General features: G+C 66.2%; 211 protein-coding genes, 2 tRNA genes and 1 riboswitch (2 of these 214 only partly in view). Of the genes, 118 read left to right on the forward strand and 95 right to left on the reverse strand.

Going from position 1 to position 223,022, the window contains the following annotated elements:
• On the forward strand, window positions 1–63 hold the 3' end of the coding sequence (locus tag OOZ63_RS03425; RefSeq protein ID WP_266003919.1) for a formylglycine-generating enzyme family protein. It extends 915 nt beyond the left edge of the window; only the last 63 of its 978 coding nucleotides appear in the window; its start codon lies off the left edge, out of view; its stop codon occupies window positions 61–63.
• A gap of 16 nt (window positions 64–79) precedes the next feature.
• Here OOZ63_RS03425 and xdhB read toward each other — a convergent pair whose 3' ends face one another.
• A complete protein-coding gene (xdhB, locus tag OOZ63_RS03430; RefSeq protein WP_266003920.1) occupies window positions 80–2,425 on the reverse strand; it encodes a xanthine dehydrogenase molybdopterin binding subunit in 2,346 nt (781 codons plus the stop codon).
• Window positions 2,422–3,963 (reverse strand): xanthine dehydrogenase small subunit, encoded by a 1,542-nt coding sequence (xdhA, locus tag OOZ63_RS03435; RefSeq protein WP_266003921.1) that lies wholly within the window; start codon window positions 3,961–3,963, stop codon window positions 2,422–2,424. The genes xdhB and xdhA overlap by 4 nt, the downstream gene beginning before the upstream one ends.
• An 89-nt stretch (window positions 3,964–4,052) precedes the next feature.
• Between xdhA and OOZ63_RS03440 the strand changes: the two genes are divergently transcribed.
• Genes OOZ63_RS03440 through OOZ63_RS03465 form a run of 6 tightly spaced genes read left to right on the forward strand, consistent with a single transcriptional unit; the run spans window position 4,053 to window position 11,054 of the window.
• Window positions 4,053–5,033, forward strand: a complete 981-nt coding sequence (locus OOZ63_RS03440) for a LysR family transcriptional regulator (protein ID WP_266003922.1) — start codon at window positions 4,053–4,055, stop codon at window positions 5,031–5,033.
• Between the two features lie 15 nt (window positions 5,034–5,048).
• Window positions 5,049–6,365: a guanine deaminase gene (gene guaD / locus OOZ63_RS03445; RefSeq protein WP_266003923.1), complete on the forward strand. Its 1,317-nt coding sequence runs from the start codon at window positions 5,049–5,051 to the stop codon at window positions 6,363–6,365.
• The gene (locus OOZ63_RS03450; protein WP_266003924.1) at window positions 6,362–7,879 is read left to right on the forward strand and encodes an ABC transporter ATP-binding protein; all 1,518 of its coding nucleotides are present in this window, start codon (window positions 6,362–6,364) and stop codon (window positions 7,877–7,879) included. The genes guaD and OOZ63_RS03450 overlap by 4 nt, the downstream gene beginning before the upstream one ends.
• Window positions 7,866–8,927: an ABC transporter permease gene (locus OOZ63_RS03455; RefSeq protein WP_266003925.1), complete on the forward strand. Its 1,062-nt coding sequence runs from the start codon at window positions 7,866–7,868 to the stop codon at window positions 8,925–8,927. The genes OOZ63_RS03450 and OOZ63_RS03455 overlap by 14 nt, the downstream gene beginning before the upstream one ends.
• Before the next feature lie 5 nt (window positions 8,928–8,932).
• Window positions 8,933–9,853 carry an ABC transporter permease gene (locus OOZ63_RS03460; protein ID WP_266003926.1) on the forward strand — a complete coding sequence of 307 codons (921 nt, stop codon included), beginning with the start codon at window positions 8,933–8,935 and terminating at the stop codon, window positions 9,851–9,853.
• A gap of 28 nt (window positions 9,854–9,881) precedes the next feature.
• Window positions 9,882–11,054, forward strand: coding sequence for a BMP family ABC transporter substrate-binding protein (locus tag OOZ63_RS03465; protein ID WP_266003927.1), 1,173 nt, complete (start codon window positions 9,882–9,884; stop codon window positions 11,052–11,054).
• Window positions 11,055–11,115: 61 nt separating this feature from the next.
• Here OOZ63_RS03465 and OOZ63_RS03470 read toward each other — a convergent pair whose 3' ends face one another.
• The 5 genes from OOZ63_RS03470 to OOZ63_RS03490 all read right to left on the reverse strand — a co-directional run bounded on the left by OOZ63_RS03470 (window position 11,116) and on the right by OOZ63_RS03490 (window position 18,867).
• The gene (locus tag OOZ63_RS03470) at window positions 11,116–12,879 is read right to left on the reverse strand and encodes a diguanylate cyclase (RefSeq protein WP_266003929.1); all 1,764 of its coding nucleotides are present in this window, start codon (window positions 12,877–12,879) and stop codon (window positions 11,116–11,118) included.
• A gap of 124 nt (window positions 12,880–13,003) precedes the next feature.
• Entirely contained in the window at window positions 13,004–15,298 is a 2,295-nt protein-coding gene (locus OOZ63_RS03475) for a TonB-dependent receptor plug domain-containing protein (RefSeq protein ID WP_266003930.1), read from the reverse strand.
• A 97-nt stretch (window positions 15,299–15,395) separates the two neighbouring features.
• A complete protein-coding gene (locus OOZ63_RS03480) occupies window positions 15,396–16,997 on the reverse strand; it encodes a serine hydrolase domain-containing protein (protein WP_266003931.1) in 1,602 nt (533 codons plus the stop codon).
• A gap of 69 nt (window positions 16,998–17,066) precedes the next feature.
• Window positions 17,067–18,152 (reverse strand): ribosome small subunit-dependent GTPase A, encoded by a 1,086-nt coding sequence (rsgA, locus tag OOZ63_RS03485; protein WP_266003932.1) that lies wholly within the window; start codon window positions 18,150–18,152, stop codon window positions 17,067–17,069.
• Window positions 18,153–18,672: 520 nt separating this feature from the next.
• Window positions 18,673–18,867 carry a zinc-binding dehydrogenase gene (locus OOZ63_RS03490; RefSeq protein ID WP_266003933.1) on the reverse strand — a complete coding sequence of 65 codons (195 nt, stop codon included), beginning with the start codon at window positions 18,865–18,867 and terminating at the stop codon, window positions 18,673–18,675.
• A 294-nt stretch (window positions 18,868–19,161) separates the two neighbouring features.
• On the opposite strand from OOZ63_RS03490, the gene OOZ63_RS03495 reads away from it, so the two are divergent.
• From OOZ63_RS03495 to OOZ63_RS03505, 3 genes are read left to right on the forward strand one after another with little or no spacing between them, the layout of a single operon-like run.
• Window positions 19,162–20,538, forward strand: a complete 1,377-nt coding sequence (locus tag OOZ63_RS03495) for an efflux transporter outer membrane subunit (RefSeq protein ID WP_266003934.1) — start codon at window positions 19,162–19,164, stop codon at window positions 20,536–20,538.
• Between the two features lies 1 nt (window position 20,539).
• On the forward strand, window positions 20,540–21,742 hold the full coding sequence (locus OOZ63_RS03500; protein WP_266003935.1) for an efflux RND transporter periplasmic adaptor subunit: 1,203 nt from the start codon (window positions 20,540–20,542) through the stop codon (window positions 21,740–21,742).
• 2 nt (window positions 21,743–21,744) lie between these two features.
• Entirely contained in the window at window positions 21,745–23,697 is a 1,953-nt protein-coding gene (locus OOZ63_RS03505) for a MacB family efflux pump subunit (protein ID WP_266003937.1), read from the forward strand.
• 22 nt (window positions 23,698–23,719) lie between these two features.
• Here the strand turns inward: OOZ63_RS03505 and OOZ63_RS03510 are convergent, their stop codons facing one another.
• From OOZ63_RS03510 to ybiB, 17 genes are all read right to left on the reverse strand, one after another.
• Window positions 23,720–24,220 (reverse strand): hypothetical protein, encoded by a 501-nt coding sequence (locus OOZ63_RS03510; RefSeq protein WP_266003939.1) that lies wholly within the window; start codon window positions 24,218–24,220, stop codon window positions 23,720–23,722.
• Between the two features lie 663 nt (window positions 24,221–24,883).
• Window positions 24,884–26,206 carry a leucine-rich repeat-containing protein kinase family protein gene (locus OOZ63_RS03515; protein ID WP_266003940.1) on the reverse strand — a complete coding sequence of 441 codons (1,323 nt, stop codon included), beginning with the start codon at window positions 26,204–26,206 and terminating at the stop codon, window positions 24,884–24,886.
• Window positions 26,207–26,221: 15 nt separating this feature from the next.
• Window positions 26,222–26,566, reverse strand: a complete 345-nt coding sequence (locus tag OOZ63_RS03520; protein ID WP_266003941.1) for a zinc ribbon domain-containing protein YjdM — start codon at window positions 26,564–26,566, stop codon at window positions 26,222–26,224.
• Complete coding sequence (locus tag OOZ63_RS03525) at window positions 26,563–26,952, reverse strand: glutaredoxin family protein (protein WP_266003942.1); 390 nt, start codon at window positions 26,950–26,952, stop codon at window positions 26,563–26,565. The genes OOZ63_RS03520 and OOZ63_RS03525 overlap by 4 nt, the downstream gene beginning before the upstream one ends.
• Window positions 26,953–27,025: 73 nt before the next feature.
• Window positions 27,026–27,101, reverse strand: a tRNA-Asn gene (locus OOZ63_RS03530).
• 65 nt (window positions 27,102–27,166) lie between these two features.
• Window positions 27,167–27,242 (reverse strand) — tRNA-Asn (locus tag OOZ63_RS03535).
• A gap of 36 nt (window positions 27,243–27,278) precedes the next feature.
• The gene (locus tag OOZ63_RS03540) at window positions 27,279–29,411 is read right to left on the reverse strand and encodes a TonB-dependent siderophore receptor (protein ID WP_266003943.1); all 2,133 of its coding nucleotides are present in this window, start codon (window positions 29,409–29,411) and stop codon (window positions 27,279–27,281) included.
• 73 nt (window positions 29,412–29,484) lie between these two features.
• Window positions 29,485–29,586, reverse strand: a riboswitch (TPP riboswitch).
• A gap of 49 nt (window positions 29,587–29,635) precedes the next feature.
• Window positions 29,636–30,730, reverse strand: a complete 1,095-nt coding sequence (locus OOZ63_RS03545; protein WP_416234690.1) for an NAD(P)/FAD-dependent oxidoreductase — start codon at window positions 30,728–30,730, stop codon at window positions 29,636–29,638.
• Between the two features lie 4 nt (window positions 30,731–30,734).
• Window positions 30,735–31,058, reverse strand: coding sequence for a ferredoxin FdxA (gene fdxA / locus OOZ63_RS03550; protein WP_266003945.1), 324 nt, complete (start codon window positions 31,056–31,058; stop codon window positions 30,735–30,737).
• A 72-nt stretch (window positions 31,059–31,130) separates the two neighbouring features.
• Window positions 31,131–31,895 carry a uroporphyrinogen-III C-methyltransferase gene (gene cobA, locus OOZ63_RS03555; protein ID WP_266003946.1) on the reverse strand — a complete coding sequence of 255 codons (765 nt, stop codon included), beginning with the start codon at window positions 31,893–31,895 and terminating at the stop codon, window positions 31,131–31,133.
• 2 nt (window positions 31,896–31,897) lie between these two features.
• Window positions 31,898–33,196 carry a sulfate adenylyltransferase subunit 1 gene (locus tag OOZ63_RS03560; RefSeq protein WP_266003947.1) on the reverse strand — a complete coding sequence of 433 codons (1,299 nt, stop codon included), beginning with the start codon at window positions 33,194–33,196 and terminating at the stop codon, window positions 31,898–31,900.
• 2 nt (window positions 33,197–33,198) lie between these two features.
• Entirely contained in the window at window positions 33,199–34,158 is a 960-nt protein-coding gene (cysD, locus tag OOZ63_RS03565; protein WP_266003948.1) for a sulfate adenylyltransferase subunit CysD, read from the reverse strand.
• Window positions 34,155–34,940 carry a phosphoadenylyl-sulfate reductase gene (locus tag OOZ63_RS03570; RefSeq protein WP_266003950.1) on the reverse strand — a complete coding sequence of 262 codons (786 nt, stop codon included), beginning with the start codon at window positions 34,938–34,940 and terminating at the stop codon, window positions 34,155–34,157. The genes cysD and OOZ63_RS03570 overlap by 4 nt, the downstream gene beginning before the upstream one ends.
• Before the next feature lie 2 nt (window positions 34,941–34,942).
• The gene (locus OOZ63_RS03575) at window positions 34,943–35,428 is read right to left on the reverse strand and encodes a DUF934 domain-containing protein (RefSeq protein WP_266003952.1); all 486 of its coding nucleotides are present in this window, start codon (window positions 35,426–35,428) and stop codon (window positions 34,943–34,945) included.
• 11 nt (window positions 35,429–35,439) lie between these two features.
• Window positions 35,440–37,149, reverse strand: coding sequence for a nitrite/sulfite reductase (locus OOZ63_RS03580; RefSeq protein WP_266003953.1), 1,710 nt, complete (start codon window positions 37,147–37,149; stop codon window positions 35,440–35,442).
• Between the two features lie 9 nt (window positions 37,150–37,158).
• The gene (locus tag OOZ63_RS03585; RefSeq protein WP_266003954.1) at window positions 37,159–37,929 is read right to left on the reverse strand and encodes a sulfite exporter TauE/SafE family protein; all 771 of its coding nucleotides are present in this window, start codon (window positions 37,927–37,929) and stop codon (window positions 37,159–37,161) included.
• 102 nt (window positions 37,930–38,031) lie between these two features.
• The gene (gene ybiB, locus OOZ63_RS03590; RefSeq protein ID WP_266003955.1) at window positions 38,032–38,985 is read right to left on the reverse strand and encodes a DNA-binding protein YbiB; all 954 of its coding nucleotides are present in this window, start codon (window positions 38,983–38,985) and stop codon (window positions 38,032–38,034) included.
• A gap of 72 nt (window positions 38,986–39,057) precedes the next feature.
• Between ybiB and OOZ63_RS03595 the strand changes: the two genes are divergently transcribed.
• From OOZ63_RS03595 to OOZ63_RS03610, 4 genes are all read left to right on the forward strand, one after another.
• Window positions 39,058–40,209: a dienelactone hydrolase family protein gene (locus OOZ63_RS03595; protein WP_266003956.1), complete on the forward strand. Its 1,152-nt coding sequence runs from the start codon at window positions 39,058–39,060 to the stop codon at window positions 40,207–40,209.
• 11 nt (window positions 40,210–40,220) lie between these two features.
• The gene (locus tag OOZ63_RS03600) at window positions 40,221–40,730 is read left to right on the forward strand and encodes a DUF1993 domain-containing protein (protein ID WP_266003957.1); all 510 of its coding nucleotides are present in this window, start codon (window positions 40,221–40,223) and stop codon (window positions 40,728–40,730) included.
• A gap of 48 nt (window positions 40,731–40,778) precedes the next feature.
• A complete protein-coding gene (locus OOZ63_RS03605; RefSeq protein WP_171018094.1) occupies window positions 40,779–40,919 on the forward strand; it encodes a hypothetical protein in 141 nt (46 codons plus the stop codon).
• Window positions 40,920–41,014: 95 nt separating this feature from the next.
• Window positions 41,015–43,969, forward strand: coding sequence for an HD domain-containing phosphohydrolase (locus OOZ63_RS03610; protein ID WP_266003958.1), 2,955 nt, complete (start codon window positions 41,015–41,017; stop codon window positions 43,967–43,969).
• A gap of 10 nt (window positions 43,970–43,979) precedes the next feature.
• Here the strand turns inward: OOZ63_RS03610 and OOZ63_RS03615 are convergent, their stop codons facing one another.
• Window positions 43,980–44,879, reverse strand: coding sequence for a DUF4399 domain-containing protein (locus tag OOZ63_RS03615; protein WP_266003959.1), 900 nt, complete (start codon window positions 44,877–44,879; stop codon window positions 43,980–43,982).
• Between the two features lie 195 nt (window positions 44,880–45,074).
• Here OOZ63_RS03615 and OOZ63_RS03620 point away from each other — a divergent pair, with 195 nt between their 5' ends.
• A complete protein-coding gene (locus OOZ63_RS03620) occupies window positions 45,075–45,488 on the forward strand; it encodes a DUF1993 family protein (protein ID WP_266003960.1) in 414 nt (137 codons plus the stop codon).
• Here the strand turns inward: OOZ63_RS03620 and OOZ63_RS03625 are convergent, their stop codons facing one another.
• The gene (locus OOZ63_RS03625; protein WP_266003961.1) at window positions 45,489–45,818 is read right to left on the reverse strand and encodes a cupin domain-containing protein; all 330 of its coding nucleotides are present in this window, start codon (window positions 45,816–45,818) and stop codon (window positions 45,489–45,491) included.
• A 51-nt stretch (window positions 45,819–45,869) separates the two neighbouring features.
• Here OOZ63_RS03625 and OOZ63_RS03630 point away from each other — a divergent pair, with 51 nt between their 5' ends.
• Complete coding sequence (locus tag OOZ63_RS03630; RefSeq protein ID WP_266003962.1) at window positions 45,870–46,778, forward strand: patatin-like phospholipase family protein; 909 nt, start codon at window positions 45,870–45,872, stop codon at window positions 46,776–46,778.
• 10 nt (window positions 46,779–46,788) lie between these two features.
• Here OOZ63_RS03630 and OOZ63_RS03635 read toward each other — a convergent pair whose 3' ends face one another.
• Window positions 46,789–47,568, reverse strand: a complete 780-nt coding sequence (locus tag OOZ63_RS03635; protein WP_266003963.1) for a substrate-binding periplasmic protein — start codon at window positions 47,566–47,568, stop codon at window positions 46,789–46,791.
• Between the two features lie 146 nt (window positions 47,569–47,714).
• On the opposite strand from OOZ63_RS03635, the gene OOZ63_RS03640 reads away from it, so the two are divergent.
• On the forward strand, window positions 47,715–48,350 hold the full coding sequence (locus OOZ63_RS03640) for an LON peptidase substrate-binding domain-containing protein (RefSeq protein WP_266003964.1): 636 nt from the start codon (window positions 47,715–47,717) through the stop codon (window positions 48,348–48,350).
• A 104-nt stretch (window positions 48,351–48,454) separates the two neighbouring features.
• Here OOZ63_RS03640 and OOZ63_RS03645 read toward each other — a convergent pair whose 3' ends face one another.
• Window positions 48,455–49,009: a phasin family protein gene (locus tag OOZ63_RS03645; RefSeq protein ID WP_137944515.1), complete on the reverse strand. Its 555-nt coding sequence runs from the start codon at window positions 49,007–49,009 to the stop codon at window positions 48,455–48,457.
• A 255-nt stretch (window positions 49,010–49,264) separates the two neighbouring features.
• Between OOZ63_RS03645 and OOZ63_RS03650 the strand changes: the two genes are divergently transcribed.
• From OOZ63_RS03650 to OOZ63_RS03680, 7 genes are all read left to right on the forward strand, one after another.
• Window positions 49,265–50,191: a histone deacetylase gene (locus OOZ63_RS03650; RefSeq protein ID WP_266003966.1), complete on the forward strand. Its 927-nt coding sequence runs from the start codon at window positions 49,265–49,267 to the stop codon at window positions 50,189–50,191.
• A gap of 13 nt (window positions 50,192–50,204) precedes the next feature.
• A complete protein-coding gene (locus tag OOZ63_RS03655) occupies window positions 50,205–50,657 on the forward strand; it encodes an acyl-CoA thioesterase (protein ID WP_266003967.1) in 453 nt (150 codons plus the stop codon).
• Complete coding sequence (locus OOZ63_RS03660; RefSeq protein ID WP_266003968.1) at window positions 50,654–51,367, forward strand: nitroreductase; 714 nt, start codon at window positions 50,654–50,656, stop codon at window positions 51,365–51,367. The genes OOZ63_RS03655 and OOZ63_RS03660 overlap by 4 nt, the downstream gene beginning before the upstream one ends.
• Before the next feature lie 5 nt (window positions 51,368–51,372).
• The gene (locus OOZ63_RS03665) at window positions 51,373–52,770 is read left to right on the forward strand and encodes a sodium:proton antiporter (protein WP_266003969.1); all 1,398 of its coding nucleotides are present in this window, start codon (window positions 51,373–51,375) and stop codon (window positions 52,768–52,770) included.
• 28 nt (window positions 52,771–52,798) lie between these two features.
• Entirely contained in the window at window positions 52,799–53,794 is a 996-nt protein-coding gene (locus OOZ63_RS03670; protein ID WP_266003970.1) for a 2-hydroxyacid dehydrogenase, read from the forward strand.
• Complete coding sequence (locus OOZ63_RS03675) at window positions 53,791–55,812, forward strand: 3'-5' exonuclease (protein WP_266003971.1); 2,022 nt, start codon at window positions 53,791–53,793, stop codon at window positions 55,810–55,812. The genes OOZ63_RS03670 and OOZ63_RS03675 overlap by 4 nt, the downstream gene beginning before the upstream one ends.
• 163 nt (window positions 55,813–55,975) lie before the next feature.
• Window positions 55,976–57,991 carry a putative bifunctional diguanylate cyclase/phosphodiesterase gene (locus tag OOZ63_RS03680; protein WP_266003972.1) on the forward strand — a complete coding sequence of 672 codons (2,016 nt, stop codon included), beginning with the start codon at window positions 55,976–55,978 and terminating at the stop codon, window positions 57,989–57,991.
• Between the two features lie 22 nt (window positions 57,992–58,013).
• Here the strand turns inward: OOZ63_RS03680 and OOZ63_RS03685 are convergent, their stop codons facing one another.
• Window positions 58,014–58,937, reverse strand: a complete 924-nt coding sequence (locus OOZ63_RS03685; RefSeq protein ID WP_266003973.1) for a LysR substrate-binding domain-containing protein — start codon at window positions 58,935–58,937, stop codon at window positions 58,014–58,016.
• Window positions 58,938–59,066: 129 nt separating this feature from the next.
• Here OOZ63_RS03685 and OOZ63_RS03690 point away from each other — a divergent pair, with 129 nt between their 5' ends.
• The 3 genes from OOZ63_RS03690 to OOZ63_RS03700 are packed head-to-tail and all read left to right on the forward strand — an operon-like array spanning window position 59,067 to window position 62,060.
• Window positions 59,067–60,044, forward strand: coding sequence for a Bug family tripartite tricarboxylate transporter substrate binding protein (locus OOZ63_RS03690; protein WP_266003975.1), 978 nt, complete (start codon window positions 59,067–59,069; stop codon window positions 60,042–60,044).
• Window positions 60,045–60,057: 13 nt separating this feature from the next.
• The gene (locus OOZ63_RS03695) at window positions 60,058–61,221 is read left to right on the forward strand and encodes a CaiB/BaiF CoA transferase family protein (protein ID WP_266003977.1); all 1,164 of its coding nucleotides are present in this window, start codon (window positions 60,058–60,060) and stop codon (window positions 61,219–61,221) included.
• Window positions 61,218–62,060: an HpcH/HpaI aldolase/citrate lyase family protein gene (locus OOZ63_RS03700; RefSeq protein WP_266003978.1), complete on the forward strand. Its 843-nt coding sequence runs from the start codon at window positions 61,218–61,220 to the stop codon at window positions 62,058–62,060. The genes OOZ63_RS03695 and OOZ63_RS03700 overlap by 4 nt, the downstream gene beginning before the upstream one ends.
• Before the next feature lie 44 nt (window positions 62,061–62,104).
• Here OOZ63_RS03700 and OOZ63_RS03705 read toward each other — a convergent pair whose 3' ends face one another.
• The 6 genes from OOZ63_RS03705 to OOZ63_RS03730 all read right to left on the reverse strand — a co-directional run bounded on the left by OOZ63_RS03705 (window position 62,105) and on the right by OOZ63_RS03730 (window position 64,985).
• Entirely contained in the window at window positions 62,105–62,692 is a 588-nt protein-coding gene (locus tag OOZ63_RS03705) for a DUF1877 family protein (protein WP_266003979.1), read from the reverse strand.
• Window positions 62,693–62,708: 16 nt separating this feature from the next.
• On the reverse strand, window positions 62,709–63,335 hold the full coding sequence (locus OOZ63_RS03710; RefSeq protein ID WP_266003980.1) for a 3'-5' exonuclease: 627 nt from the start codon (window positions 63,333–63,335) through the stop codon (window positions 62,709–62,711).
• Window positions 63,332–63,535 carry a hypothetical protein gene (locus tag OOZ63_RS03715; RefSeq protein WP_266003981.1) on the reverse strand — a complete coding sequence of 68 codons (204 nt, stop codon included), beginning with the start codon at window positions 63,533–63,535 and terminating at the stop codon, window positions 63,332–63,334. Before OOZ63_RS03715 ends, OOZ63_RS03710 begins: the two co-directional genes overlap by 4 nt.
• A gap of 8 nt (window positions 63,536–63,543) precedes the next feature.
• Window positions 63,544–63,951: a GNAT family N-acetyltransferase gene (locus tag OOZ63_RS03720; RefSeq protein WP_266003982.1), complete on the reverse strand. Its 408-nt coding sequence runs from the start codon at window positions 63,949–63,951 to the stop codon at window positions 63,544–63,546.
• Window positions 63,952–64,004: 53 nt separating this feature from the next.
• The gene (locus OOZ63_RS03725; RefSeq protein ID WP_266003984.1) at window positions 64,005–64,376 is read right to left on the reverse strand and encodes a hypothetical protein; all 372 of its coding nucleotides are present in this window, start codon (window positions 64,374–64,376) and stop codon (window positions 64,005–64,007) included.
• 114 nt (window positions 64,377–64,490) lie between these two features.
• Complete coding sequence (locus OOZ63_RS03730) at window positions 64,491–64,985, reverse strand: AAA family ATPase (protein ID WP_266003986.1); 495 nt, start codon at window positions 64,983–64,985, stop codon at window positions 64,491–64,493.
• Between the two features lie 495 nt (window positions 64,986–65,480).
• Between OOZ63_RS03730 and OOZ63_RS03735 the strand changes: the two genes are divergently transcribed.
• From OOZ63_RS03735 to OOZ63_RS03745, 3 genes are all read left to right on the forward strand, one after another.
• Window positions 65,481–66,953, forward strand: a complete 1,473-nt coding sequence (locus tag OOZ63_RS03735; protein WP_266003987.1) for a DNA recombination protein RmuC — start codon at window positions 65,481–65,483, stop codon at window positions 66,951–66,953.
• Window positions 66,950–68,137, forward strand: a complete 1,188-nt coding sequence (locus OOZ63_RS03740) for an MFS transporter (protein ID WP_266003988.1) — start codon at window positions 66,950–66,952, stop codon at window positions 68,135–68,137. Before OOZ63_RS03735 ends, OOZ63_RS03740 begins: the two co-directional genes overlap by 4 nt.
• A gap of 243 nt (window positions 68,138–68,380) precedes the next feature.
• Entirely contained in the window at window positions 68,381–70,675 is a 2,295-nt protein-coding gene (locus OOZ63_RS03745) for a TonB-dependent receptor (protein WP_266003989.1), read from the forward strand.
• Between the two features lie 32 nt (window positions 70,676–70,707).
• Here OOZ63_RS03745 and OOZ63_RS03750 read toward each other — a convergent pair whose 3' ends face one another.
• Window positions 70,708–71,619, reverse strand: coding sequence for a dienelactone hydrolase family protein (locus OOZ63_RS03750; RefSeq protein WP_266003990.1), 912 nt, complete (start codon window positions 71,617–71,619; stop codon window positions 70,708–70,710).
• Between the two features lie 178 nt (window positions 71,620–71,797).
• Here OOZ63_RS03750 and OOZ63_RS03755 point away from each other — a divergent pair, with 178 nt between their 5' ends.
• Window positions 71,798–72,361 (forward strand): DUF192 domain-containing protein, encoded by a 564-nt coding sequence (locus tag OOZ63_RS03755; protein WP_266003992.1) that lies wholly within the window; start codon window positions 71,798–71,800, stop codon window positions 72,359–72,361.
• Window positions 72,362–72,409: 48 nt separating this feature from the next.
• Here OOZ63_RS03755 and OOZ63_RS03760 read toward each other — a convergent pair whose 3' ends face one another.
• The 4 genes from OOZ63_RS03760 to OOZ63_RS03775 all read right to left on the reverse strand — a co-directional run bounded on the left by OOZ63_RS03760 (window position 72,410) and on the right by OOZ63_RS03775 (window position 78,522).
• Complete coding sequence (locus tag OOZ63_RS03760; RefSeq protein WP_266003993.1) at window positions 72,410–74,422, reverse strand: M3 family metallopeptidase; 2,013 nt, start codon at window positions 74,420–74,422, stop codon at window positions 72,410–72,412.
• 4 nt (window positions 74,423–74,426) lie between these two features.
• Window positions 74,427–75,287, reverse strand: coding sequence for a bifunctional methylenetetrahydrofolate dehydrogenase/methenyltetrahydrofolate cyclohydrolase FolD (folD, locus tag OOZ63_RS03765; RefSeq protein ID WP_266003994.1), 861 nt, complete (start codon window positions 75,285–75,287; stop codon window positions 74,427–74,429).
• A 62-nt stretch (window positions 75,288–75,349) separates the two neighbouring features.
• Window positions 75,350–75,973, reverse strand: a complete 624-nt coding sequence (locus OOZ63_RS03770) for a response regulator transcription factor (protein WP_137944538.1) — start codon at window positions 75,971–75,973, stop codon at window positions 75,350–75,352.
• Entirely contained in the window at window positions 75,970–78,522 is a 2,553-nt protein-coding gene (locus OOZ63_RS03775; RefSeq protein ID WP_266003996.1) for a PAS domain-containing sensor histidine kinase, read from the reverse strand. The genes OOZ63_RS03770 and OOZ63_RS03775 overlap by 4 nt, the downstream gene beginning before the upstream one ends.
• A gap of 158 nt (window positions 78,523–78,680) precedes the next feature.
• Here OOZ63_RS03775 and aceE point away from each other — a divergent pair, with 158 nt between their 5' ends.
• Genes aceE through lpdA form a run of 3 tightly spaced genes read left to right on the forward strand, consistent with a single transcriptional unit; the run spans window position 78,681 to window position 84,907 of the window.
• Window positions 78,681–81,392, forward strand: a complete 2,712-nt coding sequence (gene aceE, locus OOZ63_RS03780) for a pyruvate dehydrogenase (acetyl-transferring), homodimeric type (RefSeq protein WP_266003998.1) — start codon at window positions 78,681–78,683, stop codon at window positions 81,390–81,392.
• A 25-nt stretch (window positions 81,393–81,417) separates the two neighbouring features.
• On the forward strand, window positions 81,418–83,112 hold the full coding sequence (aceF, locus tag OOZ63_RS03785; RefSeq protein WP_266003999.1) for a dihydrolipoyllysine-residue acetyltransferase: 1,695 nt from the start codon (window positions 81,418–81,420) through the stop codon (window positions 83,110–83,112).
• A gap of 13 nt (window positions 83,113–83,125) precedes the next feature.
• Window positions 83,126–84,907, forward strand: a complete 1,782-nt coding sequence (gene lpdA, locus OOZ63_RS03790) for a dihydrolipoyl dehydrogenase (RefSeq protein ID WP_266004000.1) — start codon at window positions 83,126–83,128, stop codon at window positions 84,905–84,907.
• Between the two features lie 48 nt (window positions 84,908–84,955).
• On the opposite strand, the gene OOZ63_RS03795 is transcribed toward lpdA, so the two are convergent.
• Window positions 84,956–85,531: a hypothetical protein gene (locus tag OOZ63_RS03795; RefSeq protein WP_266004001.1), complete on the reverse strand. Its 576-nt coding sequence runs from the start codon at window positions 85,529–85,531 to the stop codon at window positions 84,956–84,958.
• A 99-nt stretch (window positions 85,532–85,630) separates the two neighbouring features.
• Here OOZ63_RS03795 and OOZ63_RS03800 point away from each other — a divergent pair, with 99 nt between their 5' ends.
• Genes OOZ63_RS03800 through OOZ63_RS03815 form a run of 4 tightly spaced genes read left to right on the forward strand, consistent with a single transcriptional unit; the run spans window position 85,631 to window position 87,272 of the window.
• A complete protein-coding gene (locus OOZ63_RS03800; protein WP_266004002.1) occupies window positions 85,631–86,002 on the forward strand; it encodes an ankyrin repeat domain-containing protein in 372 nt (123 codons plus the stop codon).
• Entirely contained in the window at window positions 85,999–86,367 is a 369-nt protein-coding gene (locus tag OOZ63_RS03805) for a VOC family protein (RefSeq protein ID WP_266004003.1), read from the forward strand. The genes OOZ63_RS03800 and OOZ63_RS03805 overlap by 4 nt, the downstream gene beginning before the upstream one ends.
• 8 nt (window positions 86,368–86,375) lie before the next feature.
• Window positions 86,376–86,795: a hypothetical protein gene (locus tag OOZ63_RS03810; protein WP_266004004.1), complete on the forward strand. Its 420-nt coding sequence runs from the start codon at window positions 86,376–86,378 to the stop codon at window positions 86,793–86,795.
• Between the two features lie 12 nt (window positions 86,796–86,807).
• The gene (locus OOZ63_RS03815; RefSeq protein ID WP_266004005.1) at window positions 86,808–87,272 is read left to right on the forward strand and encodes a DUF6152 family protein; all 465 of its coding nucleotides are present in this window, start codon (window positions 86,808–86,810) and stop codon (window positions 87,270–87,272) included.
• Between the two features lie 4 nt (window positions 87,273–87,276).
• Here OOZ63_RS03815 and OOZ63_RS03820 read toward each other — a convergent pair whose 3' ends face one another.
• Window positions 87,277–88,143 (reverse strand): HDOD domain-containing protein, encoded by an 867-nt coding sequence (locus tag OOZ63_RS03820; protein ID WP_266004006.1) that lies wholly within the window; start codon window positions 88,141–88,143, stop codon window positions 87,277–87,279.
• 159 nt (window positions 88,144–88,302) lie between these two features.
• Between OOZ63_RS03820 and OOZ63_RS03825 the strand changes: the two genes are divergently transcribed.
• The 4 genes from OOZ63_RS03825 to OOZ63_RS03840 are packed head-to-tail and all read left to right on the forward strand — an operon-like array spanning window position 88,303 to window position 91,532.
• Entirely contained in the window at window positions 88,303–88,962 is a 660-nt protein-coding gene (locus OOZ63_RS03825) for a transglutaminase-like cysteine peptidase (protein ID WP_266004007.1), read from the forward strand.
• Window positions 88,963–88,987: 25 nt separating this feature from the next.
• Complete coding sequence (locus OOZ63_RS03830; protein WP_266004008.1) at window positions 88,988–90,898, forward strand: LapD/MoxY N-terminal periplasmic domain-containing protein; 1,911 nt, start codon at window positions 88,988–88,990, stop codon at window positions 90,896–90,898.
• A 44-nt stretch (window positions 90,899–90,942) separates the two neighbouring features.
• Window positions 90,943–91,215, forward strand: a complete 273-nt coding sequence (locus OOZ63_RS03835) for a YlcI/YnfO family protein (RefSeq protein WP_266004009.1) — start codon at window positions 90,943–90,945, stop codon at window positions 91,213–91,215.
• Window positions 91,215–91,532, forward strand: a complete 318-nt coding sequence (locus OOZ63_RS03840; RefSeq protein ID WP_266004010.1) for a type II toxin-antitoxin system RelE/ParE family toxin — start codon at window positions 91,215–91,217, stop codon at window positions 91,530–91,532. The genes OOZ63_RS03835 and OOZ63_RS03840 overlap by 1 nt, the downstream gene beginning before the upstream one ends.
• A gap of 2 nt (window positions 91,533–91,534) precedes the next feature.
• On the opposite strand, the gene OOZ63_RS03845 is transcribed toward OOZ63_RS03840, so the two are convergent.
• On the reverse strand, window positions 91,535–92,095 hold the full coding sequence (locus OOZ63_RS03845; protein ID WP_266004012.1) for an NUDIX hydrolase: 561 nt from the start codon (window positions 92,093–92,095) through the stop codon (window positions 91,535–91,537).
• A gap of 39 nt (window positions 92,096–92,134) precedes the next feature.
• Between OOZ63_RS03845 and maiA the strand changes: the two genes are divergently transcribed.
• Both maiA and pgeF read left to right on the forward strand, forming a co-directional pair.
• Window positions 92,135–92,770: a maleylacetoacetate isomerase gene (gene maiA, locus OOZ63_RS03850; protein WP_266004014.1), complete on the forward strand. Its 636-nt coding sequence runs from the start codon at window positions 92,135–92,137 to the stop codon at window positions 92,768–92,770.
• Window positions 92,767–93,537 carry a peptidoglycan editing factor PgeF gene (pgeF, locus tag OOZ63_RS03855; RefSeq protein WP_266004015.1) on the forward strand — a complete coding sequence of 257 codons (771 nt, stop codon included), beginning with the start codon at window positions 92,767–92,769 and terminating at the stop codon, window positions 93,535–93,537. Before maiA ends, pgeF begins: the two co-directional genes overlap by 4 nt.
• Here pgeF and OOZ63_RS03860 read toward each other — a convergent pair.
• Window positions 93,466–93,738: a hypothetical protein gene (locus OOZ63_RS03860; RefSeq protein WP_266004016.1), complete on the reverse strand. Its 273-nt coding sequence runs from the start codon at window positions 93,736–93,738 to the stop codon at window positions 93,466–93,468. The two genes, pgeF and OOZ63_RS03860, sit on opposite strands and share 72 nt — an antisense overlap.
• Window positions 93,739–93,851: 113 nt before the next feature.
• On the opposite strand from OOZ63_RS03860, the gene phaC reads away from it, so the two are divergent.
• From phaC to phbB, 3 genes are all read left to right on the forward strand, one after another.
• Window positions 93,852–95,549: a class I poly(R)-hydroxyalkanoic acid synthase gene (phaC, locus tag OOZ63_RS03865; RefSeq protein WP_416234686.1), complete on the forward strand. Its 1,698-nt coding sequence runs from the start codon at window positions 93,852–93,854 to the stop codon at window positions 95,547–95,549.
• A 40-nt stretch (window positions 95,550–95,589) separates the two neighbouring features.
• Window positions 95,590–96,771 (forward strand): acetyl-CoA C-acetyltransferase, encoded by a 1,182-nt coding sequence (locus tag OOZ63_RS03870; RefSeq protein WP_266004017.1) that lies wholly within the window; start codon window positions 95,590–95,592, stop codon window positions 96,769–96,771.
• 134 nt (window positions 96,772–96,905) lie between these two features.
• A complete protein-coding gene (phbB, locus tag OOZ63_RS03875) occupies window positions 96,906–97,646 on the forward strand; it encodes an acetoacetyl-CoA reductase (RefSeq protein WP_266004019.1) in 741 nt (246 codons plus the stop codon).
• 80 nt (window positions 97,647–97,726) lie between these two features.
• Here phbB and OOZ63_RS03880 read toward each other — a convergent pair whose 3' ends face one another.
• Entirely contained in the window at window positions 97,727–98,533 is an 807-nt protein-coding gene (locus OOZ63_RS03880; RefSeq protein ID WP_266004021.1) for an IclR family transcriptional regulator domain-containing protein, read from the reverse strand.
• A gap of 70 nt (window positions 98,534–98,603) precedes the next feature.
• On the opposite strand from OOZ63_RS03880, the gene OOZ63_RS03885 reads away from it, so the two are divergent.
• The 10 genes from OOZ63_RS03885 to ntrC all read left to right on the forward strand — a co-directional run bounded on the left by OOZ63_RS03885 (window position 98,604) and on the right by ntrC (window position 108,925).
• The gene (locus OOZ63_RS03885; protein WP_266004022.1) at window positions 98,604–99,416 is read left to right on the forward strand and encodes a TIGR00266 family protein; all 813 of its coding nucleotides are present in this window, start codon (window positions 98,604–98,606) and stop codon (window positions 99,414–99,416) included.
• Between the two features lie 91 nt (window positions 99,417–99,507).
• The gene (locus OOZ63_RS03890) at window positions 99,508–100,509 is read left to right on the forward strand and encodes a YncE family protein (protein WP_416234687.1); all 1,002 of its coding nucleotides are present in this window, start codon (window positions 99,508–99,510) and stop codon (window positions 100,507–100,509) included.
• Complete coding sequence (locus OOZ63_RS03895; RefSeq protein WP_266004023.1) at window positions 100,506–101,303, forward strand: polysaccharide deacetylase family protein; 798 nt, start codon at window positions 100,506–100,508, stop codon at window positions 101,301–101,303. The genes OOZ63_RS03890 and OOZ63_RS03895 overlap by 4 nt, the downstream gene beginning before the upstream one ends.
• Window positions 101,303–102,265: a sterol desaturase family protein gene (locus OOZ63_RS03900; protein WP_266004024.1), complete on the forward strand. Its 963-nt coding sequence runs from the start codon at window positions 101,303–101,305 to the stop codon at window positions 102,263–102,265. Before OOZ63_RS03895 ends, OOZ63_RS03900 begins: the two co-directional genes overlap by 1 nt.
• Window positions 102,266–102,314: 49 nt before the next feature.
• On the forward strand, window positions 102,315–103,202 hold the full coding sequence (locus tag OOZ63_RS03905) for an EI24 domain-containing protein (protein ID WP_266004026.1): 888 nt from the start codon (window positions 102,315–102,317) through the stop codon (window positions 103,200–103,202).
• Complete coding sequence (locus OOZ63_RS03910; RefSeq protein ID WP_266004027.1) at window positions 103,199–104,005, forward strand: competence/damage-inducible protein A; 807 nt, start codon at window positions 103,199–103,201, stop codon at window positions 104,003–104,005. Before OOZ63_RS03905 ends, OOZ63_RS03910 begins: the two co-directional genes overlap by 4 nt.
• 252 nt (window positions 104,006–104,257) lie before the next feature.
• Entirely contained in the window at window positions 104,258–105,673 is a 1,416-nt protein-coding gene (gene glnA, locus OOZ63_RS03915; protein ID WP_137944565.1) for a type I glutamate--ammonia ligase, read from the forward strand.
• 120 nt (window positions 105,674–105,793) lie between these two features.
• Window positions 105,794–106,297, forward strand: a complete 504-nt coding sequence (locus OOZ63_RS03920; protein ID WP_266004029.1) for a hypothetical protein — start codon at window positions 105,794–105,796, stop codon at window positions 106,295–106,297.
• A 33-nt stretch (window positions 106,298–106,330) separates the two neighbouring features.
• Complete coding sequence (gene glnL / locus OOZ63_RS03925; protein WP_266004031.1) at window positions 106,331–107,425, forward strand: nitrogen regulation protein NR(II); 1,095 nt, start codon at window positions 106,331–106,333, stop codon at window positions 107,423–107,425.
• A 30-nt stretch (window positions 107,426–107,455) separates the two neighbouring features.
• Window positions 107,456–108,925, forward strand: coding sequence for a nitrogen regulation protein NR(I) (gene ntrC / locus OOZ63_RS03930; protein WP_266004032.1), 1,470 nt, complete (start codon window positions 107,456–107,458; stop codon window positions 108,923–108,925).
• Here the strand turns inward: ntrC and OOZ63_RS03935 are convergent.
• A complete protein-coding gene (locus OOZ63_RS03935) occupies window positions 108,922–109,890 on the reverse strand; it encodes an MBL fold metallo-hydrolase (protein WP_266004033.1) in 969 nt (322 codons plus the stop codon). The genes ntrC and OOZ63_RS03935 overlap by 4 nt on opposite strands.
• 49 nt (window positions 109,891–109,939) lie before the next feature.
• Here OOZ63_RS03935 and def point away from each other — a divergent pair, with 49 nt between their 5' ends.
• Together def and OOZ63_RS03945 are read left to right on the forward strand one after the other, a co-directional pair.
• Window positions 109,940–110,476 carry a peptide deformylase gene (def, locus tag OOZ63_RS03940; protein WP_266004034.1) on the forward strand — a complete coding sequence of 179 codons (537 nt, stop codon included), beginning with the start codon at window positions 109,940–109,942 and terminating at the stop codon, window positions 110,474–110,476.
• Window positions 110,477–110,546: 70 nt separating this feature from the next.
• Complete coding sequence (locus tag OOZ63_RS03945; protein WP_266004035.1) at window positions 110,547–112,331, forward strand: DUF6600 domain-containing protein; 1,785 nt, start codon at window positions 110,547–110,549, stop codon at window positions 112,329–112,331.
• A gap of 1 nt (window position 112,332) precedes the next feature.
• Here OOZ63_RS03945 and OOZ63_RS03950 read toward each other — a convergent pair whose 3' ends face one another.
• A complete protein-coding gene (locus OOZ63_RS03950; protein ID WP_416234688.1) occupies window positions 112,333–112,977 on the reverse strand; it encodes an arylesterase in 645 nt (214 codons plus the stop codon).
• A gap of 15 nt (window positions 112,978–112,992) precedes the next feature.
• Here OOZ63_RS03950 and OOZ63_RS03955 point away from each other — a divergent pair, with 15 nt between their 5' ends.
• From OOZ63_RS03955 to OOZ63_RS03970, 4 genes are all read left to right on the forward strand, one after another.
• Window positions 112,993–113,679 carry an ABC transporter ATP-binding protein gene (locus tag OOZ63_RS03955; RefSeq protein ID WP_266004036.1) on the forward strand — a complete coding sequence of 229 codons (687 nt, stop codon included), beginning with the start codon at window positions 112,993–112,995 and terminating at the stop codon, window positions 113,677–113,679.
• Window positions 113,680–113,771: 92 nt separating this feature from the next.
• Window positions 113,772–114,938 carry a 4-hydroxybenzoate 3-monooxygenase gene (pobA, locus tag OOZ63_RS03960; RefSeq protein WP_266004288.1) on the forward strand — a complete coding sequence of 389 codons (1,167 nt, stop codon included), beginning with the start codon at window positions 113,772–113,774 and terminating at the stop codon, window positions 114,936–114,938.
• Window positions 114,939–114,960: 22 nt separating this feature from the next.
• Window positions 114,961–115,653, forward strand: coding sequence for a protocatechuate 3,4-dioxygenase subunit beta (gene pcaH, locus OOZ63_RS03965; protein WP_266004037.1), 693 nt, complete (start codon window positions 114,961–114,963; stop codon window positions 115,651–115,653).
• Window positions 115,654–115,670: 17 nt separating this feature from the next.
• Entirely contained in the window at window positions 115,671–116,180 is a 510-nt protein-coding gene (locus OOZ63_RS03970) for a protocatechuate 3,4-dioxygenase (RefSeq protein ID WP_266004038.1), read from the forward strand.
• Here the strand turns inward: OOZ63_RS03970 and OOZ63_RS03975 are convergent.
• The 5 genes from OOZ63_RS03975 to OOZ63_RS29065 all read right to left on the reverse strand — a co-directional run bounded on the left by OOZ63_RS03975 (window position 116,171) and on the right by OOZ63_RS29065 (window position 120,007).
• Complete coding sequence (locus tag OOZ63_RS03975; RefSeq protein ID WP_262969790.1) at window positions 116,171–116,728, reverse strand: DUF2062 domain-containing protein; 558 nt, start codon at window positions 116,726–116,728, stop codon at window positions 116,171–116,173. The genes OOZ63_RS03970 and OOZ63_RS03975 overlap by 10 nt on opposite strands.
• Before the next feature lie 130 nt (window positions 116,729–116,858).
• Window positions 116,859–117,662: a peptidylprolyl isomerase gene (locus tag OOZ63_RS03980; protein WP_266004290.1), complete on the reverse strand. Its 804-nt coding sequence runs from the start codon at window positions 117,660–117,662 to the stop codon at window positions 116,859–116,861.
• A 55-nt stretch (window positions 117,663–117,717) separates the two neighbouring features.
• Window positions 117,718–117,981 (reverse strand): BolA family protein, encoded by a 264-nt coding sequence (locus OOZ63_RS03985; protein ID WP_266004039.1) that lies wholly within the window; start codon window positions 117,979–117,981, stop codon window positions 117,718–117,720.
• Complete coding sequence (gene msrB, locus OOZ63_RS03990; protein WP_266004040.1) at window positions 117,978–118,391, reverse strand: peptide-methionine (R)-S-oxide reductase MsrB; 414 nt, start codon at window positions 118,389–118,391, stop codon at window positions 117,978–117,980. Before msrB ends, OOZ63_RS03985 begins: the two co-directional genes overlap by 4 nt.
• 71 nt (window positions 118,392–118,462) lie before the next feature.
• Complete coding sequence (locus OOZ63_RS29065) at window positions 118,463–120,007, reverse strand: methyl-accepting chemotaxis protein (protein WP_323055723.1); 1,545 nt, start codon at window positions 120,005–120,007, stop codon at window positions 118,463–118,465.
• A 219-nt stretch (window positions 120,008–120,226) separates the two neighbouring features.
• Here OOZ63_RS29065 and OOZ63_RS04005 point away from each other — a divergent pair, with 219 nt between their 5' ends.
• From OOZ63_RS04005 to OOZ63_RS04030, 6 genes are all read left to right on the forward strand, one after another.
• Complete coding sequence (locus OOZ63_RS04005; RefSeq protein WP_266004041.1) at window positions 120,227–121,873, forward strand: 3-(methylthio)propionyl-CoA ligase; 1,647 nt, start codon at window positions 120,227–120,229, stop codon at window positions 121,871–121,873.
• Between the two features lie 101 nt (window positions 121,874–121,974).
• Window positions 121,975–123,195 carry a branched-chain amino acid ABC transporter substrate-binding protein gene (locus tag OOZ63_RS04010; RefSeq protein WP_266004291.1) on the forward strand — a complete coding sequence of 407 codons (1,221 nt, stop codon included), beginning with the start codon at window positions 121,975–121,977 and terminating at the stop codon, window positions 123,193–123,195.
• Window positions 123,196–123,348: 153 nt separating this feature from the next.
• Window positions 123,349–124,299 (forward strand): branched-chain amino acid ABC transporter permease, encoded by a 951-nt coding sequence (locus OOZ63_RS04015; protein ID WP_416234691.1) that lies wholly within the window; start codon window positions 123,349–123,351, stop codon window positions 124,297–124,299.
• A 1-nt stretch (window position 124,300) separates the two neighbouring features.
• Complete coding sequence (locus OOZ63_RS04020; RefSeq protein WP_266004043.1) at window positions 124,301–125,611, forward strand: branched-chain amino acid ABC transporter permease; 1,311 nt, start codon at window positions 124,301–124,303, stop codon at window positions 125,609–125,611.
• Window positions 125,608–126,396: an ABC transporter ATP-binding protein gene (locus OOZ63_RS04025; protein ID WP_266004044.1), complete on the forward strand. Its 789-nt coding sequence runs from the start codon at window positions 125,608–125,610 to the stop codon at window positions 126,394–126,396. The genes OOZ63_RS04020 and OOZ63_RS04025 overlap by 4 nt, the downstream gene beginning before the upstream one ends.
• On the forward strand, window positions 126,393–127,097 hold the full coding sequence (locus OOZ63_RS04030) for an ABC transporter ATP-binding protein (RefSeq protein WP_266004045.1): 705 nt from the start codon (window positions 126,393–126,395) through the stop codon (window positions 127,095–127,097). Before OOZ63_RS04025 ends, OOZ63_RS04030 begins: the two co-directional genes overlap by 4 nt.
• Before the next feature lie 42 nt (window positions 127,098–127,139).
• Here OOZ63_RS04030 and OOZ63_RS04035 read toward each other — a convergent pair whose 3' ends face one another.
• The gene (locus OOZ63_RS04035; protein WP_266004046.1) at window positions 127,140–127,697 is read right to left on the reverse strand and encodes a GNAT family N-acetyltransferase; all 558 of its coding nucleotides are present in this window, start codon (window positions 127,695–127,697) and stop codon (window positions 127,140–127,142) included.
• A gap of 200 nt (window positions 127,698–127,897) precedes the next feature.
• On the opposite strand from OOZ63_RS04035, the gene OOZ63_RS04040 reads away from it, so the two are divergent.
• Entirely contained in the window at window positions 127,898–129,502 is a 1,605-nt protein-coding gene (locus OOZ63_RS04040) for a TonB family protein (protein ID WP_266004047.1), read from the forward strand.
• A gap of 28 nt (window positions 129,503–129,530) precedes the next feature.
• Here OOZ63_RS04040 and OOZ63_RS04045 read toward each other — a convergent pair whose 3' ends face one another.
• Both OOZ63_RS04045 and OOZ63_RS04050 read right to left on the reverse strand, forming a co-directional pair.
• Complete coding sequence (locus tag OOZ63_RS04045) at window positions 129,531–131,993, reverse strand: PAS domain S-box protein (protein ID WP_266004048.1); 2,463 nt, start codon at window positions 131,991–131,993, stop codon at window positions 129,531–129,533.
• Window positions 131,994–132,177: 184 nt separating this feature from the next.
• Window positions 132,178–132,591 carry a hypothetical protein gene (locus OOZ63_RS04050; protein WP_266004049.1) on the reverse strand — a complete coding sequence of 138 codons (414 nt, stop codon included), beginning with the start codon at window positions 132,589–132,591 and terminating at the stop codon, window positions 132,178–132,180.
• Between the two features lie 283 nt (window positions 132,592–132,874).
• On the opposite strand from OOZ63_RS04050, the gene OOZ63_RS04055 reads away from it, so the two are divergent.
• From OOZ63_RS04055 to OOZ63_RS04105, 11 genes are all read left to right on the forward strand, one after another.
• Window positions 132,875–134,968 (forward strand): 3-hydroxyacyl-CoA dehydrogenase NAD-binding domain-containing protein, encoded by a 2,094-nt coding sequence (locus OOZ63_RS04055; protein ID WP_266004050.1) that lies wholly within the window; start codon window positions 132,875–132,877, stop codon window positions 134,966–134,968.
• A 25-nt stretch (window positions 134,969–134,993) separates the two neighbouring features.
• A complete protein-coding gene (locus OOZ63_RS04060) occupies window positions 134,994–136,169 on the forward strand; it encodes an acetyl-CoA C-acyltransferase (RefSeq protein WP_266004051.1) in 1,176 nt (391 codons plus the stop codon).
• 25 nt (window positions 136,170–136,194) lie between these two features.
• Window positions 136,195–137,997, forward strand: coding sequence for an acyl-CoA dehydrogenase (locus OOZ63_RS04065; RefSeq protein ID WP_266004052.1), 1,803 nt, complete (start codon window positions 136,195–136,197; stop codon window positions 137,995–137,997).
• 31 nt (window positions 137,998–138,028) lie between these two features.
• Window positions 138,029–138,820 (forward strand): SDR family oxidoreductase, encoded by a 792-nt coding sequence (locus tag OOZ63_RS04070; protein ID WP_266004053.1) that lies wholly within the window; start codon window positions 138,029–138,031, stop codon window positions 138,818–138,820.
• 6 nt (window positions 138,821–138,826) lie between these two features.
• The gene (locus OOZ63_RS04075; protein ID WP_266004054.1) at window positions 138,827–139,291 is read left to right on the forward strand and encodes a PaaI family thioesterase; all 465 of its coding nucleotides are present in this window, start codon (window positions 138,827–138,829) and stop codon (window positions 139,289–139,291) included.
• Between the two features lie 125 nt (window positions 139,292–139,416).
• A complete protein-coding gene (locus tag OOZ63_RS04080; RefSeq protein ID WP_266004055.1) occupies window positions 139,417–140,433 on the forward strand; it encodes an NADP-dependent oxidoreductase in 1,017 nt (338 codons plus the stop codon).
• Window positions 140,433–140,906 carry a GNAT family N-acetyltransferase gene (locus OOZ63_RS04085; protein ID WP_266004056.1) on the forward strand — a complete coding sequence of 158 codons (474 nt, stop codon included), beginning with the start codon at window positions 140,433–140,435 and terminating at the stop codon, window positions 140,904–140,906. The genes OOZ63_RS04080 and OOZ63_RS04085 overlap by 1 nt, the downstream gene beginning before the upstream one ends.
• Complete coding sequence (locus OOZ63_RS04090; RefSeq protein ID WP_266004057.1) at window positions 140,903–141,799, forward strand: SDR family oxidoreductase; 897 nt, start codon at window positions 140,903–140,905, stop codon at window positions 141,797–141,799. The genes OOZ63_RS04085 and OOZ63_RS04090 overlap by 4 nt, the downstream gene beginning before the upstream one ends.
• Before the next feature lie 140 nt (window positions 141,800–141,939).
• The gene (locus OOZ63_RS04095) at window positions 141,940–142,269 is read left to right on the forward strand and encodes a hypothetical protein (protein WP_266004058.1); all 330 of its coding nucleotides are present in this window, start codon (window positions 141,940–141,942) and stop codon (window positions 142,267–142,269) included.
• On the forward strand, window positions 142,266–142,367 hold the full coding sequence (locus OOZ63_RS04100) for a hypothetical protein (protein WP_266004059.1): 102 nt from the start codon (window positions 142,266–142,268) through the stop codon (window positions 142,365–142,367). The genes OOZ63_RS04095 and OOZ63_RS04100 overlap by 4 nt, the downstream gene beginning before the upstream one ends.
• 41 nt (window positions 142,368–142,408) lie before the next feature.
• Entirely contained in the window at window positions 142,409–143,686 is a 1,278-nt protein-coding gene (locus OOZ63_RS04105; protein WP_266004061.1) for a TIGR03862 family flavoprotein, read from the forward strand.
• Here OOZ63_RS04105 and OOZ63_RS04110 read toward each other — a convergent pair whose 3' ends face one another.
• Window positions 143,687–145,702, reverse strand: coding sequence for an alpha/beta hydrolase family protein (locus OOZ63_RS04110; protein ID WP_266004062.1), 2,016 nt, complete (start codon window positions 145,700–145,702; stop codon window positions 143,687–143,689).
• A gap of 58 nt (window positions 145,703–145,760) precedes the next feature.
• Window positions 145,761–146,687, reverse strand: coding sequence for an alpha/beta fold hydrolase (locus tag OOZ63_RS04115; RefSeq protein ID WP_266004063.1), 927 nt, complete (start codon window positions 146,685–146,687; stop codon window positions 145,761–145,763).
• Window positions 146,688–146,758: 71 nt separating this feature from the next.
• On the opposite strand from OOZ63_RS04115, the gene OOZ63_RS04120 reads away from it, so the two are divergent.
• Both OOZ63_RS04120 and OOZ63_RS04125 read left to right on the forward strand, forming a co-directional pair.
• Window positions 146,759–147,244 (forward strand): GNAT family N-acetyltransferase, encoded by a 486-nt coding sequence (locus tag OOZ63_RS04120; RefSeq protein WP_266004064.1) that lies wholly within the window; start codon window positions 146,759–146,761, stop codon window positions 147,242–147,244.
• 99 nt (window positions 147,245–147,343) lie between these two features.
• Window positions 147,344–148,771 (forward strand): GGDEF domain-containing protein, encoded by a 1,428-nt coding sequence (locus OOZ63_RS04125; RefSeq protein WP_266004065.1) that lies wholly within the window; start codon window positions 147,344–147,346, stop codon window positions 148,769–148,771.
• A gap of 19 nt (window positions 148,772–148,790) precedes the next feature.
• Here the strand turns inward: OOZ63_RS04125 and mdeB are convergent, their stop codons facing one another.
• Together mdeB and OOZ63_RS04135 are read right to left on the reverse strand one after the other, a co-directional pair.
• Window positions 148,791–151,454, reverse strand: a complete 2,664-nt coding sequence (mdeB, locus tag OOZ63_RS04130) for an alpha-ketoglutarate dehydrogenase (protein ID WP_266004067.1) — start codon at window positions 151,452–151,454, stop codon at window positions 148,791–148,793.
• A 167-nt stretch (window positions 151,455–151,621) separates the two neighbouring features.
• Window positions 151,622–152,638: a 1-aminocyclopropane-1-carboxylate deaminase gene (locus OOZ63_RS04135; RefSeq protein ID WP_266004068.1), complete on the reverse strand. Its 1,017-nt coding sequence runs from the start codon at window positions 152,636–152,638 to the stop codon at window positions 151,622–151,624.
• A gap of 149 nt (window positions 152,639–152,787) precedes the next feature.
• Between OOZ63_RS04135 and OOZ63_RS04140 the strand changes: the two genes are divergently transcribed.
• Genes OOZ63_RS04140 through bla form a run of 4 tightly spaced genes read left to right on the forward strand, consistent with a single transcriptional unit; the run spans window position 152,788 to window position 156,552 of the window.
• Window positions 152,788–153,297 (forward strand): Lrp/AsnC family transcriptional regulator, encoded by a 510-nt coding sequence (locus tag OOZ63_RS04140; protein WP_266004070.1) that lies wholly within the window; start codon window positions 152,788–152,790, stop codon window positions 153,295–153,297.
• A 58-nt stretch (window positions 153,298–153,355) separates the two neighbouring features.
• Window positions 153,356–153,760 carry a BlaI/MecI/CopY family transcriptional regulator gene (locus OOZ63_RS04145; protein WP_266004071.1) on the forward strand — a complete coding sequence of 135 codons (405 nt, stop codon included), beginning with the start codon at window positions 153,356–153,358 and terminating at the stop codon, window positions 153,758–153,760.
• Window positions 153,757–155,592, forward strand: a complete 1,836-nt coding sequence (locus OOZ63_RS04150) for a M56 family metallopeptidase (protein WP_266004072.1) — start codon at window positions 153,757–153,759, stop codon at window positions 155,590–155,592. The genes OOZ63_RS04145 and OOZ63_RS04150 overlap by 4 nt, the downstream gene beginning before the upstream one ends.
• A gap of 33 nt (window positions 155,593–155,625) precedes the next feature.
• On the forward strand, window positions 155,626–156,552 hold the full coding sequence (gene bla / locus OOZ63_RS04155) for a class A beta-lactamase (protein WP_266004073.1): 927 nt from the start codon (window positions 155,626–155,628) through the stop codon (window positions 156,550–156,552).
• 8 nt (window positions 156,553–156,560) lie between these two features.
• On the opposite strand, the gene OOZ63_RS04160 is transcribed toward bla, so the two are convergent.
• A complete protein-coding gene (locus OOZ63_RS04160; protein ID WP_266004074.1) occupies window positions 156,561–157,493 on the reverse strand; it encodes a dienelactone hydrolase family protein in 933 nt (310 codons plus the stop codon).
• 333 nt (window positions 157,494–157,826) lie between these two features.
• Here OOZ63_RS04160 and OOZ63_RS04165 point away from each other — a divergent pair, with 333 nt between their 5' ends.
• The 3 genes from OOZ63_RS04165 (at window position 157,827) to OOZ63_RS04175 (ending at window position 159,017) form a co-directional block, all read left to right on the forward strand.
• The gene (locus OOZ63_RS04165; RefSeq protein WP_266004075.1) at window positions 157,827–158,009 is read left to right on the forward strand and encodes a hypothetical protein; all 183 of its coding nucleotides are present in this window, start codon (window positions 157,827–157,829) and stop codon (window positions 158,007–158,009) included.
• Complete coding sequence (locus OOZ63_RS04170) at window positions 158,006–158,458, forward strand: cupin domain-containing protein (protein ID WP_266004076.1); 453 nt, start codon at window positions 158,006–158,008, stop codon at window positions 158,456–158,458. The genes OOZ63_RS04165 and OOZ63_RS04170 overlap by 4 nt, the downstream gene beginning before the upstream one ends.
• A 127-nt stretch (window positions 158,459–158,585) precedes the next feature.
• Window positions 158,586–159,017: an SRPBCC domain-containing protein gene (locus tag OOZ63_RS04175; protein WP_266004078.1), complete on the forward strand. Its 432-nt coding sequence runs from the start codon at window positions 158,586–158,588 to the stop codon at window positions 159,015–159,017.
• 312 nt (window positions 159,018–159,329) lie between these two features.
• Here the strand turns inward: OOZ63_RS04175 and ggt are convergent, their stop codons facing one another.
• Both ggt and OOZ63_RS04185 read right to left on the reverse strand, forming a co-directional pair.
• Window positions 159,330–161,129, reverse strand: coding sequence for a gamma-glutamyltransferase (gene ggt, locus OOZ63_RS04180; protein ID WP_266004080.1), 1,800 nt, complete (start codon window positions 161,127–161,129; stop codon window positions 159,330–159,332).
• 51 nt (window positions 161,130–161,180) lie between these two features.
• Window positions 161,181–162,182: a sensor histidine kinase gene (locus OOZ63_RS04185; RefSeq protein ID WP_266004081.1), complete on the reverse strand. Its 1,002-nt coding sequence runs from the start codon at window positions 162,180–162,182 to the stop codon at window positions 161,181–161,183.
• A 369-nt stretch (window positions 162,183–162,551) separates the two neighbouring features.
• Here OOZ63_RS04185 and OOZ63_RS04190 point away from each other — a divergent pair, with 369 nt between their 5' ends.
• Window positions 162,552–162,989 (forward strand): hypothetical protein, encoded by a 438-nt coding sequence (locus OOZ63_RS04190; protein ID WP_266004082.1) that lies wholly within the window; start codon window positions 162,552–162,554, stop codon window positions 162,987–162,989.
• 15 nt (window positions 162,990–163,004) lie between these two features.
• Here OOZ63_RS04190 and OOZ63_RS04195 read toward each other — a convergent pair whose 3' ends face one another.
• From OOZ63_RS04195 to OOZ63_RS04225, 7 genes are all read right to left on the reverse strand, one after another.
• Window positions 163,005–163,757: a sulfite exporter TauE/SafE family protein gene (locus tag OOZ63_RS04195; RefSeq protein ID WP_266004083.1), complete on the reverse strand. Its 753-nt coding sequence runs from the start codon at window positions 163,755–163,757 to the stop codon at window positions 163,005–163,007.
• 86 nt (window positions 163,758–163,843) lie between these two features.
• Window positions 163,844–165,247, reverse strand: a complete 1,404-nt coding sequence (locus OOZ63_RS04200) for a M20 family metallopeptidase (protein ID WP_266004084.1) — start codon at window positions 165,245–165,247, stop codon at window positions 163,844–163,846.
• A gap of 23 nt (window positions 165,248–165,270) precedes the next feature.
• Window positions 165,271–166,107, reverse strand: coding sequence for an ATP-binding cassette domain-containing protein (locus OOZ63_RS04205; RefSeq protein WP_266004085.1), 837 nt, complete (start codon window positions 166,105–166,107; stop codon window positions 165,271–165,273).
• Window positions 166,104–167,105 (reverse strand): ABC transporter ATP-binding protein, encoded by a 1,002-nt coding sequence (locus OOZ63_RS04210; protein WP_266004086.1) that lies wholly within the window; start codon window positions 167,103–167,105, stop codon window positions 166,104–166,106. Before OOZ63_RS04210 ends, OOZ63_RS04205 begins: the two co-directional genes overlap by 4 nt.
• Before the next feature lie 10 nt (window positions 167,106–167,115).
• The gene (locus tag OOZ63_RS04215; RefSeq protein WP_266004088.1) at window positions 167,116–168,012 is read right to left on the reverse strand and encodes an ABC transporter permease; all 897 of its coding nucleotides are present in this window, start codon (window positions 168,010–168,012) and stop codon (window positions 167,116–167,118) included.
• A 6-nt stretch (window positions 168,013–168,018) separates the two neighbouring features.
• Window positions 168,019–168,939, reverse strand: coding sequence for an ABC transporter permease (locus OOZ63_RS04220; protein WP_266004090.1), 921 nt, complete (start codon window positions 168,937–168,939; stop codon window positions 168,019–168,021).
• A gap of 32 nt (window positions 168,940–168,971) precedes the next feature.
• A complete protein-coding gene (locus OOZ63_RS04225) occupies window positions 168,972–170,480 on the reverse strand; it encodes an ABC transporter substrate-binding protein (RefSeq protein WP_266004092.1) in 1,509 nt (502 codons plus the stop codon).
• A 133-nt stretch (window positions 170,481–170,613) separates the two neighbouring features.
• Between OOZ63_RS04225 and OOZ63_RS04230 the strand changes: the two genes are divergently transcribed.
• The 4 genes from OOZ63_RS04230 to OOZ63_RS04245 are packed head-to-tail and all read left to right on the forward strand — an operon-like array spanning window position 170,614 to window position 175,326.
• A complete protein-coding gene (locus tag OOZ63_RS04230) occupies window positions 170,614–171,546 on the forward strand; it encodes a LysR family transcriptional regulator (protein ID WP_266004094.1) in 933 nt (310 codons plus the stop codon).
• Between the two features lie 60 nt (window positions 171,547–171,606).
• Entirely contained in the window at window positions 171,607–171,960 is a 354-nt protein-coding gene (locus OOZ63_RS04235) for a hypothetical protein (protein ID WP_266004095.1), read from the forward strand.
• Between the two features lie 22 nt (window positions 171,961–171,982).
• Window positions 171,983–172,720 carry a Crp/Fnr family transcriptional regulator gene (locus OOZ63_RS04240; RefSeq protein WP_266004097.1) on the forward strand — a complete coding sequence of 246 codons (738 nt, stop codon included), beginning with the start codon at window positions 171,983–171,985 and terminating at the stop codon, window positions 172,718–172,720.
• Between the two features lie 53 nt (window positions 172,721–172,773).
• Window positions 172,774–175,326, forward strand: a complete 2,553-nt coding sequence (locus OOZ63_RS04245; RefSeq protein WP_266004098.1) for a chemotaxis protein CheB — start codon at window positions 172,774–172,776, stop codon at window positions 175,324–175,326.
• 132 nt (window positions 175,327–175,458) lie between these two features.
• Here OOZ63_RS04245 and OOZ63_RS04250 read toward each other — a convergent pair whose 3' ends face one another.
• Window positions 175,459–176,433 (reverse strand): hypothetical protein, encoded by a 975-nt coding sequence (locus tag OOZ63_RS04250; protein WP_266004099.1) that lies wholly within the window; start codon window positions 176,431–176,433, stop codon window positions 175,459–175,461.
• 42 nt (window positions 176,434–176,475) lie between these two features.
• Window positions 176,476–176,904, reverse strand: a complete 429-nt coding sequence (locus OOZ63_RS04255; protein ID WP_266004100.1) for a hypothetical protein — start codon at window positions 176,902–176,904, stop codon at window positions 176,476–176,478.
• Window positions 176,905–177,202: 298 nt separating this feature from the next.
• On the opposite strand from OOZ63_RS04255, the gene OOZ63_RS04260 reads away from it, so the two are divergent.
• Both OOZ63_RS04260 and OOZ63_RS04265 read left to right on the forward strand, forming a co-directional pair.
• Entirely contained in the window at window positions 177,203–177,952 is a 750-nt protein-coding gene (locus OOZ63_RS04260; protein WP_266004102.1) for a DUF6345 domain-containing protein, read from the forward strand.
• A gap of 50 nt (window positions 177,953–178,002) precedes the next feature.
• Window positions 178,003–178,944, forward strand: a complete 942-nt coding sequence (locus OOZ63_RS04265; protein ID WP_266004104.1) for a hypothetical protein — start codon at window positions 178,003–178,005, stop codon at window positions 178,942–178,944.
• Window positions 178,945–178,968: 24 nt separating this feature from the next.
• Here the strand turns inward: OOZ63_RS04265 and OOZ63_RS04270 are convergent, their stop codons facing one another.
• Window positions 178,969–179,589 carry a hypothetical protein gene (locus tag OOZ63_RS04270; RefSeq protein WP_266004105.1) on the reverse strand — a complete coding sequence of 207 codons (621 nt, stop codon included), beginning with the start codon at window positions 179,587–179,589 and terminating at the stop codon, window positions 178,969–178,971.
• A 276-nt stretch (window positions 179,590–179,865) separates the two neighbouring features.
• Window positions 179,866–180,216, reverse strand: coding sequence for an arsenate reductase (glutaredoxin) (gene arsC / locus OOZ63_RS04275; protein ID WP_266004106.1), 351 nt, complete (start codon window positions 180,214–180,216; stop codon window positions 179,866–179,868).
• Window positions 180,217–180,295: 79 nt separating this feature from the next.
• On the opposite strand from arsC, the gene OOZ63_RS04280 reads away from it, so the two are divergent.
• A complete protein-coding gene (locus tag OOZ63_RS04280; protein ID WP_266004107.1) occupies window positions 180,296–182,017 on the forward strand; it encodes an acyl-CoA synthetase in 1,722 nt (573 codons plus the stop codon).
• Between the two features lie 396 nt (window positions 182,018–182,413).
• Here OOZ63_RS04280 and OOZ63_RS04285 read toward each other — a convergent pair whose 3' ends face one another.
• From OOZ63_RS04285 to OOZ63_RS04305, 5 genes are read right to left on the reverse strand one after another with little or no spacing between them, the layout of a single operon-like run.
• The gene (locus tag OOZ63_RS04285; protein WP_266004109.1) at window positions 182,414–182,716 is read right to left on the reverse strand and encodes a FitA-like ribbon-helix-helix domain-containing protein; all 303 of its coding nucleotides are present in this window, start codon (window positions 182,714–182,716) and stop codon (window positions 182,414–182,416) included.
• A gap of 26 nt (window positions 182,717–182,742) precedes the next feature.
• Window positions 182,743–183,498 carry a hypothetical protein gene (locus OOZ63_RS04290; protein ID WP_266004111.1) on the reverse strand — a complete coding sequence of 252 codons (756 nt, stop codon included), beginning with the start codon at window positions 183,496–183,498 and terminating at the stop codon, window positions 182,743–182,745.
• 30 nt (window positions 183,499–183,528) lie between these two features.
• Window positions 183,529–184,092 carry a hypothetical protein gene (locus OOZ63_RS04295; RefSeq protein ID WP_266004112.1) on the reverse strand — a complete coding sequence of 188 codons (564 nt, stop codon included), beginning with the start codon at window positions 184,090–184,092 and terminating at the stop codon, window positions 183,529–183,531.
• A complete protein-coding gene (locus OOZ63_RS04300) occupies window positions 184,089–184,325 on the reverse strand; it encodes a helix-turn-helix domain-containing protein (RefSeq protein WP_266004113.1) in 237 nt (78 codons plus the stop codon). Before OOZ63_RS04300 ends, OOZ63_RS04295 begins: the two co-directional genes overlap by 4 nt.
• 14 nt (window positions 184,326–184,339) lie before the next feature.
• Complete coding sequence (locus OOZ63_RS04305; RefSeq protein ID WP_266004114.1) at window positions 184,340–184,897, reverse strand: DUF2975 domain-containing protein; 558 nt, start codon at window positions 184,895–184,897, stop codon at window positions 184,340–184,342.
• A gap of 161 nt (window positions 184,898–185,058) precedes the next feature.
• Here OOZ63_RS04305 and OOZ63_RS04310 point away from each other — a divergent pair, with 161 nt between their 5' ends.
• The 8 genes from OOZ63_RS04310 to OOZ63_RS04345 all read left to right on the forward strand — a co-directional run bounded on the left by OOZ63_RS04310 (window position 185,059) and on the right by OOZ63_RS04345 (window position 192,459).
• Window positions 185,059–186,114 (forward strand): aldo/keto reductase, encoded by a 1,056-nt coding sequence (locus OOZ63_RS04310; RefSeq protein ID WP_266004115.1) that lies wholly within the window; start codon window positions 185,059–185,061, stop codon window positions 186,112–186,114.
• 27 nt (window positions 186,115–186,141) lie between these two features.
• A complete protein-coding gene (locus OOZ63_RS04315) occupies window positions 186,142–186,546 on the forward strand; it encodes a DUF2946 family protein (RefSeq protein ID WP_266004116.1) in 405 nt (134 codons plus the stop codon).
• Between the two features lie 71 nt (window positions 186,547–186,617).
• The gene (locus OOZ63_RS04320) at window positions 186,618–188,750 is read left to right on the forward strand and encodes a TonB-dependent receptor (protein WP_266004117.1); all 2,133 of its coding nucleotides are present in this window, start codon (window positions 186,618–186,620) and stop codon (window positions 188,748–188,750) included.
• A gap of 2 nt (window positions 188,751–188,752) precedes the next feature.
• Entirely contained in the window at window positions 188,753–190,243 is a 1,491-nt protein-coding gene (locus OOZ63_RS04325; RefSeq protein ID WP_266004118.1) for a PepSY domain-containing protein, read from the forward strand.
• 33 nt (window positions 190,244–190,276) lie between these two features.
• Window positions 190,277–190,699 carry a thioredoxin TrxC gene (trxC, locus tag OOZ63_RS04330; protein WP_266004119.1) on the forward strand — a complete coding sequence of 141 codons (423 nt, stop codon included), beginning with the start codon at window positions 190,277–190,279 and terminating at the stop codon, window positions 190,697–190,699.
• Window positions 190,700–190,870: 171 nt separating this feature from the next.
• Entirely contained in the window at window positions 190,871–191,377 is a 507-nt protein-coding gene (gene ybaK / locus OOZ63_RS04335; RefSeq protein ID WP_266004120.1) for a Cys-tRNA(Pro) deacylase, read from the forward strand.
• 6 nt (window positions 191,378–191,383) lie between these two features.
• Complete coding sequence (gene plsY, locus OOZ63_RS04340) at window positions 191,384–192,115, forward strand: glycerol-3-phosphate 1-O-acyltransferase PlsY (protein ID WP_266004121.1); 732 nt, start codon at window positions 191,384–191,386, stop codon at window positions 192,113–192,115.
• Window positions 192,112–192,459, forward strand: a complete 348-nt coding sequence (locus OOZ63_RS04345) for a RidA family protein (protein WP_266004122.1) — start codon at window positions 192,112–192,114, stop codon at window positions 192,457–192,459. Before plsY ends, OOZ63_RS04345 begins: the two co-directional genes overlap by 4 nt.
• A gap of 367 nt (window positions 192,460–192,826) precedes the next feature.
• Here OOZ63_RS04345 and OOZ63_RS04350 read toward each other — a convergent pair whose 3' ends face one another.
• Window positions 192,827–194,305, reverse strand: a complete 1,479-nt coding sequence (locus OOZ63_RS04350; RefSeq protein WP_266004123.1) for a HipA domain-containing protein — start codon at window positions 194,303–194,305, stop codon at window positions 192,827–192,829.
• Window positions 194,298–194,597: a helix-turn-helix domain-containing protein gene (locus OOZ63_RS04355; protein WP_266004124.1), complete on the reverse strand. Its 300-nt coding sequence runs from the start codon at window positions 194,595–194,597 to the stop codon at window positions 194,298–194,300. The genes OOZ63_RS04350 and OOZ63_RS04355 overlap by 8 nt, the downstream gene beginning before the upstream one ends.
• Window positions 194,598–194,894: 297 nt before the next feature.
• On the opposite strand from OOZ63_RS04355, the gene OOZ63_RS04360 reads away from it, so the two are divergent.
• From OOZ63_RS04360 to OOZ63_RS04405, 10 genes are all read left to right on the forward strand, one after another.
• Window positions 194,895–195,119, forward strand: coding sequence for a hypothetical protein (locus OOZ63_RS04360; protein ID WP_266004125.1), 225 nt, complete (start codon window positions 194,895–194,897; stop codon window positions 195,117–195,119).
• Between the two features lie 613 nt (window positions 195,120–195,732).
• Window positions 195,733–197,286: a Fic family protein gene (locus tag OOZ63_RS04365; protein ID WP_266004126.1), complete on the forward strand. Its 1,554-nt coding sequence runs from the start codon at window positions 195,733–195,735 to the stop codon at window positions 197,284–197,286.
• Window positions 197,287–197,400: 114 nt separating this feature from the next.
• Window positions 197,401–198,372: an alpha/beta hydrolase gene (locus OOZ63_RS04370; protein WP_266004127.1), complete on the forward strand. Its 972-nt coding sequence runs from the start codon at window positions 197,401–197,403 to the stop codon at window positions 198,370–198,372.
• A 717-nt stretch (window positions 198,373–199,089) separates the two neighbouring features.
• The gene (locus OOZ63_RS04375) at window positions 199,090–199,872 is read left to right on the forward strand and encodes an MBL fold metallo-hydrolase (RefSeq protein WP_266004129.1); all 783 of its coding nucleotides are present in this window, start codon (window positions 199,090–199,092) and stop codon (window positions 199,870–199,872) included.
• Between the two features lie 9 nt (window positions 199,873–199,881).
• The gene (locus OOZ63_RS04380) at window positions 199,882–200,250 is read left to right on the forward strand and encodes a glutaredoxin family protein (protein WP_266004130.1); all 369 of its coding nucleotides are present in this window, start codon (window positions 199,882–199,884) and stop codon (window positions 200,248–200,250) included.
• Window positions 200,251–200,304: 54 nt separating this feature from the next.
• Window positions 200,305–201,489, forward strand: a complete 1,185-nt coding sequence (locus tag OOZ63_RS04385; protein WP_266004131.1) for an imelysin family protein — start codon at window positions 200,305–200,307, stop codon at window positions 201,487–201,489.
• Entirely contained in the window at window positions 201,486–202,895 is a 1,410-nt protein-coding gene (locus OOZ63_RS04390; protein ID WP_266004133.1) for a di-heme oxidoredictase family protein, read from the forward strand. Before OOZ63_RS04385 ends, OOZ63_RS04390 begins: the two co-directional genes overlap by 4 nt.
• The gene (locus OOZ63_RS04395) at window positions 202,895–203,887 is read left to right on the forward strand and encodes an imelysin family protein (protein ID WP_266004134.1); all 993 of its coding nucleotides are present in this window, start codon (window positions 202,895–202,897) and stop codon (window positions 203,885–203,887) included. The genes OOZ63_RS04390 and OOZ63_RS04395 overlap by 1 nt, the downstream gene beginning before the upstream one ends.
• Window positions 203,877–204,935 carry a DUF1513 domain-containing protein gene (locus OOZ63_RS04400; RefSeq protein WP_266004135.1) on the forward strand — a complete coding sequence of 353 codons (1,059 nt, stop codon included), beginning with the start codon at window positions 203,877–203,879 and terminating at the stop codon, window positions 204,933–204,935. The genes OOZ63_RS04395 and OOZ63_RS04400 overlap by 11 nt, the downstream gene beginning before the upstream one ends.
• 81 nt (window positions 204,936–205,016) lie before the next feature.
• On the forward strand, window positions 205,017–205,436 hold the full coding sequence (locus OOZ63_RS04405) for a GNAT family N-acetyltransferase (protein WP_266004136.1): 420 nt from the start codon (window positions 205,017–205,019) through the stop codon (window positions 205,434–205,436).
• An 11-nt stretch (window positions 205,437–205,447) separates the two neighbouring features.
• On the opposite strand, the gene OOZ63_RS04410 is transcribed toward OOZ63_RS04405, so the two are convergent.
• The 8 genes from OOZ63_RS04410 to OOZ63_RS04445 form a co-directional block, all read right to left on the reverse strand.
• Window positions 205,448–206,608, reverse strand: a complete 1,161-nt coding sequence (locus tag OOZ63_RS04410; RefSeq protein ID WP_266004137.1) for an amidohydrolase — start codon at window positions 206,606–206,608, stop codon at window positions 205,448–205,450.
• 3 nt (window positions 206,609–206,611) lie between these two features.
• Entirely contained in the window at window positions 206,612–207,313 is a 702-nt protein-coding gene (locus OOZ63_RS04415) for an HAD-IA family hydrolase (RefSeq protein ID WP_266004139.1), read from the reverse strand.
• An 11-nt stretch (window positions 207,314–207,324) separates the two neighbouring features.
• Window positions 207,325–207,690, reverse strand: coding sequence for a helix-turn-helix domain-containing protein (locus tag OOZ63_RS04420; protein ID WP_266004141.1), 366 nt, complete (start codon window positions 207,688–207,690; stop codon window positions 207,325–207,327).
• Window positions 207,691–207,797: 107 nt separating this feature from the next.
• Window positions 207,798–208,988, reverse strand: coding sequence for a DUF1624 domain-containing protein (locus OOZ63_RS04425; protein ID WP_266004143.1), 1,191 nt, complete (start codon window positions 208,986–208,988; stop codon window positions 207,798–207,800).
• 40 nt (window positions 208,989–209,028) lie between these two features.
• Window positions 209,029–209,811, reverse strand: a complete 783-nt coding sequence (locus tag OOZ63_RS04430; RefSeq protein WP_266004144.1) for a hypothetical protein — start codon at window positions 209,809–209,811, stop codon at window positions 209,029–209,031.
• Between the two features lie 19 nt (window positions 209,812–209,830).
• The gene (locus tag OOZ63_RS04435) at window positions 209,831–211,960 is read right to left on the reverse strand and encodes a TonB-dependent siderophore receptor (RefSeq protein ID WP_266004146.1); all 2,130 of its coding nucleotides are present in this window, start codon (window positions 211,958–211,960) and stop codon (window positions 209,831–209,833) included.
• 65 nt (window positions 211,961–212,025) lie between these two features.
• The gene (locus OOZ63_RS04440) at window positions 212,026–212,415 is read right to left on the reverse strand and encodes a hypothetical protein (RefSeq protein ID WP_266004148.1); all 390 of its coding nucleotides are present in this window, start codon (window positions 212,413–212,415) and stop codon (window positions 212,026–212,028) included.
• Window positions 212,416–212,505: 90 nt separating this feature from the next.
• On the reverse strand, window positions 212,506–212,892 hold the full coding sequence (locus tag OOZ63_RS04445; protein ID WP_266004149.1) for a hypothetical protein: 387 nt from the start codon (window positions 212,890–212,892) through the stop codon (window positions 212,506–212,508).
• Between the two features lie 282 nt (window positions 212,893–213,174).
• On the opposite strand from OOZ63_RS04445, the gene OOZ63_RS04450 reads away from it, so the two are divergent.
• Both OOZ63_RS04450 and OOZ63_RS04455 read left to right on the forward strand, forming a co-directional pair.
• Window positions 213,175–213,642, forward strand: a complete 468-nt coding sequence (locus OOZ63_RS04450; protein WP_266004150.1) for a (2Fe-2S)-binding protein — start codon at window positions 213,175–213,177, stop codon at window positions 213,640–213,642.
• The gene (locus tag OOZ63_RS04455; protein WP_266004151.1) at window positions 213,639–215,930 is read left to right on the forward strand and encodes a xanthine dehydrogenase family protein molybdopterin-binding subunit; all 2,292 of its coding nucleotides are present in this window, start codon (window positions 213,639–213,641) and stop codon (window positions 215,928–215,930) included. The genes OOZ63_RS04450 and OOZ63_RS04455 overlap by 4 nt, the downstream gene beginning before the upstream one ends.
• On the opposite strand, the gene OOZ63_RS04460 is transcribed toward OOZ63_RS04455, so the two are convergent.
• The 7 genes from OOZ63_RS04460 to OOZ63_RS04490 all read right to left on the reverse strand — a co-directional run.
• A complete protein-coding gene (locus tag OOZ63_RS04460) occupies window positions 215,927–217,066 on the reverse strand; it encodes an NAD(P)/FAD-dependent oxidoreductase (protein WP_266004153.1) in 1,140 nt (379 codons plus the stop codon). The two genes, OOZ63_RS04455 and OOZ63_RS04460, sit on opposite strands and share 4 nt — an antisense overlap.
• Window positions 217,063–218,472, reverse strand: coding sequence for an NAD(P)/FAD-dependent oxidoreductase (locus OOZ63_RS04465; protein ID WP_266004154.1), 1,410 nt, complete (start codon window positions 218,470–218,472; stop codon window positions 217,063–217,065). The genes OOZ63_RS04460 and OOZ63_RS04465 overlap by 4 nt, the downstream gene beginning before the upstream one ends.
• Window positions 218,469–218,834: a (2Fe-2S)-binding protein gene (locus OOZ63_RS04470; RefSeq protein ID WP_266004155.1), complete on the reverse strand. Its 366-nt coding sequence runs from the start codon at window positions 218,832–218,834 to the stop codon at window positions 218,469–218,471. Before OOZ63_RS04470 ends, OOZ63_RS04465 begins: the two co-directional genes overlap by 4 nt.
• 12 nt (window positions 218,835–218,846) lie before the next feature.
• Complete coding sequence (locus OOZ63_RS04475; RefSeq protein ID WP_137945205.1) at window positions 218,847–219,338, reverse strand: Lrp/AsnC family transcriptional regulator; 492 nt, start codon at window positions 219,336–219,338, stop codon at window positions 218,847–218,849.
• A gap of 94 nt (window positions 219,339–219,432) precedes the next feature.
• Complete coding sequence (locus OOZ63_RS04480) at window positions 219,433–220,836, reverse strand: aspartate aminotransferase family protein (RefSeq protein ID WP_266004156.1); 1,404 nt, start codon at window positions 220,834–220,836, stop codon at window positions 219,433–219,435.
• A gap of 903 nt (window positions 220,837–221,739) precedes the next feature.
• Window positions 221,740–222,675 (reverse strand): 2-hydroxyacid dehydrogenase, encoded by a 936-nt coding sequence (locus OOZ63_RS04485; RefSeq protein ID WP_266004157.1) that lies wholly within the window; start codon window positions 222,673–222,675, stop codon window positions 221,740–221,742.
• Window positions 222,672–223,022 carry the final stretch of a GNAT family N-acetyltransferase gene (locus OOZ63_RS04490; protein WP_266004292.1) on the reverse strand. The gene runs 471 nt beyond the window's last position, so 351 of the gene's 822 nt are visible here — the last part of the coding sequence; the start codon falls outside the window, past its right edge — the gene reads right to left on this strand; it ends in the stop codon at window positions 222,672–222,674. The genes OOZ63_RS04485 and OOZ63_RS04490 overlap by 4 nt, the downstream gene beginning before the upstream one ends.

Here is a 223,022-nt window from a genome sequence, read left to right on the forward strand (position 1 = left end):
GGCACGGGCTCCCTGGAGTTTCGTGGTGGTGGTGTCGGTTTCCGGATCGCTAGGCCTGCTTAGCGTTCTTCAGCCGGTCCTAGCCGACACGAGCGGTCGGCTGTATCGCGTCCAGCGCGCTCAACACCGCCTCGGCCGTCGCCGGGGCCCGCAAATGCGGGTCGCAGCTGGCCGGGCCGGTCGAGGCAATCGCATCCTTGATCGCCAGCAGCACCGAGAACGGCAGCAGCAGCGGCGGCTCTCCGACCGCCTTGCTGCGGTGGATGCTGTCCTCGCGATTCGGTGCGTCGAACAGCGCGACGCGGAAATCCGCCGGCATGTCGTTGGCGGTCGGGATCTTGTAGGTGCTGGGCGCATGGGTCAGGAGCGCGCCAGTCTTCGGGTGCCAGACCAGATCCTCGGTGGTCAGCCAGCCCATGCCTTGCACGAAGGCGCCCTCGACCTGGCCGATGTCCAGCGCCGGGTTCAGCGACTGGCCGACATCGTGCAGCGCATCGGCGCGCAAGACCCGGCTCTCGCCGGTCAGCGTGTCCACCAGCACCTCCGATACTGCGGCACCGTAAGCGTAGTAGTAAAAGGGCTTGCCCTGCAGCTTGGCCCGGTCCCAGTGCAGTCCGGGCGTGGTGTAGAAACCGTCGCTCCACAGCTGTATGCGTTCGAGGTAGGCCTTGGAGACCAGCTCGGTGAAGGCGATGCTGCGGCCGGTGCCTGCCAGCACCTGGTCGCCACCAAAGCGCAACTCGTCCTCCGGACAGTCCAGCAGCTGCGCGGCCAGCGCAGCCAGCCGGGACTTGATCTTGCGAGCCGCGTCCTGCGCGGCCTTGCCGTTCAGATCGCTGCCGGTGGATGCGGCGGTGGCCGAGGTGTTGGCGATCTTGTGCGTGTCGGTGGCGCTGGCGCGCACCCGCGCCAGACTCAGGCCCAGCTCATGGGCCACCACCTGGGCCACCTTGGTGTTCAGGCCCTGGCCCATCTCCGTGCCGCCGTGGTTGACCAGCACCGAGCCGTCGGTATAGACATGGACCAGGGCGCCGGCTTGGTTCAGATGCACGACATTGAAGGAGATGCCGAACTTGACCGGGGTCAACGCAAGGCCCTTCTTCAGCACCGGGCTGTGCGCATTGAAGGCCGTGATTTCGGCGCGGCGGGCGTGATAGTCGCTGGTGGCGATCAGCCTGTCGGTCAGCGGCAGGATGATGTTGTCCTCGACCCGTTGACCGTATGGGGTCACGTCCTGCCCATCACGATAGAAATTGCGTTGGCGCACCACGAGCGGATCCAGGCCGAGCCGGCGCGCCACCGAGTCCAGGATCATCTCTATGGCCAGCGCGCCCTGCGGGCCGCCGAAGCCGCGGAAGGCGGTATTGCTCTGGGTGTTGGTCTTCGCGCAATAGCCGTGCATCGCGACATGGGGCAGCCAGTAGGCATTGTCGAAATGGCAGAGCGCGCGGGCCATCACCGGGGCCGACAGATCGGCCGAGTGGCCGCAGTTCGAGATCAGGTCGATCTCGGCGGCGACGATGTGGCCGTCGTCGTCGTAGCCGACCTGCCAGCGATAGTCGAAGCCATGGCGCCGGCCGGTGATCATGAAGTCGTCGTCGCGGTCCACTCGCAACTTGACCGGGCGGCGCAGCTTGGTCGCGGCCAGCGCGGCGACGCAGGCGAATACGGCCGACTGCGATTCCTTGCCGCCGAAGCCGCCCCCCATGCGCCGGCATTGCACCTGCACCTGATGCGCGCTCCAGCCGAGTGCGTGGGCCAGCAGCTGCTGCATCTCCGACGGGTGCTGGGTCGAGCAGTGCACCAGCAGGCCCCGGTCCTCCTGCGGCAGCGCATAGGAGATCTGGCCCTCCAGATAGAACTGCTCCTGGCCGCCAACGGCCCACTCGCCGGCCAGCCTGTGCGGCGCGGCCGCCAGGGCCTGGGCCGGCTCGCCGCGCGTCAGGTGCATGGGCGGTATCACATAGTGACCGGCGGCATGGGCCTCTCGGGCCGTCAGCAGGGCGGGCCAGGGCTCGGCCTGGATCGCCGTCTTGGCCAGCGCGGCGGCGCGGCGCGCGAGCTCACGATCGGTGGCGATCACGGCGAAGACCGGCTGGCCCAGATAGCTCAAGGTGTCAGCGGCCAGGATGGGGTCGTCGTGCAGCAGCGGGCCGCAGTTGTTCTCGCCGGGGAAGTCGGCCGCCGTCAGCACCGCGACGACGCCGGGCTGACGCTTGATCAGCGCGATGTCGATGGCCAGCAGTCGGCCATGCGCCAGCGGTGACAGACCCAGCGCGGCGTGAAGCGTGCCTTGGGCCTCGGCGATGTCGTCGACATAGCTGGCTTCCCCGCTGACATGAAGATGGGCCGATTCATGGCTGCGGCTGACGCCGACCTGGGGTTGGGCGGCACTGAGAATGGGCAGATCGAGAGGCTTGTTCATGGGGCACTCCCTTGCAGGCTGATGGCGCGCCAGACGCTGGTTGCCGAGGCGGCCAGCGGGGCCTGTTCGCGCGTTTCTAGCCAGAAGCGTTTCAGCAGATTTTGCGCCACCTTCATGCGGTAGGCTGCGCTGGCGCGCAGATCGCTCATCGGCTTGAAGTCTTGGCCCAGGGCGACCGCTGCCGCGCTCATCGCGGCCTCGTTCCAGGGCTGGCCCAGCACGGCGGCCTCGGCGCCGGCGGCGCGCTTGACTATGGCGGCCATGCCGCCGAAGACGAAGCGCACCTCGCTGACAAGGCCTGCCGCATCCAGCCTCAGGCTCAGCACCGCGCAGACCGCCGAGATATCGCTGTCATAGCGCTTGGAGATCTTGTAGGCGCGCAGCCGGGTTTGCTGCAGGTCCGGCAGCGGCAGATGCAGAGCCTCGACGAACTCGCCGCTGCGCAGCGCGTTCTTCATGTAATCCAGATAGAAATCCTGCAAACGCATGCGGCGCTGCGCTGCACCCCGGCGCAGCACGATGTCGGCCCCCAAAGCGATCAGCGCCGGCGCGCCGTCTCCGATCGGCGAGCCGTTGGCGATATTGCCACCCAGCGTGCCGGCATGGCGCACCGGCGGCGAGGCAAAGCGCAGCCACAGCTCGCGCAGCGGCGGGGCTGCCTCGGTCAGCGCGGCCCAGGCTTGTTCGAGCGAGGCAGCGGCGCCGATCCAGAGGCCGGGCTTGCCGTCCAGATCTTCGCGGCGGATGTCGCGCAGTTCGTCGACGGCGCCGATATAGATCAGCTCGCCGACATCGCGGAACTGCTTGTTGACCCACAGGCCGATGTCGGTGGCCCCGGCCAGCACGCGGGCATCGGGTTTGGCCTGCCGCAGCGCGGCGAAGGTGGCCAGGCTGCGCGGCGCGTGGAAATGGTCCTCGCGGCCGGCAAACGCAGGGTTGGGGGCGGCGTAGTGCAGCGGCGCATCGGCCTGCAGCTCGGCCAGGGCCCGGGTCGCCGGCGCCAGGTCCAAGCGCTGCGGCGGCGCCTCGAACATGCGCTGACCGGCGTCTATGATAGGCCGGTATCCGGTGCAGCGGCACAGATTGCCGGCCAGGTCATCGGCCAGTTGCTGGCGGCTGGGCCGGGTGCCGGCCTCGCAGTGACGCTCGTAGATACTCTGCATGCTGATCACGAAGCCGGGCGTGCAGAAGCCGCACTGCGAGCCATGGCAGTCGATCATCGCCTGCTGCACCGGGTTTGGCACGGCCGCGCTGCCCAGATCTTCCACCGTGATCAGGGCTTGGCCGTCCAGCGTGGGCAAGAATTGAGTGCAGGCGTTGACGTTGCGCAGCGCGAGCTTGCCATCTTTGCGCAGTTCGCCGACCAACACGGTGCAGGCGCCGCAGTCGCCCTCGGCGCAACCCTCCTTGGTGCCGCTGCAGCCGCTGGCGTGCTCCCGCAGGTATTGCAGCACCGTGGTGGTCGGGGCCAGACCGGCGACATGCCTGATCTCGCCCTGGTGAAAAAAGCGTATCGGACGGCTGCTGGGGGTACTCATGGCGCGCTCTGATGGATGATTTCGCACCTTAATCCTTCTGAGTCGCTTGCATATACGATCAAGGGCATGGTTGGCATAAGAGATATCGTATGACGCGTCGAGGAGATTTCGACAAGATCGAGCTTCAACTCGTGCGGGTTCTGCACACCGTGATTGCCGAGCGCAGCGTTTCCCGGGCCGCGATGCGCCTGAACAGCAGCCAACCCGCCGTCAGCGCCCAGCTGCGGCGGCTGCGCGAGCTCACCGGCGACGCGCTGCTTGTGCGCAGCGGCGCGGGCATGACGCCCACCGCAGCCGCGATGGAGCTGCTCGCGCCGGCCGAGCGCTTGCTGCGCGAGGCCGACATGCTGTTCGGCCACCACGAGCGCGCAGGGCGCGGCAGCGGTTTCGATCCGGCCCGCGCCTCGCTGCGCTACCGGATCGCCGCCAGCGACTATCTGGACCCCTTCTTCCTGCCGGCCCTGGTGGCGCATCTGCAGCACGCCGCGCCGGGTGTGCAGCTGGACCTGCAGCCTCTGTCGGCCGAGTACGACTACCGCGCCAGCCTGGCCCGGGGCGAGGTCGATCTGGTGATCGGGAACTGGCTGCAGCCGCCCGAGGAGCTGCACCTGGGCCGCCTGCTCAGCGACGAGGTGGTCTGCCTGATGGCGGCCGATCACCCGCTGGCTAAGGCCCGCAGTTGGACCATCGAGCGCTACCTGGCCTGCCAGCATCTGGCGCCCATGCCCTTGAGCCCGGGCCAGCCTGGCGTGATCGACCAGCATCTGGCCAGCCAGGGCCTGAGTCGCCAGATCGCGGTGCGCAGCGCGCACTTCGGTCAGCTGCCCGAGATGGTTGCGCGCAGCCTCTTGGTGCTCACCACGGGCCGGCTGTTCTGTTCCCGTTATCTGGGCCGGCTGCCAGTTCGCATCGTGCGCTGTCCGGTGGTTTTCCCGGCGATGGCCTATTACCAGCTCTGGCACGAGCTCAGCCATGGCAGCGCTGCGCAGCGCTGGCTGCGCGAGCAGGTGCGCGAGGTTGCGCGCGGCCTGGTCAGCGATGCGCCCGCATCGGCACGCGTGCGTGCCTGAGACAATGACGAACCCATGAATCCGACACCCGAAAAACTGGCCCTGCGCGGCGATCTGCTGGACTTCACCGCGCTGCCCGGCTGGGCCGAGCTGGACAGCCCGGCCGTGCGCTACCGGCCCGATCACTGGCTGCTGATCGATAACGGCCGCATCGCCGGCTGCCAGCCCGATGCGCCCGACGCCAGCTGGACTCTGCAGGACCATGCCGGCAAGCTCATCCTGCCAGGTTTCATCGACACCCACGTGCATTGCCCGCAGCTCGACGTGATCGCCTCCTATGGCACCGAGCTGCTGGACTGGCTGAACACCTATACCTTCCCGGCCGAATGCCGCTATGCAGATCCGGCCGTGGCGCGGCGCGGTGCGGCGCGTTTTCTCGATGCGCTCCTCGCCCATGGGACGACCTCGGCCGTCGTGTTCCCGACCGTGCACAAGGTCTCGGCCGAGGCCTTGTTCGAGGAGGCTGAGCAGCGCGGCATGCGCCTGATCACCGGCAAGGTGCTGATGGACCGCCATGCGCCGCAGGCGCTGCGGGACGATGTGGCGGGCGCCGAGCGAGACTGCATTGATCTGATCCATCGCTTCCATGGCCGTGAGCGTCTCGCTTATGCGGTGACCGTGCGCTTCGCGCCGACCAGCACGCCAGGGCAACTGGCCATGGCCGGTGCGCTGTGCCGCGCCGATGCCTCGCTGTATATGCAGACCCATGTGGCCGAGAACCGCAGCGAGGTCGAGTGGGTGAGCCAGCTCTTCCCCGATGCGCGCAGCTATCTGGATGTCTACGCTCGTGAGGGCCTGCTGCACCCGAAGGCGGTGCTGGCCCACGGCATCTGGTTGGACGCGGCCGACCGTCGCGTGCTGGCCGATAGCGGCGCCCAGGTGGCCTTTTGCCCCTCTTCGAATCTGTTCCTGGGCAGCGGGCTGTTCGACTGGGCCGCGGCGCGCGAGGCCGGTTTTGCGGTCAGCGCGGCCAGCGATGTCGGCGGCGGCACCTCGCTGAGCATGCAACGCAATCTTCTGGACGGCTACAAGGTCCAGGCCATGGCCGGCCAGCGCCTGACGGCCTGGGCGGCCCTGCATGCGGCCACCCTGGGCGCCGCCGAAGGCCTGGGTTTGCATCAGGAGATCGGCCACTTCGGCCTCGGTACACTGGCCGACCTTTGCGTCTGGGACTGGGCCTGCGGGCCCGTGGCCCGGGCGCGCGATGAGCGGGTCAAGGGCTTGCACGAGCGGGTGTTTGCCTGGATGAGCTTGTCGGACGAACGCAATTTGGTGGCCAGTTATGTGGCCGGCCAACCCCGATACCAACGCAGCGACGACATCGCGCCATGACCCTGCGCCTAGAACTCACGGGCATCAGCAAGCAGTACCCGGCCGTCAAGGCCAATGACGGCGTCGGCCTTGCCGTTGCATCCGGCCAGATCCATGCGGTGCTGGGCGAGAACGGGGCCGGCAAGTCCACGCTGATGAAGATCATCTACGGTGCGGTCCAGCCCGATGAGGGCCAGATCCGCTGGAACGGCCAGGCGGTGACGATCAAGAGCCCAGCCCAGGCGCGGGCCTTGGGCATCAGCATGGTCTACCAGCATTTCTCGCTGTTCGATACCTTGACCGCGGCCGAGAACGTCTGGCTTGGCCTGGACAAGGCCCAGTCGCTGGCGCAGGTGACGGCCCGCATCGAGCAGGTCGCGGCCACCTACGGGCTGGTGGTCGATCCGGCGCGGCCGGTGCACAGCCTGTCGGTCGGCGAACGCCAGCGCGTCGAGATCGTGCGGGCTTTGCTGACGAATCCCCAGTTGTTGATTCTTGACGAGCCGACCTCGGTGCTGACGCCGCAGGCGGTGGCCACCTTGTTCGTGACGCTGCGCCAGTTGGCCGACAAGGGCTGCTCCATCCTCTACATCAGCCATAAGCTCGACGAGATTCGGGCGCTGTGCCATCACTGCACGGTGCTGCGGGCGGGCAAGGTCACTGGCGAGGTGGACCCGCGCACGCAGAGCAATGACCAGCTCTCGCGCCTGATGATCGGTGCCGAGCCGCCCAAGCTCAAGCATGAGGCACGGCCGGTCGGCGAGCTGGCGCTGGAGATCAAGGGCCTGAGCCTGGGTAAGGCCTCGCCCTTCGGTACCAGCCTGGAGGAACTGGCGCTGCAGCTGCGCGCCGGCGAGATCGTCGGCATTGCCGGCGTCTCGGGAAATGGCCAGCAGGAGCTGATGGCGGCGCTGTCGGGCGAGGACCCGCGCGCCGCACCGGGCTCGCTGCGGCTGTTCGGCCAGGACATCGCCCGCGCCAGCGCGCGCAAGCGCCGCAAGCTGGGGCTGCATTTCGTGCCCGAGGAGCGGCTGGGCCGTGGCGCGGTGCCGACCCTGTCGTTGGCGCAGAACACTTTGTTGACCCGCACCGAGGCCGTCAAGGCCGGGGGCTGGATCGCGCAAGGCGAGCTGCGGCGCATGGCGGCCGAGCTGATCGCTCGTTTCAATGTGCGCGCAGGCGGCCCGGATGCGGCGGCCAAAAGCCTGTCTGGCGGCAATCTGCAGAAGTTCCTGGTCGGGCGGGAGATCGCTGCGAAGCCTCGCGTGCTGATCGTCGCGCAGCCGACCTGGGGTGTTGATGTCGGGGCGGCGGCGCAAATCCGCGCCGAGCTCTTGAAGCTGCGCGACGCCGGCTGTGCGCTGCTGGTGGTCAGTGAGGAACTGGACGAGTTGTTCGAGATCAGCGACCGGCTGGTCGTGATGGCCAAGGGGCGTTTGTCGCCGGCCGTGCCGGTGGCGCAGGCCACGGTGGAGAAGATTGGAGAGTGGATGAGCGGCTTGTGGACGACGGAGGATGGCCATGCTCAAGCTTGAGAGCCGGCCGCAGCCGTCGAAATGGATGTCGGTCGCCTCGCCGTTGCTGGCGCTGGCTATCACCGTGGTGCTGGGCCTGGGGCTGTTCGTGCTATTGGGCAAGGACCCGCTGCGCGGCCTGCAGATGTTCTTCTGGGAGCCGATCAAGAGCGCCTATGCCTGGAGCGAGCTGGGCATCAAGGCCACGCCGCTGATTCTGATCGCCTTGGGCCTGGCCGTATGCTTTCGCTCCAACGTCTGGAATATCGGCGCCGAGGGCCAGTTCATCGTCGGCGCGCTGGCCGGCGGTTGGGTCGCGATGCAGGCAACACCGGATACCGGCCGCGGCATCGTCCTGCTGATCTTGCTGGCCGGCATGGCCGGCGGCATGGCCTGGGCCGGCATCACCGCGCTCCTGCGCGACCGATTCAATGCCAGCGAGATCCTGGTCAGCCTGATGCTTGTCTATGTGGCCGATCTGCTGCTGGGCTATCTGGTCTACGGCCCCTGGAAAGATCCGCAGGGCTACAACTTCCCGCAGACCATCAGCTTTTTGGCTTCGACCAAGATCCCGCGCCTCATCGACGGACTGCGTATGCATATCGGCGTGCTGATCGCGCTGGGCGCAGTGCTGGCCTTCTGGCTGTTTTTATTCCGCAGCTATGCGGGCTTTGCGCTACAAGTCGGCGGTCTGGCGCCGGCGGCTGCGCGCTACGCCGGCTTCTCTTCGCGCCGCGCGCTGTGGACGGCCTTGCTGCTTTCGGGTGGCATGGCCGGGCTGGCCGGGGCTCTCGAGGCGGCGGGGCCGCTGGGTCAGCTGACGCCCTATGTGCCGGCAGGCTACGGTTTCGCCGCCATCATCGTGGCCTTTGTCGGCCGCTTGCACCCGGTGGGCATCGTGTTCTCGGGCGTCCTGATGAGCATGTTCTATATCGGCGGCGAGCTCGCGCAGTCGCGCATGGGCCTGCCCAAATCGATCACCGGCGTGTTCCAGGGACTGCTGCTGTTCACGCTGCTGGCCTGCGACACCTTGATCCACTACCGCCTGCGCTGGCGTCTGAAGGCCTGACGACGATGGAAAGCTACGCACTGCTTGTCGCTGCGGCGATGAACGCCGGCACCTTGCTGGCCATCGCCGCGCTGGGCCTCTTGATCAACGAGCGGGCCGGCATCGTCAACCTCGGCGCCGAGGGGATGATGCTGGTGGCGGCTATCGCCGGCTTCGCCACCGCGGTCCACACCGGCAGCGACGTGCTGGCCTTCGCGGCCGGCATGGGGGCGGGGGCGCTGATGGCCGGGACCTTCGGCGTGCTGGTGATCTGGCTCAATACCAACCAATACGCGGCCGGCCTGGCGCTGAGCCTGTTCGGCAGCGGCTTCTCGGCCTTTGTCGGCATTGGCTATGTGCAGGAAAAATTGCTGGAGCGGCCGCGCTTCGCGCTGGCCTGGCTGAGCGATATTCCACTGCTGGGTCCGGCGCTGTTCCGCCAGCATCCTGTCGTCTATCTGGCCATCGCGCTGACGGTGTTCCTGTCCTGGTTCCTCTACCGCTCGCGAGCGGGCCTGGTGCTGCGCGCGGTCGGCGAGTCGCCCGAGTCGGCCCATGCGCTGGGCTACCCGGTGCGGCGCATCCGACTGGCTGCGGTGATGGGCGGCGGCGCGCTGTGCGGGCTTGCAGGCGCCTATGTCTCGGTGATCTACACCCCGCTGTGGGTGGAGGGCATGATGGCTGGCAAGGGCTGGATCGCGCTGGCGCTGACGACCTTCGCGACCTGGCGCCCGGCGCGTGTCTTGCTAGGGGCTTATCTGTTCGGCTTTGTCACGATGCTGCAGTTCCATTTGCAGGGGCAGGGTGTGCAGATCGCCAGCCAGTTCCTGTCGATGCTGCCTTATCTGTCCACTATCGTCGTGCTGGTGCTGATCTCCAGCAACGCGAGCTTCATCCGTGCCAATATGCCGGCCTCGCTGGGCAAGCCGTTTTTCCCGGGTTCCTGACCGAAACAATGCAACTGTGGAGAGTGCAATGAGCATCAAGAAGAGCAAGCGCGAGCTATTGAAGCTGGCTGGCTGGTCCTCGCTGGCCGCCACCGCCGCCCTGGTGGGCTGCGGCAAGAAAGAAGAGGCGGCCGCGCCGGCTGCGGCTTCCGAACCGGCCTCGGCCACCGCAGCACCCAAGCCCGAGCCGCTGAAGATCGCGTTCGCCTATGTGGGCCCGGTCGGCGATGGCGGGTGGACCTTTGCGCATGACAACGGCCGTAAGGCGGTCGAGGCCGAGTTCGGCGACAAGATCGTCACGAGCTATGTCGAGAAGGTGCCCGAGTCGGCCGATGCCGAGCGCGTGTTCCGCGATATGGTGACCCAGGGCAACAAGCTGATCTTCGGCACCACCTTCGGCTATATGGAGCCGATGATGAAGGTCGCGCCCGATGCCAAGGACGTCAAATTCGAGCATGCCACTGGCTACAAGCAGGCCGAGAACATGCGCACCTACGACTCGCGCACCTACGAGGGCGCCTATATGGCCGGCGTGATCGCCGGCAAGATGACCAAGAGCAACACGCTGGGCGTGGTTGGCTCTATCCCTATCCCCGAGGTCATCCGTAATATCAACAGCTTCACCTTGGGCGCGCAGTCGACCAATCCGAAGATCAAGGTCAAGGTGGTCTGGGTCAACGAGTGGTTCAACCCGCCCAAGGAAACCGAGGCCGCGCAAAGCCTGATCAACGGCGGCGCCGACGTCCTGATGCAGAACACCGACTCGTCGGCCGTGCTACAGACCGCGGAGAAGAACGGCAAGTTCGCCTTCGGCTGGGATTCGGACATGACGGCCTACGGCCCCAAGGCCCACCTTGGCTCGGCCATCATCAACTGGGCGCCGTACTACATCGCTTCGGTACGGGAGGCGCTGGACGGCAAGTGGACGGCCGGTCCCGGCAAGCATGCCTGGTGGGGCGTCAAGGAAGGCGCGATCGATATGGTCTCAATCAACGAGGTCGTGCCCGCCGAGGTCAAGGCTCAGATCGACACCATCCGCGCCGGCCTAAAGGACGGCTCCTTCTCGATCTGGAAGGGCCCGATCACCGGCCAGGACGGCAAGCCGGTGCTGAAGGATGGCGAGGTTGCTGACGACAAATTCCTGTCGGGCGTGAACTTTTATATCCAGGGCGTCGAGGGCAAGGTGCCCAGCGGCAAGTAAGCCCGGGCGATCGGCAGCGGCAGCGGCGGCGACGGCCACGTCTGAGGAGAGCCACGCGGCCTCAAGGGCAGCCTCGAGGCGAGGTGCTCAGATGCGGCGCAGTCGCCGCCCCATGCCGCGCCGACTTGCCGCGGTACATCGCGGCATCGGCGTGCTTGATCAGCGTCGCGGCATCCGTGCCATCCTGCGGTGCCAGCGTGTGACCCAGGGTCAGGCCGACGCTGCAGCGCAGCCGCTCGGGCAGATCGAAGGGTGTGTCGAAGGCGCTGCTCAGACGCTCGGCCAGACGCTCGGCTTGCTCTGCGTGCTGTAGACCCGTGCACATCACAACGAACTCATCCCCACCCAGCCGTGCGACCAGATCGCTGGTGTGCAGCAGGGTTTGCAGGCGCTGACCCACGGCAATCAGTAGCTGATCGCCCACCTCATGACCGTGCTGGTCATTGATTTGCTTGAAGCCATTGAGGTCGATCAGGAATACCGCCACCAAGCGGGTCGGCGCGCACTCAGCCAGCGCCTGGTTTAGCGCTGCCGTCAGCCCGCGCCGGTTTGCCAGGCCGGTCAGCGCGTCGGTATGGGCCAGCGAATGCAGCAGATCGCGCTCATGCGCGGCCTGCCGTGCGGCGGCCTTGATCGCCACGGTGCGCAAGCCCAGCACGCGCATGAAGATCAGCATATCCAGCGTTGCGCCGATCTGGAAGGCATGCATACTCCAAAAATTCACGCCGATGTGACCCTTGATCACCGCCACCGCGATGGCCGTGCAGACGAAGTACGCTGCCCAGGCGAGTAGCAAGTAGCCACCGACGCTATCGCCCCGGCGCATCCGCCGCCAGGCGCCGGGCAGGCCCAGCAAGGCCGGCGCCAGACCCAGGCTGCCGATCACCGCAGTGACCGTACGTACATCGATCAGGTCGAGGGCGAACAGCAGGGCCGCCAGCGCACACAGCGCTGCGCCGCCTTTCATCACGCGCGAGAACCAGCGGGGGCTGTCCGGGCCAGCCAAGGCCTGCTCGACGAACAGGAAGGAGCCGCAGGCCGCCATCAGTGCCGATAGGCCGCCCGCATGCAGCTCCATCCAGACCATATCGGTCCAGACATACTGCGCGCCGATGCCGAACTGCAGCAGCGAGAACATCAGGCTGCCGCTGATCAGCAGTGCGTACTTGGCGAACAGCGGCTCGCGCAGCGCCAGCCATTGCGTCAGGCTGTAGAGCAGCAGGCACAGGCCCAGGCCGTTCAGCAGGCCTTGCAGCATTTGTTCGCCCATCGCGTGTTCATGGAACGCGGGCGCGCGTTTCAGGCTGATCGGCACGATCATCGCGCCGAGTGTCTCGATCCGCAGTAGCACCTCATAGCGCGCGCCCGGCGCCAGATCCAGCCCCAGCGCATGGGAGCGACTCAGGATAGGGCGCTGCGAATAGGGCTGCAGATTGCCCAGCCGCGCGTGTTGCAGCAGGCGGCCGTCTTCGCTCACCACATGCACATCGATGCGGTTGAGCACCGGGTAGTCGATCTCTAACACCCAGCGTCCGCTGATGCCTGCTGGCACCTCGACCGGCAGGCGCAGCCAGACGGCGTCGCGACGCAGGCCCAGCGTGGACGCCGGGCCGGTGGGCTTTTGGAACTGATCCAGCCGCGCCAGCGCCTCGGCCGCGCCCAGGGTCTTGCTGGGGTCTGACAGCAGGCTGATCGTCGACCATGCCTGCACCACGGCCTGACTGTCATCCAGCCTCAGAGCGTCGCCGGCCCGCACCTGCGACATGAATGCCACCAGCACCAGGGCCAAGGCAAACCGGGCAAGGCAGGACGGACGAACCAGCATGAAGAGGCGGGGAAACGGGCAGGAGCATCGATTGTAGAAGTTGTGCGCTTCTCGCCCCGCGGCCGCCGCGCAAGTGCCTGAGCGTCGCCGCGACTTCGGTCACGCCGCCTTCAGGGCGCGTTGGTCAAAGCTTGATTTCCAGCCGCAGCTGCCAGTTCATGAAGGTGCGGCCGTAGTTCTCGCTCGTGATGGACTGATCGGCGGTCGTGATCACGCTGCCGGTGTCGTAGTCCAGCGGCGCCAGATTGCCGCCGGACAGGCGAAGCGCGGTGCTGCGGTTGATGTTCCACAAGGCGAAGGCGTCGATGACCTGGCGGCGCGGTACGCTGCTGGACAGGATCAAGGTCTGCTGGATGGTCGTGGCTGGCACCCAGTTGACGCTTGCGCCCAGAGTCAGCGGCAGGCTGCGCAGCCGGTAGTCGGCGCCCAGATTGGCTGTGTACCGCGGCTGTTGGTCGAGCGTGTTGTTCGGGCCGGGGATACCGTCGACCTTGGAGCGGAAGAAGCTGATGTTGCTGCGCAGCGAGACGGGCAAAGCCTCGGCCATGAACTCATCGAGCCGGAACTTGGCCTCCAGCTCGATGCCGCGCGTGAGGGCCTTGCCAATATTGCTCGGCCGGGCCACCCAGCGCGGCTCGGTGGACCAGGACACGGCCTCCCGTGTGGTCGTCGTGCGTATCAGATCCTTGATGCGGCGCGCGAACACGCTGACGCTGAGCACACCGCCCTTGCTCAGATAGCGCTCCAGCGCCAGGTCGATGCCGGTGGCCATCTCGGGCTTGAGATCGGGGTTGCCGACCCGGTCGGCATAGTTGGGCTCGTTGGCGCCGCCGGGGAACTGGCTGTTGATCACCGGGCGGGCGATCAGGTCCTGGGTGCCGGGGCTGCGGTAACTGCGTGTCAGGCTCATGCGAACCTGGTCACGGCTCTTCTCGTCGGGCTTCCAGACCGCATGCAGCAGCGGGGTCCAAACCGAAGAGTCGTTCTTGACGCTGTAATTGCGCGCATCGCTCTCGGTGCGTATGCCCTCCCAGCGCAGGCCGGCATAGGCCGACCAGTTGGCGTTGTGCTTCCACTCGTCCTGCGCATAGGCGGCCAGGCGCAGGCTGGAAGCCTCGAACTCGTCGCCGAACTCCTCCAACGCCATCACGCGCATGCCGTCCATCAGGCTGCGCCGGGTCTGGCTGCGGCGGTTGCCCTCGGCCTCCAGGCCGGCCACCAGGCTGTGCTCCTCGGCCATAAGGTGCGAGAGCTTGGCGCCCAGGTTCCAGGAGCGGTCTCGGTTGCGGCTGGCCTCCAGCTGGTCGGGCAGCGGATCGGTCTTGAGCCATTCGCGGCGCAGGCTCTCGCTGTCCATACTCGCGCTGCCGACGGCGCCTCGCAGCTCCAGCCGCGTGTCCTCGCCGAGCCTGCGATTCAGCGTGCCGTTCAAGCGCAGCAGGCTGAAGTCGCTGTCATTGCGGGTCAGCGCGGTGTCGTAGTTGAGCTGGGCCTGGCTGGCCTCCTGCCGGCGCAGGCTGCTGCTTGTTCCCTTGGCGGCCGCCATCATTGGCATCAGGGTCAGCAGGTCGCCACCAGCGAGCCGCCATTGGATGCGGGCGTTCAGATTGACGCGGCGGCGATCGTCTTCGCTCTGGCCGGTGTGGCGCTGCTCATTGAGGATCAGATCGTCCGAGAGGCGGCGGGTCGTGACCAGGCTGTCGGCATCGTCGCGCCGCTTGCTCTCGCCGGCATTGACCGAGAGGCTGTAGGCTCCGCCCTCGTCGTCGAGCTTGTCGTTGCGGGTCCAGGAGAACTGCGGGCTGACGACGCCGCGTTCGCCGGCCAGCGCCAGTGCCACATCGTTGAGCTTCTTCTGCAAGGCCTCGCGCAGCACGATGTTGATCGTGCCGGCCACCGCGCGGGCACCGTACTCGGCTGTGGGCGCGCGCATCACCTCGATGCGCTCGATCTGGTCCGGCGGCAGCTCCTCCAGCGAAAAGCTCGGTGGCATGCGCTCGCCGTTGACCAGGATCTGCGTGTAGCCACCGCCCATGCCTCGCATGCGCACGCCGCCGCCGCGTCCGGGACGGCCGCCGAGTGTGACACCGGGCAGGCGCTTGAGCGTGTCGGCGACGCTGGGGTCACCGAAGCGGTCCAGCTCCTCGCGGCCGATGATGATCTTGGAGGCGGTGGAGGCGCGGCGCTGCATCGTGTCGCTGGGGCCGCCCTGGATCTGAACCCGATCTAGCTGTTCGGGGTTGGCCGTTGGCGGGCGCTGCGGAGCCGGTCGCCGCTGCGGGGCGGGAGACGGTGGCTTGGCAACCGGGGCGGTGTCGGGCGTGCCTTGGGCCTGAGAGGACCAGTGCAGCAGGCTCAGCGCGAGGCTCAGCGCCAGAGGGTAAAAGGGTGGACGATGGCGTGGGGTGCTGGACGGCATGGATGCGAGCGCGCGGGTCTCGAAGCGCAGGATTGCGGGCCGAGCATCGCATGCCTGCAGCGGGTGGCAGCCGGGCCGCCAAGGGGTTTAAGTTTCTTTACAGAGCGTTGTGTCTTTTGAATCGCAAACCCTTGATGCGGGCGCTATCCACGATCAAGTGGCTGACTGTTTGCTCGCTGCCCTGCGCTGCGCGCAGCAGCAGATGGGTGGGCGCCCAGTAGCCGGCGCCGCGCAGCTCGCACAGCTGGTCGTCCAGGCCGTGCAGGGTCCAGGCCTGCTGCACCTTCATCTGAGGCCCCTCGACCCAGACACGTAGGCCTTGCGGGTGCGCCTGGATGCGCCACAGCGTCGCGATGTCCTCGCACCAATAGTCGCCGGCCAGCCTGGGCGGCAGCGTCGCCCGGCTCGTGACGCGTCGGCAGTCGACGCTGCGCCCGGCGCCTATGCCCAGCCTCAAGCGACCGTCCTGTTGCAGACCCTGCAGTTCGAATTCATAGGCGCCGCGCAGCGGCAGCCAGCGGCCATCGGCCTCGGGCTGCAGCTCGAAGCTGGCGCCCCATTGCTGGGCCATCAGCCGCCCGCTCTGCAGGCTCAGCTCGAAGAACTGGCCCTGCTCGGCATTCAGCCAGCTGCCGACCAGGGCCGCTGCGTCATCCGGGTAGGACGCCGGCACCGGCGCTGGCCGGTCCAGCACCACTCGGGCGATGTCGCGGGCAATCTTGTAGGGGTTCTGCGCGCCGTCATTGCTGATCACGACCACCGCCAAATTTGCCTCGGGCAGCAGCAAAAACTCGGTGCGATAGCCGGGCCACAGACCGCCATGACCCAGCGCCGCCAACTCATCTAGGCGGCTGTGTTCCAGGCCATAGGCATAGGGCGAGTCCGCGCCCTGGTTCAGCGCAACCCGAGCCCCCAGCGCATCGGCCATATCGGCCACGCCCGGTGTCGGCTGCAGTAGATGGGCGGCCCACAGCAGCAGGTCCGGTACGCTGGAGACCAGACCGCCTTCGCCGCCGTGCTCAAAGCCGTGCTGGGCTCGCCGCCAGCCGCCATCGCTGCCCGGGGCCGGAAGATACGGCGAGGCCAGTCCCGGTAGCGGCACGTCGCTCTCGACCAGCATGCGGGTCGAGCCCATGCCCAGCGGGCCGAAGAACTCGGTCTGCAGCAAAGCATCCAGACTCTGCCCCGAGATCCGTTCGACGATCTCGCCCAGCAGCGCGAAGCCGCTGTTGCAGTAGAGAAAGCGGCTGCCGGGCGCGAAGTTCAGATGGCTGTTGCGCGCCATCGCGGCCAGTAGACCGGCCCGGTCGACCCGCTGGTCCAGATTGACGCCGCCCAGGCGCAGCAGCTCCAGCATGTCGGGCAGACCGCTGGTGTTGCGCATCAGATGGCCTACCGTCACGCGCTCTGGCAGAGCCGCCAGCTCGGGGACATGGGCCTGTACATCGTCGTCCTGGCTCAGCAGGCCACGCCGCTCCAGCAGCAAGGCCGCGGCCACGGTGAACTGCTTGGACACCGAGGCGATGCGAAATCGCGTGTCGGCGCGGATCGGCGTGAGCTGGCTCAGGCTGGCCAGTCCGTAGCCCTTGTTGAGCAGCACCTCGCCGCCGTGCAGTACACCGACGGCAAGACCTGGCACCGCGCGACCGGCCAGGTCGGCAAACATGGCATCGACTTTGCTGTGCAGATCTGTCTTCATCGCGGGCATCTCCTGAGTCAAGCCAGTGTCGCACGCGGTTCGGGCTTCGCCGTGCGAGCGCCGCACCGTTCATCCCTCACCCCGTTTGGAGCGAATCTGCGCATGCGCGGCGCGCCCGCGGGCCTTCCACTCATTGAGCCGGGCGCGCCTGTCCAGCGGCCCCATGCTGTCGCGCCCGGCCTCGCGTTGCAGCTTCTGATAGCTCTTGAGCCGCGCCGGCGGCAGCGCGGCACGCACCGCGCAGCCAGGCTCGTCGCCATGGGTACAGTTGCGAAAGCGGCACTTGCGGGCCAGGCTGAGCACATCGTCGAAGGCCTGGTCCAGCTCGGCCGCGCTGGCATCGAGCTGCAGGCCGCGCAGGCCCGGCGTGTCGATGATGCAGGCGCCATCTGCTGTTCGGTGCAGGCTGCGCGCCGTGGTCGTGTGGCGGCCGCGGCTGTCGTCCTGGCGCACGCCGCCGGTGTCCTGCAGCGCGGCATCGCACAGCGTGTTGGTCAGGGTCGACTTGCCGGCGCCGCTGGAGCCCAGCAGCACCAGGGTCTGGCCCAGGCCCAGCCAGGGGGCCAGCTGCTTGCGCGTACCGGCCTGCGTGCCGTCCACGGCCAGCACCTCCATCACCGCATTGCGGCTCAGCGCCAGATGCTCGCGCAGCTCGGCCACCCGCGCCGCTACATCGCGGCACAGATCGGCCTTGCTGAGCACGACGACGGCTGGCACGCCCGAGCCGCGCACCAGCACCAGATAGCGATCCAGCCGCGCCAGATTGAAGTCATGGTCCAGCCCCATGACCAGCAGCGCGGTGTCGACGTTGCTGACCAGGGCCTGGCGCTGTCCGTTCGGGTCGCGGCGGCTCAGGCTGTTAAGCGCAGGCAGCAACTGATGGACCCAGGTCTCGCCCAGCGCGTTGCGGCGCGCCAGCACCCAGTCGCCGACGGCCAGCTGGCGCGAGTCGGCGAACAGCGCCTGTTGCAGCGCCGGCAGTGCGCGGGCCCGGCAGGCGCCCTGGTCGGATTGCAGGCCCAGCTGGTCGCGCTGTACCTCGGTGATGCGCCACAGCGTGGCGTCTTGGCTCCAGTCGAGCTGGGCGAGTCCGGGAAGAAAAGACAGGTTCAGGCCCAGCGTACGCAGGGCCTCGATAGCAGAGGTGTCTAGCATGGTGATGGAGGGACAAACAGGCGAACGAAGGAAATCCTGGCCGATGCATTCAGCATCGGGCGGGAAGGTCGTCGTGTTGTCGGCCGCTCACCAGCGGCGGGGCGCTCGGAACGTCAGGCGTTCGTGCAGTGCAGACCCAGCGCAAGGAGGATGTCGGCCGACAGCGGCAGGGCAAGATCATGTGCAGCCATAGCGGACTCCTGTGTGGGTGGATGAAGCTGCGCAGTGTGCGGCGCTGGGGCAGCCAGCGTCAAGCGCCGGCGTGGGCGCGCAACCACAGCGCCAGCTCGTTATGCCGGACCAAGAGGCCAGCCCAATAAGCAAAGGGCCACCACCTTGCGGTGTGGCCCTCGTGGCTTCCGGACATGCCACCATTGTGGCAAGACGGTGTTACTGAATGACGCTGGTGACGGGTTCCAGAACTCTGCCCAATCTGCAGCCGGTTTTGTTTGTCTCAGTGGTTTGTATTGTGCCCGCGCTATGTGACGGTGATTTGACGAGAAGCAAAGGAAAGGCGTTGCTATTCGATGTCGACCACTACCTTGCCTCGTGCGGAGCCGCTCACCAGTTCATGCGCCTGCTGTGCCTGGGTCAGCTTGAAGCGCTGCGGGTCAGGTAGCGGCCGGATCAGGCCGGCGTCGATCAGTGCCGCGGCTTCGCCAATCACTGCGCGCAGGCCTAAGCGGTCCATCAGCACCATAGCGTACGGCCCCATCAGGCCGAACGGCGCCAAGCGCAGGGCCAGTGCCGACGAAACGGCGCGGTACCCGATGCCGCCGTCAGGGCCTCTGCGATCGGCACCCTTTTGGCGCTGGTCGGCGGCCTGGTAATTGCACGTGCGACTGCTACGACGGCACCGGCGCTGTCGGCCGAGGTCCTGGCCACGCTGCAGACCCTTTTGAGCGTGCTGTGGGCAACGGACTGAGCCGGGCGGGTTTCTTTACAAGGCCTTCAAGAAGCTGGTACATGCCTCTGCCATGATGGGAACGTCTCTACAAAGGCTTCCCGCATGGCATTGTTCCGTTCCCGATGGCCGATCCTCGCGCTGTCCGCGCTGGTGGGCTGCGCCAACCTGGCGCCGACGTACACAAGACCTGACCTTGCGGTGCCGGCCTCTCGCCAGAGTCCGGTTCAAGCCCCGGCAAAGGACGCCGCCGAACTGAGCTGGCGGACCTTCTTCGACGATCAGCGGCTACTTCGCAGCGTCGAGCTGGCGTTGGCCAACAACCGCGATCTGCGCGTGGCCGCGCTGAATGTCGAGCGCGCCCGCGCCCAGTACCGCATCACCGACGCTGCCCGCCTGCCGACTGTGAATGCGGGCGTCAGCGCCAGCCGCTCCGACAATGGCAGCAGCCTGTCGGCCAGCCTGAGCCTGGCCGGCTACGAGTTGGACCTGTTCGGCCGGGTCAAGAACCTCAGCGAGTCGGCGCTGCAGAGCTATCTGGCCACTGCCGAATCGCGCCGCAGCGTGCAGATCAGCCTGGTCGCTGAGGTCGCTAACGCTTGGCTGACGCTCTCGGCCGACTTGGAGCGTCAGCGCCTGGCCCGGCAGACGCTGGAGACTCGCCAGCGCGGTCTGGCGCTGAACCAGCGCATGCACGAGCTCGGTGCTATCACCGGTCTGGCGCTGACGCAGGCGCAGACTGCCGTCGATTCGGCACGCGTAGACATCGCCAACTACGCTACCCTGATTGAGCAGGACCGCAATGCGCTGAACCTGCTTCTTGGCGCTGCGCTGCCGGACGAGCTGTTGCCGCGCGGTGACGAGGGCGGCGCTGCGATCAGCCTGCTGGTGGAACTGCCGGCCGGTGTGCCGTCAAGCGTGCTGCAGCGCCGCCCAGATGTGCGGGCCGCCGAGCACCAGTTGCAGGCCAGCCATTCCGACATCGGCGTCGCCCGCGCCGAACGCTTTCCGCGCATCTCGCTGACGGCCTCGGCTGGTAGTGCCAGCAGGGAACTCTCAGGTCTGTTCAAGTCGGGCAGCGGCAGTTGGAGCTTCGGCCCCTCGCTGTCCCTGCCCATCTTTGACGGCGGCGCCAGCCGCACCGCGGTGCAGGTGGCAGAACTCAACCGCCAGGTCGCGCTGGCCGAGTACGACAAGTCGGTGCAGACCGCCTTCCGCGAGGTCGCCGATGCGCTGGCGGTGCGCGCAACTTTGGGCGAGCGCCTGGCCGCACAAACCTCGCTGAATGCCGGCGCTGAGCGCCAGCTGCGCCTGGCCGAGGCGCAGTTCCGTGCCGGCAGCACGACCCAACTGGAAGTGCTTGATGCTCAGCGTTCGCTGTACTCGTCGCAGCAGGCGCTTATCGCCTTGCGACTCGCCGAACAGAGCAACCGCATCACCCTCTACAAGGTGCTGGGCGGAGGTTGGAAAGATGAGAACTGACATGACTGTGAAAACTCTGATGAAACCCTGGCGCCTGCTCGCCATCGCGGCCGCGTTGGCCGTGGCTGGCTGGGCGATCAAGCACTTCTTTTTCACGCCCGCGCCGCCGCCCCAGGTGGCCACCGCCGCAGTGGCCCTGGCCGATATCGAGGACAGCGTGCTGGCCACCGGCACCATCGGCGCCTACAAGCTGGTCAGTGTTGGTGCGCAGGTGACCGGCGAGGTCAAGCGTCTGCATGTGGCCCTGGGCGATACCGTCAAGCAGGGCCAGCTGATCGCCGAGATCGATGCGCTGACTCAGCAGAACAATCTGCGCAATGCACAGGCCGCGCTGCAAAGCGCGCAGGCCCAGCTGGCCGCACGTCAGGCCGCCTTGAAGCAGGCCACGCTGGCGGCCGCGCGGCTGCGCGAGCTGGTGGCCATCGATGCCGGCACCCGCGCCGACCTGGAGGCGGCCGAGGCAACCTTGAGCACCACCACGGCCGAGATCGCCGCCCAGCAGGCCCAGATCGCCCAGGCCCGCGTGGCCGAGGACACGGCCAAGGTCAATCTGGGCTACACCCGGGTGACCGCGCCTATGGATGGGGTGGTCGTCGCCGTGGTCACCGAGCAGGGCCAGACGGTCAATGCCAACCAGTCGGCCCCCACCATCATCAAGCTAGCAAGACTTGACACCATGACGGTCAAGGCCCAGATCTCCGAGGCCGATGTACCCAAGGTCAAGCCCGGTATGCCGGTGTACTTCAGCCTGCTAGGCGAGCCGGACCGGCGCATCGAGGTCAAGCTGCGCGCCGTCGAGCCGGGGCCGACGACCCTTGCCAGCGAAACCGGCGCCACCAGTTCGGCCTCCACCAGCACCACCAGCGCGATCTACTACAACGGCATCTTCGACGTGCCCAACCCCGAGGGCAGACTGCGCATCAACATGACGGCCCAGACCACCATCGTGCTGGCCCGGGCCCAGCAAGTCCTGACCCTGCCCAGCGCGGCGCTCGGTCAACGCGCGCGCGACGGCAGCTACCGCGTAAAGGTGCTGGAGAGCGAGGGCAAAGTCGTCGAGAAGACGGTGCGCATCGGCCTGAACAACCGTGTGCAGGCCCAGGTGCTTGACGGGCTGAAGGCCGGCGAGCAGGTCATCACTAGCGAGGCCGGTGGGGCCGGCGCCTCGGCGGTGCCGCGCTCGCGCGGCGTGCGGATGTTCTGAGCATGAGCACAGCGCTTCTGGAGGTGCGCGGACTGACGCGCGAATTCCCGGCCGGCGATGGCGTCGTCGCGGTTTTGCGCAATGTCGATCTTGCGATTGAGGCCGGCGAAATGGTGGCCATCATGGGCCCCTCGGGCTCGGGCAAATCCACCTTGATGAATATCCTCGGCTGCCTTGACCGGCCGACTCGCGGCAGCTACAAGGTGGCCGGCCAGGAGACCGGCGAAATGGCGCCCGACGCGCTGGCACGGCTGCGCCGCGAGCATTTCGGCTTCATCTTCCAGCGCTACCAGCTGCTGGGCGATCTCAGCGCGGTCGGCAACGTCGAGATCCCGTCCATCTACGCTGGCACCGCCGCAGCACAGCGCCATGAGCGCGCCCAGCGCCTGCTGGCCCGGCTGGGCCTGGCCGAGCGAACCCAGCACCGGCCCGGCCAGCTCTCGGGCGGCCAGCAGCAGCGTGTCTCGATCGCGCGGGCGCTGATGAACGGCGGCGATGTGATCCTGGCCGACGAGCCTACCGGCGCGCTGGACCGAGCCAGCGGCCAGGAGGTCATGAAGATCCTGGAGGAACTGCATGCCGACGGCCACACCATCATCCTGGTGACCCACGATGCCCAGGTGGCCGCCCATGCGCAGCGCGTCATCGAGATCAGCGACGGCGAGATCGTGGCCGACCGGCGTAAAGCAGACGCGCCAGCGCCGGCAAGGCTGCAGCGCGAGGCGCTTGCCAAGCCGGGCAGCGCCCTGGGCGCCTTGGTCGGCCGCATCGGCGAGGCCACGCGCATGGCCTTGCGTGCGATGGTCAACCACCGACTGCGCACCCTGTTGACGATGCTAGGCATCATCATCGGTATCGCCTCGGTGGTGTCGGTCGTAGCGCTGGGCGAGGGCTCGCGTCAGCGCATCTTGTCCGACATCAGCGCGATGGGCACCAACACTATCGACATCATGCCCGGCAGCGGCTTCGGCGACCGGCGTGCCGGCGCTATCCGCACGCTGCGCTCGGGCGACGCCCAGGCGTTGGCCCAGCTCGGCTATGTGGACAGCGTGACGCCCACCGTCAGCGTCAATGCCGGCCTGCGCTACCGCAACGTCGATGTCTCGGCCAGCATCAGCGGGGTCGGCGAGCAGTTCTTCCGCGTACGCGGCTACAGCTTCGCGGCCGGCCAGGCATTTGACTCGGACGCGGTGCGCCTGCAGGCCCAGGAGGCGGTGATCGACGACAACGCGCGCAAAACCTTGTTCCCCAATGGCGAACCTGCGTTGGGCGAGGTGATCCTGCTGGGCAGCGTGCCGCTGCGCATCGTCGGTGTTACCGAGAAGAAGAGCAGCGCTTTCGGCAACGCTGATGCGCTCAATGTCTGGTTGCCCTACACCACCGCGATGAGCCGCATGACCGGTCAGGACTATCTGCGCAGCATCACGGTGCGGGTCAGCGATACGGTGGCCAGCAATGTGGCCGAGCAGGGCATCACCCGGCTGCTGAGCCAGCGCCACGGCAAGGAAGACTTCTTCCTGATGAACACCGACAGCATCCGCCAGACCATCGAGCAGACCACGCAGACCATCACGCTGCTGATTTCGTCGATCGCCTTGATCTCGCTGCTGGTGGGTGGCATCGGCGTGATGAACATCATGCTGGTCTCGGTGACCGAGCGCACCCAGGAGATCGGCGTGCGCATGGCGGTGGGCGCGCGGCAGGGCGACATCCTGCGTCAGTTCCTGATCGAGGCAGTGCTGGTCTGCGTGCTCGGCGGCGCGATGGGCGTGGCGCTGGCGCTTGGCACAGGCGCGCTGTTCGACCACTTCGTCAAGGATTTCCGCATGGTGTTCTCCAGCAGCGCGATCATCGGCGCCTTCGCGGTCTCGACCCTGATCGGCGTGGTTTTCGGCTTCCTGCCGGCACGGAGCGCAGCAAGACTTGACCCCGTCGAGGCGCTGGCGCGGCCCTGACGGCCGATCCGGCGAGGGCTACTCAGGGCTGATAGAAGTAATAGCAGCCCAGCAGCGTCGGCTGACGGTCGCTGGCTTGCAGCGGCGCAATCAGCATCGCAGTCTTCTTCTCGCCGAGCTTGAGCTCGCAGGCCATCGCGCCGTCGCTGCGCTCGCACTGCATGGCCCGGCCCAGCTGCTTCTCCATTGCCTGGCGCGCCTCGGCAAAGCCGGCGCGCACGCTCAACGAGAAGCCCAGGCCCATGCCGACGCTGCCGGGGAAGGCCTGCAGCACCGGCAGTCCCATGACAGTGAGCGGCGCTTTCGGGTCGAAGGCCGGCTCCTTGGGCACTTGGGTAAAGCGAGCCTGGAAGGCCTGGGCGAAGCCGCGCATGCGCTGCGGGTCCTGTTGGTTCCATTCGTACCAGGAGTCGGCGCAGACGGCCAGGCGGGCAAGTTGTGCGTCACCTGCGGTGGCGCCGACCGTGCCTGCGGCGAGCGTGGCGGCTAGCGCGAGCGCGCATCTAGAAGTGAAGGATTGCATCGGACGTCTCAGAGTTTGACGGTGAACCGAACTCTGAGCCGCTTCGGTATCAGCGCTGCTTCGTCTGCAGCGTCGCCGCGGTTTCAGTTGTTGCGCCGCGCCGCTTGCCGAGTTCGGCGGCCAGCTTCTCGACATGGTGCTTCGCGAGCGCGTTCCGACCTCGGGACAACCATCTGATGCAATTGACCCGCGCCCATATCAGCCCATTTCGCTCTACTCGTACGTCGCCAAGTCCTCGGGGTCTATCAGCTCGCCCTCGGCGGCCTGGCTCGCCAGCAGCACTGCGGATCCCAGCCTGGCAGATAGGTGCGCCTCAACCGGAAATGGGTCCAGGGCTTGAAGACATGAAACCGACGCAGCAGAAGTCCGCATAGACCGGTTTGATGAGCGCCGCCGCCGGTATGCGTGTCATCGAACATGTCCGTGAGCTCCGAGCGAGCAAGCCACTGATGGGAGCACGGAGCACCGGGTCGCCTTGCTTCGGGGCCGCTATCGCCGCAAGGGTCAGGTCCGAGGCCCGGTCCGCAGCAGGCTTCGAGGTCCGGTGGCGCCTCAGGCTGCGGCGTACGGTCGGGATCGGTTGCGGACGTGATGGGTTGAGTTGGTCACAGCTGGGGACGCGCACCATGGGGCATAAGCACAAGGCGCTCGGACCGGATTCGCTTAGCGCAGCGCTGCCTCGAGCTCCGCGAACAGCGGTCGGCTCGCCACGGCCTCGCTCAGGCAGGCTCTGCTAAGCGCATCCAGCGAGTCCAGTCGCGCTTGAGTCGCCGCCGTGGGTTCGATGTGGGCCAGCAGCTCTTCGAGCAGGCAGCCGAAGGCGCGCACTTCCAATCGTTGCAAGGCAAGGGCTGTCTGCCTGTCGTCGGGGTCGAACAGCGAGGCCGCGCCGAAGTCGCCCAGGTAGGCCTGAGCCCGGCCGTCGTGCAGGATGTTGTGGCCATACAAATCGCCATGGCTGACACCGCGCTGGTGCAACTGGCGCGCCGCCGAGGCGATGCCCTGGGCCAGCGCAAGCGCACTGCCAAGCTCGAAGCGGCTGCCGTCCGGGTAGACGTCGCGCGTGCAGGAGTCCAGGCTGGGCGGCTGGGCCAAGCTGCGGAATTCGGGCGTGATCAGCTGCATCACCAGGCCCTGGGCCTGGGCTGGATGGCCGCTGAGGCGACCCAGCAGCGGAATAAGGTTCGGATGGTCGCCGGCTAGCAATGCCGCCGCCATTTCGCTGCGCGGCAGCCCGTCACTGGTGACCTCCCCCTTGAAGATCTTGACGGCAACTGGCGTGCCGCAGTCGAGTCGCTCGGCGCGATGGATCACGCCCGAGGCGCCCTCGCCGAGTTGCTCTTGCAGGCGCAGTTCGCGCCAGGGTATCGTGGCCAGCGGTGCCTGCGCCAACGTGGCCTGTTCCTGGGTTCTCCGGGCCTCGCAAAAAGGATTGCCGGCATAGGCCAGCCAGCTGAGCCTGGGCAGTGTGAGCAGCCAGCCTGGCAGGGCTGCCAACCGGTTGGCCGAGATACGCAAGAGTTCGAGCCGCGTGCAGGCAGCCATAGCGGCAGGCAGCGCGCGCAGTCGATTGCCGGCCAGCGCCAGTTTCTGCAGCCGACCGCAGCGGCCGATCTCGGCGGGCAGGGCCTCGATCTCGTTGTCGGTCAGGATCAGCCAGCGAAGCCGCTCAGGCAGGGCCTCGGCTGGCACCCGGCAGATCTGGTTGCTCTTGAAGCCCACCATCTCCAGCTGTGGGCAGCGACCCAGCACGGCGGGCAGCGTAGTGAAGCGGTTGGTCGAGCAGAAGATGATGCGCAGCCGGTGCAGGCGGGGCAGGTCGTCGGGCAGGCTCGACAGCCGGTTGCCAGACAGATCGAGCACTTCCAGCGTCTCGGCCAAATCGAAGATCTCACGGGGAAATTCGCCGAGGCCGTCGCGCAGCGCCAGCCGGCGCGAGCCGGCGAGGGTGCCGGAGCGCAGATGCTCAAGAGTATGGGTGCTCATCGATGGTGCCTGCGCTCAGGCCTTCTTGACGAACTCCGACTTCAATCCCATCGCCCCTATGCCGTCGATCTTGCAATCGATGTCGTGATCGCCGTCGGTCAGGCGGATGTTCCTGACCTTGGTGCCGACCTTGACCACCAGGGACGAGCCCTTGATCTTCAGGTCCTTGATCACGGTGACAGTGTCGCCGTCCTTCAGCTCGTTCCCGTTGGCATCGCGGATCACCCGTGGGCCATCGTCGGTGGCGGCGGCAGATTCGCTGGCCGACCACTCATGGCCGCACTCGGGGCAGATGAACTGGCCGCCGTCCTCGTAGGTCAGCTCGGAGTTGCACTTGGGGCAGTTCGGCAGGGCGCTCATGCCGCGAACCTCCCGCGCAGATAGGCAATGATGGCGCCGGATTCGCTCAGCCATTGCACGGTACCGCTGGCGTCGGTGATCTTCAGGCACGGCACCTTGCTCGCTCCGGAGCCTTGCTGCAGGGCGATGCGATGCTCGGCTTCGTGTTGGGCGTCCAGGCGCTTGATTGGCAGGGCCAGGCGATGCATCTCCTGGCGGACCTTGATGCAGAAGGGGCAGGTCGTGAACTGATAGAGAGCCAGGCCAGCGCACTGGCGATCAACGTCGGCCTGTTGCTCGGCGGGCCGCTGCAAGGCCGCCGGGCGGGACAGGCGCTCCTTGAGCAACATGACCGGGCCGAGCAGGATGCGCAGGGTTCTGAAGAAGAGTCGAATAAGTGGCTTCATGGCGGGGCGGATCAAAAAAAAGAGCGGGCAAGAAAAAAGCCCCACACGCTTTCACATGCAGGGCTTCAATATTTGGCTCCTCGACCTGGGCTCGAACCAGGGACCTACGGATTAACAGTCCGGCGCTCTACCGACTGAGCTATCGAGGAATTGTTCGGTATGTACTTTTGCTTTTGTTTGCGACAGCGGATCCGTACCACTGCCAATGAAAATCTGGCTCCTCGACCTGGGCTCGAACCAGGGACCTACGGATTAACAGTCCGGCGCTCTACCGACTGAGCTATCGAGGAACAGAGCCTTGCATTATAGACCGGATTTTTCGAGCATTACAAGCTCAGTTCCAAACTTGCGCGCCAGGTGCGGGGAGCGAGTGGGTACAAATACACATGGCCGTATTGGAAGGGGGACTCCTTCCAGGCTCGGTGATTGGCGGCGTTGTCGACGCCGACTCGCCAGATCAGCAGCTGATTGCCCACGCTTTGCTCGTAGCGCGCACCCAGATCCAAACGGGTCCAGCTCGGGATGCTGAGGCTGTTGTCGGGCAGCACGGCGCGCGCGCCCTCGTACACCAGGCCGGCTTGCAACTGCAGCCCGGGCAGGCCGACGTTCTGCCGCGCTTGCAGCTTCAGCGAGCTCTCGGCCACATTGGCTGGCTTCAGGCTGTTGAGGCTGATGTCGGCGCTGCCCTGGCGACGCGCACGCAACTTCATCGCGCTGGCGAGCAGGCCGCCTCCGCGCCACTTCAAGTCGGCTTGCGCCTCGACGCCGCGATGCCGGGCGTCGCCATCGGCAACGCGCGTGCAGCTGTTGTCGTCGTCGCATGTGCCGACGTCACGCCAGGCCGGGCGCTGGGTGTCGAAGACATTGATGCCCCAATCCACGGAGTTGCTGCCGGCCTTGAAGCCGATCTCGAACTGCTCGCTCTTCAACGCGGGCAGGGCCTGGCCGGCATTGGTGTAGCGGCTGCGGTTGGGCGTGACCTCGGACTCGACGCCTTCACCCCAACTGGCATAGACCATGTGTTGGCTGGAAAGCGCATAGCTCAGGCCCAGCCAGGGCGTGGTGAAGCTCTGGCTGTAGTGGGTGGGGCGCGAGCCATCGGTGCGCGCGCTGTCGCGCGTCAGGCGTGTGTGGCGCAGACCCAGCCAAGCCTGCCATTGGGCGCCGAGCTGGATCGTGTCGCGCAGATAAAACTCGCGGCTGCGCTCGTCGCGGTTGGTGTTCTCGTCGGTCAGGCTGGGGTCGGCGCCGACCTGGGTCTTGCCGTCTATCGTGCCCACGCCGACGAGGTTGTAGGCCTGGCGTTGAAAGCGGCTCTCGAAGCGGCTCAACAGCAGCCCTGTGCTCAGCTCATGGCGCAGACCCGCGGCAGTGAAACGGCCTGCCAGCGACAGGTCCAGCGCGTCGCTGTCGCGGCGCTCGTTGTCGCTGCGGAAGTCCCACACCGAGAAGCTGCCGTCCTCGGCATAGCGGTCGCAGGGCGCGCAGGCGTAAGTCAGCGGGTCGTACTTGCCCGATGCATAGGCCAGCCGGTCATCGGTCTTGAGCCGCTGCAGCCCCAGATGGGCATGCGCTTTCCAGTCCGCATTCAGGCGCTGTTGCAGCCGCAGCGACGCGTGGCTGTTGTCGAACACCACCGGCTGACTCCAGTCCTGGTTGTTCAGATTGATGCGTGGGTCTATGGACTTCGCATCGGGCAAGCGCTCGCCGAGCAGGCTGAAGCCAGCCTGGCTGGGCTGGCTCTGACGGTTCCATTCGAACTCGGCCTCCAGCAGGGTGTCCGGCGCGACGCGCCAGTCGCCCGCCAGCGCGAAGGCTCGGCGCTCGCCCTTGGCATCACGCAACTGCGGACGTAGCTCGGCTGCCGTGGCATTGAGCCGCAGGCCGAAGACCTGAGCCTCGCCGAAGCGTCGGCTTAGGTCGACGCCGGCCTCGACCGAGCCGCGCTCGCTGACACTCAGCAGCAGGCTGCTCAGCGGTGCGGCGGTGGGGCGCTTGACGACTAGGTTCACCAGCCCTCCGGGCGCGCTGGTGCCGGCCTGGATGCCGGAGCTGCCCTTGAGCACCTCGATGCTGCTCTTGTTGGACAGGCTCAGCGCGGTCTCGGCATTGATGGGCAGGCCGTCGCGTCGGTAGTTGAAGCGGTTGTCGAGATCGAAGCCGCGGATCTTCAGATAGGACACATAGCCCTGCGAGTTGTAGGCGTCGCCGATGCTGGCGTCCAGCGCCGTGATGCCTGCCAGCGAGCTCAGGCCGAGATCCAGTAGACGCTCGCTGCCCAGCAAGGTGGCCTGGATCGGCAGCTTGGCGATTGGCATGTCGCCGAAGCCGCCGATGCTGACGGGCGTGTCGGCCGAGCGGCCGCTGACCGAGACGGCGGGCAGGGCCTGTTGTTGGGCATGAGCCAGCGTGCTGCACAGCAGCGCGGCGGCCAAAAGGGTCAGATGTTGATGTGCCATCGGGACTGCAAGCGATGGCAGGTCGGCGTCGCGAAAGCGCGCACGTCAACAGGAGAAAGGGGCAGTGCTTGACGGTGGCTTTGGCGTGCTTCCCTGCGCGAGGATTACCTCAATCAGGTTCAAAGGGACTTTCTCAGTCGGCTCATCTGATGAACCAACACCCCTAGCGAATAGCCCCAGAGCGTTGCTTTGGAGCGTGGCCGTATTGTAGCGGCGTCGCGTTTTCAGTCGAACACGGGGGATTCGACCCCGAGCACCTTGTGCAGCTTCGGGCTGGTGGTCGTGTACTGCAGATGGATTCGCTTGTCGGGGAACACATAGGGCGCGGCGCCGAAGGCTGCCAGCGCGGCCTCGTGAAAGCCCGACAGGATCAGCTTCTTCTTGCCCGGATAGGTGTTGACATCGCCGACCGCGAAGATGCCCGCAACGCTGGTCTCGAACTTCTCGGTGTCGACGACGATCTGCTTGCGCTCCAGCGCCAGGCCCCATTCGGCGATCGGGCCGAGCTTGGGGCTCAGACCGAAGAAGGTCAGCACCTGGTCGCAGGGCACGATGCGCGTGACGCCATCGGCCCCGGTGACCCGGGCACCGGTCAGCGCTCCGCCTTCTTCAACCAGGCCGCTCACCTGGCCGACGAGGAACTGCATCTCCTGGGCCTCGCACAGCGCGCGCATCTTAGCCACGCTGGCCGGCGCGGCTTTGAAGCCGTCGCGGCGATGCACGAGGATCACGCTCTCGGCCTTGTGCGGGTTGCCGTCGGCATTGCCGGCGCAAAAATTCAGTGCCCAGTCCAGCGCCGAATCACCGCCGCCTACGACCAGCAGATTCTTGCCGGCAAACTGCTCCGGCCCGCGCACGCGGTAGTGCAGCTGCGAGCCCTCGAAGGCCTCGGCGCCCTCGACCTTCAGTGTGCGGGGCTGGAAACTGCCAACGCCGCCGGCGATGAAGAGGGTTTTGGTTAGGAACTGCGTCCCCTTGGCAGTCGCGACGAAGAAGCGACCGTCCTCCTGCTTCTGTACCACCGTGACCTCCTGGCCCAGATGGAAGGTCGCACCGAAAGGCTCGATTTGCTTGAGCAGGCTGTCCGTCAGCTCCTTGCCGGTGCACACCGGCACGGCCGGAATGTCATAGATGGGCTTGTCGGGGTAAAGCTCGATGCACTGGCCGCCCGGATAGGCCAGCGAGTCGACGATGTGTGCCTTGATCTCCAGCAGGCCTAGCTCGAAGACCTGGAACAGGCCCACCGGGCCAGCACCGACGATGACGGCATCGGTTTCGATCACGGGCAGCGCTGTAGTCACGGCGGCGTGAGGGTGCAGGGGCTCAGCGAATCAGCTCGGACAGCTTGTCCGTGCGATCCTTCCAGTCATCGGCATCAGGCAGTGCCGGCTTGCGCTTGGTGATACTGGGCCAGCTCTTGGCCAGATCGGCGTTGATCTTGATCATGTGCTGCTGATTGCCCGGTACATCTTCCTCCGGCAAGATGGCATTGACCGGGCACTCCGGGATGCACACGGCGCAGTCGATGCACTCATCGGGGTCGATGGTCAGGAAGTTCGGGCCTTCGCGGAAGCAATCGACGGGGCAGACATCCACGCAATCGGTGTATTTGCAGCGGATGCAGGCTTCGGTAACGACGTGTGTCATGGGAAAACTCGGGTTTTTTAGGGCCAGGTGCCGGTCGGACCTGGACGGCCCGGCGGTGGCAGGAGGCTGATTTTAATCACTGAGGGTCTTGGCCCGGCTTTGTTGCCGCTCAAGCTCAGGGGCTTTGGGTACGGTTTTCACCACCACCCGGGCGCCGGCGCCCACGGTGACGACGGTCGGCCGGCCGTTGTGCAGCAAGGCGGCGGCCGCAAGACCTGACACTGGGTGCTCGCTGGCCAGCGCGTCGGCGCAGCCGGCACGTGAGACGACGCTGCATGGCGTGTCCACCGGCCAGCCGGCCTCGACCAGCTTGCGCGACAGCGCGGCGAGCTGGCGCCCGGCCATATAGAAGACCTCGGTATCGGCCGACCGGAGTGCGCGCAGAGCGCCCTCCTGCGTCATCGCGGTCGTCAGGCTGACGCTGCGGCCCTGACCGCGACGGGTCAGCGGGCGCTGGGTATGGGCGGCGGCGGCCAGCGCGGCGGTGACGCCGGGCACGACTTCGCAGGCGATGCCAGCCTGGCCAAGGGCCAGCAGCTCCTCTTCGAGCCGCCCGAAGATGCTGGCATCGCCGCCTTTGAGCCGCACGACCACGGCATGGCTGAGCGCCTGCTTGACGAGCAGCGCATTGATCGCCGTCTGCGCTGTGCTGTTGGTGAATCCGCGCTTGCCGACGTCCAGCCAGCGGGCTTGGGGTGCAAGTTCGCGCAGCGTCGGGTCGGTCAAGGCGTCGAACAGCACGACATCGGCGGCTGCGAGCGCACGTGCGCCGCGCAGCGTGATGAGATCTGCCGCGCCTGGGCCGGCGCTGACGAAGATGACCTTGCCGGCAGCCATGATCAGCGCACCAGCAGCGCGCCGCTGGTGCGGTTGCTCGTCGGGTCGACCACGATCAGCGCGCCGCCGACGCGGTTGTTGGCATAGGGCTCGACCGGCAGGGCCTGCTGCACCTCGATGCGCACATGGCCGATCTCGTTGACCGCCAGCTCATGGGCTTGGGTCTCGGCCAGACTGTTGACGTCGAGCTTGTGCTCGATCGCGCTGATGCGGGCCTGAACCCAGCGGTTGCCGTGCCGCACCCAGTACTTGCGGCCGATCTGCGCGGGCTCGGTGTCCAGCCAGGCCAAGGTCGCCTCGAAGCTCTGCACCGGGGTGGCTGAACCCGGCGTGACGATCCAGTCGCCGCGGCTGACGTCGAGTTGGCGGTCCAGCACGACGCCGGCCGACTCGCCGGCCACGCTGTGGGCCACGGTCTCGCCGGCTCGGCGCACTTCGGCGACGACCGCCGTCTCACCGCTGGGCAGAATCTGCACCGTGTCGCCGGCCTTGACCTGGCCATGGGCGATGCGGCCCCACAACGTGCGCGGCTGGTTGCCGGTGCCTTCACCCTCACGCGCCACGTACTGCACCGGGATCAGGAGCTGACCCTCGACCTTCTCCTGCACGGCCGGCAGGCCTTCGAGCACCTGCAAGAGCGAGGGGCCGTCGTACCAGGCTGCGTCCAGTGGCTGGGTCACGTTGTCGCCGCGCAGCGCGGAGACCGGTACGATGGCCGTGACTTCGATCCCAGCCTGGGCGGCGAAGGCGTGCAAGGCCTTGCTGACAGTGGCGAACGCGGCGCCCGGATCTTCGGCCGCATCGATCTTGTTGATAGCGAACACGATGCTCGGCACGCGCAGCAAATGGGCCAGCAGGCTGTGGCGACGGGTCTGCGGCAGCAGCTGCACCTCGGCCTGGCTGACATCGAGCTTGGTGATGTCAACCAGCACGACGGCAGCGTCTGAGCCGGCTGCGGCGGTGACCATATTGCGGGTGTATTGCTCATGGCCGGGCGCGTCGGCAATGATGAACTTGCGCGTCCTGGTCGCAAAGTAGCGATAGGCCACATCAATTGTGATGCCCTGTTCGCGCTCGGCTTCCAGGCCGTCGGTCAGCAAGCTCAGATCGATGGGGGCACCGGCGGCGCGCTTTTGCAGCGTGTCGAGCTGGTCGGCCAGGATGGCACGACTGTCGAACAGCAGGCGGCCGATCAAAGTGCTCTTGCCGTCATCGACGCTGCCAGCGGTCAGGAAGCGCAGCGCGCGGTGATGGGTGTCCACATCCTGTTCGTGGACCAGCGGATTCAAAACGGCGCTCATGATCAGAAATACCCTTCCTTCTTGCGGCGCTCCATCGAGGCCTCGGATGTGCGGTCGTCCATGCGGGTCGCACCGCGCTCGCTGACCGTGACGGTCAGCGTCTCGGCAACGATGTCGGTGGCGCTGGCCGCGTCGCTCTCGACCGGGCAGGTGCAGGTCATGTCGCCGACGGTGCGAAACCGCACGGTCGCGGTCTCGACCTGCTCGCCGGCGTCGGGCGGCGTGACCTCGGTCAGTGGTACCAAGAGGCCTTTGCGGCGTATCACCTGGCGCTGGTGCGCGTAGTACAGGCCCGGCAGCGGGATGTTCTCGCGCGCCAGGTAGAGCCACACATCGAGCTCGGTCCAGTTGCTGATCGGAAAGGCGCGGAAGTGCTCGCCGGGGCGGATGCGCGTGTTGAACAGGCTCCACAGCTCGGGGCGCTGCTCCTTTGGCTGCCACTGGCCGAAGCTGTCGCGGTGGCTGAAGATGCGCTCCTTGGCGCGCGCCTTTTCCTCGTCGCGGCGGGCGCCGCCGATCAGAACATCGAAGCGATGCTCCTCGATGGCTTCCAGTAGGGTCACGGTCTGGTGGCCATTGCGCGACTCCAGCGGATGGGCCAGGCGGACCGTGCCCTTTTTGATCGACTCGTCCATGTGCGCGACGATCAGGCGTTCGCCCATCTCGCGAGCGCGGCGGTCGCGGAACTCGATCACTTCGGGGAAATTGTGGCCGGTGTCCACATGGACCAGCGGGAAGGGCAGCTTGCCCTTGAACTCGTTGCCCGCCACACGTTGCTTGAAGGCCTTCTCGGCCAGTCGCAGCACGACGCAGGAGTCCTTGCCGCCGGAGAACAGCAGGGCTGGACGCTCGAAGGCAGCCGCCACCTCGCGCAGGATGAAGATGGCTTCTTCTTCCAGATGGTCGAGATGGCGCTGGTCCACCGTGGCGGCCAGCTGTTGCAGATTGATCGGGGCATTCATGCCTGGGCTCCTGACTTCAGTTCTTCATTGCTGTGGGCCTTGTGCAAGCCGCACTCTTTGGCGTTCTCATCCTCCCACCACCAGCGACCCGAGCGGAAGTCCTCCCCTACCGAGATTGCGCGGGTGCAGGGCGCGCAGCCGATGCTGGGCATGAACTGGTCATGCAGGGCGTTGAAGGGCACATCGCGGGTGGCGATGTAATGCCAAACATCTGCCCAGCTCCATTCGGCCAGCACATTGAGCTTGGTCCGGCCCTGGCCATCTGGCTCGGCGAACGGCACCTCGGCGCGGTTGCTGCTCTGCTCGCGGCGCAGACCTGTTATCCAGGCCGTTCGGCCGGCCAACATGCGACCCAGTGGCTCCAGCTTGCGGATGCCGCAGCAGGTCTTGCGCAGAGCCAGGCTCTCGTACATCGCGCGTTCGCCGTTGCTGTTGACAAAATGGATCACCGCCTCGTGCACCGGACTGAAGATCTCGACCTTTAGTGCATAGCGGTCCTCGATAGCAGGGATCAACGCCAGGGTCTCGTCATGAAGCTGGCCAGTGTTCAAGGTGGCGATGCAGATCGGCAGCGCATGGCGGGCGATCAGGTCAGTGATCACCATGTCTTCGGCGCCCAGGCTGGTCGACTGGATCAGGCCGTCGCCATGGTCGGCATGGGCCTGCTTCAGTATCGCCACCGTCCTGGCCAGGCGGTCCTCAAAGCCAGCCGTCTGGCGGGCATACAGGGCGATGGCCGAGGCGCTGGCCGCAGGGGACAGAGAGGAGATTTCACCGCTCATGGTCAGCCCCGGGCGAAGGCCGGCTTGGTGAAGCTGACGTCGCCCTGGTAGTGGGCCGGGAAGAAGCTCAGCGCCCGTTTGGCCGCCTCGACGCTCTCGCCGGCGCGCAGCTGTACCGCGTCGAAGCCTGTACGGGCCAGCAGCGGCAGCATGTCGACCAGCACCTCGCCAGTGGCGCGAACTTCGCCGGCGTAGCGGTAGCGCGAGCGCAGCAGATGGGCTTGGCTGTAGGCGCGGCCGTCCACCCACTTCGGGAACTTCAGCACGATCATCGCTAGACGGGGCAGGTCGCCGGCCAGGTCTTCGATCGCATAGTCATTGGGCACTTCGACGGCGGTCGCCAGGCCGGCCGGCCAGTGATCGCGCACGGCATGCCATTGCTCGAGGGTCAAAAGCAGATTGGAAGCCGGATCAGGATCGGGCTTGGGGCCGTCCTCGCCGACGACTCGGTGCCATGGCTCGTGGGGATGATGGTCAACAAACTTCATGGTCATCGTTCTCAGTGAGCGGCTGCGGTCAGGGTGCCGGTCGTCGTGCGCACGGCGTTGGCAGGGGCCTTGAATGGCTCGATGCCGACACGGCGCACCGTGTCGATGAAGCGCTCGCCGGCCTGGCGCTGCGCGCGGTAGGTCTGCACGACGGATTCGATCACATCGGGCACCTCGTCAGCCGCGAAGGAGGGCCCGATGACCTTGCCCACTTGGGCGCTGCCGGAGATGGTCGAGCCGTCGGAGCCGGCCAGCGTGATCTGGTACCACTCGCTGCCGTCCTTGTCGACGCCCAGGATGCCGATATGGCCGCTGTGGTGGTGGCCGCAGCTATTGATGCAGCCACTGATGTGCAGGTCGATGTCGCCGATATCGTAGAGCTCATCCAGATCCTGGAAACGCTCAGTGATGGCCTCGGCCACCGGGATGGAACGGGCATTGGCCAGTGCGCAGAAGTCGCCGCCGGGGCAGGCGATCATGTCGCTCAGCAGTCCGATATTGGGCGTCGCGAAGCCGTTGGCCTTGGCCGCCTCGAACAGCGCCGGCAGATCGCTCTCGCGCACCCAGGGCAGCAGCAGGTTCTGGTCATGGGTGACGCGCAACTCGCCGTGGCTGAACTGGTCGGCCAGATCGGCGGCGGCCTCCATCTGCGAATCAGTGGCGTCACCCGGTGGGATGCCCAGGCGCTTGAGCGACAGGGTGACGCCACGGTAGCCGCTGAGTTTGTGCGCATGGACATTGCGCTCCAGCCAGCGCTGATAGGCGCTCTTGGCCGGCACATCCTGGAAGATGTCGATGGCGGGCACGCTGGTGACGCCGGCCGGTATGACGAAGCTGGCCGCGACGCGGTCCAGCTCTGCCTGCGGAATGATGTGCTCTCGCCCACCCTCGTCCAGCGCCAGGATCCCCTGGAACTCCTTGTTGACCGCATCGAAAAAGGCCTGGCCCTCGGCTTTCACCAATATCTTGATGCGGGCCTTGTACATATTGTCACGACGGCCGTAGCGGTTGTAGACCCGCACGATAGCTTCGATATAGACGAGGATCTGCTGCCAGGGCAGGAACTCGTTGACAACTTGGCCGATGATAGGGGTGCGGCCCATGCCGCCGCCGACCAGTACCTGGAAGCCGACCTCGCCGGCCTCGTTCTTTCTCAGCTGCAGGCCGATGTCGTGCCAAGCGATCGCGGCGCGATCTTCAAGGGCACCCGAGATGGCGATCTTGAACTTGCGGGGCAGGAAGGCGAACTCGGGGTGCAGGGTGCTCCACTGGCGCAGCACTTCGGCATAGGGACGCGGGTCGACGATCTCGTCGGCCGCGACGCCAGCCATACCGTCGCTGGTAATGTTGCGGATGCAGTTGCCGCTGGTCTGGATGCCGTGCATGTCCACATCGGCCAACAGGTCCATCACATCGGCCGACTGGACCAGTGGGATCCAGTTGTACTGCAGGTTCTGGCGCGTCGTGAAATGGCCGTAGCCGCGGTCATGCGTGCGCGCGATGTGGGCCAGCTGGCGCAGCTGCTTGGCGGACAGCACGCCATAGGGCACGGCCACGCGCAGCATCGGCGCATGGCGCTGCACATACCAGCCGTTTTGCAGGCGCAGCGGGCGGAACTCGTCGTCGGACAGGCTGCCGGCCAGGTTGCGTTCCAGTTGGTCGCGGAACTGCGCGGCGCGGGCGCGGACGAACTGTCGGTCGAAGTCGGTGTAGGCGTACATAGATCAGTCTTAGTGGATCACTTTCCAGCCGGCCATCAATAGCGAGCCGCACAAGAGCGTGCGCACGACGCCGTCGGGCAAGCGGCGGGTCAGCTGGGCGCCCAGCCAGATACCGGGCACCGAGCCTATCAACAGCGGCACCAGCAGCGCCCAGTTGACATGACCCAGGGTGGCGTGGCCGATGCCGGCCACAAGGGTGAGAGGGACGGCGTGCGCGATATCGCTGCCGACGATGTAGCGCGCCTCCAGGCGCGGGTAGATCAGCAGGATCAGGGTAGCGCCGATGGCGCCGGCGCCAATCGAGGACAGCGAGACCAGCACGCCCAGGATCACGCCCGAGAGCACGGTCAGCGCCGGCTTGCGCGACTCGGGGATGACGCGCTCCAGCCGCAGGCCCAGAGCCTGCCAGGACTTCTTGAAGGCCACGACCACGGCGGTCAGTAGCAGCGCGATTCCCAGCGAGAACGTCAGCGCCTCCGCCCAGCCTTTGGTGATGCCGGTGGTGTGCATCAGGGCCACGGTGGCGACGGAGGCGGGGATCGAACCTGCCAGCAGCAGCGCGGTGATGCCCCATTTGACGTGGCCGTGGCGGGCATGGGCGACCGAACCGCTCACCTTGGTCAGCCCAGCAAACCACAGATCGGTGCCGATGGCCACCGCCGGGTTCAGCTTGAAGACCGATAGCAGCAGCGGCGTCATCAGCGAGCCACCGCCGACGCCGGTGATCCCGACGATGACGCCGACGCCAAAACCGCTCGCAATTGCTATCCAGTCGAACAAATCCACCCCTCCCGTCAGGTCGGGCCCGTCGCTGTTGGCGGACCTAGGAGACGGACTCTATGGAAGCTTTATATATATGAGAACTACAAATTCGTAGATTGCTTATTCATTAAACTGCATATGAGCCGAGATGGAAAGCCGGATCAGGGCCTGCACCTGCTCGTCAATGCGTGGCGGCACTGGCGCGCGGCCGTCGAACACGGCCCGGATCAGCGCGGCATTGGCGGTCGCCTCGCAGTCCGGCGACAACGGCCAGTCGAGGTCCGTCGTGTCAGCCGGGTGTAGATCGAAGCGCCGTCCCTCGGCAAAGCCGTAGAGCTGGGCGCGCCGGCGCAGATGGGCATAGGCCTCGCCCTCGCTGGCGCGCATCAGCAGGGCTCGGCCATCTCCAAGGCTCAGCGGCAGAAGGGCGTGTCCCATGCTGTCCAGATACTCGGGGTGGGTCACGGCCACCACCCGCACGCTGCGGCCCGGAGCGGCATCCAGCAGCTTGGCCACGCTGTGGCCGCTGTTTCGCAGGCCCAGGCGCGGACGCAGCGCCATCAGCGCGTCGAGTCCGGGGTTCAGCGCTGCCAGCGGTAGGCAGGCCAGGCGGCGCTCGCTCAGCTGGGTGTTGGCCTCGGTGAGGGTGTCGGCCGATGGCAGGCCCAGCGCGTCAAGCAGCGCGAACGGGCTCTCGCGGCTGTCGAAATCATGCCGGCCGAAGATCAGCACCGGCACACCCTGGCGCGCCAGCAGCAGGGCCACCAAAGGCATCAGATTGGCCTGCTTGCGTGCGCCGTTGAAGGTCGGCAGCAGTACGCAGCGCGGCCCGGCCGGCACTTCGACACTGGCGGTGCGTGCCTGCATCGCCCGCACGAAGCCGGCCAGCTCGGCCTGGCTTTCGCCCTTGATACGCAGTGCGATCAGGATGGCGCCGAGTTCCATCTCGGGCACCTGGCCGTCGAGGATGGCGCCGAACAGCGTCTCGGCCTGGGCCTCGTCGAGGTCGCGCGCTCCGCGTGCTCCGCGGCCGATTTCCTTGATGATGGGGGCGAAGCTTAGGGGCAATGACATGGCGGAAGTTTAGTGGGCCGTGCAGAATGCGCGCGATCTGAGGAGAGGGCGATGCGGAGATTGAGGGCTGCCATGAGCGTTCTGCTGCTGATGGGCACATCGGCGGTGCAGGCACAGCACCAGACCTTGGGCCTGGACCCCGCCGAGCCGAGCCTGCCGGTTTTCCACGATCGGCTGCGCCGGCAACTGAGCTTCGACCTGGGCTGGACGGCGGCGGCAGCCGCCGATCCCGGTGTCTGGCGCGCGGCCGGCTTGGCCAAGGCCCGCGAGCTGATGTTGCCGCCGCAGCAAGACCCGACCCCGTTCGCACCGGCCGTGATCGATGAGATCGATCGCGGCAGCTATGTTGCCCGCAAGATCGAGTTCAATGTGACGGCCGAGAGCCGCGTGCTGGGGCTGCTGCTGGTACCGAAGGGGGCAGGGCCGTTCCCGGCGGCGCTGCTACTGCATGATCACGGCGCACGTTTCGACATCGGGAAGGAAAAATTGATTCGGCCCTGGGGCCAACCGGACCGGGAAGCGGCGGCGCGGGACTGGGTCGACAAGTATTTCTCGGGACGCTTTCTTGGCGACGAACTGGCGCGGCGCGGCCACACCGTGCTTGCGGTCGACGCGCTCGGCTGGGGCGACCGTTCGGCGCCGGGCTTTGCCCGTGACAGCCAGCAGGCGCTGGCCTCGAACTTGCTCAACCTGGGCACCTCGTTCGCGGGCCTGATTGCCCACGAAGACTTGCGTGCCGCGCAGTTCCTGGCCGGCCGGCCCGAGGTTGACCGTCGACGTGTCGCGGCGATCGGCTTTTCGATGGGGGCGTTCCGGGCCTGGCAGGTCGCGGCGCTGTCGGACGACATCAGCGCCGGCATCGCTGTCAACTGGATGGCGACCCTGCAAGGACTGATGGTGCCCGGCGGCAATCAGTTGAAGGGCCAGTCCAGCTTCGCGATGCTGCACCCCTTCGTCGCCCGCCATCTGGACTACCCCGACATCGCCGCGCTGGCCGCACCGAAACCGATGCTGTTCTATGCGGGAGCGCAGGATGGCTTGTTCCCGCTGGCCTCGGCGCAAGAGGCTTTTGCCAAGCTGCGCCAGGTCTGGGCCGCCCATGGTGCTGGCTATCGGCTGCACACCAGCGTCTGGCCCTTGGGGCATGTGTTCAGTGCAGCGCAGCAGCAGGCTGCATTCGACTGGCTCGATGCCTCCTATGATGGCCGCTCCGCAACCCCCTGAATCCACGCGCCATGTCCGCCCTGATCTACGAATCCTCCGTCCCCGTCTTCAAGCAAATGCTGGGCGGCTTGGCCGATGTCCTTGCCAAGGCCGAGGCCCATGCCGCGGCACGCACCATCGAGCCCGCAGCCCTGCTGCAGGCGCGCCTGTTTCCCGATATGTTCGCGCTGACCCGCCAGGTGCAGATCGCCTGCGACTTTGCCGCTGGTGTCTGCGCGCGCCTGGCCGGCGTCGAGGTGCCCAGCTACGAGGCCAGTGAGCAGAGCTTTGCCGAGCTGCAGGCTCGCATTGCCAAGACCCTGGACTTCATCGGCGGCGTGTCGCCCGGTTTGTTCGCAGAGGCGGCCAGCCGCGAGATCGTGCTGCGTCCGGGTACGCCCAAGGAGCGCCGCTTCGCCGGCCAGCACTATCTGCTGCACTACGGCCTGCCGCAGTTCTTCTTCCATGTCACGACGGCCTACGACATCCTGCGCCACAACGGTGTCGAGGTCGGCAAGAAGGACTATATGGGCGCGTACTGAAGCGCGTCCTTACACTGAACACACCCATCACAAAACAAGGAGCGCCCCATGGCCAAAGGTCAGCAAAAGAGCAATAAGGAAAGCAAGAAACCGAAGAAAGATAGCTCGCCGCCCAAGCCGATTTCGGCCGGCGCGGTGATGCCCAGCATCACCACCGTGGTGCCCGATCGCAGCAAGAAAAAGAAGTAAGCCGCGAGACTTGTGGCGCGCAGGCCGCGGCCTGCAAGAACTTGCAGCTTGACCGCTGCTGGCGGCTTCGGCCTGATCGGGCGCAGGAGGAGTTCATGAAGCTTTTGTCCCTGCAGCCGCGCTCGATCTATTTGACCCTGTCGATCATCATGATCGGCATGGTGCTGCTGCTTTACGCGGCCTTGGCCAGTTATCAGCTGCGCGCCGGCGAACAGCGCATGTTGGCATTTGCGGCCGACACCTCGGCACGGGTCGGCCGCGAGACGCTGGCCGTCATCGACGGCGAGCTGCGGCCCGCCCGCACCACGGCCGCCCTGCTGGCCCGCAGCGGCCTGCTGTCGGCGCCCGACCATTCGGGCCGCCTGGCTCAGCTGCCGCTGCTGGCGGCGGCGCTGCAGCAGAATCCCTCGCTGTCCGCCGTCTACGGCGGCACCCCCAATGGCTCTTTCGTGCTGCTGCGCCGCATCGCCGGCGCGGAGCTGCACGCGCTGCTGCGTGCGCCCGAGCAGGCCGCGTTTGTGCTGCAGTCAGTCAATCGCGACGGCGCCACCGCCCAGGGCACCTATCTCTTCTACGACGCAGGGCTGGTTCTGCTGGAGCGGCGCGAGCAGGCCGACTACGACTTCGACCCGCGCCGGCGGCCCTGGTTCGCGCAGGCGCAGAACCCGGACCGCGCCGTGCAGCAGACGCTGCCCTATCTGTTCTTCACGACCCGCGAGGTCGGGCTGACGCTGGCCAGCGGCGGCGGCTTTGGTGGCGCCAGCGTCCGAGCGGTGGCCGGTGTCGATGTCAGCCTGGCTTCCCTGTCGGCGATGCTGGCGCGCCAGCAGATCACCCCGTCGGCCGAGCTGATGGTGGTCGACGCCCAAGGTTCGGTGCTGGCCTACCCGCGGCCGGAGCGACTTAGCGTGCGATCCCAGGACGGCTCGCCCAAGCTGCTGCAGGTCGAGCAACTGGGCGTGCCGGTGCTGACGGCCTTGTGGCAGCGCCTGCATGGCGGCGGCGCCTGGGCCGGCGGGCTGCTGGAGCTTGACGGGCGCGAGTGGGTGACCCGCATCGAGGCGCTGGAGCAGGGTGCCGGTGCGCCGCTGACCTTGTTGATCGCGGCACCGCGAGATGAACTGCAGGCCGACGCGATCCAGGCCCGGCGCCTGTCGGTGCTGATCACCGCCGGCATCGTACTGCTGATGCTGCCGCTGGTGCACTGGTCCGCCAATCTGGTGGCCAAGCCGCTGCAGCAACTGGCCCGGGAAGCGGAGGCGATCCGGCGCTTCGACTTCAGCGGCCCCGACCCGGGGCGCAGCCGCATCCGCGAGGTCGACCGACTGGCCATCGCGATGACCGGCATGAAGCAGGCGCTGCGGCGCTTCTTGGAGATTTCCAGCGCGCTGTCGGCCGAGCGCAATTTTGATCGCCTTCTCGAGCGCATCCTGACCGAGACGATCTCGGTGGCCGAGGCCACCGGAGGCGCGGTGCACCTGCTGAGCGCCGATGGCCTGCGCCTGGAGCCGGCCGCTGCGCGAGTGTTCGATTCGCCCGGTGACAGCGCAGCACTGATGCCGTGGGCGCTCGACGATGCCGCCAGCCCTTCTGCCGCCGTGCAAGCGGTGCGGCAGGGCCGCACGGTGTTTGTCGACATCAGCTGGGACAACCCGGCCCACATGCAGGTCTATGCGGGCCTGTTCCAGCGCCTGAACAGCTCACGCTTTCGGCTGATGGCCCTGCCGTTGAAGAACCGCCAGGGCGAGACCGTTGGCGCGCTGTCGCTGAGCTTTGTGCCGGGCGAGGACCGCGACACGCTGTCTCCCTCGAGGGTGGCCTTCATAGAGGCGCTTTCGGGCACGGCCGCTGCGGCGCTGGACAACCAGCAGCTGCTGCGCGCGCGCAAGGAGCTGCTGGAGAGCTTCATCAGGCTGGTGGCGGGCGCCATCGACGCCAAGAGCCCCTACACCGGTGCGCATTGCCAGCGCGTGCCAGAGCTGACCAAGATGCTGGCCCGGGCCGCCTGCGAGGCCAGCGACGGTCCTTTCGCCGATTTCCGGCTCGACGAGGAGCAGTGGGAGGCCCTGCACATCGCCGCTTGGTTGCATGACTGTGGCAAGGTCACGACGCCGGAGTTCGTCGTCGACAAGGCCACCAAGCTGGAGACCCTGCACGATCGCATCCACGAGATCCGTACCCGCTTCGAGGTCCTCAAGCGCGATGCACAGATCGCCCTGTGCGAACGCGCGCTGACGCCCGAGCAGCTGGCCCGTGTGCGGCAAGACCTGGCTCCAGTACACGCCCTGTTGGATGCCGAGTTCGTCTTTGTCGCGGCCTGCAACGAGGGTGGCGAGTATCTGTCACCAGACAAGCAGGCCCGGCTGCGCGAGATCGGCGCGCGCAGCTGGTGGCGTACGCTGGACGACCGGCTGGGCGTCTCCAACGGCGAGCGCCAGCGCCAGTCCGCCACGCCGGCCGCCGAGCTGCCGGTGCAGGAGCGGCTGCTGGCCGACAAGCCCGAGCATGTGCTGCCCCGGCCCGCTGCCGAGCACATGCCAGAGTTGAATCGCTGGGGCTTCAAGATCAGGCAGCCCGAGCATCTGTACAACCGTGGCGAGCTCCACAATCTCAGCATTTCGCGCGGCACGCTGACCGAGGAGGAGCGGTACAAGGTCAACGAGCACATCGTGCAGAGCATACGCATGCTGGAGGCTCTGCCCTTCCCGCGCCACCTGCGGCGCGTACCCGAGATCGCCGGCGGCCACCACGAGAAGATGGACGGCAGCGGCTACCCGCGCGGACTGCGGCGCGAGCAGATGAGCATCGAGGCTCGCATGATGGCAATCGCCGATGTGTTCGAGGCGCTGACCGCCGACGACCGCCCCTATAAAAAAGGCAAGAGTCTGTCGCAGGCTTTGGACATCATGGCCAGAATGCGGCGCGAAGAGCATATCGATGCCGAACTGTTCGAGCTGTTTCTGCGGTCGGGCGTCTATCTGGACTATGCGCGGCGCTTCATGCACCCAGAGCAGATCGACGCGGTCGACCTGGCGGCCGCCCTGGCCTGAATATGCTCGCTCAGCGCTCCTGCCGCGTCACCGTGACGCGCAGCGGCGCTGCTTTCAGCAAGACCTGGCCCTCGGCGCCCAGAAAGCGCGCCTCGATCTCGTAGTCTCCTTTGGGCAAATCCAGCGTCGCTTCGGTGCGGCCGTCTCCGAGCGCCAGACGCTGCACCGCGCTGCCGCCGCGCAGCACGGTCAGCGCGAAGTGCCCGGTATTGGCGATCTTCTGTCCGGCCGGCGCAACGCCAGGCCCGATCACGCCCAGACTCAGCACAAAGGGGCTGGCGACCGGCTCCTGATCGCGCAGGTTTTTGATGTACACCGCAGGTGTGCTCGGGCGCGGCGCGCTGATCTGGTCCTGATACCAGGCGGCGCATGTCTCCTCGAAACGCTTCGGGTCGATGCTCAACGGCGCGGCCGTGCGGGCGCCGCTGACCTCCACCGTGATCTCACGGCTGTACACGAAGTAGGGCTTGTGCTCATGGTCGGCGAACAGCAGGCGCAGCCGGTGCTTGCCCGCAGGCAGGCCGACTTCGGCGCCGGTCTGGCCCTTGCCGAAATGCTTGTGCGTGTCGGAGAAAGGGATGGCGGCCTGGTGGTCGCGCGGCAGCGGCGTGTTAATCAGTAGATGATGGTGGCCGGCTCGTTCGTTCTTGTTGCCGGCGGGGATCACACCCAAGCCGCGGATGCCGAAATCGACCCAGAAGGGCGAACGCAGCACATACCCGTCGCGCAAATTGCTGAAACGCACGGCCACCGGCTCGCGCAGATCGACCGCCGTGCGCTCGGCCGTGTAGGACAGCCAGCAGCGCTTGGCCAGTGCGTCGGCAGGCAAGGCCTGACCCCAGGCGGCATGGGTCAGCGTGCAGGCCAGGGCAGTGATGGCCAGGCGTTGAAGGACGGGACGTTGCGACATGCCGGCAGACGTGGTTTCGATGACACTTATTGTGGCTTAGCCTTGGGCCTGCCTGCCTCCTACACTTGGTCTACTGTGCGCGTGCCCTGATCTCTACGCCGCCTCGGTGCCGGTGCTGGCCCGCTATCTGGGCTGCGCGCAGGATTGGCTGGACAAGGCGGCAGCGCAGCTGGATGCCACAGCGGCAGCGAGGCCTTGCTGCTGCAGACCCGGCTGGCGCCCGACATGTTCACTGTGGCCCAGCAGACCCACACGGCCGCCGGCTTCGCCCAGCGTACCTGCGCGCCGCTGGCCGAGGTCGAGATGCCGGCTCTGGGGCGGGGCGATGCGGTAAGCCTGGCCGAGCTGCAGGCACGCCTGGCGCGCGCGCTGAATGTTGTCGAGAGTCTGAATGCTGAGGCGATGCGTGCCTCAGCCGGTCGGCGCCTGCGGACCCAAGCCGGCAAGGCCTGGTTGGAGCTGGAGTCGGCGGACTTCCTGCGGCTCTACGCTTTGCCGAACTTCTTCCATCTGGGCATGGCCTATGCGCTGTTGCGCCAGGCCGGTGTGCCGCTGGGCAAGTCGGACTTCGACGGCTGGCATCGCTATCCGGAAGGCTTCAGCTTCTAGTCAGTGTTTGAGCACCAGTGTGACGAGCAGGCAGCAGTCCTGCTCCGCCACCAGCGCGTGGGGCTCGCCCGCACTCAGCACGATCAGCTGGCCGGCCGTCAGCGGCGTCGTGATGCCGGGCGTGCGCAGTTGCACTCGCCCGGCTAGGCACTGGATGCTGATCTCGCCGGCCACTTTGTGTTCGGGTAACTGCTGGCCGGCGTGCAGCACCACATGCATCAGCTGCAACTGCTGGGTCTTGATCAGGCTGGTGCTGGGGCTGTCAGTACGCTCGTCAGCCAGCGGCTTGAGGTCGATCAGTTGACCGTGCTTGGCGTGGGTCAGGGCCATGACCGTCTCCGGTGGACTGGATGTGGCCATTGTGATCCCTAGAATCGAGCCATGTCCTCTTTTCATCGCCGCAGTCTGCTTCTGTCTGCCCTGGCCCTGGCCGGCTGCTCGACCTTTCAGTCTCCCCCGCTGGCCACGCCTGCGCCCGTCGACTCGACCCCGCCCGGCCCCAGACCGCCGCCCAGGCCGCCCCGTATTGGTCTGGCGCTGGGCGGCGGTGCGGCGCGCGGCTTTGCACATATCGGGGTGATCCAGGTGCTGGAAGAAGCCGGCATCAAGGTCGATCTGGTGGCCGGCACCTCGGCTGGCTCGCTGGTGGCCGCGCTCTACGCTTCGGGTATGAATGGCAAGCAGATGGCGGCGCTGGCCGAGGCGATGGACGAGGGTGCGATCACCGACTGGGCCTTTCCCGGTCGCGGCCTGATACGTGGCGAGGCGCTGGCGCGCTTCATGCGCGAGAAGACCGGCAACAGGACGATCGAGCAAATGGTGATGCCGCTGGGCATCGTCGCCACCGATCTCGCCGATGGCTCGGGCGTGCTGTTCCGCAGCGGCGATACGGGCACGGCGGTGCGCGCCTCCAGCGCGGTGCCGGCGCTGTTCCAGCCGGTCAAGATCGGCGGGCGCGAGTATGTGGACGGGGGGCTGGTGGCGCCGGTGCCGGTGCGCTACGCGCGCCAGATGGGCGCGGACCTGGTGATCGCGGTGGACATCAGCTCGCCTCCTGACGACAGGCCGCTTGGCGATGCTATGCGCATGCTGCTGCAGACCTTTGCCATCATGAGCCGCAGCATCAACAGCTATGAGCTGCGCGAGGCCGATCTGGTGCTGCAGCCCCGGCTGCTGGGCATAGGCAGCGCCGACTTCACCGCGCGCCGGCGTGCCATCCAGGTCGGGCGCGAGGCAGCGCAGGTCCTGCTGCCGCAGCTACGCCAGCGCATCGAGTCCAAGACTCGGTGAGTGACCCGGCTCAGCGCAAGCCTAGCTCGCGCCTGAATTCGGCCTGCATACGCTGGTAGCTGCCGTTGCGGCGAAGCTCCTGCAAGCCCTGGCCGAACTGCCGCGCCAGTTGCTCGCCCTGCGGATGGGCTTTCGAAAAGGCGATCCAGAAGCCGTCCAGCGAGATGCGGCCGACGCGCTTGACCTTGCCGTCCAGCTCCGGGCTGGTGCGGATGCGCAGCAGCCCGGGCATGGTGTTGAGCAGGATGTAGTCGACCCGTCTGCTGAGCAGCATGCGCAGCAGCAATTGGTCCGAGGTGGCGGCCTGTCGCTTGATCAGAGGGTCGCGCATGAACTCGGTCGGATAGGTGTAGCCATTGGTGTAGCCGACGCTGGCGCCGCGCAGATCGGTCAGACCCAGCTCGGCGGCCGGGACATCGGCGCGGGCGAAGATGGCCAGTTCCTCCTCAAACATGGCCGGCTCGTGCCAAAAGTAGAGCGAGCGGTTTTCTGCCGTGATGGTGGCGTTGAAGCAGCCGGCAGCCTGGCCTTCGCTGGCGTAGCGCATGCAACGGGCGAAGGGCACGGCCTGCAGGCGTACCGGGACACCCTGGGTCGCAAACGCGGCCTGCACCAGCCGCACCGCAAAGCCCTGCGGCTCGCCGTTCGCCCCCTGGGAGGCATAGGGCGGCCAGTCGTCCTCGACGGCGATCAGCGGGTCGGCGCCCAGCGCGGCGCCGCTCAACAGCCACAACAACAAACCGGAGAAGATCGGGCCAAGCCGGCTGGCGGCAATCAAAGACGGGCGCATGGTGGACCTGGGAATGGTGAGTTCTTCTTCTCCCCTGTCGACGCCTTCGATGATGCGTCAGCTCGCGCGGACTTTGGTCGCCCTTTTGTCCCCGGAATGGGTGGCGCCGCGCGCGGGTTTGCCCGGCCGGCTATGCTCGCTCCACCATGCAAATTCCGTTGTTTCCCCTGCAGTCCCTGTTGTTCCCGGACGGGCGGCTGGGCTTGCGCATCTTCGAGCCACGCTATTTGGACATGGTCAAGCGCTGCCATGAGCGGGGGGAGCCCTTTGGCGTTGTGGCCCTGATCGACGGGGGCGAGGTGCGTCAGCGAGCCAGTGGGTCGGAAGATGCCGGCTTTGTGCGAGAGCGTTTCCAACTGGTCGGCACATTGGCCCATATCGGCCTGTTCGAGCGTCCTCAGCCCGGGCTGATGCAGATCCTGTGCCGCGGCGGCCAGCGCTTTCGTCTGCACAGCAGCGAATGCCTGCCGCATGGCTTGTGGATGGGCGAAGCCGAACTGATCAACGAGGATGGCGCGGTGCAGGTGCCGGCCGATCTGAGGCCGGCGGCGCGCCTTCTTCAAGGCCTGCTGCACCGACTGGAGCTGGGCGCGGCGGCGGCCGAGCTGCCGATCCAGCCTCCTTATCTTTGGAACGACTGCGGCTGGCTGGCCAATCGCTGGTGCGAGCTGTTGCCGCTGCCGGCCGAAGAGAAGCAGCGCCTGATGCAGCTGGAGAACCCGCTGCTGCGCCTGGAACTGGTGGCCGACCAGCTGGAGGGGCTGGGTATCACGCCGGACTGACGAGAGGCTTCGCCGGACGTAAAAAAACCCGGTGCGGGCACCGGGTTTGAAGGGCACTTGGCAAGCCGCGCTTGCGATGGGTGCCGAGGAGACAACTGAAGAAATCAGGAAGCGCGCTTGGCGCTGCGGGCCGCCGTTTGCGTGGCCTTGACTGCCGAGTTGGTGACGGTCTGGAAGTTGGCTTCGGCGACGTCGGCGGCTTGCTTGGCGGCCTTCTGGACCGACTCGAAAGCGTTGCTGGCGGCGGCCACGGCCGACTTCACCAGAGCAACGGCGCTTTCGGTGCCGGCAGGGGCGTTCTTGGCGGCGCTGTCGACGACGGCGGCGAACTTCTTCTGCACGTCGGCCAACTGGGCTTCGGCCACCTTGGCGACTTCGGCGTTGGTGGCGGCAGCGATGTCATACAGATGACGGCTGTAGGAAGCGGCCTTCTCGGCGCTGGGCTGCAGCAATGTGGATTGCAGGGCCAGCAGCTCTTGAGCGTCCTTGACCGACAGTGCGGCGGTGGTGGTCTCGGCGGCTTCGCCCAGAGCAGTCTTGGCGACTTGCAAGTTCAGTTCCACCAACTTCTCAACGCCTTCAAAGGCCTTGTTGGTGAGACCGAACAGGGTCTCGACGTTGGCTTTGTGGGCGGCGAAAACTTGTTCTGCGGTCAGCATGGATAGGCTCCTAAAGACGGGTTGATGTCAGGTGGATACGAACTTGCATCCGGTGTTGCCGTGTACTTTTGCTGCACCGCAACATGAAACGAAGTATAGGGCGGCGGTGGATGATTGCAAGCGCTATTTGCTGCACCGCAGCAAAGTAGAGGGCTATTTCTAAATTCGCCTTCCGGCTCAGCATCGGGCCGGCGTATGACCGTGGCGTGACGCCCGGGCGACGCCTGGACGCCAAAACCGCTATCGTCGCTGCCGATGCAAGCCTTCCATTCCGACGCCCACAGCTTGGCCCTGCCGCCGGGCCATCGCTTCCCGCAGTCAAAGTACCGGATGCTGCGTGAGCGGCTTGAGCGCGATCCGGGCCCGCTGAGGCTGGTGAGCGCCCAGGCGGCCACCGAGGGCGAGCTGGCGCTGGTCCACACGCCGGACTACAGGGATGCGGTGCTGCTGGGCCGGCTCTCGGACGCCCAGCAGCGCGAGATCGGCTTTCCCTGGTCCCCCACAATGGCCGAGCGTTCGCGCCGCTCGGTGGGCGCAACCATCATGGCGGCTCGGGCCGCGCTGGCCGAGGGCGTGGCGGCTAATCTGGCCGGCGGCACCCACCATGCCTATGCCGACAAGGGCAGCGGCTACTGCGTGTTCAACGATGTGGCCGTCGCCGCGCGGCTGATGCAGGCCGAATGGCATGTCAGCCACCGCCAACTGCTGCGCGTGCTGGTGGTCGATTTGGATGTACACCAGGGCAATGGCACGGCGGCTATCTTCCGCGACGACGAGTCGGTATTCACCTTCTCGATGCATGGGGCGAAGAACTTCCCGTTTCGCAAAGAGGCCAGCGATCTGGATGTCGAGTTGCCCGATGGTTGCAGCGATGAGCCCTATCTGGCCGCGCTGGACCAGGCCCTGGACCAGGTCTGGCGCCGCTGTGCGCCGCAGCTGGCCTTCTATCTGGCCGGCGCCGACCCTCACGAGGGCGACCGCCTGGGCCGGCTCAAGCTGACCGAGGCAGGCCTGCGCGAGCGCGACCGTCGCGTGCTGCAGCAACTGCGCGAGCGCGGCGTTCCGGTGGCGCTGAGCATGGCGGGTGGCTATGGTCATGACCTGAACACCACGGTGGCCGTGCAGGTGAATACCCTGAGCGAGGCGGCGCACAGCTGGGCGCAGTGGCGCTGCGACAGATGAAAGAATGTGGGCCATGAGCGAGAACCGACCCCAGGCCGAGGGCCGCCAGGCCTATGCCCAGTTTGTGCGTCTGGGCACCCGCTGGATGGACAACGATATCTACGGCCATCTGAACAACGTCGTTTACTACAGCCTGTTCGACACGGCCGTCAACCAGTACTTGATCGCCGCCGGCGCGCTGGACATCCACGGCGGCGCGGTGATCGGCCTGGTGGTCGAGACCCACTGCAATTTCTTCGACTCGTTGGCCTTTCCGCAGGCGGTCGATGCTGGCCTGCGCGTGAGTCAGCGCGGTCGCTCCAGCGTACGCTACGAGATTGGCCTGTTCGCCGAGGGCGCCGAGCTCTGCGCGGCGCGTGGCCACTTTGTCCATGTCTATGTGGACCGGCAGACCCGCCGCCCTGTAACGGCGCTGCCGGCCCCTTATCTTGATGCCCTCCAAGCCTTGCAAGGATCGACCCCATGAGCCTGTTTGACAAACCCTCGCCCGAGGCCGCCGCTGCGGTCGATGCGGCCATCGAGAGCCGCCACTCGATGCGCGCCTTCCTGCCGACCCCTGTGCCGCGCGAGACCGTCGAGGACATCCTGCGGGTGGCATCGCGGGCACCGTCGGGCACCAACACTCAGCCTTGGCAGGTGCATGTGCTGACCGGCGCGGCCCGGCAGCGCCTGTCCGAGCGCATTCTGGCCATCTACGACGACCCGGAAGAGCTGGCCACCCACAGCGAGGAGTACGCCTACTATCCGCGCGAGTGGGCCTCGCCCTATATCGACCGGCGCCGCAAGGTAGGCTGGGATCTTTACGGCCTGCTGAAGATCGCCAAGGGCGACAAGGTCCGAATGCATGAGCAGCATGGCCGCAACTACAGCTTCTTCGACGCACCCGTGGCTCTGATGTTCACGATAGACCGGGTAATGCAGCAAGGCAGTTGGTTGGACTACGGCATGTTCCTGCAGAACATCATGATCGCCGCACGCGGCCGCGGTCTGCACACCTGCCCGCAGGCGGCATTCACGCAGTTCCACCGCGTCATCGCCGAGGAGCTGCGGCTCAAGCCGACCCAGATGCTGGTGTGCGGCATGTCGTTGGGCCATGCCGACCCGGCCGCCACCGAGAACAGCCTGATCACCGAGCGCGAGCCAGTGGCCGGCTTCACCCGCTTTATCGAAACTTGAGACGCATGAGATTGCTCGCTGCGCTGGGCCTGGCCCTGCTGACCCCGCTGGCCCAGGCGGCCGATCTTGACGGCCGTGCCTTCGGCGCGCTATGGGGCATCCCCTTCGCCGGCATGTTGTTGTCGATCGCAATCATGCCGCTGGCCCTGCCCAAGATCTGGCACCACCACTACGGCAAGATTGCTGCCGCCTGGGCGCTGGCCTTTCTCGTGCCCTTTGCCGTGAGCCAGGGTCTGGGCGCCACGGCCGGCGTGCTGGCCCACACCCTGGTGGCCGAATACTTGCCCTTCATCATCCTGCTGTGTGCACTGTTCACCACCGCCGGCGGCATCTTTGTGCGCGGCAATCTGCACGGCAGCCCGAGCCTGAACGTGGTGCTGATGCTGATCGGTGCGGCGCTGGCGAGCGTGATGGGCACGACCGGCGCCTCTATGCTGATGGTGCGACCGCTGATACGGGCCAATGACAACCGCCGCCACGTCGCCCATGTACTGGTGTTCTTCATCTTCATCGTCAGCAATGCCGGTGGTTCGCTCACGCCGCTGGGCGATCCGCCGCTTTTCCTGGGCTTCCTGAAAGGGGTGGACTTCTTCTGGACCGCTCGCCACATCTTCCCCGAGACCCTGTCGCTGATCGCCGTGCTGCTGCTGATCTTTTATCTGATCGACAGCTACTGGTACCGCCGCGAAGGGGTGACCAAACAAGACCCGACTCCGGACACCCCCGGGTTTGGCATCGAGGGCGGCATCAACTTCTTGCCGCTGGCGGTCGTTGTTGCGCTGGTGCTGATGAGCGGCCTGTGGAAGCCCGGCATCGCCTTCGACATTCTCGGCACCGAGCTGGAGCTGCAGGCCCTACTGCGCGATGTGGGCTTGCTGGCCGTGACGGCCTGGTCGCTGGTGATCACGCCCCGGACCTTGCGCGAGAAAAACCAGTTCTCCTGGGCCCCAATGCAGGAGGTTGCCAAGCTCTTCATCGGCATTTTCCTGACGATGATTCCGGTGCTGGCGATGTTGAAGGCCGGCGAGCAGGGCGCATTCGCGGCCGTCGCGCGGGCGGTGACCGGCCCTGACGGCCAGCCGCTGCCCTGGGCCTATTTCTGGTTCAGCGGAGTGCTCTCGTCCTTCCTCGACAATGCGCCCACCTATCTTGTGTTCTTCAACCTGGCCGGCGGCGATCCGCAGATTCTCATGACGACACTGGCACCGACTTTGGCCGCCATCTCGGCCGGCTCGGTCTTCATGGGCGCCAACAGCTATATCGGCAACGCCCCCAACTTCATGGTTAAGGCCATTGCTGAGGATCGTGGCATCAAGATGCCCAGCTTCTTCGGCTATATGGCCTGGTCCGGCGCGGTGCTGGTCCCGCTGTTCGTGCTGATGACCTTCATCTGGTTCCGTTGACGCGGGCCTATTCACAGGAGACAAGACGATGACTGACAAGCCCAAGGTGCTGGTGGCGCGCAAGACCTTCGACGACGTCGTCGAGCGGCTGCGCGCGCGTTTCGAGGTCCAGACCAACGAGGCCGACGAGGTCTGGTCGCAGGACGAGCTGATCGCCCGCCTGCAAGGCATGGCCGGCGTCTACATCACCGGCTCCGAGAAGATCGACGCGCGGCTGCTGGACGCCTGCCCGGGCCTGCGTGCGGTCTGCACGATGGCGGTGGGCTACAACAATATCGATGTGCCTGCCTGCAGCGCGCGTGGGGTGCTGGTCAGCAATGCGCCCGATGTGCTGACCGAGACCACGGCCGACTTCGGCTTCGCGCTGATGATGGCCACGGCCCGCCGCATCACCGAGAGCGAGCATTTCCTGCGCCGTGGCGAGTGGAGCAAATGGAGCTATGACATGTTCGCCGGCAGCGATGTGCATGGCGCCACCCTCGCCATTCTGGGCATGGGCCGCATCGGCCAGGCAATCGCACGGCGGGGCCATCTGGGCTTCGGCATGCAGGTGATCTACCACAACCGCTCGCAGCTGGCTCCCGAGATCGCCGCGCCGTTGGGCGCGCATTGGGTCGAGAAGGACGAGCTTCTGCGGCGGGCTGATCATCTGCTCATCGTCGTGCCCTACAGCCCGGCAGCCCACCATATGGTTGGCGAGCGCGAGCTGGCGCTGATGAAGCCGAGCGCGACGCTGACCAATATCGCCCGCGGCGGCGTGGTTGACGATGCAGCACTGGCCCGCGCGCTGGCGGCCGGCACGATTGCCGCAGCGGGCCTGGATGTGTTCGAGGGCGAGCCCCTGGTGCACGCCGGTCTGCTGGCCGCACGCAATGTGGTGCTGACCCCGCATATCGCCAGCGCCTCGATCCCGACGCGGCGCGCGATGAGCAACCTGGCGGTGGACAACCTGATCGCGGCGCTCAGCGGCGGTACGCCGCCCACCGCTCTGAATCCCGAAGTGCTGAACAGGTCGCCCGCTTGAGCCTCCCAGAAAAGAAAACCGCCCGCTTTGTCACCCAGGCCTTTGCGCCGACCGAGGAGCAGCTGCGCATCCAGACCTCGGCCCAGCCGACCCTGCTGATCGAGGCGGCCGCCGGCGCGGCCAAGACCAGCACGCTGGCGCTGCGTATCGCCGAGTCGCTGGCGCTGGGCACCGACCCGCGTCGCATGCTGGCGCTGACCTTCACGCCCACGGCGGTGCTGGCGCTGCGACAGACCCTGCGCCTGATCGGCGTGGCGTCCGAGCCGCTGGCCGCGTTGCGTATCGAGAGCTGTGACGCCTATGCCGTGGCCGTGCTCAAGCGGCTGGAAGGCCGCGATGCGCGCCGGCCGGTGCAGTCGCTGAGCCGGCCCGAGCAGCTCAAGCCCCACGTCTGGCAGGCCGTCGCGGACGCCGCCGACAACGCGGCCGAGCGCTACCCCGAGGAGCTCAATCCTCCAACCTATGGCAGCGATGCCTATGTTGGCCAGTTCCTGCGCCGCATCGAGGGCGTCAAGGGCCGGCTCTTGCTGGAGCTGCGTCCGGCAGACAACGGCGACAGCCCCGACTACGCCGCCGACGAGCTGGGTCTTGACTACGGCCTGCTGCGCATGCTGCGCAGCTACGAGGCGCTGCGCTGGCCGGCTGGCGAGGACCATCCGCTGTTCCGCGGCCCGCTGGACGCCAGCTACGATCTGGCCCGACTGCTGCTCGACCCCGACACTCCGGCACTGCCGCTTGGCGACTTCGATGAGCTCTTCGTCGACGAGATGCATGACTGCAATGAGGCGATGTTCACGATCCTCAAGGCCTTGCTCCGACGCGAGCCGGCGCCGCTGTTTTGCGCCGTCGGCGACCGCCACCAAGTCATCCACCAGCAAAGCGGCGCCGATGCCCGCTTCATGGGCCAGGCGCTGGACCAGGAGACCGGCCGCAGCGTGCAGCGCCTGCCGCTGAGCCAGAGCTTTCGCTACGGCGCCAGCGTGGCCGGGTGGATGAGCCGGCACACCGGCAAGCCGGTGCGCGCTGCCACCGAGCGCAGCACCGAGCTGCAGACCCTCAGCTATGGCGGCCCCGGTGAGCCCGGCTGCGAGGAGGTGCTTGTGACCGCACTGCAGCGCTGGCGCCGCGAGCAGCGCCGCGAGGCTGTGTATGCCAGCTGCGCGGTGCTGCTGCGCCACGAGTCGCAATCGGTGCTGATCGAGAACGCACTGCATGCCCACGGCATCAACCATCGCTTTATGGGCTTCGGCAGCTATCTGCAGCGCCCCGAGGTGCTGTTCGTGCGTAGCGTCTACGCCATCGCCAGCGGCCGGCTCGACACGCTTGGCGGCGCGGCGACGCGCGCGCTGATCCCGGCTGCGCTGTTCGAGATGACACAGGCCAAGATCGTCGACGAGGACGACCCCGACCACGAGTCGGCCGACGCCTTTGTGCGCGAGGCCGCCGGTCACGCGGCCCAGAGCGAGCGGGTGATAGAGAGCTTGTTCAACGGCCATGTGATGGCGCGCTCGCCAGCGCCGGTGCGCCGCCGCCTGGAGCTGGCGCTGGCCAGCGTGCGCCAGGGTGGGGGCTTCGAGGCATTTCTGGCCGCGCTGGACATGCCGGCCTTTGCCCGCGCGGTGTTCGTCGAGCAGCAGCGCCGCGACGAGGTGCTGCGCCACATGCAGGGCCTGTTGGCGGCGTCGCGACAGCAGGACTCGGTGCTCGAGTTCTTTCGTCGGCTGCAGGCGCAGGACGAGGCCAATGCCCAGCGCTTGGCCGAGCACGCGGCCGGCAAGGTGCGCACCAACAAGCTGGCGCTGCCGGCCATCACGCTGGCCAGCGCCGCCCATGTCAAAGGCCTGGAGTTCGAGCATGTGCTGCTGCCCTATCTTGAGCAGGGCGTCTTTCCGCAGGCCCGCGCCGAGCTGGCCGACGAGCGCAACCTCTTCTATGTGGCCGTGACCCGGGCCCGCCAGCGTCTGAGCCTGATGGTGCCGGCCGCGCGACCCAGTGCGTTCCTCGCGGTGCTGTCCTGAGACCACAGCCCCCGAGCACGGGGTGCCGCTGAGCGTCGGGCCTTGATATATTGACGTTGATGACACCGTTGTCAGCAACAGAACACATACCGAATTGATCGGGAGGGCCGCGCGAGGGGCCAGGTCTTGACAGGGCCTGGTCGTGGTGCCCCCGGTGCACCCTATGAACGCTGCGAGCTCCTGGATCCTGTTGTTGGCAGGGCGCCTGCGCGCCTGGGTGATGGCCGAGCCGGCCACCGGTCGCGCCGGCCCGGCCGATGTGCAGCTCAGCGCGCTGCGCGTGATGCTGTTGGCCTGCGCGGTGCTGGGCGCCGGGGTCGGGCTGCACAGCGCGGTGTTGGCCCTGCGCCTGGGCAAACCGTGGGCGGTGGTGATCGTGCTTTTGGTGCTGGGCCTGCTGGGCGCATCGATCGGGCGGGCGCGCCAGCGCAGCCGGGGCGGTGTGCTGCTGCTGTTGGCGGCCATCTATATGGCCGGGCTGGGCATCACCGTCTCCACCGGCAGCCAGCCCGAGCTCTCCCGCTTGGGCTATGTGGTCAGCTATATGACGCCGATGGTGGCGGGCCTGCTGTTGAGTTGGCGGCTGGGGCTGGCGCTGATGCTGTTCAACACCCTGTTCTTCTTGCTGGCGGTCACCGGCTTCCAGGCGCCGCAGTTGCCGCAGCAGCAGGTGCGGCTGCCTGGCTCGCTTTTCTATGTGCATGCGGCGCTGTTTATGTTCTTCAATCTATGTCTGCCGCTGGCGGTGTTCCGCTTGGTGGACGGCATGCGTCGCACCGAGGCCCAGCTGCGCGGCTCGGTGCGACGCGAGGCCTGGGCCACCTGGCACGACCCGCTGACCGGCCTGTCCAACCGAAGCCATTGCATCCGCAGGCTTCAGGCCTGCTGCGTGGCCGGTGCGCCGGCGCTGGCGCTGCTGACGCTGCGCCTGTGCAATCTGCGCCAGCTCAATGCGCGCTACGGTGTCGCCGCCGGCGACGAGCTGCTGCGGCATTTCGTGCGCCAGCTGCGGGCTGTGCTGCCGGCCGGGGCCGGAGCGGCACGGGTGCGCGGCTCGGTGATCGCGCTGCTGCTGCCGCTGGCGGCCGACTCGCTCGACGAGGCCGCGGTACTGGCGCTGGTGGCCGGCCTGCGCGCGCGGCTGCCCCAGCATGGTCAGGCGGCTCAGCAGAGCGTGGCGCTGGAGTTGGCCTTCGGCCTGGTGACCAGCGCCGATCTGCTGGCGCGCCAGCCCGGTGCCGACGGTGCCGAGCTGCTTCGCTGTGCCGAGCTGGCGCTGGACATGGGGCAGGACCCGCGCTGGCGCGAAACCCATGACGGCCTGGTGCTGCTTAACGCCGCCACCGCGCGGGCGGTGGCGCGCAGCATGGCCATCGAAGCCGAGCTGCCGCAGGCGCTGGCCGGCCAGCAGCTGCATTTGCTCTACCAGCCGAAGCTGCGCCCCGATGGCCAGTTGCTGGGCTTCGAGGCCCTGGTTCGCTGGACCAGCCCGGTGCTGGGTGCGGTCTCGCCGGTGGACTTCATCCCGGTGGCCGAGGCCTGCGGCCTTGTGGGTGGCATCAGCGACTGGGTGATCGAAGCCGCCTGTGCCCAGCTGGCGCAGTGGCGTATCCAGGGCCTGCCGGTGGACCGCTGCCATCTGGCGATCAATCTGTCGGCCCGCGATCTGGAGCGGGATGAGCTATTCGCCATCCTGCAGGCCTGCATGGCTCGCCACGGTGTAACGCCCGAGCAGTTGGAGCTAGAGGTCACCGAGTCGGCGCTGGCGCGCCAGCCGGCCCAGGCGCTGCAGCAACTGCAGCGCCTGCACGAGGCCGGTTTTCGCATCGCCATCGACGACTTTGGCACCGGGTACTCCTCGCTTGCCAAGCTGGTGGACCTGCCCATCGACGTGCTGAAGATCGACCGCAGCTTTCTGCGCAGCCTGCCCGGCGACGCGCGGCGCGAGCGGGTCGTGCGCTCGGTGGTGTCGCTAGCGCACAGCCTGCGGCTTCAGGTGGTGGCAGAGGGAGTTGAGACCATGCCGCAACTGCTGTTCCTGCAGGCGCTGGGCGTGCAAGGCCTGCAGGGCTATCTCTACGGCCGGCCGGAGCGGCCCGGGCATTGGGAGGCGCTGATACGGCAGGGCAGGCTGAAGGATTTGTCGGACACGACGCGTGCGGCGCAGAGTCCGGCCTGAGTCCTGGGGCGCTGCTCCGAGGCTATGGCCGGGCCGGACCAGGCCACACCGTCCCGTGATGCGCACAGATGCGAGCGATCAGTTCGTGTGCATAGGCGGGCAGGCGCTGGCCCTGGCGGGTCAGCAGATAGCGCTGGCGCAGCGCCCAGTCGTCCTTCAGCGCCACCAGCGCGATGCCCATGCCGGCGGCTTGATGGCGTTGCGCTGCAGACTCCGGCGCCAGCCCCAGGCCGACGCCGGCCTCCACCATGCGGCACATCGCATCGAAGCTGCTGACCTGGACCCGCAGCTTGGGCGCCGCCATGCCCATCTCCTCGACCACGCGAGTCAGGAATCGCGCGATCGTGCTGTCCTCGTGCATACCGACAAAAGCCTCGCCCAGCACTTCGGCGAGCATCACCTTGGCGCGCCGCGCCAGCCGATGGCGGCGCGCGCAGACCAGCACCAGGCGGTCGGTCGCGAAGTGGAAGGCGTCCAGTCCCTGCGGATCGACGGCGCCGGCTGCAATGCCCAGATCGGCCCGTCCCTCGCGCACGCCGCGTGCGATCTCGTGGTTGGCATGCTCTTTGAGCCCCACCGTGACACGCGGCTGCGCGGCCAGAAAGCCGGCCAAGATTTCTGGCATGAACTCGGTCATCGCCGTTGTGTTGGCGAACACGCGTACATGGCCCTGCAGGCCGCCGCCGTACTCTTGCAGCTCGGCGCGCAGCGACTCGGCCTGCTGCAGCATCAGTCTGGCGTGATGGGCGAAGGCTTCGCCGGCCGGCGTCAGCCGCACGCCCCGCGCCTGCCGCTCCAGCAGGGCCATGCCGGCCTGCTCCTCGATCGCGCGGATGCGGGTGCTGGTGGCCGTCAGCGACAGATGAACCAGCGCGGCGGCATGGGTTAGATTGGCCTGTTCGGCCACCACGACGAACAGACGCAGATCGCTCAGGCTCAAACGCATCGCAGAGGTCTCCGTCGCTCCTGACTTCCGGAAATCGGAAGCCTCGTCTCCAAACATTGGCATTGTTGCGCAGACCGACCGCGGCCAAGATCGTGGCATTCCAATCCCACCGACACACGGAGACAAGCCATGACATCCCACCAACTGATCCGTCGCACGCTGTGCGCTGCCCTGCTGGGCCTGTGCGGCGGCGGCGCTGCGCTGGCCAGCGACTACCCTGCCAAGCCCATCACCCTGATCGTGCCGCAGAACGCCGGCGGCACGAACGACATCGTGGCCCGCATTGTCGGCCAGCGCTTGGGCGAAACGCTCAAGGGTACTGTGGTGGTGGAGAACCGTGTCGGGGCGGGCGGCAATATCGGCACCCAGCTGGCGGCTCGGGCCAACAAGGACGGCTACACGCTCTTGATGACCATCAGCAGCAGCCAGGCCATCAACCCGGCGGTCTACAAATCGCCGGGATTCGACCCGGTGAAGGACTTCGTGCCGATCGCGCTGGTCGGCTCGGTGCCCAATGTGCTGGTGGTGACGCCCGGCTTTGCGGCCAAGAACCTGGACGACTTCCTGAAGCTGGTGAAAGCCAAGCCCGGCGTCTACCAATACGCCTCGGCCGGCAACGGCACGCTCAACCACCTGCTGGGCGAGATGCTCAACAGCATGGGCGGGCTGGAGATTCAGCACATCCCCTATAAGGGCGTGGCGCCCGCGCTGACCGATGTGATCGGCGGCCAGGTGCCGATGGCCTTTGCCAGTTTGCCCTCGGTGCTGGGCTATCTGAAGAGCGGCCGCTTGCTGGCCTTGGGAGTGAGCTCGCCGCAGCGCTCGCCGGCCTTGCCCGAGGTGCCGGCCATCGGCGAGAAGGTGCCGGGCTATGCCGGCACCCTGTGGGTGGGCCTGTTCGCGCCACGCGGCGTGCCGGCAGAGGTGGAGCGCCGCCTCGGCGAGGCGATGGCCAGCGTGCTGCAGCATGGCGACACGCGCGCTGCGTTGAGCGCCCAAGGCGTGGAGCTGGCCAGCGCAACGCCGGCCCAGTTCGCCGCGCTGTTGCAAGAAGACATCGCCCGCTGGGGCAAGCTCGTCAAGAGCTCCGGCGCCAAAATCGACTGAGGGGCCGACCATCATGAGCAACGAACGCCCCCGCCCGCTCGACGGCATCACGGTCGTCTCCCTCGAACACGCGATTGCCGCGCCTTTCTGCACGCGCCAGCTGGCCGACCAGGGCGCGCGGGTCATCAAGGTGGAGCGGGCAGGCGAGGGTGACTTTGCTCGCCATTACGACAGCCGGGTGGCCGGGCAATGCTCGCATTTCGTCTGGGTCAATCGCTCCAAGGAAAGCCTGGCGTTGGACCTGAAGAGCCCAGCCGCCGATGCCGTGATGCAGGGCCTACTGGCCAAGGCCGATGTGTTCGTGCAGAACCTCGCGCCCGGGGCCGCCGCTCGGCTGGGGCTGGACGCCGCGACGCTGCGCGGGCGGTACCCGCGCCTGATCGTCTGCGACATCTCGGGCTACGGCAACGACGGCCCCTATCGCGACCGCAAGGCCTATGACCTGCTGATCCAGGCCGAGGCCGGCTTTCTGTCGGTCACCGGCACGCCTGAAGATCCGGTCAAGGCTGGCGCCTCGATTGCCGACATCGCGGCTGCGATGTATGCCTACACCAACATCCTCTCGGCTCTGTTGCTGCGTGCCAGGACCGGCGAGGGCTCTCACATCGATGTGTCTATGCTGGAGGCGCTGAGCGAGTGGATGGGCTACCCGCTGTACTACGCCTACCAGGGCGCGAGCCCGCCCCCGCGGCTGGGAGCCGCCCACGCCACTATCTATCCTTACGGCCCCTTCCAGGCCGGCGACGGCCGCACCGTGATGCTGGGCCTGCAGAACGAGCGCGAATGGCAGGCTTTTTGCGCGCTTGTGCTGGAGCAGCCCGGTTTGGCCTGCGAGCCGCGCTTTGCCAGCAATGCGGCCCGCAACAGCCACCGCGAGGAGCTGCGCGCGCTGATCCTGGCCTGCTTTGCGACGCTGAGCAGCAGCGAGCTGCGCGAACGCCTGGACCGCGCCCAGATCGCCAACGCCGATGTCAACAGCATGGCCGAGCTGTGGGAGCACCCGCAGCTGGCCGCCCGCCAGCGCTGGACCGAGGTCGACTCGCCGGCCGGCCCGATCAAGGCCCTGCTGCCGCCGGGCGCCAATGCGTCCTACAACCCGCGCATGGAGGCCATTCCGGCGCTGGGCCAGCACAACACGGACATCCTGCGCGAGCTGGGCCTGGAGGGCCGGCTGTGAACACCGGCCGGCGAGCCCGCCCGCTGGACCAGGCGCGCAGCCTGCTGTTCGTGCCCGGCAACCGGCCCGAGCGATTTGCCAAGGCCCTTGCCAGCGGCGCCGATGCCGTGATCTTCGACCTGGAAGACGCCGTGCCGGCGGCCGACAAGGCGGCGGCCCGCCTGGGCATCGCGTCGCAGTGGCCGCAGCTGTACGGCCAGGGCCGGCCCCTGCTGCTGCGCATCAATGCCGAGGGCGGGCCCGATTGGCCGCTGGACCTGGCGCTGCTGGCGCGCCTGCCGGGGCTGGCTGCCGTGATGTGTCCAAAGGTCGAGTCGGCACTGACGCTGACTCGGCTGGCCGAGGCCAGCTCCTTGCCCGTTCTGCCACTGATCGAGTCGGCGCGGGGCTGGCAGGCCCTGGCCGAGATCGCCGCCGCGCCGGGCGTGCTGCGCCTGGTGTTGGGCCATATTGACTTCATGGCCGACACCGACATCAGTTGCGGCGCCGATGAGGCCGAGCTGGCGCCGCTGCGCTTCGCGCTGGCAATGCAGACACGGCTAGCCGGTCTTGCGCCGGCCATCGACGGCGTGACCGTGCAGACCGACGATGCCGAGCGCTTGCTGGCCGATTGCCAGCGCGCACGTCGCTACGGCTTCGGCGCCAAGCTGTGCATCCACCCGCGCCAGATTGACGGCGTGCATGCGGGACTGCTACCCAGCGACGCCGAGCTGGCCTGGGCCCGCCGTGTGGTCGAGGCGGACGCCGCGGCCGGCGGAGCGGCCCTGCAGCTGGACGGCCGCATGATTGACCGGCCGGTGGTTCTACAGGCGCAGCGCTGGATGGCGCTGGCGGAGTAGCACTGGCGCTCCGCGGCCAGCATCTCTCGCAAGGTGCCCCCAGCTCAGGTGGCCTGGACCACGGCGCCGAGCCCATGCCGGGCCGTGTGCTGGAAAAAGTCCTGCAGCTCGGCGAAGTTCTCGCTCAGATAAGCCTGGGACTCGGCATCCTGGCGCCGCCACAGCGCGCTTAGATAGGCGTCATCCATATTGACCCGCTGGCTGACCTCGATCAGCGCGGCCGCGTCGACACCGGCATAGGCCTCGGCGATTCGCGCCATCGCGTCGCTGCGCAGGCAAAGGGCTGGACCATAGCCGACCTCGATGGCGCCGATCGGCGCGCCGTCCTCAAAGAAGTTCGGCGCGCCCGGCTCCAGCGCCTTCAGGCAGGTGTTGATCCCGTCCCAGGATTTATCGAGATCGAGCATGCGCATCTCCTGCTCGGCAAAGCTCAGCGACGGCACTGGCGGCGGCGCTACCGCGGCCTTGCCGAACAGGCGGGCCCAGAGCGAGGGCTGGGCGTCGAAGCCGATCTCTCGCAGATAGACAGCCTCATCGTCCGGTTCGAGCAGCCGCCAGACCAGCGGTGGATCGGCTAGCAGCTGGTCGATGTGGTGGTCGGCGACGGCATAGGCAACAAGGCAGACTCCCATGATCGAATCTCGGGTTTCAACGCTGTTGTCGCGGCGACAGGGCTGTCGCCGAGCCCATCGCCCGGAACACCTGCAGCGCGGCGAAGGCGTCATTGGCCGCGTAGGTCAGCTGGCTGGGGCTCAGCGTCGCGGCGGCCCAGTTCGAGGTGGTGGCCTTGCGCGACTTGCTCAAGCGCTGGCCCAGCACGGCGGCCACCGCCGCCTTGACGCCCAGGTCCTGCCGGTAGCCCAGCTGCTGGCGTAGCAGCCGGGACAGCTCGACGCTGCCGCGCAGCTGCAGGCCGAGCTTGCGCAGCAGCGGGCCGCGGTCGGAGTCCAGGCCAAAGCCTACCTTCATGATCTCCTCGGACTCGATGACACGCTTCAGGAAGTCCAGCGGCGGCCGGGCGTCGATCTGGATGATGAAGGCGCGCTCGGTCAGCGCGATCTGGATCAGGTGCGGGCCATCAGAGACGGCCTCCCGGGTGAAGGTAGGTTTGCTCTCGGTGTCGAAGCCGATCTGGCGCTCGCGCAGGATTTCCGCCTCGGCCGCCGCGAGATCGGCCTCGCTGCTCAGCAGATGGATGCGCTCCAGCGTCAGGCCGGGGAAGGGCGGCAGCAGCGCGATCTCGTCGCGGGTCGGATGCTCCTTGCGCGGGCTCATCGGGCCGCCTCGGGGCCTGGATCATCGTAGCGCCCGGCGCTCACGACGGTACAGCCATTGGGGGCCCGCAGCCAGACCTCCCGGTGTCCGGCATAGGGGTTAACCTTGGGATGCTCGGGCACCGTGGCGCCCAGCTTGGCCTGGCACCAGCCGCTGCTGGCCTGAATATTCTCAACGGTGATCAGCGCTTGGGATTTCAAGTTTTTTCTCAGCGCTTGCGCCGGATGACGAAAGCATTGTCGGCGAGCTGGAAGCCCAGCGCCGGGTAGTAGGACATGGCATTGGGCGCGGCAAGCAAGATCAGCGACACCTCGTCGCCGATCAGCGCTTGGGTACGCTCGACCAGCGCGCGGCCGATGCCCAGGCCTTGGTAGTCCTTGTCGACGGCGAGATCGGACAGGTAGCAGCAGTAGGCCCAGTCGGTCAGCGAGCGAGCAAGGCCGACCAACTGGTCCTCGACCCAGGCCGACAGCACCAGGCTAGGCGCGGCAAACATGCGCGCGATGCGCGGCAGATCCTGGGTCGGGCGCTTGATGCCCGAACGATCGAAAACACGCGCGACATCGAGGGGATCGAGTGGGTGCTCGTGGCGGTACTCAACAAGAGGTGGTTTCATCGGATCTGTGAGTTGTGTTGCCCGGTCGCTTGGCGAGTTGTGTTCGGGGGTGTTCAGGGTGCGTCCCGGGCCATCAGCACCAGCACACCGACGAGGATGAAGACCGGCCAGGACAGAGGCCGGCCGCGCGTGAAGTGCAGCGGGAAGGTGGCAGACAGCAGGGCGGTGATGCCGACCACGGTCAGGACCTGGTCCCAGCCGATCTCGCCCTGGTTGGCCGCGAAGACCAACCAGGCCAGGCCCCACCAGGCCACCGTCGTGAGGTGCCAGGCAAAACGCAGCGTGCCGACCGTGAACGCGGTGCCGCCCAGAAGCTTGGGCAGCAGCCCCTGACGCTTGAACAGGCGCATCAGCAGATAGCGTTCGCCGAGGCAGGAGTGGGCGAGGCCGGTGATCAGCAGCAGGGCGGTGGCGATGAGAAGCATGGGCAAGAAGGTCCGTGGGGGCTGACTGACTTGTACCTCAGCTGCGGCCGTGGACACATGGAGGGCATACCGGAGCGCCTTTGCGTGCGCGGGGATATCGCCTTGTCACATCATTCACGAGGCGTGGACCCTGATGGTGAAGCCCTCGACCTCGTCCGGCGCCTGGAAGAAGGACGAGACATGGCGGAAATCCTCCTCGCTCAGCTCGTGGGAGCCTTCCGGCCGTTCGACATTGCGCTGGGCGATGCGGGCCAGGCAGGTCTCGTCCGAGGTCCTCAGCTCATGCAGTACATGGGCGGCACCGGCCTGCTCGAACACGGAACGAAACCAGCTGCGGCCGAGCTTTGTGTTGGCCTGGAAGTCCAGCACCACGGAGTTCCCGGCGCGCAGCAAGTCCACGGCCAGAGGGCCGATCACGCTCCTGAGCTGTTTCGAGAATTGGATGTAGTCATCGAAGGTCTGCATCTGATCGCCAAACAGGCGCATCAGCCAGATGTCCTCGGACAACAGGATCGCATCGAACTCCCGCGCGAGTCCCGCAGCGACGGTGGTCTTGCCGGCCCCGGCTTTGCCGCAAAAGAAATGGAGCGTTGGGGTGGTGCTTGGCATATGGCGTGAGTCGGCTCAAGAAAACGAATCAGGAGCCAGGTCTTGACAAGAGAACTTCGGTGCGACGCTATTGACGCGAGTGGTTGTGGCCAGGAATTGTTTGAACGACGGGGCCCGCTTGCGCTTGGCTGCCGGCTATTCCCGAAGGGCGAGAACTTGCGCTGCGACTGCGCATGCAATGGCCGCTAGTGTCACCTCAATGTAAAAGCGAGACACGAGCTGGCCTTTCAATGCTAGGGCCCAAATCCTATGAAAGTTCCATGTCCGCTCGGTGGCCATGTTGAAGATGGCCGAGGCGATCGCTGCGGCCAACAGCAATATGGCGACGGCAAGAAGCGTCGAACTCATGTGGAGAGAGGATTCTGGAGTCGGGTTGAACGCGAGTATGGGCGTAAGCCTTCTTGCTTTGCCGGCGCACTCGTTACGAATCACTCCTCCATTCGCAGCGCGCCCGTAGCTGCCACGAACGCGCTGCGCGCCTGAGACAATCCGGCGATGAGCTTGATCGATGTCGTGTTGCTGGGCCTGCTGGCCCTGGTGCTTGTCTTGTTGCTATGGCTGGTGTGGGCGCAGCAGCGACGCCGGCAAGAGCAGGGCGCTGAGCTGGCGGCCTTGCTGGCGCCGGTGGTGCAGCAGAGCTCCGAGCGGCTGGAGCGTTCGCTGCGCGACGAGCTGACCCGCAGCGCCGGCGGCACCCGCCAGGAGTTGTTGGCGACCCTGGCGCAGTTCCAGCAGACGCTGCTGACCCAGGGCGGCGATGTGGCGCGTACGCAGAACGAGCAGATTGACAGCTTCCGTGTGCAGTTGGGTGGGCTGCAGCAATCTCTGTCGGCTCAGGCGCTGGCGGCCCGCGAGGCGCAGGACGCGGCCGCGCTGCGCGGCGCGCAGGCGCAAACCCAGGCGATGCAGCGGCTGTCCGACACGATGAGCGAGCAGCTCAAGGCGCTGTCGCAGGCCAATGAGCAGCGCCTGGCCGAGGTGCGCTTGACCGTCGAGCAGCGGCTGACCGCGATCCAGCAGGACAACGAAAAGAAGCTCGAGCAGATGCGCGCCACCGTCGACGAGAAGCTGCATGCCACGCTGGAGCAGCGCCTGGGCGAGAGCTTCAAGCAGGTGGCGGAGCGGCTGGAGCAGGTGCACAAGGGCCTGGGCGAGATGCAGAACCTGGCCCGCGATGTCGGCTCGCTGAACCGCGTGCTGACCAATGTGAAGACGCGCGGCATCTTCGGCGAGGTGCAACTGGCCGGCCTTCTGGAGCAGGTTTTCACTCCCGAGCAGTACGCGTCGAACGTGGCGACGATTCCAGGTAGCGCCGAGCGGGTCGAGTTCGCGATCGCGTTGCCGGGCCAGCGCGATGACGGCAAGCCGCTGTGGCTGCCTATCGATGCGAAGTTTCCGCGCGAGGACTATGAGCGCTTGCTGGAGGCGCAGGAGCGTGCCGATGCGGCCGGCGTCGAGGCGGCCGGCAAGGCCATCGAGAGTCGGCTGCGGCTGGAGGCGAAAACCATCCGCGAGAAGTACATCGCGCCGCCGCACACCACCGACTTCGGCATGCTGTTCGTGCCGACCGAAGGCCTCTATGCCGAGGCGCTGCGCCGGCCCGGCCTGATGCAGGCCCTGCAGACCGAGTTCAAGGTAATGCTGGTCGGCCCGACCACTTTGCTGGCGACTCTGACCAGCTTGCAGATGGGCTTTCGCACCTTGGCGCTGGAGAAACGTTCGGCCGAGGTCTGGGAGGTGCTGGGAGCGGTCAAGACCGAGTTCGGCAAGTTCGGCGATGTCTTGGCCAAGACCAAGAAGAAGCTCGAAGAGGCCAGCAACACCATCGATGCGGCTGAGACCCGCACCCGAGCGATGACGCGCAAGCTCAAGAGCGTGGAAGCCCTGCCCGACGAGGCGACGCAGAAATTGCTGAAATTGGGCCTTCCCGAGACCGCCGACGACGGCGATGAGGGCGAGGCTGCTTGACGAAGGCTACCGAGCCGGCCGATTTGCGCCTGGCCTTTGCCTGGCTGATTGCTACGCTGATCGCGATCCATGCCTGCATGGCCGTCACGCGGGTGGCGGCCAGCCTGTGGGTGCTGGATCAGGGCTATGGCGAGTGGACCGTCGGCGTGTTGCTAAGCCTGTTTGCGCTGGCGCCGCTGTTCCTGTCTCTGTGGGCCGGCCGGCTGGCCGATAGACACGGCTTTCATCGGCCGGTCGGCATCGGCGTGCTGATGGCGCTGTTGGGGGCGCTGGTGGCGCTGGGCTCGCAGTCGCTGTGGGCCATCACGATCAGCTGCCTGTTCAGCGGCGGCGCCATCAGCGTTGCGGCGGTGGCGATGCAGCGCGAGGCCGGGCTGATGGCTGACAACCCCGCCGAGCTGAAGCGGGTGTTCAGCTGGGTGGCGCTGGGACCGGCGCTGTCGAATGCCTTGGCGCCGGTGGCGGCCGGCGTGCTGATCGATCATGTCAGCTTTCGCGCTGCCTTCGCGCTGGCGGTGCTGCTGCCGCTGCTGGCCTGGGGTTTTGCGCTGCGGGTGCCGCGCCATGCGCCGCGCCAGCCCGCGGCCCAGGCGGGTGCGGCCGCCCGGCCTGCCTGGGATCTGCTGCGCCAGCCGGCGCTGCGCAACCTGCTCCTCCTGAATATCGTGCTGTCTGCCGCCTGGGACGCGCACAGCTTTGTCGTGCCGGTGGTGGGCCATGCGCGCGGGCTGTCGGCCTCCAGCATCGGCCTGGTGCTAGGCAGCTTTGCGGTGGCCGCCACCGTGGTGCGCCTGGCCATCGTGCGTTGGGCCCAGCATCTAGACGAGCTGAAGGCGCTGCGCGCCGCGATGGCACTGGCCACTGTGATGCTGATGGGCTATGCCTGGCTGCCTGGCACGCCGGGGTTGATGGTGGGCTCGGCCCTGCTGGGCATGTCGCTGGGCTCGGTCCAACCGATGGTTTTGGCGATGCTTCACCAGGTGACGCCGGCGGACCGCCATGGACAGGCCCTGGGCCTGCGCATGCTGGCCACCAATGGCGCGACGATCACCATGCCCGTCGGCTTCGGCCTGCTCGCGGCCGCGACGACCGCCGCCGCACCGCTGTGGCTGATGGCGGCGCTGCTGCTGGTCGCGCAGGTGCCGGCCGTGCGCATAGGGCGTGCTCGCGACGCCGATTCCTGAGCCAATCCCTGCCGGGCGGTCCTGCCTATGCGGGGTTTCCTGGGTGTGGCTGCCGCGCAATTTTCGTGCGTATAGCGACTATCCCGATGTACGGCGCAAGACGCCATGGCTAGATTGGTTGCACCGCAACAGCAAACGTTTGCGGTCATTTTAGGCCGTGTCGGCCTGCCTCATGGCTAGCCAAGGCGGCGCGTATGAGGCAGATCGGCACATCGATGCGACCGCCCTCAACAGGAATCAGCGATGACACACCACCGTACCCTCAGCCCGAGCCTGATCGCGCTCGCGCTCGCCTCCGCGTTCCCAGTGGCACAGGCGCAAAGCAGCGCGCCGGCTGTGGAGTCCAAGAAGGACGCCACCCAGCTAGAGGCCGTGATCGTCACCGGCAGCCGGCGGGTCGAGAACCTGAAGGATGTGCCGATGTCGATCTCCGCGATGAAAGGCGAGGAGCTGGATGCCTACAACGCCAGCGGGCAGGATGTGCGCGCGCTGTCGGGCCGGGTGCCCAGCCTGAACATCGAGTCGGACTTCGGCCGCTCCTTCCCGCGCTTTTACGTCCGCGGCCTGGGCAATACCGACTTCGACCTGAACGCCTCGCAGCCGGTCGGCCTGGTGTATGACGATGTGGTGCAAGAAAGCCCGATGCTCAAGGGCTTTCCGGTGTTCGATATGGAGCAGGTCGAGGTATTGCGTGGCCCGCAGGGCACGCTGTTCGGCCGCAACTCGCCGGCCGGTGTGCTGAAGTTCGACTCGGCCAAGCCGGGCAAGCGCATGGACGGCTATGCCAGCCTGGGGTTTGGCCGCTTCGGTGCGGTCAACTTTGAGGGCATGGTCAATGTGCCGATGGGCAGCGACTGGTCGCTGCGGGCCGCCGGCATTGTGCAGACCGCCGATGACCGCATCCACAATCCACAGCCCACCGGCGAGAAGAATCTGGAGGGTTATAACGACAAGGCCGCGCGCGTGCAGGCGGCCTATAGCAACGGCGGCTTCCACGGCCTGTTCAAGCTGCAGGGCCGCGACTACAAGGGCAATGCCACCACCTTCCGTGCCAACATCATCAAGCGCGGCACCAACGACTTGGTCGACGGCTTCGACTTCAAGAACTATCCCAGCGACGGCCTGAACGTCCAGACCCTGCAGTCCCACGGCCTCAGCGCCCGGCTGCGCTGGGACCTGGGCAGTATCCGCCTGCATTCGATCACCGCCTACGACCGCGCCAAGTTCTATAGCCGCGCGGATGTGGACGGCGGCATCGGCAGCCGCTTTGGCGGCGTGCCGGACGGCCCCAGCTATCCCGGCCAGCCTTCGCTGATTCCCTTCGAGGCTGAGACCGCCGACGGCCTGCCCTATCTGCGTCAAATGACGCAGGAGCTGCGCGTCGAGTCGAACACGGCGGACCCGCTGCAGTGGATCGGCGGCCTGTACTATTTCAACGAGAAGCAGCAGGTCGACAGCTTCAACTTCAACTCCTTTGCCGCCGGCAACCCGCAGAACGGCTACGCGGTGCAGCACCAGGAGTCCAAGTCCTGGGCCGCCTTCGGTTCGCTGAATTACGCCGTCAGCGCCGACCTGAAGCTGCGCGGTGGCCTGCGGTACACCAACGACAAGAAGGACTTCGACGCCCAGCGCACGCTGACGCCTGGCGGCGGCGCCAACACTGCGCTCTTGACGGCCAATCCCAAGTCCAGCAACTGGAGCTGGGACTTCAGCGCCAACTACAGCCTGGACAAGAGCACCTCACTGTTCACCCGCGTTGCCACCGGCTACCGCGCGCCCAGCATCCAGGGGCGCGTACTGTTCGGCGACTCGATCTCGGTGGCCGATTCCGAGAAGGCCCTGTCCTTCGAGGCGGGCTTCAAGACCGACATCTTGAACAATGCAGCCCGCATCAGCGGCACGGTGTTCAGCTATCGCGTCAAGGACCTGCAGCTGACCGCCGGCAGCGGTAGCGTCAATCAGAACCGCCTGATCAATGCTGACAAGGCGGTCGGTAGAGGCTTCGAGCTCGACGTGCAAGCCATCCTCAACAAGAACTGGCGCACCACGTTGGGTCTGAGCTTCAATGACACAGAGATCAAGGACGCCAGCCTGTTTGTCGCGCCTTGCGGCAATGCCAGCTTCCAGTTCCTGCAGCCCAACACCGGCTGCACGGTGCTGGACCCGGCCGGCCCGGTGGCCGGCACCGTGCTGATTGGTGGTAACGACCTGCCGCGCGCGCCGCGCTGGGTGGCGAACTGGACCCTGAAGTACAGCACCGAGCTCGCCGGTGGCGATCTCTACGTGCTGACCGACTGGGCTTACAAGGACAAGTACAACATGTTCCTGTACGAGGCCAAGGAGTACAAGGCCAAGGCCATGCTGGAAGGCGGCCTGCGCGCCGGCTATGCCTGGGGCAATGGCAAGTACGAGGCCTCGGCCTATGTGCGCAACCTGACCGACCGCCAGCAGGTGGTCGCGGCGATCGACTTCAACAACCTGACCGGCATTCTGAACGAGCCACGCAGCTACGGTGTGCAGTTCAAGGTCTCTTACTGAGCACCCCGTGTGGAACAGCTGCCGCCCGGCCTTCAGAACCAGTCGCGCAGCTGCTCCACATAGTCCGCGGGCAGGATGTGGCCGCCGGCAAAGCGCAAATGCCGCTTGCCCGGCCCGCCCAGGGCTTCGAAGAAGCTCAGGTAGGCGCTGCGGTCGGTGTACTCATCGTTGTCGGCGCTCAGCAGCCAGACCCGGTTGTCGGCTAGGCCTGGCAGTAGATTCTTGACCGCCACAGCGGCCAGCTTGTCATCCAGCAGGATGGGGGCGATGGCGGCGACATCGCCGACCCGCGCGTCCACCCCGGCCAGCAGCAGGGCGTTCTGTCCGCCCATGCTGTAGCCGGTGGCCTTGATGCGGCGGGCATCGATCTGCGGCAAGCGGGCGACCCAGTCCAGCAACAGCCGGTGGTCGCGCACGGTGTCCACGAGCATGGCCTCGTAGGGCTCGCGCTTGCCCCATAGGTGCAGATCGTCCATCAACTGCTCGACATTCAGGCGCAGGGTCTTGCGTGCGCCATGGAGCCGGGCGTCGATGGCGACCACCGCATGGCCGCGCTGCAGAGCCAGTTCGGTGAGCTTGTGGGTGTGCTCCAGGGTCTTGCCGCCCTTGTACTCGACCTGCCACCAGCGCCAATGGCTTCGCCCCATGCCGTGCATCGCGATCAGCAGCGCAAAGGGGGCGCTGGCAGTAGCTGGGTCGCTCGGGTAGATGATGCGCCCGTTGACCGTACTGCCGTCAAAGCTGGTGAAGGTGAAATCCTGGGACAGCTCCTTGATTGGCGACAGCTGCAGGGCCAAGTCTTGGGGTGGGCTGTAGGCATAGCGAACCTGGAGCTCGTCCGGGCTGATCTCATAGGGCTTGAGTCCGAAGAGGCTCCACCACAGTGCGGCAGTCAGCGCGACCGCACTGAGCAGTCCCATGGCGATCCTTGTGCGTCGTTTCATATTCGGCCTTGTTGGCACGCCGGCAGTTGCGGCTGCTTGGCATCAGCATAGAAAGCGGGCCGTGAAGACCGCGTGAGCGGGAAGCCGCGCAATTTGCAACAACTCTTGCGAATGCAGCCGGTGCACTTTTTTGCGGCCTCCGCTAAGGTGGCGGCCATTTGCACGCAAACCTTTCCCCATGAGCGAACTTGCCTCCAAATCCGACGCCGGGCTGCCGCCCGAGGGCTGGCGTCTGGTGGATCGTGAGGCGCCGCTGAACGACGCCGGCGACACGGTGCCCGAACTCCCCGGGCAGACCGAACCTTCCGGACAGATCGAACCTACCGAACCTACCGAACAGCCCGAACCCGCCGGGCCGCCGCAGCTGTCGCGCCCGGCCGGGCTCGTACGGCTTTCTGCCCCCAATCTGCCGCTCAGGCTCAACGGACGGCTGACCGCTTATAGCGTGCGCAAGGTCCGGCACCGCTGGCTCAGCTCCCTGGCCCCCTGGCGTGACCGCCGCCTGGGAGACGCCTGCGGCCTTTGGCTGGCACCTTGCAATGTGGTCCACACCCTCGGCCTGTGGCACGCGGTCGATGTGGTGTTCCTGAAGGCTGACGGTACCATCGCGCGCGTCGCCAAGCGGGTGCCACCCTGGCGTTTCCTCAGCTGCAGCCGGGCCAGCTCGGCGCTGCGGCTGCGCGCCGGCATGGTCACGGTGCTACGACTCAAGCCCGGCATGGCGCTGGATCTGGCAACCTGAGTTTCATCCGGTCGGCCCACCCGCCCACAGGGGGCGGGTTCGCCGGCCTCAGCTCATGCCTTGGTGGCGCAGCAGCGCGTCGATCTTGGGCTCGCGGCCGCGGAAGGCCTTGAAACTGTCCATCGCGTCACGCGCCCCACCGGCTTCCAGGATGCTTTGCAGAAAGCGCTGGCCAGTGGCGGGGTTGAACACACCTTCTTCCTCGAAGGCGCTCCAGGCATCGGCGCTCAGCAGCTCGGCCCATTTGTAGCTGTAGTAGCCGGCCGAATAGCCACCCGCGAAGATGTGCGAGAAGCTGTGCTGGAACCGGTTGAAGGGCGGCGGCGGCAGCACGGCTACCTCGGCGCGCACCTCGTCGAGCAGGCGCTGAATCGCGGCTTCGCTGCCCACCTCGGCGTGCATGCGCATATCGAACAGCGAGAACTCGATCTGGCGCAGGGTCTGCAGTCCGCTCTGGAAGTTCTTCGCAGCCGTCATCTTGTCGAACAGCGCGCGCGGCAGCGGCGCACCGTTGTCGACATGTTGAGTCAGCTGCTGCAGCACCTCCCACTCCCAGCAAAAGTTCTCCATGAACTGGCTGGGCAGCTCGACCGCATCCCATTCGACGCCTGAGATGCCTGAGACGCCCAGTTCATTCACCTGTGTCAGAAGATGGTGCAAGCCATGCCCGAACTCGTGAAACAGCGTCGTGACATCGTCATGCGTCAGCAGGGCCGGCTTGTCACCGACTGGCGAGGCGAAGTTGCACACCATCTGCGCCACCGGCGTTTGCTGCACACCCTCGGGCCGGGCCCAACGGCTGCGCACCTCGTCCATCCAGGCGCCTGGGCGCTTGCCGGGGCGGGCGTAGAGGTCCAGATAGAACTGGCCGACCAGCTCGCCCTGGCGGTCGAGGCGGTAGAACTTCACCGTGTCATGCCAGACCTCGGCGGCTTGCTCAACGATCTTCACATTGAACAGGCGCTCGATGATGTCGAACAGGCCTTGCAGCACGCGCGGCAGCGTGAAGTACTGCTTGACCTCCTGGTCGCTGAAGGCATAGCGGGCCTCCTTCAGGCGCTCGGAGACGAAGGCCGTGTCCCAAGCCTGCATCTCGGGCAAGGCCAGGTCTTGCGCGGCGAAGGCACGCAGCTCGGCCAGGTCCTTCTCGGCGAAGGGGCGGGCGCGGCCCGCCAAGTCGCGCAGGAACTCCAGCACCTGGGCAGGTGAGCTGGCCATCTTGGCCACGAGCGATGCCTCGGCGAAATTCTGGAAGCCCAGCAGCTGCGCCTCTTCCTGGCGCAGCATCAGCAGCTCCTGCATCAGCGCGCTATTGTCCAGTTCGGCAGGCCCGAATTCGCTGGCGCGGGTGACATAGGCGCGGTAGAGCCGCTCGCGCAGATCGCGGTGGGTGCCGTACTGCATCACCGGCATATAGACCGGGAAGTGCAGCGTCAGCTTGTGGCCCTCTTTGCCCTCGGCCGCGGCGCCATCGCGTGCGGCCGTGACCACGTCCTGGGGTACGCCGGCCAGCTCCTCGGCGCTGGCGTAGTAGGCATAGCCGTCGGTCGCGTCCATCACATGCTCGGAGAACTTCTGCGCCAGCTCGGCGCTGCGCTCCTGAATTGCCGCGAAGCGCTCCTTGGCGGCGCCCTGCAGCTCTGCGCCGGACAACACGAAGTCGCGGATCCAGTGCTTCAGCGCCTGCTGGCGGGCCGGGTTCAGGTTAGCCGCGTTGGCGTTGATGGCCTTGTACTTGGCGTAGAGCTTTTCATCGGCACCCAGGCCAGTGTAGAACTCGGTGACGGCCGGCAGCACCGCGTTGTAGGCCTCGCGCAGCTCGGGCGTGTTGGCGACGGCGTTGAGGTGGCCGACGGCGCCCCAGGCATGGCTCAGGCGCTCGGTGGCTACGCTGAGGATGCGGGCCAGCGTGTCGTAGTCGGGCGGCGTGTCCTCTGCCGTCGCGGTGTTCAGCGCGGCCTGGGCCTGGCTCAGCAGTTCGGCAATGGCCGGCTGGATGTGCTCGGGTTTGATGCTGGCAAAAGCCGGCAGCGCGGCGGTGGAGAGCAGCGGATTCGTCATGGCTTCAGGCCTTGTTTGCGGCGACACGTTCTGCTGACTCTAACGTGTTGACCAGCAGCATCGTGATGGTCATCGGCCCGACCCCACCGGGCACCGGGGTGATCCAGCCGGCCACTTCCTTGACGCCGGCAAAATCGACATCGCCGCAGAGCTTGCCTTCGTCGTTGCGGTTCATGCCCACATCGATCACGATGGCGCCGGGCTTGAGCATGTCGGCGGTCAAGACATTGCGCTTGCCGACTGCGGCCACGACGACGTCGGCTTGGCGGGTGAAGGCGCCGATGTCCGGCGTGCCGCTGTGGCATACGGTGACGGTGGCATTGGCCTGCAACAGCAGCAGGGCCATCGGTTTGCCGACGGTGTTGCTGCGGCCGATCACGACCGCGTGCTTGCCCTTCAGCGACACGCCGGTGCTCTCGATCAGCTTCATGCAGCCATAGGGCGTGCAGGGTCGGAAGCCGGGCAGGCCGGTGAGGGTTTCGCCTGCCGACAGCACCGAGTAGCCGTCCACGTCCTTGCGTGTGGAGATGGCCTCGATGACCTTGTGCGGGTCGATGTGCTTGGGCAGCGGCATCTGCACCAAAATGCCGTGGATGCTAGGGTCCTGGTTGAGTGCTTCGACGCGAGCCAGCAACTCCGCTTCGCTCAGGGTGGCGTCGTACTTTTCGAGCACCGAGTGCAGGCCGTACTCCTCGCAGGCCTTGACCTTGTTGCGCACATAGACCGCGCTGGCCGGGTCTTCGCCGACCAGGATGACCGCTAGGCCGGGCTTGACACCGTTGGCCGTCAGGGTGGCCGCGCGTTGCGCCACCTCGGCGCGGATTTGCTTGGACAGGGCGTTACCGTCGATCAGTTGTGCGGTCATGGTTGTGCTTCCGGAAATGCAACGAGGCCGCATTCAGCGGCCTCGTCAGTGGTCATTCGAACTCAGGCCTTGGCCGGCGCGCCGAGCGCAATCTTCAGCAGGTCGGCCACGGTGTTGGCATTGAGCTTTTCCATAATGTTGGCGCGGTGCGCCTCCACCGTCTTGATGCTGATGCCCAGGTCGTCGGCGATTTGCTTGTTCAGGCGGCCCGCGACGATGCGCTCCAGCACCTGGGCTTCGCGCGTCGTCAGGCGCGAGAGCAGGGCGTCACGGCTGGCGGCTTCTTGATGCGTCGAGAAGGCGTTGCGGGCCTGGTCCAGCATGCGCTCGACCAGCGCCAGCAACTCGTCTTCCTTGAAGGGCTTCTCGATGAAGTCCATCGCGCCCTTCTTCATCGTCTGTACCGCCATCGGTACATCGCCGTGACCGGTGATGAAGACCACCGGCAGCGGGCTGCGGCGCTCCAGTAGGCGGTCCTGCAACTCCAGGCCGCTCATGCCTTCCATGCGGATGTCGGCGATCAGACAGGCCACTTCGCGCGGGTCGTAGCGGCTCAGGAAGCTCTCGGCGGAGTCAAAGCACTTGACGCGGTAGTCCTTGCCTTCCAGCAGCCATTGCAGGGAATCCCGCACGGCCTCGTCATCGTCAACAACGTAGACGTTACCCTTCTTCGGAATCAGACTCATGGTGTCGCAGCAGTGTTCGTAGCAGTGCCCGAGGGCTCGGGGCGCGGGATGTCTACCGGGATGGTGAAGGCGAACCGGCACCCCACAATAGCCGCACCATTGTATAAGTTCTCGGCCCTGATCCGGCCTTGGTGGGACTCAACGATGGACCGGCATAACCCTAGGCCAATGCCCAGTCCGTCCGCTTTGGTCGAGAAGAAGGCCTCGTACATGCGCTCGATCACCTCCTCGGGCAGGCCCGGGCCCATATCGGTGACGCTGAACTCGATATGGCCACCGAGCTCGGGCGTGTGTTTAGGGATCACTCTCAGTTCGATGTGGCGGCGCGACACTGGAAGGCCGGCGTTGTCGATCGCCTCGGCGGCGTTCTTCAGCAGGTTCAGCACCACCTGCTCGATCAGGATCGGGTCCACCATCAGCGGGGGCAAGCGCTGGGCCACATAGGTGTGGATCGCGACATTGCGCCGGCGCAGCTCGATACCGGCCAGCTCGACCGCGTCTTCGATGATCTCGGGCGCGCTGGAGGCTTGGCGCTGTGGCTCGCTGCGCTTCACGAAGTTGCGGATACGATGAATGATCTGGCCGGCGCGCTGAGCCTGCTTGGCGGTCTTCTCCAACGCTGCCAACAGGTCGTCCTTTTGAATCGCATCATTGCGCACCCGCGAGACCATGCCGTTGCAGTAGTTGGTAATTGCGGTCAGCGGCTGGTTCAGCTCATGGGCGACGCTGGAGGCCATCTCCCCCATGGTCATCAGCCGGCTGGTCACTTGCGCTTTTTCGGCCTGCTGGGCCGACAGCATCTCGGCGTGGCGGCGCGCGGTGATGTCGGTGGCGATCAGCATCTGGGCCAGGCGGCCGTCGGTCCACTGCAGATAGCGGGCGCGGACATCGAACCACATCTCCAAGGTGTCGATATAGACCTCGCGCGGGTCGGATCCGACCTCGGTCAGCTGCTGGGCTGGCAGGCCGCCGTAATCGTCGACCTCTTCGTCCGTTTCCGGCTCGGCCTCGCTGCGGCCCAACTGGCTGCCGGCCAGCACTGCATGTCCCTTGGGGTCCGCGCCGAACCATAGCCGGTAGCTGCGGTTGGCGAACAGCAACTCGCCCTGCTGCACCGACAGCACCGAAACCGCCGCGTCCAGGCCCTCCAGCACCGTGGTGAATCGCTCGTGCGAGGCGCTGAGCTGGTCGCGCACCCGCTTGGCCTCGGTGATATTGGTCATCGAGGTCATCCAGCCGCTTTGCTTGCCCTTGGGGTCGATCAGCGGCGAGACATACATGCGGGCGTCGAAGATGGTGCCGTCCTTGCGCATCACCTTGACCTCGGCGCCGCCCGAGGGGCTGCGGCCTTGGACCTCCTGTTGAAGCAGTCGCGAATTCTCCTCGTAGCGGTCGGTGGGCCAGTAGGGGAAGGGCGGTTTGCGGCCGATCAGCTCAGCCTCGGAGAAGCCTGTCATCGCGCAGAAGGCCGGGTTCACATAGGAGATGCGCGACTCCATGTCCATGGCTCGCATGCCGGTCAACATCGAGTTCTCCATCGCGCGGCGGAAGTTGGTCTCGCTGGAAAGCGCGGTCTGGATCTGCAGACGCCGGCGCATATGCTTCCAGGTGCCCAGGAGCATCCACACGGTCAGCACCGAAAGCGCCACCACCATCCAGAACAAGGTGTTGGAGATCAGGCCGATTGAGGTGCGGTAGCCCTGGCCGCGCAGGATCAGGCCGTTCATCGCCGGGGCCAGCGGCACGTCATGCATGATGGAGGCGCGCTGCAGGCGCTGGCCCGGCATCGGCGTCACGGTGCTGCTGACGATCTGCTCGCGGCCGTCCAGCACCGCCACCGGATGGCGGGCCGCCACCTCGGACGGCACAGAGTAGCGCAGCAGCGCCTCGACCGAGTATTCTGCGATCAGTACGCCCGAGAAGCCGCTGCGGTCGATCAGGGGCACCTGGACCTGGAATACGGTCAGGTTGTTGAAGTCGTTGAAGGCCAGCGAATAGGTCGGCTGGCGCCGGTCCTTGGCGGCCTGGAAGGCCAGCTCGGGCGCGCTTGACTGCTCGGCCATCGGCATTGACGGGTCGCGGCCGTCGTCGCCCATCAGGCTCTCGGCCTGGAAGCCGGCGGCGCTGACACTGGCGCGGCGCTTGCGCTGGCTGTTGAGCCAGGTGACATGGGTGATCTCGGGCCGGTCGCGGGCAAAGGCCGAGGCCTGGGCGGTGAACTCGTGCGCATCGACCGCGCGGGTGACGATCTCCCGGGCGATGCGCACCAGCTGTTCCTGGTTCTCGATCAGGCGCAGCCGGATCTGCTGCTGGGCGATCTCGGTGTCGCGCTTGACTGCCTCGGCCTCGCGCTCGATCTCCTCGTTACGCAGGTACCAGAAGGCCAGGATGATGGCCGCGAGGAACAGCATCACCGAGATCAGCGGGCCCAGCGTGGCGAAGCGGTCCTGGCGCGACGGCGACTGGCGCCGCCACCAGGTGGCGGCCAGGCGCTGCAGCGGGAGGGTGGCGCGGCGCAGCGCGCCCTTGATGGCGAGACGGGAAAGCATGGGCTGATTATCCCGGCGCCGGCCATGCTGCAGCCTCGGCGCATTCCCTGTTGTTTCATTATATGAAATGCACTCGCGCAATTTGGGAGTGTTGCGAACTTGTGCGACACTCCGCGCGAAACGCTTTTAGAGTCAGCCCTCAATAAAAGGAGACAAGCATGTCTGCGCAGCCGCAATCTTTTCTTGGCGCCGCCGCCAACGACACCGATGCCCAGGAAACCAAGGAGTGGTTGGACGCTTTGTCTGCCGTGATTGGTGAAGAGGGCGGTGAGCGCGCGCATTTTCTGCTTGAGACCCTGATCGGCCATGCCCGTCAGGCCGGCATTGATGTGCCTTTCTCGGCCAACACCGCCTATGTCAACACCATCCCGGTGGAGCAGCAGGCCCATTGCCAGGGCAATATCGCCATCGAGAAGCGCCTGCGCGCTTTCATGCGCTGGAACGCGATGGCCATGGTGGTGCGGGCCAACCGCCTGAACCCCGAAGACGGCGGCGATCTGGGCGGCCATATCGGCTCCTTCGCCTCGGTGGCTAGCATGTTCGGTGCCGGCTTCAACCATTTCTGGCACGCCGAGAGCGAGGGCCACGGCGGCGATCTGCTCTATATCCAGGGCCATAGCGCGCCCGGCATCTATGCCCGCGCCTATCTGGAGGGGCGCCTGACCGAGACCCAGCTCGACAGCTTCCGCCAGGAGGTGGACGGCAGGGGGCTGTCCAGCTACCCGCATCCCAAGCTGATGCCCGAGTTCTGGCAGTTCCCGACGGTCTCTATGGGCCTGGGCCCGCTGATGGCGATCTACCAGGCGCGTTTTCTGAAGTATCTGCATGCCCGCGGCATTGCCGATACTGCCAACCGAAAGGTCTGGGTGTTCTGCGGCGACGGTGAGATGGACGAGCCTGAGTCGCTGGGCGCGATCGGCCTGGCCGCACGCGAGAACCTCGACAACCTGGTCTTTGTCGTCAACTGCAATCTGCAGCGCCTGGACGGCCCGGTGCGCGGCAACGGCAAGATCGTGCAGGAGCTGGAGAGCGAATTCCGCGGCAGCGGCTGGAACGTGATCAAGCTGCTGTGGGGCAATGGTTGGGACGCCCTGCTGGCGCGTGACAAGAGCGGCAAGCTCAAGCAGCTGATGATGGAGACGCTGGACGGCGACTACCAGGCCATGAAGGCCAATGACGGTGCTTTCGTGCGCAAGAATTTCTTCGGCAAATATCCGGAGACGGCGAAGCTCGTCGAGCACATGAGCGACGAGGAGGTGTTCGAGCTGCGCCGCGGCGGCCACCAGCCCGAGAAGGTTTATGCAGCTTTCCATGCCGCCCACCACAACACCACGGGCCAACCCACCGTGCTGCTGGTCAAGACCGTCAAGGGCTATGGCATGGGCAAGGCCGGTGAGGGCAAGAACACCGTGCACCAGACCAAGAAGCTGTCGGACGAGGACATCAAGTACATCCGCGACCGCTTCAACATCCCCATCCCCGATAGCGAGCTGCCCAAGCTGCCTTACTACAAGCCGGCCGAGGACACGCCGGAGATGCGTTATCTGCACGAGCGTCGCCAGGCCCTGGGCGGCTATCTGCCGCAGCGCCGCGTCAAGGCCGAGGAGAGCTTCACCGTGCCGCCGCTGGATACCTTCAAGGCGGTGCTGGAGCCCACGGCCGAGGGCCGCGAGATCTCGACCACCCAGGCCTATGTGCGCTTCCTGACCCAACTGCTGCGCGATCCGGCGCTGGGCCCGCGCACTGTGCCCATCCTGGTCGACGAGGCGCGCACTTTCGGCATGGAAGGCCTGTTCCGCCAGATCGGCATTTACAACCCCAAGGGTCAGCTCTACACCCCGGTCGACAAAGACCAGGTGATGTACTACCGCGAGGACAAGGCCGGCCAGATCCTGCAGGAAGGCATCAACGAAGCCGGAGGCATGGCCAGCTGGATCGCTGCGGCGACGTCGTACTCGACGAACAACCGGGTGATGATCCCCTTCTACGTCTACTACTCGATGTTCGGTTTCCAGCGCATCGGCGACTTGGCCTGGGCTGCTGGTGATATGCAGGCGCGCGGCTTCCTTTTGGGCGGCACCTCGGGCCGCACCACGCTGAACGGCGAAGGCCTGCAGCACGAGGACGGCCACAGCCACATCCTGGCCGGCACCATTCCGAACTGCATCAGCTACGACCCGAGCTTCGCGCACGAAGTGGCGGTGATCCTGCACAGCGGCCTCAAGCGCATGGTCGAGAATCAGGAAAACGTCTACTTCTACATCACGCTGCTCAACGAGAACTACCCGATGCCGGGCCTGCAGGTGGGTACCGAGGAGCAGATTCTGAAGGGCATGTATTTGCTTGACGAGGCCGGCGACACCAGCAAGCCAGTCGTCAACCTGCTGGGTTCCGGCACCATCCTGCGCGAAAGCCAGGCCGCCAAGAAGTTGCTGGAAGCCGACTGGGGCGTCAGCGCTCATGTTTGGAGCTGCCCGAGCTTCAACGAGCTGACCCGCGACGGCCAGGACGCCGAGCGCTGGAATCTGCTGCACCCGACCGAGGCTCCGCGCGTCTCCTTCGTCGCCCAGCAGCTGGCCAAGACCAGCGGCCCGGTGATCGCGTCGACCGACTACATGAAGAACTACGCCGAGCAGATCCGCGCCTTCATTCCGGCCGGTCGCAGCTACAAGGTGCTGGGCACCGACGGCTTCGGCCGCTCGGATTTCCGCTACAAGCTGCGCGAGCATTTCGAGATCAACCGCCACTACATCGTCGTGGCGGCGCTGAAGACCTTGGCAGACGAAGGCAAGCTGCCGCTGGCCAAGGTGGCCGAGGCGATTGCGAAGTACGGCATCAAGGCCGACAAGATCAACCCCCTGTACGCTTGATTCAGCGGCCTCGCGGAGACAACACATGGCATTGGTAGAAGTCAAGGTCCCGGACATCGGGGACGTCAAGGACGTGGCAGTCATCGAGCTGCTGGTCAAGGTTGGCGACACGGTCAAGGCCGAGCAGAGCCTGATCACTGTCGAGAGCGACAAGGCCTCGATGGAGATCCCCAGCTCGACCGCAGGCGTCGTCAAAGAGATCAAGGTCAAGATCGGTGACACGGTCAATGAGGGCAGCTTGGTGCTGCTGTTGGAAGCCGAAGGTGCGGCCGCTGCTGCGCCGGCCCCGGCACCGGCAGCCACTGCGGCGCCGGCTCCCGCGCCAGCGGCTGCTGCTGCTGCTGCTGCTGCTGCTGCTGCTGCTGCGCCCGCCGCCGCGCCTGCCGCTAGCGGCACGGTCGAGGTGGTCGTACCCGACATCGGCGATTTCGACGAGGTCGCGGTGATTGAGGTGATGGTCAAGGCCGGCGATACCGTCAAGGTCGAGCAAAGCCTGATCACGGTCGAGAGCGACAAGGCCTCCATGGAGATTCCGTCCTCGCATGCCGGCGTAATCAAGGACCTGAAGGTCAAGGTCGGTGACAAGGTGGCCAAAGGCACGCTGCTGGCGCTGCTGGAAGTGAAGGGCGCTGCTCAGGCACCGGTCGCTGCGACACCGGCAGCAGCACCCGCAGCGGCACCGGCTTTTGCCGCTGCTGCGCCGGTGGCCCCGGCTGAGCGCGCCGCGCCGGCTGTGACTGCCGCCCTGCCCGCCCATGAGCCAAGCTCGCCCAGCGGCAAGCTGCCGCATGCCTCGCCCAGCATTCGCAAGCTGGCGCGCGAGCTGGGTGTGCCCTTGACCGAGGTCAAGGGTACGGGTGCCAAGGGTCGCATCACCGAAGGCGATGTGCAGGGCTTCGTCAAGGCGGTGATGGCCGGCGCTGTACAGACGGCCGCGCAGAAGGCAGCCGCCCCGGCCGGCTCCACTGCCGGTGGAGGCGCCTTCCCGGGCCTGCTGGCCTGGCCCAAGGTCGACTTCGAAAAGTTCGGCCCGGTCGAGCGCAAGGAGTTGTCGCGCATTAAGAAGATCAGCGGCGCTAATCTGCATCGCAACTGGGTCGTGATCCCGCATGTGACGAATCACGACGATGCGGACATCACAGAGCTGGAAGCCTTCCGTGTTGCAACCAACAAGGAAAACGAGAAGTCCGGCATCAAGGTCACGATGCTGGCCTTCATGATCAAGGCGGCCGTCGCCGCGCTCAAAAAATTCCCCGAGTTCAACAGCTCGCTGGACGGCGACGGCACGCTGGTGCTGAAGAACTATTTCCACATCGGCTTTGCGGCGGACACGCCGAATGGCTTGGTCGTGCCCGTCATCAAGGACGCCGACAAGAAGGGCATCTTCCAGATCAGCCAAGAAATGGGCGAGCTGGCCAAGAAGGCGCGCGACGGCAAGTTGGGGCCCGCCGATATGAGCGGGGGCTGTTTCTCGATCTCTTCGCTGGGCGGCATTGGTGGCAAGTACTTCACGCCCATCATCAACGCCCCTGAAGTCGCCATCATGGGCGTCTGCAAGAGCAGCATCGAACCGGTCTGGGACGGCAAGGCCTTCCAGCCGCGCCTGATCCTGCCGCTGAGCCTGAGCTGGGACCACCGCGTGATCGACGGCGCGGCAGCGGCCCGCTTCAATGTCTATTTCGCGTCCTTGCTGGCGGACTTCCGCCGCATTGCACTCTGATCGGGAGCGGAACATGGCATTGATTGAAGTGAAGGTCCCGGACATCGGTGACTCCAAGGACGTGGCCGTGATCGAGGTGATGGTCAAGGTCGGCGACACCATCAAGGTCGAGCAGAGCCTGATCACCGTCGAGAGCGACAAGGCCTCGATGGAAATTCCGTCGACCCATGCGGGCGTCGTCAAGGAGATGAAGCTCAAGATAGGCGACGTGGTCAATACCGGCACGCTGGTGTTGATGCTGGACTCGGATGCAGTGGCCGCGCCGGCACCTGCCGCTGCGGCAGCAGTACCTGCTGCACCCGTTGTGGCGCCAACGGCCGCCAGCTTTGCTGGCAGTGCCGATGGCGAGTACGACGTGGTCGTGCTCGGCGGTGGTCCCGGCGGGTATTCGGCCGCCTTCCGCGCCGCCGATCTGGGCCTGAAGGTGGCCCTGGTCGAGCGCTACACAACGCTGGGCGGCGTCTGCTTGAATGTCGGCTGCATTCCCTCGAAAGCCCTGCTGCATGTCGCTGCGGTGATGGACGAGGTGAAGCACTTCGCCGAGCTGGGCGTGACATTCAGCGAGCCCACGGTCGAGTTGCCCAAGCTGCTCAAGCACAAGCAGAAGGTCATCGGTAAGCTGACCGGCGGTCTGGCGATGATGGCCAAGATGCGCAAGGTCACGGTGATGCGCGGCTACGGGGCATTGCTCGACGCCCATCACCTGAGCGTCGAAGAGACGGCTGGCGAAGGCCAAGACAAAACCGGCAAGACCCAGACGCTGAAGTTCAAGAAGATCATTCTCGCGGCCGGTTCGCAGGCCGTGCGTCTGCCCTTCATGCCCCAAGACCCGCGGGTCATCGACTCGACCGGTGCGCTGGAGCTGAATACGGCGCCCAAGCGCATGCTGATCGTCGGCGGCGGCATCATCGGCCTGGAGATGGGCACCGTCTACAGCACGCTGGGCGCGCGCCTGGATGTCGTGGAAATGCTGCCCACGCTAATGACCGGCGCCGACCGCGATCTGGTCAAGGTCTGGCAGAAGTTCAATGCCCATCGCTTCGACAACATCATGCTGAACACCAAGACGGTGGCGGCTGAAGCGACGCCCGAAGGCATCAAGGTCTCCTTCGAAGGCGAGGGCGCGCCCAAGGAACCCCAGGTCTATGACTTGGTGCTGCAGGCCGTGGGCCGCACGCCCAATGGCAAGAAGATCGGTGCCGACAAGGCAGGTGTCATCGTCAGCGAGCGCGGATTCATCCCGGTGGACGTGCAGATGCGCACCAACGTCGCCAATGTTTTCGCGATCGGCGACCTGGTCGGACAGCCCATGCTGGCGCACAAGGCCGTGCATGAGGGGCATGTGGCGGCCGAAGTGATCGCCGGCGAACTGCTGAGCGATGCCAATCTGGCCAAGGCGCAGTTCGACGCGCGCGTGATCCCGAGCGTTGCCTATACCGACCCTGAGGTGGCCTGGGTGGGTATCACCGAGGAGGAGGCCAAGGCCAAGGGCATCAAGATCAAGAAGGGCCTCTTGCCCTGGTCGGCCTCCGGTCGTGCCATCGCCAACGGGCGTGACGAGGGCTTCACCAAGCTGCTGTTCGACGAAGAGTCACACCGCATCATCGGCGGCGGCATTGTCGGCACCCACGCCGGTGACATGATCGGCGAGATCGCGCTGGCCATCGAGATGGGGGCCGACGCGGTGGACATCGGCAAGACCATCCACCCGCATCCCACGCTTGGCGAGAGCATAGGCCTGGCGGCGGAAGTGGCGCACGGCTCCTGCACGGATGTGCCGCCGGCGCGCAAATAGGCTTGTCGATCCTCTGGCGAAGCCCGGACCGGCAACGGTCCGGGCTTTTCATACTGGCGCCAGGCTCGCGCAATTCGCCACGCCCCGGCGATCAATCTGAAGCCGCAGCTTGGTGCCTAGCGCCAGGGCAGACCAGTGCGCCTGGCTGAGCCTGCAGGTCCAGGCCTGACCCTTACCGGCGCGCAGATGCGCCTCGAAGAAGGCCTGGCGCTGGCCCAGTCGCTGCGCGCCGAGCCTGTCCGGCAACAGGTTGCTGAGCGCCGGTTGCGGCCATTGCGCCGGCGTCGCCTCGTCGCCTTCTGAGCGCACCGTGTACTGGCTGCGCCATTGCGGCTGCATGAAGCGGCAGTGGTCTGCGCCGCCGCCGGGCGCGTCCAACCGGCGACGGTCGATCTCCCGGGCGCCGCTCGGCATGTCGTCGCACCAGGCGGATCCGCTCTCATCGACCCGTTTCTCGATCTTGATCTCGAAGCGCCAGGTCTTGCGCGCGAGCTCCACATCGACACCGCGCGGCCCGAACAGGCGCCAGCCCAGCGGCAGCGTCAGCAGTGCGATCAGCAGCAGCAAGCCCCCGCGTCGGCGGACCGGGCTGCCGCCGGCGATGCGTCCCAGAGCGATGGTCATGCTTGTGCATTGTCCACGGGCCGAATCTGCGTGTCGGGGCTTTTCGGCGAGCTGCCGCCGGTGGTACAAGCACGAGACGGCAAAGCAGGAGAGGCGGCCATGTCAGGCGGAGACTGGAAGGAAATGTTCGCAGCGGCGGTCGATGGCGACATCGAGCTGCTGCGCTACCACCTGCGCTCGGGCGTTGATCCAAACTATCAGCACCCGGAGTTCATGAGCACGCCGCTGGTGGCCTGCATCCTGGCTGGCCAGCACGAGGCGGCGGCGCTGTTGCTGGACTATGGCGCCGACCGGCAGCTGCTGTCCGAGACCGACGGCATGACGCCGCTGCAAGCAGCCCGCCATCGACGCAGCGCCGAGCTGCTTCGCTTGATCGACCCGCAGGCTGAACTGGTACCGTCGCAGCCGGTCTTCTGGCGGCGCTGGCTGCAGGCCCTACATTCCCCGCGTCAACGGAGCACCAGCCCATGAAAGTCTCCGCCGTGCGCGTGTTTGTGCGCGATCTGGTCTCTGCGCAGGTCTTCTACCAGCAGGCGCTGGGCTTGAAGCTCAAGCACGGTGATGCCGGCGCCGCCTATCGCGTCTTTGATGCTGGCTCGGCAGATCTGGTGCTGGAGTGCGTGGCGAGCGACGCGCCGCAAGAGGAGCAGGCCCTGGTGGGCCGCTTCACCGGCCTGTCTTTTGCCGTCTCCGACATCCGTGCCCGCCATACGGAGCTCAGTGCGGCGGGTGTGCCCTTCAGCGGCGCGCCCGAGCAGCAGCCCTGGGGCGGCTGGTTGGCCACCTTGGTCGACCCGGCCGGCAACCAGCTGCAGCTGGTTCAGTATCCCGGCTGAGTCGCGCCGTGCTGGACAGCCTGGCCTCCCACCCTTGGGCCTATCCGGCGCTGGAGGCTGTGCACATCGTCGGCATCGCGATGCTGTTCGGCGGTCTGCTGGTGTTCGAGCTGCGGGCGCTGGGCCTGGCACGTGAGCTGCCGGCGGCGGCTCTGGCGCGGCTGACCCTGCTGCCGGCCCTGATGGGTTTCGGTCTGTGCGCCGCCACCGGGCTGACCATGTTCGCGACCCAGCCACAGGAGCTGCTGGCCAATCCGGCCTTTCGCCTCAAGCTGCTGCTGATCTGCCTGGCCGGCGGCAATGCGGCCTTTTTTCATGCCCGCAGCGGCGTGTTGGCTGACGACGGGTTGGCCAAGCTGCAATGCCTGCTGTCACTGGGGTTTTGGATGGCTGTCATCATCTGCGGCCGATGGATTGCTTACGCCTGAAGGAGACGTGCGATGGACCGACGACTTGTGCTGACCGCCGGACTGGGCCTGACCCTGCCGGCCTGGGCCCACCATGGCTGGAGCAGCTTCGACCAGGAGCGCCCGCTCTATCTGGAGGGGCGGGCCAGCAAGGTGATGTGGCGCAACCCGCATGGCGAGCTGGAGCTGGAGTTGCCCGAGAAACCCGTGTTGCCGGCCGATCTGAAGCAGCGCGTGCTTCCCAAGCAGGGCGCGGCGGTGGACGGGCCAGCCCTGCTCGCCAAGGCTCAGCTGCCGACCCGGCGCGACCGAAAATGGCAGATCGAGCTGGCCCCGCTGACCCGGCTCGCGGCCTGGGGAGTCGAAGAGATCAAGCCCGGCGCGACTGTAGGTGTGCTGGGGTTCACCTTCAGCGGCGAGAAAGGCGAGCCCATACTTCGCGCCGAGTATCTGTTCCTCGGCGACAAGGTCTACGGGCTGCGGTCCTCGCCGGCCTGAGCCTTCAGGCCTCGTCCAGCAGCGGCCGCAGCAACTCGTCCCATTGCTCGACCTCGTCCAGGCCGATCTGCAGCCAGTCAAGCGCGGCGGCATGATTGACGGACCAGTCCAGGTCTTCTGGCAGGGCCTCGTGGCGGCGCATCAGGTGCTCGGCCACCAGGCCGGCCGCTACCAGTGTATGGACGTCGGGGTCGATGCCGGCGTGGCCCAGTGAGTCGAAGTCATGATGCAGCCGGATCGCGGACATTAGCTCCGGCGCCATACCCCAGGCCCGTATCACCAGCGCACCGACCACTGCATGGTCGGTCTTATGGTTGGCGTTCTCTGTGGCGATATAGGGGCGGTCGATGCGAGCGGCCGCCTCCACCATCGTCGAGCCGTAGCCGCGCACGCTTTGCAGCAATACCGGCATGCCGACATGACAGAACAGCCCATAGGTGTGCGCCAGATCGGGCGACAGGCCGGCGAGCTGGCGGGCGATGAAGGCCATCGCGACCGCGCGCTTGCTGGAGCGCTCCCAGAAGCGCAGCAGATGCGGGCTGTTGACTGGGATGGTGTTGCGCAGCAGGAAGCCGGTCATCACCGCCGCAGTCTCGTCTAGCCCGATGCGGTTCAGGGCCTGCCCCACAGTGGTACAGGGCAGACCGCCAGGCTCCTTGTGGACCAGGCTGTTGGCGCACTTCAGCAGGGTGGCCGACATCGCGACATCACTGGCCGCGATCCTGGCCACCTCGTTGAGGTCGGGTTCGGCACAAGCCATCGCCGCCTGCAGCCGCTGAAGGAGCTCAGGACAGGGGGGGATCTGGATCTGGCGCAGGGGGCCATTGCGGCGGGCGCTGTCCAGCTCTTGACGTATCGATTGGGAATTCATAAGCGCAAGACACGCATCAAGCGGGTCTGCCGAGGATTGTTGCCGCTGATTATCCGGGCTGCACAGCCGCAGATGGCTGCGCAGGCGAAGGCGCACGGTAAAGTGCAACGAAGTATGGCCCAGGCCAAAGCAAAGAACCTCCACCGTCGGCGCGCTCCCATGCAGGAATACCGCTTGGCGGTGTTTGCAGGGACGCTGCTGGCCGCCGGTCTTGCGCTGATTCCGGTGCCCGGGCTGCAGGCCTGGGAGGCCGAGCGTGTGCTGGCCAGCGCGGCGCGCCTCGGCCCGCGCACGCTGGCGGCCGCCCGCGATCTGCAGCGGTTGATCGAGCGCAGCAGCACCCTGGACGAGGGCCTGCGGCTCGAGCCCATCAACGACTTTTTCAACCAGCGCATCGCCTTTCGCGAGGACCGGGATATCTGGGCCAAGCCCGATTACTGGGCCAGCCCGCTCGAGACTTTGGACCGGGGTCAGGGTGACTGCGAAGACTATGCGATCGCCAAGTATTTCAGTTTGCTGGCTGCCGGCGTCCCGGAGGCGCGATTGCGCCTGGTCTACGTGCGGGCGATGCTGGACGGCCGACCGCAAGCCCATATGGTGCTGGCCTACTATGTGCAGCCCGAGGCCGAGCCACTGATTTTGGACAATCTGCAGACCGAGGTACGACCGGCCTCTAAGCGCGCCGATCTGGCGCCGGTGTTCAGCTTCAACAGCGAAGGTTTGTGGCAGGGGGTGGGCAGCGCCAGCTCGGGCAATGCCGTCGTGCGCTTGTCGATCTGGAGGGACGCCTTGGCGAAGATCCGGGCGGAGGGGTTCTAATGATGCAAACAAAATGGATGCGGCCATGTCGCTGATTCGTCAAGTCTGGTTCCTGGTCCTGGGCGTGGTGCTGGCGTCGGTGCTGGGCAGCATGGCGGTGTCCGCCATGGGCATGCGGGCCATGCTGCAAACCCAGCTGCAGCTGAAAAACAGCGACAACGCAGCCGCACTGGCGCTGGCCTTGTCGCAGCAAGGGGGGGATGCCCAACTGATGTCGCTGCTGGTCTCGGCCCAGTTTGACACCGGGCACTACCAGAGCCTTCGCTGGCTGGCTGCAGACGGCAGCGTTGTCTTCGAGCGCACGGCGCCCGGCCGCAGCAGCAAGGCGCCGGCATGGTTCGTTGCACTGACGCCAATCGACACGCAATCCGGCGTGGCCAAGGTCTCGAATGGCTGGAACGCGGTGGGCTCGGTGGAGGTGCGCAGCCAGTCGGCCTATGCCCATGACGAGTTGTGGCGCGCCAGCCTGCGCATGGCGGGTCTGATGGCCGGTGTCGGTCTTCTTTCCGGCTTGGCCGCATTCTGGGTACTGGGTCGTATCCGTCGGCCGCTGGACAACGCCGTGACCCAGGCCGAGGCCCTGGTGGCTGGCCAGTACACCCAGGTCGATGAGCCCCGCGAGCCCGAGCTGAGGCGCCTGAGTCGGGCGATGAACACCATGGTGGAGCGAGTCCGGCAGATGTTCGATGCCCAGTCCAGCCAGCTCGAGGTCTTGCGTGTGCAAGCCCATTGCGACGCGCTGACCGGCATGAGCACGCGCACCCACTTCCTGGCCGAGCTGGACTCGGCGCTGACCCGTGATGAGGGCCCGGCGAGGGCCGGCTTGGTGCTGCTGCGGCTGCGCGATCTGGCCGGGTTGAACCAGCGTCTGGGCCGGGCGGCTGTGGATCAACTGCTGGTGGCGATGGCGCATGCCGTGCAGGTCTACCCGGAGCGTGTCAAGGGCTGCCTCGCCGGGCGGCTGAACGGGGCCGATTTCGCGCTCTGGCTGCCGGCGCCCGATGTCGTTGGCGACACCGCCAACGCGCTGGCCGATGCCTTGCAGGCCAGCCTGCCGGCCTTTGGAGCCGGCGTGCAGGTGGCTTTGGGCGCCGTCGAGCTGGCGCGGGAGCGCCCATCCAGCGACTGGTTCGGCGCTGCTGACGCGGCGCTGGCGCGGGCCGAGGGCCGACCGGGCTTTGTCGTCGAGGTGCTGGCGCCGTCGGCCGAGGCGCAGATCCAGGGCGAGCGCGCCTGGCGTGCGCAGATCTCGGAGGCCTTGCGCGAGCGCCGCAGCCGCCTTGCCGAGTATCCGGTGCTGGACAAGCAGGGTCAGGTCTTGCATCTGGAATGCCCTCTGCAGCTGCGCCTGGTGGCCGACGGTCCGTTCGAGAGCGCGGCGCGCTGGCTGCCGCTAGCGGTGCGCAGCCGGCTGACGGCCGAGATCGATCTGCAGGCGGTGGCACTGGCGCTGGAGGCCATCGTGCTGGATGGCCGGGCGCGCTGCGTCAATGTGGCGCCCAACTCGCTGCTGGACGGCGGTTTCGTCGCGCGCCTGCGCGAGCAGGTGTTCCAGTCGCCGCAGGCGGCCCGCAAGCTCGGGCTGGAGCTGGCCGAGGGCGCGGCGATCCAGCATTTCGAGCTCTTGCAGGAGATGGGCCGCCAGTTGCGCCCGCTGGGCGTCAAGCTGGGGCTGGAGCATGCCGGCGCCGGGTTGGCCCAGGTGGACCGGCTCTATCAGGCCGGGCTCGACTATGTGAAGCTGGACGCCGCCGTGGTCGCGGGCGTATCCGGTGACGCCGCCCGCGCCGCCTTTGTGCGCGGTATGGTCATCATGCTGCGCAGCCTGGCGCTGAAGGTCTATGCCGAGGGGGTGGTCGACGGCATGGATGTGCAGGCGCTTTGGGACTGCGAGCTCGACGGCGTGACCGGGCCCTGGGCGACGTCGCAGGCTTGAGCCGGTTTTGCTAGACTGATGCGTCGCAACTGCAACGCGTCATGATGAAAACCGCAACATTTCCCTCCTTACGCGTCGAGCCCGAACTGCGCGACGCCGCCGAGAGCGTGCTACGGGAGGGCGAGACGCTCACCGCTTTGATCGAGACCTCGGTGCGTGAGGCTATCCACCGCCGTCGCGCGCAGGACGAGTTCATCGCACGAGGCCTGCGGTCCAGCGAGGAGACCAGGCGCAGCGGTGAGTACCACTCGGCCGACTCGGTCATCGCCGAACTGCAGGACATGCTCGATGAGCGGCGCAAGAAGGTAATTGGCTGATGGCGGGATTCGAGGTCCGCTTCACGGCGGCGGCCCGAGCGGATCTGCAGCGCCTGTATGCCATTTGGCTTGACCGTGCGCAGGCGCTTGAAGACCTCGACGCTGCCCAGCGTGTGATCGACGCGATTGCCGCCGCAGCCCAGGCCCAGCTCGGCCGTGCGCCCTTCATCTACCGCAAGGCCGATCAGAGCCCCTTTCTGCGCGAGTTGATCGTTCCCCTGCACAGCGCCGGCTATGTCTTGCTGTACGAAATCGACGCTCAGAGCCGCGTCAATATTCTGGCTGTGCGGCATCAGCGCGAAGACGACTACTACTGATCTCAGCCGATATCGGCGCTGTGCAGCGCAAAGGGCCGGCCCAGCCGGCGATCTTCGAAGAAGCGCCGCAGCGTTTCGCGCACCGTGCGAAAGGCCAGCGCGTCCCAGGGCACCTCATGCTCGTGAAACAGCCGGGCCTCCAGCGTCTCGGGGCCGGGATTGAATTCGGGCGAGAGCAGGCGGGCGCGGTAGTAGAGATGGATCTGGCCGACCGAGACCACATTCATCAGGCTGTACAGCGGCTGCAACTCGATCTGCGCGCCGGCTTCCTCGTCGGTCTCGCGCAAGGCGCCCTCGGCTGCTGTCTCGCCGAGCTCCAGAAAGCCGGCCGGCAGGGTCCACAGACCGTAGCGCGGTTCGATCGCGCGCTTGCACAGCAGCACCTGCGCGTCTGGCCCCTCGCCCCAGATGGGCAGGGTGCCCACCACATTGATTGGGTTCTCGTAGTGCACGGTGGCGCAGGCCGTGCAGGTGGCGCGTTCGCGGTTATCGTCAGCGGGTACGAGGTACTGGACCGCCTGGCCGCAGTTGGGGCAATGTTTGAAGCGTCGAGCAAGCCACATGCGCTTCAGTGTAGCCGGGTGCAATGGCATCATCTGCCCATGGAACTCTTCAACTACTTTCGCTCTTCGGCCTCCTGGCGGGTGCGCATCGCACTGGCGCTCAAAGGCCTGGACTATGACTACCGTGCGATACATCTGGTCAAGAACGAGCAGCAACAGGAACCCTATGCCAGCGCTTCGGTGTCCGGCCTGGTGCCGCTGCTCAAGGATGGCGACGCGCTGCTGAGCCAGTCGCTGGCCATCATCGAGTACCTGGACGAGACTCACCCCGAGCCGCCGCTGCTGCCGCCCGACGCCATTGGGCGTGCGCGGGTGCGGGCACTGGCCCAGGACATCGCCAGCGAAATCCATCCGCTGAACAATCTGCGCGTGCTGCGTTACCTGGTCAAGGAGATGGGCCTGGACGAGGACCAGAAGAGCCGCTGGATACGCCACTGGATCGAGGGCGGGCTTGCGGTGGTCGAGCGGCGCTTACAACAAGGCGCCGGACAGTTCTGCCATGGCGACACAGCGGGCTTGGCCGACTGCGTGCTGGTGCCTCAGATATTCAACGCCCAGCGCTTCGACTGCAGACTTGACCATGTACCCGAGGTGATGCGCATCCACGCCAACTGCATGGCGCATGAGGCTTTTGCCAAGACCCAGCCCTCGGCCTGCCCGGACGCCCAGGCATGACGATTCACGAGGACTGGCTGCGGCCCGACTGGGGCCCGGATCATGTGCGGGCTTTCATGACCACGCGTGCCGGCGGTGTTAGCCAGGGCGCTTGCGCGAGCATGAATGTGGGGCTGTCGGTCGGTGACGACCCGGTGGCGGTGGCGCACAACAAGGTCCTGATCGAGCAGGCGCTGGGGGCACCGGCACGTTTCGTCTGGCAGGTGCATGGCGCTGCGGTGCTGCGCCTGCGGCCCGAACATGGGCTGCCGGGCGCAGAGCGGGTGCAGGCCGATGCCATCGTCAGCACGATGCCGGGGCTGGGTCTAGCGATCCAAGCGGCCGACTGCCTGCCGGTGCTGTTCGCGGCGCCCGGTGGCGTCGGCGGTGCCCATGCCGGTTGGCGCGGGCTCTCGGCCGGCGTGCTGGAGAACACCGTTGCCGCGCTCTGCGAGGAGGCCAGCTGCGCGCCGCAGGATATCCATGCCTGGATGGGAGCTTGCATCGGCCCGACGGCCTTCGAGGTTGGCGAGGACGTGTTGCAGGCCTTTGGCGCGACGCCTTCAGACGTCGATCCTGCGCTGTTCCGCTACCAGGCCAATGAGCATGGGCACGCGCGCTGGCGCGCCGATCTGGTGGCGCTGGCGCGGCGGCGGCTGCAGGCGGCCGGCCTGGTGAACATCAGCGGGGGCCATTGGTGCACCCATGGCGATGCCTCACGGTTTTTCTCCTTCCGCCGCAGTCGGCTCGACGGTCGCATGGCCGCCGTGATCCGGCTGCTTGGCTGAGCTTGGCTCGTCGGCCTCGGCCCGGCGGCGCGCCGCGCGCCGTGCCGGCGTGCCCAGCAGGTACATCACGATGCTGATTGGCAGCGCGCCATACAGCACAAAGGTGACGATGGCGCCCAGCACGGTGCCCTGGGTGCTGGTGGCTTCGGCCAGAGCCATCATCAACGCAACATAAAGCCAGGCGATTGCAACCAGATACATGGCAAGTCATCAGAAGGTAAGTTGAGAAGGGTACAACATGGGTAAGCCCGGCTGTGGCAAGCTTCTTGCCTGAGTCGAGACGAACAGGGCCACTGCGGCCCCAGAGGAGACACATGAAGCGCAAGCCCAGCCCTGCCGAGGCCCCAGGCCCGGATGTCAATGCCTTCGCCCCCGCCGATATGGCGGCCGGCCTCGGCGATATGTGGAAGACGGTGGCGGGTCTGCAGATTCCGATGGAGGCCCTCAGCGGTCTGCAGGCCGATTATCTGAAGCAGGCCACCGAGCTCTGGAACGCCTCGCTGCATGGCGCCAAGCTGCCCGCGCCGGCGGACCGACGCTTCGCCGGCGAGGCCTGGAGCGCCAACCCGGCCGGCAGCTTTGTGGCCCAGCTCTATCTGCTCAACGCCCGCACCTTGCAACAGATGGCCGACAAGGTCGAGGGCGACGAGAAGACCAAGGCGCGCATTCGTTTCGCCGTCCAGCAATGGGTGGACGCTGCCTCGCCCAGCAACTATCTGGCGCTCAACCCCGAGGCGCTACGCCTGGCGCTGGACAGCAAGGGTGAGAGCATCGCCAAGGGCATGCAGCAGCTGTGGGGGGATGTGCAGCGCGGCCATCTGTCGCAGACCGACGAGAGCGCCTTCGAGGTGGGCCGCAATGTGGCCACCAGCGAGGGCAGCGTGGTGTTCGAGAACGAGTTCTTCCAGTTGCTTGAATACAAGCCGCTGACGGCCCAGGTGTTCGAACGCCCACTCTTGATGGTGCCGCCTTGCATCAACAAGTACTACATCCTCGATTTGCAGCCTGAGAATTCGCTGATCCGCTATGGGGTGGAGCAGGGCCATCGGGTCTTCGTGGTCAGCTGGCGCAACCCGGACGAGAGTTGCAAGAGCTGGACTTGGGACGACTATATCGAGCAGGCCGCGATCAAGGCGATTTCGGTGGTGCAGGAGATCAGCGGCGCCCAGACCATCGATACGCTGGGCTTCTGTGTCGGCGGCACGATTTTGTCCACCGCACTGGCGGTGCTTGCCGCGCGCGGTGAGCAGCCGGCCGCCAGCGTGACGCTGCTGACCACCTTGATCGACTTTTCCAGCAACGGCATTCTCGATCTTTTTGTCGACGAGGGCTCGGTGCAACTGCGCGAGATGACCATAGGCCCGGCCTCGCCCAAGGGGCCGGGCCTGCTCAAGGGCCAGGAGCTGGCCACCACCTTCAGCTTTCTGCGCCCCAACGACCTGGTCTGGAACTATGTGGTGGGCAACTACCTGAAGGGCGAGGCGCCGCCGCCGTTTGATCTGCTGTACTGGAACGGCGACTCGACCAATCTGCCCGGCCCGATGTATTGCTGGTATCTGCGCCACACCTATCTACAAAACGAGCTGCGGATCCCGGGCCGGCTGACCGTCTGCGGCGAAAAGCTGGACCTGGGCCTGATCCAGGCGCCGGTCTATATCTACGGCTCGCGCGATGACCATATCGTGCCCTGGGACAGCGCCTACCGCAGCACCCAGGTGCTTAAGGGCAAAAAGCGCTTTGTGTTGGGCGCCTCCGGCCATATCGCCGGCGTGATCAACCCGCCGGCCAAGAAAAAGCGCAGCCACTGGATAGGCAAGACAGCGGCCCTGCCCGCCACTGCCGAGCAGTGGATGGAGACGGCGGTCGAGCATGCCGGCAGCTGGTGGCCCGATTGGGCGGCCTGGCTGGCCGGCCATGCCGGCGCCAAGAAGGCCGCGCCCAAAACCCCCGGCGGCAAGGGCTACAGGGCCATCGAGCCCGCGCCCGGCCGCTACGTCAAACAAAAAGCCTGATCGAAAACAGGCCTCATCCCCACTTTCACCGGAGAAGACAATGACTGAAGACATCGTGATCGTCGCCGCGGCCCGTACCGCTATCGGCAAATTCGGCGGCAGCCTGGCCAAGACCGCAGCGCCGGATCTGGGTGCGGCGGTGGTCAAGGACCTGCTGCGCCGCGCCAAGCTGGAGGCCGGCCAGATCAGCGAGTTGATTCTGGGCCAAGTTCTGACCGCCGGCTCGGGCCAGAACCCCGCGCGCCAGACCGTCATTAAGGCTGGCCTGCCGCACGGCGTGCCGGCCTTCACGATCAACAAGGTCTGCGGCTCGGGCCTGAAGGCCGTGATGCTGGCTGCGCAGGCGATCCGTGATGGCGACAGTGAGATCGTCATCGCCGGTGGCCAGGAGAGCATGAGCCTGGCGCCGCATGTGCTGCCCGGCTCGCGCGAGGGCCAGCGCATGGGTGACTGGAAGCTGATCGACACGATGATCGTCGACGGGCTGTGGGACGTCTACAACCAGTACCACATGGGCATCACGGCCGAAAACGTCGCTAAGGCCCACGGCATCAGCCGCGAGCAGCAGGACGCACTGGCGCTGGGTTCGCAGCAGAAGGCGGCCGCTGCGCAGGATGGCGGCCGCTTCAGGGACGAGATTGTGCCGGTGCTGATCCCGCAGAAGAAGGGCGATGCGCTGGTGTTCGACGCCGATGAGTTCATCAACCGCAAGAGCAATGCTGAAGGGCTGGCCGCCCTGCGCCCCGCCTTCGACAAGGCCGGCAGTGTGACCGCGGGTAATGCCTCGGGCCTGAACGATGGCGCCGCCGGCCTGGTGATCATGAGTGCGAAGAAGGCCGCCGCGCTGGGTCTGACCCCGCTGGCCCGCATCGCTTCCTACGCCAGCGCCGGTCTGGACCCGGCTCTGATGGGCATGGGGCCGGTGCCGGCCGCGCAGAAAGCGCTGGCCCGCGCCGGCTGGAAGCCGCAGGACCTGGACCTGCTGGAGATCAACGAGGCCTTCGCGGCCCAGGCCTGCGCCGTCCATCAGGAGATGGGCTGGGATACCAGCAAGGTCAACGTCAACGGCGGTGCGATCGCGCTGGGTCACCCGATCGGCGCCTCCGGCGCCCGCATTCTGGTGACCCTGCTGCATGAGATGCAGCGGCGCGATGCGAAGAAGGCAATAGCCTCGCTGTGCATCGGCGGCGGCATGGGTGTTGCGCTGACCGTCGAGCGCTGAACGAGTAAGGGCGAACCCGCTTGACCCTGGACGGGGCTTGGCGGAGCCTAGGGACGCGTCTTCTTCGAAGCAGAGACAAGGCCTTTCCGGGCGCGTAGGACGCGGCGCCGAAGGAAGGCGTGAAGGAGATTCATATGAGCGATAAAAAAGTGGCCTACGTGACCGGCGGTATGGGTGGCATCGGCACCGCGATGTGCCAGCGCCTGCACAAGGAAGGCTTTACCGTGATTGCCGGCTGCGGACCGAGCCGCGACTTCGACAAGTGGCTGACCGAGCAGGCCGCGCTGGGCTACAAGTTCTACGCCTCGGTCGGCAATGTGGGTGACTGGGACTCCACGGTCGCCGCCTTCGACAAGGTCAAGGCCGAGCACGGCACGGTCGATGTACTGGTCAACAACGCCGGCATCACCCGCGACGGCATGTTCCGCAAGATGAGCAAGGCCGATTGGGACGCGGTGATGAACACCAATCTGGACAGTATGTTCAATGTCACCAAGCAGGTGATCGAGGGCATGCTCGACAAGGGCTGGGGCCGGATCATCAATATCTCCTCGGTCAATGGCGAGAAGGGCCAATTCGGCCAGACCAACTACTCGGCGGCCAAGGCCGGCATGCACGGCTTCACGATGGCACTGGCGCAGGAAGTGGCGGCAAAGGGCGTGACGGTCAATACGGTAAGCCCGGGCTATATCGGCACCGACATGGTCAAGGCTATCAAGCCCGAAGTGCTGGAAAAGATCGTCGCGACGATCCCGATCAAGCGCCTGGGGACGCCGGAAGAGATCGCCGCCATCGTCGCTTGGCTGGCCGGCGAGGACTCCGGATTCACCACCGGCGCCGACTTCAGTTGCAACGGCGGGCTGCATATGGGGTGAGATGGGACCCAGCCGAGTCCTGAGGACTCGGCGACACCCTCTGAACGCCGAGCCGCTTCTCGCGCGGCTCGGCCGGGAAATCACCCCGCCCGCAATTGCAACAACCGCGAAATCCCCTGCGCCGCCTCCAGCAGCCGGGGCAGGCAGCTCGCCAGCATGATGTCGGGCGGCGTGCGGTTGACCTGGCCGCTGACATTGAGCGCTGCGATGGCGCGGCCGCTGCGGTCGACGATGGGCGCGGCGAGCGACACCAGGCCTTCTTCGAGCTCCTGATTCACAAGGCACCAGCCCTGCTCACGCGCGGCGGCGATGCGCTCGCGCAACTCGTCCAGATGCATCACGGTGCGGCCGGTGTGGCCCTGCAACTGCACGCCGCTCAGGTGCGCCTCGAGGTCCTCGGCGCTCATTGAGGCCAGCAACACCCGTCCCATTGAGGTGCACCAGGCCGGTAGCCGGCTGCCCAGGCCCAGATTGATGCTCATGATCTTGCGCGCCGGCACCCGCAGCACATAGACGATGTCCTGACCTTCGAGTACGGCGGCCGAGCAGCTTTCCTTGAGATCGGCCACCAGGTTCTGCATGACCGGCTCGGCAAACTGCCAGAGCGGCTGCGAGGAGAGATAGGCAAAGCCCAGATCGAGAATCTTGGGCGTCAGCGAAAACAGGCGGCCGTCGCTGCGCACGTATCCCAGGGTCTCCAAGGTCAGCAGGATGCGGCGCGCGCCAGCACGGGTCAGTCCGCAGCGCTTGGCCACCTCCGTAAGGGTCTGGCGCGGGGCTTCGGCGCTAAAGGCGCGGATCACGGACAGTCCGCGAGCGAAGGATTGCACGTAGCTGTCGCCGGGTTTGAGGTCCGGCAACGTGGCGGCGATGGGGGCTTCCGTCATGGGGCGCAGTATAGGCAAGGCAACTTTGGTTACGATCTCGCCCGTTTTGTTCGATTTTGAGGAGTTGGCAATGGCTATGGACGTGGTGGATTACGAGATCAAGGGCAGCGAGATGCAGTTCGTCGAGGTCGAGCTCGACCCGGGCGAGGCCGCAATCGGCGAGGCCGGCAGCATGATGTTCATGGATGCCGGCATTGCAATGGACACGGTGTTCGGCGACGGGTCCGCACAGCAGGGCGGTTTCTTCGGCAAGCTGCTGGGCGCCGGCAAGCGCCTGGTGACCGGCGAATCGCTGTTCACGACCATCTATACCAATAACGCCAGCGCCAAGCAGCGCGTGGCCTTTGCCGCCCCCTATCCGGGCAAGATCCTGCCTATGGATCTGAGCAAGATGGGTGGCACGCTGATCTGCCAGAAAGACGCCTTTCTGTGCGCGGCGCGCGGCGTCTCGCTGGGCATCGCGATCCAGCAAAAGCTCAGCACCGGTTTCTTTGGCGGCGAGGGCTTCATCATGCAGAAGCTCGAGGGTGACGGCCTGGCCTTTGTCCACGCCGGCGGCACCTGCCTGCGCCGAACGCTGGCCCCGGGCCAGACCCTGATGGTGGACACAGGCTGCGTTGTGGCCTACACGCCCAGCGTCAACTTCGAGATCCAGTACGTTGGCAAGATCAAGACGGCGCTGTTCGGAGGCGAGGGCTTGTTCCTGGCCAAGCTGAGCGGTCCCGGCGAGGTCTGGCTGCAAAGCCTGCCGTTCTCACGCCTGGCTTCGCGCATCTTCGCCGCCGCGCCGCAAAACGGTGGACGCCGCGAGGAGGGCTCGTTGCTGACCGGCGTGGCCGGGGCGGGTCTGTTGGGCGGTCTTCTGGGCGGAGATGACGAGTAAGCGCCGAGCCCCCGGCCCTACACTCAAGGCAGTGCTCGCACTGCCTTTTGTTTTTTGCGGGCTGCGGGCGAACGCTATACAAGGATTCTCGATGCGAACCCCGTTCTGGCCGCGCGCTGCGGCCGCCTTGATGCTTGCTTTCATGGCTGCCGGGGTGCATGCCAGCAGCGGCAGCAAACCGATCTTCGTGCTCAATTCGCTGGACGCCGACATCAGCGTGATTGACCCGGTCAGTTTCACGCAGATCAAGCGCATCCCGACCGGCAAGGAGCCGCACCATCTCTACCTGAGTCCGGACGAGAAGTCCCTGGTGGTGGCCAATGCACTGGGCGATTCGCTGACCTTTGTTGACCCGCGCACGGCCGAGGTGCAGCGCGTGCTGCGCGACATTCCCGATCCCTATCACCTGCGCTTCTCGCCGGACATGAAGTGGCTGGTCACCACCGCAAACCGGCTTGACCATGTGGCGCTGTACCGCTGGCTGCCGAGCAATGCGGCGGCGCCGCTGCAACTGGTCAAGCGCATCGAGGCGCCGAAGGTTCCCAGCCATCTCTTTATCGACAGTCGCAGTCGCGTGGTCTATGTGAGCCTGCAGGGCAGCGACGAGCTGCTGGCCATCGATTTGGCCACTCAGACGCCGCGCTGGAAGATCAAGGTCGGCAAGATGCCTGCCGATGTCTATCTGACGCCGGACGACAAGCACCTGCTGGTCGCGCTTACCGGCGATATGCTGGTCGAGGTCTACAACGTGAGCGGCCCTCAGCCGCAGCTGGTGCGTCGCATCGTGACCGGCAAGGGCGCCCATTCCTTCCGTGCGCTGGGAGATGGCCGCCATGTGCTGGTCAGCAACCGCGCGGCCAACACCATCAGCAAGATCGCACTGGCCGATTTCAGCGTGGTCGGCGAGCTGCCCGGCCCGGGCGGACCGGACGATATGGATGTGTCCGCTGATGGCAAGACCTTGCTGTTCACCTCGCGCTGGGCGCGCAGGCTGACCCTGGTCGACATCGAGCGCCGTCAGGTGCTGCGCCAGGTCAAGGTCGGCCGCTCGCCGCATGGCGTATGGACCCTGGATCACGCGTCCCGGCAATGAAGACCCAATGGCTCGGTGTCCTGTTGCTGGCGGCACTGCCGGCCCAGGCCTGCCAGCCAGGCGAGAAGCCGGTCTATCTGACATTCGATACAGGCCATATGGGCGTCGCGCCACTGCTGGCCTCGCTGATCAAGAAGCATAAGCTGCGGCTGAGCTTCTTTCTGGCCAGCGAGCCGACGCTGGAGGGCGGCCACAGCCTGGACGCGCAGTGGGCCCCTTGGTGGCGCGCGCGCGCCGCCGAAGGCCATGACTTCGGCTCCCACACCTGGGCGCACGACATCTGGCTGAAGGATCTGCCGCCGCTCAAGGGAGAGGCGCGCTTTCGCTTTCGCACCGTGGCCGGGCAGCAGGCGCCGCGCCTGCGCGAGCTGTCGGCTGTGCAGTACTGCGAGGCGTTGATGCAGCCGGCGCGACGTTTTGCCGAGATGACGGGGCGGCCGATGTCGCCGCTGTTCCGCGCCCCCGCAGGCAAGACCTCGCCGGCCCTTCTAGCGGCGGCCAAGGCCTGCGGTTTCGAGCATGTGGGCTGGAGCGCGGCCGGCTTCCTGGGCGACGAGCTGCCCAGCGACCGGTACCCGAATGCACAGCTGCTGGCCAAGGCGCTGCGCGAGATCCGGCCCGGCGACGTTCTGCTGGCCCATCTGGGCATCTGGTCGCGCCAGGAGGCCTGGGCGCCGGCGGTACTGGAGCCGCTGGTGCTCGGGCTGAAGCAGCGTGGTTTTTGCTTCGCGCCGCTGCGCGAGCATCCCCGCTATGCCCCGCTGATGGCGGCGCAGACTGCCCAGAGGCCCTGATGGACTGGCTGGTCGATGCCTTCGGTCTGGCGCAGCAGTGGCTGTTCGAGCAAGGGGTCGAGCCGCTGCTGTTCGAGCTGGGCTTCGGCGACCTGCTTGAAGACGGCTATGAGGCGACCGGCTGGCTGCTGGTGGGGCTGGCGCAGATCCTCGTGATGCTGACCTTGCTGCGCGCGCTGGAGCGCTGGCGCCCGGTCGAGGCTCAGACCGACCGCGCGGGGCGGCGGGTCGATGTGATCTACACCCTGATCCATCGCCTGGGCCTGTTCAGAGTCGCAATGTTCTTCGCGATCGACCCGCTGTGGGACGCGCTGGCCGGCACGCTGCGCATGGCCGGCGTGCCGAGCTTGCAGCTCGACGCGCTGTGGCCCGGCGTCAGCGATATCCCGTGGGTCAGCTTCTGTCTGTATCTGTTGGTGTTCGACTTCGTTTACTACTGGCTGCACCGCGCTCAGCATCAGTTCGGCTGGTGGTGGCAGCTGCATGCGCTGCACCACAGCCAGCGCCAGATGAGCTTGTGGAGCGACAACCGCAACCATCTGCTCGACGATGTGCTGATCGACTCGGTCTTTGTTCTGCTGGCCCGCTTTATCGGCGTGGAGCCCGGCCAGTTCGTCGCGTTGGTGGCGCTGTCGCAGTTGCTGGAGAGCCTGCAGCATGCCAATGTGCGGCTGTGGTTCGGCCCGGTGCTGGAGCGGCTGCTGGTGAGCCCGCGCTTTCACCGCCGACATCATGCGATCGGCATCAGCCATGAGTCGGCCGGCCAAGGCACGCTGGGCGGCTGCAATTTCGCGGTGCTGCTGCCGGTTTGGGATCAGCTGTTTGGCACCGCCGACTTCCAGCTGCGCTATGACCCGACCGGCATCCGCGACCAATTGACCGAGGAGGGTGGGCGCGACTACGGGCGCGGTTTCTGGGCTCAGCAATGGCTGGGGCTCAAGCGCCTCGTGGGGCGCGGCTGAAACGGCGCGGGTATGCTTGGCGCCCGTTGCCAACACAAGAGGGATGACGATGGTCAACACCATGGGCCGCCTCGGTGATGCCTTCTGGCGTGCCGGCGCCTATTGCCTGCATCCGCGCGTGATCGCGCTGTCGCTGCTGCCGCTGCTTATCGCGGCTGGCACCACCGTGGGTCTTGCCTATTTTTTCTGGGAGGCGGCGGTGGCCGGCGTGCGCGGCACGCTGGAATCCTGGCTGCTGATCGAGAGTCTGCTGCGCTGGCTGGACAGCATGGGCGGCGCGGGTTTTCGCAGCGTGGTCGCACCGCTGCTGGTGATCGTCATGGCGGTGCCGGTGGTGCTGATCTTCAGCCTGCTGCTGGTGGCGTTGTTGATGACGCCGTCCATCGTGACCCTGGTGGCCGAGCGCCGCTTCCCGACGCTGGAGCGCAAGCGCGGCTCAGCCTGGTGGCAGGGCCTGCTGTGGTCGCTGCTGTGCTCGGCCGCTGCACTGCTGCTGCTGTTTCTGAGCATGCCGTTCTGGCTGATCCCTCCTCTGGTGCTGGTGCTGCCGCCGCTGATCTGGGGCTGGCTGACCTATCGCGTGTTTGCTTTCGATGTGCTGGCCGAGCATGCCTCGGCTGAGGAACGCAAGCAGCTGATGCGCGAGCATCGCCTGCCCCTGCTGAGCATGGGTGTGATCAGCGGCTATCTGGGCGCGGCGCCCTCGCTGATCTGGGCGGTCAGCATGATGGCCGTGGTGCTGGCGCCGTTTCTGGTGCTGCTGACGGTCTGGCTCTACACACTGATCTTCGCGTTCTCGACGCTGTGGTTCGCCCATTACTCGCTGAATGCGCTGGCAGAGTTGCGGGCTCGTACCGTCGTGGCCCCTCAAGCGCCGCCCGTGCTCGACGAATTGCCATCCCCCCATACCTCAACCCTGCTGCCGCCCGCCCTATGAATATCGGTCTGATCATCGTTGGTGACGAAATCCTGTCCGGCAAGCGCCAGGACAAGCATCTGGGCAAGTTCATCGAGATCCTGGCCGCGCGCGGCCTTTCGCTGTCATGGGCCGAGTATGTCGGCGACGACCGCGAGCGCCTGACGGCCAGCCTGGCGCGCGCCTTCGCCAGTGGCGATCTGGTGGTCTCTTGTGGAGGCATTGGCGCCACGCCCGACGACCACAGCCGCCAGGCCGCCGCCGCAGCGCTGGGCCGCGAACTGGTCTTGCACCCCGAGGCCAGGGATCTGATCTGGCAGCGCATCAACGAGATGGCGGCCGAGCAGGGCACGAGCGCCGACCCTGAGCACCCCGACAGCCTGCGCCGCTTCCAGATGGGCGTGTTCCCGGCGGGTGCGGCCATCATTCCCAATCCCTTCAACAAGATTCCGGGCTTTTATGTCGGCACGGTCTACTTCGTGCCCGGCTTCCCGGTGATGGCCCACCCGATGATGGAATGGGTGCTGGATCAGCGCCATGCCGATTTGCACCGCGCCAGCGGCATTAGCGAGCGCTCGCTGATCGTGCAGGGCGCCATGGAGGCCGCGCTGACCCCGCTGATGGAGCGCATCGAGGCTGACTTTGCCGGCATCAAGGTCTTCAGCCTGCCCAGCGTCGACCATCCGCAGTGGGGTCGGCATATCGAGTTGGGCGTCAAGGCCGGCCCAGAGCAGCAGGCTGAGCTGCTGGTGCAGGCCTATGCCGCGCTGAAGCAGGGGTTGATCCAATTTGGTGCCGTCATAAGCACTGAAATGGTGCGATAGTCGGCGCTGACTCGCTCTAATTTGGTGCTTGTTGCGCGACTGTCGCCCGACCGGCAAGGTGTCCTGAAGGGCGTCAGCGCTGGGGCGGCCGATAATGCGCGGCCAGCTCGGTGATGCACCGAGCTGGCGCTCGCCGCTCACCGACTTGGCACGCAAACTGCTTAGTCAGAAACGCACGCGCCGAGGCGCACGCCGAATTCGTTCGATACCCGTACCACCTGTACAAAGCTTTCCGCTAGCTAGGAGTGATTGATGGCCAAGACCGTCGCCGATGTGATCCAGATGGTGAAGGACAACGAAGTCAAGTTCGTTGACTTCCGCTTCACCGACACCCGTGGCAAAGAGCAGCATGTCTCTGTGCCCGTGTCGCATTTCGATGAGGACAAGTTTGTCTCAGGTCATGCCTTCGACGGATCGTCGATCGCCGGCTGGAAGGGCATCGAAGCCTCAGACATGCTGCTGATGCCCGATCCGGATACCGCCAATATCGATCCCTTCTTCGAAGAGCCGACGCTGATCCTGTCCTGCGACGTGGTCGACCCGGCCGACGGCAAGGCCTATGAGCGCGACCCGCGTTCGCTGGCCAAGCGCGCCGAAGCCTATCTGAAGTCTTCCGGCCTGGGCGACACCGCCTATTTCGGCCCCGAGCCCGAGTTCTTCATCTTCGACTCGATCCGCTGGGGCAACGACATGTCCGGGTGCTTCTACAAGATCGAGTCTGAGGAAGCCGCCTGGAACACCGGCAAGGAATACGAGCACGGCAACACCGGCTATCGCCCCACCGTCAAGGGCGGCTACTTCCCGGTGCCCCCGGTCGACGCCGGCCAGGACATGCGCTCGGAAATGTGCTTGATCCTCGAACAGTTGGGCATCCCGGTCGAGGTGCATCACCATGAGGTGGCCAACGCCGGCCAGATGGAAATCGGCACCCGCTTCAGCACACTGACCAAGCGCGCCGACTGGCTGCAGCTGCAGAAGTACGTGATCACCAATGTCGCTCACGCCTATGGCAAGACCGCGACCTTCATGCCCAAGCCCATCGTTGGCGACAACGGCTCCGGCATGCATGTGCACCAGTCGATCTGGAAAGACGGCAAGAACCTGTTCGCAGGCGACGGCTATGCCGGGCTGTCTGAGTTCGCGCTGTTCTACATTGGCGGCATCATCAAGCACGCCCGGGCACTGAACGCTATCACCAACCCCGGCACCAACAGCTACAAGCGTCTGGTCCCCGGCTTCGAAGCCCCGGTCAAGCTGGCCTACTCGGCCAAGAACCGCTCTGCCTCGATCCGCATCCCCTATGTTGCTAACCCCAAGGGCCGCCGCATCGAGGCGCGCTTCCCCGATCCCTCGGCCAATCCTTACCTGTGCTTTGCTGCACTGATGATGGCCGGCCTGGACGGCGTCGAGAACAAGATCCACCCGGGCGAAGCTGCGACCAAGGATCTCTACCATCTGCCGCCGGAAGAAGACGCGAAGATCCCGACCGTCTGCCACAGCCTGGACCAGGCGCTCGAGTATCTGGACAAGGACCGTGCCTTCCTGACCAAGGGTGGCGTGTTTACTGACTCCTTCATCGATGCTTACATCGACCTGAAGATGCAGGAAGTGACCCGCTTCCGCATGGCCACGCACCCGGTCGAGTACGACATGTACTACTCGCTGTGATGTCCATGGGCGGCGAGCGTGCACCCCACGCGACGCTGCCCGGGTCAGCGAACAAGGGACGGCCGTGGCCGTCCCTTGTGCTTTGTGAAACCCGCGCCCGGCATGAGCCACAATCGCGCCATGCTCTATCGCCCTGCCTTGCTGTTCATCGGTCTGACCTGCGGTGCTGCCGCCCAGGCACAGTCCGTGGTCTACCGCTGTCCCGGCCCGCCGGTGCTCTACACCGACGCGCTGACGCCCAAGGAGGCGCAAGACAAGGGCTGCCGCTCGATCGAGGGCACGCCGATCACGGTGCTGCAGGCGCAGCGTCCGCGCGCGCCGGCTGCGGCACCGGCCGCACCCGGCGCCAGCGCCGAGCCCAGGAGTGGCGATGGGCGCGTTGACCCCGCCCAGCAACGCAGCCGCGATGGCGAGCGCCGCAAGGTTCTCGAAACCGAGCTGCGAGAGAGCGAGGAACGGCTCGCGGCCTTGCAGCGCGAGTACCAGGGCGGCCAGCCCGAGCGGCGCGGCGACGAACGCAACTACCAGAAGTATCTGGACCGGGTGGCCGAGCTCAAGACCAGCATCACCCGGCAGGAAAACGATATACAGGCGCTCAAGCGCGAGATCAGCAAGCTGCCTTGAGTTCGCTGGTCTGGCCGCACGAGCCATAGGACCATGACTCAGCATTCAACCCGCCCCGCCTCGGGCTTCGAGGCCTTCGACATGCTGGCCACCATGGTGGCCGTGGTGCGACCCGACGGCGAATGCCTGTTCGCCAATACCGCCTTCGAGACCGTGATGCGGCTCTCGCGCCGCACGGTGCAGGGCGTCAATCTGTTCGACTGGTTTGCCGATGCGACTCGGCTCAGCGAGACGGTCGAGGCGGTGGCGCTGAATGCCTTCTCCAGCAGCCGCTTCGATGCCTTGCTGCGGCGCGGCCCGCGTCCGCATGAGGACCTGTTGCCGGTGCATGTGATCGTCAGCCAGACCGACAGCCCTGAGCGCGTGCTGGTCGAGCTGATCGAGAACGCCCAGCAAGCTCGCCAGGACCGCGAGGAGCGCACGCTGGACCAGGTGCAAGCCACCAAGGAGCTGATCCGCAATCTGGCTCACGAGATCAAAAACCCGCTGGGCGGCATCCGCGGCGCGGCGCAGCTCTTGGCGCTGGAACTGCAGCCCACCGATCTCGGCCCCGAGCTCAACGAGTACACACAGGTCATCGTCCACGAGGCCGACCGACTGCAGGCCCTGGTCGACCGCCTGCTCGCGCCGCACCGGCGCGCCCAGGTGGTGGTCGATGTCAACATCCATGAGGTCTGTGAGCGGGTGCGCTCGGTGATATTGGCCGAGTACCCGCGCGGGCTGGAGGTGCGGCGCGACTACGACACTTCGCTGCCCGACTTCCGAGGCGACCGCGAGCAGCTCATACAGGCGGTGCTGAACATCGTGCAGAACGCCGCCCAGGCCTGTCATGCCCGCATCGCCGAAGGCACGGCCGTGATCAATCTGCAGACACGGGTGGCTCGACAGGTGACGATTGGTAAGCAGCGCTGGCGCTTGGCATTGGAATTGCATGTGCAGGACAACGGCCCTGGTGTGCCGGCGGAGATCCGAGATCGCATCTTCTACCCCCTGGTCTCAGGGCGGGACGGAGGCACGGGATTGGGGTTGACGCTGTCGCAAACCATCGCTCAGCAGCATCAGGGGATGATTGACTGCGACAGCGAACCGGGCCGGACAGATTTTCGATTGACCCTGCCTTTGCCCTGAATACCAGCTCGGGACAAAGGGGAGCCTTAGATGAAATCCATCTGGATTGTTGACGACGACCATTCCATCCGTTTCGTGCTGGAAAAAGCCCTCAGCCGCGAGGGCCTGCCGGTGCGCAGCTTCAGCAATGCCCGCGATCTGCTTGCGGCGCTCGATGAAGACAGCCCGCAGGTGCTGGTCTCCGACATTCGCATGCCGGGCGGTTCGGGCCTGGATCTGCTGGCCAAAGTCAAGGCCAAGCTGCCCGGCCTGCCGGTGATCATCATGACGGCCTACTCAGATCTGGACAGCGCGGTCTCGGCCTTTCAGGGGGGCGCCTTCGAGTATCTCCCCAAGCCCTTCGATCTGAGTCGTGCGGTCGAGCTGATTCGCCGTGCCCAGGAGGAGAGCCTGCGCGAGGCGGTGGCCGAGGAGGCTGCGGCGCAAGTGCCAGAGATGCTTGGCCAGGCGCCGGCGATGCAGGATGTGTTCCGCGCGATCGGCCGCCTGAGCCAAAGCCATGTCACGGTGCTGATCACCGGCGAGTCCGGCTCGGGCAAGGAGCTGGTCGCACGCGCGCTGCACAAACACAGCCCTCGTGCCGAGGGCCCGTTTGTCGCGATCAACACCGCGGCGATCCCGAAGGATCTGCTGGAGAGCGAGCTGTTTGGTCATGAGCGGGGCGCCTTCACCGGCGCTCAGGCGACCCGGCGCGGACGCTTCGAGCAGGCCGACGGCGGCACCTTGTTTCTCGACGAGATTGGCGACATGCCTCTGGATTTGCAGACCCGCTTGCTGCGGGTGCTGTCCGATGGCCAGTTTTACCGCGTCGGCGGCCACAGCCCGCTGCGCAGCAACGTGCGCGTGATCGCGGCCACCCACCAGAACCTGGAAGACCGGGTGCGCCAGGGCGCCTTCCGCGAGGACTTGTTCCACCGCCTCAATGTGATACGACTGAGGTTGCCAGCGCTGCGCGAGCGTCGCGAGGACATCCCGGTGCTGGCGCGCTATTTCTTGCAGCGCAGCGCTACCGAGCTGGGTGTCGAGCCCAAGCGCCTGTCCGAGGCGGCGCTATCCCGGCTGGTCGGCTTCGACTTCCCCGGCAATGTGCGCCAGCTGGAAAACGTCTGCCACTGGCTCAGCGTGATGGCGCCTACCCAGGTGGTCGAGCCCAAGGACCTGCCGCAGGAGCTGATGCAGGCAGGCTCCAGCCTGCTGACAGCCGCAGTGCCGGCCGGCCCTGCCGTGCCGGTCGCGCTCGGTGAATCGGCCGTCGCTCCGCTGCCGGCCCTAGCGACCGGGCCCGATGCCTGGGTGGCCGAGATGGCGCGCGAGGCGCGGCGCCTGCTGGCCAACGGCGAGCCCGAGGTCTGGGACGCGCTGACCCGTCGCTTCGAAGCCAGCCTGATCTTGACCGCGCTGGACGTGACCCGCGGCCGCCGCATCGAGGCCGCGCAGAAACTGGGCATTGGCCGCAACACCATCACGCGCAAGATCCAGGAGCTGGGACTGGATGCCTAGTCTCGTCGGTCCAGCCACACGCCCAGGCCCTGGGCGTTGAGTTCCACATCCATGGCCAACAGCTCGGTCTGGCGCGCCGGGCTCAGGGTGCATCCATGCGTCGCTAGGCCCTGAAGGTAGAGCGCCAGCAATGCCTCCTTCAGCGCCGCATGGCGCATTGGATGGCCGCGCAGACTGCGCGCCGTCTCGGCCATGGACCGGGCCTGGGTCAGCAGCAGGCCGGCGAGCCTTTGCACCTCGTCGGCATGGCCTCCGACCCGGCTGTAGTGAGTCAGGAACATCTGCGTCGGCTCGTGGCTCAGCATGCGGGCCACCGATGTTTCCAGCGCCTCGGGATCGAACTGCACCGGCGTGCTGGTCGGCATGATCCAGGGGCCCCGCGCGGTGTCGAACTCGCGGTACGACAGGCCGAAGGTGTCGCCGGTGAACCAGCCCCGGCTCTTTGCGTCCCAGATGCAATGGTGATGGCGCGCATGGCCGGGGGTGTCCAGCAGCAGCAGCTCCCGTGTGCCGTCGCGCCCGCCAACGACGATCTTCATGCCGTCCTCGCTAGGTATGATGCGCTCGGCCGGCACGCCGACAAGCTGGCCATATGAGCGCTGCATTTCTTCCTCCCCATAGACCGCCAGCGCGCCCTCGTACAGCGCGCTCGGGTCGACCATATGACGCACGCCGCGCGGGTGCACCAGCAGCTTGGCGGTCGGTAGCGATTGCATCAGCAAGCCAGCGCCGCCGGCATGGTCAAGGTGCACATGGGTCGGTATCACCCAGTCAACCGCGTCTGGCTCCAGGCCCAGTTGCTGCAGCGCGGCCAGCAGGCGCGGTACCGCGTGGTTGGTGCCGCAGTCGATGAATGCAGCGCGGCTGTTATCCACTAGCAGATAGGCAGCGTCGAAATGGTCGCGCTGAAAACCCGTGTCGATGGCAAAGATGCCATCGTCCAGGGCCTGCACAAACTCGGACATGGTCTTGTCTCCTTAGAATCCGCCCAACGATAGCCCGACAGGATCAACGATGGCAGTCAGAGAACTACTGAAGATGGGCGATCCACGCCTGCTGCGGGTGGCCCAGCCGGTCACCGAGTTCGGCACGCCCGCACTGCATGAGCTGGTGGCCGATATGCTGGACACGATGAAGGCCGCCAACGGCGCCGGCCTGGCCGCGCCGCAGATCGGCGTCGACCTGCAACTGGTGATCTTCGGCTTCGAGCGCAACGAGCGCTATCCGGACGCGCCGCCGGTGCCGCTGACCGTGCTGATCAACCCGCTCATCACGCCGCTGTCGGACGCGATGGAGGAGGGCTGGGAGGGCTGCCTGTCGGTGCCGGGCCTTCGCGGCGTCGTGCCGCGCCACAGCCAGCTGCGCTACAGCGGCTTCGATATCGAAGGCCGGCCCATCGAGCGCGAGGCTACGGGCTTTCACGCCCGCGTGGTCCAGCATGAGTGCGACCATCTGCTGGGTGTGCTCTATCCGATGCGCATCAAGGACTTTAGCCGCTTTGGCTACACCTCGGTGCTGTTCCCTGAGCTGGATCCGAATGCCGACGACTAGGCAAAGTTTTGTAAGCAGGTAGGCGCCGCTTGGGCCGGTGGCGTTATAGAGCGGCTATCTGGAGATAAGCATGAAAGCCGCCGCCTTGCCCCGCCGCCTTTACTCCCTGCTGTTCTGCCTGGCGCTGAGCACTTTGCTGAGCCCTGCCCGGGCCGACGATGATCCGCCGGCGCGGGCCGGTCGTGTGGCTGAGATCAGCGGCGAAGCCTGGCTTTTTGATGCCGAAGACAAAGAATGGGTGCAGTTGGAGCGCAACCAGACCATAGGTCCGGGGGACCGCCTGCGCACCGATGGGGGCGGCAGGGTCAGCCTGCGGATCGGCTCGACCAGTCTGTGGCTGGACGAAGACAGTGATATGGCGTTCAGCCGGCTCGATGACGGCCGCGTCGAACTCCGGCTCGACAAGGGCTCGCTGGCGCTGCGGCTGCGCAACCGCGAAGAGGTCAACGACTACCAGTTGCTGACCCGCGAAGGCCGTTTCAGCGCCGAGCGCGAGGGCCTGTACCGCATCGACCAGCTCGAGCGCGGCAGCCGCGCGCTTAACTGGGAGGGCAGCCTGCGCTTCGATTCGCGTGCGCGTGAGGCCGCTCCGGTCTGGCTGCAGGCCGATGAGCAGGCCGAGTTTTGGTGGGCCGACGGCCCGCGCACCGAGCGCCAGCGCCTGCAGCGCGACGAATTCGCCGACTGGATGCTGGCCCAACGCGAGGCCGAGAGCAGTCACGTGGCCAACAGCTATGTGTCGCCCGAGATGACGGGCGCCGAGGAGTTGGACCGGCACGGCCGCTGGGAGCAGAGCAGCGAGTACGGCCCGCTGTGGACGCCTACCGTGGTGGCGGTCGACTGGGCGCCTTATCGCTACGGCCGCTGGGGTTGGACGCGTGCCTGGGGCTGGAGCTGGATCGATGCGGCGCCCTGGGGTTTTGCGCCCTTCCACTATGGCCGCTGGGTGCATTTCGGCGGGCGCTGGTGCTGGGCGCCCGGCGCCTATGTGGCGCGCCCGGTCTACGCGCCGGCTCTGGTGGCCTGGGTCGGCGGGCCGGCGGTCAGTGTCGGCATCCATATCGGTGGCGGCCGGCCGCCGCCGCCGCGCTACGGCTGGTATCCGCTGGCGCCGCGCGAGGCTTATCTGCCCGGCTATCGGCACAGCCCCGGCTACTGGCAGCGGGTCAATCGCGAGCACGGCCAGGGCTGGCAGGGCCGTCCCGAGCATCGCCGCCATCGCAATGTCGATGTGCCCGGTGCCATCAGCCTGCTGCCCGAGCAGGGCCGTGGTCGGCCTTCGCCCTTCAATCCCGGCCAGATGGGGCCGTTGCGGCCAGTGACTCAGGCGCCGGGGCGCGGCGAGCTGCCGCAGTGGCAGGTGCCGCGCGTGCGCCCGCCCCAGGCCATGGTCGAGCCCCGGCCGCCGCGTGAGCGCCCCGAGCGCATTGAACGCATCGACCGTCCCGACCGTCCCGACCCGGCTGAGCGTTTCGAGCGACCGGGCTGGTCGTCCCGACCCGGCCGGCCGGCCGATGGCTTCGGGCCGCCGCGTCCGACGCCGAATCCGAACGCGGGGCGCTCCGATGAACCGCGTCCGTCCCGCGAACATCAAGTGCAGCCGCCCGGCTTCGAGCCTCGCGTCCCCGGGCGTTTCCAAGAGCGCGGCGCCGAGCCCCGGCCGCAGCCCCAGATTGGCATTGCGGCCCCGCCGCGCGGTGTCGAGCGGCCACAGCGCGAGGCCGAGCCGGCGCGGCCACAGCAGCCGCAGGTGCAGCAGCCTCAAGTGCAGCAGCAACAGGAACGTGGCCCTCAGCGCGGGCGAGGTGAATGGAACGGGGGCGGTCCGGGCCGGCGCGGCGAGCAGGCCCGCTGAGTCAGAGCAGCGGCCGCAAGGCTCGCCAGACCTGGCTCAGCATCAGCGGATGGGCCTTGGCCAGCGGGTGGATGCGGTCGCCCTGGAACCAGCTTTCGGCGTCGGGCCGGTCGGCCACGCCCGCCAGCAAAAAAGGCGTCAGTGCGGTCTTTTCTGCCCTCGCCACTGCTTCGAACAGCGCGGCGAAATCGCGCCCGTAGCTGGCACCATAGTTAGGCGGCACTTGCATGCCGACCAGCAACACCTTGGCGCCGGCGGCCTTGCCGGCGCGCACCATGGCCTGCAGGTTCTCCCGCGTCATCGCCAGCGGCAGGCCACGCAGCGCGTCATTCCCGCCCAGCTCGATGATCAGGTGCGTGGGCTTGTGCTGGCTCAGCAGGGCCGGCAGGCGCGAACGTCCGCCCGAGCTGGTGTCGCCGCTGATGCTGGCGTTGATCACCTGGGCCGCCAGCCTCTCGTCCTTGAGTTTTTGCTCCAGCAGCGCGACCCAGCCGCTGCCGCGCGCAATGCCATACTCGGCCGACAGGCTGTCGCCCAGCACGACGATGCGGCGCGGTGATGTGCCGGCCGCGGTCTTCGCAAGACCTGGCACCGTCATCAGCAAGGCGGGCAGGCTAAAGTGTTGAATCCATTGACGACGTTTCATCCCGATCCGAATCCTATGTCTGAAGTGATTTCCGCAGCGATTGTTGAGGTCGACCACGTCGGCAAGCAGGTGCAGGACGCGACCGGCGTGCTGACGATTCTGCATGACATCTCGTTCACGCTGGCGCCGCGCGAGTCGGTGGCCATCGTCGGGGCCTCCGGCTCAGGCAAGAGCACCCTGCTGGCCATCTTGGCCGGTCTGGACACGCCCAGCAGCGGCACGGTGCGTCTGGCCGGGCAGGACCTGTTCGTTTTGGACGAAGACCAGCGCGCCGCCCAGCGCGCGCAGCACATCGGTTTCGTGTTCCAGAGCTTTCAGCTATTGGGCAATTTGACCGCGCTGGAGAACGTGATGCTGCCGCTAGAGCTGCGCGGCGAACGCGAGGCCAGGTCGCTGGCCACGCAGATGCTGCAGCGTGTCGGCCTCGGTGAGCGGCTCGCGCACTATCCGCGCGTGCTGTCTGGCGGTGAGCAACAGCGGGTGGCACTGGCGCGGGCTTTTGTGCAGCGCCCGGCCGTACTGCTGGCCGATGAGCCGACCGGCAGCCTCGACTTTGCGACCGGCGCGGCGGTGATGGCGCTGATGTTCGAGATGAACCGCGAGGCCGGCACCACCTTGGTGCTGGTCACGCACGATCCGGCGATTGCGGCGCGCTGCCAGCGCCAGTTGCGCATCGAGGCGGGGCGTCTGGCCACGGCCTGATGTTCGATTAGTGCAAGCCTGCAGCGTTTCCGTCCATTGAGAAGCGCGCCAGCCCCGGCTACGCTTGGGCGATGGTAAGTCCTCCCGTCGCGCTGCGCACCCAAGTTGCCATCATCGGCGCCGGCCCGGCCGGCCTACTGCTCGGCCAGTTGCTGGCCAAGGCCGGCATCGCCAGCGTCATCATCGAACAGCGCTGCCGCGCTCATGTGCTGTCGCGCATTCGTGCGGGCGTGCTGGAGCCGGGCACGGTGGCTTTGCTGGACGAGGCCGGTGTCGGCCAGCGTCTGCATCGCGAGGGCCTGCCGCATGGCGGCTTCGAGCTGTGTGTCGACGGCCGGCTGCAACGTATCGATCTGCAGGCCCTGACCGGCAAGCAGGTGATGGTTTACGGCCAGACCGAGCTGACGCGCGACCTGATGGACGCGCGCGCCGAGGCAGGGCTGGAGAGCGTTTACGAAGCCCAGCAGGTCGAAGTGCAGGGCTTTGACGGCCAGCAGCCCTGGGTGCGCTTTGTTCAGGACGGCCAGGCCCGCGAACTGCGCTGTGACTTCATCGCCGGCTGTGACGGCTTTCACGGTGTCTGCCGCGCGAGCGTGCCGCCCGCGCTGCTGACCACGCACGAGAAGGTCTATCCCTTCGGCTGGCTGGGTGTGCTGGCCGACGTGCCGCCGGTGGCCGGCGAGCTGATCTATGTGCGGCATGAACGTGGCTTTGCGCTGTGCAGCCAGCGCAGCGCGACGCGCAGTCGCTACTACCTGCAGTGCGACAGCCAAGCGCGGGTTGAGCAGTGGTCGGACCAGGCCTTCTGGGACGAGCTGCGTCGGCGGCTGCCGGCCGCCGAGGCGACCCGTCTGGTGAGCGGGCCGGCGCTGGAGAAGAGTATCGCGCCGCTGCGCAGCTTCGTGGCCGAGCCAATGCGCTTTGGTCGCCTGTTCCTGGCCGGCGATGCCGCCCATATCGTGCCGCCGACCGGGGCCAAGGGCCTGAACCTTGCGGCCTCCGATGTGGCCTATCTGTGGCAAGCGCTGGCCGATTTCTACCGGGGCAGCGAGCTGGGCGTCGATCACTATTCGCAGCGCTGCCTGCAGCGGATCTGGAAGGCCGAGCGCTTTTCGTGGTGGATGACCACGCTGCTGCATCGCTTCCCCGATCAGCCGGCCTTCGATGCCCGGCTGCAGGAGGCCGAGCTGGCCTATCTTCTCGAATCGGCCCATGGTCGCGGCATGATCGCCGAGAACTATGTCGGCCTGCCGCTCTGACGAGCATCCCCAGGAGAGCCAGATGCAATTCAAGCCGGTGCCCGCGGGCGTCTACCCTGCGCTGATCTACCCGCCCTACAAGTCCACGCGCAGCCGCGGGCCCGCGCAGCCGCCGCTGCGCATCGAGGCGCCGGCCGCGACGATGCAAGGTCTGACCCTGGCCCGCGCGATGCTGAGCCCGCGCGATGCCGACTTGACTCGCCAGGGCGCGGCCGAGCCGCTGGGCGAGAAGATCGTCGTGAGCGGCCGGGTGCTGGACGAGGACAGCCGGCCCGTGCGCGACTCGCTGATCGAGGTCTGGCAATGCAATTCGGCGGGTCGCTACTGGCACAAGAAGGACCAGCATGCCGCGCCGTTGGACCCCAACTTTTTCGGCATTGGCAAGCTGATGACGGACGGGGAGGGGCGCTACCGCTTCATCACGATCAAGCCGGGGCCCTATCCCTGGGGCAATCATGACAAGGCCTGGCGTCCGGCCCACATCCATTTCTCGCTGTTCGGGAATGTGATGGCCCAGCGCCTGGTCACGCAGATGTATTTCCCCGCCGACCCGCTGTTCGATCACGACCCGATCTTCCAGGGCATTGCCGATGCGGCGGCGCGCGAGCGCCTGATCGCCCGCTTCAGCATGGAAGACACGGTCGGCGCCGAGATGCTTGGCTATCGCTTCGACATCGTGCTGCGCGGCAGCGCGGCCACCCCCTTCGGCCTGTGAGCCGCCAGGAGCTTCCGATGTCTGACAACGACTGCATGCTCACCAGCTCGCAAACTATCGGTCCCTTCCCACATGAGGCCTGGCGCTGGGCCGTCGAGGCCTCGACACCGCCGGGCGCCGCCGCCGTGGTGATCGCAGGTCGCCTTCTCGACGGTGCGGGTGAGCCCGTCAACGATGGCTGGATCGAGGCCTGGACCCCGGGCGCGGTCGAGGCCGGCCCGCTGCCGGGCTTTCGCCGCGTGCCCACCGGCGAACAGGGCGAGTTCGTGTTGCGGTTGAGCCGGGCTGTCGGCTGTGGTGAGCCGGCGGCCCATATCACGGTGTTTGCGCGCGGCCTGTTGAAGCATCAGTTCAGCGCGGTCTTCCTGGTCGATACCCCCGGCCTGGCCGGCTCGGCGCTGCTAACCCAAGTGCCCGAGGCGCGCCGCGCCAGCCTGCTGGCGCTGCCCGACGAGTCACCGGGACATTACCGCTGGGACATCCGCCTGCAGGGCGAGGGCGAGACGGTGTTCTTCGACTATCGCTGAGCACGGCGGCGCAGCCGCCGCAGCCGCTCTCCCCGTATGACCGCCCACCAGCCGATATAGACCGCCAGATAGGCCAGCGCGCCCAGCAGCAGGCCGGCCAGCGGCAGGCCGATCAGCAGCGGTTTACCCAGCGCCTGGATCCAGCCCAGCAGGGCCGGGCCCCAGCTCAGAGGCGCGGTCCAGTCGATCTCCAGCATCGCCGGCGTCGCGATCGGTCCATCGTGACCGGAGGCCATCCGACCCAGCAGGATGGCCAGGCTCCAGATCGGCACCAGGGTGAAGGGATTGGTCAGCCAGGTTGCGGCAATCGCCGCTGCGACATTGGCGCGGCAGGCGATCGCCACAACGGCAGCCAGCACCATCTGCGTCGGCAGCGGGATCACGCCGACGGCGAGTCCCAGGCCCACGCCCAGCGCGACGCGGCGGCGGTGCGCGACCCACAGCCAGGGCCGCGGCGATAGGTAGTGGCCCAGCCACTTCAGCCCGGGGGTCTTGGCCAAGGTGTCGGGGTGAGGCAGCAGGCGGCGGGCGAGACGGGTGGCGGGCATGGGCTGCTGGTGGAAGCTAGGCGCTGTCGAGGACGAAAAAAAACCGCGCTCGCCGGGTGGGCGTCGCGCGGGCTATCTCCTAGTCAGTTGGTGACAGAGCTCGCTTTGCTCGGTCTGTCACGCAATGCCATTAGTTTGCAAACTTGTAGTCGGTCTTGGCCTTGGTCTTGAGCTCTTGCTGGAAATTGGCGATCTTCTGCTGGCTCAGGCGTTGCACGATCTGCGGCTTGACGTCGTCAAAGGCCGGGAACTGCGCCTCGCGGGTGTCTTCCAGCTTGATGATGTGGAAGCCGAACTGCGACTTGACCGGCTCCTGCGTCATTTCGCCCTTCTTCAAGGCCGTCAACGCCTGGCTGAACTCAGGCACATAGCTGCCCGGGTTGGCGAAGTCGAGGTCGCCGCCATTAGCTGCCGAGCCTGGATCCTTGGAGTTCTTGGTGGCCAATTCTTCGAACTTGGCACCATTCTTGATCTGCGCGATCAGGGCCTTGGCGTCATCTTCCTTCTCCACGAGGATGTGGCGCGCACGGTACTCAGTGCCGCTGTTTTGGGCCTTGAACTTGTCGTACTCGGCCTGTGCTTCGGCATCGGTGACGCCGTTCTTCTTGCCGAAATCAGCGAACAGCTCGCGGATCAGAATGCTCTGGCGGGCCAGCTCCATCTGCGCCTTGTAGTCGGCGCTGGCCGGGATGCCGCGCTTCTCGGCTTCTTGGATGAAGATCTCACGCAGCACGACTTCGTCCTTGACCTGGGCTTCCAGCTCAGGCGTGCGTTGCTGCTGCCCACTCTTGGTGACCTGATTGATCAGCAGGTCGACGCGGGCCTTGGGCACCGGCTTGCCATTGACGGTGGCGACGTTTTGCGCACTGGCCGTCACGGGCACGAGCGCAGCGGACAGGGCCGCGACAGTGGCGGCGAGCACAAACTTCTTCATGGACATGGGCAGCAAAGGTAGAAAAATGCGCCTGACGGCGCGGGGTGCGGGAGAGTCAGCTTTCGTCCGGTGCGCGGGCGTCAATCGCCAGTGCATGGATGCCTTGCTGCATCAACTCAGCCAAGGAATGATATACGAGCTGATGGCGAGCCACCCGCGAGCGGCCTATGAAGCGCTCGCTGACGATGCTAACGTGGTAGTGGCCGCCCTCGCGTGCACCGGCATGCCCGGCATGTTGGGCACTGTCGTCGCGCAAGTTCAGCCGGCTGGGTTGCAGGCCAGCGCGCAGGCGGCGTTCGATCTCTTCGAGCATGCTCATGGCTTGGGCTCGGCGCGGAAGTCTATTGAGGCCGAGTTGATACAAAAGCGCTCGCCGGTCGGCTCGGGGCCGTCGGGGAAGACATGGCCCAGATGTGAGCCGCAGTTGTTGCAGCGTACCTCGACGCGCACCATGCCATGGCTGCGGTCGACGATGCGCTCCACCACCTCGCTATTGACCGGCGCGTAGTAGCTGGGCCAGCCGCAGCCGGCATCGAACTTGGTGTCGGCTTCGAAAAGCGGCGTGCCGCAGCCCACGCACTGGTACTTGCCGGCTTCCCAGTGGTCCCAGTATTTGCCGGTGAAGGCGCGCTCGGTGCCGGCCTGGCGGGCCACCTGATACTGCGTAGCATCGAGCTGCTCGCGCCACTGGGCCTCGGTTTTCTTGATGGGGTAGTCGTGATCGCTCATGATCGCTGCAGTGTAGCCATCAGTCCTCTCCCGCGCCGCCACGTGGTCTTGCCACTGCCTGTTGCAGCCACCTAGTGCAGCCGGAATACCGATACCACCTCGGTCATGCGGGCGGCCTGGTACTTCAAGCTCTCGGCCGCCGCCGCGCTCTGTTCAACCAGGGCGGCGTTTTGCTGGGTCACCTGATCGAGCTGGGACACGGCTTCGCCGACCTGATCGATGCCCTGGCTCTGCTCTGCGCTGGCGGCGCTGATCTCTGCGATCAGGTCGGTGACGCGCTTGACCTGGCCGACGATGTCGCCCATGGTCTTGCCGGCATTGGCGGCCAGCGCGCTGCCTGCGTCGACCTTGGCCACGCTGTCTCCGATCAAGCTCTTGATCTCCTTGGCTGCTTGCGCGCTGCGCTGCGCCAGCGTGCGTACCTCGGCGGCCACCACCGCAAAGCCGCGGCCCTGCTCGCCGGCGCGGGCTGCCTCGACCGCCGCGTTCAGCGCCAGAATATTGGTCTGGAAGGCGATGCCGTCGATCACACCGATGATGTCGTTGATCTTGCGCGAGGCGGCGCTGATCTGCTCCATGGTGCTGACCACTTGGCCAACCACCGAGCCCCCCTGGGCCGCGACGCCCGAGGCGCTGGTGGCCAGTTGGTTGGCGGTACGAGCGGTTTCGGCGTTTTGCTTGACGGTGGCGGTTAGCTCCTCCATCGAGGCGGCGGTCTGCTCCAGATTGGCGGCCTGCTCCTCGGTGCGCTGAGAGAGGTCGGCATTGCCGCTGGCGATCTCCGCGGTGCCGGTGGCGATCGAGTCGCTGCTGGCGCGCACCTGGGCGACGATGCTCGCCAGACTGTCGTTCATTCGCTTGAGTGCGCCCAGCAGCTGGCCGGTTTCGTTCTTGCCTTTGACCTCGATGCGCGAGCTGAGGTCGCCGCCGGCCACTGCCTCGGCCACCTTGACCGCCTCGGCCAGCGGCCTGACGATGGAGCGCACCAGCAGCCACGCGATCGACATGCCCACGCCCACCACGAGCAGCGCTCCCATGCCGCCCATCCAAAGCAATCCGGTGCGCGCTGCCGCGGCCTGTGCATCGGCCCGCTCGGCTTTTTGCTCCTGCAGTTTGACGAAGTCCTCGATGGCGCCCAGATATCGGCCGACGGCGGGCGCGTACTCGTCGCGGATGATGGCCTGGGCGCCAGCCTGGTTGCCACCAGCGCCAGCTTCGCGCGCCTTCTTGCTGGCAGCCAGCAGCGCGCCGCCATGGCCGACGATGATCTTCAGTTGGGCCTGGTCCTGCGGCGTCTGGGCCTGCTTGGTGATCTCTTCGCGCAGCTTCTGCACGCGAGGGGTGTCGGTGGCCATGGGCTCCTTGAAGAGCTCGCCGACGGCCGGGTCGGCGCTGATCGAGGCGGCCATGCTCCGAGTCACTGCGACCTGGGTCATGCCCTGCCAGCGCACTGACTGACGTATCAGATCCTGGGCCTGGTCTATCGCGGTATTCGCCTCGCGGGCGATCACCTGACCGCGGTAGAGGGTCAGGCCTCCGACCAGCAACATGGCCAGCAGCAGCAGCGCGATGGCGCCGGAGAGCTTGCGGGCAAGACCGAGGTTGTTCAGGTTCATGCGGATTCCAGTGTGAGGGCGTGCACCGATTTTGAGCATGCAAGCCCGATTTGCCAACTCGTGCGGGGGCAGGCGACGTGAGATGCTCACGAAACGCCGGTGAATACCCCTAGGCCGGCTGTCCCCTCTGTGTAACTCCGGTGACTATGGCCGGTCGAATGCGAGGTTTAAACTGGTCCGAACAGGCCGACCGGGCCATACAAAGACAGGAGACTGCCGATGGCGCTGATGGGTCAAATGATGGCCATGCCCTTGCTGATTTCGTCGCTGATTCAACATGCGGCGCGGCATTCCGGCGAAACCGAAATCGTCAGCAAACGCTGTGAAGGCGATCTGCACCGCTACACATGGCGGGATGCCGAGCGGCGCTCGCGCCAGGTGGCCCAGGCGCTGGGTCGGCTGGGTCTGTCGCCGGGCGACCGGGTTGCGACACTGGCCTGGAACGGCTACCGCCATCTGGAGCTGTATTACGGCAGCTCGGGCTCCGGCCTGGTGTGCCACACGATCAATCCGCGGCTCTTCCCCGAGCAGATTATCTGGATCTCTCAGGATGCCAACGATAAGGTGCTGTGCTTCGATCTGGGCTTTTTGCCCCTGGTTGAAAAGCTGAGCGCCCAGTTGCCCGGCATCCAGCACTATGTGCTGATGAGCGACCGAGCCCATATGCCGGCCGCCAGCAGCATTCCGAACTTGCTGTGCTACGAAGAGCTGGTCGAGGCCGAGGATGGTCATTACTGCTGGCCCGAGTTCGACGAGAACACCGCATCCAGCATCTGTTACACGTCGGGCACGACCGGCCACCCTAAGGGCGCCGTCTACAGCCACCGCTCCAGCGTGCTGCATGCTTACGGCTCGGCACTGCCCGACGCGATGGACTGCTCCAGCAAGGACGTGATCCTGCCGGTGGTGCCCATGTTCCACGTCAATGCCTGGGGCTTGCCTTACAGCAGCGCCATCGTGGGCGCCAAGCTGGTGTTCCCTGGCCCGCATTTGGATGGCAAGTCGCTGTATGAGCTGTTCGAAACCGAAGGCGTGACTTTCAGCGCCGGCGTCCCCACGGTGTGGCTGGGCTTGCTGACTTACGTCAAAAGCAACGGCCTGAAGTTCAGCAGCTTCAAGCGCACGGTGATCGGCGGCTCGGCCTGCCCGCCGGCGATGCTTGCCAGCTTGATGGATGACTTCGGCGTCGAGGTCATCCACGCCTGGGGCATGACCGAGCTCTCGCCGCTGGGCACGCTGTCCAAGCTGACCTCCAAGCAGCTTGCGCTGCCGGTCGAGCAGCAACGCCGCATCCTCGAAAAGCAGGGCAAGGTGATCTTCGGCATCGATATGGCAGTGATCAACGACGAGGGTCAGGCCTTGCCCTGGGATGCGCAGAGCTCTGGCAATCTGGTGGTGCGAGGTCACTGGGTCATCAGCAGCTATTTCGGCGAACAGCGCTCACCGCTGGTGGCGGTGGATGGCCAGCCCGGCTGGTTTCCAACTGGCGATGTTGCCACTATCGATGCCGACGGCTTCATGCAGATCACCGACCGCAGCAAGGACGTTATCAAGAGCGGCGGTGAGTGGATCAGCTCCATTGATCTCGAAAACATCGCGATGGCCCATCCGGCCGTGCATGAGGCGGCGGCCATCGCCTGCGCCCACCCGAAGTGGGACGAGCGGCCGCTGCTGGTGGTGGTCAAGAAACCCGACGCGCAAGTCACGCGCGAGGAGTTGCTCGCCTTCTTCGAGGGGCGCATCGCCAAATGGCAGATCCCCGACGATGTGGCTTTCGTGGCCGAGATTCCGCACACTGCCACCGGCAAGATACAAAAGCTCAAGCTGCGCGAGCAGTTCAAGAGCTACCGACTGCCCAGCGCTTGATCCCCGGGCAAACCGCAGGCTGCTTTGCCCGCGCCGCCTCTTAAGCTCTACACGCCTTGCAAACCACAAAGGAGACAACGATGTACAGCAGCAAGCACGTCATGAAGTTCACCGCAGCGGCCGCACTGGTGCTAGCCGGCTCCGCAGCGCTCGCTCAGAAGGGCGAGACGGTCAAGATTGCCTGGATCGATCCCTTGTCCGGCCTGATGGCGCCGGTGGGGCAAAACCAGGTGAAGAGCTTCCAGTTCTTCGCCGAGAAGTTCAACGCCAGCAATCCGGCCGGCGTCAAGTTCGAGATCATTGCGATCGACAACAAGCTGAGCCCGGCAGAGTCGCTGAATGCGCTGAAGTCAGCCATCGACCAGGGCGTGCGCTATGTCACCCAGGGCAATGGCTCCGGTGCGGCGCTGGCCATCATCGATGCGGTCAACAAGCATAACGAGCGCAATCCCGGCAAGGAGGTGCTGTACCTGAACCACTCGGCCGTCGATCCCGACCTAACCAATAGCAAGTGCAGCTACTGGCATTTCCGCACCGACGCCGACACCTCGATGAAGATGGAGGCGATGACGACCTTCATGAAGGATCAGCCCGACATCAAGAGCGTCTTCCTGCTAAACCAGAACTATGCCCACGGCCACCAGGTGGCGCGCTATGCCAAGGAAATGCTGGCTCGCAAGCGCCCCGACGTCAAGATCGCCGGCGAGGACCTGCATCCGCTGGCTGCGGTGCGCGACTTCGCGCCCTATGTGGCCAAGATCAAGGCCAGCGGCGCAGATACCGTGATCACCGGCAACTGGGGCTCGGACCTGGCACTGCTGGTCAAGGCAGCCAACGAGGCCGGCTACAACGGCAAGTTCTTCACCTACTACGCTGGCGTCACCGGCACGCCCACAGCCTTGGGCACAGGCTCGGCCGGCCGCGTCTACCAGATCTCCTACAACCACTACAACATGGGCGGTCAGATGTCCAAGTGGCAAAAGGAGTTCCAGGATAAGTTCAACTCGGACTTCTATACCGGCAGCGTGATCCACATCTACACATTGCTGGGCGAGGCCTTCGCCAAGGCCAAGAGCACCGATCCGGTCAAGGTGGCTGCGGTGCTAGAGGGCATGAAGACCAAGAGCTTTAACGGAGAGGTCGAAATGCGCAAGACCGACCACCAGCTGCAGCAGACCCTGTATCTGTCGGTCTGGCAGAAGACCGACGCGAAGAACACTTACAGCCCCGAGAAGACCGGCATGACCTTTGTGCCGGTGCGTACGTTCGAGCCCTATGTTTCGAGCACGCCGACCTCCTGCGAGATGAAGCGACCTTCCTGAGTAGGCGTGGCGCCTGAGGCGCCGATCCTGGCGGGGCCATCCTTGGGGTGGCCCTGTTCCTGAGATGCCTGAGATGCCCTGCATTCGCGAGATCCTGTGGACCAATTCCTGATCAATCTTCTGAACGGCCTGTCCTCCGGGCTGCTGCTGTTCATGCTCAGCTCCGGCCTGACGCTGATCTTCAGCATGATGGGCGTGCTGAACTTTGCCCACGCCAGCTTTTATATGCTGGGTGCCTATATCGCCTACACCCTGGTTGGCCTGCTGGGCTTCTGGCCGGCCCTGCTGCTCGCGCCGCTGCTTGTGGGCCTGATCGGCGCGGGCTTCGAGCGCATGGCGCTGCGCCGGGTGCACAAGTTCGGCCATGTACCCGAGCTCTTGATCACCTTCGGCCTGTCCTATCTGATCTTGGAGCTGGTGCAGTTGATTTGGGGCCGCACGGCCGTGCCGTTCTCGCCGCCGCCCGAATTGCAGGGCCCGGCCTTCACCTTCATACAAAACCCTGCCAGCGGCCTGAGCCTCGCGCTCGGCGAGGCCGGCGCGGGCGTATGCAGCGCGGCCGGCGTGATTTGCTCCAAGTTTCCGCTGACCCGCGCCTTCATGATGCTGGTCGCGCTGGCGATGCTCGTGGCGCTGTGGCTGCTGCTGACCCGCACCCGCATCGGCCTGGTGATCCAGGCTGCGCTGAAGCATCCCGAGATGGTCGAGGCGCTGGGCCACAACGTGCCGCGCGTCTTCATGCTGGTGTTCGGCAGCGGCTGCGCGCTGGCGGCGCTGGCCGGCGTGATCGGCGGCATCACCTTCGTTACTGAGCCTTCGATGGCCGTTATCGTCGGCTCCATCATCTTCGTGGTCGTCGTGGTCGGCGGGGTTGGCTCGCTGGCGGGGGCCTTTGTCGGCTCCATCCTGATAGGCCTGCTGCAGACCCTGCCGCTTACCGTCGATGGCTCGCTGGCCACCCTGTTCAAGCTGGGCCCCGACACCTGGGGCTACCCGGTGCTGAAACTGAGCCTGGCCCAGGTGGCGCCCATCCTGCCCTACCTGCTGATGGTGCTGATCCTGATCTTCCGCCCCAAGGGCTTGATGGGCACGCGAGACGAATGAGATGAGCACACGCACACGCGCCTCCGGCCCCCACTACCACTTCAAGCCCTACAACGTCGGCCGCTGGATCATCTGGGGTCTCTATGCCCTGGTCCTGCTGGTGTCGCCGCTGATCTGGACCTCGGGCCTTTCCCACACCATGCTGTCGCAGATGGGCATCGGCATCATTGCCTGCTTGGCCTACAACCTGCTGCTGGGCCAGGGCGGCATGCTGAGCTTCGGCCATGCGGTCTACAGCGGCCTGGGTTCCTTTCTGGCCATCCACACGCTGAACCAAGTCTCGGCCGGCGCCTGGACCCTGCCGGTCAGCCTGATCCCGCTGGTCGGCGGCCTGGCGGGCCTGTTCTTCGCGGCGCTGTTCGGTTATGTCTCGACCAAGAAGTCGGGCACGCCTTTCGCGATGATCACGCTGGGCCTGGGAGAGCTGATCTGGTCGATGTCGCTGATGCTGCCCGAGTTTTTTGGCGGTGAGGGCGGCATCAGCGGCAACCGCGTGGTCGGCAAGCCGGTGATGGGCATCACGTTCGGGCCGCAGATCCAGGTCTACTACTTGATCGCGATCTACTGCTTTGTCTGCACCGCGGCGCTGTTTGCGCTGACCCGCACGCCGCTGGGCCGCATGCTCAATGCCGTTCGCGATAACCCCGAGCGGGTCGAGTTCATCGGCTATGACACCCAGTGGGTGCGCTTTCTGGCCTTCATGATCTCGGGCTTCTTCGCTGGCATTGCCGGTGGCCTGGGCGCGATCAATTTCGAGATTGTCACGGCCGAGGTGGTGGGCGCGCTGCGCTCGGGCGCCTATTTGCTGTTCACCTTTCTGGGCGGTGCCACGTTCTTCTTCGGCCCCATCATCGGCGCGGTGCTGATGGTGCTGGCAGGGGTGCTGCTGTCGGAGCTGACGTCGGCCTGGCTGCTCTATCTGGGCCTGATCTTTCTGTTCATGGTGATGTATGCGCCGGGCGGCTTTGCGGCGCTGATCATGATGAACCTACGCGTCGCAGCCTTCGGCAAGCTGGGTCGGCTCTGGACGTCCTATCTGGCCCTGGGTGGCACCGCGCTGGCGATGCTGATCGGCGCTGCGGCGATGGTGGAGATGCTGTACCACTGGCAGCTCAATGCCGCGCTGGGCCCGGAGCTGAGCTTTATGGGCGTGAGCCTGAACAGCGAACGCATCGACGCCTGGTTCGGCGCCTCGATGCTGCTGCTGGTGGGCCTGGGCCTGTTCGAGCTGTCGCGCCGGCAGTTCAAGCGTGAGTGGGACCAGACCCAGGAAGAGATCGAGAAAGAGATCAAACGCCGGGAGACCCTGTGAGCAAGAGCGAATTCGCGTTGGAGCTGCTGGATGTGCACAAGCGCTTTGGCAAGAGCGAGATCATCCGTGGCGCGCAGCTGCAGGTGCGGCCTGGCGAGCGCATCGCCATCATCGGCCCGAACGGCGCCGGCAAGAGCACGCTGTTCAACCTGATCAGCGGCCGCTTCGCGCCCAGCAGCGGCGAGATTCGGCTGAACGGCGCGCGCATCGATGGCCGCAAGCCCTATCAGATCAGCCGCCTTGGTCTGTCGCGAAGCTTCCAGGTGTCCAATCTTTTCACGCGACTGTCGGTGTTCGAGAACATCCGCTGCGCGGTGCTTTGGAGCATGGGCTATCGCTATGCCTTCTGGAAATTCCTGGCTGACCTGGACGATGCCAATGACCGCGCCGACCAGGTGTTGGAGATGATCAAGCTGGACAAAAAGCGTGATGTGCTGGCTACCAATCTGACCTATGCCGAGGCGCGCGCGCTGGAGATCGGCATCACGATCGCTGGCGGCGCCGAGGTCGTGCTGCTCGACGAACCGACCGCGGGCATGAGCAAGAGCGAGACCAAGCGTTTCATCCAGCTGATCCGCGAGGTCACCGAGGGCAAGACGCTGCTAACCGTGGAACACGATATGGGCGTGGTGTTCGGCCTGGCCGACAAGATCGCAGTGCTGGTTTATGGCGAGGTGATCGCCTTCGACACGCCCGAGGCGGTGCGTGCCAACGCCCGAGTGCAGGAGGCCTATCTGGGCTCGGTTTTGGCCGAGCAGCAGGCCGCTGCGGGAGTGCCGGCATGACGCGCGCGCTCAAACTCGACAACGTTCACGCCTTCTACGGCAAGAGCCATGTGCTTCACGGCGTCAGCATGGAGGTGCGCCCAGGGGAGATCGTCAGCCTGCTGGGCCGCAACGGCTCGGGCCGCTCCACCACGGTCAAGACCATCATGGGCCAGGTCGACGGCAGCGGCTCGGTCCAGTTTGGCGGCAACGAGTTGCTGGGCAAGAAGGCCTACGAGATCGCCCATCAAGGCATCGGCTATGTGCCCGAGAACCGCGACATCTTCCCCAAGCTGACCGTGCACCAGAACCTGCTGCTCGGTCAGAAGAGCGGCGCGAAGGAGCCGCGCTGGGGCTTCGATGATATGTATGGCATGTTTCCGCGCCTCAAGGAGCGTCAGCACACTGAGGCCGGGGTGCTCTCTGGCGGCGAGCAGCAGATGCTGACACTGTGCCGTACGCTGATGGGCGACCCCGACCTGATCATGATTGACGAGCCCACCGAGGGCCTGGCGCCCAAGATCGTTGAACTGGTGGCCGAGTACCTGAAGGAACTCAAGCGCCGGGGCATCGCGGTTTTGCTGGTCGAGCAGAAGCTGGCCATCGCAATGGAAATCTCCGAGCGCTGCTATGTGATGGGCCACGGGCGTATCGTCTTCGAAGGCACGCCGGCGGATCTGCGCGGGAATGCCTACATCCGCAAGGAGTGGCTGGAGGTGTGAGGAGCGGCGGTCGTACAGAGCTTGGCGGCCATCCGGCAGTAATTAAGCGTCAGGAGAAGGCTTCAGCCGCAGGGACATCGAGTTGGAGTCAACAGAGCGCTGGTCAAAGCGAAAGAGATCGGACGTGCTGCCTGTTTGGACGAAACCGGCTTTCTCGTAGAGCCTGACTGCCGGGGCATTCGATGAGATCACCTGCAGGTCGATCCAGTCAATCCACCCCCGCCCAATGGCCCATTTTGTGGCAGTCTCCAACAGCTGCCGGCCCAGACCTGCTCCCCTGTGATGGCGGTCAACTCCCATGCCCAGCAGACAGCGATGCCGTGTGTAAGGCAAGGGGGTGTCGCGCAGATCTACATGTCCGACTACCGCTCCCGCATTGTTCATCGCCACCCAGGCGCGACGCCACCCAGGGCCGTCGGTACTCGCGCACAAGGCGGAACTGAAGCGTTCAGCACGGTCTACGTCAAAGCGGCAGTCCGCAGCCGCCAGCGGTTGGAACAAAGAGGTGTTCCCGATCCCGTTGTCGCGAAGGTGATCATCCATGTAGGCGGCGAATGCAGGGAATAGATCGGCTTGCAGCACGACGATGTCATAGGCCATCGTGCAAGTGTGCCATCGGACATCGGTGAGGCGTTGTCACTGTCAGGCCCTGGGGAAAGACCTGACCTCACCAATCCGCCAATCGCATGCGCTTTGGATAAGACAATAGGGCGGATGCAGACCCCGAACGCCTCCGAGTTGCTTTGTCACCGCCAAGGTCGCCGGGCCATGCCGCCTGGTGCCACTGGCTGCGCCGGCGCATGAGGGCTCAACGCAGGCGCCAGGTGACGGCGCTGGCGCTCTCCCTGCTAATCCATGCGCTCCTACTGAGCCTGAGCTTCGGCGCCGACGGGCCTGGGTTTCCGGGACTGGTGTTCCCCTGGCAGGAGCGACGCGCCGAGGCGCCGGAGTTGCGCGTCGTGCTGACCCAGGCGCCGCAGGCGCCAGCGCTAGCGCCGGTGGCCGCTGCTGCACTGAGCGAAGCCGCCGAGCCGCCTGCGGCCGCCGAGCCCGCCGCAGCTCCTGAACCGGCGCCGGCCGAGCTGCCCCCGCAGCAGGCGGTGGCGGCGATGGCGAGCTTGTCGATGATGGCGCCTGATGCGATGGTGGCCGAACTGCTGGTGGCCGATCCCAGCCCCGATGAGTCTGCCGCCGCCGCCGAGCCGGTGCCGCCGACTCTTCTGGCTCCGCCCGACGTGATCCGCGCGCTGCGGCCTGATCACACCTCCTGGGCCTTACCCGCCGTGCCGGCGACACTGCCGCTGCTGCCAGCCATCGCGGTGGCACCCAGTGCCTCCAGCCCACAGACGCGCGAGCTGCGTGCGGCCGCCACGATGGCGGCGCCGGTGCCGGTCAAGGCCATGGCCGGAACGAGCGCGCCGGAGCTGGCCGTGCTCGATCGCGTCGGGGGGAGGGCGGCCCAGGAACTGGAGGCCGGGCTGGAAGCGGCGCGGCAGCACGCAATGCGGGCGGAGGCCTTGCGCCAGGAGGCCATCCGTCAGGCCGTCGCGCGCCAACGAGAAGAGTCGGCGCGCTTGGAGACTGAACGCCTGCAGGCGCTCGAGGCGCAAGCATTGGCGCGGCGGGTGGCTGCTGAGAAGCAACGGGACGAGGTCGCCAGACAACAGGCAGCGCGCCAGGAAGAGGCGCGCCAGGAAGAGGCGCGGCAGGAAGAGGCGCGGCAGGAAGAGGCGCGTCAGGAAGAGGCGCGTCAGGAGGCTGCGCGTCAGCAGGCTGTGCGTCAGGAAGAGGCCGCTCGCCTCGAGGCCCAACGCCAGGCGGCGGCACGGCAGGCTGCGGCTCTGAAAGTGGCTGAGCAGGTGGCGGGCCAGGAGATGGCCCGTCAGGACGCCGTGCGCGCCGAGGCCGCGCGGCTGGCGGCCGAGAAAGCCCAGGCCAAAGCTCAGGCCGAAGAACAGCGTGAAGAGCGGCTCAGGGCGATCGGCCGCCAGCTGGACGAGGAGGCCGCCCGGCGCGACGCCATCGCCGCGCGGCTGCCGCCCTCGGCCAGCAGCATCCGCCGGGGCCGCCTGTTCGGACGCAGCGATGCCAATGCGGAACTGGTGCTCTACGCCGAAGCCTGGAGTCGCAAGATAGAGCTGAACCAGACCTTCGAGCTGGTGCGCGAGGCGGCGAGGCAGCCGCACGCCGAGCCTCTGGTGACGGTGGCGATCCGCAGCGACGGTTCGGTCGAGTCGGTGAGCTTTGTACGCTCCAGCGGCGTGCCGGCGATCGATGCGGCCGTCAGGCGCATCGTCGAGAGTCAGGCCAATTACCCGGCCTTCCCGCCGGCCCTGGCGCGCGTGTTCGATGTGATCGAGATTCGCAGGACCTGGCGCTTCGATATGGCGGTGCGCTTGTATTGATCGCCGCTGACTGTGGCAGCAGGGGAGGCTACCGGGTCAACCAGCGGTCGACGACATGCAGAAAGTTGCCCAAATCCAGCGGCTTGGTCAGGTAGTCGTTGAAGCCAGCGGCGCGCCCGCGCTCGATGTCCTGGGGCATCGCGCTGGCACTCACGGCGACTACCGGGGTGGACTGAAGATCCGGGTCTGCGCGCAGCGCGGCAAGCACCGCGTAGCCGTCCATCTCGGGCATGTGGATGTCCAGCAATATCAGCGACGGTCGCTGCGCCGAGGCCAGCTCCAAGCCTCGAGCGGGACTGGCGGCCGTCAGCACCTGGATTTGGGGCCGCAGCGTCAGCAGCTGTACTAGCAAGCGCAGATTGACGGGGTTGTCATCGATGCAGAGCACGCTGTGGCAGGGCAGTGGCGCGACGGTCATTGCAGGTGCCGCAAGCGGCTGCGCTGTAGCCAATGTAGGCTGTGAGAGGCTTGGCAGCTCGAGCCAGAAGGTCGAGCCCTTGCCGAGCGTACTCTGCACGCCGACGGAGCCGCCCATCAGCTCAGTCAGCCGCCGTGTGATGGTCAGACCGATGCCGGTGCCTTCGATGCTGCCATGTTCGGCGCCCAGGCGGTTGAAGGGCTGGAACAATTGTTCGATTTGTTGCGCCGACAGTCCGCAGCCGGTATCGGTGATGCTGATGCGCCAGCGTTTGCCGCGGGCCGGCTCGGCGCTCAGACGTACGCTGCCGCCGTCCCGGTTGTACTTGATGGCGTTTGACAGCAGGTTCAGCAGTATCTGCTTGACGCGGGTGCGATCGGCATGCAGCTCGGCGTGGGGCGGCAACTGGGTGTGCAGCTCGATTTGGCGCGGTGCGGCCAGCGCTTGCATCAGCTGCATGCAGTCATCGACCACTGCGGCCAGCGCGACAGGCTCCAGCGCCAGTTGCAGATGGCCGGACTCGATCTTGGCCAGATCCAGCACTTCGTTGACCAGTTCCAGCAGATGCCTGCCTGCTCTCAGGATCTCCTGCACCTGATCAAGCTGCCTAGCTTGCAGCGAGCCGTCGTACTGGAGGATCTGGGCGAAGCCGAGGATGGCGTTCATCGGCGTGCGCAGCTCGTGGCTCATGCTCGACAGAAACTCGGACTTGGCCATGCTGGCGCGCTCGGCTATCTCCTTGGCGGCCGCGAGCTCCTCGCGCCGCGCGAGCTCCGGGCTGAAGTCATAGAAGATGTCGAAGGCGTACTGCACGCGGCCCACTTCGTCCTTGATGAAGCCGACGTGCTTGCTGGCGATGAAGCGGCTGCCATCCTTGCGCTGCAGCAGCAACTGGCCCGTCCAGCTGAGGCCGTTGCGCATCGCCACGCCGATCTCGGCACGAAAGGCGGCCAGGGCCTCGGGTGCCACCGTCAGCGAGAAGTGCTGGCCAATGATCTCCTCGTCGCGATAGCCCAGGCCGGCTTGGTGGGCCCGGTTCTGATAGACCGCATAGCCCTCGCCGTCGACGATGCTGATCATCTGGGTGCTGGCGTCGAACACCCGCCTGAACAGCGCCAGCCTTTCTTGCGCGGCTTTTCGTTCGGAGATATCGGTGAGGAAGGCGGTGAAGCTGCGGGCGGGGCCGCTGCCGAGCGGGCTTAGCACGATCTCGACGACGAACTCGCGGCCATCGCGGTGCAGTGCCGGCAGCTCGATGCGTCTGTGCATGACCCGCTGTACACCCGTGGCAAGATAGCGTGCCAGGCCCTGCCGATGGGCTTCGCGCATGCGCTCGGGGACGATGGTGGTGTCCAGCATCCGCCCGATGGCTTCCGGTGCGGTCCAGCCGAACAACTCGGCGGCGCGGCGATTCCAGTCGGTAATGCGGCCGCTGTCGTCCATGCCCACGACGGCATCGTGCGAGGCGTCGAGATTGGCCTGCAGCCGCATCCCTGTCTCGATCAGGCGGCGCAGGGCCAGATGCGATTGGTGGCCGACCACCATCAGCGCGATCAAGGCGCTGGCCAGCACCAGGGCGGCGAGCCGCTGGGCCGGCGCGTCGGCCAGGCCGGCAATGAGGCTGGTCGGCGCCAGCGTGCCGATCAGGAAGGCGAACATGCCCGCGCGCTGCCCGGCCATCGAATTCATCGCGACCGCGCTGACCCCCAACAGAATACCGACGAACAGCGCCAAGCTGTCCCCATCGGGCTGTGTTGCCATCGTCAGCACCGGCGCGACCGACCAGGCCAGCCCGGCCGCAGCCGATTGAAGCGCAAACAGCCCCTGCCAGCGCCGCAGATTTGACGGGCCCAGTACCGCACGACGATAGGCACGACATTCCAGATGCCCCCACAGTGAGCTCGCCAGCAAAGCCGCACAGCCCGCAAGCAACGTGTGGGTCGCAAGCACTGACCACAGCAGCAGTCCAATTGTCAGCGTGACGACCAGCGTCATCCCGACATTCATCGGCTTGCGGACATAGGCAGCATCGAGCAGGGCCAGATCCACATCGCTGGGTACGGTGCCATTCATCGCGGGCTTCATCGGTAGCGTTCATCCAGTCCGCGAGCGACGTGGGGGTCGCCCGTGCCTGAATCTACCCTGGCGGCACCGGTAACAGGCGGCGCGCGTGTGAGTAATTTGCACCGATGATGGCCGGGACATACCCGTAGGCCCTGCCCTCCCAGCTCGACGGCTTACGCTGCTGTTGCACTGCTTACCAGCGCCAGCCCTGTTGCCACAGCTGTCGCAACGCCAGCGCCTGCGCCTGCTGGCGCAGCAGGGCCGGGGCGAGACCGGGGCGGCCGGGCAAGGCGGGGCTGAGCCACAGCGGGCCGCCATCGCGCTGGGTGCGGGGCTTGCCGTGGCGCTCGGCGCGCAGCAGGGCCAGGCGCCAGGCCTGCTGCAGGCCACGTGCCCGGTTCTCGTCGGCCAGCAAGCCGAGCCAGTCTCCGGCAGCGATGCGATGGGCGGCGAGCAGAATGCTCTGAGCCAGGCCCGGGCCGCTGGAGAGTGTGCTCACGATCTGACCCTCAGGGTCTCGCAGCAGGTGTGTGGCGGGCTTGTTTAGGGGGCTCAGGCTCGGATGAGAGAGCGCGATCAGGCGATCAAAGCTTGCCAGTTCATGCATGACGAAAAAACTCCGCTGCCCATGGGTGTCACCGGCGTTTGCCGGTCCCGGGGCAGCGGAGCCGCAACGCTTTAGCCGCATTTGTAGTCCGCCCGCAAGTAGTTGGTAAATCGGCGGTGACGTCATCGTTGGACGGCGTCGAGCTTCATTGTAAGCACAGTGCCCGCATGCCGGGAAAGCACTTTGTCACGACAGGGACAGATCATGGCCATGGCTCATGCCTAGAATCGAACGACCGTTCTATTTGTACCCCAGCCCCGATCACCCCGAGCAAGAGGTCAGCATGACAGCTACTTATGAAGTCCGCGGCAATGTTGCCGTGATCACCTTGAGCAACCCCCCGGTCAACGGCCTGGGCTATGACACCCGCAAAGCCACCGCCGCCGGCATCGAGCGGGCCGAGAACGAGGCGGCCGTCCATGCCATCGTGATTACCGGGGCCGGCAAGGCCTTCTCCGGTGGTGCCGACATCAAGGAATTTGGCAGTCCTAAGGCGCTGGCCGAGCCAAATCTCTTGAGCCTGATCGCCGTGGTCGAGAACTGCAGCAAGCCGGTAGTGGCCGCGATCCACACGGTCTGTATGGGTGGCGGGCTGGAGTTGTCTCTGGGCTGTCATTACCGCGTCGCCTCGCCGGGCGCCAAGATCGCGCTGCCAGAAGTGAAGCTGGGCCTGCTGCCCGGGGCCGGCGGCACGCAGCGTCTGCCACGTGCGCTGGGTGTCGAGCCCGCGCTGAACATGATCGTCAGCGGCGAGCCAGTCGCCAGCGAGCTGCTGGCGCAGGTGCCGGGGCAGCAGCTGTTTCAGAAGATCATCGAGGGCGACTTGCTTGAAGGGGCGATCGCCTTTGCAAAAGAGGTTGCCGACAAGCGCCCTCTGCCCAAGGTGCGTGATCTGAAGGCCCGCCATACCGACCCCGAGGCCTACTTCCAGTTCGCCCGCAATATGGTCGGCGGCATGAGCAAGAATTTCCCGGCGCCGCTGCGTTGCCTGGAAGCGGTGGCGGCCTCGGTCAAGATGAAGTTCGATGACGGCATGAAGGCTGAGCGCGAGGGCTTTGCCGCGCTGATGTTGACGCCGGAATCCAAGGCCCTGCGCCATGCCTTTTTCGCTGAGCGCGCCGCCAGCAAGATCGGCGATGTGCCCGAGGACACGCCCACCCGCAAGCTCGAGAAGGTGGCCGTGATCGGCGCCGGCACGATGGGCGGCGGCATCTCGATGAACTTCCTGAATGCCGGCATTCCGGTCACCATCCTGGAGACCAAGCAGGAAGCCCTGGACCGCGGGGTCGCGACGATCAAGAAGAATTACGAAGCCCAGGTCAAAAAGGGCAAGCTGAAGGAAGACAAGTACCAGCAGCGCATGGCGTTGCTGAGCACCACCTTGAACTACGCCGACATCGGTAGCGCCGATCTGGTGATCGAGGCGGTGTTCGAGGAACTGTCGGTCAAGGAGGCGGTGTTCAAGCAGCTCGACGAGGTCATGAAGCCTGGCGCGATCCTGGCCTCGAACACTTCAACCTTGGACGTCAACAGAATAGCCAGTTTCACGAAGCGCCCTCAGGACGTCGTGGGCATGCACTTCTTCAGCCCGGCCAATGTGATGAAGCTGCTGGAGGTGGTGCGCGGCGCGGCCACGGCAAAGGATGTGCTGGCCACGGTGATGCAACTGGCCAAGAAGATCAAGAAGACGGCCGTGGTCTCGGGCGTCTGCGATGGCTTCATCGGCAATCGCATGATCGAGCAGTACAGCCGCCAGGCTGGCTTCCTGCTCGACGAGGGCTGCTCGCCGGCTCAGGTCGACAAGGCGGCCGAGAAGTTCGGCTTTGCGATGGGTCCGTTCCGCATGGGCGATCTGGCTGGCAACGATATCGGCTGGGCTATCCGCAAGCGTCGCTACCAGGAGAAGCCGCACCTGCGCTATTCCAAGAGCGCCGATCTGCTTTGCGAACTGGGCCGCTACGGCCAGAAGACGCAAGCCGGCTGGTACGACTACCAAACGGGCAAGCGCGACGCGATCCCGTCGCCGGTGGTAGCCGAGATGTTGGACAAGCACCGCGCGACTTTGGGTATCACGCCGCGCCAGATCAGCGACGAGGAGATCGTGCATCGCCTGGTGTTCGCGCTGGTCAACGAGGCCGCGCATCTGCTGGAAGAGGGCATTGCCCAACGAGCCTCGGATGTGGACATGGTCTATCTGACCGGCTACGGCTTCCCGCTGTGGCGCGGCGGCCCGATGTGCTACGCCGACACTGTTGGCCTGTTCAACGTCGTGCAGGCGATGAAGCGCTTTGCCAAGAACCCGCTCGATGACGCGAAGTTCTGGGAGCCGGCGCCGCTGCTGGCCCGTCTTGTGGCCGAAGGCAAGTCCTTCTCCTGAAACCCCTTTCTAGCGAGTTGCCATCATGAGTAAAGCAGTCATCGTCTCCACCGCACGCACGCCACTGGCCAAGAGCTGGAAAGGCGCCTTCAATATGACCCACGGCGCGACCCTGGGCGGCCATGCCGTCAAGGCCGCCGTCGAGCGCGCCGGCATCGAGGCCGGTGCCATCGAGGATGTGCTGATGGGCTGCGCCACGCCCGAGGGCGCGACCGGCGGCAATATCGCGCGCCAGATCGTGTTGCGCGCGGGTCTGCCGATCACGGTGTCGGGGGTCACTGTCAACCGTTTCTGTTCCTCGGGACTGCAGACCATTGCGATGGCCGCGCAGCGGGTGATCGCTGGCGAGGGCGATGTCTATGTGGCCGGCGGTGTCGAGAGCATCTCCTGCGTGCAGAACGAGGCGAATCGCCACATGTATGCCGATACCTGGCTGGTCAAGCACAAACCCGAGATCTACTGGAGCATGTTGCAGACCGCAGAGCAGGTGGCCAAACGCTATCAAATAGGTCGAGAACGCATGGACCAGTACGGTGCGGCCAGCCAGCAAAAGGCCTGTGCCGCCCAGGCCGCTGGCAAGTTCGCCGACGAGATGATCAGCGTTACGACGACCATGGGCGTGGCCGACAAGGTGATGGGCCTGATGAGCAAGGAGGTGACCATCTCGGCTGACGAAGGTCTGCGCGAAGGCACGACTTACGACGGCATCAAGGACCTGCGCTCGGCCCTGCCCGGCGGCCTGATCTCGGCTGGCAATGCCAGCCAATTTTCAGACGGCGCCGGGGCCTGCGTTGTGGTCAGCGAGCAGTACGCCGAGACCCATGGCCTGAAGCCGCTGGGGCGTTTCCTCGGCTTTGCGGTGGCTGGTTGCGAGCCTGACGAGATGGGCATCGGCCCGGTTTTCGCGGTGCCCAAGGTCTTGAAGAGGCTGGGCCTGACGGTTGCCGACATCGACCTGTGGGAGCTCAACGAGGCCTTCGCGGTGCAAGTGCTGTACTGCGCCGACACCTTGGGCATCCCGATGGACCGCCTCAATGTCAACGGCGGCGCGATCGCGGTGGGCCACCCCTATGGCGTCTCTGGCCAGCGCCTGACCGGCCATGCGCTGATCGAAGGCAAGCGCCGCGGCGCCAAGAAGGTCTGCGTGACCATGTGCATCGGCGGCGGCATGGGCGCAGCCGGTGTGTTCGAAGTGCTCTGAGCAAACCAAGACGGAGCCCGTACTCATGCGGCAGACCCTGGACTTTCTGCTCTACGACTGGCTCAAGGTCCAGGACTTGAGCGCGCGTCAGCGCTTTGCCGAGCACTCGCGCGAGACCTACGATGCGGTGCTCGACACCTGCGAGAAGATCGCCCGCGAGAAGTTTGCGCCCTTCAATCGCTTGGTCGACACGCAGGAGCCGCACTTCGATGGCGAACGCGTGCAGCTGCCCGCGAGCACCCATGCGGCGATGCAGGCGTATATCGAGTCCGGCATGTTGGCTGCCGCGCAGGACTACGAGCTCGGCGGCATGCAGCTGCCCTGCGTGATCGAGATGGCGGCCAATGCCTTCTTCAGCAAGGCCAGCGTCGCGATGGGCGGCTATGCGATGCTCACCAATGGCAATGCCAATTTGCTGATGGCGCATGGCACGGCCTTGCAGCGCGAGGTTTTCGCCAGGAGTGAGTTTGCCGGTCGCTGGTTCGGCACCATGTGCCTCTCCGAGACGCAGGCCGGCTCCTCGTTGTCCGATGTGGCGACGCGAGCCGAGCCCGATGGTGATGATCCGCTGGGTCCGCGCTACCGTCTCAAGGGCAACAAGATGTGGATATCGGCCGGCGAGCATGAGATCACCGAGAACATCATCCACCTGGTTTTGGCCAAGATCCCCGGTCCGGATGGCAAGATGACCCCCGGCACGCGCGGCATCTCGCTGTTCATCGTGCCGAAGCATCTGGTCAACGAGTTCGCCGAGCTGACCGGCGAGCGCAACGATGTGGCGCTGGCTGGCCTCAACCACAAGCTCGGCTATCGAGGCACGACGAACTGCCTGCTCAACTTCGGTGAGGGCCGCTACCAGCCGGGCGGCAAGTCCGGCGCGATAGGCTATCTCGTTGGTCAGCCCGGCGAGGGGCTGAAGTGCATGTTCCATATGATGAACGAGGCCCGCATTGGCGTGGGTCTGGGTGCGGTGATGCTGGGCTATGCCGGTTACGAGGCCAGCCTGGCATACGCACGCCAGCGGCCGCAGGGCCGCCCTGTGGGGCCGGCCGGCAAGGACGCCGCCTCGCCCCAACGACCCATCATCGAGCATGCGGATGTGAAGCGCATGCTGTTGGCGCAGAAGAGCTATGTCGAGGGTGGGCTGGCGCTTGAGCTGCTGTGCGCCCGCCTGGTGGATGAGCAACATACTGGCGATGCCGCCGTCGCGCAGCAGGCTCAGCAACTGCTGGAGGTGCTGATCCCGATTGCCAAGAGCTGGCCTAGCGAATGGTGTCTGGAAGCGAACTCGCTGGCTATTCAGGTGCTCGGCGGCTACGGCTACACACGCGATTTTCCGGTCGAGCAGTACTGGCGCGACAACCGCCTGAACATGATCCATGAGGGCACGCACGGCATCCAGGGCCTGGACCTCTTGGGCCGCAAGGTGGTGATGAATGGCGGCTCGGCGCTGCTGGTGCTGGCTGCGCGCATCAACCAAACGATTGAGCGTGCTCTGCAAGACCCGACTCTGGCCGAGCAGGCCAATGAGCTCGCGGCCGCGCTGGCCCGGCTGGGCCGCGCCACCAAGAATGCATGGGCCAGCGGCGTGCCCGAGGAAGCGTTGGCCAATGCCACGCCCTATCTGCAGGCCTTCGGCCATGTGGTGCTGGCCTGGCTGTGGCTGGACCTGAGCCTGTGCGCTGCCGGCCCCTCGGACTTTGCCCAGGGCAAGCGCGCCGCCGCGCGCTACTTCTACGCCTACGAGTTGCCCAAGATTGAAGCCTGGCTGGGCGTGGTAGGCAACCGCGAGGCCCTGTGCCGCGAGATGCGGGACGGCTGGTTCTGATTCAAGCGATACCCTGGTGGAGACACAAGCAATGACACAACGCATCCAAGAACTGTTCGACCTGAGCGGTCAGGTGGCCCTGGTGACCGGTGGCTCGCGCGGCCTGGGCCTGCAGATCGCCGAGAGCCTAGGCGAGGCCGGGGCCAAGATCGTGCTGAGCTCGCGCAAGGCGGCCGATCTGGAAGAGGCCGTGGCCCTGCTGCAGGACCGCGGCATTGACGCCCGCTGGATCGCCGCCGATGCGGCCGACGAGGCCCAGGCGCGCGGCATCGTCACGCAGACCATGGAGCGCCTCGGCCAGATCGACATCCTGGTCAACAATGCCGGCGCCAGTTGGGGCGCACCTGCGGAGGAGCATCCGGTCGAGGCCTGGGACAAGGTGATGAACCTGAACATCCGCAGCCTCTTCGTGATGAGCCAGGAGGCCGCCAAGCAGAGCATGATTGCGCGTCGGTACGGCCGCATCATTAATATCGCCTCGATTGCCGGCCTGTCGGGAAACTCTTCGGTAATGAAGACCATCGCGTACAACACCAGCAAGGGCGCGGCGGTCAATTTCACCCGTGCGCTGGCCGGCGAGTGGGGCCCTTACGGCATCACCGTCAATGCGATCGCGCCGGGCTTCTTCCCGAGCAAAATGACCAAGGGCCTGCTGGCCAGCATCGGCGAGGAGACGCTGGCCGCGCACGCCCCCTTGCGCCGCATCGGCGATGATGAAGACCTCAAGGGCGCCGCGCTCTTGTTCGCCTCGCGCGCCGGCAAGCACATCACCGGCCAGATCCTGGCAGTTGATGGCGGCGTCTCGGCCATTCACGGAACCTGATCGACGATGAGTAACAAGTCCCCGCCGCCGCTGAATTTTCCCGTTCACATTCCCTTTGTCGAGCAACTCGGGCTGGAACTGCACAGCATGGGAGAGGGCGAGGCCGAGCTGCGGGTTGATTTGAAGGAAGCCCATCTGAACTCCTGGGAGGTGGCCCATGGCGGCGTCATCATGACCCTGCTGGATGTGGCCATGGCCCATGCGGCGCGCAGCATTCATCGTGACCAGCCTGGCTTCGGCCCGGGCGTCGTCACCATTGAGATGAAGACTTCCTTCATGCGCCCTGGCGAGGGCGAGCTGCGGGCCCTCGGAAAACTGCTGCACCGCTCGACCACAATGGCCTTCTGCGAAGGCTCGGTGCTGGGCGAGGACGGTAAGCTCTGCGCCCATGCCACCGGCACCTTCAAGTACCTGAAGGCGCTGCCAGGGCGCGGGCGCAGCCTGAAGACCCTGCAGCGCAGCGAGGGCTGATCGGCCTTGCGATGCACGGCACGAGGCTCGTCGAATCGAACGACCGTTCTTTTTTGTCACCCATGAGACGCCCGAGGTCTGAGCGTCCGTGATTCAATCGGCGCTCTTGCATTCGAGGAGCCGCCATGATCATCAACCGCCAAATCCAACTCGCGTCGCGCCCGCAGGGCGAGCCGACGACCGACAACTTCAAACTGATTGAGGCGGCGCTGCCGGCTCTTGATCAGGGCCAAGTGCTGGTGCGTAACCACTACCTGAGCCTCGACCCGTATATGCGCGGCCGCATGAACGACGGCAAGAGCTATGCGCAGCCGCAACCGCTCAATGAGGTGATGATTGGCGGCACGGTCGGCGAAGTGGTCGAGTCGAAGAACGCCGCCTTCAAGCCCGGCGACAAGGTGGTCGGCATGGGCGGCTGGCAGGAGTATCAACTGGTTGATGCCAGCCAGCGCGGCGTGCTGCAGAAGGTGGACACCAGCCACATCCCGCTGTCGGCCTACCTGGGTGCGGTGGGCATGCCCGGCGTGACCGGCTGGTACGGCCTGGTCAAGATCATCAACCCCAAGGCCGGCGAGACCGTGGTGGTCAGCGCCGCCAGCGGTGCGGTCGGTGGCGCGGTGGGCCAACTGGCCAAGGTGCGCGGCGCGCGTGCCGTGGGTATTGCCGGAGGCCCGGACAAATGCCGCCAAGTGGTTGAGGAGCTGGGCTTTGACGAGTGCATCGATTACAAGCAGCACCGTGACGTCAAGAGCCTGTCGGCCGCGCTAAAGGCGGCCTGTCCGAATGGCATCGACGGCTATTTCGAGAACGTCGGGGGCATGATTTTGGACGCGGTGATGCTGCGCGCCAATGCTTTCAGCCGCATCGCAATGTGCGGGATGATCTCGGGCTATAACGGCGAGCCCATCCCGATGAGCGCGCCTCAGCTGATCCTGGTCAACCGGATGAAGATCGAGGGCTTCATCGTCAGCGAACATATGGAGCTCTGGCCTGAGGCGCTGAAAGAGCTGGGCGGCCTGGTCGCTACCGGCAAGCTGAAGTACCGCGAGTCGGTGGCCCAGGGCCTGGATGCCGCGCCCGAGGCCTTTCTGGGCCTGCTCAAGGGCAAGAACTTCGGCAAGCAGCTGGTCAAGCTGATTTGATGGCGCTGGGCTGGCATTGCGAGCGCTTTGAGGCGCTCAACGCGGGCAAGCTGTATGAAGTGCTGGCGCTGCGATCCCTGGTCTTTGTGCTGGAGCAGCGCTGCATCTACCTGGACCCCGATGGGCTAGACCCGAAGTGCTGGCATCTGCAGGGGCGCGGCGAGCAGGACGAGCTTTGGGCCTACGCACGGCTGCTGCCGCCGCTGCTCAAAGGGCCGCAGCAGACGCTGCCGATGATCGGCCGTGTCGTCACCGCGAGCGGCGCACGCGGCGCCGGCCAGGGCCGGGCGTTGATGCGACAGGCGATTGCCGAATGCGCGCGGCTGTGGCCCGGACAGGGCATTGACATCGGCGCCCAGGCCCATCTGCAGGGTTTTTATGCCAGCCTCGGTTTCGTGCCGACGTCGGCGCCCTATGACGAGGACGGCATCGCCCATATTGACATGAGACGAGCAGCAGGAGACCCGGCATGAGGACTTACCAGGGCCGCACGGCCGTGATCACCGGCGCTGGTTCGGGCTTCGGCCTGGAGGTGGCGCGTCTGGCCGCGGCGCGCGGCATGAATCTCGTGCTCTGCGATGTTCAGGCTGATGCGCTGGACAAGGCCGCGGCCGAGTTCGGCGCTCACCCGTTGCTGGCGCGGCGGGTCGATGTGTCCAAGGCCGCTGAGATGGAGGCGCTGGCCGCCGCCGTCAACGCCCGTTTCGGGGCGCCGCACTTTCTCTTCAACAATGCCGGCGTCGGTTCCGGCGGACTGGTCTGGGAGAACAGCCTGGCCGACTGGGACTGGGTGCTGGGCGTCAACCTGATGGGCGTGGTTCATGGCCTGCGCCTTTTCACGCCGATGATGCTGGAGGCTGCGGCCGCAGACCCGACTTACGAGGGGCATATCGTCAACACCGCCTCGATGGCCGGCATGCTCAACGCGCCGAACATGGGCGTCTACAACGTCTCCAAGCATGCGGTGGTGTCGTTGAGCGAGACCCTCTATCAAGATCTGGCCCTGGTGACCGAGCAGATTCGCTGCTCGGTGCTGTGCCCCTTCTTCGTGCCCACCGGCATCTCGCAAAGCCACCGCAACCGGCCTGGCGAGCTGGCCTCATCCAGACCGACCAAGAGCCAGCTGATCGGCCAGGCAATGAGTGATAAGGCGGTTTCCTCCGGCAAAATCACGGCCGCCGAGGTCGCTGCCATGGTGTTCGCGGCGCTGGACGAGGAGCGGTTCTACGTCTTCAGCCACCCGCGTTCGCTGGCCGGCGTGCAGACCCGCATGGAGGATGTGATGCAGTTGCGCAACCCGACGGACCCTTTCAAGGACAAGCCCGAGCTGGGGCAGCAGCTGAAGGCGGCGCTGCGTCAGGCATGACATTGGTGCCGGCGGCCCGGCGCTGAGCACCGGCGGCAGGGGCTCAGCGCTGCCGTCGGGGCCCACAGTCAGGCTCTGCATGTCCGCCCCGTTGCTCCCTTTTTCTCTCTGGTCGCTCGCCCCTTGCTGCCGGTGGTGAGTTGAGCCTGGGCGAGACGGTCGCCGTCACCTGGGGCTATGCGCAGGCCGAGTTCCTGCCCGATCGCTTTCCGGACAACCCGCTGCCGCTGGCGCAGGCCGATTCGGTGCGGCTGGAGCGGGTCTTGGACAACCAGCTGTCCAGCGCAATTGAGGACAACCGTCCCGGCAGCTGGGTCCATGTACGGGCCTGGGCCGAGCCGGCGCGCGGCCCGCTGATCCAGGCGGCCGACAACGGCCTGGGGCTCTGCGCCGAGCAACCGGCCGAGCTGTTCCAGCCCGTCAACCGCCTGGCCCCAGCGAGCAACAGGGCACTGGCATCGGCCTGGTGATCTGCAAGCAGCTGATCGAGCGCGTGAGCGGCCAGCTCCGCGTCGAGAGCCAGGTCGGCCAGGGCAGCCGCTTCATCCTGGCGCTGCAGGCAAGCTGATCTGGCACACTCCCGACCCCGCCATCCGACCGTCCTTGCCCATGCCCATTGCACCCAACACCTCCCGCCGCGCCGTCGTCATCGGTGGCGGTCCCGCCGGACTGATGGCGGCCGAGGCACTGGCGGCGGCCGGTGTCGCGGTCGATGTCCATGACGCGATGCCCTCGGTGGGCCGCAAATTCCTGCTGGCCGGCAAGGGCGGGCTGAACCTGACCCACTCGGAAGATTTTGCGCCTTTTGTGGCGCGCTTCGGCGAACGCGCCGAGGTCATAACCCCTATTCTCAGGCGCCTGGACGGCCCGGCGCTGCGCGAGTGGGCGCAGCGCCTGGGCGTCGAGACCTTCGTCGGCAGCTCTGGCCGGGTCTTCCCGGTCGACATGAAGGCCGCGCCGCTGCTGCGTGCCTGGCTGGCGCGGCTGCGCTCTGCCGGCGTGCGCTTTCATCAGCGCTCGCGCTGGCAAGGTTGGGCCGACGAGGGCGCGCTGCGCTTCGCCGGCCCTGAGGGCGAGAGCCTGGTGCGCGCCGATGCCGTCGTCCTTGCGCTGGGCGGGGCATCCTGGCCGCAGTTGGGCTCGAACGGGGCCTGGGTCGAGCCGTTGAGAGCGCGCGGGCTCGAGATCGCGCCGCTGCGCCCGGCCAACTGCGGTTTCGATGTCGGCGCCACCGCCGCCCATCCGCACGGGCCGGGCTGGAGCGCTGTCTTCGTCGAGCGCTTTGCCGGCCTGCCGGTCAAGCCGGTGGCCCTGCATGTCGAGGGCACGGGCGGACGACGCTTCGAGCGCCAAGGCGAGTTCGTGATCACCGCGACCGGCATCGAGGGCTCCCTGGTCTATGCGGCCAGTGCCCTGCTGCGCGACGAAATCGCCGAGCGCGGCCAGGTCAATCTGCATCTGGATCTGCTGCCGGACCGTGATGCGGCCTTTGTCGCAGCCGAGGTCGCGCGCCCGCGGGGCCCGCGCTCGCTTTCCACCCATTTGAAGAGCCGGCTCGGCATCGAGGGACTGAAGGCCGGCTTGCTGCACGAGATGCTCAGCAAGGCCGAGTACGCCGATCCGGCCGTGCTGGCCGCGCGCATCAAGCGCTTGCCGCTGACCCTGGTCGCGGCCCGTCCGGTGGCAGAGGCCATCAGCACGGCCGGCGGCGTGCGCTTCGAGGCGCTGGATGAGGGTCTGATGCTTAAAAGCGTGCCGGGCCTGTTCTGCGCCGGCGAGATGCTCGACTGGGAGGCCCCCACTGGCGGCTATCTGCTGACCGCCAGCATGGCCAGCGGTCGCGTCGCCGGGGAGGGCGCGGTGGCCTGGCTGGCGCAACAGGGCTGATCAGGGCTTGCCCAAATGCTCGCCGAGGAAGCGCTCGACGCGGCGGGCGAAGTCCACTTGGGTCGAAACCTGACGCCAACTGTGGCCCTCGTTGGCGTAGGTGACCCATTCGGGAGGGCGGCCGGACTCGGTCAAGGCCTGGCGCAGACGCTCGCCATGGGCCAGTGGCACGCGCAGATCGGCCTCGCCGAAGGCCAGCAGCAGGGGGGCCTTGATTTGCTTGGCCTGGGCCAACGGTGAGACGGCGGTCAACATCGCCGCGTCTTTCTGCGCATCTCCGACCAGCTCCGGCAGCATGTGGCGGCGGCCCTGGTCGCTGATGTCATCGTCGACCCACCAGGAGCCCTTGAGGAAGAGAAATGGATCGGTGACTGCCACCCAGGCGATGCCGCAGCGGTAGAGCTCGGGGTGGCGCACCAAGCCCATCAGCGTCGAGTAGCCGCCGTAGCTGGCGCCGGCGATGCAGGCCCGGTCGGGGCTGGCTAGGCCTTGCTGGCGGGCCCACAGCAGCGCATCGGCCACATCGTCTTGCATGGTCTGTCCCCATTGCTTCCAGCCGGCGCGGTAATGAGCCTCGCCATAGCCGCTGCTGCCTCGGAACTCCGGCGCGATCACCAGATAGCCACGCGAGGCCAGGAACTGCTCCATCGCCTGCCAGCGCCAGTGCCCGCCGCGCAGCCAGGGGCCACCGTGCACCAGTACGACGGCCGGTGCCGGCTTGCCCGGTTGGACGCCGGCGGGCAGGGTCAGCCAGACCGGCAGGTCACGGCCGTCGCGGGCCTTAATGCGCTCTAGCGCTACGCCGGCCATGCGCTGTGGGTCGATGTCGTCGAGCATGCGGCTGACCGGCTTCCAGCGCTGGCTTGCCGCCTCGTAGATCCAGAGCTGGCCCGGGTCGCGGTCGGCGAAGGAGCGAATCAGCACCACCATATCCTCGGCACCGCAGCGGCTGCAGCTGAGCCGGTTGATGCGGCCCGGCAGGCGTTCGTCGGCCAGGGCCTGCATACGCTTCATCGCTGGGTCGAACCAGACGGCCTGCTCGGCATCGGTCTCGACCCGCACGCCCAGGGCTCGCGAGCCGGCTCGGTCTAGCACCAGACTGCCCGCGAAATCGAAGCCCGGGGCGGAGACCAGGGCCGGGGTCTGCGGCTTGCCGGCATCGAAGTCGTAGCGCGTCAGCACCGCATAGCCTTCGCTACCGCTGTGGTGGGTGATGTAGAGCGTGCCGCTGTCGTCGACGACACTGGGGTGGAAGGGCTCGCGCAGCAGCTCGCTCTCGACAATCTGGCGCCATGAGTCCTGACCCGGGCCGCGCCAGTGCAGGCTGCTGCGGCCTTCGCTGCGCACGCCTGCCAGACGCGGCTGGCCCTTGCTGTCGAACAGCCAACGTGTGACGTTGCGAGGTACATCGCCCAGACCCATAGACCGCGTTCGCCCGCTTCGGACATTGAGCCAAATCGGCGTGATGGACTGCAGGTCACGGGAGGAGAAATTCATCTCGCCGATGACGATCTCGTCGGGCTTGACCCCGTCCTGCTGCAGCGGCACATGCAGCAACACATGGTTCCATTCCAGCGCGGTGGCGCGAATGCTGGCGTCTCTGACGGTGGGCAGGCCACGGCGGCGCACCAGCATGCGGAAGTCGCTGCCGTCGGCGTTGACGGCGTAGAGCCCTGGGGCGTAGCGCCGGTCCTCGCCGCTGCCGGCCTCCAGGTCCCGCACGCTGAAGACCAGGCGCTCGTCACTCACCCAGTCGAAGCGAACGATGTCGGCGTCGGAGAACTGCGCTGCGCGGCGCACCTTGGGTTCGCCCCCCAACTCGATCACCGCCAGACCTATTCGTGCTGCGCCGCGCGAGGTACTGATGGCCAGCTGCTTGCCCGAGGGGGAGAGCTTGGCATCGAGCACCGCCGGGCGCTGGAAGAAGCGCTCCAGCGGCACCGGCGACTGGCCCCAGGCCAGTACCGGCCCTATCGAAAGTGCCGCAAAGGCCGCTCTCAGCCATAGACTCTTCATCCGTCCATCCTCCCTGCCTGTGGCAGTCTTTTTGATGGGCGAAGAATAGCCTGAGCCTTTAGCCTACGTCCAGAAACGCCGCCAGCCGCGCGGCCAGCGCCTCAGGCTGGTCATGGTGCAGCATATGCCCGGCGCCCTGCAGCCGCGCGCGCTGCAACTGCGGCACTGCGCCCAGCCGGGCCTCAAAGTCCTCGCGCGGGTAGCGATCTCCCCACCATTGGCTCATCTGCGTCTCGCTGCCCTCGACCCAGAGCACTGGTGCGCTGATGCGGCTCCAGCAGGCCAGGATCTCGGCCTTGCGGTAGAGGATGGGATTGGCGCGCTTGTGGGCCGGATCACCGAGGATGTGCCAGGTCTTGCCTTCGGGGCCGTCCTGCTCGCGCGACCAGTGCGGCGCCAGCCAGGCGGCCTTGTCGGCGGCCAACCGCGGGTTGGTCTTCATCAGGCGCTGCGCCACACCGGCGAGGCTGTCGTAGTGTTTCAGGCTTTGCGGCGTCTTCAGGTCGTCCAGCCACTCGATCAGGCGCGTCGGTGCCATCTCGGGCTGCGTTTCGGGAAGGCCGAAGCCTTCCAGATTGACCAGGCGGCGGATTCGCTCGGGCCGCAGGCCGGCATAGCTCATCACCACATTGCCCCCCATGCTGTGGCCTAGCAGATCGACCTTCATGCCCGGTGCGACGGCGTCTAAAAGCGCGTCGAGATCGCCCAGATAGTCGGGGAACCAGTAGCAGTCGGAGCCGCTGCTGTCGCTAGAGCCAAAGCCGCGCCAGTCCATCGCCACGATGTGCCGCTCATCGGCCAGCGCGTCGACGACGAACTGGAAGGACGCGCCCACATCCATCCAACCATGCAGCATCAGCAGTGTCGGCCGCTCGGGCGTGGCGAGGCCGGCCTCTCCCCAACTCAGGACGTGGTGGCGCAGGCCGCGCAAAGAGATGAACTGGCTGCGGTGCGGACGACGTGCGATGTAGGCGATGGGCATCATGCGGGCGACTGTAGGACAAGCAGCGCCGTCAGGCTGTCGGCCCGGCGACAAGCTGCGTGGACAATGCGGCTATGAGCACCTACACGATACGCCCCGCCCAGAGCGGTGATGTGCCTGCCATCGCCGACCTGATCGCCGAGCTGGCCGAGTTCGAGAACCTGACGCACATGCTGCAGCTGACGGCCGACAAGCTGCACCCGCATCTGTTCGGAGCTAAGCCGGTGGTCGAGGCCCTGGTCGGCGAAATCGAGGGAGAGATGGTCGGCTTCGCGCTGTTCTTCACCAACTTCAGCACCTTTTTGGCCAAGCCCGGCCTCTATCTGGAAGACCTGTATGTGCGTCCCGCGCATCGCCGCAGCGGCTTAGGAAAGGGCCTGCTGAAGCGCCTGGCGGCCATCGCCGTCGAGCGCGACTACGGCCGCTTTGACTGGACCGTACTGGACTGGAACGAGGACGCGATCCGCTTCTACGAGAAGATGGGTGCCAGCGTACTGCCTGAATGGCGGATCTGTCGCATGACAGGCGAGGCATTGACGGAGTTCGCCGGGCAGCGCTGACCCCTCGAGATGGGGACTGAAAGAGGGGCCTGGCATCCCGCGACCGTCATAGACTGACGCATAGCGACCAGGGAGTGGTCACATCTGAACGGTGGCCCTATGAAGCCAGGCCAGACGCGCGAATATTGGGGGCATCTCTCGACCGAGCCGGCCGGGCTGCGCGAGCTCCGCGCCGCGCTTGGCGTTGTCGCCCTCTCGGCCATCGTCTTCGTGGCGGCCCTTCCTTTTGCCGACAGGCCGCTGCCGCACGTGGCCGCCTTCATCCCGATCTATGTCACCGCGCTGGTGATCTGCGATCTGATCACGGCGGTGCTGCTGTTGAGCCAATACCGGGCCTTGCAGTCTATTGAGCTGCTGGTTCTGGGCGGCGGCTATTTCTTTACGGCCGCCGTCACCGCCGCCTATGCGCTGATCTTTCCGGGCCTGTTCGCGCCTGCGGGCTTGCTGGGCTCGGGGCCGCAGACCTCATCGGCCCTGTTTATGTTCTGGCACGGCGGCTTCCCACTGATGGTGATGGCCTATTCGATGGCCAAGACTGGCGGCCCAGGCCCTCCGCGCTTGAACCGGGTGCGGCGCCTGCGACCACGCATTGGCATCGTCCTGATGGTGGCGTTGGTGCTGGCCGTGGTGGCCGCTTTCACGGTTTTTGCGACCGCGTGGCAGCAGCGGCTGCCGGTGTTTCTGCAAGGAGACCGAACCACCGAGCTCGGCCGCGCCTTCTTGCTGGGCGTCTGGACCCTGAGTGTGCTGGCGCTGCTGGTGGTCTGGCGGCGCCGGCCGCATACGGTGCTTGATGCCTGGCTGCTGGTGGTGATGGCTGTGTGGCTGTTCGACCTGGCCCTGGCGGCCATCCTGAACACCGGCCGCTACGACTTGGGTTGGTATGCAGGCCGCATCTACGGCCTGCTGGCGGCTGGCTTCCTGCTGATCGTGCTCCTGAGTGAGAACGCCAGGCACTACGCCCGGCTGGTGCGACTGTCGGCTGACCTGAGTGTGGCCAATGAGCAGCTTTGGCAGCTGTCGCAGCGGGACGCGCTGACCGAGCTGGCGAACCGGCGCGCCTTTGATCGCTATCTGGCCGAGCAGATGGCGGTCGCTGTGCGCCACAAGAGAGCCTTGGCTCTGGTGCTGATCGATGTCGATCACTTCAAGGCATACAACGACCACTACGGCCATCATGCCGGCGACCAATGTCTGAATCGGCTCGCGGCGGCGCTGCAGGCCTGCTGCCGCAGACCGGCGGACATGGCCGCACGCTACGGCGGTGAAGAGTTCGCGCTGATCCTGCCGGACTCCGACCTTGCGGGCGCCCGGCACACAGCCGAAGCCGCCCGGGCCGCGGTCGCGGCGCTGGGCATCGAGCACGCCGGCTGTTCCACCGGCCTGCACATCAGCGTTAGCATCGGCCTGGCCGTGGTCGACCCGTCCCGAGCGATGACGATGGCGCAGCTGATCGTGGCCGCCGATGGCGCGCTTTACCGGGCCAAGGATGGCGGCCGCGACCGTGTCGTTGTCGCGGCACCGTGAGGGGCTGTGAACCGGGCCGCTAGGTCGGCGCCATGGATACCAGCGCGGCCAGGCGGCTCTGCTCGCAGGCATTCTCGGCCTTGCAGACTTCCTGGACCGCGCGCAGGCTGGCCTGCACGATGGCCGCGGCATCGACCTCGAAATGTGCGCGCAGCTCGGCGCGCGAGTCACTGCGGCCGAAGCCGTCGGTGCCCAAGCACAGATAGCGCCGCCCCGGTGGCAGATAGGCGCGCACCAGCTCGGGCAGCGCGCGCACATAGTCGGTGGCTGCGATGATGGGGCCGCTGCTGGCGCGAAGCTGTAGCTCCAGCGCGCTGTCAACCGCCGGCCGCAGGCCCTGGCGCCACAGCCGCTCCTGCGAGGCGCCCTCGCGGGCCAGCTCGATATAGCTGGTAACACTCCAGATATCGGCAGCGATGCCGTGCTGATCTTCCAGCAGCGCTGCCGCCTTGAGCACCTCGCCCATGATGGCGCCGCTGCCGAACAGCTGCACGCGCTGCGGCAGCACGGCCGGGCCGCTACGCAGCCGATAGATGCCGCGCAGCACGCCGGCATGGTCGGCCTCGGCAACGCTCGGGTTGACGACGTTCTCGTTGGTGACGGTCAGGTAGTAGAACTCGTCGACCTGCTGCTCCAGCATGCGGCGCATGCCGTGGTCGATGATGAGCGCCAGCTCACCGGCGAAGGCCGGGTCGTAGGCGCGGCAGTTGGGCACGGTGGAGGCCAGCAGCGGGCTGCTGCCGTCCTGGTGCTGCAGGCCTTCGCCGCCCAAGGTCGTGCGGCCGGCGGTGGCGCCGATCAGGAAGCCGCGGGCGCGTTGGTCGGCTGCTGCCCAGATCAGGTCGCCCACGCGCTGGAAGCCGAACATGCTGTAGAAAATGTAGAAGGGCAGCATCGCCAGCCCGTGCGTCGAGTAGCTGGTGGCCGCCGCAGTCCAGGACGACAGCGCGCCGGCCTCGCTGATACCTTCCTCCAGGATCTGCCCGCTCTTGTCCTCACGATAAGCCAGCATCGAGCCGGCGTCCTCGGGTTGGTAGAGCTGGCCGAACGGCGCATAGATGCCGACCTGACGGAACAGGCTGGCCATGCCGAAGGTTCGCGCCTCGTCGGCGACTATGGGTACGATGCGCGGGCCCAGCCGCTGGTCCTTGATCAGCGCGGCCAGCTGGCGCACAAAAGCCATCGTCGTGCTCATGCTCTTGCCATCGGCCTGCAGCGCGAAGCCAGCGGTCTCGGCAAGACCTGGCACCGGCAGCGGCGCCGCCAGGGTGGCGCGTGCTGGCAGAGATCCGCCCAGCGCGGCGCGGCGCGCCCGCAGATAGCGCATCTCTGCGCTGTCCTCGGCCGGCTTGTAGAAGGCCGCCTCGGCCACCTGGGCGTCGCTGAGCGGCAGCGCAAAGCGTTCGCGGAAGGCCAACAAATCGTCGCTGCCGAGCTTTTTCTGCTGGTGCGAAGTCATGCGGCCCTGACCGGCCGTGCCCATGCCGTAGCCCTTCATCGTCTTAGCCAGCACGACGGTGGGCTGGCCGCGATGGGTCCGGGCGCGTGCGAAAGCGGCATGGATCTTGACCGGGTCATGGCCGCCGCGGCGCAGGCGCTCAATGTCCTCGTCGGCCAGGTGGGCGACCAGTGCCTGCAGCTCTGGCGACTGGCTGAAGAAGCTGCGGCGGTTGAACGCCCCGTCATTGGCGCTGAGCGTCTGGAACTCGCCGTCGACGGTGCGTGAGAAGGCGCGCGTGATCGCGTGGCTCTCGTCGCGCGCTAGCAGCGCATCCCACTCGGAGCCCCACAGGCATTTGACGACGTGCCAGCCGGCACCGCTGAACAGAGCCTCCAGCTCGTCGACGATGCGGCCATTGCCGCGCACCGGGCCATCCAGGCGCTGCAGATTGCAGTTGATCACGAAGACGCAGTTGTCCAGGTTCTCGCGCGCGGCCAGCGTCAGCGCGGCGATCGACTCCGGTTCGTCCATCTCGCCGTCACCGAAGAAGCCCCAGACCTTGCGTTGATCGGTGGCCAGCAGGCCGCGGTCGGCCAGGTAGCGCATAAAGCGGGCCTGGTAGATCGCATTGATCGGGCCTATGCCCATGGATCCGGTGGGGAACTGCCAGAACTCCGGCATCAGATAGGGGTGCGGGTAGGAGCTGAGCCCTTGGAACCCTTGCTTGTGCGCGCTGAGTTCCTGGCGGTAGTGGCGCAGCGCGTCCTCGTCGAGCCGGCCCTCTAGAAAGGCGCGCGCATAGACGCCCGGTGCCGAATGGGGCTGGAAATACACCAGATCGGCACCCTGCGGCGCAGCGGGGCCGCGGAAGAAATGCTGAAAGCCGACCTCGAACAGATCGGCCGCCGAGGCATAGCTGGCGATGTGTCCGCCGAGCTCGCCGTGGGCGGCATTGGCGCGCACGACCATGGCCAGCGCATTCCAGCGCAGCAGCGCCGAGAGCCGCTGTTCGATGGCCAGATCACCGGGGTAAGGCGGCTGCTCGGCCAGCGGCACGCTGTTCAGATAGGGCGTGACGGCAGTCGGCCGCCAGGGTAGCTGCTGCGCGCGCGCATGGGCTAGCAGTCCGTCCAGCAGGGCGGCCGCGCGTTCGCGGCCTTCATGCGGCCCCCAAGCGGCGAGCAGGCCGTCCAGCGCTGCACACCACTCCTGAAGTTCCTCGTCGGCGTCGCTAGTGTGCATGCTCGTGCTCCTTATGGATTGAATACTGTCGGGCCGAGCGCCGGACCGCTCTCAGGTCCGCCGTACAGGCGATGTGCTGGCTGATCCACCCGACCCGCATCGCCGTTCCCTTCGGGGGGAACGCCCAGCGACGCACGCATTGAGCTGGGCGCGGCTGGGCGGGCGGGTCACCCGTTGCGGAACAGGAAGCTGTAGGCGTTGAGCGCCGGCACACCGCCCAGGTGCGCGTAGAGCACCCGCGAGCCTGCCGGGAATTCGCCCTTGCGCACCTTGTCGATCATGCCCTGCATCGACTTGCCCTCGTAGACCGGGTCGGTCAGCATGCCCTCGGTCCGCGCGCACAGGCGAATCGCTTCCAAGGTGCCTTCGCTGGGCAGGCCGTACTCGGGGCCGCCGTAGCGTGTATCCAGCACCACGTCCGCAGCCACGATGGGCCGACCCAGCTCGACCAGTTCGGCCGTGTGCTGGGCGATGCGCAGGATCTGTGCATGGGTCTGTGCCGGTTTGGCCGAGGCGTCGATGCCGATCACCTTGTCGGCGCGGCCGTCGGCCGCAAAGCCCACCACCATGCCGGCCTGCGTGCTGCCGGTCACCGAGCAGACGACGATGTAGTCAAACTTGAAGCCCAGCTCGGCTTCCTGCGCTCGAACCTCCTCGGCGAAGCCGACGAAGCCCAGGCCGCCGTAGGGATGCTCGGAACAGCCTGCCGGGATAGGAAAGGGCTTGCCGCCGCGCGCCTTGACGTCATCCATCGCCTGTTGCCAGCTCGGGCGGATGCCGATGTCGAAGCCGGCTGCGTCCAAGCGCACATCGGCTCCCATGATGCGCGACATCTCGATATTGCCGACCCGGTCGTAGACCGCGTCCGAGTAGTTGACCCAGTTCTCCTGCACCAGCACGCACTTCATGCCCAGATGGGCGGCGACGGCCGCGACCTGGCGGGTCTGGTTGGACTGGATGCCGCCGATTGAGACCAGGGTGTCATAGCCACCGGCAATCGCCTCGGGAATCAGGTACTCCAGCTTGCGGGTCTTGTTGCCGCCAAAGGCCAGGCCGCTATTGCAGTCCTCGCGCTTGGCATAGAGCTCGACTTCGCCGCCGAGCGCGGCGCTCAGGCGCTTCAGGGGCTGGATGGGCGAGGGGCCGAAGGTCAGCGGGTGGCGTGGGAAACGTTGCAGATTCATGTGAAGACTCCGGGAGAGAAGGAAGAGCTTGGCTGCGTTGGGAATGTTAGGAAGAATGCCTGTTCACAGGGTTGCAAAGATTGGTGAGTTGGCAAACTTCTTGCTGCACTTCTATTCTTGAAGTGGCTTCCTATTGCTGGAGATGTGAATTGAGCACAATAAAAGTTCGTGGGCAGACGAGGCTCGCAGCCCCGGAGGCGATCGCGCTGGATCGCACCGACAAGACGCTGTTGCGCGCACTGCAGCGCGACGCATCGATCTCGAATGTGGCGCTGGCCGAGAAGGTGCATCTAAGCCCGCCGGCCTGCCTACGCCGGGTCGAGCGTCTGCGTCGCGCCGGGCTGATTCGCGCCACCGTTGCCCTGCTGGACCCGCCGGCGCTCGACGCGGGCATGCTGGTCATCATCGGCGTGGTGCTCGACCGCTCGACGCCGGAGTCCTTTGCCGCCTTCGAGAAATCCGCCGCCAAGATCTCCGGCTGCATGGAGTGCCATGTCGTGACCGGCGAGTTCGACTACTTCATGATGCTGCGCACCAAGGACAGCGACAGCTTCAACCGCCTGCATGCCGAGCAACTGCTCTACTTGCCCGGCGTGCGGCAAATCCGTAGTTTCATGGTGCTCAAGCAGGTCCTGTCGACCACCGAAATTCCGCTTTAGCCCTAGATTCAGAATAAAAGTTCTAGACAAAGTGTTCTAGAAAATATATTCTGAATTCATGGCCTATTCATCATCACTCCCCAAACCCACCGCTGCCGAGCTGGATCTGCTGCGTGTCATCTGGCGCAAAGGGGCTTGCACGGCCCGCCAGGCGCATGAGGCGCTGAAGCTCGATCGGCCTGAGATCACCGAGGCCAATGTGCTGCGCCAACTGCAACTGATGCATAGCAAGGGCCTGCTGACGCGCGACGAGGGGCAGCGCCCGCAGGTCTATGCGGCGGCCCATGCGCAAGACAAGCTGCAGAGCCAGCTGCTCAAGGACATGGTCTTCAAGCTCTTCGGCGGCTCCGGCAAGGCCCTGGTGATGGCGGCGCTGAAGACCCAGGTGAACCAGCAGGAGCGTGACGAGATTGCGCAGCTGCTGAGCAAGGGCGATGCGGCCAGCAAAGGCAAGCGGTCATGAGCGGCACGAGCTGGACCCTCTGGGTGCAGCCGCTTAGCGACACCTTGCTGCAACTGCTGTGGCAGCTAGGTGTACTGGGAGCGCTGGCCGCAGTCTTGTTGCATACGCTGCGGCACAGCGCTGCCCGTCTGCGCTATGCGGTGTGCGCCTTGGTCCTGCTGCTGAGCCTGATGCTCGCGGCGCTGCAGTTCGTTGCTCGCTGGGCCGAGGTCCAGACCCCGTCGGCTGTACCGGCGGCGCAGGCGATCTGGGGCAGCGGTGCGATCAATGCACAGAGCCACAGCGCTGTGCAGGCACAACAGTCCGAGGAGCCCGATCCCTGGGCGATGCAGCGTCCCTGGCGCCAGGGACTGGCCTGGGCCTGGCTGCTGGGCGTTGCGCTGATGAGCTTGCGCCTGCTTGCCGGCGTGGCCTGCGTCGCGCGCTGGCGCCGCCGCAGCCGTCCTGCGCCGGCGCTTTGGCAGAGTAGGCTGGATCAACTGGCCCGCCGCATGGGCATGGGCCTGTCGGTGGAGCTGCGCTTGCTGCCTGCCGCGGTCGACGTGGCTGCCGGTCCTTTCACCGTCGGCTGGTGGCGGCCGGTCGTGCTGCTGCCGGCCGGCCTGCTGACGGGCCTGCCGACGCCTCTGCTGGAGGCCTTGCTGGCGCATGAGCTGGCCCATGTACGGCGCTGGGACTATCTGGCCCATCTGCTGCAAAAGGTGGTGGAGGCCTTGTTGTTCTTCCACCCCGTCATCTGGTGGCTGTCGCGGCGGCTGCGGATCGAGCGCGAGCTGGTGGCCGACGCGCTGGCAGCCGAGCAACTGGGTGCGCCGCGCCAGTTGGCCGAGGCCTTGCAGGCGTTGGCGGTCGGTCCGCAAGCGCCGGCTCTTGCCGCGGCGGCCCAGAGCGGCGAGCTTGCACAGCGGGTGCGGGCTCTGATCCGGCGCTCGCCTGCGGTTGGGGACGGGCCCCGGCTGCTGTGCGCGCTGCTCTTGCTAAGTCTGCTGGCCGGCTCGCTCTTGCTACCGCTGGTGGGCGTGCAAAGCGCCACGGCGCAGGCCGCCGTGGCGAGGGGTGCGCCCGCTGCACCCTTGGCGGAAGGACGAATCCTGCTTGCCGATCTGACGCTGGCTTCCAGCCATGCGCTGGTGCTGGATGCCGATTCCGGCGAGGTGCTGCTGGCGCGTGATGCACAGCAGGCGGCGCCGATTGCCTCGATCAGCAAGCTGATGACGGCCCTGGTGGTGCTGGACGCGCGGCAAGACCTGCAGCAACAGCTGAGCGTCTCAAGCGAGGATGTGCGGGCCAGCCCCTTCAGCAGCGCTTCGCTGCGTCCGGGCCAGCGGCTGAGCCGCGAAGCAGCCTTGACCTTGATGCTCCAGTCCTCTGACAACCGCGCCGCCCAGCTGCTGGCGCGACGCTACCCAGGCGGCTTGGCCGCCTTTGAACGGGCCACGCAGGACAAGGCTCGCAGCCTGGGTTTGCAGACTGCGGAGTTGCGCCACCCGACCGGCGCGCCGTCCAGCAGCCGGGCCAGCGCCGCCGATGTTGCCCGTCTGCTCGAAGCCGCCGCCAGCGAGCCGGTGGTCCGGCAAGCCACCGGTGCGGCGCGCGTCCGCGTGCTGGTCGACGGTAAGCCGATTGAATCCATCCACAGCAACCCACTGGTCGGCGCGCCTGGCTGGCCCATGCTGTTGGCTAAGACCGGCTTCACGCAGGCTGCGGGGCGCTGCGTGGCCCTGCAAATGCGCCTGCAGGGACGTCGTCTGAGCGTGGTTCTGCTGGGGGCGCCAGACGCCGCGCAGCGCGAGGCCGATCTGCAGCGCATCCGCGATGCGCTGCAGGGCTGACTCAACAACATCTATCCATTGGAATTACTACCGATGAACAATCTCTCTCGTCGCCAAGTCTTGCTGCTGACCGGCGCCTCTTCGCTCCTGCTCGGCGGCCTGCCCGGCGCTGCCGATGCAGCACTGACGGCCCATGCCCCCTTTGCCGCGCTCGAAAACAGGGCCGGCGGCCGACTCGGCGTGGCCGTGTTGGACTGCACCGATGGCGCGTTGATCGGCCACCGCGCCAGTGAGCGCTTTGCTCTGTGCTCGACTTTCAAGCTGCCGCTGGCCGGCGTGGTGATGCGCGAGGCCGACCAGGGCCGGCTGCGGCTTGACCGGCAGCTGATCTACGGGCCGGCCGATATGGTGCCCCATGCCCCCGTCACGTCCAAGCATCTGGCGGCCGGCCGCATGAGCATCGCTGCGCTGGCCGAGGCCACGCAGACCACCAGCGATAACGTCGCCGCCAATCTGCTGCTGCGCGAGCTGGGTGGCCCGGCGGGCCTGACCTTCAGGCTGCGTGAGTTGGGCGATAGCGAGACCCGGCTGGACCGCTACGAGCCGCAGATGAATGTGGTCGATGTGGTCCACGCCGGCGAGCTCAGGGACACCAGCACGCCGCTGGCGATGGCCCGCACGACCGAGCGGCTCTTGAATTCCGACTGGCTGGCGCCGGCCTCGCGCGAACGATTGGCCCAGTGGATGGTCGCGACCGACACAGGTTTGAAGCGCCTGCGCGCCGGTTTCCCGGCCGGCTGGAAGTCAGGCGACAAGACCGGCAGCTTCACAGGCCCGGGTATTGCCGACAAGCTCAACGACATTGCGATCGCCTGGCCCCTGGGCCGGTCGCCGCTGATCGTGTCGGCCTACTACGAAAGCCCGGGCCAGCACGACCGAATGCGCGACCAGGACCAGGCGGTGCTGGCCGAGGTCGGGCGGCTGGCCGCGGCCTGGTGGCAGGAGCGCCAGCCGCGCTGAACCGCCGGCTAGCGCAGCGTTCGGTTGAACAGGGCCAGCGTGCGCGCCCAGGCCTGCTGGGCTGCGCCGGCGTCGTAGCGCGGCGTCGTGTCGTTGTTGAAGCCATGCTGCGTGCCGGCGTACTTGAAGGCCTCGTGCCGGGTGCCGGCACTCTTCAGTGCGGCCTCGTAGGCGGGCCAGGCTGCGTTGATGCGATCGTCGTTCTCAGCAAAGATGATCAGCAGCTCGGCCTTGATCTGGCCCACCTGTTCTGCCGGCGCCGGCGCGCCGTAGAAGGCCGCGCCGGCCAGCAGATCGGGCAGCCGCGTGGCCAAGAAGTTGACCATGCCTCCGCCGTAGCAAAAGCCCACCGCGCCGAGCTTGCCATTGCCGCCGCTCACGCTAGCCGCAAAGCCGGCCGCGGCGACGAAGTCCTCGCGCGTCTTGGCCTGGTCGAGCTTGGCGAACTGTTCTCGGGCCTTGTCCTCATCGCCCGGATAGCCGCCTAGCGGGAACAGCGCATCCGGCGCGACGGCGATGAAGCCGTCCAGCGCCAGGCGCCTCGCAATGTCCTCGATGTGCGGGTTCAAGCCGCGGTTCTCATGAATTACCAGCACCACCGGCAGCGGTCCTGAAGCCTGGGCCGGGCGCGTCACATACGCGCGCACCTTGCCATAGCCGGCCGGCGACGCGAACTCGACGAACTCGGCCCGCACGCGCGTATCGCCCGGCGGCACCTTCTGCGCCTGCGCGAAGTCCGGGCTCAGCGCCGCCAGCAGCGCCGCTGCCGTGGTGCCGCTAGCCAGCGCGAAGCGCGTCGCTCGGTCCAGAAAGCCTCGGCGGTCGATGTCTCCATGCACATACTGGTCGAACAGGCACCACAGCTCGGGATCGAACTGAGCTGGGTTGATGGCGGGCGCTGCTGCAACGGCTGTTGCTGTTGGCATTGTTTCTTGATTCATGGCGAGACCTCGGCGTGTTGATCACAGTACAGGCGAGGTTGCCTTTTACACCGCCCGACCGAACGGCGTGAGTCTCAGGGTTTCCCGCGGCAGGGCTGGTCGTGGCTGCCCTACGATCAACGGCATATCGGCACCCAATGCTAAGCGGTACTGTCGATGTCCTGGTAGCGTCCAGACGTCGGAGTCGAAGGTATGAAACCGCCGGTACTCGCTGACCGCAGGAGACCAGAACGGACAAGCCATTGGTTTTAGACGACCCGATCCGTGTCTACCCGTGCTGCGCGGGCTTGGTCGACTGAACTGAAGCCTTGGACGGGTGCTTGGCAGAGGCTCATGAACTCGAACGACAGAGACCGCAAGAAGAAATGGCAGCTGGAGAAGAAGCTGGCCGCAAGAGCAGCATTTTCGATGCCGGACGCGTTGGTGGTGTCGTTGTTCGACACGGTGGGTTTTGCTTCTGCAGAGCTAGCTGCGGCTAGAGTCGATGCCCGTAGATCACATGGAATGCGACGATGATCATTCTCAACAATCAGGCCGAAGTGCGCCGCACGTCGAGCGAAGGCTTTGGAACGGTCGAAACGGCAGGTTTCTCGGACTCTGGCGGCCTTACTCAGTTCGGCGGCTACGTCCAGACCTTGCAACCCGGAGCACGATCCTCGAACAGGCACTGGCATGAGCAAGAAGACGAGTTTCTTTACGTGTTGGTCGGTGAGGTGACGGTCACCGAGAATGATGGCGAGCATGTGCTTCATCCTGGCGATGCTGCGTGTTGGCCAGCTGGTGTGCCCAACGCGCATCACGTTTCCAACCACTCAGACGCGCCTTGCTCCTACCTGATCGTCGGTACACGCCTGACCCGGGATGTCTGCCACTATCCAGATCTCGGACGAACCCTTTACTCGGAAGGTGAGACATGGCGCCTCGTCGATGCAGACGGACAAGTCGTCAAGACAGGTCGCTTCTGAGTATTGTCCAGGCCTGACTATCGTTCGATCACCGGACTCGCTCGGCAGGCTAAGCCGTTTTGAAGCGGTGAGCGGGTTGGTTCGAACATTGGGCATTGCAATACGCGTCCTATTCATCGGAGCCTCAATGAAGATCACTGTGTCCACCGTCGTCGCCGCTCCCATCACCGATGTCTGGAGAGCCTACAACTCGCCCGACGACATCAAGATTTGGAACACTGCGTCCTCAGATTGGCATACCACTTCGTCCTCAGTCGATCTCCGTGTGGGGGGCAAGTTCTCATCTCGCATGGAGGCGAAGGACGGCTCCTTTGGTTTCGACTTTGAAGGCGAGTACACGAAGGTCGCGCCGCAAGCACTCATCGAGTACTCATTTGGCGGGCGCGTCGGATTGGTAGAGTTTTCGGAAGACGCCGCCGGGGTCACAGTCACAGTGACATTCGACAGCGAGGAAAGCCACTCCGAGGAGGCGCAGCGCACGGGCTGGCAGGCAATCCTTGACAACTTCGCACGCCATGTTTCGACGCTTAAAGATCAACCGCAGCCATCGGCTGCGTGAAAGCCGGTGATGCTTCAACTTGCATAAGGACGCTGCACTGAGTCTGCCCGGACTTCGCCGCGGCTCCAACCCTGGAGCATGGAGCCACGAGCATGAGCCACGAAGAAGTTCCCGAAGCAGCTTGTCCAGTTCACGAAGAACTTCGGCGCTGCGGCGCCGTTGTCCGGCCTAGGGGGCGCCTGAGTTCTTCCGCGCCGTGTGAAGCCACAAATGAACATGGGATGCTCATCGACATCGGCCCAGGCCCCGGACCTTCCCCGGCCCGGCTCGATAATCGCCTGTGAGGCACTCGGCAGGCGAGCCGTCCCCTGCTCAATATCCCATCGCCAACCCGCTATTGCGCCGCGGATCATTGGCGCCGTAGAAGCGGTTCTTGCCGACCGGCTTGCCGCCCAGCGAGGGGGCGCCGATCAGGATGGCGGCCATGTGGTTGGCGGCTTGCGGTGCGCCGAGCTTGTGCCCCTTGGCTTCGAGCAGCGCACGGGTGTCGGGCGAGATCGCAAAGGGCTCCATATTGGTCAGGTCCGGCAGCCACTGCTGGTGAAAGCGCGGCGCGTCCACCGCTTCCTGCACCGTCATGCCGTAGTCGATCACATTGAGCAGCGTGTGTAGCACGGCCGTGATGATGCGGCTGCCGCCCGGCGTGCCGACCACCATGACCGGTTGGCCGCTCTTGCTGACGATGGTGGGGCTCATCGATGACAGCGGGCGTTTGCCCGGAGCGATCACATTGGCCTCGCCCTGCACCAAGCCGTAGATATTGGGCACGCCGATCTTGGCGGTGAAATCGTCCATCTCGTTGTTCAGCAACACGCCGGTACCGGCTGCCGTGACCTTGGCGCCGAACCAGTCATTTAGCGTGTAGGTCACCGAGACCGCATTGCCCCATCGGTCGGCGATCGAGTAGTGCGTGGTGTTGCTGCCCTCGTGCGGCGCGACGCCAGGCTTGATGTCCTTGGAGACGCCTGCCTTGTTCGGATCGATCACGGCGCGGATCTGCGCGGCATAGCCCTTGTCGGTCAGTCTCGCGATCGGGTTCTTGACGAAGTCGGGGTCGCCCAGATAGCTGTTGCGGTCCACATAGGCATGGCGCATTGCCTCGATCTGGTGGTGCACGGCCTGGGCCGAGCGGAAGCCCCAGTCCTTCAGAGGGTAGCCCTCCAAGATGTTGAGCATCTCGCAGATGATGACGCCTCCGCTACTTGGCGGCGGTGCCGAGACGACGCGTAGGCCGCGGTAGTCGCACTCGATCGGCGCCATCTCGCGGGTCGTGTATTGGTCCAGGTCAGCCTGGGTGATGATGCCGCCGCCCCCCTGGCTGCTCTTGACCAGGGCCTCAGCGACCGCGCCCTTGTAGAAGCCGACTGGTCCCTGTGCGCTGATTGCCTTCAGCGTGCGTGCCAGATCTTGCTGCACCAGCTTGTCGCCGACTTCAAAGGGCTCGTCGCCTTTTTTCAGAAAGATCGCCGCCGAGGCCGGGTCCTTGCGGAAGTCGGCGGTGGCGGTGCGCAGCATCTCGATATCGCCCTGGTTCAGCACAAAGCCCTGGTCGGCCAGCGCGACGGCCGGCGCCAGCAGGGCAGGGCGCTTCATCGTGCCGTACTTCTCGCGTGCGTATTCCAGGCCTGACACGCTGCCGGGAACGCCTACGGCCAGATGGCCGTGAGTGCTGAGTCCCTTGATGACGTTGCCGTCCTTGTCCAGGTACATATTCGCGGTCGCGGCCAGCGGCGCCTTTTCCCGGAAGTCCAAGAAAGTCTTGCGGCCGTCGGCCAGTTGCACCGTCATGAAGCCGCCGCCGCCCAGATTGCCGGCGGCTGGATAGACCACGGCCAGCGCATAACCCACGGCCACCGCCGCGTCGATCGCATTGCCGCCGTCCTTCAGCACATCGACGCCGACCCGAGTCGCCAGATGCTGGGCCGAGACCACCATACCGTTCTCGGCGGCCACCGGCGCGGCCGAGGCGGCATGAGCCTGCGACGCCAGACCCGTGCCGATGGCGCAGGCCAGCAGGCCGCCTGCGGTGAGCGTGAGCACCAGGGTGCGACGACGCGAGCCTGTGAATGAAATCAGCGCTCCGCGGGTGGTCGGTTCCATGTCGTTCTTCATCCATGCACTCCTTGGGCTGGGCCTGTCCAGGGCGCCAGGTCTTGCCACAGCTTACTTCAGCTCGTCGCAGTGCGGCGAAGGCCCCGTAGCCATGTGCGCAATGCTCGCAGGCGCGCGCTCGGGCGCGCGGCCGATCTGTGAGCATAGGTTTGGGGCGCAGGCTGCGCTGACACCGATCAGCATTCCATTGGCCGCATCGCTGCGCAGTGTGAAACTGCCAGTGGTTAAGCGCGCGCGTTCGCGCATGCCGGACAAGCCCCAGTGGCCCGGCTTGCCGCCCAGCGCCGTCACAACGGGTGTCATCCCCTCATCGTCGGTCTGCACGAGGACGCGGCAGGCTTCGTCGTCATAGTGCGGGGTCACCTCGATGCGGCTGGCGTCAGCATGCCGGAAAGCACTTAAGAGCGCCTCGTGGGCGATCGAGCACATCTCTTCGCGCATGAGTGGCAGACGCGGGCGAGTGCGCCCCCGCACGCTGAGGCTCAAGCCGGCGCTCTGGTGGCGAGCTAGGCCCTGTCCCGAGGTCGCCAGTGCCTCCTTTACAGATTCACAGGACGGGCTGAGCCTGAGCTCGCTGAGCCGGTTGAGGCCCTCGATCAGCAGCCTGTCGGCGAGGTCGAGCACCCGCTCAAGTTGCTCGCGGGTCTGTGCCGGTGCGCGCTGAGGTGCGTCGAGCGCTACTGCCTGCAGTCGCAACACCAGTGCGTAGAAGCCTTGCGGCAAAGTGCCATGCAGATCGCGGGCGAACCGTTCGCGCGCTTGCCGCCATACGCGCAGTCGCTCCTGCGCCCGCGCGGCCATGCGCCGCGAGCACAGCATCACCAGCAGTAGCAGGCCCATGAAGCAGCGCAGCACGACGCCAGTCCGGAACCACGCTGCCTGGGTCAGCGTCGGCGGTATCTTGATCGGCAGCGAGTCTGGGCTGGGGCTCCAGACGCCGTCCTCGGCGGTCCAGGCGGTATGGTGCAGATGGGGCGGCGGCGCGCTGCACCCCGCTGCGATCGACGAGGGCGGCGGCGCGCTGGCCGGTGCGGGCAGTATGGCCGGCAGCAACGTCAGCCCAAAGACAGCACACAGATTTGGTGGCGCCAGCGCCGATACCGTGTTGCGGCGCCGGTAGAAACGAATGCACAGGCCGGCAAAGGGAACGACATGGAGGCTGGCAGGGTCACCGAAGATGAGGGACGCCCATCGCCACGGAACAAGGGGTGGCGCTCGTCTGCCCAGGCCCTACGCTGGACTGTCGCGGCAGCCAAGACGGTGACTCACAGTTTCTGCCAAAACAGGGCGGCATTGGGGCTGCATCTCCCGGAATTCGGTCGTGATTGATGCGCAACACTCGGACGCACAGTTCCAGCGAGAGGGTTTCGCTGAGACGGACGCCTTTCCGACTGGATGTACACGCTTGCAGGGATACCCATCGTGAGAATCGACACCGCACCGGCATACGCCCCTGCCGCTCAGCGCACGGCGACGCGCTCGCGCGCGCAAGAGCCACCCTCATCGGCCGCAGCCGAGCCGATCTCACCCGGTGCGGGAAGTCCGCAGTCCAACCAGGCCGACTTCAGCCACATGAGCAGGGCTGAGCTGTTCGACTGGATGAACGCGCAAATCAAGAGCGGCGAGATGTCCTTGAGCGACAGCTCGGGGTTTCTCGGCATGACGCTGAGGATGCCGGTCTCGGGCGCTGCCGCAACACTGGACGATCAGGAGAGGGTCGACTTCATGCAACTCGCACAGGACGGCATCAGCTGGGCCGAGCAGCACAATGAGAAGGCACAGCAGCGGATGCTGCAGCGCGCCTTGGCAATGATGCAGCAGCATCAGGGCCAGGGCATACGTGTCGATGTGTTGGCCTAGCTCCTCCGCCCCGGTTCAAAGTCGTTGCAGCAACTGCGGCACGGCCGAGGCCAGCAGGGCCAGGCCCGACAGGGTCAGCAGGCTCAGCACCAGACGGCGAAAGGCCGTCTCCGAGATGCTGCGATACAGCCGCGCGCCGAGCAGACTGGGCAACAGCAGCGCTGGCGCGACCACGGCGAACATCGGTAGCATCTCACGGGTGACGAAGCCCTGGCCCAGATAGATGGCCATTGTGACGCTCAGCGCGGCCAGGTTGAAGTTCTGGATGATGGCGCGCTGCTTGTCCTTGGCGAAGCCGCGCAGGGTGCACCACAGCGTCGGGATCGTGCCGGTGAAACCACCGATGCCGCCCATCACCCCGCCCAGCGCGCCGGCGATGCCGTCGGCCATGCGCCCGCCGTGCCGGATGTGAGGCAGTCTGGCGCTGGCCAGCATGGCCGGGCACCACAGCACCAGGAACAGACCGAGCCCCGCCTTGAACCAAGGCACGTCTAGCACCGGCAGGATGGCCACGCCGATCGGAATGCCGGCGGCACCGCCGAGCAAAAAGGGCAGCAGCGCCCGCCACTCGAAGCCGCGCCGCATAGTCACGGCCGCGACGATCTGGCCGGTCAGCGAGCCGAACACCGCCAGCGAGGCGGCCAGCATCGGCTCCAACGACCAGGCCCAGAAGGACATCGCGGTGAGGCTGAAGCCAAAGCCCGACAGGCCCTGAACAAAGCCGGCGACGACGGCGCCGACCACGATGACAAACCACTGTGCTTCCATTGAGCTCCATCCACTCCTCGCGCAGGATCTGCCGCCCGATGCGGGGCGGCCAAAGCCCAGTGTAGACAGCCGCCGCCTTCAGCCTCTCACGCCCGTTGTCGCATCACTGCCGGCCCTTCCTCGGCAAGATCCCAGAACATCCCCGCCATTATCTGCAGCGCCTCACGGCTCAGGTCGGCCAGGATGTGCTCGTTGGGCGCGTGCTGGGAGCAGGCGGCGTACGAGTGCGGCACCCACAGCGTCGGCAGGCCCAGGGTTTCGGAGAACACATCGTTGGGCAGCGAGCCACCCAGATTGGGCAGTAGGGCCGGCGTCTTGCCGCTGCTGCGCTCCATCGAGGCCAGGCCCCATCGCACCCAGGCATCATCGGGGTCAAGCCTTGTCGCCGCCATGTGAACATCGGTGCCGCGCACCTCGACATCATCGAAGCCTTGGGCCTCCAGGTGCTCTCGGATGTGATGCAGAAACTGCGCCGGATCGCTGCCGACGACATATCGCATGTGGCAGTGCGCGCGCGCTGTCGGCGGAATCGCGTGCACCGGCATCGTCGGGTTGCCGCAGGTGAACGCCAGAACCTCCAGGCTGTTCCAGCCGATCACTCGCTCGGTCGGCGTCAGGCCGGGTTCGCCCCAGTCCGGGTCGATCTCGGGATCGTCCGGGCCGCCGCCGACCTCGATGAGCTTCAGCGCGCTGCGCACGCTGGCCGGCAGTTCGGGCGGCAATAAGCCGGGCACCAGGATGCGGCCGTTTTCGTCGACCAAGCTGGCAATCGCGTGGGCCAGGCGGATGCCGGGGTTGCGCAGCAGGCCGCCCCAGTTACCCGAGTGGTGGCCGCCATCGCGCAGCTTCAGATGCAGGTCGAAATTGAAGACGCCGCGCGAGCCGAGGAACATCGTCGGCTTGCCGGCCGCAACGCGCGGGCCGTCAGAGGCTAAGAAGAGGTCGGCCTTCAGCAGCTCGGCATGCAGCGCGCAGACTTCGTTGAGTCCGGGCGAGCCATCCTCCTCGCCCATCTCCAGGATGACCTTGACGTTGTAGCCCAGCTTGCCTGCGCGCACCGCGAGCACCTGTTCCAGCGCGCTCAGATTGATGCTGTGCTGACCTTTGTTGTCGGCGGTGCCGCGGCCATACCAGCGATTGCCTTCGACGACGACATTCCAGGGCTTGAGGCCTTCGCGCCATTGCGCGTCATAGCCGCGCACGACGTCGCCGTGGCCATAGGTCAGCACCGTGAAGGCGGCGCCGGGCTCGATGCGCTCGGCCAGCAAGAAGGGGCTCTTCCCGGCCACCGGGTTTGAGACGATTCGAGAGCGAAAACCCAGGGTCTGCAGATAGGGCGCGATCTCTTCGTCCAGGTAGGCGTGCAGGATGGGCCCGCTGGCCGGGTCCTGGCTCTCGGTCTTGTAGGCGACGCGGCGTGCCAGCGTCTGCAGGAAGCGCCCATCGTCGAAAGTGGCGAGGGTCTGGGCGATGGCTTGTTCGCGGCTCATGTGCGGAGTCTCCTTCGGTGAAATCAGGCGACCGCGACGCGGTCGATATCGGGGATGCCCAGACCCGGCTCGGGGGTCAGCGCCGAGGCCAGCAGCCGGCGGGTGTAGGCATGTACCGGGCGGTCGAAGATCTGCTCGCGCGTGCCGAGTTCGACGATTTGGCCTTTGTACATCACCGCCACGCGATCGACCAGATGCTCGACAACGCCGAGGTCATGGCTGATGAAGAGATAGGTGAGGCCGAACTCGGCCTTGAGGTCCATCAACAGGTTCAGGATCTGGGCCTGGACCGAGACGTCCAACGCCGAGGTCGGCTCGTCGCAGATCAGGATGTCGGGCCGCAACACGAGCGCGCGCGCAATGGCCACCCGCTGGCGCTGGCCGCCGGAGAGCTGGCTCGGGTACTGGCCGTGTGTGCGCTCAGGCAGACCCACCAGGTCCAACATCTTCTTAACAGTGGCCTGCTGCGCGGCGGCCGTGCCGACCCGGTGCAGTCGCAGCGGCACGGTGACGCTGTCGGCCACGGTGCGACGCGGGTTCAGCGACGAATAAGGGTCTTGGAAGATGGGCTGGATGCGGCGAGCCAGCGCACGGCGCTCTCTCGGATTGACCTCCTTGCCGTCGACCAGCACATTGCCTGCGCTGGGCTTGAGCAGGCCTAGCAGGATCTTGGCTAGCGTGCTCTTGCCGCAGCCCGATTCGCCGACCAGGCCCAGGGTCTCACCGCGCCGGATACGCAGCGAGATGTTGTCCACCGCCGTGATCACGCCCGGAGCGCGGAACAGGCCGCGCTTGAGCTTGAAGCGGCGACTCAGCGCGCAGAGCTCCAGCGCGATGTCCTTGTCATTCGCTTCGATCATGCGGCCTCCGCGATCAGTGCTGCCACGTCGGGGCGGGCCGACACGCAACGGACTTGGTGTCGCTCATTGAGTGGCACGTTCAGCGGCGCCTGTTGACACAGGTCCTGAGCCTGCGGACAGCGGTTCGCGAAGGCGCAGCCTTCGACCGGCCCGATCAGGCTGGGCACCACGCCGGGGATCGACTGCAGACGGCTGCCCGGCAGCGTCTTGCCGCGCACCGGGATGCAGCCCAGCAGGCCGCGGGTGTAGGGGTGTGTCGGCCTGGCGAACAGCTCGGCCACCGGCGCGGTCTCGACGACCTGGCCGGCATACATCACAGCGACCCGGTCGGCGATGCGCGCCACCACCCCCAGGTCATGGGTGATGAAGACCACTGCGGTTGCGAACTCCTGCTGCAGCTCGCGGATCAGCCGCAGGATCTGGGCCTGGATGGTCACATCCAGCGCCGTGGTCGGTTCGTCGGCAATGATCAGCTCGGGCTCGCACATCAGCGCCATTGCGATCATCACGCGCTGGCGCAGGCCGCCGGAGAGCTGGTGGGGATATTGGCCCAGGCGCTCGGCTGCCTGAGGCACGCCAGCGCGCTCCAGCAGGTACACCGCCCGCTCGCGGGCCTGGGCGGCGCTGACCTTGCGATGCGCGCGCAGGGCTTCGCAGAGCTGGTCGCCCAAGGTGTAGGAGGGGTTCAGCGATGTCATTGGCTCCTGGAAGATCATCGCGATGCGGGCACCGCGCAGCCGCGCCATTTCACGCTCCTTGAGCCGCTGCAGGTCCGGGCCGGCGAAGCGGATGTGATCGGCACTGCGCTGGGCCTTGCGCGGCAGCAGTCCCATCAACGCCAGCGAAGTCATCGACTTGCCGCAGCCCGATTCACCGACCAGGCACAGCATCTCGCCGCGCCGCACCTGGAAGTCGATGCCGCGCACCGCGTGCAGCAGACCGCGCTCGGTGGGCAGGTCCACGCGCAGGTTTTTTACGTCCAGCAGAACGTCGCTCATCGGGGTCCCTTCAATTGCGGCCATCAGGGGCCGTGATATCTCGGATGCCGTCGCCGACCAGATTGATCGCCAGCACCAGCAGCGCCAGCACCAGGCCCGGAAGCACAATGACCCAGGGCTGGAAGAACATATAGGCCTTGCCCTCGGCCACCATCAGGCCCCAGGAGGGTGTTGGCGGCTGAACGCCAAGGCCCAGGAATGACAAGGTCGATTCGAGCAGGATGGCGTGAGCCATCTCCAAGGTGGTGACCACTGTCAGCGCACTCATCAGATTCGGCAGCAGCTCGCGCAGCAGGATGTATGGCGTCGACGCGCCCAGCGCCTTGGCAGCGGCGATGAACTCGGCGTCGCGCAGTTGCTGGGTAGCCGAGCGGGTGACGATCGCGAACCGGTCCCACAGCAGTAGACCCAGCAGTACGATCACGACCTTCAGCGAACCTCCCACCAGCGAGCTCATCGCCAGCGCGACCAGCACCACTGGCATCGCCAGCCGTGTCGTGATCATGTAACTGACCACCGCATCGACCTTGCCGCCGAAATAGCCGGCCAGCAGACCCATGGTCGTACCGATAAGGCCCGAGATCAGCGCGGCCGACAAGCCGATCAGCAGCGAGACGCGTGCGCCGTACAACAAGCGGCTGAGATAGTCGCGGCCCAGCTTGTCGGTGCCCAGCATGTGCTCCCAGGAGCCGCGCTCATGCCAGACCGGTGGGATCAGGCGCTGGCTGATGTCTTGCGCGAAGGGGTCATGCGGCGCGATCCAGGGCGCGAACAGCGCTGCTAGCGCGATGGCGCCGAGGATGATGGCGCCCAAGGTCAGGCCGTGATGGCCCAATACGCGACGCAACCAGCGAGGCAGCGCGGGTTGGGTCAGGGGCGCAGGCAGGGTATGTGTGGTGGACGTCATGGCGGCTCACTCCTTGGTGCGCATGCGCGGATCGAGCGCGGCGTTCAGTACATCGGCGGCAAAAGTCAGCGCGATGTAGAAACTGGCGATGATCAGTACGACCGCCTGCACGACTGGGTAGTCGTTGCGCGCGATCGAATCCCAGGCCAGCTGGCCCAGACCCTGCAGCGAATAGACCGACTCGATCACCACCGAGCCACCCAGCATGAAGCCCAGCTCCACCGCGGCCAGCGCGACCACCGGGATGATGGCGTTGCGCAGCGCATGTTTGAAGATCACGCGTGCTGGGCTCAGGCCCTTGGCACGGGCGGTGCGGATGTAGTCCGAGCCCAGCACGTCCAGCATGCCGGCGCGTGTCAGGCGCATCAGCGAAGGCATCGCGTAGTAACCCAGTGCGATGGCCGGGAGCACGAAATGCAGCCAGCTCTCGTTGCCCGCTACCGGCAGCCATTGCAGGCCGACCGCAAAGATCAGGATCAGGGTCAGCGCGAACCAGAAGTTCGGCATTGCCTGGCCGACGACAGCAATCATCAGAGCGAGGCGGTCGACCCAGCTGTCGCGATAGATGGCGGCCAGAACCCCGAGCGGGATCGCCACCGCGACGGCCAGCAGCAGGGCCACCGCGCCGAGCTTGAGCGTGATCGGTAGACGCTCGCCAATCAGCTCCATCACGGTGTTCTGGAAATAGAAGGAGCGGCCGAAATCCAGCTGCGCCGCCGCGCCCAACCAGTCGAAGAACTGCGTGGTTATCGGCCGGTTCAGGCCATATTGCGCACGGATCTTCTCGATGTCGGCCGAGGTCGACTCGGCCCCCGCGATGGCGGTGGCCAGGTCGCCCGACAGATGCAGCAGCATGAAGCTGAGCACGGCGACCGTCAGCATCACGCTGGCGGCCACCAGCAGTCGTCGCAAGATGTAGATGAGCATGGCAGCGGCTCCCGGCTTTCCTTCTGTTTTGCTTACTTCCAGCTCGCCTTGAAAAACCGCGGCAGCTCGTCCGGCTGGGCTTCGAACTTGAGATCGGAGGTGAAGGCGTAGTTGGTCGAGTACGAGAACATCGGTGCCCAGAAGGCCTCGGTGGAGATACGTTGCAGCGCCTTCGCGTACTTGCTCTTGCGCTCGGCCTTGTCGACGGTGGCGTCGGCGGTCTGCAGCAGCGCGATGGTCTGCGGGTCCTTTGCGGTGTCGTCGGGGCCGCCTTTGAAGTAGTTGCCGACGAAAGCCGACGCATCGTTGATCGAGAACGAGCCCCATGCCTGGAAGGAGAGCGGCGCGCGGCCCGAGCGCAACTCGGTGCGCAGCGCCGGGTACTGGACGAAGTGCAGGCGCGCTCGGATGCCGACCTTGCGCAGGTCTCCGATGATGGCCTCGGCGTAGTCGCGCTCGCGGTAGGCCCAGAGGTCGGTGTCAAAGCCGTTGGCGTAGCCGGCCTCGGCCAGCAAGGCTTTGGCTTTAGTGGGGTTGTAGTCGTACTTGACGACGCTCGTGGTGTCGCAACCGAACTGGGTGCGGAAGCAGGGCGCATAGACCGGCTGGCTGCCGCCACGCACCAGGTTGTCGGCCATGCCCTTGCGGTTGATTGCGTGGTTCAGTGCCTGGCGCACGCGGGCGTCCTTGAAAGGGGCGCTCTCCGGTGTCGTGCCATTGTTGTTGATGGACATGAAGCCCACGCGCATGGTCTCGCCGCTGAGCACGGTCATCTTGGGCATGGCCTTGAACGACTCGGCCTGGTCGGCCGGCACACGCCAGATCCAGTCGACCGCGCCGGTCATCAGCTGGGCAGCGCGCGCCTCCGGGTCGCGGATCACGACGAACTTGACGGTGCCGATCTGAGGCTGGCCCAGCGGGCTGTCCTTGAAGTAGACGGGGTTCTTGACCATGGTCACGCCCTGGCCCGGGGTGACTGCCGTGATCTTGTAGGGGCCGGTGCCGATGGGGGCCTTGCTGAAACCTTCCAGGCCGACCTTCTTGAAGTAGGCGCCCGGATAGATCGGGGTCGGGCCGGCCAGGTATTCGAGCGCGGCCGGGAAGGGAGTCTTCAGGTTGATGCGCACCTGGGTCTCGCTGACCTTGACCACGTCTTTGATCCAGTCGGTGTTCTGGCGCGTCGCGATCTTGGCGTCGGGGCCGGTCACGGTATTGAAGGTGAACACGACATCGTCGGCGGAGAACTTGTCGCCGTTGTGGAAAGTGACACCGGTCCGCAAGGTCAACAGCAGGGCGGTCGGTGACTCCCACTTCCAAGCGGTGGCCAGCTGCGGCTTGTACTCGCCGGTCTTCAGGTCGCGGTGGATCAGCGTGTCCCAGGCCATGTTTGCCAGGATCACGCCCTCACGCATATTGTTGTGATAAGGACTGACGTTCTCGACCTCGTTGTCCGAGGCGTAGACCAGGGTGTCGTTGGCCTTGCCCGCATGGGCGGCAAGCATGGAGCACATCAGCAGGGCGGCGATAGCAGTCAGGCGCATGGCGGTCGATTCCTTCGTCAGTTCGAGCGAAAAACATCGCGATGTCGGCAAGAATGCGGGCAGCGCAAGCTTTGCGCCATTTCAAAATTTCGAGAGCTGCGATGCCAAAAAGGCAAGGCAAGCGTTAACCCTGATGTCCAACAATCCCCTCGTTGCCCGCCAGCTGCAGGACACCGCGCTGCGCTATTTCCTTGAGGTGATCCGGTGCGGATCGATCAGCGAAGCCTCGCAGCGCCTGAACGTCGCCGGCTCCTCGATCAGCCGCCATATCGCCCAGCTGGAGGACCTGCTGGGTGCAAGCCTGTTCGACCGCCATGCGCGTGGCATGGTGCCTAGTGCAGCCGGTGAGGTGCTTGCCGTGCATGCACTGAAGTCGGCCCACGACGCCGAGCGCGCGGTGCACGACATCCAGGCGCTCAAGGGCATGCAGCGCGGCCGCGTGCACCTGGCCTCGACGGAGGGCTTCTCGATGGAGTTCATGCCGCGCTTGATCGCCGACTTCTCGCGCCAGCATCCGGGCATCCAGTTCCATCTCTCGGTCGACCCGCCGGCCGAGGCGACGCGCCGGGTGCTGCAGGGTGATGCCGACATCGGCATCACGATGAGTCGTAGTGCCGAGAAGGACCTGAAGGTCGAGCACTCACAACCCTCGCCAGTGCTGGCGGTGATGCGCGCCGGCCATCCGCTGACGCGCTTCAAGCAGGTCGGCCTGTCGCAACTGCTGGCCTATCCGATTGCGCTGCCAGAGCAGGACACCACGGTGCGCCAGCTCTTCGATATCGCCTGTAGCCGCCAGCGCCTGAACGTCGCGCCCATCCTGACCAGCAATTACATCGGCAGCCTGTTCGGCTTTCTGCGTCACCAGGAGGAGGGCGTGACAATCTCGGGCGAGATCTCGATCCGCTACCAGGTCGACCGCGGCGAACTGGCCTGCGTGCGCCTGCGCGACCGCGGCTTGGACTTGCGAAACATCGTGGTGCAGACCTTGATGGGCCGTACGCTCTCGCATGCGGCCCAGGCCTTTCTGAAGTATTTAAAGGCGCAATTGGGCGCTGCCCCAGCTTGAGTGCGTCTTGTGGGGGGTACTATCACGGTTCTCGTGCAACGCAATCCCAGGGAGGACTAAATGTCCATGCATGCAGTTGACCCGAGCAAGCTATCAGAGTTGCGCCAGCATGCCGAGGCACGCCTGCACGGCGGCCAGGCACCCAAGACCCTGGGGTGGAGTAGCAGTGCGCAGGCCCTGAGCCTGCTGCACCGTCTGGCCAGCGATCCGGCCAGTGCGGCCGACGCGCTGAAGCTGCTGCACGAGTTGCAAGTGCATCAGGTGGAACTGGATCTGCAGCATGAGCAGATGGAACAGCAATTGCTGGAGCTCAGCGAGGCTTTGTGCCGCGCCGAGCAGCGCGGCGATGCGCTGCAGGCCATGGTTGAGAGTGCCGGCCTGCGTGCGGCGCCCATGCCAGCGCTGCGCGCCTGAGTGGCCCGGAGGCCTGCCTGCGATGGGACATGCACTCGCCCGCCCGTTGCTCGCTTGCGAGCCCGAGACGCCGGCCAACCGACTGCTGACGGCGCTCAGCGAGGCCGACCAGAAAGGCCTTTGGGCCGACTTGGAGCCGGTGCAGCTGCGCTATGGCCAAGTGATTCAGGAGCCCGGCCTGGACCTGAAGTATTTGTATTTCCCGATCAGCGCCGTGGTCAGCCTGCTGTGCCCGACCGAAAACGGCGCGGCCACGCAGATTGCGGTCGTCGGCAACGAAGGAGCGGTTGGCGTTGCCCTGTTCATGGGCGGCGGAAGCATGCCCGGCCGGGCCTTCGTGCAATGTGCCGGTCAGGCCTGGCGCATCAAGGCGGTGCCGCTGCTGGCGGAGTTTCATCGCGGCGGTGCGCTGACCCAATTGCTGCTGCGCTCCACCCAGGCCCTGATCACGCAGATGGCGCAGACGGCGGTGTGCAACCGGCGCCACGGGTTGGAGCAGCAGCTCTGCCGCTGGCTCCTGCTGAGCCTGGACCGCCTGAGAGGCAATGAGATGGTGATCACCCACGAAACCATTGCCGGATTGCTGGGAGTGCGCCGCGAAGGCGTCACCGAGGCTACTGGCCATTTGCGCGAGCTGGGACTGATCGAGGGCAGCCGCGGCCATATCACCGTGCTGGACCGCCAGGGACTGGAAGCTCGGGCCTGCGAGTGCTACCGGGTGGTGCGCCGAGAGTGCGATCGCTTGCTGCCGCCCCTCTGACCCGCCTGGGCGCCGGGGGATACTCGCCGCGCCGCCATTTTCTTCGCGCCCCCATGAGTCCATCGGACGTCGTGCCCACATCCCCACCCCAGAGTGCCGCCGTCTGCCCCCGCATCGTCGGGCTGGGCGCGTCGGCCGGGGGGCTGGTGGCGCTAGAGCAATTTCTGGCCCAGGTACCGGCGCGCAGCGGCCTGGCCTATATCGTGGTCCAGCATCTCGATCCGACGCAGAAGGCGCTGCTGCCCGAGCTGCTGCAGCGGGTGACGGTGCTGCCGGTGCGCCAGGCCCAGGCGCAGCAGCTCATAGTGCCCGACAGCGTCTACGTAATCGGCCCGAACACCGAGCTGAGCGTGGCGGGCGGGCGGCTGCAACTGGCCCCGCCCTCGGAGCCGCGCGGTCTGCGATTGCCCGTCGATGTGCTGTTCTCCTCGCTGGCCCGTGAGCAGGGGCGGCAAGCCATCGCGGTGGTCTTGTCAGGCATGGGGGCCGACGGCACGCTGGGGCTGCAGGCCGTGCATGCGGTGGGCGGGCTGGGTGCGGCACAGGCGCCCGAGACCGCGCAGTTCGATGCGATGCCAAAGAGCGCGATCGCCACCGGCTGCGTGACTCTGGTCGAGCCGCCGCAGGCGCTGCCGGGCCGCATCCTGTCCTGGCTGGCGTGCGAGCCGGCGTCGGCCGCTCAGCCCGGGGATCTGCAGCGCATCTTCGGCTTGCTGCGGCAGCGCACCGGACATGACTTCTCGCTCTACAAGCCCAGCACCCTGCATCGCCGCATCGAGCGGCGCATGGCAATCCACGCGCTGACGAGCATGGCCGGCTATGCAGACTTCCTCAGTGAGAACCCGCAGGAGGTGGAGCTGCTGTTCAAGGAACTGCTGATCGGGGTGACCCGCTTCTTCCGCGATGGCCCTGTTTGGCAGCAACTGGCCGAGCAGACGCTGCCGGAGCTGCTGGCGCGCCGCGCCGGCCAGACCCAGCTGCGCGCCTGGGTGGTCGGCTGCTCCACTGGCGAGGAGGCCTACTCGCTGGCCATTGTGTTTGCCGAAGTGGTGCAGCGCCTGCCCCAACACCGCAGTTGCAGCTTGCAGATCTTTGCGTCGGACCTGAGCCCGGACGCGATTGGCAGCGCGCGCCGGGGCCAGTACCCGGCTGCGCTGCGCGAGCAGATCTCGCCGCAGCGGCTGGCGCGCTTCTTCACCGTGCACGAGGGTGGGTATCGCATAGGCAAGAGCATCCGCGACAGCGTGCTGTTCGCACAGCACGATGTGCTGTTGGACCCCCCGTTCACCAAGCTCGACCTGCTTTGCTGCCGCAATCTGATGATCTACTTCGACGCGGCGCTGCAGCGCCGGCTGCTACCGCTGTTTCACTACAGCCTTCGGCCCGGCGGTGTACTGCTGCTGGGCAGCTCCGAAACAGTGGGGCGCTTCACCCATCTGTTTGGCGCGATCGACTCGAAGCTGCGTCTGTACCTGCGCCAGGACCATGCTGTCGCCGGCAGCGAATTCATGATGACGTCGTTCCCCCCTCTTACAAAGCTCAGCCAGGAGTCCGTCTTGAGCTCTAGCCAATCCCCCGCTGCGGGTCCCGAGAACCCCGAGAGCCTGCAGGTGGCGGCCGACCATCTGCTGCTGCAGGTGCATGCGCCGCCGGCCGTGGTGGTGAGCCCGGCCGGCGACATCGTCTACATCAGCGGTCGCACCGGCAAGTATCTGGAACCGGCATCCGGCAAGGCCAACTGGAACTTCCATGCAATGGTGCGCGAGGGCCTGCGCGCGCCGGTCAGCGAGGCTCTTCGCCAGGTGGTTCTGCAAGACGAGCCGGTGCTGCTGCGCGGCTTGCACCTGCCGGCCATGCCCGGCGTGCAGACGGTCGATGTGACGGTGCAGGCGGTGCGCGAGCCCGGGGTGCTGCAGGGCATGGTGATGATTGTGTTCCGCGATGTCGCCGCGCTGCCGGCCGGCCGCGGCCGGCGCAAGACGCCGCCCGTCCCGGACGTCTCGGCCGAGCTGCAGCAGTGCCGCGACGAGATCCAGGCACTGCGAGAGGAGGCGCGGGCGACGAAGGAGGAGCTGCAGTCGGCGAACGAGGAGCTGCAGTCCACCAACGAAGAGCTCCAATCGGCGAACGAGGAGTTGACCACCTCAAAGGAGGAAATGCAGTCGATGAACGAGGAGCTGCAAACCGTCAATGCCGAGATGCAGACCAAGCTTGACGATCTTGCGCTGGCGCAGAGCGATATGAGGAATCTGCTCAACAGCACCGATATCGCGATGCTCTTCCTGGACCAGGGCCTGAATGTGCGACGCTTCACCGAGCGTGCATCCAAGCTGATCAATCTGCGCGACAGCGACATCGGCCGGCCGCTCAGCGACCTGACCACCAGCCTGCAGTACCCCGACCTGCATGAGGACGCGCACGAGACGCTGCGCACGCTGGTGTTCTCCGAGAAGCAGATCCTGAGTAGCGATCAGCGCTGGTTCTCGGTGCGCATCATGCCCTACCGGCGCCTCGATAACGTTATCGACGGCGCGGTGATCACCTTTGTCGACATCACCGCGACCAAGGAGCTGGAGGCACGCCTGCGACTGGCCTCGAAGGCCTGAGGTCCGGGCCTTAGATATTCGCCATCGCGAGGAAGTCCAGCAGGCTGGAGCCGCCCAGCGTCGCGAAGGGCAGTAGCACGGCTTGAGCAGCGGCTGCTGCGAGAACGGTGAGAAGGCGCCTTCGTCGAGCGTCTAGATGCGCTCGCGCAGCGCCTGCAGCTCCAGCAGCTCCAGCAGCTTATCGTGCACATCATTGCCCAGCACGCCGATGGCGCGCAGACCGGCGCCGTCGACGCCGCCGGCATGCACTTTACGGTCGCGTTCGCGCTGCCGCACTGCCAGCCGGCGCAGGTAGTCGTACTGGCTCTGGCCATCGGCGCGCTCGATAAAGCTGCCGTCGCTGCGGCGCCCGGCGTCCTTGGCGGCGTTGCCGTCCTTCGCACCGCCGCTCGTCGACGGCGCGCTGCCGTGCTCGGGCATCAGGCCGTCGAGGCCGCGGACATTGTGGAAGCGGTTGACGCAGGAACCTTTGTCCTCGTCTTCGGCGATGCGGAACTCGCGCCGCAGGCTGCGGCCGTACAAGGTTTCCCATTCGGCGACGATGGCGATCTGATGCGGCGAGTCGGCATGCTGGGTCCGGACGCGGCAGATCTCGCGGTCGCGCTCCTGGCGGGCCTCGCTGTTGCCACCGGGCTTGGGACTGGCGCGCATTTTCAGACCCCGCATCCCCAGCTCGTTCACCGGACTGGCAGCCAGCGACTTGTCGTCACCGATGGTGTGCAGCAGCGTGATGCCCTTGCGCTGAAAATTGGCACCCAGGGTTTCGTTGCGCGCGCGCCAGGTGTCCTCCAGCAGCTTGGCGTCGGATACCGTCGCGGCCAGCGAGTAAAAGCGCAGGTCCCAGCCCTTGAAGTGGTCTATCTTGATACTCTTGTCTTCTCTGTTCCGTACCATCGCGTGCAGCTTGTCCGACCCCATCGGACCCAGCGCGCACCACAGCCGCCGCGAGGGCTTAGCGATCGGCGCACCGGGCTCGAGCTGGCGGAGTAAATCTCGCCAAGTATCGAAAGGCTCTACGTAGAGCGGGTCGTTGTCCAGCCACAGCACCAGCACCGGGTGGGCTGCGGGCTGGCGGCCCGGCAGTGGCTTGAACCATTTGTAAGGCACGGCCTCGGGCAGCGTGCGCGGCGGCTGGCTCTATGGCAGGAATTAGCCCAGATGCTCAGTGTCGGCTGGCGCGTAGTCGGCCGCGATGAGTGCCGCCAGCACGGCAAAACGCATACGCCGCCGACTCTCGACCGACTCGGCATAGGGACCACCTGAGATCATCGTCGCCAGCACGATGATGCGGCCGGCCCGGTCGCCCGCCGACAGATGTGTGGCGATCTCTCGCTTGAAGGCGGCCAAGCCTTGATGCTTGCGTTTCAGCTTCTGCTGCTCGACCCGGCCGAGCTTGTGTAAACGCTCGTCGCGGGCGGGCGTCACCGAACCCAGCAGGGCATGCCACAGCCGTGCGTCGACATCCTGGACCGCAAAGCGCTGCTCGATGCGCGGCTCGTTGTCGGCCTGCCGCGTGCTCTGCAGCAGCGGCTCGCGCAGCACGAAGGCACCGGCCGCCAGTAGCAACCCGCCAGCCAACCGCTGCTCAGCAGCCCGCTGCCACCCAACCTTGATTCCGTGCTCATTGCGACTCCCTGCCGATCCATGTTCGGCTTGGTCGGACACTAGGTGCCTGCCCGGCGCAACGCATCCGATGGACAAGGGTGTTGCGCGGTGCGTCCGGCGCGATCGGGGCAATCCGTCCTGCGGGCTAGTGAGAGCAGGGCCCCTAGAAGCATGACCCCCCCAAGCTTGATCGTTGAGCGGACGTGGCCCGCTGTCTAGTCTGCACAGCAAGCCGGCGCTCTTGCCGGCTGCTACTCTCAAGGAGGCACCCATGGCCAGATTCGGCATCGAAGCCATTCGTTACTGCAACCACGCCCGCGCCGCCGGCGTGACCACATCGAGTGACCTGACCTACACCTTCAATCGCGCCAACGGCTTTGACAGCAAGCTGCGCAGCGCCGGCCATGGCCGCGCGTTCTACTGGGCCAATACCGACTGCTGGGAGACCGATATCCGTGACAACGACCGCGGCGGCGGTGATCGGAGCTGGGTCGACGATGTCGATCTATTCTGGATCGAGACCCATGGCAACCACACTGCGGACGGCCAGGCCCTGATGCTTTACGACACGCCGCAGACCGGCTGGTTCACCTTCTCGGGCGACTGGCAGCTGGGCGAGAACTGGAATGCCGAATGGGTGATGGCCTATTCCTGCAAGACGGTGGATCGCAACAACGTGGCCGGGCTGTGGAACATCTTCGGCGGCCTGCATATCTACTGCGGTGCCTGGGAGAACATGTACGACGCCTGGACCACCGACGAGTGTGGCGAGGATGTGGCGCACAACCTGGTGCATGGCGACTCCGTCTCGCATGCCTGGCATGACGGTGTCTCCGACTGGGCCGTTGACAACCACCCGATCACCGTCTGCGTCGGCGACGCTGCAACCTGGAACAACGGCAATGTTCGCTGGGACCTCAGCGCGCTCAATCGTGACCATCTGTGGGGCCATGGCAGCGTCGTGCCCGATCTGCCGCCCAGCCGCCAGGCCTGCTTGCTGTGGCGCTGGACCGAGGGCTGAGAGCCGAAGCCTGAAGCGTTCAACAAACTTCTTACCGGACATCAACAATCATGGACATCAATCAACTGATGGAATCGCTCGCGGCCTCCTTCAAGCAGGAGCTGCCCGCCGAGCTGGCCATTCTGGAGCTGCGTCGAAGCTCGGTCGACGAGCAGCAGCGCCGTCTTCGCAAGCTACTCAAGGGCAGCAGCGAGGCCTGCGACCAGAACTTCGAACGCGGCCAGTGGGAGACTTTCGACGACCACACGCTGGTGCGTCTGAGCGAGGGCGCCAGGGCCGTGCTCTATCACGCCAGCGGCGCGGTCAAGCTCAGCAGCGGGCTGGCGCCGATGGAGGCTTTGTTCAAAGAGGCCCAGCCCAAGCAGCAACTCGCCGATCACACCGCCAAGCTGCTGCAGTCGCTGGGCCTGCATGACTCGCTAGGGCGCGGCGAGGCTTTGAGCTTCGAGCGGCTGTGGCAGATCAAGGCGGCCGCTACGGACCGCAGCGGGCATCAGAGCGAGCCGGTGCTGTGCCGCGCGATCGGTGCGTTCCGGCACCACATCGAGGGCATCCCGGTGCTGGGCCCCGCCTCGGCGGCGCTGCAGATCGCCGGCAACGGCGAGTTCGACATGCTCTCGACCCTGCTGCGCAGTCCCGGTGGCGAAGCGCTGGAGCGCGCCAAGCCGCTGCACCCGGAGCGCGCGGTTCGCCAGTTACTGAGCCAGCTGCAGGCCAAGTTCGAGCTGCAGCGCGGCAAGCAAGACAGCCAGATCGACTTCGAGTGCCGCGACGGCCTGCGCTTCGGCTATCTGAGCCTTTCCAAGCGCAAGGTTCAGCGCCTTTTGGCGCCTGTCTATATGGCGACCATCGACGTCACCCACGACAAGCTGCGCCAAGGCCTGATCCTGGTGACCGCCGCGACGGAGAAGGAGTATCTGCCGCTGAACCCGCCGGGCCAGGAGAACCCGCCGACGCTGAGCAGTAAGACCGCCGGCAAGCGCTGCTGCTGAGGCCGGCCGAGGCCGGGCGATCCGTCAGCGCCGCCGCGCGAAGGCATCGGGGTGCTGAGGCCCGTACCAGTTCTTCTCCTCGGCATGGTCTAGCAAGAGGAAGCGCGGCAACTGCGGCACTGCCAGCAGCAACGCGCCGCTGAGCAAGAAGCCCGCCGCCAGCAGCAGATGGACCTGGCCGAGCGGAAAATGCAGCAGCACGCCGGCCGCCGCCGTCGCCGCGGCCAGTTGCGCTGCCGCGATATGCCCGGCCGCCATGCGGGCGATCAGTGCGTCTGCCATGTCGGCCACCCTCACCAGCAGACCCAGCGACAGGGCCGCCGCGCAGGCACCGAAGCACAGCGACGACAGACCCAGCGGCTGCAGGCGCAGCGGCAGTAGCAGGCCGGTGGCCGGTAGCACGAACACCAACATCAAGGCCTCGACTATTGTCCACCAGCGGTTCAGCGGCACGCCCCATTTGGAGCGCATGCCGGCCGTCATTTCAGCGAACCAGCCACTGCAGGCCGCGCGTGCGACCGGGAAGGGCGACGCGGCTATGCGCCAGGCGGCGACTGCGGCAACACCGAACATCAGCAGGTTCAGCAGCGTCGCCTCCGCAATGGCGCCCAGCTGCAGGCCTGGCGCGAGGCCGTGCTGGCCCACTTTCCGCCGGGCACGCGGGTCAGCAGCACGGATGGCGGCTATGTGCTGTGGGTTACATTGCCCGGCGGCCTGGACGCCTGCGCGCTACTTGAAGAGACTCGGTGCCGGGGCTACAGCTTCGTGCCGGCGCGGTCTTCAGCATGGGCACGCAGTTTGACAATTGCCTGCGGCTGAGGGCCGGCCACCCGCTCGATGCGGCACGGCTGCAGGGCGTCCGCTGCTCGGGAGCAGTCGGCCATCCGGCTGCTGGCGGCCAGCAGCCCTCGGCACCGCGGCTCAGAGCCAGCCTAGCAGCAACTCCGGCGGCCGGGCGATCAGCGCACGCCGATCCTGCACGACGATGGGGCGCTGCAGCAGGATGGGGTGGGCGGCAATCGCCGCCAACAGGTCCAGTTCGCCCAGCGACGGGTCGGCCAGTCCCAGGCGCTGGTACTCGTCCTCACTGCTGCGCAGGAGCTCGCGGGCCGGGAGGCCCAGCAGGGCCACCAGGCCCTGCAACTCGGCAACATCGGGTGGTGTCTTCAGATACTCGATCACCAAGGGGTTCAGGCCTCGGGCCTGAAGCAGGGCCAGTGCCTCGCGGGACTTGGAGCAGCGCGGGTTGTGATAGATGCTGGGGCTTTTCATGGCGCTAGGGTAAGCCATGAGGCCGCTGGCGTCGCTGCTCGCTACCCTCAGCGGCTCATTGCCACGAGGCGGAGGCCGGATGAGCACCCACAAGAACGACGCCTACACGGCCTTGCACAGCGCGTTCCGCTGGCAGGTGCCCGAGTTTTTCAGTATCGCCGAGGCCTGCTGCGGGCGCTGGGCCCGCGACACGCCGGAGGCCACGGCCGTGCTGTTCGACAGCGACAGCGGCTGTCGTGCGCACTACAGCTACGGCCAGCTGCAGCGCGCCGCGAACCGGCTCAGCAATGCGCTGCGGCGCCTGGGTGTGCGGCGCGGCGACCGGGTCGCGGTGGTGCTGCCACAGCGCTTCGAGACCGCGGTGGCCCAGATCGCGATCAGCCAGCTCGGTGCGGTGGCGATGCCGCTGTCCATGCTGTTCGGCCCCGAGGCGCTGGAGTACCGGCTGCAGGACAGCCGTGCGGTGCTGGCCCTGGTCGAGTGCGGGGCGTTGGAGGCGCTGCGCAGCGTGCGTGCGCGCTGCCCGGCGCTGCGCCATCTGATCGTCGTCGGCGACTGCCAGGCAGACTGTGACGAGATTGGCTGGATGGCCGCGCTGCAGGCCGAGGACGCCCGCTTCACGGCCGAGCGGACCAAGGCCGACGAAGCCGCCGTGCTGATCTACACCAGCGGTACGACCGGCCCGCCCAAGGGCGCGCTGATCCCTAACTGCGCTTTGATTGGCAATCTGAGCGGCTTTGTCGCCAGCCAGAACTGGTTCGGCTTTGATCCGGCCGCGCCCGGCAAGGGCACGCAGGCGGTGTTCTGGAGCCCGGCCGACTGGGCCTGGACCGGCGGGCTGATGGATGCGCTCTTGCCAACGCTGTACTTCGGCAGGCCCATCGTCGCCTACCAGGGCCGCTTTGCGCCCGACAAGGCCTTCGAGCTGATGGCCGCGCACGGCGTGACCCACACCTTTTTGTTCCCAACCGCGCTGAAGGCGATGATGAAGGCGCTGCCGAGGCCGCGTGAACGCTATGCGCTTAAGCTCGAAGCCATCATGAGCGCCGGCGAGGCGGTAGGCGATGCGGTGTTCGCCTACTGCCGCGAGCAACTGGGTGTGACGGTCAATGAGATGTTCGGCCAGACCGAGATCAACTATGTGGTGGGCAACTGCAGCCGCTTCTGGCCGGCCCGGCCCGGCAGCATGGGTCGGGCTTATCCGGGCCACCGCGTCGCAGTGATCGACGCCGATGGCAAGACCTGTCCCCCTGGCGTGGCCGGCGATGTAGCGGTACACCGGCGCGATGTGCATGGTCATCCCGATCCGGTGTTTTTCCTGGGCTACTGGGGCCGTGAGGACGCTACGCGAGCCAAGTTCACCGGCGATCCCGATGACAGCTGGTGCCGCACCGGCGATATGGCGGTGCAGGATAGGGACGGCTATTTCTGGTACCAGGGCCGCAGCGACGATGTCTTCAAGTCGGCCGGCTACCGCATTGGCCCGAGCGAGATCGAGAACTGTCTGGTCAAGCATGCGGCGGTGGCGAACGCTGCCGTGGTGCCCAAGCCTGATGCCGAGCGCGGTGCCCTGGTCAAGGCCTATGTGGTGTTGGCTGCGGGGCAGCAGGGCTCGGCGGCGCTGATCGCCGAGCTGCAGGCCCATGTCAAGGGCCGGCTCGCGCCCTACGAATACCCGAAGGAGATCGAGTTCATTGAGGCCCTGCCGATGACCACCACCGGCAAGCTGCAGCGTGGCGTTTTGCGGCGGCAGGAGCAGGAGCGGGCGGCGGCGCGGCAGATCACGCCTGTCATGGGTTGATGTCGGACGCTGCAGCGGCTTCGAAAGGACCGGTGTTCCGAGCGAAAACGGCGAAGCCATGGGATGCTGTGATCGCCCCGAAATAGCCTTGGGCCGAGGCAATGGCCGGGCCCGCACTGCGGGCCTTGGCCATCAGGGCCGCACCAGCCTTTGTGCAGGGCGGATCAAAGGGCAGCATGCGGCCGGCGAACGGGGGCAGCACGCGCTTTTCCAGGTTTTCTTGAAGCCGCGTGCGTCACTGGCCGATCGGAAGCAGCGCGACGCCCGTCGGCGACTGCGCCACCGTGATGGCGCCAAGGAACAGGGCTTCCATCGCTTTGGCGTCAGTTCATTCGCTGACCCGTGGCTCGGACGGGTGGCGCAACGGTTGCTACATCACACTCATGTCGAGCATGATCATCCGAGGCCCGGGGCTTGGGCGTTGTTCTTGTCACGCGTACGCTCGAACACGGCGAGTTCCGCATCGCTCAACTTGGACCGACGGCCTAAATCAGCCGACAGCGAACCCAGCTTCAGGCGGCCCTGAGTGTTGATGGCAGCCTCCAGGATCTCGCACACCTCGGCCTCCCGGCTCTGGCAATTTAGAGCCGCGCGCACGCGCAGGGAGAGGTGAATATCATCTGAAGCTACGCGCAGAGCATGGCCAAGGCGATCGCCTCGAATGCACTCTTTGCATGCAATCTGCAGTTTTGCATTCAAATGCCCCGGTCATCGCCGGGTTCCGGCTACTGCGCCCGCGAGCTCGTTAGCCGCACGCTGAGTCGGGCATCGGCCGGCGCCACCAGGCGTGCCGCGTCGGGCCAGGGCTCGGCGCCGGTCAGCGTGGTGCAGGGCGGGCTGGGCTTGTCCTTGGGCGCGTCGGGGTCGCGATCCTTGGGCTCGGCCGCGAGCGGCAGGCCCAGCAACTGGCCCTGCTCGTCGCGCCACTCCATCTCCCACGTCGCCTCGGCGCTGCAGACCCGCACGCCCTGGATCTGCGGGAACAGCCAGCGCGCATACCAGGGCAGCAGCTCGCTGCGCAGGGTGCGGGCGATGCCGGTGATACGGCGCACCGTGGCCATGCTCAGCTGGTCGGGTGGCGTGGTCAGGCGGATGCGGCCCTGCATCTCTGCCGCTCCGCGCGGGATATTGCTGGCCAGCTCCGCCCCCTTGGCCTGCTCCGGCGGCAGCAAGGGCAGCTCGAAGCGGCCCTCGGCGTCGACCTTGATCGGTAGATAGCCTTCCTCATGGGCCACCGCCAGCTTCGGCGCGGGCTGGGCCGTGAAGGTCTTGGGGCCGAGCTTGAAGTCCATCACGATCAGGCCCTGGCCGTACTTCTTCAGCCCCTGCAGCATCGTGTTCATGCGCTCGTAAGGCATCGCGGCGGGATCGCGCACCAGGCCGACCTGGACGGTGTCGAGCTGGGCGGGCGGCTGCGTCTGCGCCTGCGCCAGTGCGGCGGGCAGGGCAATGAAGTACAGCAGCCAGATCGGCTTGGTCATGGGCAACTCCGTGTCGAATGTTCTGTCTGTTCAGCGGCGGCACTTGCCACGCGCCTCCGCCAGCAGCCAAAAGGGTGCGCTGAGCAACCCCATGCCGCCGCCTGCGAACTCGCCTTTCAGGCAGTCGCCGTCGGCGCTCCTGGCGATGTCATGGCCCAGTCGTTGCTGGGTGGTCTCGGGCAGGGATTTCGCCTGTGCCGCCTCGGGGGCGCTCAGCGCGGCCTGGCGCACCGCGCGCCGCGTCGCTTCGCTGTCGAGCAGCGAGGGCAAGGGGGCGGAGGCAGGCGGCGTGGCAGATGGACTGGCGGCGAGGGCTTCGGGCGGGATGTTGACCGCAGGTGGCTGCGCGCTGATCGTGTCGGGCATCGCCCGCGCTGCGGCACGCGGCTGCGTGATGCTGATCGGTCTTGGCGCGACAGCAGGCGGCTGAGGGCGGGCAGCCGGCCGGGCCAGGGGCTGCAGGCGCAGGCTGATCAGCTGCCGCTCGGTTTTGTGCGCAGGCGCGGACGAGTTCCCCTGCGTCAGCAGCAGCCAAAGTAGGCCGTGGATCAGCAGCACCAGCAGCAGCGCGGGCCGGGCCAGGCGCTTGATCATGCGTCCGGACCCTGGGCCGGCGTTGCTGGGCCGCTCTCATAGCCCAGCAGATCGCCGGGCTGGCATTCCAGCACCTCGCAGATTCGGGCAAGCGTCTCAAAGCGCACGCCGCGCACCTTTCCGGATTTCAAGAGCGAGAGATTGGCCTCGGTGATGCCGATGCGCTCGGCCAGCTCGCGCGAGCGCATTTTGCGCCGCGCCAGCATCAGGTCCAGGGTCACGAGGATGGGCATGCCGCTTGCCTGTCTCAGATGAACTCGGCGTTCTCGTCTGCCACTCGCACCGCTTCTCGCATCACCGCAGCAATGGCCAGCAGCATCAGGCCGAACAGCAGGCACAGATAGTGTTCGGACGATAGTGTCAACGCGAGCTGGCGCTCACCGGGCGGATTGCCCAGGGTCAGGGCCAGCAGAGCCAGGGTCTGGCCCAGCGGCATCGCCAGCGCCAGGCCGACCAGTGCCAGGCCCAGGCGGTGCAGATGACGCACCGGCGCCAGCGCCAGCAGTTCGCTGCGCGCATAGCAGCCGAACAGGCACCAGACCTGCCACATCGCCCAGGCGCCTACTAGGGCCGGCAGCGCCGAGGCCGCGAGTCCGGCCAGGCGGGAGCCTCCGTCCAGTTGCAGGTTGGCGGCACTGGAGCCCCATTCCTGGCGTGCCACCCTGGCCACCCACTCCGGCTGGCTCCAGAACAGCAGGGGCAGCAGCAGCTGGGCCGCACCTCCCACCAAGGCGAGCAGGCGCACCAGCCGTATCAGGCCCTGGATGCGGCGCTGGCCGCCGAAATGGCTGGTGTGGGTGCTCATGGTGGCCATGTGTTGACAAGAAATTTACTGTAAAACAATAAAAAATAGATGTAAAGCAAAAAATATTCGGGCGCATAGCGAGCGGCGATGGCCGACCGCGACTTGCGGCACACTGCCGCCTGATCAGGCCTGCATGCCGCAGGAGCCAGGAGTAAAGAAAGATGGAATTCACCACATTGGGCCGCTCGGACTTGCGCGTGAGCCGGATCTGCCTGGGCACGATGACCTTCGGCGAGCAGGTCGACGAGGCCGCCAGCCATGCCTTGCTGGACAGCGCCGTGGCCCAGGGCATCAACTTCATTGACATGGCCGAGATGTACCCGGTGCCGGCCCGCGCCGAGACCTTTGCGGATACCGAACGCATCATCGGCCGCTGGCTCAGCCGCCGGCCGGGCCTGCGTGAGAAGCTGGTGATCGCGACCAAGGTCAGCGGCCCCTCGCGCGGCTACGGCTGGATCCGCCAGGGCTCGCCCGATCTGACGGCCGCCGACATCATCGCCGCCTGCGAGGCCAGCCTGCAGCGCCTGCAGATCGACCATATCGATCTCTACCAGATCCACTGGCCGGCCCGCCATGTGCCGATGTTCGGCGGGCAGTTCTTCGAGCCGGCCAAGGACCAGCCAGTCACGCCCATCTTGGCCCAGCTCGAAGCGCTGGGCCAGTTGGTCAAGGCCGGCAAGGTGCGACACATCGGCTTGTCCAATGAAACGCCGTATGGCGTGGCCGAGTTCATCCATCTGGCGGAACAGCACGGTCTGCCGCGCGTGGTCTCGGTGCAGAATGCCTATAGCCTGGTCAACCGCGTGCCTGAGAACGGGCTCGACGAGGCGCTGTACCGCCACCAGGTTTCGCTGCTGGCTTACTCGCCGCTGGCCTTCGGCACGCTGACCGGCAAGTACGACGCCAGTGGCTTGGCCGACCCGGCGTCCGGCCGGCTCGCGTTGTTCGAGAGCATGAAGAAGCAGCGCTGGGCCCGGCCCGAGACGCTCGCCGCCGCGCGGCGCTACAACGCGCTGGCCCGCGCGCACGACTTGAGTCCGACGCGCATGGCACTGGCCTGGTGCTATGGCCGTTGGCAGACCGCCAGCTCCATCATCGGCGTCACCAGCCAGGCCCAGCTTGACGAGGACATCGCGGCCTGGGGCACGGTGCTATCGCCGGAGCTGCTGGCCGAGATCGACACGGTCCGCTGGGAGATCCGCGACCCGGCGCAGTGAACCTCAGGGTCTAGAATCCTTCTCGCGATGCGCGCCCACACCTCCTTCCACCGCTGCACGGCCTTGCTGGCCGTGCTGGCGCTGCTGTGGGCGGCTCTGGTGCCGGGTCTTGCCCATGCGCTGCAGACCCGCTCCGACAGCGTCTGGGTCGAAGTCTGCACCGTGCAGGGCCCCGGCTTTGTGCGCCTGGATACGGCGGTCCTTGCCGAGGATCCGCTGGCGCCGCTGGAGCTGGGAAAAAAGAGCAGCCCCTGGGGCGAGCATTGCCCGCTGTGCACGTTGCCTGTTGATCACTCGGCCCCGCCGCCGACCCTGCCCACCGGCGCCTCGCCGACCCTGGGCTTTGAGCGCCCGCTCGCTTTCTGGCGCGCCCCGCGCTTGCTCGCCGTCTGGGCCAGCGCCCAGGCGCGCGCGCCCCCGCTGACGACCTGACAGTAGTTCCTCGCCCGATTTCGCCGGCCCTGCCTTGCTTGCAGCGGCCGGCCCCTCTGTCATGTCCGTCAATGAAAAAATATTTGATCAGCGTGCTGGCTGTGCTGGCCTGCACCCGTGCCCACGCCCACCAACATGAACAACTGCAGCCGGTCCTGGTCACCGGCAGCGCCCAGCGCAGCGATCTCGACGAGGCCGCCGGCAGCAGCTCCCGGCTCGGCCTGAGCCTGCGCGAGACCCCGGCTAGCGTGACCGTGGTCTCGCGCGATGAGATTGAGCGGCGCGTCTATGTCAATACCCAGGAGGTGCTCAAGAGCGTGCCCGGCGTGGTCTTTGCCGACCCGCCGGGCTCGGCCGGCAGCGTGTTCTACCGCGGCTTCGGCTCGGGCTCGCTGTCCCAGCTCTACAACGGCATCAGCGTGCAGTACGACGCGATCGCCGCGCGGCCGCTGGACAGCTGGCTGGTTGAGCGGGTCGAGGCCATCGGCGGTGCCTCGAGCTTTCTGAACGGCTCGGGCGCGGTGGGCGGCACGATCAATGTGATCAGCAAGATCGCGGATCGCGGCGGCGACATCAGCCGCCTGCGCCTGGGCCTGGGCGACCGCGGCGCCCAGGGCTCGGCCAGCCTGCAGCGCAGTCTCGGCGAGCAGGTCTTGCGTGTCGAGCTGAACCGCAACGAAGGCGCGCTCTGGACCCAGGGCCGCGAGCGCACGGCCTGGCAGGCCAGCGCCTCCTGGCTGGCGCCGCTGAGCGCGGGCCTGACCCACACGCTGGCCGTCGAGCGCCAGCACGAGAAGGTCATGCAACCCTACTGGGGCACACCGATGCTGCGCGCCGCCGACGGCACGGTGCCCGCCGGCCAGCTGCACTTCGACGCGGCGACCTTGGGCGTCAACTACAACGTGCTCGACGGCCGCTACCAGCAGGACGTGACCTGGGCCCGCTCCATCCTGGCGTGGCGCGTCAGCGAACGCACGCGGCTGAGCCACACGCTCTACCTCTACGACGCGCTGCGCGACTACGAGAATGTCGAGACCTATGTCTTCAAGAACGGCAACAGCGCAGTCGAGCGCCGCGATGCGCTGCTGCAGCGCCATGACCAGCGCGTCTGGGGCAGCCGCACCGAGCTGAGCCACGGCAGCGAGATCGCCGGTCTGCGCTCGGACTTCGCGGCCGGCCTGGACTGGAGCTTCAACCAGCAGACCCGCTTCCCGCTGTCGGTGGCCGGGCCTTTCGACACCACCGATCCCTACCAGCCCGTCGCCAGCTACTTCTACAGCACCCCGGGCATCAAGCCCGGCTACAGCCCTGGCGCCAGCAATCTGCTGCGCACGCTGGCGCTGTTCGTCGAGAACCGCACCGTGCTGGGCGGCGGCTATGCCCTGGTCAGCGCCTTGCGCTGGGACCGCATCGCGCTGGATGTGCGCAACCACCGCACCGTGACAGCCACCAATCCGGCCCTGTTCACGACCGACTTCAAGCCGCTGACCGGCCGGCTGGGTCTGGTCAAGGACCTCAGCAAGGACTGGCAGGTCTATGCCCAGACCAGCAGCGCGGCCGACCCGCCGTCCGGCGTGCTGGCCACGGCCGGCGCCAGCGCGCTGCGCAGCTTCGAGCTGACGCGCGGCCGCCAGCTCGAGATCGGCAGCAAGCTCGCCTTCGACCAGGGGCGCGGTCAGGCCACCGTGGCGCTGTACGACCTGCGCCGCAAGAACTTCTCCATCACCGACCCCAACAACAGCAGCAATGTGCTGCCAGTCGGTGCGCAGAGCAGCCGTGGCGCCGAGCTCAGGCTGCAGTGGCGACCCAGCGCCCAGCTGAGCCTGAGCGGACAGCTGAGCCACACCCGCGCGCGCTACAAAGCCTTCACCGAAGGCACGGTCTCGCGCGCCGGCCAGACCCCGGCGAATGTGCCGACCTGGGTGGCCGGCGCCGCGCTGGACTGGCAGCCGCTGGAGAGCCTGGGCCTGGGCATGGACTGGCGCCATGTCGGCAAGCGCTATGCCAATGTCGCCAACACGATCTGGGACGGCGCCTACAACCTCGTCGGCGCCAGCGCCACCTTCAAGATCGACCGCCAGACCACGCTGCAGGCCCGCGTCGACAACCTCGGCGATGAACGCTATGTAGCCAGCCTCAGCAGCAATCTGCCTTATCTGGGCGCGCCCCGCAGCGTCAGCCTGGCGGTGGACTGGAAGTTCTGAGCATGAAGACAAAGTTCAAGCGTTGGCTCTATCTGCTGCATCGCTGGGCCGGCATCGCGCTGTGTCTGGTGATGGCGCTGTGGTTCCTGTCCGGCATGGTGATGATGTATGTGGGCTATCCCAAGCTCACCTCGGCCGAGCAGTTGCAGGGGCTGGCACCGCTGCCGGCGCAGGGCTGCTGCGTGCCGCTGGAACAGGCGCTGCGGGCCGCCAGTGTGGACCGGGCGCCGACGCAGTGGCGGCTGAGCTCGGTGGCCGGAGCGCCTCGCTATCTGTTCAGCGATGCCCGTGGCAAGACCGTCGTGGCGGTCGATGCGCGCAGCGGCGCGCGCATCACCGGCGTGGACGAAGCCCAGGCCGTGGCGGCGGCTGCGCACTTCGCCGGCGACGGTGCGGCGGCGCGCAGCCTGGGTCCGGTGCAGGAAGATGCCTGGACCCATTCGCGTGCGCTCGACGCGCACCGGCCGCTGCACCGGGTGGCGGTCGAGGACGGCCGCTGGCTTTATGTCAGCGGCGTCAGCGGCGAGGTGGTGCGCGATGCCAGCCTGACCGAGCGGACTTGGGGCTGGCTGGGCGCCTGGCTGCACTGGCTCTACCTCTTCCGCGGCGGGGCGTTGAATGCCTGGTGGACCGATATCGTGATTTGGCTGTCGGTGGCCGGCGGCGCGCTGGGGCTCAGCGGCCTGGTGGTCGGCATCTGGCGCTGGCGCTTCAAGGGCCGCTACAAGAGCGGCTCGCGCTCGCCCTATCGCGGCCGGATGGCGCGTTGGCACCACATCCTCGGCCTGCTCGGCGGCACGCTGGCGCTGAGCTGGGTGCTCAGCGGCCTGCTGTCGATGAACCCTTGGAAGGTCTTCGAGGCGCAAGGGCTGAAGCCTGATCGTCAGGCCTACGCCGGCGGCCCGCTGCAGGCCGGCGCGGCGCCAGCGGCCGATCTGGTGCTGGCCCGGCTGGCCGAGCAGGGCTTCGAGGCGCGGCTGCTGGAGTGGCGCCGCATCGGCGGCACGCACTATGTCTGGGCTCAGAGCGCCAGCGGCGCGCGGCTGCTCGACGCGCGGGGCGATTTGGTGCCAGGTATTGACGAGGCGAGCCTGGTGGCGGCGGCCCGCGCCATGCTGCCCGGCGCTTCGCTGCTGCAGCGCCAGTGGTTGCGTGGCTACGATGCCCTTTACTACGCCCGCGAGGCCCACACGATGACCGGCCAGCGCGAACGCCCGCTGCCGGCGCTGCGCCTGGTCTTCGGCGATGCGCTGGCCCACCACATCGTGCTGGACCCGGCCAGCGGCGCCGTGCTGCAAGTCAGCAACAGCCGCCAGCGCACCGAGCGCTGGCTGTTCGCCTTTCTGCACAGTTTCGACCTGCCGCAGTTGCTGGCGCTGCGTCCGCTATGGGATGGCTGGATGCTGATCTTCAGCCTGGCCGGACTGGGCTTGAGCCTGACGGGCGTGGTAATGGGCTGGCGCCGGCTTGCAATCCGGCGCCATGCCCTCTGATAGGCTGCAGCGTCTGATCGGAGCCTTCCCACCATGCACCTCGTCTGCCCCGCCTGTACCGCCACCAACCGCGTGCCAGAAGCCAAGCTCGAAGACCGGCCAGTCTGCGGCCGCTGCGGGGCCGAGCTGATGGCGGCGCGGCCGGTCGATCTCAATGACGCCAGCTTCGCCGCCTTTGTCGGCAAGACCGAGTTGCCGGTATTGGTGGACTTCTGGGCCGACTGGTGCGGCCCCTGCAAGATGATGGCCCCGCATTTCGCCCAGGCTGCCGCCCAGCAGCCGCTGATCCGCTTCGCCAAGCTCGACACCGAGGCCAACCGGCAGACCGCAGCGGCCTACAACATCCGAAGCATCCCGACCCTGATGCTGTTTCAGGGCGGCCGCGAGGTCGCCCGTCAGGCCGGCGCGCTGAGCGCGGTGGATCTGCAGCGCTGGCTGCAGGCGCAGCTGCGCTAGCGGCTCACCTTGCGATCGTGACGACCCCTTGGATCGGCGCCAATGCCGAGCTGACTTGAACGAGCTCGCCGGCTGGAGAAATCCGCCTGCAGCAGGGCTGAGCAGGACAGGTGGGCCGCTGGCGCAATCCGGTACAAGCCGGCCGGCTGAGCATGGGCCAGAATTCCGGTCATGAGCAAGAAGTCCTCCCCCCATGTCAGCGAGACGCCGGCGACCCAGTTGCTGCGCCAGCACAAGATTGCGTTCAGCGAGCATGTCTACGACTATGTCGAGCACGGCGGCACGGCCGAGTCGGCGCGGCAACTGGGCGTGCCGGAGCACGAAGTCGTCAAGACCCTGGTGATGCAGGATGAGAAAGCCCAACCGCTGATCGTGTTGATGCACGGCGACCGCCAGGTCAGCCTGAAGGAGCTGGCGCGCCAGATCCCCTGCAAGAAGGTCGAGCCCTGCAAGCCCGAGGTGGCTCAGCGCCACAGCGGCTACATGGTGGGCGGCACCTCGCCCTTTGGCACGCGCAAGGCGTTGCCGGTGTTCGTCGAGGCGACGATCCTTGACTTGCCAAAGATTTGCATCAACGGCGGGCGGCGCGGCTATCTGGTTGGCATTGATCCGCGGGTCCTGCCCGACTTGCTGCCTCTGCGCAGTGTCCATTGCGCACTGGACGCCGATGCACAATAGCGGCCCATGCAAGATACCCTCTACCCCCTGCTGGCCATCCTGGCCGGCTATCTGATCGGCTCGCTGTCCTTTGCCGTCATCATCAGCCGCGTGATGGGTCTGTCAGACCCGCGCAGCTACGGCTCGGGCAACCCCGGCGCCACCAATGTACTGCGCTCGGGCAACAAGGCCGCCGCCATTCTGACCCTGGTGTTCGATGCGCTGAAGGGCTATGTGCCGGTGCTGATGGTGCTGCTGTTCGGTTCCGACTTCGGCCTGAGCGAGGGCACGGCGGCCCTGGTGGGGCTGGCGGCTTTTCTGGGTCACCTGTGGCCGGTGTTCTTCCGCTTCGAGGGCGGCAAGGGAGTGGCCACGGCGGCCGGCGTGCTGCTGGCTATCAACCCGCTGCTGGGGGCGGCCACCTTGGTCACCTGGCTGATCATTGCCTATTTCTCCCGCTACTCCTCGCTGGCTTCGCTGGTCGCGGCGGTGTTCGCTCCCTTCTATCAGATGCTGATTTGGGGCGCCGGCCCCATCGTGCTGTGCGCTGGCCTGATGGGTCTGCTCTTGATCTGGCGCCATGCTGCCAATATCAAGAAGCTGATGAACGGCACCGAGAGCAAGATCGGACAAAAGGCACAAGGTTCGGCCGCAGCGCCGCCGGCCGGCGCGAGCAAGAAGCACCCGCACGGCGAGGGCTCCAAGCCGCGCGGCCATTCTCATCATCACCCCTCCAAATCCAAGGACAACAAGCCATGAGCATTCAACGATTCGACGTCGGCGCCCGTATCTCCGAGATGGCCGTGCACAACGGTGTGGCCTATCTGGCCGGCCAAGTGCCCGACGACGCCAGCCAGGACATCACCGGCCAGACCGCCCAGGTGCTGGCTGCGATCGACAAGCTGCTGGCGCGCGCTGGCAGCGACAAGAGCAAGATCTTGCGCGCCGAAATTTTCATCAAGGACCTGGCCGACTTTGCCGGCATGAATGCCGCCTGGGACGCCTGGGTTGCCAAGGACAACGCGCCGCCGCGCGCCACCGTCGAGGCCAATCTGGCCCGGCCGGAATGGAAGGTCGAGATCGTCGTCACAGCGGCCGTCTGAACGATCGAGTGGCGGGCTGATTGAAAATCCGCGTGTCGGTGGTTCGATTCCGCCCCAGCCACCATAAGAATCAAGCACTTAGCCCAGCCGAAAGCTGGGCTTTTTACTTTGTCCGACGCTCGTCTGACCATTGTGATGGTGGGCCACTGCGCCTGACTGCGCTCGACCCCTGCTTGATCCGTAGAACTGTGCGCGTGTTGAACGACCCATTGGAGTGCCTTTGCGCCTTTGCGGAGGGGCAAAACTACGCCCTCAACACTCGCCCCCGAGGCGTTCGCATGAAGCGTGGCGCGGTCGAAGGTCAGTCGCAGGAAACTGTGCCCTGCCCGGGTAAAGTCTGTGGCGTAGGACGCGCCTCTTCCCGGTCCTATGCCAACAGGCGTGGCACCATCTCTGGTAGGACGATGTGCCGCAGCACACGAAGAAGCTTCAGTTGCTGCGCCCGCTCTGGCGCAGTAACTTGTGCGGCCGCCCCCCCCCCCTCCTGGACTACAGGTTCGTCCCGGGCTTCGAGCGCCGGCAACTTGAACCCCTTGGCCTTGAGCTGGTCCATCAACCCCATTTCCCCCGGATATTGCTCGGCATAGACAGTATCGAAGGCGACCAGCACCCGTGTGACGACTTCCTGGATTGTCCGAAGAGCGAGCCTTACCGGGAGGCCCAGTGTGGCCGCCGCTGCCAGAACCGCTTCCGGCGTGACTTGGTCGAAGCGAGTGACATCCTCTGACAGCCGCACGGCCAGCGGCACTGTCGGCCAATGCCCTTGCTCGTCTGCAAAGGCTCGGGTGTGATAGACGCCGGTTGCTAGCAGGTCGTAGTGCGGAGCGAGGTCTACCCGGCCTGGCGTTACCAAGAAGGAAAGGTTCTTTAGGTGGCAGTCGTCGTTGGCGACCAGCAGGTTGAAAACCAGCCACCGGAACAGCAGCACCGGAGTGGCCAGTTTGTTCTCACAGGCCTGCGACAGCTCGCGCAACTCCTCAACGCCGGTGCCGTACTTGAACATCCGCGATTTGTTGAGCAGCTGGCAAGCGTCGATGACGTGCACCCGCTGCACGACAGGAGGTGTTGCACCCGTCTCGGCTGCGAACTCAGCGCGGTCGAACTTTCGGTCGAACCTCTCGATGGCGTACACCGGCTGGGGAACGTGCAGCAGTTCGACAGGCGGCGTCGTCAGCTTCGCGGCAGCGGCTAGTCGCATCGTGAGCCACTCCAGGTAAGTCGATGCCGGGTAGGTATCGATAGCTGGATGGTCGGGCTTGAGGATGTGAGTCGACGGCATCGAGCCTACCGGCTCGTACACGTCTTCGCCCTTCAGCACCGCCAACATCTTGTGCTGGGCGCCAGCCAGTGACATCCGCTTCGGTGAGTCCCGCGTGAGAGTCGTGCGAGGCAGGCCCAGGATGCGCCGGCTCAGTTCCTCGTACTGCAGGGGTTTGAGCTCAGGACGGACATCCGGTGTCTTTCCAGATGGCAGCAAGGTGAGCGAGCCCGCGGACTCAGCGCCTAGATACTCGAGCAGTGCAAACGCGTCGTCATGATTGCGCAGGTGAGCATCCGCCGTGATGAGCTCGCGCAGTTTCTCCTCCGGAAGCAGGTTGTCGAAGTACCACTGGACCGGGCGCAACGTCCCGCCGTCGCGATGGAGCAACTGGCTGCGAGGCAGCGCAGGTGACAGGTCGAAGCTGTCCGGCCGGTCCGCCCATTGCGGCAGATAGGCCAGCGCCCACAGGTCATTACCCTCATGCAGAGAGCCCAACTGCACTTGGTTGATGAAGATATCCAACTTCCGCCCACCCTCGGGCAGTTCGGCGGCCTCGACAGGCACCCTGAGTGCGGTGTCAGGCATCTGGGCCGACCTTCGAGTTCGCGGCGCGGCGTGCCTTGACCTTTTTCATCTCCAGTTGGAAGGCTGAGGCGTCCGTCGGCTGCAATTCCAATGCCACCTTGACACCCAACTGCTGGAGCAGTTGCAGCACCTTGCCCATTTGCACTGTCGACTTGCCGTTCTCCAGGTCGGTCATGAACTGCTTGCTCACCCCCGCAGTGGAGGCGAAGTCGTCGATACGGATGCGCGCTCGCTTGCGCAAAGTTCGAATGGCAATACCGGCCTCGAGCACGGAGGTGAGCTGGATGTTCATTGAAATTCCTATCCTCGTAGGAATCATCTCTCCTTCGAGCGCCATAGTCAATCGAATTCCTACATTCATAGGAATAACTGGAATCGGAGTGCTTCAGAAGGCCAAAATTCCTACGATAAGAGGAATTTCAAAGAAAAATAACGCGTGAGACATGGAAATTCCTGCGAACGCAGGAATTGGTACATCACTCCGCCTCGTCCCTTCCATTCGCATCGCCTGTTGAACATCCCCTGCCTATACGGATAGTCGTTGGGTGCCGGTCACCGACCGGCGACGACGCCTTGAAAGGAAGTGCAGATGCGCTCGTTGGTGTTCGTCACCGCCGCCGCGACACTGGCTGCTTTCCAATGGCCAAGCGTCGGAGCCGTGAGCTTCGCCGCCGGCCTCTGGACGGCACTGGCTGTTGGCTGCCACGATCCTTCACGATTCACCGCACTCTTTTTACCGCAGTGCGTGACCGCAGGAAGCTCACATCCGGTGGCGCAATGCGCAATGACACAAGCGGCCGACCGGGTCTTTTGATGTGACCGAGTTCGCCGGAGGTGGGGAGTCGGGCGAAGGCGGATGCCGCCTGTAGCTGCGGCTGCGATGCGCCGCCGGTCAGGGGGGGGGGAGGGGCGTGGGGGCCCGGTTTGGATAAGCTCAGCGACTCTTCATCGAGCTTGAAGGAGGTGGGCCCGATCAGGTAGCAGCCGGACGGGCCCGGTGCCGGTGCAGCTCAGGCGCAGTTGGCGGAATAGAAGACTTGGAGAAGTTCCCACATTACGGGAATCCTCTCAATTTTTCTATGCATTTTTGTACAAAGAGCGCTGTCGGGAGTTCCAGCAGTCACGCACATCCCACATGAAACCGCCGGCCTTGCGCGGCTGATCAGTGCGGCTTAGACGCGAACCCGCGATACCCAGCTACGTCTTTTATCCAACTTCCTTCCAAATTACAGTTTGTATTTGCAACACTATTTCGCAATCAACTTTGGTTTCTATTCTTTTGAAATCAATTACTTATATGACATTCTGCGTCTCAGACGGCAATTGCCTTGGCGACTTTAACGTGCAACAATTAAACGTCTAAAACGTGAAATACAACGTCGTCTTTTACGCCAATTGCCACAGCAACTCGGACGTGCCGTACCCACATGGCCAGCCCTAACGTCAAACTCGCGACATCGCTTCAGAAGCTCCACGACCTTCAAAAGCAAGGCCGTGTTGTCGTTCGCGCCGCAGATCTGTCGCGGACACATCTTGAGCGCTTGGTCGAGAGTGGGCGCCTCCGTTCGATCATCCGCGGCTGGTACATGCCCTGCCGGCCCGAGGAAGACCTTGGCGACACAACAACATGGTTCGCTTCAATGCGGCACTTCGTTCGCGGCTACTGCGACGAACGCTTCGGCAGCGATTGGCACATCAACGCCGAACTCAGCCTGAAGCTGCACACAGGCTCGAGCACGCTTGCGCGTCAGATCCAGGTGAACGCGCTCAAGGGCACCAATAACGCACTCACCTTGCCAGCCGGGACGTCCATGTTTGACCTGCGCGTCAAGGAGATGCCTCCAGCCAACCAGCTCGGCGAGGCCCAGGGCCTGCGCGCCTTGTCGCTGGAGGCTGCCCTTGTGCGTGCTACGCCGAATGTCTGGCAGGCTGATACGCTCACCATGCAACTCGCGCTGGGCATGCTCAAGGACACCTCCGCCCTCAATCGCATCCTTCTGGACGGCGACCACACGACCATTGCCGGGCGCATCGCCGGTGCTCTTCGAGCCGTTGACCGAGCGGAGTTGGCTGACGGAGTGCTCAAGACCATGAGGTCAGCCGGCCATAGCATCGTCGAGCAAAACCCTTTCAACGCGCCGGTCCAGTCTGCTAGAGCACTTCCGGAGTCACCGTACTGCGCACGGATCAAGGCCATGTGGGAGTTGATGCGAGAGCAGGTCATGAAGGCCTGGACAACTCCCGTGCGCACGCAAGGCTCGCCGAAGGAATACCTGGACGAAGCCGATGTGCGATACCTGGCCGACGCCTATCACTCGCTGTCGATCGAAGGCTACCAGGTCACGCCGGAGATGATCGACCGTGTACGCAAGGGCAATTGGGGCTCGGGCGATACGGAACGCGATCGCCAAGAACGTAACGCGATGGCTGCAAAAGGCTACTTCGAAGCGCACACGGCTGTGCGCGCGAGCCTGCTCCGGGTGCTGGAAGGCCAGAACCCGGGGGTACGCCTACGAGCTGACCTTCAAGACTGGTACTTGGCACTCTGGTCCCCATCCGTCCAGGTCGGGCTGGTAAAGCCTTCGGAACTCGCCGGTTGGCGCGGCTCGCAGGTGTTCATCAAGAACGCCAGGCACACGCCGCTTCCACCCGAGGCTGTTCGCGATGCGATGCCGCTGCTGTTCGACCTGCTCGAAGCCGAAACCGAGCCCTGCGTGCGAGCAGTGCTCGGGCACTTCGTCTTCGTGTTCATCCATCCTTACATGGACGGCAACGGACGGCTGGCTCGGTTCATGATGAACCTCATGCTGGCCACCGGCGGATGGCCGTGGACAGTCGTCACCCTGGATATCCGCGACGAATACATGCGAGCGCTTGATGCCGCATCGTCGGACCAGGACATCAAGCCGTTTACCAGGCTGCTGAGCAGCTTGGTGCAAGCCCAGTTGATCGAAGGGCCGAAGCGGCCTGCCTCCAGCTAGCTTGTCCTCGACCAGGAGTACGGATAGAACGGAGGACGTTTCGACGGGAGAATGAATCTTCGACGACACCATAGGAGCGACATGCACAGAAGTCCAAACACCCCCGCAGGCACTGTGCATCGCCTGACGCTCGACAGCGAGGTGCTGGCAGGCAACCTGGTCGATGCTTCCCCTCGGCGAATCATCGACGTCTATATTCCTCACGGCGAGGACGGTCGCGGCCTGCCCTTCCTTGTAGACATCGTGGGCTTCACCGCTGGTGGACCGGCGCACACAAACTGGAAGAACTTCGGCGAGAACCTGCCCGAGCGGCTGGACCGCCTGATCGCCGGTGGCGAGATGCCGCCCGTAGTCGTTGCCTTCCCAGACTGTTTTACGCGGCTCGGCGGCAACCAGTACGTCAACTCTGTGGCGATGGGTCGCTGGGACGACTTTCTGCGAGACGAGGTGGTGCCTTTCGTCGAAGAGCGATTCGGCTGCGGCGGCACCGGCCGGCGTGGCCTGTTTGGCAAGTCAAGCGGCGGATACGGCGCGATGGTCCATGCTCTGTTGCACCCTGACTTCTGGGCCGCCGCGGCCGTGCATTCCGGCGACATGGGCTTTGAACTGCTCTATCGCCATGAGTTTGTCCCTGTGCTGCGGGCTTTAACCAAAGAACCGGACCCTGGCAAGTGGGTGGATAGCTTCTGGGCCGCGAAGAAGCCCAAAGACAGCGACATACACATCTTGATGATGCTGGCGCAGGCGGCGAGCTTCGACCCCGATCCGTCAGTTCCCTTTGGCGTGCGTCTTCCGGTGACCCGCGACACCTGCGAGCTGATCCCCGAGCGCTGGGCGAACTGGATGGCCTGGGACCCGCTGACGCTGGTTGAGCAGCATGGCCCTGGTCTGTCGCAGTTGAAGGCGCTCTACATCGACTGCGGGGAGGTCGACCAGTACAACTTGGTTTACGGCGCCCGGCGCATGCACAAGCGACTCAGCGAGATGGGTGTGGAGCACATCTACGAGGAGTTCGATGATGACCACACGGCCGTCGACTACCGGATGGACGTCAGCTTGCCGGCACTGGCGAAAGCGTTGTCCTGAAGACGTGTCGCCAATGTGGGTTCATGCGCGATTCGAAGTTTGCCAATCGCGGGTGCTCAATCGCGACGAAATCCGGCACGTGCGGACGAGAGGACACTGCCCGACAGTAGTCAGTGAAAGCTCACTCCGCTTGGGCGCGAACTCCCTGCAAATTGCTTTCTCACAGAGAGAAAATCGGCAGTAATTGGCCGACACGCTCCGATGGGAAGCATGAACCGGGGCGGCTGCACGGCGATCCTTCGATAGAGCCCCAGCCACCATCAAGAATCAAGCACTTAGCCCACCCTAGCGGGTGGGCTAAGTGCTTTGTGCGCCCAGCATGGGCGCGCGCCTGCAGGTGCAAGTCCCGCCGTAAGTTGGTCACGACGAACGAAGCGAAGCGCACCGTCGCGACCGACCGGCAGGCAATCCATCGACTTAAGCGCAGGCGAAGCATCCGCCACCTTCGAGTTTGTAGTTCCTTTGGACCAGCTGGGTACCGGCTCGATCATGCTGCGCAGCGGTGGTACTGAAGTCGAGCGACTGCTCTTTGACGTGGTTATCGCAGGCCCAAGTGGCGCTGAGGCAGTTGACCCGACTGTGTGAAAACGCGTGGGGGTTGGCCGAGGCGGCATGGCCGCTTGGCCCAACATTGAGCGAGCTTGATGCCCATCAAGCTCGCCGTGGATTTGCCCAACTAGAGTGGCTGCCTTCTTCAAGGAAAAGGGAGGCCGTCCCATGCCGATCGAGCTCTACCGCCAGGGCTCGCACCTGTGCCTGATGTTTTCCAATCTGACCCAGGAGGACGGCGAGGCGGTGCAATCGAACCAGTTTCTGCTGGTGCATGGGGCCACCGGCGCCATCCTCGACCCCGGCGGCAATCTGGCCTACAACGAGCTCTACCTGGGGCTGACCCGGCATATGCCGCCGCACAAGCTGGCGGCCATCCTGGCTTCGCATGCCGACCCCGACATCATCGCCTCGCTGGACCGCTGGATGACGGCCACGACGGCGCCGGTCTATATCTCGCGCATCTGGGAACGCTTCGCCCCTCACTTCTGTAAGCCCGGCAAGACCGTGGGGCGCATCATCGGCCTGCCCGACGCCGGCGCCCGCCTGCGTCTGGGGCAGGGCGAGGCCGATGCCTTCGAGCTCTGGGCGCTGCCAGCCCATTTTCTGCACGCCGAGGGCAATTTCCAGTTCTACGATCCCATCAGCCGTATCCTGTTTTCCGGCGATTTGGGCGCCTCGCTGGGCGCCGATTTGCAGCCCGGCCAGACCGTCACCCGTCTGGACGGCCACATCCGCCATATGGAGGGCTTTCACCGCCGCTATATGGTCAGCAACAAGGTGCTGCGCCTGTGGGCGGCGATGGTGCGCGAGCTCGATATCGCGATGATCGTGCCCCAGCACGGCGCGCCGCTGGCGGGTGCCGCCGTGCCCGAGTTCATCGCCTGGGCCGAGGGCCTGGCCTGCGGCATCGATCTGATGAGCGCCAGCCACTACCGGGTGCCGCAGTAGCATCGCACCATGCTGAAGAAATCAATGCGGTCCGGCCTTGTCTCGCTGCTGCTGATCGTCGGGGTGGTGTGGGGCGTGTCGAAATGGGCTGGCTCGCGGCATGCCGACGAGCAGGCCGAGGACCTGCGGCGCTGGGCCGGACCGCAGGACATCCTGATGCTGTCTTCGACCACCTGTGTGTTCTGCAAACGCGCCAGCGCCTGGCTCCAAGAGCATCAGGTGCCGCACCGCGAGTGCTTTGTCGAGCGCGACGCAAGCTGCCTGGCCGAGTACCAGGCGCGCGGCGCACGCGGCACGCCGACATTTGTCGTGCGCGGACACACCATCCTGGGCTTCGACCGCGAGCGCATCCGTGCGCTCTTGCGACCGCCGGCTTGAGACGGGGGTAGATTAGATGCGAGAATGCAAATTACTCGCATTTGCATATCTGCCATGAAATCTCTCGCCCTGCTTTTGAGCCTGGCCGCCGGCCCGGCCCTGCTGACCGCACTGCCCGTCCTGGCCCAACAAACGGCGGTCGCTGCCGCGGCGAGCGCCACTCCCGCTGCCGTCAACGCCCATTACGCGGCACTGGTTCACGCCAACTATGCCGACACATTGCAGGCCGCGCAGGCTTTGCGCCTTCGCATCAAAGACTTCGTCGCCCAACCTTCCCCCGAGCACCTGCAGGCGGCGCGCCAGGCCTGGCTGGCGGCGCGTGAGTTCTATGGCCAGACCGAGGCTTTTCGTTTCTACGGCGGCCCGATCGACAACGACAAAGGCCCCGAAGGCCAGCTCAACGCGTGGCCCATGGATGAGAGCTATGTGGACGGGCTGGCCGGCAAGAGCGGCGGGCTGATCGGCAAGCGCGGCTTCAAGATCACGAAGGCCAACCTGGCGGCACAGAACGAGCGCGGCGGCGAGGAAAACGTCGCCACCGGCTGGCATGCGATCGAGTTCCTGCTTTGGGGGCAAGACCTGTCCCCCACCGGCCCCGGCAACCGCAGTTTCGAGGACTTCGTCGACGGCAAGGCGCCCAATGCCGACCGTCGCCGCCAGTATCTGGCGGTCGTGACCGACCTGCTGATCGACGATCTGCAGGGCCTGCTCAAGGCCTGGGCGCCCGGCGTCAAGAACAACTACCGCGCGCGTTTCGAGAAGGGCGGCCAGGAGTCGCTGCGCAAGATGCTGGTGGGGCTGGGCTCTCTGTCGCGCGGTGAGTTGGCCGGCGAGCGCTTGGAGGTGGCACTGGCCAGCCAGGATCAGGAAGACGAGCATTCCTGCTTTTCCGACAACACCCACCGCGATGCGGTCACGAACGCGCTGGGCATAGAGAACGTCTGGCTGGGTCGTTACCAGCGGGCTGACGGCACGCTGCTGCAGGGCCCGGCGCTGCGCGATCTGGTGGCTGCCAAGGATGGGGCGCTTGCTCAGCGATTGAGCGAGCAACTGGCCAGCTCGGTGGCCGCCGCTGGCAAGATCCAGGCACCGTTTGACCAGGAAATCCAGGGCGACAAGACGGCGCCGGGGCGCTTGCGCATCCAGGCCACCATTGACAGCCTGACGGCGCAGAGCAAGCTGCTGGTCGAGGCCGCCACGGCCGTCGGCATCACCAAGCTGACCCTGGTCCAGCCATGAGGGGGTGGATGTTGGCCGCCGGCGCGAGTCTGGCTGCTGTCGCATATGGCGTGGGCGCCGCAGCCAGCGACGACTCAGAGAGGACCGGCGGCGCCACCACGGTCTACGCCGATGGCCGCAATGCCTTCTCCTTTCCGGCCGCCAATCTGAGCGACGAGGAGCGCACCCGCTTCGCGATCGGCAATAGCTTCTTCCGCCGCAACTGGGTCGAAGCGCCGGCCTCGACCACCGCCCGCGACGGCCTGGGCCCGCACTTCATCGCCCGCAGTTGCGGCGGCTGCCATGTGCAGGACGGACGCGGCGCGCCGCCGAGCTTCCGAAAGGGCCTGCATGATCAACCGGTGGGTCTGCTGATGCGGTTGTCGGTGCCCGGCACTGATGCCCATGGTGGGCCGGCGCCGGAGCCAGTCTATGGTGGGCAATTCAACAATGCTGCGGTGCAGGGCGTGAGTCCAGAGGGTAAGGTCTTGCTGCGCTATGAGACCGTTGCCGGCCGCTTCAAGGACGGCAGCCGCTACAGCCTGCTCAAGCCGCACTACAGCTTCGGCCAGCTCGGTTACGGTGCGATGGCGCCGGACGTGATGGTCGGCCCGCGCATCGCGCCGCAGCTGATCGGCGTCGGCCTGCTGGAGGCGATTGCGGAGGCCGAGATCCTGCGCAATGCCGCCGAGCAGGCAGCCGTGCCGGGCGCGATCAAGGGCCAGGTCAACCGGGTCTGGGATGCCTTTGCAGAGAAGCCCATGATCGGCCGCTTCGGCTGGAAAGCCAATGTGGCCACCATCGCGCACCAGAGCGCGGGCGCCTTTCTCGGCGATATGGGCATCACCTCGCCGCAGTTTGCGCAGGAAGACTGCATGCCGGCCCAGGCCGACTGCCGCGCGGCGCCCAGTGGTGCCAAGGGCGCGAGTCCCGAGATCGATGCCAAGACCCTGGCCGATGTGGTGTTCTATCAGGCCACGTTGGCGCCGCCGGCGCGCCGCCGAATCGATGATCTGCAGGTGAAGAAGGGTCAAGTCCTGTTCCAGCAAGCCCAGTGCGCGACCTGCCACCGACCCAGCTACACAACCGCACAGGGGCCGTTCCCGAGCATGAGCAGCAAGGCGTTGAACGGCCAGAAGATCTGGCCCTATACCGATCTGCTGCTACACGATATGGGCGAGGGCCTGGCCGACGGTCGACCAGATTTTCAGGCCAGCGGTCGGCAATGGAAGACGCCGCCGCTGTGGGGTGTTGGCCTGATCAAGGACGTCAACGGTCACAGCAGGCTGCTGCACGATGGCCGCGCGCGCGGCGTGCTGGAGGCCGTGCTGTGGCATGGCGGCGAGGCCGAAGAGGCCAAGCAACAGGTGCTGGGCATGACGCGCGCCGAGCGCGCGGCGCTGGTGAAGTTCGTGGAGTCGCTGTGATGATGGAGCGTCGTCTGTTTCTGGCTGGCCTGAGTGTCTGCGGCGTGGCCCGCGCCCAGAGCGACTGGGCCCGCGAGGCGGTGCCGGCCTACACGCCGCTGCAAATGCTGCAAGGCCTGTATCGCCACTGGTCGTTGCCGCGCGCCGACGCCTTTGGGCAGGCTGTGACCCAGCTGCAGCAGCGTCTGGATCGGCCCTCCTGGGCCGGTGCGATGCTGGCTTGGGAACGGCTGGCGACGCCGGCCCTGGGGCCGGTGTTGGCCAGGCGCTCGCAGCGCCAGATCGACTTCGCACCAAGCCGGCCGGCCCTGATCGCCAAGGCCATCGCGGCCGCGCCTGCCGATATGAAGGGGCTGGAGCGTGTCGGCACTCCGGCCAAGGGTTTGCCGGCGCTTGAGCAGCTGCTGTGGCAGCCGCAGCTGGAGGCCCCGGCGCGGCGCTATGCGGCGCTGCTGGTCGAGGAACTGGTGGCCGAGGCGCAGGCGCTGCGCCAGGGCTATGCCGAGCTGGCGGCGCGCGAGCCCGAGGCCTGGGACGAGGAGGCCCAGTTGGCCGGCAGCGCCGAGCTGCTGAACCAATGGGTCGGTGGGCTCGAGCGCTTGCGCTGGGCCCAGATGGAAAAACCGCTGCGCTCGGGCCGCGAGGCCCTGCCGCGCGCCACCAGCGGCCTGACCGCCGCCGCCTGGGCTGCGCAGTGGCAGAGCCTGCGCGGCCTGGCCCTTTTCGAAGGGCGGCAACGCGCGCCGGTGCCAGGAGAGGGTCTGGTGCCGCTGGAGAGCTGGCTGCGCGGACGCGGCCGCAATCGGGAGGCAGATGCGCTGCGCAGCACCGCGCTGGCCGCCGATGCCAAGCTGCAGGGTCTGAGCCCTGCCAAGCCGGCGCCGGTGCTGGCTGCAGCCAAGGCACTGGAGGCGCTCAAGCGCCTGGTTCAAGAACAGGTGGCGCCGGCTCTGGATCTGAGCCTGGGGTTTTCGGACGCCGATGGTGATTGATCGCCGGCAAGTCCTGACCCTGGGCGCTGGCCTGCTGATCGGCGGGCTGGCTCGTGCGGCCGGCGCCGCCGTGCAGCTGGCCGCCGCCTGGCGCGACGAAGCTCCCAGCTACCGGGTCGGCCGGCTGGAGGCGGCCGGCGCGGCGCTGCGCATCGCGGCCAGCATCGAGGTGCCGACCCGCGCCCACGGCCTGCTGCGCGAGCGCGGCGGTGCGAGCGTGCTGGCGGTGGCGCGCCGGCCCGGCGACTGGCTGCTGCGCTTTTCGCCGCAGACCGGGCGTGCGCTGCAATGGCAGTGGATCGAGCCAGAGCGGGCTTTCACCGGCCACCTGGCGCTGAGCGCCGATGGCCGCCATCTCTACAGCGGCGAGACCGATCTGGACAGCGGCGCCGGCCTGGTCGGCTTGCGTGACGCGAAAACTCTGCACAAGATCGCCGAGTGGCCCAGCCACGGCGTCGATGTGCATGAGCTGCTGCCGCGCGGCGACAGCCTCTGGGTCGCCAATGGCGGCATCCAGACCCGGCCCGAGAGCGGGCGCCTGAAGCTGGACCTGGCTGCGATGGACTCGTCGCTGGTGCGGCTCGATGCCGGCAGTGGCGAGCTGCGCGGGCAGTGGCGCGTGGACGATACCCGCCTGAGCCTGCGCCATCTGGCGTGGCGGCCCGATGGCCGCCTGGGCATCGCGATCCAGGCCGAGCATCAGGACAAGGCCGCCAAGGCTGCCGCACCCATCCTCGCGATCTTTGACGGTCATGCGCTGCGCCTGGCCGAAAGCCAGCCCGTGCTAGCCGGCTACGGTGGCGATATCGCCGCCAGCGCCGAGGGATTTGCGATCGGCTGCCCGCGCGGCGGAGGCGTGGCCCGTTTCGATGCCCAGGGGCTATGGCAAGGCCTGACTCCCTTGCCCGAGGCTTGTGCGTTGGCCGAGAGCCCCGATGGCCGCACGGGGCTCTGGGCCGGCGGGCGCGGCCACGGCCTGCATCTGCCGGATGGCGCGGGCAAAGCGCTACCGGCATTGGAGTTGGATAACCATTGGATACGGCTCTAAGGGTGCAATTGCGACGGGTCTTCAAGGGTCCGCTTATCCTGTCCGGTCGCGACGGCAATGTCATCTCAATCGCCCAAGGCCATGCACCCGTTCGAGTACAGCCCGGTAGCACCGACGCCCGATGCCTTCAAGACGCTCTACGACACCACCGGCTGGGGTCCTACCTCGCGTGAGGCCTCTTACTACGCGGGCGCACTGGCGGGTTCCTGGTGTGTGCAGGCTGCCTATTGCGACGGGCAACTGGTCGGCTTCGCTCGCGTGATTTCCGATGGCCATCTGCATGCCTTCATCACCGAGATGATCGTTCACCCCGGCTACCAGCGGCGGGGCGTCGGCGCACACATGCTGTCATCGCTGCTCGCGGCTTGCCACGAGGCAGGCATCAGCGACATCCAGCTCTTAAGCGCCAGGGGCAAGGCTGCGTTCTACCAGCGGCACGGCTTTGTGCCGAGGCCCCAGGAGGGGCCGGGCATGCAGTTTGTCGCCGCGCTGTGCGGCTGAACTGGGCGCGCTCAGGCCGCCAGGGCCTTGCGCACCACTGCGACAAACCAGCGTATACCCAGCGGCAGCGCCGCATCGTTGAAGTCGTAGCCGGGGTGGTGCAGGGGTCTGGAGTCGCCAGCATGGCCCTGGCCCAGCCACAGATAGGCGCCGGGCCGCGCACGCAGCATGAAGGCGAAGTCCTCCGAGGTGAAGGCCGGGCGGGGGGCGAGTCCTGCCTGCAGGCCCGCCTCGGCGGCTGCTGCCAACGCCAGCTCGGCCTCGGCCGCGCTGTTGATGGTGGCCGGGTAGTAGCGGGTGTAGGCCACGGTGATCTCGGTGCCGCTGCCCAGCGCGACGCCGGCGGCGCAGTCGCGTAGCGCTGCTTCGATGCGGTCCTGTGCGACGGCATCGAAGCTGCGCACCGTTCCGGTGATCTGCACCTCGGAGGGCAGCACATTATGCGAATGTCCGCCTGCGATGCGCGTGACCGACAACACGGCCGACTCGCCGGGGGCTATACGGCGCGCGATGATGGTGTTGAGCTGGGTCACCAACTGGCTGGCAGCCAGGATGGCATCGGCTGTCTGGTGTGGCTGGGCGGCATGGCCGCCACGGCCGAGCACCGTCAGGTCGAAACGGTCGGCCGCCGCCATGATGGGGCCGAGTCTTGTCTGCGCCTGTCCCAGGGGCAGGTCAGGCCAGTTGTGCAGCGCGTAGACCGCATCGCAGGGGAAGCGCTCGAACAGGCCCGCGTCAACCATGGCCTTGGCTCCGCCCCGGCCTTCCTCGGCAGGCTGGAAGATGAAGACCACCGTGCCCTTGAAGCTTTCGCGGTGTCGCAGCAGCTGGCGCGCTGCGCCCAGCAGCATGGTCGTGTGGCCATCGTGGCCGCAGCCGTGATGAACGCCGATGTGACGGCTGGCGTGCGGCAGACCGGTGTGCTCCTGCATCGGCAGCGCGTCCATGTCAGCGCGCAGGCCGACGCTGGGGCCGGACCCGTTGCGCAGCAAGCCAACGACGCCGGTGCCGCCCAGGCCCTCATGCACCTCCAGTCCCAGCTCGCGCAGCGCGGCCGCGACGATGGCGGCGGTGCGGTGCTCGGCGAAGGCCAACTCGGGGTGGGCATGCAGATCGTGGCGCAGCGCGATCAGCTCCGGCAGCCAATCGGCCACCTCGTCATCGGCGCTCATCGATTACTTGCCCTCATCGACCGCGTCGGCCAGCTGAGCCAGCGTGAAGAAGTGATAGTCGGGCTCCGTGATCTGCTTGACCTCCAAGGTGCCACCGAAGCCGGGTTGATTGTGGCGTCGCTCGATCCAGCAGGTCTTCAGGCCCAGGCGTTTGGCGACGCCGATATCGTGGTATTGGCTTTGTGCCACATGCAGATTGTCGGCCTGGCTGTAGCCGCGTGTGCTCAGGCGGCCGCGGGCGAAGGCGAAGAAAATCGGGTCTGGCTTTTCGCACAGCGCGTCGTCGGATGTGATGCTGTCGTCGAAGGGCATCTCCAGCGTCTTCTCAAAATGCGAGAGCGCCCAGCGCTGCGCATTGGTCATCGCGACGAGCTTGAAGCGGGTGCGCAGGCGCTTGAGCGCCTGCACCGAGTCGGGAAAAGCCGGCCACTGCGGCACCGAGTCGCGCAGGCCTTGGGCCAGCGCCGGCGTGTCGGGTAAGCCCAGCTCTGCTGCGATGCTGTGCCAGCAGCGCAGCAGGTCGTCCGGGTAGGCGATCACGTCCTTGCTGGCGCGGGCGCGGCGGTAGGCGGCCAGGAAGTCTTCGTCGCCGACGGGGCGGTCAGGCAGGGCCGCATGCAGATAGTTCAGCATGCCGCGCTCGAAATCTATCAACGTGCCGACCACGTCGAAAGTCAGAACCTTGAAGTCTTTCAAAGAGGCCATGGAGACTACCTTCAGGAGGAATTGTTGGGAGACTGGGCAGCTTGGTACTGGCCCGGCGTCATGCCGCACAGGCGCTTGAAGCGGCGTGTCAGATGGCTCTGGTCGTAGAAGCCCGACTCGCTGGCCGCGCGCGCGGCCGGCATGCCCTGGCTCAGCAAGGCCTGGGCATGCTGGATGCGCAGATGATTGACATAACGGTAGGGCGACATGCCCACCCGCTCGCGGAACACGGTGGCAAAGCGCCAGACGCTGAGCCCGCACATTGTGGCCAGCACGTTCAGCCGCAGTGGCTCGCCCAGATGGGCCTGTATATGAGCCAGCACCGACTCCAGCGAGCGGCGGCGCCTGTCGGCAGCGGGTGTGCAGAGCTTTGCCATGACCAAAGCTTAGGGGCGTTGGTGCCGATGATGTGGCCGTAAAGCCGCTCCGCTGCGGTAGCGAATTGCGATTGCGGGACGCGGCGGCGCAGATCCTGCTGGCTTGGCTAGAAATACTTGACCCAGGCCCGCGTCGTGCGCCGCTTGTAGGCGGCGAATGCCCGCACCGGGGGGTACAGCAGCGGCACCATCGCCAGCCAGACCAGCCAGACGATCCAGAAGGCGTCGGCATCGACGCCGAAGCGCGTGCCTTGGTTGGGGCCGAAGATCGCCAGCAGCACGCGGTAGCCGATCAGCAGCACATAGAGGTGGACGATGTAGAAGAACATCGGCGCGCCGCCAAAGGTCGAGCACAGCCGGGTGAAGCCGTTGTCGGCCCGTTCCAGCGCGGCCAGCAGCATCAGGCCACCGCCGAGCGTCAGCAGCACAAAGTCAAGCGAGGGCGGGTACTTGGTGAAGTTGAGCCAGGACATCGCCGTCTCGAGCGAACTGGCGCCGGACACCCAAGGCTCGTTCTCGCCATAGATATTGAAGCCGCGCAGGACCAGCAGCGCCACCAGGCAGGCCAGGCCGGTCGCGAGCAGAATCTGCTGGCGCCTGCGGTATCGCGCCGCGAACACTGGCGCGAACGCATAGCCCAGCAGGATCACGCCGATCCAGGGCAAGGCCGGGTAGGTCAGCCGCACCTTCAACGCGCCCTCGGCTACCAGCCAGCCGCGATGCAGCATCAGGGTCCATAGCGGATACCAGGCACTGTCGGAGGGGACGGTGTAGCCCGCCACCGCGTTGTGGCCGCAGACGATGAGCAGGCCCAGCGCTGCCAGAAGCCAGCGCGGTAGCCCTGCCAACAAGGCCAATAACACCATGCTGAAGCCGATCGCCCACATCACCTGCAGGTACAGCGTGTGATAGGTGCCGCTCCAGGCGAAGTTGATGACGGTCAGCTCCAGCGCGATCAGCAGTAGGCCGCGTTTGAGCAAGAAGCTGCGCACATCGCGCGGGACACCGCTGGGAGGGTGGGCGTAGAGCCAGGCCGACAACCCGGTCAGGAACACAAATACCGGCGCGCAAAAATGCGCGGCCAGGCGCGAAAAGAATACCTCGGGCGGTGTGCCCGGCAGTGTCATCGGGTCGGTGACCTGCAGATGCAGATACAGGGTCTCGCGCACATGGTCGAGCAGCATGATGATGATCACCAGGCCGCGCAGTGCGTCGATCGAGGTGATGCGCGTTGAGTGCACGGCCGTGCTGTCGCGCGTGGCGCTCAGTCCTCGGGCCGGCAATGAGGTGGTCGACATGGTCTTGGCTCCTCTCGTTCTATGGGTCGGCCCCGTCGGCCTATTTTTTTGTGGCGGCCGGCAGCTTGGGCGCTACCACCGGCAGCGCCGCCAGCCCGTCGCGCTGCACGAAGGAGACGGCCGTGTTGTAGCCCTGCAGCTGGTAGGGCTCGGCACCCTGCGGCCCGGCGCGCTCGCCGGCTGCATCTTCCAGGTGGTAGTGACCGATCACATAAAGCCCCCGCCAGGGCAGCGGAAAGCGCAGCCTGCCCTCGGCATCGCTGTGGGTCTCGCGTATCCAGCCCGCAGGCGTGGACAGGATTAGCTTGGCGCCCGGAAGCGGTTCGCCCTGGAAGACGATGCGGAATTCGGTGGCGCCGTCGGCCACAACGCCGGTGGGCACGATGTCCAGCGGCAGGCTGGACGCGCGCGCGCGCAGGTCTGGCAGCCAGCGCGTGGCTGGTGTCCACCAGGTGCGCAGCGCCCGGCCGTTGTGCTGGGTGTCGAACATCGGGTAGCGGGTGTCGATCGCGGTCAGCGAATCCTCGTGTCCGGCCGCCGACGCGAAGCCGCTCGGCTGCTTGCTCAGCGCCAACGGGCCGGTGCCTGCCGGCGTCAGCCTTTGCGCGTCGAGCTGGCCGAAACGGTCCAGCCCGCCCGGCGAGCGCTCATGCATATTTGCTTCGAGCTCACCGTAGCGCAGCAGCAGTTGCGCCGGGTTATCTACATTGGGCTCGAACCACAGCTGATGTGCTTGCGCGAGGCCTGCCGGCAAGGCCGCCGCCAGCCCGACGGTGACTGTCGCCAGCAGGCGGCTCAGGGAGTCTTCGAAAATGGTCTTCATGATGAAAGCTCCCAGTGGCTCAGAATTTGTACTGCGCGGTCAGTGTCAACTTGCGGCCATTGCCGGGGTAGACCCAGATCTGGCTGTAGGAGCTGGCGTAGTAGAGCTTGTCGCACAGATTGTCGATGTCCAGCGAGAGGCGCAGCTTGCTGGCCAGCTGGTAGGACGAGATCAGCTTGATGCTGGTGTAGGCCGGCAGCTTGAAGTCCTCGCTCGCCGCCAATGGCGCCACCGCGCCTTCACGCTTGCCGACATGGTTAAGCCCCAGTCCCAGCGTCGCGGCATTGCCCCACAGCGAAAAGCTCTTGACCAGCATCAGGTTGGCGCTGTGTTTCGGCACATTGGCCAACTGGCGGCCGAGCAGGAAGGCGTTGTTGTCCTCGGTCACCTTCGCATCCGTGAAGGCGTAGGCGCCCGATAGTCGCAGGCCCGGCATGATCTGGCCCGCGATGTCGAACTCCAGGCCCTGGCTCTCGACCTCGCCCGCCGCCACCGAGAAGTTGTTCGGGTCCACCGGATCGGGCGTCAGCACATTGTTCTTGGAGATCTTGTACAGCGCCAGGGTGCTACTTATCTTTCCGTCGGCCGAGTCCAGCTTGGCGCCCAGCTCATAGGCCTTGCCTTTCTCTGCCGGGAAGGAGGCGAAGGCGCTGCTGACCCCGCTATTGGGGCGGAAGCTCTTGGAGGCTGTCGCATACAGCGACAACGTCTTGCTAGGCTGATAGACCAGTCCGATGCGCGGCGTGGTCGCGCTCAGGCTTTGCTCGGTGGTGTTGCCGCTACGGTGGTTCAGCAAGGACTGCTTGTACTTGTCATGACGCAGGCCCAGCAGCATCTTCCATTGTGCTCCGAGGTCGATCTGGTCTTGGGCGTACAGCGAATGCGAACGCTGCTTTTCCTTGGTGTCGGTGGTCAAGGCCATGGTGGTTGCGACCAGGCCGTAGACCGGCGCATAGATATCGAGATTGCCGGCATTGGCATTGCGGTATTGCAGGCGCTCGTCGGTGAAGCGGTAGGCATCAACGCCGACCAGCAGGTTATGCATCAGACCTGCGCCGCGCAGCTTGCCCAGCAGCTCCAGCCGCCCCGACACATCGCTGGCCTCGTTGTCGCGCGAGCGGCGCTGGCGCACCAGCGTGCGTTGGTCGGCCTGCAGGAAGCGCCCTTCGGTGGAGATGCCCTCCAGCGAGCTGTCGCGTACGCTGAAGCCAGTCTGTAGCGACCAGTCGTCGTTGAAGTAGTGCTGGACAAAAACCTGGTGGCCGGTGGTCTCAATCACGTTCCTGCCGTCGCCCGGCTCACCGAGGAAACGCGAGCGTGGCAGCACGCCCAGCTTGCCATTGATCGCCAGCACGCCGCGGTCGAAATTGGCGCGCTGCCTGGAAACCTCCAGTTCGTAAGACACCGTGGTGTCCGGCGTCAGCATCCAGATCAGGGATGGCGAGAGCAGATAGCGCTCCGAGCCCAGGTGGTCGCGGTAGCTGTCTGCCTTCTCGGCGGCGGCATTGAGCCGGTAGGCAAGCCGCTCGCCGATAGGGCCGGTCAGGTCGGCGCTCGCGCGCAGCGCGCCGTCGCTGCCCGCCGACAGCTCCAGGGTCTGGGCCGGTTGGAAAAGTGGCTTCTTGGTGGTGATATTGACCGTGCCGCCGGGTTCGCCGCGGCCGTACAGCGCCGAGGCCGGGCCTTTCAGGATCTCCACTGTGCTGGTGTTCGCGGCGTCACGCAGGCCGTTGTAGCCGCGGCTGTAGTTGAAACCGTTGACCATGTAGTCGGAGCCGAAGTTGGGGTCGCCGGTGAAGCCACGCATTGCATAGCTGTCCCACAACCCCCCCAGATTGCTCTGCTTGGCAATGCCGCTGCCAAGGTCCAGCGCGTCCGCCAGCTTGGTGACGCCGGCGTCCTGCAGCATGTCGGCGCTCAGCACGCGCACGCTTTGCGGCAGGTCTTTGAGCAGCGCGTCGCTCTTGGTCGCCCCGGTGGCCGAAAGATTGCGATAGGGCTGCTTGACGCCGAGGATCTGCACGGTCTCAAGCTGCGAGGTCGCGGCCTCTGTCTTGGGCACATCCGCGGCGCCTGCCGAGAACGCCGTGCACAGAGCTGCCGGCAGGGCGGCGCGTGCGAAGAAACGGGTGTTTTGGATCATGGACATGTGGGTTCCTTGACTGAACTTTCTTTGAATCCGAAGCTGGCGAAAAAAAGGTGCGCCGCGGCGCCTCAGCGCAGCGTGAAACGCAGCGCGAGCGTGAGGTTTTGCGGTGTGGTGATCACGGCCACCGCCTTGGCGCCGGCGGTGAACGTCAGGCCTTTGGCCACCAGGGCGTTGCCACCGGCTGGTGTCAGCGGGGCACTGGTCTTCACCCCGTCCTTGCTCAGCACGCTCAACTTGCCGCTGAAGCCGACTGTTTCCAGCGCCTGGCCATGGTCTTCCAGATACAGCACGGCAGAGCTGTCAAGCCCCGCCACGAGCTCGAAGCTGATCTCATTGGCCACCTGCACGACGCCGCCGTGCTTGGGCGCGGTGTCACCGTGAGCAAGGGCCAGCGTGCCCGCGGCGGCCAGGCACAGCGCGGCCAGGACCTTGTTGAGGGAGTGAAGGCGCGTCATCTTTTCTCCGAAGAAGGCATGGGTGTGGCGGCACGCCGCAGGGAGCGGGGGCTGGCCATAGCGCGCCCTGACTGGGCGCAGGCGACTGACTCAGACGCGGGTCTTGGGGGGGCGGCGCAGGCCTTCGATGAAGGGCCCGACCGGCGCTGTCTCGGCGGCGACCAGCGGCGGCGCAGAGCCTGCCGCCATCGGCGGGCTGGCGACACCGGCCGGCAGCGGCCCGGCGCTGGCCAAGCAGGCATCGACGCCGGCATGGTGGCTCAGCGCCCCGGCGCTGCCGTCCTGACTCGGGCTGGCCAAGGCGAGTTCCTCGGCAAAGGCCGCGTCGAAGGTCTGGGCCTCCTGGGCCGAGGTTGAGCTGCCGACGAAGCTCAGTGAGCCGTGGCAGTGATGGTGATAGGCGCTGCCCACCCAGTTCAGCAGCATCGCGAGCAGCAGCAGCGCAATGATCTGAGGGCAGGGCTGGGGGCGCTTCATGGTGAATCGATTATGAAATTCGATCCCGCGCAGCCCCTGCTGTTTGCGCCTTTGCGCACGCAATCTTCAGTTGAAATGCCCGGGGTGAATCAGCACGGGCTGCTGATAACCGCGGGCTGGTGCGCGCTGTGCGCCCGTGGTGCGGCGCACCGCACCAGCTTGGCCAGGGGCCAGCGGCGTAACGGCCTCGCCCAAAAGCCATTGCAGAAGTCCTTGTGCTGGGCGCAAGATGTGGCGCCGATCGGCGCTTGCGAATCAACAGCTTCTTGGATGGAGAGTGCGATGGATAGCTTGCAAGTCAATGGAAAGACGCTCAGCGTCGATGCGGCCGAGGACACGCCGCTGCTGTGGGTATTGCGCGATCACCTCGGGATGACCGGCACCAAGTACGGCTGCGGCCTGGCCCTGTGCGGTGCCTGCACCGTGCACCTGAACGGCGACCCAGTGCGGGCTTGCCAGACGCCGCTGTCGGCCGCGACCGGAAAGCGCATCACCACCATCGAGGGTGTCGGCGCCTCACGCCAGGGCAAGGCCGTGCAGGCCGCCTGGGTCAAGCTGGGCGTGCCGCAATGCGGCTACTGTCAGGCCGGGCAGATCATGAGTGCGACCGCCCTGCTGCAGCGCAAGCCCAAGCCTAGCGATGCCGAGATTGACGCGGCGATGAGCGGCAACCTCTGCCGCTGCGGTACATACACCCGCATCCGCAGCGCGATCAAGAGCGCCGCCGGCCTGCCGGGAGAAGCAGCATGAGCGCCTCGCTTGAAGTTCTCTCTATCGGCATCAACCGCCGCATGCTGCTGAGCGGCCTGGTGCTGGGCATCGGCCTGCCCGGCGCGGGGCAAGGTGCTGACGAGCCGGCCAAGTACGGTGGCGACGGCATGCCGCATGGCCTGCAGGACAGCCCGAAGACCTTTGTCTCAATCGCGCCCGATGGCATTGTCAGCATACTGATCCACCGCTCCGAGATGGGCCAGGGCGTGCGCACCAGCCTGCCTAAGGTGCTGGCCGACGAGCTGGAGGCCGACTGGCAACGTGTACGCGTAGTCCAAGCGCCGGGCGACGAAGAGAAATTCGGCAACCAGGACACCGATGGTTCGCGCAGCATGCGTCATTGGTTCGAGCCGATGCGCCGTTGCGGCGCCAGCGCACGCATGATGCTGGAGCAGGCAGCAGCCGATCATTGGAGAGTCCCGCTGGATCAGGTGCAGGCGAAATACCACGAGGTCGTCCACAGGCCAAGCGGGCGCAAACTCGGCTACGGGGCGTTGGCCCGGGCCGCAGCCCAGCTGGAGGTGCCGCTCGGCACGAAGCTGAAGCTCAAGGACGCCAAGGACTTCCGCTATATCGGCAAGCTCGACACTCATCTGGTCGACGCCGAGGGCATCGTGACTGGCAAGGCGCAATACGGCATCGATACCCGCCTACCGGGCCAGCTTTATGCGGTGATCGCGCGCCCGCCGGTGCTGGGCGGCAAGCTCAAGAGCTTCGACGCTGCCGAGGCGCTGAAAGTACCTGGCGTGCTGAAGGTCTTCGCGCTGGCCGGCACGCCGCCGCCGTCGGAGTTCCAGCCGATCGGTGGCGTCGTCGTCGTAGCCAAGGACAGCTGGGCCGCGATGAAAGCACGCGGTCTCTTGAAGATCGAGTGGGACGACGGCGAACATGCAGGCTACGACTCCGCAGCCTACCGCCGCGAGCTCGAGGACTCGGTGCGCAAGCCGGGCGGCAAGGAGGTACGCAACGATGGCGACGCCTATGCCGCACTGGCCAAGGCGGCCAAGAAGATCACGGCCGATTACTACGTGCCCCACCTGGCCCATGCCACGCTTGAGCCGCCTGCCGCGACTGCGCGCATCAGTGACGGCCGCTGCGAAGTGTGGGCGGCAGTGCAGTCGCCACAGGCCGCGCGCGAACGCGTCGCCAAGCGCCTGAATCTGGATTTCTCCAAGGTCACGGTCAACGTAACCCTGCTCGGCGGCGGCTTCGGCCGTAAATCCAAGCCCGACTTCGTCGTCGAAGCCGCTCTGGTGTCGCAGGAGATGCAGGGGGCGCCGGTCAAGCTGACCTGGACTCGCGAAGATGACATCCAACACGACTATTACCACGCCGCCTGCGCCCAGCACATCGAGGCCGGTCTGGACGGCAGCGGCAAGGTCAGCGCCTGGCTGCACCGCGCGGCCGAACCGACCATCGTCTCGATCTTTGCGCCTGACCCCAAACAGCTCGCGGCCTTCGAGCTCGGCCTGGGCCTGAGCAATCTGCCCTTTGACATCGCCAACGTACGCTTCGAGAACCCCGCCGCCACGGCTCATGCGCGCATCGGCTGGCTGCGCTCGGTCAACAACATCCAGCATGCCTTTGCGACCCAGAGCTTTGTCGCCGAGATGGCCCTGGCCGCCGGCAAGGACCATCGAGACTTTCTGCTGGAGCTGATAGGCCCGGCGCGCCAGGTTTCGCCGCCCAAGATCGGCGATGGCTGGAACCATGGTGAATCACCGCAACGCTATCCGGTGGATACCGGCCGGCTGCGCCGCGTTATCGAGGTCGCGACGCGTGAGGCCCGCTGGGGCCGCAAGCTGCCAGCCGGCCAGGGCCTGGGACTGGCCGCGCACTACAGCTTCGTCACCTATATGGCCGTGGTGGCCCAGGTGAGCGTCAGCGCCAAGGGCGAGCTGAGCGTTCCGCGCATCGATGTCGCCGTCGACTGCGGCCCGGTGATCAACCCGGACCGCGTGCGCTCCCAGGTCGAAGGGGCCTGCGTGATGGGCCTGAGCCAGGCGCTGTACAGCGAGATCACGTTCAAGAACGGCCGAGTCGAGCAGAGCAATTACCACGACTTCGAGATCGCGCGGCTCAGCGCGGCGCCGAAGCGCATCGTGGTGCACCTGCTGCCGGCCGCCAGCTACGACACGCCGTTGGGCGGCGTTGGCGAGCCGGCGGTCGGACCGATCGCGCCGGCGCTGATGAACGCAATTCACGCGGCCACTGGCAAGCGCATCCGGCAACTGCCGCTGCGCGATCAGCTGAGCGCCAAGACCTAGCGGGCAAAGCGGCCTATCGTGAAGGCCTCGATCGGTGTCGAGGTCTTCCCCGTCGCCAGCAACTCCGCCATCACCTCGCCAACGCCGGGACTGATCGCGAAGCCTTCGCCGTTGAAGCCGAAGGCGTAATGCAGGCCGGCCACGCGCGCGCTGGGCCCCAACACCGGCGCCCAGTCGGCGGTGTAGCCCTCGATGCCGCTCCACACGCGTAGCAGCTGCACGTTTGCGAAGGCCGGTACGAAGCGACGCAGCTCGCGCAGTTGGCGCAGCTGGTTGTCGGGCTTGGAATAGGCTCGGATCTGTTGGGCATCGGCAGGGCCTTTGAGCCCGCCGCCGAAGACGATATTGCCGCGCGCGATCTGGCGGAAGTACAGGCCCTCGGTCTCGATTGGCGATGACAGGCCGATCGACGGGCCGATCGCGTAGGGCAGCGGCTCGGTAACCCCCATCTGAGGCCCGCGCGCCTGCAGCGGCACCGGCTCACCAAAGGCGTCGGCAAAGCGGCCCGACCAGGCGCCGCTGGTCAGTAGCAGCTGGGCCGCGCGGAACTGGCGGCCATCGGTCGTGTGGGCGATGAAGTCAGCGCCGTCGCGCTCGATCTGGGCGACCTCGCTGTGCTCGTGGATGGCCGCACCATGGCGCCGCGCCGCTCGGCCGAAAGCCGGGCCGGCAATGCGCGGATTCGCATGCCCATCCACCGGCGACAGCGAGCCGGCCACCACCTCGGGGCTGAAGATGCCCCAGCGCTTGCGCAGCCCCTCGGCGCTGAAAATCTCCAGATCCAGCCCCAGCGGCTTGACGTCCCTGGCGTGTTGGGCGATCACCTCGGCTTGCTTTTCGGTGTAGCAAACGCGCAGATGGCCGTAGGGCACGAACTCCAGGTCCTCGCCCAGCAGCTCCTTGACCCGGCCCCATACCGCGCGGGCGCGGTTCGCCAGGGGCATCTGCACCAGATCGCGGCCCTGGCGGCGCACGTTGCCGAAGTTAGTGCCGCTGGCCTGGCGGCCGATCAGCTCGCGTTCCAGCAGCGTGACGCTCAGCCCATGCTGCTGACGCAGGAAGAAGGCGGTGGTCGTGCCCATCAGGCCTCCGCCGATGATCAGCACATCGCTGCGTTCGCTCTTTCCGGCACTCATGATTGCACCTCGCGGGCACTCATCAGCAGCGGTTTGACTGGTGCCTGGCTGCGCAGGCGGCCGACCTGCTCAACCGGGATGCGGGCCTCGGCAGCGATCACCTCGGCTGCCGCATGGCCGCAGAAGCGGCCCTGGCAGCGCCCCATGCCGATACGGCTGAAAGCCTTGGCTCGGTTCACTTCTTGGCTGCCCAGCTCGCGCACGCAGCGGCGCAGCTCGCCGGCGCTGATGCTCTCGCAGCGGCACACCACCGCATCGTCCGGCAAGGTCGCCGCCAACTGCTGCGGCCACGGAAAGGCCTGGGCCAGGCCCTGGCGGAAGCGGTCCATGGTCTGCAGCGCCGCGCGCAGCGTGGCCTGCTCAGTCTCGAACAGCTGGCGGCCAGCACTCTGTTGCAGATCGTTCAGCGCCGCCAGCGCGGCCAGCCGGCCGGCAGCCTCGGCCCCGTCGGCGCCGAGGATGCGCACACCGTCGCCGGCCAGATAGACGCCCTGCGTGCTGCTGCGGCCGTCGGCATCGATGCGCGGCAGCCATTGCCGGCTCAGCGGCTCGAACCGGAACTCGCAGCGCGCAATATCGGCCAGCTGCGACTCGGCGCGCAGGTGCCAGCCCAAGCCCACCGCGTCGGCATCGAATCGCTGCTCGCGGCCCTGCGCGTCGCGCACGCGCACGCCACTGACGCCGTTCTCAGCGCTACCTTCGATCTGCAGCGGCGTCACACCGTTCAACAACACCACGCCGGCCCGCCGGAGCAGCGACTTTAGCTGCAGGCCTATCCACAGCAGGCGCGGCCTGCTTAGCAGCCCGCACAAGGCTTTCAACGATGGTACGACCGGCGAGGTGTCCAGCACCGCTGCGACCGAGGCGCCGGCCTTCACATACTGAGAGGCCACCAAATACAGCAGCGGACCGCTTCCCATCATGACCACCCGCGAGCCAATGCTGCAAGCCTGGGCCTTCAGGGCGATCTGCGCAGCACCCAGGCTGTAGCAGCCTGCATAGTGCCAGCCGGGTACCGGCATCAGTCGGTCGGTAGCGCCAGAGCAGACGATCAGCGCATCAAAGTCGAGATCGGCCGTCTCGCCGCTGGCTGGTCGCACCGTGTGCAGCTGCCGCGCCGTAACGTTCCAGGCTAAGGTGTCGGGCCGGTAGTCGATCCGCTTGTCGCGCACAAGTGCGTCGAAGCGGCTGTGTAGGGCTTGCGCCTTGGCAGCCTCGCTGCCATACAGGTTGGCATAGCCGCGCTTGAAGCTCTCGGGCTGGCGGCGATAGATCTGGCCACCGCTGCGACTGCCCTCATCGACGACGATGGGCCGCAGACCCGCCTGCACCAGGGCCTCGGCGGCGCGCACACCGGCCGGACCACTGCCAACGACGATCACGCGCGGAGTGTCTCGTCTGCTCATGCCTGACGCTCCTGCACGATCTTCAGGTCCGGCGTGGCCGGCCAGTGAAGGGCGGGCGGCGCGGTGCGCACGCACATGCCTTCCAACACCGGCGTCGAGCACGCGCGCAGGCGCTGCCCCGTTTCGTCCCAGACCCAGCAGTCCTGGCAGGCTCCCATCAGGCAGAAGCCGGCGCGCGCCTCGCCCTCGCCAAACTCCGAGCGACGCAGGCTGCGGCGCTGGCTCAACATCGCCACGAGCAGGCTGTCGCCCTGCAGCGCTAGGGCCGGCTCCCCGTCGATGCGCAGGCTCACGGGGGGGCGGCCGGTCTCGGCCAAGCGCACAAAACGCGGCGGGCCGGCCGTTGGGAGGGGTTCACTCATGGCATGGGGCGATCAGAGCGTCGGCGGGAACAGGCGCTCGATCGGGTAGTGGTTCTTGATGAAGGGAGACTTGATGACGATGAAGCTGAAGTACTTCTCGATACCGATATTGCGTTCCAGCAGGGTCTCGATGATGGATTGGTAGTGGTTGACACCGCGTGTCGTGAACTTCAGCAGATAGTCATAGCCGCCGCTGACCAGATGGCATTCGATGATCTCGTCGACCTCGCGGATCGCGGCCTCGAAGCGCACGAAGTCCTCGCGGTGGTGGTCTGACAGCGTTACCTCGGTGAATACGGTCAAGGTATCACCGAGCTTTTCCAGGCGCAGCTGCGCGCCATAGCCGGCGATATAACCGGCCTGCTCCAGCCGCTTGACGCGGATTAGGCAGGGGCTGGGCGACAGGCCGACGGCGTCGGCCAGGTCGACATTGGTGATACGGCCGTTCTTCTGCAGCTGGCTGAGAATGCGCAGGTCGAGACGATCTAGCTTGAGTGGGCCCACGGTGTACTCGTCACAAAGTCCAGGAACGGTTTGATTTTGCGTCGGCGGCGCTCGTGCGAAGTAAGTCCTTCTACTCGACGTTCGTCTCGGGCTATCAGGACTTCAGCGCAGCGCGCACATCGGGCGCGGCCAGGATCTCGTCCAGCGTCTTCTTCAGCCGCAGGGCCATGATGGCGAATTCGTCCTCGTTGAAACACAGCGCCGGAGCGAAACCGAGGATGTGGTCGCCGAAGGAGCGGAACACCAGGCCGTTGCGGTAGCCGGTCTCGAACAGCCGGTCCGAGAGGCCAAGTGCTGGCTCGAAGCCGCGCTTGCTGGTCTTGTTGCTGACCAGCTCCAGCGCGCCCAGCAGGCCGCGGTGGCGCGAGTCGCCGACGAGCGGGTGATCGCGCAGGCCATCCAGCACGGCCGCAAAGTGCGGCGCCACCTGTTGCCCATTGGCCAGAATGCCGCCGTCCTCGTACAGACGCAGCACCTCCAGCGCGACCGCCGCGCTCACGGGGTGGGCCGAGTAGGTGGCGCCATGGCCGATCAGCGCGCCTGCCGGCGCACCGTCGGCGATGCCGGCGTAGACCTGCTCGGACATCAGCATCGCGCCCATTGGCGCATAGCCGGCTGTCAGGCCCTTGGCCAAGGTCATCAGATCGGGCTGCACGCCCTCTGCCTCGCACGCAAACATCGGGCCAGTGCGGCCGAAGCCCGTGATCACCTCGTCGACGACGAAGAGGATGCCCAGCTCACGGGCCGCCTCGCTCATCGCCTTCAGCCATCCCTTGGGCGGCACGATCACGCCGCCCGAGCCTTGAATGGGCTCGCAGAAGAAGGCCGCTACGTTCTCGGCGCCCAGCTCAGCCACCTTGGTGCCCAGCGCAGCCACCGAGGCGGCGATCTGGCCAGCGTCGTCCAGGCCATTGCGGTAACTGTAGGGCGAGGCGATGTAGTGCTGGGTCGGAAGCGGCATGTCGAAGCCGCGGTGGAATGCCGGCAGCGCCGTCAGCCCCGAGCCGGTGGACGAGGAGCCGTGATAGCCGCGCTCCAGCGCGATGAAGTGCTTCTTGCTCGGCCGGCCCGTATTGTTGTAGTACTGCGTGATCAGCCGGATCGCCGCGTCGATGGCCTCCGAGCCGCCCAGCGTCAGGTAGACGCGGGTCAGCGAGGCGGGGGTGATCTGCACCAGCTTGTCGGCCAGCCGGATGGCCGGCTCGCTGCCAAAGTGGAAGTAGCCGGTGGCGTAAGGTAGCTTGCGCATCTGCTCGGCGGCGGCCTGCACCACGCTCTCGTGCCCGTAACCGATATTGACGCACCACAGGCCGGCGAAGGCGTCGAGCAACTGATGACCGCAGGCGTCGGTCAGCCAGGCGCCTTGGCCCGACTCAAGCACCGTGACGCCACGCTGCTCGTGCTTGCGCCAGGGGGCGACCGGATGGATCAGATGTGCGCGGTCGAGGGCGATCAACGCGTCGAGATTTTGCTTGCCTGGGCTTGCGTGTGACTGCATGGGGCGCTCTTCCATTCATCGTCTTGAAGAGGCTCCAGCTTAGGGCGGGAGGCGCAGCGCGTGGTGCTGCAATCGGGCGCGCGATTTGGCTTGGCGCACTGTTCTTTGGGTTGGGACGGCAGAAGATTCTGATGCTTCGATGTCGCGCGGCGTAGGCCCAGGCCCACCAGACGCCGGACTTTGGTTCAACTAGGGTTGGCTAGACGTACGGCAGTCGCTTTGGATTGAAGACTCGATTGGATCGGGTGCTCATAGGCCAGCGAGTCGTCACATTCGTTCCAAGATTGGTGGGACTCTGGCCTGGCTCGCAACATCGCCCCGCAGGTGCATCGGAACGGTATCCACAAAATCTCCGTCCGCTAGCAGCGCGTCAAATTCCTCGCGAAGGTAGCCTCGAACGCGCTGCGTTGTCGTGTTTGACTCGTTGTCGCTTGGTTTTTCACGTCGACCAGCTCTCTTTGCTGAACTCCTTGATAAGGTGCTCTACGGGGCTTCCCCCTACAACCGCTGGAGATGTTTGTCTCGGTGTTTTGCCGCTCGGTGGCGCTCACACGCTACTTTCCTAGTAGCGCAGCAGATCTGGCCCCAGCTGGGATTGCTTCGCGTCGTGCTGAGCAAGAGGGCGCCGCAACATCGGTGGTGCCTGGAACTCGTGCAAACATCCAAACAATATTGCATGCTTGCGCCCCAGGGATGGCTGACTGCAGGGATCATGACCGCATCCCTGTGCGGCTGTCGGAATCGCGACGAGCATGGCTTCTCAACCCAGCGCCTTTTACGCAGCGGACAAGCTGCGACTCAAGGCCCCAATAGACCTGCTCCCTACCGAAGACGAGAGTCAGACAGACGTCGAATAGTTGAGCCCGAGGGCGGCGTTGGTCTATCGCCTTGTTAAGGCAGGGTTCAGTAACCCAAGCCCCGATCCACCAGTCCCACCATCTCTTCCCCCGCCTCAAACCGCCTGATGTTCTCAAGCACCACTTCTGCCGCCGTCTCCGGCTGCGTCATGCTGGCGATGTGGGGCGTCAGCCAGATCTGCGGGTGCTGCCAGAAGGCGTGAGAGGAGGGCAGGGGCTCGGGGTCTGTGACGTCGAGGATTGCATGCTTGAGCTGGCCGCTGGCCAGCGCGGCAGTCAGGTCGGCTTCGACCAGTTGCGGGCCGCGACCCACATGAATGAGGCTGGCACCGGCCGGTAGTTGGGCGAACAGCTCAGCGTTCAGAAATCCGCGCGTCGCCTCGGTCAGCGGCAGCAGGCAGATCAGCAGCTCGCTGCGGCTTAGAAGGGCGCCCAGCTCCTCGGCGCCTGCAAAGCACCGCACACCGTCGACCGCGTGGCGCGAGCGGCTCCAGCCGGCGCAGTCGAAGCCGAAACTGCGCAGCTGGCCCAGCACCGCCTGGCCCAGCGAGCCCATGCCCAGCACGCCGATGCAGCGCTTGGCAGCCGGCCGTACCTGGATTGGCATCCAGCGGCTGTGCTCGCGTTGCAGGCGCTGGTAGGCCGGCATGTCGCGGTGCAGGCTCAGTACGGCCCAACTGACGTACTCGACCATGCCCTTGATGATGCCGGGCTCCACCATTCGCACGACGGGCAGGTCGGCGGGCAGCTGATCAAACTTGAACTGGTCGACGCCGGCGCCCGAGGAGAACAGCAGCTTGAGATTCGGGAAGGTGTCGCGGATGTCGGCGGGAGGATCCCAGGCGGCCAGGTAATGCACCTCGGCCGGGTCGCCGATCTCGGGCCAGATGCGGAAGTCGAGTTCCGGCTCGGCCTGGCGCGCAAAGACCTCGGCCCATACCCGACCGCGCACCGGGTCGGCCTTGTAGACGAAGGCGCTCATCCCAGGGCCTGGGTGGCAAGCGAGAACAATCGCGCCTCGGGCCGCTTGACCAGCGGGCCGCCGCGCACCATCTCGGTCGGTGCGTCGACGCGCAACAGACCCAGGGTCTCCAGCCATTCGGTCAGGCCGCTGTCGAAGTCGACATCGATGCGCACGAACTTCCCCGCACTCAGGCCCACCAGATGGGCGATCAAGGCTTTGGCGCCTTCGGCGTCGGGCGCGACAACTGGGCCGATGATCAAGCCGCGACCGAAGCGGCGCAGCATCCCGAAGCCCCGGGCCTGGCCTTCGTAATCGAGTACCACGGTATCGGCATGGCCGAGCAGCTCAGTAATCAGGGCCTCGCG

Source organism: Paucibacter sp. PLA-PC-4, assembly GCF_026241155.1.
In the GTDB taxonomy this organism is placed as follows: Bacteria; Pseudomonadota; Gammaproteobacteria; order Burkholderiales; family Burkholderiaceae_C; genus Roseateles_E.

Bases quoted from the DNA above. Each gene is read 5' to 3' on its own strand.
- OOZ63_RS03880 (WP_266004021.1), bottom strand. From the start codon at position 98,533: ATGACGGAAGCCCCCATCGCCGCCACGTTGCCGGACCTCAAACCCGGC.
- OOZ63_RS04030 (WP_266004045.1), top strand. From the start codon at position 126,393: ATGACGCGCGCGCTCAAACTCGACAACGTTCACGCCTTCTACGGCAAG.
- OOZ63_RS04060 (WP_266004051.1), top strand. From the start codon at position 134,994: ATGAGTAAAGCAGTCATCGTCTCCACCGCACGCACGCCACTGGCCAAG.
- OOZ63_RS04050 (WP_266004049.1), bottom strand. From the start codon at position 132,591: ATGCATGAACTGGCAAGCTTTGATCGCCTGATCGCGCTCTCTCATCCG.
- OOZ63_RS03710 (WP_266003980.1), bottom strand. From the start codon at position 63,335: ATGAGCCCGCGCAAGGAGCATCCGACCCGCGACGAGATCGCGCTGCTG.
- pcaH (WP_266004037.1), top strand. From the start codon at position 114,961: ATGCAATTCAAGCCGGTGCCCGCGGGCGTCTACCCTGCGCTGATCTAC.
- OOZ63_RS03735 (WP_266003987.1), top strand. From the start codon at position 65,481: ATGAGCTTGATCGATGTCGTGTTGCTGGGCCTGCTGGCCCTGGTGCTT.
- bla (WP_266004073.1), top strand. From the start codon at position 155,626: ATGAACAATCTCTCTCGTCGCCAAGTCTTGCTGCTGACCGGCGCCTCT.
- OOZ63_RS04055 (WP_266004050.1), top strand. From the start codon at position 132,875: ATGACAGCTACTTATGAAGTCCGCGGCAATGTTGCCGTGATCACCTTG.
- OOZ63_RS03515 (WP_266003940.1), bottom strand. From the start codon at position 26,206: ATGAGCACCCATACTCTTGAGCATCTGCGCTCCGGCACCCTCGCCGGC.
- OOZ63_RS03520 (WP_266003941.1), bottom strand. From the start codon at position 26,566: ATGAGCGCCCTGCCGAACTGCCCCAAGTGCAACTCCGAGCTGACCTAC.
- OOZ63_RS03680 (WP_266003972.1), top strand. From the start codon at position 55,976: ATGAACGCTGCGAGCTCCTGGATCCTGTTGTTGGCAGGGCGCCTGCGC.
- OOZ63_RS04240 (WP_266004097.1), top strand. From the start codon at position 171,983: ATGGGACATGCACTCGCCCGCCCGTTGCTCGCTTGCGAGCCCGAGACG.
- OOZ63_RS04225 (WP_266004092.1), bottom strand. From the start codon at position 170,480: ATGCGCCTGACTGCTATCGCCGCCCTGCTGATGTGCTCCATGCTTGCC.
- OOZ63_RS04020 (WP_266004043.1), top strand. From the start codon at position 124,301: ATGAGCACACGCACACGCGCCTCCGGCCCCCACTACCACTTCAAGCCC.
- OOZ63_RS03640 (WP_266003964.1), top strand. From the start codon at position 47,715: ATGCAAATTCCGTTGTTTCCCCTGCAGTCCCTGTTGTTCCCGGACGGG.
- OOZ63_RS04410 (WP_266004137.1), bottom strand. From the start codon at position 206,608: ATGAGCGCCGATGACGAGGTGGCCGATTGGCTGCCGGAGCTGATCGCG.
- OOZ63_RS04385 (WP_266004131.1), top strand. From the start codon at position 200,305: ATGAAATCTCTCGCCCTGCTTTTGAGCCTGGCCGCCGGCCCGGCCCTG.
- OOZ63_RS03610 (WP_266003958.1), top strand. From the start codon at position 41,015: ATGAAGCTTTTGTCCCTGCAGCCGCGCTCGATCTATTTGACCCTGTCG.
- OOZ63_RS03955 (WP_266004036.1), top strand. From the start codon at position 112,993: ATGTCTGAAGTGATTTCCGCAGCGATTGTTGAGGTCGACCACGTCGGC.
- OOZ63_RS04290 (WP_266004111.1), bottom strand. From the start codon at position 183,498: ATGACCAAGCCGATCTGGCTGCTGTACTTCATTGCCCTGCCCGCCGCA.
- OOZ63_RS03895 (WP_266004023.1), top strand. From the start codon at position 100,506: ATGAAGACCCAATGGCTCGGTGTCCTGTTGCTGGCGGCACTGCCGGCC.
- OOZ63_RS03490 (WP_266003933.1), bottom strand. From the start codon at position 18,867: ATGGGGCCGTACGCTATGGTGCTGATGGACCGCTTAGGCCTGCGCGCA.
- OOZ63_RS03605 (WP_171018094.1), top strand. From the start codon at position 40,779: ATGGCCAAAGGTCAGCAAAAGAGCAATAAGGAAAGCAAGAAACCGAAG.
- OOZ63_RS03840 (WP_266004010.1), top strand. From the start codon at position 91,215: ATGGCGGGATTCGAGGTCCGCTTCACGGCGGCGGCCCGAGCGGATCTG.
- OOZ63_RS03910 (WP_266004027.1), top strand. From the start codon at position 103,199: ATGAATATCGGTCTGATCATCGTTGGTGACGAAATCCTGTCCGGCAAG.
- OOZ63_RS03645 (WP_137944515.1), bottom strand. From the start codon at position 49,009: ATGCTGACCGCAGAACAAGTTTTCGCCGCCCACAAAGCCAACGTCGAG.
- OOZ63_RS03440 (WP_266003922.1), top strand. From the start codon at position 4,053: ATGACGCGTCGAGGAGATTTCGACAAGATCGAGCTTCAACTCGTGCGG.
- OOZ63_RS03800 (WP_266004002.1), top strand. From the start codon at position 85,631: ATGTCAGGCGGAGACTGGAAGGAAATGTTCGCAGCGGCGGTCGATGGC.
- OOZ63_RS04310 (WP_266004115.1), top strand. From the start codon at position 185,059: ATGGAATTCACCACATTGGGCCGCTCGGACTTGCGCGTGAGCCGGATC.
- OOZ63_RS04260 (WP_266004102.1), top strand. From the start codon at position 177,203: ATGGCCAGATTCGGCATCGAAGCCATTCGTTACTGCAACCACGCCCGC.
- OOZ63_RS04175 (WP_266004078.1), top strand. From the start codon at position 158,586: ATGAAGATCACTGTGTCCACCGTCGTCGCCGCTCCCATCACCGATGTC.
- OOZ63_RS03935 (WP_266004033.1), bottom strand. From the start codon at position 109,890: ATGTCCGAGTTTGTGCAGGCCCTGGACGATGGCATCTTTGCCATCGAC.
- OOZ63_RS04065 (WP_266004052.1), top strand. From the start codon at position 136,195: ATGCGGCAGACCCTGGACTTTCTGCTCTACGACTGGCTCAAGGTCCAG.
- OOZ63_RS04360 (WP_266004125.1), top strand. From the start codon at position 194,895: ATGCGCTCGTTGGTGTTCGTCACCGCCGCCGCGACACTGGCTGCTTTC.
- OOZ63_RS03505 (WP_266003937.1), top strand. From the start codon at position 21,745: ATGAGCACAGCGCTTCTGGAGGTGCGCGGACTGACGCGCGAATTCCCG.
- OOZ63_RS03685 (WP_266003973.1), bottom strand. From the start codon at position 58,937: ATGCGTTTGAGCCTGAGCGATCTGCGTCTGTTCGTCGTGGTGGCCGAA.
- OOZ63_RS04425 (WP_266004143.1), bottom strand. From the start codon at position 208,988: ATGTCGACCACCTCATTGCCGGCCCGAGGACTGAGCGCCACGCGCGAC.
- OOZ63_RS03835 (WP_266004009.1), top strand. From the start codon at position 90,943: ATGAAAACCGCAACATTTCCCTCCTTACGCGTCGAGCCCGAACTGCGC.
- OOZ63_RS04090 (WP_266004057.1), top strand. From the start codon at position 140,903: ATGAGGACTTACCAGGGCCGCACGGCCGTGATCACCGGCGCTGGTTCG.
- folD (WP_266003994.1), bottom strand. From the start codon at position 75,287: ATGACCGCACAACTGATCGACGGTAACGCCCTGTCCAAGCAAATCCGC.
- OOZ63_RS03705 (WP_266003979.1), bottom strand. From the start codon at position 62,692: ATGGGAGTCTGCCTTGTTGCCTATGCCGTCGCCGACCACCACATCGAC.
- OOZ63_RS04070 (WP_266004053.1), top strand. From the start codon at position 138,029: ATGACACAACGCATCCAAGAACTGTTCGACCTGAGCGGTCAGGTGGCC.
- OOZ63_RS04160 (WP_266004074.1), bottom strand. From the start codon at position 157,493: ATGAATCAAGAAACAATGCCAACAGCAACAGCCGTTGCAGCAGCGCCC.
- OOZ63_RS03805 (WP_266004003.1), top strand. From the start codon at position 85,999: ATGAAAGTCTCCGCCGTGCGCGTGTTTGTGCGCGATCTGGTCTCTGCG.
- OOZ63_RS04460 (WP_266004153.1), bottom strand. From the start codon at position 217,066: ATGAGTGCCGGAAAGAGCGAACGCAGCGATGTGCTGATCATCGGCGGA.
- OOZ63_RS04380 (WP_266004130.1), top strand. From the start codon at position 199,882: ATGCTGAAGAAATCAATGCGGTCCGGCCTTGTCTCGCTGCTGCTGATC.
- OOZ63_RS03635 (WP_266003963.1), bottom strand. From the start codon at position 47,568: ATGCGCCCGTCTTTGATTGCCGCCAGCCGGCTTGGCCCGATCTTCTCC.
- OOZ63_RS04395 (WP_266004134.1), top strand. From the start codon at position 202,895: ATGATGGAGCGTCGTCTGTTTCTGGCTGGCCTGAGTGTCTGCGGCGTG.
- OOZ63_RS03450 (WP_266003924.1), top strand. From the start codon at position 6,362: ATGACCCTGCGCCTAGAACTCACGGGCATCAGCAAGCAGTACCCGGCC.
- cobA (WP_266003946.1), bottom strand. From the start codon at position 31,895: ATGGCTGCCGGCAAGGTCATCTTCGTCAGCGCCGGCCCAGGCGCGGCA.
- OOZ63_RS03820 (WP_266004006.1), bottom strand. From the start codon at position 88,143: ATGAATTCCCAATCGATACGTCAAGAGCTGGACAGCGCCCGCCGCAAT.
- OOZ63_RS04135 (WP_266004068.1), bottom strand. From the start codon at position 152,638: ATGAATCTGCAACGTTTCCCACGCCACCCGCTGACCTTCGGCCCCTCG.
- xdhB (WP_266003920.1), bottom strand. From the start codon at position 2,425: ATGAACAAGCCTCTCGATCTGCCCATTCTCAGTGCCGCCCAACCCCAG.
- OOZ63_RS03655 (WP_266003967.1), top strand. From the start codon at position 50,205: ATGAGCGAGAACCGACCCCAGGCCGAGGGCCGCCAGGCCTATGCCCAG.
- OOZ63_RS04075 (WP_266004054.1), top strand. From the start codon at position 138,827: ATGAGTAACAAGTCCCCGCCGCCGCTGAATTTTCCCGTTCACATTCCC.
- OOZ63_RS04440 (WP_266004148.1), bottom strand. From the start codon at position 212,415: ATGACGCGCCTTCACTCCCTCAACAAGGTCCTGGCCGCGCTGTGCCTG.
- OOZ63_RS04210 (WP_266004086.1), bottom strand. From the start codon at position 167,105: ATGAGCGACGTTCTGCTGGACGTAAAAAACCTGCGCGTGGACCTGCCC.
- arsC (WP_266004106.1), bottom strand. From the start codon at position 180,216: ATGAAAAGCCCCAGCATCTATCACAACCCGCGCTGCTCCAAGTCCCGC.
- rsgA (WP_266003932.1), bottom strand. From the start codon at position 18,152: ATGCTAGACACCTCTGCTATCGAGGCCCTGCGTACGCTGGGCCTGAAC.
- OOZ63_RS04300 (WP_266004113.1), bottom strand. From the start codon at position 184,325: ATGCCCATCCTCGTGACCCTGGACCTGATGCTGGCGCGGCGCAAAATG.
- OOZ63_RS03695 (WP_266003977.1), top strand. From the start codon at position 60,058: ATGAGCAACGAACGCCCCCGCCCGCTCGACGGCATCACGGTCGTCTCC.
- OOZ63_RS03540 (WP_266003943.1), bottom strand. From the start codon at position 29,411: ATGGCACATCAACATCTGACCCTTTTGGCCGCCGCGCTGCTGTGCAGC.
- aceE (WP_266003998.1), top strand. From the start codon at position 78,681: ATGTCTGCGCAGCCGCAATCTTTTCTTGGCGCCGCCGCCAACGACACC.
- OOZ63_RS04315 (WP_266004116.1), top strand. From the start codon at position 186,142: ATGCGCGCCCACACCTCCTTCCACCGCTGCACGGCCTTGCTGGCCGTG.
- OOZ63_RS03475 (WP_266003930.1), bottom strand. From the start codon at position 15,298: ATGCCGTCCAGCACCCCACGCCATCGTCCACCCTTTTACCCTCTGGCG.
- OOZ63_RS03495 (WP_266003934.1), top strand. From the start codon at position 19,162: ATGGCATTGTTCCGTTCCCGATGGCCGATCCTCGCGCTGTCCGCGCTG.
- OOZ63_RS03600 (WP_266003957.1), top strand. From the start codon at position 40,221: ATGTCCGCCCTGATCTACGAATCCTCCGTCCCCGTCTTCAAGCAAATG.
- OOZ63_RS04445 (WP_266004149.1), bottom strand. From the start codon at position 212,892: ATGAAGCGCCCCCAGCCCTGCCCTCAGATCATTGCGCTGCTGCTGCTC.
- OOZ63_RS04295 (WP_266004112.1), bottom strand. From the start codon at position 184,092: ATGATCAAGCGCCTGGCCCGGCCCGCGCTGCTGCTGGTGCTGCTGATC.
- aceF (WP_266003999.1), top strand. From the start codon at position 81,418: ATGGCATTGGTAGAAGTCAAGGTCCCGGACATCGGGGACGTCAAGGAC.
- pgeF (WP_266004015.1), top strand. From the start codon at position 92,767: ATGACGATTCACGAGGACTGGCTGCGGCCCGACTGGGGCCCGGATCAT.
- cysD (WP_266003948.1), bottom strand. From the start codon at position 34,158: ATGAATGCCCCGATCAATCTGCAACAGCTGGCCGCCACGGTGGACCAG.
- OOZ63_RS29065 (WP_323055723.1), bottom strand. From the start codon at position 120,007: ATGAACCTGAACAACCTCGGTCTTGCCCGCAAGCTCTCCGGCGCCATC.
- OOZ63_RS03905 (WP_266004026.1), top strand. From the start codon at position 102,315: ATGGTCAACACCATGGGCCGCCTCGGTGATGCCTTCTGGCGTGCCGGC.
- OOZ63_RS03885 (WP_266004022.1), top strand. From the start codon at position 98,604: ATGGCTATGGACGTGGTGGATTACGAGATCAAGGGCAGCGAGATGCAG.
- OOZ63_RS03510 (WP_266003939.1), bottom strand. From the start codon at position 24,220: ATGCAATCCTTCACTTCTAGATGCGCGCTCGCGCTAGCCGCCACGCTC.
- OOZ63_RS04325 (WP_266004118.1), top strand. From the start codon at position 188,753: ATGAAGACAAAGTTCAAGCGTTGGCTCTATCTGCTGCATCGCTGGGCC.
- OOZ63_RS03900 (WP_266004024.1), top strand. From the start codon at position 101,303: ATGGACTGGCTGGTCGATGCCTTCGGTCTGGCGCAGCAGTGGCTGTTC.
- OOZ63_RS04455 (WP_266004151.1), top strand. From the start codon at position 213,639: ATGAGCGCCTCGCTTGAAGTTCTCTCTATCGGCATCAACCGCCGCATG.
- fdxA (WP_266003945.1), bottom strand. From the start codon at position 31,058: ATGACACACGTCGTTACCGAAGCCTGCATCCGCTGCAAATACACCGAT.
- OOZ63_RS03595 (WP_266003956.1), top strand. From the start codon at position 39,058: ATGAGCGTTCTGCTGCTGATGGGCACATCGGCGGTGCAGGCACAGCAC.
- OOZ63_RS04375 (WP_266004129.1), top strand. From the start codon at position 199,090: ATGCCGATCGAGCTCTACCGCCAGGGCTCGCACCTGTGCCTGATGTTT.
- OOZ63_RS04480 (WP_266004156.1), bottom strand. From the start codon at position 220,836: ATGCAGTCACACGCAAGCCCAGGCAAGCAAAATCTCGACGCGTTGATC.
- OOZ63_RS04015 (WP_416234691.1), top strand. From the start codon at position 123,349: ATGCTCAGCTCCGGCCTGACGCTGATCTTCAGCATGATGGGCGTGCTG.
- mdeB (WP_266004067.1), bottom strand. From the start codon at position 151,454: ATGCACACTAGCGACGCCGACGAGGAACTTCAGGAGTGGTGTGCAGCG.
- guaD (WP_266003923.1), top strand. From the start codon at position 5,049: ATGAATCCGACACCCGAAAAACTGGCCCTGCGCGGCGATCTGCTGGAC.
- phbB (WP_266004019.1), top strand. From the start codon at position 96,906: ATGAGCGATAAAAAAGTGGCCTACGTGACCGGCGGTATGGGTGGCATC.
- OOZ63_RS04200 (WP_266004084.1), bottom strand. From the start codon at position 165,247: ATGAGCCGCGAACAAGCCATCGCCCAGACCCTCGCCACTTTCGACGAT.
- OOZ63_RS03670 (WP_266003970.1), top strand. From the start codon at position 52,799: ATGACTGACAAGCCCAAGGTGCTGGTGGCGCGCAAGACCTTCGACGAC.
- OOZ63_RS03690 (WP_266003975.1), top strand. From the start codon at position 59,067: ATGACATCCCACCAACTGATCCGTCGCACGCTGTGCGCTGCCCTGCTG.
- OOZ63_RS04045 (WP_266004048.1), bottom strand. From the start codon at position 131,993: ATGAATGGCACCGTACCCAGCGATGTGGATCTGGCCCTGCTCGATGCT.
- OOZ63_RS04120 (WP_266004064.1), top strand. From the start codon at position 146,759: ATGAGCACCTACACGATACGCCCCGCCCAGAGCGGTGATGTGCCTGCC.
- OOZ63_RS04350 (WP_266004123.1), bottom strand. From the start codon at position 194,305: ATGCCTGACACCGCACTCAGGGTGCCTGTCGAGGCCGCCGAACTGCCC.
- def (WP_266004034.1), top strand. From the start codon at position 109,940: ATGGCAGTCAGAGAACTACTGAAGATGGGCGATCCACGCCTGCTGCGG.
- OOZ63_RS03920 (WP_266004029.1), top strand. From the start codon at position 105,794: ATGCTCTATCGCCCTGCCTTGCTGTTCATCGGTCTGACCTGCGGTGCT.
- OOZ63_RS04215 (WP_266004088.1), bottom strand. From the start codon at position 168,012: ATGACGTCCACCACACATACCCTGCCTGCGCCCCTGACCCAACCCGCG.
- OOZ63_RS03630 (WP_266003962.1), top strand. From the start codon at position 45,870: ATGTCCTCTTTTCATCGCCGCAGTCTGCTTCTGTCTGCCCTGGCCCTG.
- OOZ63_RS04470 (WP_266004155.1), bottom strand. From the start codon at position 218,834: ATGAGTGAACCCCTCCCAACGGCCGGCCCGCCGCGTTTTGTGCGCTTG.
- OOZ63_RS03665 (WP_266003969.1), top strand. From the start codon at position 51,373: ATGAGATTGCTCGCTGCGCTGGGCCTGGCCCTGCTGACCCCGCTGGCC.
- OOZ63_RS03615 (WP_266003959.1), bottom strand. From the start codon at position 44,879: ATGTCGCAACGTCCCGTCCTTCAACGCCTGGCCATCACTGCCCTGGCC.
- OOZ63_RS04265 (WP_266004104.1), top strand. From the start codon at position 178,003: ATGGACATCAATCAACTGATGGAATCGCTCGCGGCCTCCTTCAAGCAG.
- OOZ63_RS04165 (WP_266004075.1), top strand. From the start codon at position 157,827: ATGAACTCGAACGACAGAGACCGCAAGAAGAAATGGCAGCTGGAGAAG.
- msrB (WP_266004040.1), bottom strand. From the start codon at position 118,391: ATGAGCGATCACGACTACCCCATCAAGAAAACCGAGGCCCAGTGGCGC.
- OOZ63_RS04170 (WP_266004076.1), top strand. From the start codon at position 158,006: ATGATCATTCTCAACAATCAGGCCGAAGTGCGCCGCACGTCGAGCGAA.
- OOZ63_RS03945 (WP_266004035.1), top strand. From the start codon at position 110,547: ATGAAAGCCGCCGCCTTGCCCCGCCGCCTTTACTCCCTGCTGTTCTGC.
- OOZ63_RS03500 (WP_266003935.1), top strand. From the start codon at position 20,540: ATGACTGTGAAAACTCTGATGAAACCCTGGCGCCTGCTCGCCATCGCG.
- OOZ63_RS04040 (WP_266004047.1), top strand. From the start codon at position 127,898: ATGAGGGCTCAACGCAGGCGCCAGGTGACGGCGCTGGCGCTCTCCCTG.
- OOZ63_RS04415 (WP_266004139.1), bottom strand. From the start codon at position 207,313: ATGGCCTCTTTGAAAGACTTCAAGGTTCTGACTTTCGACGTGGTCGGC.
- OOZ63_RS03720 (WP_266003982.1), bottom strand. From the start codon at position 63,951: ATGAAACCACCTCTTGTTGAGTACCGCCACGAGCACCCACTCGATCCC.
- phaC (WP_416234686.1), top strand. From the start codon at position 93,852: ATGAAGCGCAAGCCCAGCCCTGCCGAGGCCCCAGGCCCGGATGTCAAT.
- OOZ63_RS04430 (WP_266004144.1), bottom strand. From the start codon at position 209,811: ATGAAGACCATTTTCGAAGACTCCCTGAGCCGCCTGCTGGCGACAGTC.
- lpdA (WP_266004000.1), top strand. From the start codon at position 83,126: ATGGCATTGATTGAAGTGAAGGTCCCGGACATCGGTGACTCCAAGGAC.
- OOZ63_RS03625 (WP_266003961.1), bottom strand. From the start codon at position 45,818: ATGGCCCTGACCCACGCCAAGCACGGTCAACTGATCGACCTCAAGCCG.
- OOZ63_RS04115 (WP_266004063.1), bottom strand. From the start codon at position 146,687: ATGATGCCCATCGCCTACATCGCACGTCGTCCGCACCGCAGCCAGTTC.
- OOZ63_RS04150 (WP_266004072.1), top strand. From the start codon at position 153,757: ATGAGCGGCACGAGCTGGACCCTCTGGGTGCAGCCGCTTAGCGACACC.
- glnL (WP_266004031.1), top strand. From the start codon at position 106,331: ATGACTCAGCATTCAACCCGCCCCGCCTCGGGCTTCGAGGCCTTCGAC.
- OOZ63_RS03725 (WP_266003984.1), bottom strand. From the start codon at position 64,376: ATGCTTCTCATCGCCACCGCCCTGCTGCTGATCACCGGCCTCGCCCAC.
- OOZ63_RS04245 (WP_266004098.1), top strand. From the start codon at position 172,774: ATGAGTCCATCGGACGTCGTGCCCACATCCCCACCCCAGAGTGCCGCC.
- OOZ63_RS03970 (WP_266004038.1), top strand. From the start codon at position 115,671: ATGTCTGACAACGACTGCATGCTCACCAGCTCGCAAACTATCGGTCCC.
- OOZ63_RS03950 (WP_416234688.1), bottom strand. From the start codon at position 112,977: ATGAAACGTCGTCAATGGATTCAACACTTTAGCCTGCCCGCCTTGCTG.
- OOZ63_RS03760 (WP_266003993.1), bottom strand. From the start codon at position 74,422: ATGACGAATCCGCTGCTCTCCACCGCCGCGCTGCCGGCTTTTGCCAGC.
- OOZ63_RS04080 (WP_266004055.1), top strand. From the start codon at position 139,417: ATGATCATCAACCGCCAAATCCAACTCGCGTCGCGCCCGCAGGGCGAG.
- OOZ63_RS04195 (WP_266004083.1), bottom strand. From the start codon at position 163,757: ATGGAAGCACAGTGGTTTGTCATCGTGGTCGGCGCCGTCGTCGCCGGC.
- OOZ63_RS03750 (WP_266003990.1), bottom strand. From the start codon at position 71,619: ATGAAACGACGCACAAGGATCGCCATGGGACTGCTCAGTGCGGTCGCG.
- OOZ63_RS03575 (WP_266003952.1), bottom strand. From the start codon at position 35,428: ATGAAGTTTGTTGACCATCATCCCCACGAGCCATGGCACCGAGTCGTC.
- OOZ63_RS03860 (WP_266004016.1), bottom strand. From the start codon at position 93,738: ATGTATCTGGTTGCAATCGCCTGGCTTTATGTTGCGTTGATGATGGCT.
- OOZ63_RS04450 (WP_266004150.1), top strand. From the start codon at position 213,175: ATGGATAGCTTGCAAGTCAATGGAAAGACGCTCAGCGTCGATGCGGCC.
- OOZ63_RS04145 (WP_266004071.1), top strand. From the start codon at position 153,356: ATGGCCTATTCATCATCACTCCCCAAACCCACCGCTGCCGAGCTGGAT.
- OOZ63_RS03650 (WP_266003966.1), top strand. From the start codon at position 49,265: ATGCAAGCCTTCCATTCCGACGCCCACAGCTTGGCCCTGCCGCCGGGC.
- ybaK (WP_266004120.1), top strand. From the start codon at position 190,871: ATGAGCAAGAAGTCCTCCCCCCATGTCAGCGAGACGCCGGCGACCCAG.
- ggt (WP_266004080.1), bottom strand. From the start codon at position 161,129: ATGAAGAACGACATGGAACCGACCACCCGCGGAGCGCTGATTTCATTC.
- trxC (WP_266004119.1), top strand. From the start codon at position 190,277: ATGCACCTCGTCTGCCCCGCCTGTACCGCCACCAACCGCGTGCCAGAA.
- OOZ63_RS03795 (WP_266004001.1), bottom strand. From the start codon at position 85,531: ATGACCATCGCTCTGGGACGCATCGCCGGCGGCAGCCCGGTCCGCCGA.
- OOZ63_RS03980 (WP_266004290.1), bottom strand. From the start codon at position 117,662: ATGAAGAAGTTTGTGCTCGCCGCCACTGTCGCGGCCCTGTCCGCTGCG.
- OOZ63_RS03560 (WP_266003947.1), bottom strand. From the start codon at position 33,196: ATGAGCGCCGTTTTGAATCCGCTGGTCCACGAACAGGATGTGGACACC.
- OOZ63_RS03570 (WP_266003950.1), bottom strand. From the start codon at position 34,940: ATGAGCGGTGAAATCTCCTCTCTGTCCCCTGCGGCCAGCGCCTCGGCC.
- OOZ63_RS04345 (WP_266004122.1), top strand. From the start codon at position 192,112: ATGAGCATTCAACGATTCGACGTCGGCGCCCGTATCTCCGAGATGGCC.
- OOZ63_RS03480 (WP_266003931.1), bottom strand. From the start codon at position 16,997: ATGAAGACAGATCTGCACAGCAAAGTCGATGCCATGTTTGCCGACCTG.
- OOZ63_RS04365 (WP_266004126.1), top strand. From the start codon at position 195,733: ATGGCCAGCCCTAACGTCAAACTCGCGACATCGCTTCAGAAGCTCCAC.
- OOZ63_RS03455 (WP_266003925.1), top strand. From the start codon at position 7,866: ATGCTCAAGCTTGAGAGCCGGCCGCAGCCGTCGAAATGGATGTCGGTC.
- ntrC (WP_266004032.1), top strand. From the start codon at position 107,456: ATGAAATCCATCTGGATTGTTGACGACGACCATTCCATCCGTTTCGTG.
- OOZ63_RS04420 (WP_266004141.1), bottom strand. From the start codon at position 207,690: ATGGCAAAGCTCTGCACACCCGCTGCCGACAGGCGCCGCCGCTCGCTG.
- OOZ63_RS04205 (WP_266004085.1), bottom strand. From the start codon at position 166,107: ATGATCGAAGCGAATGACAAGGACATCGCGCTGGAGCTCTGCGCGCTG.
- OOZ63_RS03845 (WP_266004012.1), bottom strand. From the start codon at position 92,095: ATGTGGCTTGCTCGACGCTTCAAACATTGCCCCAACTGCGGCCAGGCG.
- OOZ63_RS03775 (WP_266003996.1), bottom strand. From the start codon at position 78,522: ATGCTTTCCCGTCTCGCCATCAAGGGCGCGCTGCGCCGCGCCACCCTC.
- OOZ63_RS04280 (WP_266004107.1), top strand. From the start codon at position 180,296: ATGAGCACCCACAAGAACGACGCCTACACGGCCTTGCACAGCGCGTTC.
- OOZ63_RS04110 (WP_266004062.1), bottom strand. From the start codon at position 145,702: ATGAAGAGTCTATGGCTGAGAGCGGCCTTTGCGGCACTTTCGATAGGG.
- OOZ63_RS04010 (WP_266004291.1), top strand. From the start codon at position 121,975: ATGAAGTTCACCGCAGCGGCCGCACTGGTGCTAGCCGGCTCCGCAGCG.
- OOZ63_RS03470 (WP_266003929.1), bottom strand. From the start codon at position 12,879: ATGCTGGTTCGTCCGTCCTGCCTTGCCCGGTTTGCCTTGGCCCTGGTG.
- OOZ63_RS03730 (WP_266003986.1), bottom strand. From the start codon at position 64,985: ATGCCAAGCACCACCCCAACGCTCCATTTCTTTTGCGGCAAAGCCGGG.
- OOZ63_RS04235 (WP_266004095.1), top strand. From the start codon at position 171,607: ATGTCCATGCATGCAGTTGACCCGAGCAAGCTATCAGAGTTGCGCCAG.
- OOZ63_RS03770 (WP_137944538.1), bottom strand. From the start codon at position 75,973: ATGAGTCTGATTCCGAAGAAGGGTAACGTCTACGTTGTTGACGATGAC.
- OOZ63_RS03745 (WP_266003989.1), top strand. From the start codon at position 68,381: ATGACACACCACCGTACCCTCAGCCCGAGCCTGATCGCGCTCGCGCTC.
- OOZ63_RS03580 (WP_266003953.1), bottom strand. From the start codon at position 37,149: ATGTACGCCTACACCGACTTCGACCGACAGTTCGTCCGCGCCCGCGCC.
- OOZ63_RS04005 (WP_266004041.1), top strand. From the start codon at position 120,227: ATGGCGCTGATGGGTCAAATGATGGCCATGCCCTTGCTGATTTCGTCG.
- OOZ63_RS04405 (WP_266004136.1), top strand. From the start codon at position 205,017: ATGCACCCGTTCGAGTACAGCCCGGTAGCACCGACGCCCGATGCCTTC.
- OOZ63_RS04035 (WP_266004046.1), bottom strand. From the start codon at position 127,697: ATGGCCTATGACATCGTCGTGCTGCAAGCCGATCTATTCCCTGCATTC.
- OOZ63_RS03660 (WP_266003968.1), top strand. From the start codon at position 50,654: ATGAGCCTGTTTGACAAACCCTCGCCCGAGGCCGCCGCTGCGGTCGAT.
- OOZ63_RS03870 (WP_266004017.1), top strand. From the start codon at position 95,590: ATGACTGAAGACATCGTGATCGTCGCCGCGGCCCGTACCGCTATCGGC.
- OOZ63_RS04230 (WP_266004094.1), top strand. From the start codon at position 170,614: ATGTCCAACAATCCCCTCGTTGCCCGCCAGCTGCAGGACACCGCGCTG.
- OOZ63_RS04485 (WP_266004157.1), bottom strand. From the start codon at position 222,675: ATGAGCGCCTTCGTCTACAAGGCCGACCCGGTGCGCGGTCGGGTATGG.
- glnA (WP_137944565.1), top strand. From the start codon at position 104,258: ATGGCCAAGACCGTCGCCGATGTGATCCAGATGGTGAAGGACAACGAA.
- OOZ63_RS03815 (WP_266004005.1), top strand. From the start codon at position 86,808: ATGGACCGACGACTTGTGCTGACCGCCGGACTGGGCCTGACCCTGCCG.
- OOZ63_RS04305 (WP_266004114.1), bottom strand. From the start codon at position 184,897: ATGAGCACCCACACCAGCCATTTCGGCGGCCAGCGCCGCATCCAGGGC.
- OOZ63_RS03755 (WP_266003992.1), top strand. From the start codon at position 71,798: ATGAGCGAACTTGCCTCCAAATCCGACGCCGGGCTGCCGCCCGAGGGC.
- OOZ63_RS03460 (WP_266003926.1), top strand. From the start codon at position 8,933: ATGGAAAGCTACGCACTGCTTGTCGCTGCGGCGATGAACGCCGGCACC.
- OOZ63_RS03465 (WP_266003927.1), top strand. From the start codon at position 9,882: ATGAGCATCAAGAAGAGCAAGCGCGAGCTATTGAAGCTGGCTGGCTGG.
- OOZ63_RS04125 (WP_266004065.1), top strand. From the start codon at position 147,344: ATGAAGCCAGGCCAGACGCGCGAATATTGGGGGCATCTCTCGACCGAG.
- xdhA (WP_266003921.1), bottom strand. From the start codon at position 3,963: ATGAGTACCCCCAGCAGCCGTCCGATACGCTTTTTTCACCAGGGCGAG.
- OOZ63_RS04085 (WP_266004056.1), top strand. From the start codon at position 140,433: ATGGCGCTGGGCTGGCATTGCGAGCGCTTTGAGGCGCTCAACGCGGGC.
- OOZ63_RS03825 (WP_266004007.1), top strand. From the start codon at position 88,303: ATGCAGGAATACCGCTTGGCGGTGTTTGCAGGGACGCTGCTGGCCGCC.
- ybiB (WP_266003955.1), bottom strand. From the start codon at position 38,985: ATGTCATTGCCCCTAAGCTTCGCCCCCATCATCAAGGAAATCGGCCGC.
- OOZ63_RS03890 (WP_416234687.1), top strand. From the start codon at position 99,508: ATGCGAACCCCGTTCTGGCCGCGCGCTGCGGCCGCCTTGATGCTTGCT.
- OOZ63_RS03985 (WP_266004039.1), bottom strand. From the start codon at position 117,981: ATGAGCATGCTCGAAGAGATCGAACGCCGCCTGCGCGCTGGCCTGCAA.
- OOZ63_RS04390 (WP_266004133.1), top strand. From the start codon at position 201,486: ATGAGGGGGTGGATGTTGGCCGCCGGCGCGAGTCTGGCTGCTGTCGCA.
- OOZ63_RS04435 (WP_266004146.1), bottom strand. From the start codon at position 211,960: ATGTCCATGATCCAAAACACCCGTTTCTTCGCACGCGCCGCCCTGCCG.
- maiA (WP_266004014.1), top strand. From the start codon at position 92,135: ATGGAACTCTTCAACTACTTTCGCTCTTCGGCCTCCTGGCGGGTGCGC.
- OOZ63_RS04355 (WP_266004124.1), bottom strand. From the start codon at position 194,597: ATGAACATCCAGCTCACCTCCGTGCTCGAGGCCGGTATTGCCATTCGA.
- OOZ63_RS04465 (WP_266004154.1), bottom strand. From the start codon at position 218,472: ATGAGCAGACGAGACACTCCGCGCGTGATCGTCGTTGGCAGTGGTCCG.
- OOZ63_RS04320 (WP_266004117.1), top strand. From the start codon at position 186,618: ATGAAAAAATATTTGATCAGCGTGCTGGCTGTGCTGGCCTGCACCCGT.
- plsY (WP_266004121.1), top strand. From the start codon at position 191,384: ATGCAAGATACCCTCTACCCCCTGCTGGCCATCCTGGCCGGCTATCTG.
- OOZ63_RS03975 (WP_262969790.1), bottom strand. From the start codon at position 116,728: ATGCCCGCCACCCGTCTCGCCCGCCGCCTGCTGCCTCACCCCGACACC.
- OOZ63_RS03830 (WP_266004008.1), top strand. From the start codon at position 88,988: ATGTCGCTGATTCGTCAAGTCTGGTTCCTGGTCCTGGGCGTGGTGCTG.
- OOZ63_RS03525 (WP_266003942.1), bottom strand. From the start codon at position 26,952: ATGAAGCCACTTATTCGACTCTTCTTCAGAACCCTGCGCATCCTGCTC.
- OOZ63_RS04400 (WP_266004135.1), top strand. From the start codon at position 203,877: ATGGTGATTGATCGCCGGCAAGTCCTGACCCTGGGCGCTGGCCTGCTG.
- OOZ63_RS04105 (WP_266004061.1), top strand. From the start codon at position 142,409: ATGCCCATTGCACCCAACACCTCCCGCCGCGCCGTCGTCATCGGTGGC.
- OOZ63_RS04220 (WP_266004090.1), bottom strand. From the start codon at position 168,939: ATGCTCATCTACATCTTGCGACGACTGCTGGTGGCCGCCAGCGTGATG.